The sequence below is a fragment of the Maritalea mobilis genome, from assembly GCF_019800885.1.
GTDB lineage: Bacteria > Pseudomonadota > Alphaproteobacteria > Rhodobacterales > Rhodobacteraceae > Roseibacterium > Roseibacterium beibuensis.
Genome location: NZ_JAHVKE010000004.1, coordinates 113,167 through 315,910, shown reverse-complemented (window position 1 = coordinate 315,910; position 202,744 = coordinate 113,167). Strand labels below are relative to the sequence as shown.

The window sequence follows — 202,744 nt, the reverse complement described above, 5'->3', positions numbered from 1 at the left end:
GCGTCCCCTCGTCATCTTGCGGCACATGTTCAGGACTTGCGCCCACTTCATAAGTAGCTGACCCGGCCTTTCGCCGGGATCGGCCTTTGCGTGCTTTCCTGATCTTTCCCCACATCGCGTCCGATCCCTGTCTCCCTCCATCCGTGGAGTCAGCGCATGTCGACCCAAGACCTCTATCCCTTCCTGCTCGCCGAGCAGGCCACCAAGCCGAAATACGATGAGAAAGACCTCATCGCGCGGTTCACCCGCCACCTTCAGAAGCTTTGCTTTACGCCGCCGAGCCAGGAGGATCTCCAGAAGGTTCTCGATGCCAGAACGGCTCTCAAGGAAGAATGTGGCGTGTCGGACGAGCAAGCCGCTGTCGGCCATCCTTTCCCTCCGCTTCATGCCAGCGAGATCTTGCTTCGGATGCGCGACGAGGACCGGATCGCGCGCCGCGCGCGGTGCCTCGCCCATGGCAAGACCGTTCCGGTCAATCCGTTTGCCGATTTGCGCAAGGAAGAGGCCGAAAAGCTTAAACCCATCCAGAACGGGCTACCGGCCGTCATGCCCGGAGATGAACACTGGGCCGACGAGATCGCCGCCGCGCTTCACGATGAGATGCCCTGGATGGGACCGGCCACTGAACATGCCTGGCACTCCCTGCGTCGGGCAGCGCGCCTCGGCGAGCCGATCACGCTGCGGCCTGTCATCCTGAACGGCCCGTGGGGCATCGGCAAATCCGTCTGGGCCCGCCGTCTGGCCGAGCGACTGTCCATGCCCTCGATCGAGATCGACGCCTCGAAGAGTGCCGCAGGCTTCGCGTTGACCGGCCTCGAGAGGGGCTGGGGGAGCGCACAGGCTGGGCGACCGCTTGAGGTCATCCTGCAACGCAGGCTGATCAACCCGCTCTGTGTCGTGGACGAGCTCTGCAAGGCTGGGTCAGCGACATCGGGCAAGGGCACCCGCTTCTCGTTCTCCGATGCGCTGCTGTCCCTGCTCGAGCCGGCCACGGCGAAGCATTGGGAATGCCCGATGTATCGGCTGCCCTTCGACATGTCGCGGATCTCCTGGGTGCTGACGTCGAACCGGACCGCGACGATCGCCCCGGCTGTTCTGAACCGCTGTCAGGTGATCGAGTTGCCCAACGTGACGGCGGACGACCTCGTTCGATTTGCGCGGCGGCAGGGCGTGGCGACGGGTTTAGGCGAAGCTGCAATCGACGCCGTGGTGGAAGCCATTCTCAGGGGTCCAAAGATCACGCATCGCCGTTTCAGCTTGCGCGATGTCCTCCGCCTGCTCGAGCGGGCCGAGACGCTTCAACATAAGCCATTGCTGCACTGACGGCCAAGCACGTCGCCTGTGGAGTCAGTACTGCGTCTATGGGGTCATCGGGCCGACCAATATGGCGAAAAGACCATAAACGGCCCGGCCACGGGGGCATTGCTCGCGCATATGGCGAAATCACCATACCTGACCCCGGAAAGAACGAACGAATGATCAGAACCTATGACGACATCCTCGCAAAGCACCCCGCCCTCCTTGGATCGGAGCCGACGGATCTGAAGGCCTTCGGTGTTTGCTGTGGGCCGGGATGGCTGCCCATCCTAGAGAGACTTTTCGATGATCTCGAGAAAACCCGGCAAGAAGATGGCCTGACCATCACCGTGTTCCAGGTGAAGGAGAAATTCGGCGAGTTGCGCGTCTATGTCAGGGGCGGCAACGACCGTGTGCAGCATCGTCTTCGCGACGCCGAATGGGACGCCATGTTTACGTGCGAAGACTGCGGCGGGCGAAGCCCAGGCGTCCAGTCCCTTGGCAGCGGCCTGAACAACCTCTGCTGAGCATGCCGCAAGAAGCTGAGGCAGTCATGGAAGGATAGGTAGCGGATCAGATCTTGAGGTCGTCCTCGGTTATGCCTTTCCGGAGCGCTGGAGGTGCGCTTCCAGCTCCTTGGCGACGGCCTGGAAAAGTGCTGCATGAGTTGGCCAAACACTCAGGGCGGAGAGCGGCCGTTCGCTGCAGCGGATAGGAACAAGCTTCGTGGACGAACAACGGACACTTGGGGAAGCTGTGGAGGACGTGCCGTTTGCCCGCGCGGATGGAGCCAATGTACCGGAAAGATCGGTTGAAACGGTACGAGTCGCCCAACCGCACCGGCCGAGAATGCTTCGCTTTATCGGTTTTTTGCCGGGCCAGGCCAAACGCTTGTACTGGTGATCATGCGTGGTTTCCGGGCGGAACGCTTCAGCAACTCACCCCGACCCGATGAACGCACCTGCCGCGAAGACCAGCGCCCCTCCCAGAACAACCTGAAAGGTCGCGCGCAGGAATGGGGTATCCATGAATCGGTTCTGGATCCAGACAATGGCCCACAACTCGATGAACACCACGACCAGTGCGGTGATGGTCGCGGTCCAGAAATCCGCGATCAGATAGGGCAGCGCGTGGCCCAGCCCGCCCAAGGTCGTCATGATGCCCGAGGCAAATCCCCGTTTCCAAGGCGATCCGCGGCCGGACAGAACCCCGTCGTCGGATGCCGCCTCGGTAAAACCCATGGAGATGCCCGCCCCGACCGAGGCCGCCAGCCCAACCAGAAATGTCGTCCAAGTGTCCTGCGTAGCAAAGGCCGTGGCAAAGATCGGCGCCAGCGTCGAGACCGACCCATCCATCAGCCCCGCCAACCCAGGCTGGACCCATGTCAGAATGAATTGCCGCTTCGCGCGATCGTTCTCCTTGTCGCGCGTCTCCTCGTCGAGATGCGCTTTGCTCAGGTCGTCGGCCAGTGCGCGATGCCCGGCTTCGGCTGTCGCCAGATCGCCCAGTAGTTTCCGGGTTGCCGCATCCTGGGTGGTTTGTGCCGCGCGCTGGTAAAAAGCCTCGGCTTCGCCCTCCATGGCGGCGGCCTCTTCGCGGATCCGATCGAGCCCGAGGTTTTCGACAAGCCAGACCGGGCGGCGGGCATACCAGCCAGCGACATGTTCCCGACGGATCAGGGGAATCACGTCGCCAAAGCGGGTTCGGTGCAAATCGATCAGGCGTTGCCGGTGACGGTCTTCTTCCTCGGCCATGCCGTCGAACAGCTTTGCGGTATCGGGATACTCGGAGCGCAGCCGTTGGGCATAGCTGCGATAAATCCGGGCGTCATCCTCCTCGGACGAGATGGCAAGGGCGAGGACCTCCTGCTCGTTGAGGTCGCGGAACCGTCGGCGGTTCATAGGCACGCGCATGGTTGTACGTCTCTCTCTGTCTCGTCTTGGGCCGCGCCCTGCAATCGGGCTTATTTCCCGAAGCTGGCGTCATGCCACGTGGAGGAGTGGGCCACAGATCGCGGGCGTCAATGCGAAGCCATAGATCGGCTTGAGCGACGCCCCATCCTACCTTGATAGCTACAGTTAGTTGACTTTTTCAACCAGTGGGCGAAGGCTGCGCGAAAATCGAAGGATTCTACGGTTGACCACACGCACTCGCACCCTGTCCGGTCTCGCGATCCTTGCCCTTGCCATCACGTTTCTCGGGGTTTCGGTCAGTGTCATTTCACGGGCTCTCGATGCTCCGACCCGGGCAGCCGAGGTACGCCAGCCCCGCGAAAGGGTCTTCTCGGTTCCCGTCGGGACGTTGTCCGCGGAAACGATCAGCCCCACGATCACATCCTACGGCCAGATCGCCAGCGGGCGCAGCCTCGAGGTGCGCAGCTCGGTCGGGGGCGAGATCGTCTGGCTGGCCGATGAATTCCGCGACGGCGGGATGGTCGACGAGGGGCAGGAGTTGCTTCGCATCGATCCGGCGAGGCTGGAAACGGCTGTCGCCATGGCCGAGGCGGATTTGGCCGAAGCCGAGGCGGACCTTGCGCGGGCTGTCTCGGCCCTGACGCTTGCGGAGCTCGACGCCGACGCAGCGCAGGAACAGTTGGACCTGCGCGCCGAAGCCCTTGAACGGCAAGAGGCGCTGGCCGAGCGCGAAATCTCTCGTGCCGCCGATCTCGAAGCCGCGGCCCTGGCGCGCGCGGCGGCGCAGCAGACGGCGATCAATCGACAGCAAGCGGTCGCGGCGGAACAGGCACGCATCGACCAGGCGGAAATCGCGGTGCAACGCGCGCAGCTTGCGCTGGAGAACGCGCAGAGGGACCTTGAGGACGCGGTCATCACGGCGCCGTTCTCCGGGGTAATGACGCGCAGCGCGGTCAGCCTCGGTCGCCTCCTGTCGGCCAATGAACAGCTCGGTGTTCTGATCGATCCACGAAACCTCGAAGTCAGCTTTCGCGTGACGAATACGCAGTTCGAACGCTTGCTGAATGGACAGGGTCAGTTGCGCAACGCGGAAATCACGCTGGTTTTCCAAACCTGGCGGAACGCGCGCGAGTTCAGTGCGGTGATCGACCGGGCGGATGCGGAGGTGGGCGAGGGACAGGTCGGGCGCTTGATCTATGCCCGCCTGTCCGACCCCGATCCGATGACCATCAGGCCCGGGGATTTCGTCACCGTTCACGCGACCGAACGGCCGATGTCCGACGTGGTGGAGATCCCGGCAGCCGCGGCAACACCCGATGGGCGCATCCTGTTGATCGGCGCGGGCAACCGCCTAGAGGAAGTGAACGCGACGATCCTGCGCCACCAGGGCGACAGGCTGATCGTGACCGATGTTCCGGTCGGGCACGATTACGTGCTGTCGCGGGCGTTGCAGCTTGGGCCCGGCTTGCAGGTCGAGCCTGTCCAACCCGCCGCCGAAGGTGACGCGCCGGCCGGTGCCGACGCCGCGCCGGAAAGTGCAAGTGATACGATCGCGCTTGACGAGGAACGGCGCGCCGCGCTCATCGCGTTTATCGAGGCGAATGACCAGATGCGCCCCGAGACACGCGAACGGGTCTTGGGGGAATTGAGCCAGCCCGAGGTGCCCCGCGCCACGGTCGAACGGTTCGAAGCCCGCATGGCGGAGCAGTAACACATGGCCCGTTCGACCACGCATGACGCGGACGAGCGCGGATTGCTCGCCTATTTCACCCGCCATCGCACAGCCGCCACCTTCCTGATGGCCGTCATGGTGATGCTTGGCCTCGTGGCTGCAACCCAGATCCGGTCGCAGTTCTTTCCCGACGTGGTGATCGACACGGTTTCGGTCACGGTGGATTGGGACGGCGCGGGGCCGGAGGAGTTGGATGCCTCGGTCGTTGCGCTTCTCGAACCGCCGCTGCAAGCCGTTGAAGGCGTGTTCAGTTCGACGGCCGTTTCGGTCGAAGGGTCGGCCACGATCACGCTGACCCTCGAACCGGGCTGGGACCTCGGCCGCGCGACGGAAGACGTGTCCGCCGCGGTCGAGGCCGTGCGAACCCTGCCCGATGGCACAGATGAGCCTGTCATCCAGCGCGGCGTCTGGCGGGACAAGGTGGCCGAAATCGTGGTGTTCGGCACCATCGACCCCACCCAACTGGGCCAGATCGCGGATGAACTCGTCGCGCGCCTGCATCGCGAGGGGATCACGCGCACGGCCCTGACCGGGCTGGCCGCGCCGCAGATCGACGTCCTTGTGCCCGAGGTCACGCGCGTACGGCATGACCTGACGCTGCGCGAGGTGGCAGATGCCATCTCTGGGCAAGCCAACAGCCGCCCCGCCGGGGATCTTGCGGATGGCAGCGCGCGGTTGCGCGCCGGTGATGAACAGCGCACGGCGGAAGAGATCCGCGAAATCGTCATCGGCACGGCCCCTGACGGTGGCCAGATCGCGGTTCGAAACGTCGCGCAGGTCGTGGTGACCGGCGCCGATGCTGGCCGCGCCTACTACATGGGAGAGGCCCCCGCGATGCTGATCCGGGTCGACCGCTCCTCGGAAGGGGACTCGATCGAAATCCAGCGCCGGGTGGAAGAGATCGTCGCCGAGGTCGGCCCGACCCTGCCCGAGGGTGTGTCCCTGCGCATCATCAATCCCCGCGCCGCCGAAATCACGCGCACGCTCGACATCGTCTACCAGAACGCGCTTATGGGTCTGATCCTCGTGCTGGGCGTACTGTTCCTGTTTCTCAACGTGCGCACGGCCATCTGGGTCGCGATGGGCATTCCGGTCACGATGCTGGCCGCCGTGGCGGTGATGTATGTGGGGGGCGTGTCGCTCAACATCATGTCGCTGTTCGGCCTGATCATCATGCTGGGGATCGTTGTGGACGACGCCATCGTGATCGCCGAGCACGCCGATTTCCGCGCGCGCAGCCTTGGAGAAGAGCCCGGCATTGCCCCCGTGCGCGCCGTCAAGCGGATGATCGGCCCGGTCTTCAGCTCGACCGCGACGACTGTTCTCGCCTTCATCGCGCTCTTTTTCATCGGCGGGTCGTTCGGCACGCTGATCTCGGACATCCCCTTTGTCGTGGCGGCGGTTCTGACCGCCTCGCTGATCGAAAGCCTGCTGATCCTGCCCAACCACATGCGTCATGCGTTGCACGGTGACGACAAGCGCTCATGGCTGTCGGCCCCGAGCGTATGGTTCAACCGCCAGTTCACGCGGTTCTCGAACGGGATCTTTGCACCGTTCATGACGCTGGTGATCCGTGCACGCTACGCGGTGGTGGCCGGCATGATCCTGATCCTGTCCTTCGCGGCGGCGGCGGTGATCCGGGGCGACGTGCTGTGGCAGTTCTACACCGCGCCGGAAAGCGGCTCGATCGCGGGGAATTTCGCCTTCCTGCCCGGCGCCACGCGCGAGGATACGCGCGACATGGCCCGGGAAATCGACCGGGCGGTTGCAGCCGTCGCCGCGCGGCACGAGGAACAACTGGGCGTCAATCCGGTCGTCCACGCCCTGACCCAGGTCGGCGGCACGGGCGGTCGCGGCCTGCCGGGCCAATCCACGATGGACCAGGACCTTCTGGGCAATATCGATATCGGCCTGATCAGTGCCGATGAGCGCCCGTTTTCCGCCGCCGAGTTCGTCCGCGAGGTCCAGCAGGAGTTGCGCCGTCCCCCCGGCCTCGCCCTGCTGAGCTTCCGCACCCAGGGGCGGGGACCGGCCGAAGACTCGCTCTCCGTCAATCTCTATGGCGAGGATAGCGCGGTTCTCAAGGCAGCGGCCGAAGACCTGGCCGCCACCCTCTCTGCCTTTCCCGAGGTGACCGGCCTCGAAGACAACCTGCCTTACGGACGCGACGAGGTGGTACTGCGCCTGACGCCGCAAGGCGCGGCGCTCGGGCTATCCGAAGACGAGATTGGCGCGGAATTGTTCGCCCGCCTGCGCGGGATCACGGCGGCCGAGTTTCCCGCCGGCACGCGCACGACTGAGGTCACCGTGCGCCTGCCCGAAGCGGAACAGACCGCCGATTTCCTTGCGGCGACCCTGATCCGCGTTGCGCCGGGACAGTTCGTGCCTCTGGGCGAGATTGTCACGGCCGAGACCCTGCGCGCCTTTTCCACCATCACGCGGGAAAACGGGCGCCGCCTCGTGACCGTCACCGGCGATCTGTCCGAGGACAACCCCGCCCGCGCCGCCGAGATCGGAGCCCTCTTGCAAGAGCACCTGCTGCCCGATCTGGCAACCCGCTACAATCTCGATTGGGATCTGAGCGGATTGGCGGTGCAGGAAAGCAGTTTCCTGACCGACGCGTTCTACGGGTTCCTTCTGTGCGTCGTGGGGATCTACCTGATCCTTGGCTGGATCCTGGGCAGTTGGACCGAACCCCTGATCGTGGTCGCCGTCATCCCCTTCGGTTTGATCGGCACGGTGCTGGGCCATGCGCAGTTCGATCTGGCGATGTCCCTCTTCACGGTGATCGGTGTGATCGGCATGTCCGGCATCATCATCAATGATGCGATCGTTCTGGTCACGACGGTGCAGGACTACGCGCAAACCCGGCCAATCGCCGCCGCCGCGATCGAGGGGGCCCGCGAACGCCTGCGCCCGATCCTTTTGACGACACTGACCACGGTTCTGGGTCTTGCCCCCCTGATGTACGAGGGCAGCCGACAAGCCCTGTTCCTGAAACCGACCGTCGTGACGCTGGTCTATGGCCTCAGCGTGGGGTTCTTCGTGGTTTTGCTGGTGGTGCCGTCGCTGCTGGTCATTCGCGACGATCTGAAAGCCTCGCTGCGATCCCTTCACCGGCTGTCCACGGGGCGCAGCAACCGGCTGCGCCGGCCGCTCAAACTCTCCATCGCAGTCCTGATTGCGGTCAACGTCGCGATTTTCGGCCCCTGGTCGGCAGAGGCGGTGCAAACCGGGCTGTTCGGCCTGTCCGGCATGGCGTTGCAGATGATGCTGTCGGCCATCTCAGCCGCCGTGATCATTGTCGGTATTGGTTTGGTGATCCTGCGACCCACTCCCGGAACGGCTGTCGAACGCCGGGAATAGCGCGTCATGGTGGCAGTGGTTGATTGGGCATATGTGGATCCACACGGATCCGGGCCCGGTGAACCGAGCCCGGAGCTTGTATCACTCAGCTGCGCGTTTGCGGCCATCGATCATGGCTTTGGTGAGGTTTTCGCCATGCACACGGCTGGCCCATAGTACGCCCGCCAAGTGCAGCAGGATCAGGATGAGCGTTATATTCGCAGCGACCTCGTGGATCTCCTCGAAGGCTTCACCGCCCTCGTCACCTTCGCCATGTTCGCCGTAGTGATCGTCGTCATCCTCGCCTTCCATGGCCCAGGTGGGCAGGGTCGCGCTGGTGACGATCCCGGCCAGCGGCCCTTCTCCTTCTTCGACGGCCAGCGTCGCCATGCCCGAAAACGCCGTGATCGCCAGCGCGACCAGCAAGGCCACGATCATCGCACCGCCCGCGGGGCTGTGGCCCAGGTGCCGCTCGGAGCGGCCCGCGATCAGAACGCGCAGATAGGTCATGACGCGACCCGGTCCCGTGACGAAATCCGAGAACCTGGCTCGCCGGGGCCCGAGAAGCCCCCACAGGATGCGCAGGCCCACGGTCGCCGCGATCGCATAGCCCGCCGTGGTGTGCAGCCATGCCGGCTCACCCTCGGTCAGGTAGGCGGTGGCAAAAGCCACCACCAGCACCCAGTGTCCGATACGCACCAGCGGATCCCAGACGCGCACCATTTCTGCTTCGGCAGGGTCGGCCATCAGTCGTCATCCTGATCGTCATCGCGTTCGTAGCCGTCGTCATCGCGGTACGGCAGCACTTCGCCCGTGACGGGGTTCAAATAGGCCTCCACCCGCATGCCGTTGGCATCGATCATCTCGACATCGTAGCGGTTCCGCTCGAACTCGATCTCGACAATGGTATAGCCTTGGTCTTCGAGCATGGCCGCGATCTCACTCACGCTCATGCGTTCCGGAACCTGCGGTTGCGTGGTTGTGTCCTGGGCTTGTGCGCCCAGGGCGAAACAACCTGCGGTGATGGCGGCCATGAGGATGGTCGGTTTCATGTGACTTCTCCTTTGCTTTTTTTCAGCAGCGCTCCGGCTGCGATGTGACCGGTATGACTCAGCCCGGCTGACACGAGCCTGATCGCGCCTGTCAGCTTGTCGTCAGCTACGAGGCGATAGACACTGGCCCCATGAAACACCTCTGCTTGATCCTTTTCTGCCTCGCGGCGCCCGCATGGGCCGACGAGGACCACGACAGGGCGCGCCGCGCGCTTGAAGCTGGCGAGGTGCTGCCCCTTGCGGAGATTCTCAGCGCTGCCGAAGCCGCAAGTCCGGGCCGGATCATTGAATTGGAGCTTGGCCGTGATGACGGGCGGTGGGTCTACGAGCTGGAGTTGGTCTCTCCTGACGGCCGCCTTTACGCAATGGAGATCGACGCCGCGACGGGCGAGATCCTCGAACTTGAGCGCGAGGACGACTGATGCGCGCGCTTGCGGTCGAGGATGACCCCCGCATCGCTGCCGATCTCCAGGCCGCCCTGTCCGGCGCGGGATTCCGCGTGGACCGGACAGGCGATGGCGAAGAGGCCTGGTTTCTTGGCGATACGGAGGAGTTCGACCTCGTCGTTCTCGATCTGGGCCTGCCCCGCCTGGACGGGTTGGCGGTGCTCAAACGCTGGCGTGCCAACGGCCGCACCATGCCCGTTCTGGTCCTGACCGCCCGCGGCACATGGCAAGAACGGGTCGAAGGGATCGAGGCCGGAGCCGACGATTACCTACCCAAACCCTTCCGCATGGAGGAGCTGATCGCCCGCGCCCGCGCGCTTGTGCGGCGCGCCGGGGGCCATGCGACGGCGCTTCAGGAAGTTGGCGACCTGAGTCTCGACACCAACCGGATGGGCGTTGCCTTACGCGGTGTGCCGGTACAGGTCACCGCGCTGGAATATCGTCTTCTGGCCTACCTGATGCAGAATCGGGACCGCCCCGTGCCACCAACCGAGTTGCTGGAACATCTCTACGGCGACGACGATGCGCGCGAGGCGAACGCGCTAGAGGCGGTGATTGCCCGTTTGCGCCGCAAGCTTGGACCGGGTGTCATCGGCACGCGGCGCGGTTTCGGCTACTTCCTGGAGCACTCATGAGCCTGCGCCTGCGCCTTGCACTGGCCGGCGCTGTGGCCATCCTGATCGCACTGGCATTGATGGCCTTTGGCCTGTCGCAGCTGTTCGGGGCGCATGTGGAGCGCCGTGCGGTGGCCGAGATGGGGGTGCAACTGGATCAGGTCTTGGCGGGGATGGAGGCTGGTCAGGACGGTCTGACACTGGCTCGCCCGCCCGCCGATCCGCGCTTTGACACACCTTATGGAGGGCTTTACTGGCAGATCGAATGGGTCGGCGGCGTCGAGCGATCCCGCTCACTCTGGGACGTAGCGTTAAGCCTGCCGGATGATGTGCTGGATGATGGTGCCGTGCATGTCCATCGCCTGATCGGGCCGCAGGGCGAACGCCTGCTGGTGCTTGAGCAATCGGTGATCTTGCCGGCAAGGCTGGGGGGCGGGGATGCGCGCGTTGCCGTCGCGATGGCGGCGGCCGAGTTGGATGCCGCGCGTCGCGCCTTCATGGCCGATCTTGCGCCATATCTCGGTTTTCTGGCTTTGGCCCTTGCTGGCGCGGGGTGGGCACAACTTTCCATTGGGTTGCGGCCCCTCAAAGGCTTGGGCGCGCGCGTCGCCGCATTACGAGATGGGGAAATCGGCCGCATGGGCATCGATTGGCCCGTCGAGGTTCGACCGGTCGCGGCGGAAATCGATGCTCTTCTGTCGGAACGCGAAGCCGAACTCGCCCGCGCCCGTACCCGCGCTGCCGATCTGGCCCATGGCCTGAAGACACCACTTCAAGCGCTGATGGGCGAGGCTGCGCGCCTGCGCGCAGCGGGCGGTGCGGTCCAGGCCGAGGGCATCGAAGAGACCGCGGTCGCGATGCGCCGAGCGGTGGATCGCGAGATTTCCCGGGCCCGCAGCGCGGCCCGCCTCTCCGACGCCCGCGCCGATCCCGCCGAGGTCGCGACGCGTGTGGTCGCGGTCTTGCGACGGACCCCGGACGGCGCGCGCGTGACCTGGTCTCAGAACATCCCTGACGGATTGTCGGTCGCCTTGGAGGAATCAGACCTGGCCGAGGCTTTGGGTGCGATCGCCGAAAACGCCGCCCGCCACGCGCACTCTTGCGTCACGCTATCAGCACGCCCTTGCGAGGGACGGGTCCGGTTGTCCATCGCGGACGATGGCCCGGGCATTCCCGCCAAGCGCCGCGCGGCCCTGGTCGCTCGCCACGGCCGCGCAGACGAATCCGGCTCCGGGCTTGGCCTCGCGATCGCCGCCGAGATTGTCGAAGCTGCTGGCGGGCAACTGGAGCTTTCGGACGCAAAGCCTGGCCTGTCCGTGACAATGGTGCTGCCATGACGGGCAGACCGAGTTCCCGGCTTGCCCGCTATGCCGCGACATGTATGGGCGACTGCCTCGGTGAAGCTGCGGTGCGGCACTGGCGGTCGGCGTGAATGTCCGGTTTGGGCCGGGACCGACGCAGCCGGTCGGCGTGAAGGCGTTGGATGCCGCGATGCGGTAGAGGTCGGCTTCGAGCCCCAGACCTACATGGCTGCTGCAAGTCCGCGAAAGGCCGGTTCAGCTCTTGAACGGGACTGAGGCCCGGCATTATCGATTCGTGTACTCGTGTGATGACATTGCTTCAATCATTGTGGTTCTGTCCTGAACCGCGCCCGTTTGCAGATACTCCATCGCTTTGAGCGCCGCCTCATGTGCCTCCACCGATGAACCGCCTACACAATCCTCAGCGACTCGGCAGAAGTAGTCGGACTGGTGCCCATCCACGAACGTGTAGTGAACACAAACATCTGTCAGACCACCGCACAGGAGCAACGTGTCGACTTTCAGGCATCGCAGCAGGATTTCCAAATCGGTCCCGAAAAACGCCGAGTAACGCCGCTTCGGGATAATGTAGTCGCCTTTGCGATATCCCATTTCCTCTTTGGCGACTTCCGTGCGCGGATCGCCCTTAAGGCAATGGACATCCTCATCTCCATCCAATTCCCGACCGAAATCGATCAGATCGGGCCGGTAGACTTCCTGGATGAAGATCACGGGGATATCATTCACATGCGCGGCATCGACCAGATCACGCGCGGCGATCATGCGATCCTTATAGCCCGGCATGTTGTCGATGGACCGCACATCGCTGTTGTCAATGAACGTGCTTTTTTGAACGTCGATCACGATGAGTGCAGGCCGACCTTCGATCAGGTTTCGTGCTGTTTTGGTCTGTGTCGTCATTTTCTGTGCCCTTTCGTCCTAGGGTCAGGACTCATAGCCAACAGGTGACGGTTGCCGCGAGAGCGATTGCTGAGAGGAAGACCTTTGGGCAGCGGTCGTAGCGTGTCGCGACGCGCCGCCAGTCTTTGAGCCTGCCGAACATGATCTCGATCACTGCCCGGCAGTGCATTGCGCAGCAATGTCACGAGAGGGACGGTTGCGTCGCTTGTACCGACGCTTGTCATAGCGCACCGCGGTCCTGCATTGTTTTCGACCAGGGATACATGCGCGTATCCCTTTGTCTTTCAAAGCTTCTCTGAACCAGTCGGCATCATACCCGCGGTCCCCGAGCAACCAGTCGACATCCGGCAGGCTGCCCAACAAAGCCCGTGCTCCGATGTAGTCGCTGACCTGCCCGGCCGTGACAAACAGATTGAGAGGACGTCCCTGGCTGTCGCAGATCGCGTGCAGCTTGGTGTTCATCCCGCCCTTGGTGCGACCGATCAGGCGTCCACGCCCCCCTTTTTTACGCCCATGCTGGTCGCTGTACGGTGGGCCTTGAGATACTTGCGGAGGCTCACTCGAACGCATGGCGTTCGCCTGCTCACGTCGATCATCACGGTCTTCTGTTCGCCGTGGTCGGCAGCCAGACCGGCCATCATCCGGGCGAAGATGCCTTTGTCGCTCCACCGCTTCCAACGGTTGTAGAGCGTCTTGTGCGGACCATAGGCCGAAGGGGCATAGCGCCACCTTAAGCCATTGCGATTAGTGAAGATAATACCGCTCAACACGCGTCGATCATCAACGCGTGGTTTGCCGTGAGACTTGGGGAAGAAGGGCTCAAGACGCGCCATCTGCGCATCGGTCAGCCAGAAAAGATCAGACATGGTCACCGCTCGGTTTTTGAACCGTGAATCATGACGCCAACGGGAGATCAATGGGTCCTGACCCTAGAGGCCAGATTCAATGCGAACTCTCACCCCCTTATCAAGGCCACTAACTACCTGCCAACCGAACGCGGCGACGTTGCTGGCGGACCAAGAGCCTTGAATAGTCATTGTCTGCAGGGGGTGGCGAATATTTTCCAGCGAGCGACCCCTTGGGCTCGAAGTCGCCTCCCTGGCGCTCACGACTTATTAAGAACGTCCAACACGCAGATATGCCCCCCCCGGGCGCGCCGGCCTTGAGTGCGTGGTCTGCGACTTTCGAAACCCAATAGAGGGCTTTTGCCTTGCTCTTTTTGACTCCAGTCGGTCAGCTAAGAACTTAACGCCGCCCCGACAAAAATGGACCCTTAGATGCGACCTATCAAGAAACTCGTGACGGTTTTCGTACTCTTGCTCACCCCTCTCGCTGCCGCCGCCCAGAATGCCAGCCTTGCAACCTCGTCACCGGGTGGATCGGTACACAATCTTGGCCTCATGCTGGCGAATGTCGCCGGCGAAGCCGGCATCGACCTCCGCATCACGCCGTTCAACACGACCACTCAGGCCATTCCGGTGGTTGCCGGTGGCGAAGTCACATTTGGTCTTGCGAATGCCTACGAACTTCAAATGGCCGAAAGCGGCACAGTGGCCTTCGACGGGTCGTCGGTCGAGGGGCTGCGCGCCGTGGCAGCGCTCTACCCGTTCAAAATGAGCCTGATGGTGCGCGCCGATAGCGACATCGAAACCATGGCCGACCTCGCAGGCCGCCGCTTGCCTGCCGGATTTGGCGCGACGGCAACCGGGGAATTCCTGATCGGCGGGATGCTGGCAGCGGCCGGCCTGTCCTATGAAGAGGTCGAACAGGTTACGGTCAGCAGCTTTGGCGACATGCAGACCGCCTTCGAAGCCGACCGGATCGACGCCATGATCGCGATCGTCGGCTCGGGTCGCGACGTGCGGATCAACGAGACCGTGGGCGGTATCCGGGTGCTCGGCATTCCCGGCGATGCCGAGGCCGAGGCGCGGATGCGGGAATTCGTTCCGGTGGCGCGCGCCGAACCGGTGGCAGCAGCCGACGGCCTCGTCGGTGTGACCGAGGACATGTTCACGCTCACCTACGACTATTACCTCTACACCTCTGCCGGCACGTCAGAGGATATCGTGACGGCGGTCCTGCAGGCGATCATCGACGGGCAGGACACCATTGCCGAGACTATCCCGGCCTTCGCTTGGTTCGATGTCGAAAACGCCGATGCCGACATCGGGTTGGAGTTCCATCCCGGCGCCCTGACCCTCATCGGAGATTGAGCCCCAGACCATGCTGACGGCGCTTCGGGGCGGGCTTGCGGCCTGTGTCGTGACCTTGCCCCTTCTATGGGCAACGGAATGGCTTGCCCCCTACCGATCCTTCGTGACGCTTGATCAGTTTGCGGTCACGGTGCTGGCGTTCTCGCTGGCGCTCGTCTTCCTGACGCCGCGCGCCGGGAAGGTGGGCTGGCCGCGGCTGGTCATGGCCTTGCTGTCGCTCGGGGTGGGGCTTGCAGCGTCGCTTGGCATCGAAAGCTTCGCGTTGCGCATGTTTTCGGGCGACCCGGACCTGGTTCTTTTGGCGTGCGGGTTGATCCTGCTATGTCTCGTGGGCTGCTACCTCGTCACGGGGTGGCCGATGACGCTGCTTGTTGCAACGTTCCTGCTGTTCGGGGCGGTCGCGCGGTTTCTGCCCGCCCCTATCAACGCCCCGCCGTTCGAACTTGATACCTACGTGGTCTACATCGCCTTCGGGGGGGATGCCCTGGTAGGGCAGGCCCTGCGGATCGTGACGGTTGTGGTGGTGGTCTTCGTCCTTTTCAGCCGGATGTTCGAGTTGATGGGCGGTACCGAATTTTTCGCCCGCCTCGCGATCATGGCATCCGGAAAGGGGCCGGGCGGCGCGCTCAAGGTTGCGGTGGTCGCCTCGGGCCTGTTCGGGTCGGTGAATGGCAGCACGACAGCGAACGTCGTGTCCTCGGGCGGCTTCTCCATTCCCATGATGCGCCGCATCGGTGTGCCCGCGCACCAAGCCGCCGCGATCGAGGCCGTGGCCTCTACCGGCGGGCAGTTGATGCCGCCCGTGATGGGGATCGCAGCGTTCCTCATGGTCGAAGTGGCCGGCCTGCCCTACCGCGAGGTGATCGCGGCCGCTTTCTTCCCCGCATTGCTCTATTTCCTGTCCATCTTCTTTCAGATCGACGGCCTCGCCTCCCGCCACGGGTTGCCACCGTCGGATCAAAGCCGCGCAGACTGGGCTGAGATCGGACGCGACGCGCTGCGCACGGCCATTCCGTTCGCGCTGATCGTCGGGACCTTGATCCTGATGCCCTACGCCCCGGGCCACGGGGCGGTCCTCGCCTCGGTCGCCTGCCTCGCCCTGGCCGCGACGCGCAAGCCGCTGACAACCCTTTTCGCCGAGGCCGCCCGCCTGACCGTGCTTGCCGGGATCACCGCCGCGCGGATCGTGGTGACAGGGGCGGTGATCGGCATGCTGCTGGGGGTGGTCAACTACACCGGCCTCGGCGTGGCCGGCGCGCTCGCCATCGAGGGCATGGCCTCGAGCCAGCTTTACCTGGCGTTGATCGCCGCTGCTGTTGCATGTTTTTTCCTCGGGCTCGGCCTTGCCACGACTGCCGTTTACGCGGTGGTCGGAACCTTGATCGCACCCAGCCTCGTGGCCTTCGGCCTGCCGGTGATCGCAGCCCACATGTTCGTGTTCTACTGCGCGATGCTGTCGATGATCACGCCGCCGGTCGCCATTGCCTGCCTGGCGGCCAGCGGCCTTGCCGAGGCGTCCTTCTGGCGCACGTCCTTCATGGCCATGCGCTTGGGATGGTCACTGTTCTTCCTGCCGTTCCTGTTCGTCATCAACCCCGAGTTGCTCTTGATTGGCAGCGGCTTCGAGATTGCAACGACCGTGGTATGCTGCCTAGCAGGGGTGATCGGTATTTCCACAGTGATCGGACGCTTGCCGATCGAACGTGAAGGCTTGCTTTGGAACGCGCTTCTCGCCGGTCTCGCGGTTGCGGCGCTGACGCATCCGCTGCCCTTGGTGGTTCGCGTCATGGCGGCCTGTGCCTTGCTCGTAGCGTTCTACAAGGACAGGGCGCAGCATCCTTCGGTGACGTCCTGAATCCTCGGGGAGAAACAGGATCAGCCCGTGCCAGTATCCCTCTCCAACACGGCATCTTCCCCGCTGAAGTATCGCTTCATCAAGGCCGCGAATGCCTCGGGTTGCCGCATCAAGGCGTTGCTGTGATGGCTGTCGATGAACTCTTCCTCGCGCACCGGCAAGAGCTGGTCCCACGCCGCGGACAAGGGACGCCGGGACCGGATCAGCAAGGGGGGGCGGTCAAGCTGAACGGGGCGTGGAATATGATGGGAATACGCCGCCAGCAGCTTGGCACGGGGCGAGATGCGGAAACTCGACATGCCATCTGCCCCTTTGCGACGCTGCCGCTGCTTGCGAAAGGTAAACCATTTCACCTTCAACCGGCGAAGCGCGTCGCTGCCGCAGACCCATGTTGCAAAACCATCGCCCGCCATCGCCTTCTCGACGATGTCCGGCAGGCGCGGATCGTACATCGCGAGGCTTTCGACCGCGCGTCCCCGCGCGCCGATGCGGGCGACCATGTCGAGGCCAATGATCCCGCCCGCGCAGAACGAGGCCAGCCGCACAGGGCCTTCGGGTTGCACCTCGTCGATCACGTCGAGGTAATGCTCAGCAAGCGCGCCGATGGTTTCGTACTCCGGCCCCTCGGTCCGCAGCGACGGCACTTCGAGGAGGTGAATGCGGAACCTGTCGACCATCCCTGCGAAAAACTCGCGCGGCGGGAGCGTGTAGCCCCCCTTTCCGTGCAGAATGAATACGTACGGTTTGCCATCGCCGGCGACCGTATCTGTCGCAGTCAGGAACGACGCCAGCCGGCGCGGCGTCGCCGTGTCGCCGATCTGTGAGATCTGGAAATCGCGCCCGCTGAGCTTGGCCATTCCGGTGCTCAGCGCCTCGGCATGGAGGGAGTCGCCGCCCAAATCGAAGAAATCATCGTCCAGACCGACCCCATCCACCTCGAACACGGTCTCGAACAGGCCCACGACCGCGCGTTGCTCGGGGGTTTCGGGGGCGGCATAGTCGATGTCGAGCTGCAGATCGCACCGCTTGATATGGGATGTGTCGGTCATGATCCGTCGTCAGGCTCTTCCACTTGGCGCTGCGGTCGGGCGGTAGCAGCGCACGGTATTTCGAAACTTAAAAACGAATAGGGCGCGAGATCCGCATGGGCCGAGCCCGCCTGCAAGTCGGCCCAAGGCATGCGGAGGCCGGAAATTTGCTAACCCAAGGTCATATAGCAGGGTTGGCGTAGCCGCGAAGCCGTTCGTGCGCGTCTGTTAACCTTTGTGTCCCTGGAAACACGCAATCCAGAAAACGCCGCCGCATCTGGTGCCACGCATCTTTTTCGCTGACTATGTCCAGCGGAAAGGATGCGGGAACAGGGACGGCAAGATGTCAGACTGCACCAAGATTTCTTTGGCCAATACCCTATTGTCGATGGCGGCCAGTCGTGGGGATGCTCCGGCAGTGGTCGGCAACGACATCGAACTGACGTTTCGCCAACTCGCCGAACGCTGCGCCCAGACGGGGCACGAATTGATTGCCGCAGGCATTCAGCCGGGGCAACATGTCGGCATCGCCGTGCGGGACAGCGTAGAATACCTGGTTTCGATTTTCGGGATCTGGATGGCCGACGCAGTGGCCGTTCCAATCGATTTCCGCAGCTCCATCGAGGAGCGCCAGCGCATCGCTTCGGCATTTGACCTTGCCGCGATCCTGCAAGACAGGCCCGCCACCTATGAAGGGTGTGAGGCCATGCGTATAGATGCCGCCTACAAGGACCGCCGCGCGACTCGCCCCGTCCTGCCGCCCCCTATGACCGCCCCCGACGCCCCGGCCTATATCTCGTTGACCTCGGGCACCACGGGCACGCCCCTGGGCTTCGTCATCAGCCATGGCGCGATGCTCGCCAAGACGGAGTGGGACCCGTACCGCTACCTGCCTGGATGCGGCGGGCCGAGGGAGCTTGACCTTGTCACGCTGAACGCTCTGCCGCTTTCCTTTTCGGCGGCGCGCACCCATGTGTTCGCCCGCCTGCTAAGCGGGGGAAAAACCATCTTCTTCCCGATGATGCACACGCTGCCGGAACTCGCCGAGGCAATGCAGCGCCACCGGGTCGAGTTTTCCTTCACGGTTCCGACCGTGGTCCGGGGCTTGATGGATCTTGCCCCTGACAACGGCCAGCCTTTCTTTCCGGATCTCAAGCTATTCTACATTGGTGGCGCGAACCTTAACCGGGACGAGAAACTAGCGGCGCAAAAGATCCTGACGCCCCACGCGATGACAAACTACGCCTCCACGGCCAGCGGGACCCTCGCCTCGCTCTACGGGGACGACATGCGTGCACGGCCCGACAGCGAGGGGCGGGTCCTGAGCAGCTCGCGCATCGAGATCGTGGATGGGCAGGACACCGTCCTACGACATGGCGAGCAGGGCATCCTGCGGGTGCGGGCGCCCGGCATGGCGACGCATATCTACGGCGGGCAGGGCCGCGAAGACGGTGACAAGATCCGCGCCGGCTGGATCTACCCCGGCGATATCGCCAGCATCGACACCGAGGGTTTCCTTTCGATACACGGTCGTCAGTCGGACCTGATCATTCGCGGTGGGGCGAATGTGTATCCGTCCGAGGTCGAAGCCGCGATTGCCGCCCTTCCGGGGGTGCGAGAGGTCGCGGTCATCGGTTTCGAGACGGCCCGAGAGGGAGAGGAGATCGCGGCATTCGTGGTCGTGAAGGACGGCATAAAGCAGGCCGATATCGACGCCCATTGCCGCCGCGCCCTGACCAGCGACAAACGCCCCCGCGAGATCGTCATCCTCGACGCCCTGCCGCGCAATACCAATGGCAAGGTCCTCAAGCGCGACCTGAGCGAGATGGTGCCCGCCGGAAAGATCTGAACAGACACCACCATGAACGACAAAGCACAGCCCCTCATAGACCGCGATGCCATCGGTTTACCGGTCAAGTTCGAACCGCCTGCGCCTGGCCTGGAAACGCAGGTCGCGAAGATCTTTCAGGACGCGCTGCGGATTGCCCCCATCGGGGCCATGGATGACTTCTACGATCTCGGCGGCGACTCTCTCCAAGGCGAAGAGATCAGCCTCCAGATCGAGGCACAAACGGGCTTTGCCTTCCCAATCTCGGGGCTGTTTGACGCCGGCACTCCAAGGGCTATCGCCGCAAGCCTCGACACAGGAGAGGACAAGGACAAGGCCGCCGACGAAGCCGCGCAAGAGATCCTGTTCGTTGTGCATGGCCGCCGTGGCTATACCGTTCCGCGCCGTAGCTTCCTTGACGGCCTTTCGCCGGGGTCGAAACTCGTGATGTTCGAGATGCCCGGCCTTCTGAACAAGGAAACGCCGCCGGAGTCCCTGCGCGAGCTGGCCGAGGCTTACGTGGCCGAGATCGAGCGCGTTCAGCCCGAGGGCCCGGTTCGCCTTGCCTCTTTCTGTGTGGGCGGGCTGGTGGCGATCGAGATGGTCCATATCCTGAGGGCTCGCGGCAGGCCGCCCGTTTCCATCGTCATGCTAGACCCGCGCCCGCCCAAGCCGCTGCCCAAGCGGCTGGAAAGCGAACGGGCCATTCGGAAATCTCCGTGGAACCTGTTCGCACGCCTGCGCCTCTTTGGCCTGACCGGGCGGCTCGATCCCGACAAACCGTTTCTTGAACCCACCTATCGCCGCCTAAACACGGCCTACGAACGTATCATCGTCGCACGCGGCTGGGGGCGCCATGCGAAGGCCGATGGACGCAAGGAAAAGACCCGCTATGCCGGGGTCAAGATGAATGTCGAAGCACAAGCGCGGCTGACCACGGCGATGCTGTTCGCATGGCCCGACCCGCTCGATGCCGAGGTTCATATCCTCGGGTCGCGACAGCGCTCGAGGCTTTTGACCGATCCCGACGGTTTCTGGGGGCATCTGTTGCCGAACCGGAAGGTCTATCTCGTGGTGGATTCTCACCAGGAGATCCTACGCGGGGAATCGGCAACGGTCGCCGGCGCGATGGAAGACCTGCTGCTTGGACGGGGCTGCGAGATCGACGAAAGGCCCGCGGCCTAGCCCTCCGGCCCTGCCAGCCGCGCCTTCAGGTCCCGGCGCAGGATCTTGCCGTTGGTATTTCGGGGCAAGCTCTCGACGATCTCGACCCGCGATGGCCGTTTCCCCGGCGGAAGGGCCAATTGGCACTGCGCAAAGATATCGGCCTCTGCCAGATTACCGGCGCGCGGCACGACGAACACCGCGATTTCTTCGCCCATCGCCTTGTCGGGAAAGCCCACGGCCACTGCCTCGGACACGCCGTCAAGGTTTTCCACGACCGCCTCGACCTCGGCCGGGAACACGTTCAGTCCGCCCCGTATGATCATGTCCGTCGTGCGCCCCTCGATGGTCAGGAACCCGGCCTCGTCGATATGGCCGATATCACCAGTATAGCCCCAGCCATCCCTGATCCGGTCTCCATCCTCGCGATCGCGGGCGTTGTAGAACCCGTCGGCAAGACCCGGGCTGCGCACCCGCAAGGCCCCGGTTTCCCCGACCGGCAGCGGGTCGCCGTTCGGATCCACCACCTCTAGCCGCACAGTCGGCAGGATCTTTCCAGAGGTCTGGGCGCGCGCCCTGACGTTCTCGCCGCTTAACACCGAGACCGTGCCGGTTAGCGTCGAGGAATAGCAGTGGATGACATTGGGAGAGAGTTTCTCATGAGCCGCGATCATGTCCTGTGCAGAGATGGCCGACCCACCGCAATAGATCATCTCGACGGACGGAAAGAGCGGCCCCTCTCTTTCCCCCGCGATCTCAAGCAGTGCCGATACGGTCGCCGGCACCGCAAACACAAAGGTCATGCCCTCGGCGTTGATCCGCTCTGCGAGCTCGCTCGCCCCGAAGGTGGGGGGATGGAAATGGATCGTGCCGCCCCGCATCAAATGTGCCAGCGTGTGATTGCGCGATGCCGAGAACGACAGAGGAAAGGCGTTCAGGAACTTCGCGCCCGTCGGATAGGCACATTCCATCGAGTAACTGAGCATCCGCATCATCATGGTGCGATGGCTGATCACGACCCCCAACGGTCTGCCCGTCGTGCCCGACGACAACGAGATCAGCGCAGGGTTCCCCCCCTGTGTCGGCAAGGGCGTGCTGGGCTGGCGCGCGCAGTCTTCCTCGAATTCCGGGGTCCACTGGATTGAGGCATAGTCCTGCCCCGGCATCGGACGGTCCTCGAACAACACCGCAAGGTCGAAATCCGCAACAAGCCGCGCGCGGTCTTCTCCCCTCAGCCGGAAGTCTACCGGCACGGCAACCGCGTCCAGCATCCAAGCGGCCATCATCGCCTTGACGACATTGAGGCTGTCACGTTGCGCGATGCCAACATGATCCCCCGCATGAACGCCCTCGACGGCCATCTGGCGTGCCAGCTGCGAGACCTGCAAGGGCAACTCCGCATAGGTCACAGACTTGAGGCGCTGCACGAGCGCCGGTTTGTCCCCGTGGTCGCGGGCCAATGAATACAGAAGGTCGGATAGGTTTGTTTTGTCGGCGATCATGTCTCGGTCGTCCCATCGCTGAAGAAGGGGAGGTTATCCTATCCCCTGCGTCGATACCCTTAAGCAGAGATCAAAGATTAACCAGCCAAAAGCCCGATCGCGACACGTCGGCTGCAGGCATGTTGCTATGCCCGATGATCGAATGGTGAATTTCGCTTTTCGTGATCTAGGATCAAGTCTGGCGCTTTTGCACAAGTCGAGGTTTGATCGCAGTGCCCCTTTCCCCAGACGGACTTATTCCACGAGCTGCGTGACAGGTATGTCGAGCGCGGTATAGCCATTGAGCACTGAGATGCGGACCTGCAGCTCTGCAACCTGGCGATCGAAGTCGCGCGCCATGAGGGATTGGCCGAGCAGCTTGATGCTGTTCATCTTTGTCTCGACCCGGCTCCGGCGGTGGTAGCCGTTCCAACGCCGCCAGATGGCACGGCCCATGTACTTCGAGGCGCACAGAGCTTCATTGCAGGCGACGGCGCCTGGGCTCGTCGGCTTCCACGGCTTTGCGTTCCTACGGGCGGCAATCGCCTCATGGCATTTGCGGGTGTCGTAGGCGCCGTCCACTGCCCGGCAGAGTCATGCGGAGCATGATCCCGAGAGGGGGCGGTCACGGAACCGATCCGCTCATCTGTCGGGATCTGGTCGAGCAGATCAGGCAAGATGGGTGCATCACCAATGTTGCTGCCGGAGACCTCGAGAGCCCGCACCTCCAGCGTTTCCTCGTCGATCCCGATGTGTATCTTGCGCCAGATGCGCCGCTTGAGGCCGCCGTGCTTGCGGGCGTTCCACTCGCTTTCACCCGCGGCCTTGATGCCGGTGCTGTCGATCAGCAGGTGCAGCGGCCCGTTGCCGCCGCGATAGGGGGTGCTCACATTCAGCGTCCGCTGACGTCGACACAGGGTGCTGAAGTCCGGCACCGTCCAGTCCAACCCGAGCAGGCGTAGAAGGCTCTGTACGAACACGGTCGCCTGTCGAAGCGGTGTGCCAAAGAGGACCTTCATCGTCAGGCCGGTCTGGATGGCCTCTTCGCTGAAAGCCTGTTGCCGACCGCGCTTGCCCGTCGGATGCGGCCTCCACACCAAATCGGGATCAAACCACACTGTCAGCGAACCGCGCCGCCTCAGTGCCTCATTGTAAGCCGACCAGTTCGTGGTCTTGTACTTCGTCGTGGCCCAACTTGTCATGCCTCCCAGCTATCACGCTGGATTCATGCAATGAATCCCTCACCCGATTTATGCAACAAGGCCGACGCCTTGCGGGCAGGCGGACCGAGCGCATCTATACCGACAAGATGACCGGGGCGAAGCGCGAGCAACCGCAGCTCGATCTCATGATCGACCAGCTCCGCCAGGGCGATGTGATGGTCGTCACCAAGTATGGCCGCCTGGCTCGATCTCTTTGCGATCTTCTCGACATCGTGGAAGCCATCGGTACACGTGGTGCAGGCTTCCGGTCTCTGGCCGAGGACATCGCCACGACGACCCCAGCCGGGCGACTTGTCTCCCATGTCTTCGCCTCGATCGCACAATTCGAACGCGAGCGGATCTCCGAACGCACCTGTGAGGGGCCCGTCATCGCCAGATGCCAGGTCATCTGCCGGACACCGAAGGACGGCGTCTCCAGGAACTGCTCGTCGATCTGACGCATCAAGCAAAGGTTCTGCTCGGTCTCACCCTTCGGCCTGTAGTAAAGGGGCGAGCGCGCGATCGATAGCAGCTTGCACTGCTGGCCGATCAACAGTTGGGGGTGATCAGCCTCGATCATGCCGCGCTTCACTTCCCGCCCCAGGCTTGAGCTTTCGTTGCAAAAAAAGAGTTGGCCACCGCCAACTCCCCGATCTTGACATGCAGTTATTTCACCTGCTCCTCATCGATCTCAGGCCTCATGCGACCGCCGCAACCGAACATGCCGGACGTGCCCGCCAGCAGCGCACGTTTCCATTTGTGGTTCATCGTCGGATGGACCCCGAACTGGCTCGCCAGCTCGGCAGCGGTCTCCTCATCCTTCAAGACCTCCAGCGCAACCTTCACCTTCAACTCGGGCGCGTGCTGCTTGCGTTTCGACATCTCTGATCTCCTTCTCGTGGAAGATCAGAACACTGCAATTCGTAGCTTATTTCAGTGTCCGAATTTCGGGGGGTAGCTCCCATTCCAGCTTGGCGGTCTACTCGACGAGCAGAAGACGGTAGCGTCCTTGGATCGACGTGCCCTGCCTCCACGGTGGGAGGACGACAGGTATCGGTCACGATGTTGGGAAAGTTCCGGGACGCACGCGAATGCCGATCGCCGCGAAAGGCCGGATCAGCAGCGTAAAGGGCCGGCGGAAGTGCTGAACATGAGCCGCAAGATGACGAGCGGATCGGGCGGGATCGGGTAGGTGCAGATCCACCGGCCCCGCCGTCCAGCTAACTGTTGCTTGTTGAAACCGGCACCGCATTGCCGCGTCGCACGCGTCCGTTTCTCCAGAAAAACAGCACTCTTCGACAAGTAATTGTTTTTATTTTCTTTTTCGAAATCACTCACCTGCAATGGTCATTTGCAGCGTGCCGGAATGGACAAAAAATACCCAAAATGGACACTATCTCTGTGTCTCTACACTACACAACCGAACCGACCGACTTATCGCCTTCGTTCGGAATAGCAGCAGAATGCGTAGGTCAGACAGTCTCTGATCGCAATCAGTCCACTTTTGGGCCCGCACAGGATCAGTGTGAGTGATGAAGAACAGCGCGTAAGCAACGGCTACACGGCACGACCACAAAAGATGCGCGAATGCTACATATGCGCATCAAAGCTATTACTCACACAAGATATGGATGGAGGCCTGCTTTCGCGACATCTTTGCCCCGGTTCCGAGACAACTTTGCCCCGATTTACACACATGAAAAACGGGGCAAAGTTGTCTCGGGGCGCCGATATTAATCAATTAAAAACAATATCTTAGATTTGGGCCTGTAGAAATGGGTGTAAAGATCCCGCGAAAATCGGGCAATGATCCCGCGAACCAGGACGCAGGACAACAACAAAAAACCCGCCGAAGCGGGTCAGTATTGCGGCGAAATCGAAGAAGTTTCAGGCAGTCGCGCGTGTCCTACTGAAGGCTTTCGCGTCAACATAAATGGACCTGATGCCAGCCTTGTCGGGATGGCGGAAACACCTGATCCGACCGTTTAGGATGCCCTCGAAAACCTCTTCGAACGGCCCTGCCCCATGCTGGCACGCATAAGCAATCGGATGGAGATCGGGACTAGCAAGAACAGGCAAATCAGGAAATCCGGCCAGTTTGTCCAAGAACTCGTCCAAGTGGGTTCTGGCGAAGACCACATTGCGCACGGATCCACGGCTTTTACTCGGAACTAAAGGTTTCAGGATACCAGCGCGGTAGAGGATCTCAACTTGGCGCTTACTGGCGCCAATGTATGCGGGGACAGCCGACAAAGGCACGGCGGTCTTGAAGGCCTCGATCAGGGGCACCGTCCGCGCAACCTCGAAGACCATGTTTCCGCTGTCGAGTTCCGTGGCAGCTTCTGGAATTTCGCCGATCTTTCGAAGTAGTCGCGAGAGACGCGGCCGTTCAATGCCAACCTCGGACGACAAGCTCTGTAGTGTATGGAATCGCCTGTGCGCAATCTCGACACCCAAAACGGTTTCACCCGGGGCTACGGCAGAATGTTTGACGATGTGGTCGCGCAAGATGTCCTTGATTGGGCCCGGATCGATAAAGTTGCTCCTGCGGTCCAACCAATCGTGCAGTTTGCCATAGTAGGCCAGAGGACCAGCTTGAACCGCCTTGGCCGGTGACATGGAGCGGATCGTGTCGAGTGCCTCCTCGATGGCTCCCGGCCCTTCGCGGTAAATCGAGAACCCGATATCGGTAGCTGCTTCCGTTTGGGCCGGGCTCAATTTGGTCACTGAGACGCCATGGCCGTGTTCGAGGATGCCCCCAAGCATCTCAGACGCTGCGAAAACCTGCTCAATGGTCTGCTCATTCAGCCAGGTTTCGCGGCAGAGGCTTTCGCCATGGATCCGTTCCCGGAGCCAGACCAGGTATTCAGGCGTCTCGTCATCGGCCTCGGTTGGCGCTGCGAGGGGCGCACCTGCAAGCGCGACGCGCAAGCTGGTCGCGTCTTTGATCGGCGCATCCGCCAACATTACGCCATGACGGTCACACCGGCTGACATGGCGAAATCCCCAAAGCAGTCGATGGCGGCGTTCCGCTTCTGGGCCGTCTTCCGCAAGGCAAACAGGACAGTACCGGCCGGCGCGCGGCGAAAGAAACGTCTTCGAAACGTCCTCGCCACGGAAGGATGCACATCGCTGGAACACCCTAATCGCCATATTCTGAAGCACTTCGACGGCCTGCCCCGTGGCTTCCGCCAAGCGAAGGACGGCCTCCCCGCGGCCCGAGACAAAGTGGTCCCGACGGATACCGAGATCCGCGAGAAGACGCTCCATGCCCCGGCCGGTGTGCATAAGCCCAAGCCGGTCGGCGTAGGAGAGCAGCGTTTCTTCGGGGTCAATGGAAAGACGGGGCCAAAGGGTCATCACGGCCCCCATCCCATGGCTTCCAGTTCCTTTCTCACCTCTGGCCACGGCGCAGTATCGAAGGGTGTCAAAGTATGCTGGACGTTTGACTTCCGGAACACGCGTTCCGCGCTTTCGAGGCAAAGCGTGTCGCGCTGCCGGGTCACAGCACCGCGCAAGATGTTCTTGGCAAGCTTCACGCTCTTGCCGATCTGTCCTCCTGTCGCGAACAAGATGCGTTCGGGAAAATCGTCCGCCTCATCGACATCCAACCCGAGGATCTCCGCCGACTTTCTGAAGTTGGTCTCGAATAGCCGCGCCGATCTGGTGCCAGGCCGGATGCTGGCGAGGTGCAACTCGCTGAACCGACGGTAGGTCTCGCCAGAAGGTTCGGAGAGAAGGGCGTCACGCAAGGCGGGTACGCCTGCAATAATCAGCGCTACCGGGTGCTGCGACTGCATGATGTGTTTCAAGGCCTGAATGGCTGCCAGAACGTCACGACCTTGACCAGGCCGCAGGATATGATGGCATTCGTCGATAACTACGGCGCAGATGCCGACCACACCGAGCCGGTGCCGCGCCATCTCCCAAGCATCCGCTGCACGCAAACGGGGGTCGATCTTTTTATAGCCGGTTTCTGAGAGGATGATCTCGGCCAGCTTCTTGATGGTCGCCTCGGGCGGCACGGTGATGAAAAGCGTGTTGCCCGGCTCATCGATGCTGAATTCGGTCAGGATGGGATTGGCCCGCAAGGTGCGCTTGAGAAGCGCTGTCTTGCCGCCGCCGGACATGCCGAGGACCATGAGCCCCTCGGTCTCACCGGTGAGCGGATCGCGACGGGGTTCGTCGGTCATCTGCCCTTCGTCATCCACCTCAAAAAGGTCGAGCAACGCGTCATCGAGCGTTTCTTCCTGCCCAAACCGCCAGTAGCGGTCTCTCAACCAAACCAGCTTCGCGCTGATTGTATCCAATGGAACCATGTTTGTTTCAGGGATAGTCATTCCATTGAGTCCTCTTCCGAAAAGTTCTGATCGCCCCGGAGGTCATCAATCACGCTTAAACCTTCAGGAGCGGACCCGGCGCCATCGAACTCCGTGCCGTCATCCAAGTCGTCCAGTAGCCCCCGGTATTCCCCTGCCGCATGCTGGCGCTCGGCCGTATCTGCGAAACGCATCATGCGTTCAGTATTCTTTGCCAACTCATCCGCGGTTTTCGGCAGGGCAATCAGCCCAAGAAGTCGCTTTAGCCGATATGACTCATCGTTTGCCGCGTTGATAAAATCTCGACGCGCTTTGCGCTCGTCCTCATCTTCGCCCGCGCACTTTTCGAAATGCGCAAGGCGATCGATCTCGGTTTTGCCGATCCATTTGGGGTCGCAAGCCGAAACAGCTTCCCAAGGCCCGTTGTCCGCTCGCACATCGATGGTCCCGACATCACCATGCCAGCGACGCACCTCAAAAATGCTTTTGGTCCCATCCACAAAATTCTTCATGGTTTCACCCGTTTGGTAGTAGATGCCGGCCACGCGCAAACCTCTTCGATTGAGCTTGCGTCGCATTCGAGTGCCGAATACTTCGCGCATTTCGTTGTTTGCCAGGCTTGGCGGCGTATGTTCCTTCGTCGCCTCGGCCCAAGCTTGAGCAGGTGACATGCCTAGGGCGGCATGCTCTTTCGTGTGGTACGCATCGACGGTCCATCGAACCAACCAACCCAAGAAGGCTTCCAAGGTCAGAGATGCGCGTTTTTCGGAATCATTCTCACCTCGTTCGACGACATTGCTGAATGCGCGCCCTGAAAACCGTAGCAAGAGGTCCTGGTGAATAGTCCGGAAGACCCTCTCGATGAACGGTTTCAGCCAAGGTTTTCCCGCAGGTGCTCCGAGGTTGGTGATGCCAAGCCCGGCGAGGATGTCGTAAGCGTCATCTGTGATGTATTCAGGACCCCGGTCGAGAACGATTGTTCCCGGCGCTCCTCCCATAGGCCAGCCAAATTTCGCTCCCGCTGCGTCAGCAATCGGCGACTTGTCCGAATAGATCATTTCTAAGGTATGCCGGAGCGAGCCGTCCGTTCCCTCAGGCACGATCTGCAGTGCCAGCAGGCACCGCGTATGCACGTCAATCGCCGCGGATAGCGTGACCCGGCGCGCCTTTCCGTCAAGCTCGAGAATCTGTTTGATTGAGGCAGGAAGGATGTCGAATAGCCCCGTCGCTTCCATCAAGACGAAAAGGTCAACCGTATACTCATCGATCTCGACCCGTTCCAAGGCGCGGGATGTCTGAATGCCGACCCCGAGCGTGTGATAGTCTTTGTAGGCCTTTTCCCAGCCAGACTTGCGGATCTTGTGGTCGAGTGGAGCGTACTCCTTGATCAGGCGGTGGATGTAGTCGTAGCCAGCCTTCTTTAGCTTTGGAGCAGGGACGGGCATTCGCTCGAGCTCCTCGTTCCTGGCGTCAATCGCAGCTTGTACGCTTTCTACCAAGGACTTGATCGTGACGCGTTCCTCGTCCCAAAGTGTGTTGAGGACGCGGACGATGAAGGCCTCCGTAGCATCGTCGTAGCGCCTGTATTTCCCGCAGTTGCGATATTTGTCGAATAGTCCGTCGTCACCCTCGTTTTTCCACTGCCAGTACCATTTCCACATGGTATGGCCGCTCTTATAACCATGGTGAAATTCGGCAGTACGCTCGATTTCTTTCTTTGACTTCTGGACCTTGGTGCCGCCCCGTTTCTTTTCGCGCATTGCTTGGGCTGCGCGGTATTCTTCATACCGCCTCGTGCCGCGTGCAACGATCTGGACAATCTTTGCGTCGAAGTCGTCTCGCGTAAGCTTGAGGTCCCCGTCGTCAAGCATTTGCTGAACCGCGAGGACATACTGCTTTCGGAATCGCTGCCGAGCGATTTCAACCAAGACCCTCTCGCTTCGGCGGACCCGCTTGGGATCGACAGGCTTCGCTGACGGCCGACTGAGAATTTTCAGCTTGCCGTAGTTGTTCTCTGTGACGATCGCGTCGTAGGTGATTACGCCCGTGGCGCTTTCATGACACTCGCCCGTACTCGGGTCCGTCCACGCCTCCCAGAAGACGAAGTAGCCTTCTTTGCGAAGTTCCAGCACACGACCTTTACGGACGCCGATCTCGAAATAGTAGTCCTTTTCAAGAAAGATCTTGATCGGCATCCGGAAAGGGGCGGACATCAAACAGCCTCCCCGCGAACGATCAGGGTTTTTCCACGGATAGGCTCCGGCGTGAAGAGGGTCGCCTGGCCGAAACGGATCGCGCGCGCCACACTGAAAAAACCGCGCCCGCCGAGGCCCGCCTTCAACAGAAACTCGTTGATGGTCGTAGGATCGCGAACCTCGGCAAGCGATTTCAGAACAATTTCGTCGATCTCAGGTTCACGGTGCCGCGCATCGTGAAACAGCTTTGCATTGTGCAACTCGACCGGGTCGATGTTGCGCTCGGTGATTGTCGCCACTGCGTCACAGATGTTCCCAATTGCGGCCCTTTTCACTTCCGCCATCATCGCGCGGTACTCATAGGTCACCGCGATCCGTTCGGGCTTCACAGAAATGCAGACCCGGCGACCACCCTTCTGGGTGACCCGAAAATCGAAGAAATGGCGGCTCGGCTTTCCGTTCGGCAGCGTGAAATGAAGAGCCGCCAGCTGTTCTTCGATATCGTGAAAATCGGGCCGATAGATCAGGCAGAGAGACGCGTTATGCTCGGTCAGACTGGCAAAATGCAGAGTCTGCGGGCCGTTCTCGCCTTCGAAGACGAGCGCCCCGACGAAATGCCCCTTGGAAGACTTGGGAACAGGTCGGACGGCACGGCTAGGTGCAGGGTTGAAACGTTCTCGCGACTTTTCGGAGCCATTTTCGCGCCCGTTTTTCTCGTGGTCTTCGCCCTTCATGGCAATAGTTCTCCGTACTCGAAAGCAACGCTTTCGAGAGGTTTCTCCAAGGCCATCACGCTGGTTGCCGAAGCAGTTGCTCTGCTCTATCGTCGGCGGCGCAATAGGTGGCTGTGATGGCCGCTGACTTTGGGCGTCGCCTTGAACAGGCGGCGCCCTTTTTGTTTCTGTTTCCTGTCTACGCGCTGTGGTGTCTTACTGCCTCCCTGGCCAAGCCGGACCCGGTGAAGATGCCGGATTCTGAATCACTCAAGCCAAAAAACTGATCCAAGAAATCGAGTCAAGTCTCTGTTTTATTTGCTGTTTTTGCGAAAATCGAACACCTCCCGACTTTCAAACAAGTCTCAGCTGCATCTTTCTCCGCCTTTCGAAAGTGGCCTCTCCGGTTGTGAGGCAGTCTCCAATTTCCACCCGAACCAGCCCTCACGGCTGGGTTCTCTTACGTTTGGTCGCGATTTGCCGTCCGCAGTGTCTGCCGTTCGGTTCCGCGCCCAGTCCAAGATACCGGAAGAGGCTGCGGTTGCAGAGAAAAGAAGTGGTTCTTGATATCTATCTATCAGCGTCTGATAGGATTTTTTTTTCATCATTCCCATGAGATCCTTTCCAACCTCTCCGCCCTCACGCACGGTGCGAGCAACCCGCTCCAAACCGTGAAAGACCCATGTTTCCCAAAGAGCTAGACACCAACAGCCTAGAAGGTCTGACGCGGCTGTTTTGGTTTGCCGTCAATGCGCGGAACGATGACGTTAGCCGGGCGGCCGTACCACGCTTGCAAGACCGACTTGATCTCACTGCACATGAGCCGAGCTTCCGCGGCGCGTTTGAAGACGCAGTTCGTCATCTCGACAGCCTCGAGCCCACACGGCGGTTCGAAGCGGTGTATTCTTTGATCGATGCCGCACTGAAGTATGAGGAGAGACTGCAGGAAGACTTGGCACGTGAAATCCTCAGGCTTCTCCAAGACAAAAGGATCATCCGGTTCTCGTTTGCGCGCAGCCTCATGCTCGGCCTTCGTCACGCGCAAACGATCCGGCAAACCCGCTCACAGCGCTATCCTGGCTACAACATACGCTACGCCGGGGTGGGGCCAGATCGAGAGCTTATGGCAATCGCGTCCTTGTATCTCGACCTGCCGATATACACCGAGACCGGCCCTCCCTGGGCGCCCGACACACTTTTCGACGACGGCGAGCCAAACTTTGAGATGCCCGAGTTGGAGGTTTCGTTTCCACCAGCATCATTCCGAGCAAGCGATGCGCCTGGCCTCGAGGCCGGCATTCGCAAATTGATGCTACCCCGAGCCGTCAACCGTGGTACCTACGATCTCGAAAGCGCGATGCTCGCGTATTTGGGCGCGACCGACTCCTCGGCTTTGGCCATGGTCTCGGATAACTTTCTATTTTCTCCAGGACAGTCTCGCTTGGCGACACGGCAGCGCCTCCTCGATATGAGATGCATTTATCGAGTCGCCGAGCTGCAGGCAGAAAAAGATTCACAGTATATGATATCCCTTAACGAGTCCCGGATCTCTGCCGATGAGGTGCAGATGATTTCGACAAGAGATGTTCAACGATTCATTGGCGCCGTCCCATTCACTAAAACAGTCCGGAAAAGAGCAACGTTTGTTTCCGTCGAAGAGATACAGACCGCTGGCGGAAGCCTTCTACCTAAGAGATATCTCTCTGCCGGCCCCGTTGGAGGACCCAACTTCGTTACGCGCACCCAAAACGCGATGTACGCCACAGAGTACCGTTTGGCGGATCTTTTTGAAATCATTCGTCCCAAGACAATTCGCAACGATCCGGTGGGAACGTTACAAATCCAGGAAGTGAGTGGGATAAACATCTCGCATTTTGGCGAAATCTTAGGAACCCCACGCAACGTCACTGTCCGTTCTACCTTAGAGGAACGCTTCGAGGAGCAGCGCCTCAAGCCTGGTGATATTGTGTTCGCTCATCGCGGGCCAATTGGGAGAGTGGCATATCTGTCAGAGCAAAGTCTGGAAGGCACCAATCTATGGGCTGGCCAAACACTGTTTGTTTTCCGCGAAAGAAAGAGGTTTGCTGAAGCGCGAGACGTTCCATATTGCGACCCACGCGTCCTGTTCATGTATCTTTTGACACCCATGACGCTAGAAAGTTGGAAAAACGTTTCTAATGGAGGCCGAAGCCCTTCAATTCCAATTGGGGAGGTTGAACGGTTCATGGTACCCAAAAGTCTGGCGACAAAGAGCAAACCCAAAAGGACGTCCGCGTCAGCAAAAAAAGGAACTGCTACGGAAAAAACTGTTGACCATATTTTGGCTGAATTTGAGCACCATCAGAAAAAGACTGAGGAATTGCGGACAATGGAATCTCAAATGCATGATGGGCTGCATCGGGTCTGGGATACCGCATGGCGCAAACCATAGGGGGACTCTGTTGCACAAAGCCGTCGCTGAGCGGACTTCCCCTTTCCCCGAACGGATTTTCCCCACGGCTTCAGTGACAGGGATGCCGAGGGCGGTGTAGCCATTCATGACGGCAATGCGCACCTGCACTTCCGCGACCTGTCGGTCGAAGTCCCGCGCCATGAGGCGCTGCCCCAGCAGTTTAACGCAGTGCATCCGCTGCCCGGCAGGGTATTGCGCAGCAATGCCCGAGAGGGTTCGTCTCGACGCGGCTTCGGCGGTGATATCCGCTCCAGTTTCGCCAGATTGCGCGGCCGAGGTATTTCGATGCCCGCAACGCTTCGTTTCGCGCCACGGTCCGCGATCGCCTCGTGGCATTTCCGGGTATCGTAGGCGCCATCTGCCGTGACGCTGCCGATCTCCTGGTCTTCTGGGATCTGACTGAGAAGATCGGGCAGCACGTTCGCGACGCGCTCGAACCGGTGGCGCTGCTCCGCTCACCATCGCCGATGTGGCTACCGGTGATTTCGACAGCACGGATCTCCAGCGTTTCCTCATCGATCCCGAGGTGTATCTTGCGCCAGACGCGGCGTTTTGGGCCGCCGTGCTTGCGTGCGTGCCACTCGCCTTCACCCTCCATTGCCCGGCAGGGCATCGCAACGCGATGTCCCGAGAGGGGACCTTAATCCCAGTGCTATCGGTTAACAGGTGCAGCGGACCCTTGGATCCACGGTAGGGGATGTTGCGCCCAGGGTCTTCTGGCGGCGCGATAGCGTGCTGAAGTCGGGCACCGGCCAGTCGAGTTCAATTAGCCGTAGCAGGCTCTCGACAAAACCGGTCGTCTGCCGGAGCGCCATGCCGAACAGCACCTTCATCGTCAGGCAGGTCTGAATGGCAGTATCGCTGTAAGTCTGCTGGCGGCCACGCTTGCCTGTCGGCGCGGCATCCCAGCTCATCTCGGGGTCGAACCAGATCGTCAGCGAGCCCCGGCGCTTGAGCGCTTCATTGTAGGCCGCCCAGTTCCGGGTCTTGTAGGTGGGGGGGTGTGGGTTTGCTCATACATCCCAGCTACCACTCTGGATTCACGAGATGAATCCCTCGCGGAACTTGTGCAACAGAACCGACCGTCGCCAGAAACCGAAGACCATCAGGCGGACCCTGGTACATCCATGGCAGCTGCTTCGATCCTCTCACGGGCTTCCGCGTTACTCAGATCGAAAGGGTAGCCCAGCGATACGTTTTTGATGTTGGTCTTCCCAATCCAGACCTCGTGCGCCTGATGTGTATGCCCATATAACCAAGCTGACGGGCGCATCTCCGTGATAAAACCCAGTAGGTCACTACCATAGGCATGTGCGAGCGTGCCTTCGGCACCCAGCTGATCGAGAAGGGGCGCGTGATGAGTCACGACAATCGAGGGGCCGTCATGGGGCATCTCTAGCTGAGTGCGCAGCCAGGCGAGGTGGCGCTGGTGAACGGCGCGCATGTCGAACGCCTTGGCCTTTCGGTAGCCAGCTTTTGCGATACGGATGTAGCGATAGTCATTCATCCCGCGCTGGAGATCGCCTGCAATGATATCAGGGTGGATCGTCGGATGAGTGAGATCCGTCCATAGCGTGCAGGGCAAGATCCGCACGTCTCCGAGCGCCAGAGGCTTACACTGGGCATAGCCAGCACCGGCATTGATCACGATCTGCGCAAGGCGCACCTCGTCGTCGAGCACGTGATGATAGAAACAGTGGTTGCCGGGGAAGATCTGCACGCGGTCGAGTGGGACGTATTGGCCGATCTGGGCCAGTGCCGAAGCGAGCCGCGCCTTCGGCTTGTCGACTAAATCACCGGCGATGATCACCATGTCGAATTGTTCGAACCAGCCTTTCGGCATCAGCGCCAGTGGATCGCGCTGTTTGGCGGCCCATTTGTCGAGATGGAGATCCGCGAGGGTGAGAAGGCGTGGCATGAATATTGTTTAACATGAAAGGGCCTTTGAGGTGGCCCTAGATTTATCGACGCTTTCACCCTCCACTGCCCGACAGGGCATCGCGACGCGCTGATTCCCTAGAGTTGCCGTTCACCGCGCTTGGGAGCTTTGGCGAAGTCGAAGTGTCTACTGAGCGGACTTTGTAGGCTGCCGCTGCGCCTAATGCGAGCGTCAGTTTCAGTCAGGTTAGGTGACAGAAACGGAAGTGGCAGTGCTCAGCAAGCTTCTCCTAGGTACGTCGCGAGGCGACTGAGCCGGAAGAGCCGCGCGCCGTTTTCATCTGCTTTGGGAAGGACGTGGTTATCACTCATGCGTTTCAGGGCCGCTGTGAGTGCATTCGCCCCTCCTTTACCAAGGCCACGACCGGAAATCTGCCAAACCCGCTGCGCGGCTTGAAAGCCCGGAGGTTCTGGCACGTTCAGATCTCGTCTCCAGATGCCGTTCCACGCAAACCGATCGTCCTCTTCGGTGAAATCGAAGAGGAAGCCCTCGTCGGGGAGCTCTCTCCAGCCCTCGTAGCATTCCCAGTCGAACCCGAAGTCTTCTTTGACATTGGTATTGGCCCGATCGAGCGCGCGGCTTTCACCGGGCTCGTAGGTCACAACGCGCGCTGACAAGTCATCAAGCGCCTTCGGATCACTTCTATGAAGGTCGAGCAAGGTGCCATTCGGCGAGACCTCGATGCGCCGTCGAGCCTCGAAACTTAGCCGACGCCGCCAGATCTGCCCGGCATTCTTCAGGATTTTCTCATCAACCGGTAGGGCTTGATCCCAAATTGCCTCGAAACGCTCCGCAATCTCAGCCTGTTTGCCCGGGTACACGACGCTGTACTCTTCAAGGTTTCCGAACCCATTCCGGCTAATGTTGGATGATCCTAGGAAGGAGACACCACCAACGACGCCGAGCTTCGCGTGAAGCTTAGGAAGGTGGCGAGTTTCGGCCCCCCTCTCCAGCAGCTTCCGGACCTCGTCGGGACAGGTGCCGCCGAGGCTCAGGTTGCAGATTACCCGTGCCCCTTTGCACAGGACATGCCTAGGAGATCGGCCGCGTCACGCCCCCAAAAGGCGACGGCGAGTTGGGCGATGCCATCGTCTCCCCATGCTTTGCACAAGGTCTTCTGAAGTTCGGCACCGTCCATAAAGAGCGGCATTACGCCTCCCTCTTTCGCACTCTTTTTGATGTGAGCTCTATCGAGTCAGATTAGTCGGAATGGTTCGGCCGCTGCAAGAACGTCTCCGCCGACAATGAAAACGCCCCGACGGGCAAATCTGGCTGCCAATAAAAGAACATGCTACGATCACGGTGCATTCGCCGGAGACAACATTCCATGCAACGAACCGTATCAGTCGATCTGGGGCCAAAGCGGACCTATGGCAGCGCGACATGCTGGACGCTCAAGTGACTAGATCAGTCCGCCAAAAACGGCCCTCTTCCGCCATACAAAGCGCCAGTCAACGCCGCAGCGCAGCTTCCCGAAATCGGACCTTCACACATCGCGCAGCATCGGACGGGGTGGACCTGTCGCGTTACCGCGATATCCAGAGCGAACGAACCAGCCTCCATAACAAGGTCAACGTAAAACGACTCACCTTTGTTAGTTTGCGCGGAAAACAGGTCCCTGAAACTAATGCTCTGCTCTTCTTCGTTTTCCATCCGCAGACCTCCCGTTATGCCATAAAATACTTCCAATAGAGGTACACTGGCCCAGCGAATGCGAATATGAATGCACCCCAGTAGGCCTTACTATCCTCCGGCGGCCATCCGATCCACGCAACGACTATGCAGCAGATCCAGCCGGCAAACTCGACGCTAAAGCCTGGTGACTTCTCCTTTGGTTTCAGCATAGCCGCCACCCCCGTCGTATTTCGATCTCGCTGACAGTAACACCCTTCCAGGTCCCCGCCTCCGCCAGCGTCCTCAGCTCACCGTCCTCCACTGCGCCATCCTGGTCGAGGTCCTGCCAGCTCCGGAACTAGCCAAAGCTCGTGTCATTGGCGTCGAGCACCCCGTCGCTGTTGGTGTCGAAAGGGAGGTTGCCGTCTTCGTCCGCGGCCTCCCCCAGCGCCTGCAGGCCCGTCGCGCCCTCCGGACCCCAGTCGCTCAGCACCAGCTCCGCCCGCTGGTCGATCTGCCCGTCGCCCGCGCCCGCGTGTCGTCCGCGTTGAAGTGCAGCACAAGAAACGCGTCATCCGCTGCCGCTCAGCTATACGGCGAGCTTTGGCTATGACGGGGAGCTGTAGAGAAGAGATTATTCATCAGTTTCTGCTCCGCTTGACTGCCGATAGCCAGGCAATTCAAAAGTCCACAACAAGAGAAAAGCGGCCGGCGTTATAAGCGCCATCCCAGGAGCAGCCGCACATCTCGCACTGATACAGTCTTCACGGCCAGCCGTCGAAAAATATACGAACATCGCCTGACCCAGCCCAAAGAACGCAATCAACCTAAAAGGATTCAACATTTTATATCTATTCAGATCATCACTACGTGGGTCAATGCCATGCTCCAAGCAGTATCTCTTGAATGGAAAGAAGTACAACCTGATGAAAATGTCGAGCCAAAAGAGAGGAAAAGCAATGTAAACGAATAAAATCAAATATCCATTTGCCAAGGGATCGAATTCGATCTCTGAAAACACAGCCAACCACACGGCGGCCGTGACGGCGCTTGAGTAGATCACTCCGTAAGCCCAGAACCAAGCTGGATGCACCAGTTCATTCGGCAGTGGGATCAGTGCAGATCCTTCTTTATTTTTTATCCCGCTCATTGCCAACTCCTCCGCCATCCCAACCCGACCAGCCAAAGAACGACAAAACAAGAGAATACAACTAGCCCATTCGTCAGTAGCCCCTCGCTACCCAGAATTTTTCGGATTGGATACGCCGAGAATAGCGCCAGCAAAACGAGCAACGATAAGGACAATTGTGTGTCAGTTATTCGGTGTATGGCCAACGGCGCCGATAGCAAGCTAAGCCCTGAGAAAACCAGAGCAGCAACGACGTAGCTCACAGAGAGAAAAACGGAAGCCATGAGGACACACAGGCATAATAGGAGAATGATGAATGCTACCCGATGATCAGGTTTCATAATTGCCTGCCCAGTCCATCAACCGACATTCCGTAAGTGGCGCTCTGCCAGACCCGGAACTCGCCGTAGTTCGTGTCGTTCGCGTCGAGCACCCCGTCGCCATTGATGTCGAAGAGTTTCGGTACAGCAAAGCTGCGGTGGGAGATCGTGGCATCCAGAGAGCCGATCGGATCGAGAGGGATGCCTTCGATTTCTACGAAGGACTTATCGGGGATCGGGTGGACGTCCAAATTTCCATATTGAAAGGTGTATGTGAGTCTTCCGTCAACGCCAGCTTGGACTTCACCGCCTGTTGTCCAATATGGACCATAATCAGAAAATACTGGGATAGTGTAATCACCGCCGGCACCCCAATTTAAACCAACTCCGACGCCCAATCCATGAAGCTGATCTACTGACACAGCCGAAGTTTCGTCAAAAACTGAGTATTCAAGTGGGAGATCCAGACCAGCTATAATCCCAATTATCGCGAAATTTTGCAAACCTCCAGAATCGTCTCGAACACTACCAAACCCAAACGTTAACCCAAAGCCAAAACCAATATCTATAGAGTAGAAATCACATTCTTCCATTTTATCCCACCAATACTAAATTTATCCCTTCAAGGATATAGCACCAGAATGTGAAAATGGCCACGAAGGCAATTGCAAGGCGAAAGTGCTTTCTCCAAAATTCGATCCCCAATGGTGAGGAAAGATAGTCTTGCCCCAAATCCTGGCCTCTACCATAGGCTTGATAGTATAGGAGATAGAAAAGATACGAACTGCCAGACAAAATAAACCATAAGGCTTCAGGCTGCATAAACAGTACCTCCGTGTGTATCTGCTTGTATTCCGCCTAAAGGGTTCCTTGCGATGGCCTCACCGACCTCGCAATCGATCACGAAGCTCGCCATGCCGAGCATAGCCACTAGCCCCACAGAGACGTAGGCTGCCGTGTCCTCAAACCCCAAGCTGTTGTCGTAGGTCAGGTTGATCTGGCTGATCCTGAGCTCGGCCAGTGTCCGAAGCTCTCCTTCATCAACCTCGCCATCCCGGTCGAGGTCCTGCCACACCCGGAACTCGCCATAACTCGTGTCACTCGCGTCCAGCACGCCGTCTCCGTTGGTGTCGAACAGGCGGAACCGATCCCCGTCATAGTCGAAGCGGGCGCCGTGACGCTTTCCTAACAAAGAGCCACTCGATCGTTCTCTGCTCGTCACGACACGCGGCTTTCCTCTTTGCAGAGTACACACTTTCGCACTGCGCCCATGGACATCTGAAAACGTCGTAAGGTCTTACTGTAATCTTGACAAAGGAGGTTGACGAAGCAAGGGAATTCTAGCGTTTCCGTGTTCGGTCACTGGCGGGGGGCTATATTTCACCCTAGCCCCAAAAAGCCGTCGATTTTTTTCGCGACCAGCTGGCCCAGGCGAAACCAGGCTGTTGATCAGGACAGAAACCCTCGGCAAATCCTTTGCGGTTTTGGTAGATTTGCGACCGGTCGCAGGACCAGACATTCGCTGCAGTAGGGCGAACTGCTATTGGTGGCTCACTGTGACTTCAGCCGCAGTCTGCATGAAGGTCGGCTGTCGGGAAACAGGTTAAAACTTTGCAAAGTTCACTATCTGCGCATAGCTTTCTTTGTTCCTTGTCGCAGAATGAGGGCTGTTGAATCTGCAGCGCGAATGGCCGCTTTCACGTCTTTGACCGGATGCCTTCGCACGAGCAGCGAAAGTCCGCTTCCCGCCCGTCGCGCGTATAACAGGCTGGTTGCTTGCTTGGGTGCCGCGCCAAATGCCGGAGTCCGCAGTGGGTCTGGGTTTGCTCGTGATGGCGGCGAAGGACAGTTCCCCACCCACCGCTCACCGGTTTCAACTGCATTTTCGAGAATCCATGAACCGAGCAGGAGCGCAATCGGACTGGAAATGCGCTTGAAAAGGTTCCTTTCTGTCCGAGGTCTGTTACGCCTCGGAAAAGACAGGAAATTCAGTCTACATGAAACTCGCCTCAAATTCCTTCTTGGGGTTCTTGGTTGACCCTCTCGGCCGACACCCAAGGTCTCTAACACTGCAAGACAAGGGTATTGCGGCACGCGGTGCGGGGTCTCCCTGGATAGGACTCGAAAGCATCGCCACGCGCCCTTTAGTGAAGAAGGGCATTCTCTCGTCGTCGTTGCTACTTGATCTCGGCGGCGGTCGACATCTGACCTTGCCAGCGGTGAATGCGTCGGCTTCAATAGACTTTGCAGATGCGGCTGCTACCGCTTGGACGGCTTTCAACCGGGCGGAGTTCGCAGCTGAGGAAGCTGCGGTCAAGCGCCTCCTGCAAGCACTCGATGAGCTCAAGGCGCCGGATACTTATCCCGCGGCATGCCACGTAGCGCCGCTGGCGCGTGATGCTGCCAATCTGAACAGTCGTGTGCTGTCCAAGTTGAACGCTGAGGCCGTCGGCGAAAAGGTTATGTCTCGTATTGCCCCGATCAGGGCATTCGCATCCGACCCGAATGCCGTTCGTGACGCGTCCATTGCGGAGTTCGTCGAGGGACAACTCGTCCGATGGAAGGATTTCTTCGACACGGTCGAGTCCATGCCGCTGACGCCGGAGCAGCGCCTCTCGGTTGTCGTCGACGAGGATGCGACGCTGGTTCTAGCAGGGGCGGGATCGGGCAAGACCAGCGTGATCACCGCCAAGGCCGCCTACCTCGTCAAGGCGGGCATCAGAAAGCCGAGCGAGCTCCTGCTACTGGCCTTCGCAAAGGATGCCGCAACCGAGATGTCCAAGCGGATTGAGGCCCGGTGCGGGGTCCCGGTAGCGGCGCGAACTTTCCACGCATTGGCCTACGAGATCATCGGTGAAGTGGAAGGTCAGAAGCCGCCTTTGGCACCCACCGCGACAGACGACAAAGCATTCTTGTCCTTGATGAAAGATATCCTGCGGCACATCGTGGCGACCGCCAGCGACATCGCTCAAACCGTCATTGGCTGGTTCGCCGGTTTCTTCGACGACTTTCCGACAGAATGGGACTTCAAAACCAAGCACGAATGGTATGCGCAGATCGAGAGCCGCAACCTGCGGACGCTGCAAGGCGAGACGGTGAACAGCTTCGAAGAGCTTTTGATCGCCAACTGGCTATTCAGGAACGGTGTCGCCTACGAATACGAACCGATCTACGAGCACATGCTCGAGAGGACCGGCCGTCGCGTCTACACACCCGATTTCCGGCTGACAGACAGCGGCGTCTACATCGAGCATTTCGGCGTGCGCAAGAAACGCGGCAAGGACGGGAAGGAGGAGTTGACCACTGCGCCTTATGTAGATCGCGATGAATACCTGGAAGGCATGGATTGGAAACGCCAGGTTCATGCCGAGCACGAGACTGTGCTGGTGGAAACCTACAGCTGGGAGAGAGAGGAAGGCAGATTACTGGACGCGCTTGCCGAAAAGCTCGAACCCCACGTCACTCTGCGGCCGATCCCGGATATCGCGATCTACGACCGCGTGGCCGAGGTTGGGGTGGTCGACAGCTTTACCTCGCTGATGGGGACCTTTCTGCGTCACTTCAAGAATGGCGGCTACCGGGTCGAGGACTGCTCTGACAAGGCGCAGACTTTGAAAATGGGTAAGCGGGCTGAGGCCTTCCTCAAGATCTTCGGGGCCGTCTTCCGGGAGTACCAATCCCGCCTGGGCGATCGGATCGACTTCGAGGACATGGTGAACCGGGCCACGGCTTTCGTCGAAAGCGGGCGCTATCAGAGCCCGTTCAAGCATATCCTCGTCGACGAGTTCCAGGATATCTCCACCGGGCGGGCGAAGCTCATCCAGGCCCTCAAGCACCAGCACTCCGACGCCAAGGTGTTCGCCGTCGGCGACGACTGGCAGTCGATCTACCGCTTTGCCGGGTCGGACATCCACATCATGCGCAACTTCGGCGCGGAGTTTGGCGGCACCTATGCGGGCGCCACCGGCGTCCATCGCACCGTCGACCTCGGCCGGACCTTCCGGTCCGTCGACAAGATCGCCTTTGCCGCCCGTCGTTTCGTTCTCCGCAACCCGGCCCAGATCAACAAGACGGTGATCCCGGCGGGCGAGACGGACGAGCCTTCTATCAGGATCGCCTGGACGCGCCGCGACACCGGGGAGAGGACCTTAAACGACACAGTGGCTGGGCTCACCGCTACAGAAGGAAAGGGGGGTGTGAAGCCGTCCATCCTCATCCTCGGGCGTTATCGTTTCCTGCGGCCCGATGTGGCGCGGCTCCAGCGTCAGAACCCCGGCGCGACGATCACCTTCAAGACCATCCATGCATCAAAGGGCCTCGAGGCTGATCATGTGATCCTCCTTGGCGCCGACAACGCCAAGATGGGCTTCCCTTCGATGATCGTCGACGATCCCCTGCTCAGCCTGGTATCGCCCGAGGCCGAGCCATATCCGAATGCCGAAGAACGGCGCGTCATGTATGTCGCCGTGACCCGAGCCCGCCGGACCGTCACCATCCTTGCATCCGAGGCGCGCCCCTCCGTCTTCGTCGAAGAGCTGATGAAGACACCGGAGTTCGACGTAGTCGTGCCAGCGGAAGCCCAGAAGCACACCCACACCTGTCCAAGTTGTGGTGGGCGCCTGCTCCACATGGCCGGTAAGGACGGTCGCGACTGGTATCGTTGCGAGCATGTGAAGCTGTGCGGTAGTCGCATGCCAGCTTGTCCCTCATGCGGTGTCGGCCTTCCAGTTCGTTCCCGAACCAGCGAGGGTCTGATTTGCGGTGATTGCGGCGAAAAACAACCGGCATGCCCCAGTTGCGAAGCTGGCTGGCTTGTCCAGCGCCGCGGCCGCTACGGTGCATTTCTTAGCTGTGTCCGTTATCCAGACTGCGATGGCAAAGCCAAGCTGCAGAAGAGTACATGACTTAGGCGATGGCGGGACCAGGCTGCAGTATGAACGAGACCTCCGATGAATGCCCAAAGACAGTTTATTCCGTTAAGTCATGACCACCGCAGAGATCGATAGGCCCATGCCCTTGCTGCGTTGCTGAGCCCAGGCGCTCACGGCCCAAATCGGCCCATAGCCGCCTTAGGTTCGCCAGCGTCATGCTGTACTGCGGCTCGTCAGAACAGACGTTCGCCCAAGGGGCGGCATCCTCGCCGCAGTTGCGAGTGCCCCGGCGCAAGGGGGCTTAGCTCCCCTTTCTCAGATTATTAGCTTGTATCCGATCTGAGTCGGTTCAAAGCCCAACCGGTCGTAGGAGCGATGGGAGTCTGACCGGCGGGCAACGCTTACGATCAGACATCTCGATCCGGTCGAAGAAGTTGAGCTGGGAAAATTCGTTGCTATCCATCTATATCTCATATGCGTAGGATTTCATGGGCGGAGGAACTGTATGTAATCGAGAATTGTGGGGCATACTGCCCGCCGGTACGCAATTAAGCGCCCCGCAAGACCGTCGACTGATCCAGTTGGAAAAGTTAATGCCTCAAGATACCGCTCATCCTGCCAATAGCTCTGATCTCCGGAGCAACTTCTCATTGTTTGCGCACTTGCATTCTCTGCTGTGGAAAAGATTGGCAAACCGCTAGGAAAAGGCCAAAAAAATATTCCCTCTCGAGCACCCCTTATCCTCGACTCCACTTCGTCCGAGAACCGCAGATTGTTTTCGATGATGTGGGTTCTTGTTCGGTTTTCACTGACTCGACAGAATGCTTCATCGGGCCGCGTGATCGTTACGATCAGCCAGCAGTCATTGAGACGAGCGGAATATTCTGTGGTCAAGATCCTATCAGGACCTGGGTAGCCATCGGGGCGCTCCTCAACGTGCGTGAAGGTCAACATTGTCTCGATCTCAGAGCGTAGGATGTCTGAATCGCCAGAGAGGTTTTCTGCTTCAGGCGAGGAGGAAATAAGCGATCGCTCCACGGATACGGCAAGGATCACAACGCAGATGCCGAACGCTACGCCGAGCGCCCATTGCCACCACCGCGATCTGGTCTTGAACAGAAGCATCCAACCTGCCGATAATCCTGCAGCTCGACCCACGGCTACACAGTCTTCAACCGATTTGCAAAAGAGCCTTTGAACAACTTCGGTGTGAGTTTTCACCAGTCCTTCATCGCCCGCAAGGCTGTCAAGACGCGGATGATTGTCGATTTGTTTGCTCTTAGAGCCATGCGCCGCGAAACCAACCGCCAAAAACGGTCTTTTTTTTGTCGCGACCAGCTGCCCCAGGCGAAACCGAGCTATCTATCAGGACAGAAACCCTCGGCAGTACCTTTGCGGTTTTAGCAGGTTTGTGGCCGGTCGTGGGAGCAGTCGTTCGCTGCACTTGGGGGAACCCATAGGAAGGGCTTAATGCACCTTGAACCGCAGTCTGCACGAAGGTCGGCTATCGGGAAACAGATAAAAAATTATCAAGGTTAACTATCTGCGTGCAGTTTTGTTTGGCCCTTATCGCAGCATGGGGGGCTGTGGAACCTGCAGCGCGAATGGCCGCTTTCACGTTTTTGACCGGATGCCTTCGCTAGTGCAGCAAATTCACACTTTCCGCCCCTCGCACCCGAGGCCACGGCCCTGACACCGTCGGCCCACAGCCGTCATTCGCTACGCTGGCCATCGCTGCGCCGCAGCTGTTCCGAACCGGCCTTTCGTGGCATCATGCAGCATTGTTCGATTGGCCAAGATCCGCAGCGCGGGCCGAGCTACATTCTTACGAGGCGCAACCAATTTTGGCCGTAACCAACTGTCTATTTTAGCATTCTATAGGCAGGCGGCCACCAGGCGGCGCCCCAAGTCGTACTCCCGCGGGCACGCAGAGAGGAAATGATGTGAGTTCGTTTGATGATCTGCCCAAACGCGATCGCAACCACGCCTTGGAAGATGAAACGGAAGCGGCGTTTCAGGCGCTGATCGCGCAGAGCAGCGACTTTGTCTTCCAAGGAGGCGACCGGAAAGATTACGGGACCGATTGTCAAATAGAAGTGGTCGTCGATGGTCATGCCACAAATGTCCGCGTGCATGTCCAGCTAAAGGGAACAGAGCGCGCCCTCAATGCCGACGGCTCGCTCAGCATCTCGGTCGATCGGTCTAATCTCAATTATCTGATCGCGCAGCCCTACAGCTTCTATGTGGCTTATCATGCACCGACGAAGTCGCTTCGCATCAGCTTCGTCGAAGCGGTACTGCGCCACTATGAGCATAGCGGCAAGAATTGGGCCGAGCAGCAAACCCTGACTATTCCATTCACCGAGGAGCTTTCGTTGGAAGGGCTCGCACGATTGGCGGCCCTTGCTCGCTCAGGCACGCGAATCTCGCGGGACAATAGGCTAGCGCAAACGATGGCTCCCATTGAAGCAATACCTAACCTGCTTCGCGCGGCCCGGCCCGAGCTCCATGTTCCGGAAGACCCTGTGCATGCACGGCAGTTGGCTGAACAACTCTATAACAGCGGTGCAGACACAGTCTTGAGCGCCGCCTTCGATCAGTTCCGCGCCGAGCTCGGCGCGGATCAAGACGCTATGGGCTTCTGCTACATGGCGGAGATCAATCTTGGTCTGGGATTTCAGATCCCTAACAAGGAGCGGATCGAGGCGGCCGTGGCGCACTTCAGATCTAAGCTCGAGACAGACCGTTATCAGATTGGGAGCCTGTACTATACCATCGGCAACGGGTTATCGGCATTGGGCCGCGATGATGAGGCCAAGACTCTCTATATAGCTGCGCTCGACGATCACGAGTTTGTCGAGGATCCGCAGATGGCCGCGATGTGCTTTAAGAACCTCGGCACAAGCTTCGAGCGGCTCGGAAAGGAAGATATTGCCGCCGAGCACTATCGCGAAGCTCTGCGATTGAGCCCGAATCTGCCTGAAGCTCACAACGCCCTCGCGCACTATCATCATCGCAATGGCCGATACGAAGAAGCGCTCGACTATTTCGACCGCACCGTCTTTACGGAGCGGCAAATGGGCCGAGCCTCGGCCATTTCTGGATGGCGCGCGAACGTCTTGTTCAGTCTCGGCGATGGCCGGGCGGCCTTTCGCGAAATCAACACACTGCTGAGCGCAGCAGATACCGCGCCCTGGATATGGCCTTGGTGCGCGCGGCAGATTGCCGCTTTCGGACGCATGTCCATTGAGAATGCACGCTTGGCACTGTCCTTCTGGGATCGCTGCATAGCGGCGTACCCAGAATCTGGCAGTGCGCGGGCAGAACGGCTTTTGACGAGCTTGTACCTACGCCAGCAAGGCGATGATATTGGGTCTTATGCCGCGTTTCGCTCGGCGTTCGACCAGCACATTGGGCAGGTGGATGTCGAGGATGCGGCTTTGCTCTGGGACCGTCTCGGCCATTGGGCCCAGGACGAAGAAAACTGGGAAGAGGCCGAGCGCTGCTATCGCAAGGCCTACGAACTGCAGGGCGGTCGCTACGGCTATTGCCTCGGCACAGCGCTCAATTTCCTCGGCCGCTACGAGGAAAGTCGACCGATTCTCATTGAGCAGGCCGAGCACCTTCAACCAGATGCCATGAGCTGGTGCCAACTCGGCGCAGCGAACGCCAATAGCGGCCGATCCGCGGAAGCGATTGCGGCCTACGAGAGGGCGATCACGCTCGATCCTGATTGCGACGTCGCCATGTTCAATCTTGGCGGCGTCTACTGGAACGACGGCGATCTCATTGCCGCCACGCGGATCTGGCGGCAGGCTATCGAAAAATTTCCTGATCATGTCCTCGCTGTGGAAGTCCGAGAACGTTTGCCTCTGCTCATGCCATGAAGGCTAGCGGCTCAGTGCGGACGGCCGCGGGTGGCGCCGGGCACCGCAGCAAAGTCTAGGCAACGATGGTAGCGAACCATCTCCGGACCCGGCTCTCACATGCCGCGTTTGCAGCTTCTATCGCCATCATTCGTGGCATGTACATATCCCAAGGCTATTAGCAAAAAAGACGACGCTTGGTCGGGAACAGCCGTTGAAAATCCGCCTCAAAATAGACATCTTGCAGTTGAGGGGATCTAAACAAGAGGTTCAACATGAACGCGGGTGCGGACGTAGGATATGGGTATAACGTCGCGATTGAAAAACTCGCTGAAGAATTGGCTGTGCCTCAGGATCGCTTCGATCAAGCCGAAAGGCGCTACAAGGATCTTGGCGAGTTTTTGCATCGCGACGAATCTCAGGTTCGCATCTACGATCCCGAAGTCTATATCCAAGGTTCTTTTGCGCTCGGCACACCGATTAAGCCGACATCCAAGGACGAAGACTACGATCTCGACATCGTTGTGTCGTTCCGATCTCTGACGAAAGCGCAAATTTCCCAAGCAGATCTGCGCGCTCATTTGCTGGCTGAGCTCAAGGCGTATCGCGATGCGCGAAGGATCAAGAATGAGGTAAGTGATGAGCCTAGAAGATGCTGCACCTTGATCTACGCAGATGGTGCGCAATTCCACATGGACGTATTGCCGGCGGTGCCGAACGAGGCAAACATGCGTGCTGTTCTTTCTTCCTACCTCGCGGATCAGGCGCTTGCGGAAGGTGCGATTGCCATCACCGATAAAGACAAGACTAGCACATACCATATCATCACGGATGATTGGCCCCGCAGCAATCCTAGGGGCTTTGCCGCATGGTTCAAGTCAAGGCAGATCGAACAGCTGAATGAACGCCGCAGGGCATTCCTCGACGCCCAAGGCAAAGTGACCGCGAGTGTGGAGGACGTCCCGGTATTTCGGGTGCGAACACCTCTCCAGTCAGCCATCATGATCTTGAAACGTCACAGGGATGAGTGGTTCGCGGAGCGGGATCCGGACCTGAAGGTTATCAGTGTGATTCTCACGACTCTCTCGACTCATGCCTATGCAGGCGAAGCAAGGGTATCGGATGCAATTGCCAAGATTCTGAGGGACATGCATCTCGCAATCGAAGAACGGAATGGGGTGTCGTGGATCGTCAACCCTACGGACCCTTCAGAGAATTTTGCGGATCGGTGGGAAAAATTTCCCGAGCGCCGGGACTCTTTCTTTGCGTGGCTTGAGGCTGCTCGAACGGATTTTGGTGCCGTTCAAAAGTTCAGTGATACGAATATTGTTTTGAATGAGCTCTCACGAAATCTTGGCAGCACCCTTGTTGAAGGTGCTCGCTCGAGGGTAGCGAGATCCGCGGGTTCACGTGCGGCATCCGGGGCTCCTGCCGCTGCGGCCGGGGCTTCTGCGCCGGGTCTCGTTTTTGGTGGTGAGGATCGGAGGCCGACGGAGCCAAAAGGTTTTGGTTGATGGAGTTCACAGCCGGCGAGGCGCGGCTAATCCGTGAGTGTGAAGAGCTCGCTGACCTAGAAGCGACATCAGATTGGCTGGAAGAACCCCAATTCGGCAAGAACGTCGATGGTCTTCTGACCTGGTCGTTTGTTTTGCTTACTGGTGATCGCCGCATTCCATTGCGACTGGTTTTTCCAGCACTCTTTCCTGATCTCCCGCCATTTGTCTTTCCAGCCGACGGCACCGTCCGGTTATCGCAACACCAATATGGCGAAGGTGGCGAACTATGCCTCCAATATCGACCGGATAACTGGCATCCCGACTGCAAGAGCGCAGATGTAGTTAGGAGTGCCAAAGCACTCTTGGAGGCAACCCCAAAGGACGATGCTTTCTCAGACGTGGAAAGCGCTCATCCGGTCGACTTGCCCTCTCTGCTCTCGGGGTGCTCCCGCCGCTTCATGTTGCCGCCAGACACCGCACGCCTCATAAGGTTGCGCCTTGCCGGACACGCAACCGATATTCGCATGACTTTGGAGCGCCGGGTTGGGACTTCCGAAGTCCTTGTTGCCCGCATTGCGAGCATCGGTCTGGATACTGGTTTGCGCGTGCCGATTGATGGTGCGGGATTCGGGGGAAGGACGGTCCCTGGGGTTCTATATCGATTACCCGACATTCGGCATATTCCAGATCTTCAGCCCGAAGAAGTGAAGGAGCTCTGCTACCAGTACCTGCCTTCATGGCTCCGTAAATGGGTAGAAGGCACCGGCGATATGTTGGTGGTCATGTCAAATGGCAAGCGAGAGGTATTGCTGCGCGTTCTTCACAACGGATCGAAACGAAAGATTGACCTGTTTCATACCTTTGAACCGCCGAAGGCTAGAGAACGCCGGGTCCACGGGAAGATGTTTCGAGAATCTAGCATCTGCATCATCGGCGCGGGTTCGCTGGGATCAAAAGTGGCGGCAAGTCTTGCGCGCGAAGGCGTCGGTCATTTCATGTTGCTCGACAATGACGTTCTTTGGTCCGACAACTTGGTTCGAAACGAACTCGATGAAATGGATGTGGGGCATCACAAGGCATTTTCTCTTAAGCACAGATTGCTGCGAATAAATCCGGCAGTGAAAGTCGGTGCCTTGGGTCTGAGTCTGACGTCTCAATCCTCTGTCCAGCATATTGCTCAGTTGAGCGAGATCATCAGCACTTGTGATCTCGTCATCGACACGACGGCTGATAGCGGAGTGTTTCGAATGGCAGCGGCCATTTGCACGCAGAAGCTTAAACCTCTCGTCTGGGGACGTGTCTATGCGGGAGGACTCGGAGGTCTGATTGCACGAAGTATCCCATCTGAAGATCCGCCACCACTTACCGCTGCATCTCAATTGCGTGCATGGTGCGACGAGAAAGGCATGGCACCGCCAGAGGGCCGCGAACACAATTACGGGGTGCAAGGTGATGACGACGACGAGCCCCTATTCGCCTCTGACGGCGATGTAGGTGTCATTGCCAACAGGCTGGTACGTCACGCCCTGGACGCTCTCGCAGCAACAGAGATGAGAGTTCATCCGGAACCTGCCTACTTTATCGGGCTGCGAAAAGGCTGGATCTTTGATCATCCCTTTGACACCCACCCAGTCATTTTCGGTCCTCACGAAGGATGGGTAAAGGGCAGCACAAGTTGTGCAGAAGAGGGCGTTGAACGCGTCATGTCTCACATTGGAGTGCAAGATGACGCTTAGCCTTACAGTCCCACGCTCGCAGCTTGCGAAATTGCAGATCCACCTTAAGCACGGTGGCACACGCGAGATCGGCGGGTGGTTGGTTGCAGAACAGACAGCTCCGGGGAAATTTGAACTCGTCGGTTTGACCGTCGACCTTGAGGCGGGGACACGAGATAGTTTCGATAGTTTGCCTGAGCCGCACTCACAACAGATGGATCGGATCTTGCTGGAGAACAGTGGTCGCGCTGGTCGGGTTGACTATCTTGGCGAATGGCACTCGCATCCGACATTCCCACCAATACCTAGTGAGATCGATGTTGCCTCGATGACGGATATGGTCGAAAACAGCGGACCTTCGTTTGCAGCGTTGGTCATCGTGCGTCTAATGGGCAACGCCTCGATTCAGGCGACTATCACTACGTTTCAACGTGGCAAATTGCCCGAGGCCAGCCAGCTGATAATTGCAGATGCAGTTCCAGAATCTGGATTTTGCGAAGGTTGGAAACCGCCGGAACTTTAGCATCATTCGATAGCCCGAAATCCGTTGGCTACTCGTTTGACCATTCAATCATAACCCGCTGTGACGGCGCTATTCAAAACGGAGCGGAGAATTGTCTAGTTCAAATATCCCAGCCAAGATACAGACCCAGCTGTGGGCTTTGGCGGCGGGTCGATGTGAATTTGCGGGATGCAACAAGCTCCTTGTCGGGGATCTGATCGCTGGAAAGGAAGACGGAAAGTTCGGTTTCATCGCGCATATTGTGGCAGATAGCGAGAATGGTCCGAGGGGTGATAGTATCCGTTCACCGCTTCTCGCCCGTGACATCAGCAACCTGATGCTGATGTGTCCCATCCACCACAAAGAAATCGACGTAGACCACGTGGATGACTATCCGGAAGAAACGCTCGCGGCAATGAAGCGGGAGCACGAAGAGCGGATCGAAACTGTTACAGATATGGACGCTGACCGCGCGGCGCATGTACTCCGTTTTGCGGCTACTATCGGCCAAATGGACTCGTTGATTTCCACCAAAGCCATATTTGCTGCTATGCCGCCCGACAGACATCCGGCGGAGCGACGAACCATCGACATCGAGCTGAATTCCGAAATCAAGGATGATGAACCTGAATTTTGGAGTATGCAAAGCGCGCATCTGCACCGCCAATTCAAACGCAAGGTGAAGGAACGGATAGAGCAGAAGGAGATCCATCAGTTGAGTGTGTTTGCGCTTGCTCCGCAGCCGCTTCTCATCGAACTGGGTACACTGCTTGGTGACATCATGCCTGTATCTGTTCACCAAAAGTATCGCGAGCCATCTACTTGGAAATGGCAACTCCACCAGCCGTCGATAAATTTCAAAGTTGGCGAGTATTCCGGGCCGAGGGACGTATCAGTCGCTCTCAAGCTGGCGCTCAGTGCGACTGTCGATGATCAGAGAATTCGCTCCGTTCTGGGCGACAACGTCGCCATCTGGTCGATCACGGCAGAAGAACCCCACAATGATATCATGCGAAGGCAAGAGGATCTTGCAATCTACAAGACTCACCTTCGTAGGCTCTTTGATCGAATTAAGGCCCATCACGGCGAGGATGCGACGATCAACGTATTTCCTGTTCTTCCGGCTTCTGTAGCTGTCGAAACAGGACGATCACGAATGCCCAAAGCAGATTTATCACTAGTCATCTACGACCAAAAGCCGGGGAAGGGATTCGAGCCGACAATCAAAATTGGCGCTTAGCCCCTTGTAGATCTCCGGCCGAAAATTTGTCATACCATCGCGGCATTGGTCGCCCCTCTTCCACTCAGCTCTACCTGCACCAAGTCAGTAGACGACGGGCACCAGCATCGTCTGGAGAATTTTAATTTATGGAATTCCCATTGCCGAATACCAGACCTATCGATCAGTTACTGGAAGATCTCGTTGAGGAACTTCAGGTCCCGCCGGGCCGGTACGAACAGGCTGAGCGCAGCTACAAGTCGCTCGGTGAGTGGCTGCACCGACCGGATTCAACTGTACGTAACGACAGCCCCGATGTGTACGTGCAGGGTTCTTTCCGGCTCGGGACGGCGATCAGGCCCGCATCGGACGAAGAAGACTATGACATCGATATGGTCTGCCGTCTCGACTACGAGAAGTCGGCACTGACCCAAGCGGAGCTGAAGCGTCGCGTCGGCGTCGAGGTCAAAGCCTATGCCCGGCGTTATGGCATGAGCAAACCCGAAGACGGGCGCCGCTGCTGGACCTTGGTCTACGCGGATGGCGCACAGTTTCACATGGATGTCCTGCCTGCGGTGCCCGACTTCGAGAAGCGGCGCTATCTGAGTGAAGCGGGCCCCGCGCTTGCCCGACTGGGGGCAACCGCGCTCGCGATCACAGACAAGGAACACGACGGCTTCCGGCAGGCTGGCGGCCGCTGGCCGCGCAGCAATCCCAAAGGCTATGCGCTCTGGTTTCGCGATCGGATGGGCCAGGCGTTCAGAAGTCGTGCTCTCAACGAGGCACGCAGGATGCAGGCCAGCGTTGAGGATGTTCCGGCATGGCGGGTGCGTACCCCTCTGCAGGGCGCTATCCAGATCCTGAAACGCCATCGCGATCTGATGTTCAGCGACCGGTCGGATGACAAGCCGATCTCCATTCTGATCACCACTCTTGCCGCACATGCCTATAACCAGGAAGAACGCCTCTCCGATGCGCTGTTCTCGATCCTTCACGGAATGGACCGGCATATTACCCGTCGCAATGGCGTGGACTGGATCGAAAACCCAGCCGACCCCGAAGAAAACTTTGCTGACAAGTGGGAAGACCACTCTGAGCGCCGGGATGCATTCCATGAGTGGCTTCAGCAGGCCCGCAGCGATTTCGCTTCGGCACACCAGGCTCTCACTGCCGACGGTGTTGGTGCCGTCCTCGCCGAACGCATGGGGCAAGGGCTGGTCGAACGCGCACTGGAGCGTCGCAATCCGGCCAGGAAACCGGGTGTTCCCGCGCGGCTGGTCCGTGCGGTGAATCTCGTCCTTGCTCCAGCCTACATGCGAAAGCCGCGATGGCCGCAGGCTGCGGAAGGCCGCGTGACTATTCGTACGGCGAGCTTCACGCAAAACGGGTTCAGGCCGCAGAACTTCGTGAGCAATGGCGCGCCGCTTCCAAGAAATTGCAGCCTGCGCTTTGAGGCTGACACAACGGTGACCGGGCGTTTCAAGGTCTACTGGCAGGTCGTGAACACCGGACGGGAAGCCGAGGATGCGGATTGCCTCCGTGGGGGCTTCAGTCCGGACGCGGCGGTCCGGGGTGGTCTGTCCCATTCTGAGAGCACCCTCTATAGGGGCCAGCACAGCATCGAGTGTTTCATTGTGAAGAATGGCAAACTGGCCGCGCGTAGCGGTCAGTTCATCGTGAATATTGGCTGATCCGGAGGCTGAAGACATGTCTTTCTGGCGCAAACATGGTGACCGGTTTTTCGATGGATTGATCACCTATATCTTCCGAACCCCGTCCTGGCCTTCGAGGTCGCTGCGTGCCGGTGTCACATTGATCGTCGCCGGGCTAGGCGTCGGTGGGCTGGCTGGCGATCTTTCCTGGATCGATGCGGACCGCGTCATGCGGCTGGCTGTGCAGGCGGATGGGGGCGGGTTGTCGGTCTACTGGTCACAGATCACCGTCTTCTTCGGCATTCTGCTCGCTGCTGCGGGGGCTATCCTTGGTGTGATCGATCACATCGCTGACATGCGGCATCTCAGGAAGCAGAGCGTGGTTGTCCTGGAGCACCGCGGGCTGCACCAGACTGTTGATACCCCCTTGCCTCTGCCGTACCGAAACGCCTGAAAGGCCGTATCGATATCCTGCCAGTCGACCACCGGCAGTCGACATCAACGAGTCAGATCAGCAGTCCCGAAGATGCACTCTCGCAGATTGCCGGGTTGCGGCAACAGCTTCGTCAGAAGCGTGATGCGGCGGGTCCTGGAAACGTCAGGCTGGTCTACGGTGGCATGGCCGCTGTTCCGCTGACGTTTCTGACCGGCATGATGGTTGGCAATGAAGCTGGTCTTACAGTGATGGATTGGGATCGCTTCGCAGAAGAATGGCGCGAACCTGACGGCGCAGATGACGGAGACCGCTTCGTCATTTCCGGGATCGACGGCCTGAAGGAGGATATTCCGGAGGTAGCAGTGGCCGTCGCTGTTTCCTACCCGTCGGACGCAGACGGTATCAGAGCGACTCTCGGTGATATGCCTCTGATCCGCCTCGCTTTGCCAACTCTGAGCACGACGGCGCACTGGTCTGCCAGCAAGCAATCAGCCATGGCGAAAGACTTCACGGATCTTCTGGGCGTTCTCATGGCAAAAGGGGTCAAACGCATTCACCTGTTCATCGCAGCCCCCAACAGCGTTGTGTTCACTCTGGGCCGGCACCTCGATGACAGGCTGCATCCTGAGGTGTTGGTCTACCAATACGAACGTTCGGCGTCGCCGCCGTTTCCCTGGGCGGTTCAGATGCCCACCCATGGGCGGAGTGCAGCGCAGGTCGTAAGAAGTGGCGCGATACCAATTCCTCCTGCAACCAGCTGACCATTTACGGGTGCCTTGCGGCGCGCAAAGCACACCGTTAGCGATGAGCAAGCAGGCTCTGACGTGGAACACTACGGACGAGAAACTCCTCTCCGGAACTCATCCCCCCTGAAGGTCCGCTTCGGGCGTTGACAGGCACGGCCCACGCCGCGTTGCCGCAAGTCCGCTTGCCGCCCACTTCATCTGACCACCACGCTGGGCGCTGTCGACCCGAGGCCTGCGAAGGCCGCAGCAACCCCGGCGTCGCTCCGCACCTCCGGCCCGCCCGTTTCCAGGCGCATTGACATATCACTCTCGCAATCCGTAAACGGCCCAATCGTTAACGCCGGACAGGAACTTTTAAATGGGTCTGAACACCCTTTCGCTCGAAGAGCTGAAGCAGCTTCGCAAGGATATCGACAAGGCAATCGAGACCTACGAGGCGCGCAAACTGGTCGAGGCTCGGACCAAGCTTGAAGCGATGGCCGCAGAGATGGGTGTGACGCTGGAAGCCGTCGTCGGCACCACTGGTAAACGCAAAGCCAAATCCAAGAGCATCCCGAAGTATCGCCACCCCGAGAACCCATCGAAGACATGGAGCGGCCGTGGCCGGAAACCCGCGTGGTTTTCCGACGCGCTCAAGAACGGAATGACCGAGGACGACCTCAAGATCTGATCCGCTACCTGTCCTTCCATGACTGCCTCAGCTTCTTGCGGCATGCGCCGCAGAGGTTGTTCAGACCGCCGCCAAGGGATTGGACACCTGGGCTTCGCCCGCCGCAGTCTTCGCACGTAAACATGGCGTCCCATTCGGCGTCGCGAAGACGACGCTGCACACGGTCGTTGCCGCCCCTGACATAGACCCGCAACTCGCCGAATTTTTCCTTCACCTGGAACACGGTGATGGTCAGGCCGTCTTCTTGCCGGATTTTCTCGAAGTCATCGAAAAGGCTCTCGAGGATGGACAACCATCCCGGCCCACAGCAAACACCGAAGGCCTTCAGGTCTGTCGGCGCCGATCCGAGGAGTGCGGGGTGCTTTGCGAGGATGTCGTCATAGGTCCTAGTCATTCGTTCGTTCTTTCCGGGGTTGTGTATGGTGATTTCGCCATATGCGTGAGCAATACCGCCGTGGCTGGGCCGTATATGGTCTTTTCGCCATATCGGTCGGCCCGATGACCCCATAGACGGAGCACTGACTCCACAGGCGACGTGGTTCGCCGTCAGTGCAGAATCGGCTTGTGTTGAAGCGTCTCGGCCCGCTCGAGCAGGCGGAGGGCGTCGCGCAAGCTGAAACGCCGATGCGTGATCTTCGGCCCCCTGAGAATGGCGTCCACCACGGCGTCGATCGCGGCCTCGCCCAACCCCATCGTCCCGCCCTGCCGCCGCGCAAATCGAACGAGGTCGTCCGCAGTCACGTCGGGCAACTCGATCACCTGGCAACGGTTCAGAACCGCTGGTTCAATCGTCGCGGTCTGGTTGGAGGTCAGCACCCAGGAGATCCGCGACATGTCGAAGGGCAGCCGATACATCGGGCATTCCCAATGCCTGGCTGTCGCCGGCTCAAGCAGGGACAGCAGCGCATCGGAGAATGAGAAGCGAGTGCCCTTGCCCGATGTCGCTGACCCAGACTTGCAGAGTTCGTCCACGACACAGAGCGGGTTGATCAGCCGGCGTTGCAGGATGACCTCGAGCGGCCGCCCAGCCTGTGCGCTCCCCCAGCCTCTCTCGAGGCCGGTGAGCGCAAAGCCAGCGGCGCTCTTCGAGGCGTCGATCTCGATCGAGGGCATGGCCAGCCGCTCGGCCAGGCGGCGGGCCCAGACGGATTTGCCGATGCCCCATGGGCCGTTCAGGATGACAGGCCGCAAGACGATCGGTTCACCAAGACGCGCAGCCCGGCGCAGGGCATGCCAGGCATGCTCGGTGGCCGGCCCCATCCAGGGCATCTCATCGTGAAGCGCGGCGGCGATCTCGTCGGCCCAGTGTTCATCTCCGGGCATGACGGCCGGCAGCCCGGCCCGGATCGGTTTGAGCTTTTCGGCCTCTTCCTTGCGCAGATCCGCGAAAGGATTGACCGGAACGGTCTTGCCATGGGCGAGGCACCGCGCGCGGCGCGCGATCCGGTCCTCGTCGCGCATCCGAAGCAAGATCTCGCTGGCATGAAGCGGAGGGAAAGGATGGCCGACAGCGGCTTGCTCGTCCGACACGCCACATTCTTCCTTGAGAGCCGTTCTGGCATCGAGAACCTTCTGGAGATCCTCCTGGCTCGGCGGCGTAAAGCAAAGCTTCTGAAGGTGGCGGGTGAACCGCGCGATGAGGTCTTTCTCATCGTATTTCGGCTTGGTGGCCTGCTCGGCGAGCAGGAAGGGATAGAGGTCTTGGGTCGACATGCGCTGACTCCACGGATGGAGGGAGACAGGGATCGGCCGCGATATGGAGAAAGGTCAGGACTGCACGCGAAAGCCGACCCCGGCGAAAGGCCGGGTCAGCTGCGTATGGCGCGGGTGCAAGTCCTGAACATGTGCCACAAGATGACGAGGGGATGCGCTAGGGTCAAGAATGAGGCTGTACGCTGAGGAAAGTTTCCGAATTACCACATCTTGGCGTCACGTCCGTTAAGCGCACCAGATCTAGAAAACCAGCTAGTTTCGCGGGATCCTTTCCCCGATTCCGAGACAACTTTGCCCCGATTTACAACACATCAATGCGTCCAGGCACCCCGGCGGTCAGTTGCGAAATTCTCGCCGTAACCGCGCGGCCGGATGTTGGGCTTGCGCTTTTTCGGCTGGACGACGACCGCGTCGATCTCATGTTCCTCGGCGTAGTCCTTGGCCGCCTCAAGCGTGTCGAAGCGCAGGCGCACCTGGCTGTCCATATCCGAGGAACTGGTCCAGCCCATGAGGGGATCGATCTGGCGCGGGCTTTCGGGCGTGAATTCCAGGACCCAATGATGGGTCTTGGCCGTGCCCGAGGACATTGCGGATTTCGCCGGCTGGTAGATGCGCGCACGCATGGGCAACCTCATTGATTGGTCTGGCCCCTGCTTATCCGAAAAACATGGCCTCTTGGCAACACGCTAACCTGTCGCGCGGGCGGGTCGGTCCGTCTTCTGAAACTCGGCGGGACCGGGGCAGCGGCAGAGGGTTGCCGGCACGGGCCGAGGGAGCGAGGGGTGGGTGGGTGGTCGGCCCACGCCGGCAACCGCTTCTGCTGCTTGCCAGATCAAAATACCTGACAAGCCTGATTCTCGACAACAGGAAATTCTCCTTAAAGTTGTGCAAATTGTCCGGGCTTTCGAAAGCTTCCGTTAACGATTGCGCGCCGGGCCGGACCCGTCGCAACGCGGCCCCAAAGCACACCCCTTGAAGAAGAACAAAAAGCGATCAATTTCTGTGGGGTCAGCGGAGAGGATCGATGCACAACAATTCCCCCGAACAGATGCCAGATACCGGCCTGTCGATCGACGCGGTGCGCGCCCGCCCCAAGCTGGAGGGCGGCAAACGCTTCGTCATGCAGTCGGAATTCAAACCGGCGGGCGACCAGCCGACCGCCATCGCGGAGTTGAGCGCGGGGATTCTCTCGGGCGACCAGAACCAGGTGCTTCTGGGGGCCACTGGCACTGGCAAGACCTTCACCATGGCCAAGGTGATCGAGGAAACGCAGCGTCCCGCCATCATCCTTGCCCCAAACAAGACGCTGGCAGCGCAACTTTACGGCGAGTTCAAGGGCTTCTTCCCCGACAACGCGGTCGAGTATTTCGTCAGCTACTACGACTACTACCAACCCGAGGCCTACGTCCCGCGATCCGACACCTATATCGAGAAGGAATCGCAGATCAACGAACAGATCGACCGCATGCGCCACTCGGCCACGCGGGCGCTTCTGGAACGCGACGACGTGATCATCGTGGCCTCCGTCTCCTGCATCTACGGAATCGGCTCGGTCGAAACCTACGGGGCGATGACGCAGGACCTGTTCGCCGGGCAGGAGTATGACCAGCGCAAGGTCATGGCCGATCTCGTCGCCCAGCAATACCGCCGCAACGACGCCGCCTTCCAGCGAGGGTCCTTCCGCGTGCGGGGCGACAGCCTGGAGATCTGGCCCGCGCACCTCGAAGACCGGGCGTGGAAACTTTCGTTTTTCGGGGAGGAACTGGAGAGCATCACCGAGTTTGACCCGCTCACCGGCCAGAAAACCGACAATTTCGAAAAGATCCGCGTCTATGCGAACAGCCACTACGTCACACCGCGCCCGACGATGCAGCAGGCGATGAAGGGCATCAAGGCCGAGCTTCAGCAACGCCTCGACCAGCTGGTGGGCGAGGGCAAATTGCTCGAGGCGCAGCGCCTCGAACAGCGCACGAATTTCGATCTTGAAATGCTGGAGGCGACCGGCGTCTGCAACGGGATCGAGAACTACTCGCGCTACCTCACCGGCCGCGCCCCCGGGGAGCCGCCCCCCACCCTCTTCGAATACATCCCCGACAACGCCATCGTCTTCGCCGACGAAAGCCACGTCTCGGTGCCGCAGATCGGCGGCATGTATCGCGGCGACTACCGGCGCAAATTCACGCTGGCCGAACACGGGTTCCGCCTGCCCTCCTGCATGGACAACCGCCCCCTCAAGTTCGAGGAATGGGACGCCATGCGCCCGCAATCCGTCTTCGTCTCGGCCACCCCCGCCGATTGGGAGCTGGAGCAATCCGGCGGCGTCTTCACCGAACAGGTGATCCGCCCCACCGGCCTGCTCGACCCCAAGGTCGAGATCCGCCCGGTCGAGATGCAGGTCGACGACCTGTTGGACGAGATCCGCAAGGTCGCCGCCGACGGGTTCCGCACGCTCTGCACCGTGCTGACCAAGCGCATGGCCGAGGACCTGACCGAGTACCTGCACGAACAGGGCATCCGCGTGCGCTACATGCATTCCGACATCGACACGATCGAACGGATCGAGATCCTGCGCGACCTGCGGCTGGGGGCCTTCGACGTGCTGGTCGGCATCAACCTGCTGCGCGAGGGGCTGGATATCCCCGAATGCGGGCTGGTCGCGATCCTCGATGCGGACAAGGAGGGCTTCCTGCGCTCGGAAACCTCGCTGATCCAGACCATCGGTCGCGCCGCGCGCAACGCCGAGGGCCGCGTCATCATGTATGCCGACAAGATCACCGGCAGCATGGAGCGCGCTATGCGCGAAACCGACCGCCGCCGCGCCAAGCAGATCGCCTATAACGAGGAACACGGCATCACGCCCGCGACGGTGAAGAAGAACGTCGAGGATGTGCTTGCCGGCCTCTACCAGGGCGACGTGGACATGAACCGCGTCACCGCCAAGGTCGACAAGCCGCTGCACGGCGCGAATTTGGAAGCGCACCTGAACGGCCTGCGCGAACAGATGCGCAAAGCCGCCGAGAACTTGGAATTCGAAGAAGCCGCGCGGTTGAGGGACGAGGTCAAGCGGCTGGAAGCGGTGGACCTCGCCGTGTCGGACGACCCTCTGGCGCGCCAATCGGCGGTCGAGGCCGCCGTGGAGGATGCGCAGAAGATGAAGGGGCGGAGCACGGCCGGACGGCCGGGGCAACGGGGTGGTGTGAAGAGACGGGGGAGGTGAGATCTAGCGATTCAGAAATGCGTCAGCGGCTTCATATTCAACTCTTGTAAGGTTCTCGCTTACCGGAGCGGGAGATTGAACGACGTTAGGCAAGCCCCGTAGTATCTTCGCCAGATCGCCCCAACGGCTCCAACGATGCAAGACAACAAACCGCTCGTTAGCGATAAGCTCAGGAACCATTTTTTCGATCAACCAATTTCGGTGAAATCTCGCTGATGGGAGTTCCTCGGTAAGTGCCTTCACGTCCGCAGCCTTGCCGTCGATGGAACGGTATGCCACGCCATTTACCAAAGCTGCCGCACCAGACTTCAACCATGCGGAGTAGTTTCGATTTAAGTAGTATGGCGCAGTATACTCAGGGTTGGCGGGCTCCGATTTGTGCAAGGCTAGCCTGAAGCGATCTTCTGAACCGGTATCTTCGAATTCGCGATCTGTCACGCCTTGCCGATACCCACCATTGTTCTGCAGGATAATGATCCTCGCCGTTCGCAAGTCGCCCACGTAGGCGGGTGGCGGATAGTCCAGATTGAAACCGTGGTTTGGAAACCTCTCAAAGGTTTCTACGTCCGTAGGATGAATGGTCCCTTCGAGGTGAGACCAGAACTCGATGAGCGGGTCCGCTGCATTTGGCATTTTTCGTGCCACCTGAGCCTTAAGGTGAATGAGTGGCAAATCCAATCAAAGCCAAAGCTCTTAGTCGTATATACAAGTTTGGCTTTTCCGATGGTTGCGATGCATTTCGCCCATTCTGAGAACAGGTCCTTGAGCAGAAAACCACTATTGGACAAGGGGATCAACCGCGCGATCAGCGCCGAAGGCGCCGCGCGAGCGCCGACGCGCCCCCACGCGGCGGCGCTTTGGCTGCCACAAGCGCGCCGCTCGAACAAAGCGATGACTTGGCAACCATAAACCGCTCCAGACTCACCGTAACAGCGCCACCGCGCGCGTCGTCCCTCGCGCGGCTTGTGCTCTGACCACGCGCTGCACTAGCTCGCGCCTCGCCGGGGCGTCGCCCGTTCAGACTCAAACGCTCCACCGGAGCGTTTGCCGCTACGCGGACCGGCCTTCACTCTCGCGCGTCGTCCCTCGCGCGGCTTGTGCATGGCACAATCCCAAGGGCGCATGTTCCGCTGTAGGGCCGGACTTGTCCCGCCGCCCCCGGTTGGCGGGATGAATCCCGCCCTACGGGCACACCCCTCCGATCGACAGGTAGCGCCCATGGACCCAGCCATTGGGGTTCGCCTGCCCCCACAGCGGGTTCAGGCATCGGCCCGACATGCATTGCACCCGGTACCAACTGCCCGAGCGCGCCCAGACCGACACCTCGTCGCCCAGGTACAACTCGCCAATCTGCGCATTGCCGGTCCCCGGCCCCGTCCGCACCGCGAGAAATCCGTTCCCCGCTGCGTGGTTGTAGGACGAGATCGGCCTGATCCCGGTGACATACCCCGTGCAATCCCCGGCCAACCCCACGCCTGGGGCCAGCGCCATGGCGGCGGTTAGGGCCGCGCCAACGAAACCTGTCATCTTCATCGGATACCCTCCTCGAACCCGGGGCCGCGACAGGCGGCCACGACGCGGGCGAGTATACGCCACCACCCCGACACGCGGCATGACCTGGGTCATTGGCCGCCCCGCGCACCCACCGTACGCACCCCCCGGAAAACGCGCCAACCCCCTGATCCAACGTCAGGAATCCCCCACTCCCGCAACACCCCGCGACTCGTGCTATCCTGCGCGCAGTCTTTTTTCACTGACCAGAGCTTTTGCCCATGCGCCCCCTTCTCGCCCTCCTGATGACCCTGCCCGCCCCGGCCCTTGCCGATGACTGCGCCGCGCGGCTGTCCGGCCTGCTGGCCACCAGCCTCACCGCCGACGGCCCCTATATCGCCGAAAACGTGAACCTGGTCGCGGGGATGCGGCAGGTCTATCGCCAGCATTTCGTCTCGGACACGCATTTGCTCGTGCAACAGCTGGAGCCCGCGGGCATGCCCGACACGCTGCATTACAACGGCGGCGCGTGGACCTCGGACGGCGCGGGCGGCTGGACGCTCGCCTGGCAGATGCCGCCCGAGGACGCCGCCGCCGGCATGGTCGCGCAGCGCGAGGCGATGGCCGGCGCCGTCGAAAGCGCCACTTGCGCCACGGAAACCCTCGACGGCCGCGCGATGGAGCGCATCACCGGCCTGCTCGGCGAAACCCCGACATTCGGGCCAAGCCTCGCCGTCTCCTACCTCGTCGATCCGACGACCGGGCAGGTCACGCACCTGACCTACGATTACACGCTGAACGGGATGGAGATGCACGCCGAGTACGAGATCTCTCCCGCCCCCGGCCTCGATCTGCCCCTGCCGCCGTCGAACTGACATGGCCGTCGATGCAGGAATTCGAGACCACCCATTCCCACCTCTACCCTGGCGCTCATGGCGTCGCGGGGAAACGGCCCGTGGACGGGCCGGTGACGGTGGTCTTTGCGGACGGCACCCGCGCCTCGGCGAACCTCAGCGGCACGCGGCTTTCGGTGGCTGCGCATCGCACGAGCACGGGCACCGAAATCTCCGCCAAGGACTGGCGGGTGAGCTTCGACGCGCCCATGCCGGACGGGCGCGTCGCCTTTCGCGTGGTGGGCCGCCTGGCTCAGGACGCGCCGCCGGGCATGACGGTCAGACCCAGCATGTTCCAGTTCTGCATGCCGCCGCGATAGTAGTAGAGGTTCTCCGCCGGGAAGCCCGCCTCGATCATCCGGCGCGCGGCCGTGGGCGACTGCCCGCACCATGGGCCGTTGCAGAACAACACGACGTTGGGCAAGTCGCCCTCGCAGATCCAGCCGTCGAAATCGACCTCGCAGCCCAGGTCACCCAGCCGGTCCGCGGCCTCGGTATAGGGAACCGAGATCGCCCCGGGGATCGTGCCCTCCTCGTATTGCGGGCGGATGCGCCCGTCGACCAGGATCGCGTCGCCCGATTGCAGGAACTCCAGCACCTCGATCTCGCCCACCGGCGTTACGCCCGGCGCGGGCACCATTGGCTGGATGCAGAAATTCGGACAGGGGCGCGAGGTCTGTTGCCAGAATTCGCCGACCGTGGCCGAGGTGTCCTGGTTGCGCATGATCTCGACCGGGCCATTGGCCGTCTCGACCGTGACGCTCATCATGTCCGGCGTGATGCCGACCTCGTCCTGTGCCAGCGCGGGCGCGGCAAAGGCCAGCGCGCACAGGGTCATCAATGCCTTACGCATATCGGGGATCCTCCCTTGAAATGTCGCTCTCTCCCACGAACACCCTAGGCATTCTTGCGCCGGACTCCAAGTGATCTGCCGGCAGGGACCTGCGGCGCAAATGCGCATTGCGACCGACAAAAAATCGGATCAAAACCGCGCGCATCGGGGCCGTAGCTCAGTTGGGAGAGCGCGTCGTTCGCAATGACGAGGTCAGGGGTTCGATTCCCCTCGGCTCCACCATCCCACAACAAATACGGGTCCACCCCGCGCGGTCACACCGCGACGAGGTGGTTGTCCCAGGCCCACCGCGTGTGCGCCTCGGCCAAGGGCCGATCGCTCGACAGGCGCGTCAGGACCCCGGTGCCGGTCGAGGCGAAGAAGCCCCCCGCCGGGTCGGGACCGACGCCGCAGACATCCTCCAACGCGACCGCGCCGAGGAATGCGCCGCTGTCGCGGTCGAAGCGTTGCAAAAGCCCGCCGCGCGGCGAGGTGATGGCCAGTTCCCGCCCGTCCCCCGAGACCGAGACGCTGCCCGCGTAGTGCCGCATCTGGCGGTGCGCATCCTCGGGCGCGGACAACAGGCGCGGGGCCTGCCCCTGCTCGTGGGTGAAGAGAAGCGGCGGGTGCTCCCCCTCGCTGCCTTGCCATTGCATCGCGGCGGCCACCATCCCTGAAGGCGTCATCGCGAGATGCCGGATGGAGTTCTGGCGCAGCGCGACGTCCAGTTCCACCACTTCGACAGGGCCGCTCTCGGGATCGGCATAGGCGAGGTTCGCGCGCATCGTCGGCGCGTTCAGCTGCACGCGCCCGGTGTCGGGATGCGTGGCGATGCCGCCATTGGCAATGACCAGCCGCTCGGAGCCGGGCAGGCGCATCACGTCATGCGGCCCGACCCCGCCCGAGGGGAACTCGCCCACGCGCCGATACCCCGCGGCCACGTCCCAGACCCCGATCACCCCATCCAGCGTGTCGAGGTCGTTTTCCGGTGTGAACAGCAGGTCGCCGCCCATGGAAAAGGCGCCGTGCCCGTAGAAATGGCGATTTTCCGGCGTTTCGAGCCGTGCAATCACCTGCCCCTCGCGGCAATCGATCACCAGCGCGAAATTGCCCGGACGGCGGGCAAAGGCCACCGCCTCGGGCCGTTCGGGATGGGCGGCGGCGGCATGGCCCCGGTCGGGCATCGGCAGGTCGAACAGGACCTCGCCCGCCCCGGTCAGACCGCAGAGGCGATAGCTGCCATCGGGGGCGCGTGCCGCGCTCAGGAAATCGGGGCTGCCTGCATCGGCCCAGCCGGGGTGCGGGCAGGCGGCGATGGCCGCAAGGCTTGCAAGGAATCCGCGTCGTGTCGTCATGGTCTCAATCCCCGTCCAGCGAGTTGAACCCGGCCGCCACGCCAAGCTCCGGCCCAAGTCGTTCTTGCACAAGATCACGGAACTCGCGCACGCGCTGCTGCAAGGCCTCGACCCGAATGCGCCCTTGCGGCTCAGCCACCCCGGCAAAGACCGGGTCGTCCAGCTGTTCTGCCCGCTCCAGCGCGATCTCGACCGCTTGGGCCAGATCGGCCTGCAACCCGCTGTCGCGCTGTGCCAAAAGATGCGCCAGCTGCCCAAGACTTTCGACCGACAGCGCGACATGGCGCAGCGACCGGCCCGAGCGTCTCGCCTCGGCCCGTTCCGGGCGCGGGTTGTCGTAGCTGCCCAAGGGGCGGCCAAGACGCAGATCGGCGGTGAATTCCAACCCTTGGTTCAGCGAGGAAAAGAACAGGCGCAGCGCCTCTTCCGGGCTTTGGAAGCGGTCATTTGTGCCCGCCTCGCGCATCAGCCCGGCAAAGCGCGTCTCCCAATCGTCGCGGATCGCCCCGGCGGTCACTGCGATATCGCGCGTGATCGCCTGCACCAGCGCGCAGCGATAGGCATCGTCACCCATGGTCGAGATCGCCTCGTCATACAGCAGGAACTCCAACGCGAAGAACCCGCGCGCGGCGATCGAGACGGTGGCGAAGCCGTCCGCCGTTTCGATCACCGGGTCGGCGTCCTCGATCAGGGCGGACAGGCTGCGCGGCGTCACGCCCCGGCTATCGGGCCAGAAGGCCAGCGCGAACAGGCGGTTCTGTTCCTCGGCGGGGCCGAAGGTCAGGTGGCTGACGCGCATCCACGCGTCGAAGGCCTCGCCATAGGCCGTGCGCAAGGCCGCGTCACCCGGCGCGCAATGGGCCTCGGCCACCGTGGCAAGCTCGCCCGTCTCTTCGACCAATGCGGCATAGCCCGGCAGGACGTGCTGGCTCAGCACGTCCTCGACCAGTTCGGGCGCGGTCTGCGCCGACAACGGCAGGGGCAGGATCAGGGCGATGGCAAGAAGAAGCTGTCGCATTCAAAGGCTCTCCAGAAACTCGATCAGGGCGGCGCGGTCTTGGGGCGGCATGTCGATGACGGCGTCGCGGGCGGCCTCTGCCTCTCCGCCATGCCAGAGCACCGCCTCGAGCAGGGACCGCGCCCGCCCGTCATGCAAAAAATTCGTGTGACCCGACACCGTTTCCGTCAGGCCAATCCCCCAAAGCGGCGCGGTGCGCCATTCCCGGCCATTCGCGCGGCCCTCGGGGCGGTTGTCGGCCAGCCCCTCGCCCATGTCATGCAGCAAGAGGTCGGAATAGGGCCAGATCAGTTGGAAACTGGCTGGGTTCTCGCTGGCCAGCCGGTGCGTGACGTAGTTGGGCCGATGGCACGAGGCGCAGCCAATCTGATAGAAGATTTTGCGCCCGCGCAGCACCCCGGGGTCATCCACGTTGCGGCGGGACGGCACGGCCAGGGAGCGGGAATAGAAGGTCACGAGGTCAATCCCCACCGCGTCGATCTCGAAGCCCGATTGGCCGGCATCGCCGCCATGAACCGCGCCGATGCAGCTGTCCTGACGCGCGGTGCAATCGCCGTAGCCCGCCGGGAACAGCGGGCTGGAAATGCCGATATCATGGGCGAAGGCGTCCGAGACCTGTTCACGGATCGTCGCGATCCCGGCCTTGTGGCCGAAGCGGCCCAGCATCGGCTGGTCGTATTCCGCCGACCAGACGACCTGCGCGCGGCCCGAGATGCCGTCACCGTCACCGTCCTCCGGATCGGCCCAGGCCAGGATGTCCTGCGCGGGGATCGCCTCCAACAGGCCAAGGCCGATCATCTGCGGCGCGATGCGCGGGCTGAGCACCGCGTCGGGATGCAGCGGGCCATAGCCAAGGTCGGCGGCGGTGTAGGTCGGGCGGCGCAGCGTGGCGCTCTCCCCGCCCGACAGGGGCAGCTCGATCTCTTCGTAGCTGACCTCCAGCCGGTATTCCGCCGGGTGCCCGGCAAGGCTGAACTCCTGCAACTGGCGGCCATAGGTCGGGTCCGGCGCGGTCGGATACGTGCCCGCGATATAGCGGTCCAACTCGGCAAGCGCCGCTGCGCCGGTCGGAACGGCCACCTCCAGCACCATCGACACGGCGCTGTCATCGGCCCCCTCGGGCGGGTGCCCGCGCCCGTCATTCGGGTGGCAGCGCTGGCACGACCGGGCGTTATATAGCGGCCCCAATCCGTCCGACGCGATGGTCGAGGCCGGGGGCGAGACCCAAAGCCGCCCGAACAGCGCATCGCCCGAGTGGAAATCCAGCCCCTGCCCTTCCGTCAGGTTCGCCGCAGGTTGCGAGAAATCGTCCGGCCCGCCACGCACGGCAACCGTCCCTGCCCCGCCTGCATTCGCCTCGAAGGGCCACGCGGCGCTGAAATCCTCGGGCCATGCGGTGACGGCGGCAATGCGCGCGGCCTCGGCGTCGGTCCGTGGGATCACGTCGAGATGCGGATCGCCCAGTGCCAACCATGGCGCCGCCCCGTCGCGGGCGCCCCCCTGATCTGCGGGCAGGTTTGTCGGGAAAAGGCCGGCCGCGCCCAGCACGGCCAGCAGCAAGGCGTTACTCGGCTTCGTCCATGCGCGACGCGTTGAGATGGGCATAATTCTCGGCACCGATCTTGTCATGCAGGTCGATCTGCGTTTCGAGGAAGTCGATGTGTCCCTCTTCATCGGCCAGCAATTCCTCGAACAATTGCTTGGAGACCCAGTCGCCCACCGAGGCGCAATATTCGCGGGCTTCCTTGTAGAGCGCGCGGGCCTCGTGTTCGGCAGCAAGGTCGCATTCCAGCGTTTCCTTCGGCGTCTGCCCGATGCGCAGGGCGTCGAGCTTTTGCAGGTTCGGGTGACCTTCAAGGAAGATGATCCGCTCCATGATCTTGTCGGCGTGGTTCATCTCTTCGATCGACTCTTCGCGGCTTTTCTTCGCCATGTGGCCGAGGCCCCAATCCTCCTGCAGCTTGTAGTGCAGCCAGTACTGGCTGATCGCTGTCAGCTCGCTGCGGAGGGCGCGGTTCAGATAGTCGATGACCTGGCTGTCGCCTTGCATGGGATCTCTTCCTTTGTAGCGGTGGGTTGGTTCGATCCGGCATTAGAACGGCGCAAACCGCGTAGTTCGGCCGGGACGCTCAGGTTATCGTTTTTGCGCATCGTGTCGAGGAAGAGGGACATGCACCCCCCGCAATCCGGCGACTTGCCAAGCGCGTGATACACCTTCCCCGGCGTGATGATTGTCGCCGGGTCAGAGGCGCGCATCCAGTCGATGGCAGCATGGATCTCGTGGTCGGTGATGTTGGTGCAGTGGCAAACGATCATGGCCGGTGCTCCAAGCAGGTGTGTGGATTGGACGCGCCGTTCACCGGCGCGCCCCGCTTGCCGTTACTGGAAAACGGCGTTCGGGTTATCGAGGCTGTCGGAGCCTTCGACATCGATCCCGTCCAGGCCAAGCGCGGTCACGACGCGTTCGATGGTCTGGGTCTGGGCGATCAGGCCGTTGACCCCGCCCATGATCAGCGCCTCGCCGCCCTCGCTACCGCGCGCCAGCATCTGGTCATAGGCAAAGCCCGCTTCGGCCGCCGCCTTGATCGCGCCAAGGGCGCGCACGGCCTCGGCAAGGCGCAGGCGCATCTCTGTGTCGAGGGTTTCATCCTCGGCAGCCACCAGGTCGGCCAGCGACGGGCCGCTGACGACGGTGCCATCCACGCCGACATACTGGCCGAGATAGACGTTCTGGATGCCGACGCCGTTGTAGTAGTGGTCGTTATGGGTGTTGTCGGCGAAGCAGGAATGCTCCTCCTCGGGGTCGTTCAGCATCAGGCCAAGGCGCATCCGCTCGCCCGCCGTCTCGCCGTAGGACAGGCTCCCCATCCCGGTCAGCATCGCGACAAGGCCCGCACTCTCATCCGCCATCAGGGCCGCACGCGCCTCGCCCCCTTCGGCCCATTGCGCGGCCATATATTCAAGGTCCGCGACCAGCAGATCGCTCGCGGCGGCAAGGTAATCCGCCCGACGGTCACAGTTGCCGTTGGTGCAATCCTCGCCCTGGGCGTAATCGGTCCAGGGGCGGCTGCCTGCGCCCGGCTCGGTGCCGTTCAGGTCCGATCCCCAGAGCAGGAACTCGATCGCGTGGTACCCGGTCGCGACATTGGCCTCGACGCCATCGGCCTCGTGCAGCGTCTCTTGCAGCAGGGCCGGCGTGATCTCGGTCGCGTCGATCTCTTCGCCCGACAGGGTGAAGGTCGGGTTGGCCACGACGTTCAGGGCGGCCAGCTGGTTCTCGTCGCTCGGGCCGGCATAGGCCTCGGTATAGTCGATCAGGCCCTCGTCCAGCGGCCAGGCATTCACGCGGCCTTCCCAGTCATCGACGATTGCGTTGCCGAAGCGAAAAACCTCGGTCTGCTGGTAGGGCACGCGGGCGGCCAGCCATGCCGAACGCGCCGCGGCCAGCGTCGTCTCGGACGGATCGGCGATCAGCGCCTCGATGGCGGCATCCAGCACCTGTGCCGTCGTAAGACTGTCGGCATAGTTCGCCGCGGCGATATCGGCATAGGTGTCCAGCACCTCGGCGGCAGTCTGCGCCTGCAAGGGCAGCGTCAGGGAAAGCGTGCCGGCAAGGGCGGTGGTCAGGGTAAAGGCTCGGGTCATTGCGCGTGATCCTTCGGGTTCCGTCATTCAGTCATTCGCTTGGCGGGCCCGGGCCGGGCTGGCTGGCGCAGTGGGAGCGCCGGCATTGCACGACCGGCACAAGAATCGGGTGAAGGGCGCCGAACGCGACCTTCAGCTCCAATTTCTGACTGATTAACTCGGAATTTTCAATGCCCGATCAAAAAAATCGGGAATTCCTGATGCGCAGGATCGACGCGGCTCAGAAATCGAAAATGTCATCGAGGAAGGACCAGGGCCGATCCTCGTCGCGCGGCTTTTGTCTCGGCGCCTCGGTCGAATGCCGTTCTTCTGCCGGTCCGGGCGAAGATCGTTCGATGATCTTGTCCAACTCGCCCCGGTCCAGCCATACGCCGCGACAATGCGGGCAATAGTCGATCTCGACCCCCTGCCGCTCGGACATGAGCATGGGCGTTCCATCCACCGGACATTTCATTCCTGATCCTCCGACATGCCTTCGGTAAGGCCCTCGATCTCGTCGGCGATCTGCACCGCCCAATCTCCGACGATGGGGACAAACTCGATCTGGCTGAGCGCCCAGATGATTGCGGACAGCAAGACCGATGCGCCGATCACCGTGCCAAGACCCGCCGCCATGCCGATGGCGAAGCGGAAGAAGAGCACCTTGGGCACCGATTGGTAGATGCGGAACATCTGATGTTCCCGCAGCAGCGTCATTTCCTCGCGCAGGGCCCGCACCTCGCCCGCCAGGTCGCCGGGCTCGTCATCGCGTCGCTCGCCGTTCCGCGCAGGCGCGGCTGTATCATCCGTCATGAAACCCCGTCACCCCGCGTCAAAGGTATCGACCACCTCGATCATCACCGGCTCGAAACTGCGGCACAGTTCGTTGATGCGGCGGTTGCGCGCCCGCATCTCGTCGCTGCGCAGCATGGCCTGGAAATCCTCGCGCCGGGCCCATTGTGAGTAGTTCACCACCCGTGTCTGCGCGTCGTTCACATGCAGGGCTGCGGCGATGAAGCCCGGTTGCTGCGAAATGAATTGATCATAGGCGGCCTGCAGATCCTCGACGAGGTCGGTGCAGGACCCGGGCGAGGTCTCGAACGTCGTGATGACGGTCTGAAGCTCGGCCCCTTTCTTGATGCTAGGCAATGGCACATCCTCCTGATGCACCAAGCCTAGCAAGCCCGTGCGCCTGCGCCTAGCGCCTTGCGCAAAATCAGTCGCCGGGCCGGTCCCTGCAAGTGCAGAGGGGGCCGGCCCCATCGACGGTGCGATCAGAAGAATGACTCGGAAACAGGATCTTCTGACTCGGCGGCCTCGTCTCCTGCGTTCGCCTCACCAGCCCCATCGAAAGAGTCGTCAATTTCATAGTCGGTCATCGCGCCGCTGGTATCCTGGCTGAGGTCCTCGACCCCGCCCGAAATCACGGCCATCGCCGCAAGGGCGAGCCCGACCACCGCGGCGGTCAACACAACCCAGTCGACGGTCACGGCACCCGTGTCGTCTGTGATAAAGGTCTTGAACTGGTTCAACGTGGCTATCCTTTCCATGCAACACCACCCCCGCCCCGCTTACAGATGCGAACTGGCTAGCGCCCGAAAATGGCAACATGGCGTCCGGTTGTTGCTTTGTTTGTGGTGATTGGCGGGCCGCGCGTCGATTTTGTGCAGGCCCACGCCCGGCGCTGCCGGCCTAACGGTGCAGATAGCATGATGGCCCCGCCAAGGGGGCCACCAGATCCTGTGTTCAGGGTGGGATCAGCTCTCGGCGTTCAGGGCGTAGATTTCTTCGAACGTCATGTCGCCCTCGGTATCGAGGGTCACGCCATCGGCCTCGGCCTGCGCCATGACGGCAGCCAGAACGTCGGTTTCATAACCGGCGTACGGGTTCCCATCGGTGATCGCGAGCTCATACGCGGCGTCGTAATAGGCCTGATGGTCGCCCCCGTAGTTGTTTGCAAGAACAGCCGCGACCTCGGCCGCCGCCTCTTCCTCGGTCTCGAAATGCAGAAGGCCGAACACGCCACCGTCCGTCCAGTCATACATCGAGCCGATATCCATGCTGACCAGTTGGGTGTCGATATCTCCCGAAAGGTCCTCGGTGCCGCCCGATACGACGGCCATGGCGGCCAGTCCAAGGCCGACGATCGCGGCCGTCAGCACGACCCAGTCAACGGTGACAGCGCCATTCTCCGACGCCACGAAGGTTTTGAAGTCCATGTCCATGATCCTGTTCTCGCAGAGCATTCCTGCATGGAATTGACGCAACGGAAATGTCCGAAAGAAGGCAGGCGCCGCGCAGCAATCGGGCCAATTATCGTTGAATTCATGCCAAATAGGCGCGCATCGCCTGGTAGGCCACCGCCGTCGCCGCATTGGCAAGGTTCAGCGACCGGATATGCGGCGAACGCATCGGCAGGCGAAAGATCCGGTCGGGATAAGCCCCGACGATCTCGGGTTGCAGGCCCTTCGTCTCGCGCCCGAAAACGAGGTAGGCATCGGGCGGGTAGATCGGGTCATAGACCGTGCCCGCCGCGCCATCATCCTCGAACAGGAAGATCTGGTCGCGGCGCGGCGCTCGATCCTGCACGAACGCGGCCCAATCGTCATATTCGGTCAGCCGCACGTGCTTCCAGTAGTCGAGCCCGGCGCGGCGCACGGATTTCTCGCTGAGATCGAAGCCATAGGGCCGGATCAGGATCAGTTCGAGGTCCAGCGCCACGCAGGTGCGCCCGATCGTGCCGGTATTGCCGGGGATCTCGGGCGTGACGAGGACGATCTTCATCTCGGCGCGGGGCGCGCGCGCATCGGTGTCAGGCATTGGGGCGCGGGTTCGACCCCAGCTTCAGGCCACGCCGGGACGGGCGCATCGCGGGCCTTGTCCGCAGCAGGGACGCGACCAACCGGTCCCGCTCGGCGTCGGGCAGGCGGTCGGCAGCAACCGCGGCGCCCCACTCCCGCAGGCCCTGCGCCTCTTCGGCGGGGCGGAGGCGGATCGCCCCCTCGATCAGGGTCAGAAGGCTGCCCGAGGGGGAATACCACGCATCCTGGATCTCGCGCACGCGGCCCGGCAGGATCGCCCCGATCCCCCGGATCAGGCCCGATTCCGAGAAGCGCAGCAACAGGCGGCCCATATCCTCGCGGCTATAGCTGATGAGCGGCGGAAAGGTATCGAGAAACAGCGGCCCATCATCGTCCAGCGCGAAATCCCGCACCGCGGCATGCAGCCCGATCCGCTCGGGGCGCTGTGCGACCTTGCGCCAGAAGCCCGCCACCATCGCGCTCACCTCGTCCAGCGCCATCCGCGCGGTCGCCGCATCGACGCGGGGCAGAACATCACTCAGCAACGCACCCCCCGAGGCGGTGTCCACCGCGTCCTGCACGATCACCGGGCGCAGGAACCCATGTTCGTTGAGCAACAGGAACCGCGTGTCGGGCACCCGAACCCCGGCAAGGGTCAGGCAGTCGAGATAGGCCTCGTGCCGCCGCGCCAGCAGTTCCAGCAGTTCCGGGTCACGCCCGCCGCGATAGGCCTTGATGACCTTGTCCGTCAGCGGCCCCTCGGCCGGGCGGAACGGCGCGCAGAAATAGCCCAGCCGGCTGGCCGGTTCCGCCTTTCGCGCCGCCAGCGCGGCGCGCACCTGTCCCACAAGTTCTGTCATCGACTGTTCACTCGGTCCGCGTCACGACTGTCGCGTTCAGCGGGCGCGCGCATTTCCCCCGTGCCGGAATAGGCACCGCAACACCCTGCCGACAGGAGAACAGAAGCGCAACGCCGTTAGGGCTTTGTTAACCCTGAGCGGGCCATTCTATCCCCATGCGTTGCCGTGCCGCCACGATTGCCGGGGCCACATGCCTCACCCTGGCCAGCCCCCTGCCCCTCGCGGCGGGACCCTGGTCGCGCGAGGAAGGCACGGTCTTCCTGTCCTTCTCGCTTTCGGGGGAAGAGACGCAGACGAACCTCATGCTGGGTCAGGTCGAGCCGGATCGCTTCGCCTCGCTCTACGCGGAATACGGGTTGGGGCATGGCCTGACCGCGGGGCTCGACATCGGCTATGGCGAGGTCAGCCAGATGGCCGTGGCCTACCTGCGCTACACCTTCACCGCGCCCGACGCCCGCCTGCAACTCGCCGTGGATGCAGGGCTTGGCGGGCGCTGGCAGGACGGGGCCGACACGATCGGGCTGGCGCGGCTGGGGGCCTCGGTCGGCTATGGCTTCGGGGAATGGTCGGCGGGGGTCGACTGGTTGCCGCTCGGCCATGACGGCGGCTGGATGACGCTTGAGGCGGTAACGCTGACCGATCCCGAAACAGGTGACGTGATCTGGCAGACCGAGGGCACGCTCGGTTTGCACATGGGCGCGCGGGTTCGCGTCGCCTTCGCCCTGAAGGTCGAGGAGTGGCCGGATGCCGATCTGACCGTCACCGCGCGCCCCTCGGTGATCTATTCCTTCTCGGACCGGACGGCGGTGCAACTGGGCGCGGTCGCGGGGCTGGAAGGGTCCGAAGCCCTCGGCCTGTCGCTCGCGCTCTGGCAGCAATTCTGACGCTTGGTCGGTTTCACCTTTCGGCCACTGCAGCCCGTTGCTAGCCTCTCGCCATGCCGGAGAAAAAGATCGACCCTGTCCGTCCCACCGATGACGAGGCCCGCGGCATCGCCCGCACCCTGATCGCGCAGGCCCGCTTTGCCGCGCTCGGCGTGATCGACCCCGAGACCGGTGCCCCCTCGGTCACGCGCGTGGCGCTGGTGCCCGGCCCGGACGGCGTGCCGATGACGCTGATCTCGACACTTTCCAGCCATTCCGGCGCGCTGAAGGCCAACCCGTCCTGCTCGCTTCTGATCGGGGAACCGGGCACAAAGGGCGATCCGCTCACCCACCCGCGCCTGACCCTTCAGGCAAGGGCCGAGGGTGCCGACAAAACCGCCCATCGCGACCACTACCTGTCGCTCTACCCCAAGGCGACGCTTTACTACGATTTCGGGGATTTCCACCTCGTACGCTTCGCGCCGCGCAAGGCGCTGCTGAACGGCGGCTTCGGCAAGGCCTACGTCCTGACGCCGATCGACATTCTGCCGTAAACGCTAAAGGATTATGGGCAAACGGTCGCACCCGTGCCATGATCGTTGCATGACGCAGGCCATCGACCCCGATCTGATCGGCATCTGGATTGTCCAAGGGCAACCCCAGACCTACGAGGTCACGCCGGATGGCGGCTATCACGTGGCCGACCCCGAAGAACCGCTTTCCTTTTCCGAGGGCGGCGCCGTGATGACATGGGGCAGCCTGACCTTCACGCGCACGGTCGGCACGGGCGAAACCCCGGTCGGCGGCTGGACCGAGGACGCCTCGGGCGATCAGTGGGCCTTCGCCAAAGACGGCACCTATACCGTCAGCGCCAGAGGCCTTAGCGACACCGGCATCTGGGACCTGCGCGACAATGGCGCAAGCCTCTGGACCCGCGAGAAACGCGCCACGATCACCAGCGATGGCGCACATCTGGAATTCCTGACGGTCTACGGCACGACCTCGCGTTACGGCTACACCGTGTCGAACGGGGTGTGGCGGCTGCTCGACCCGGCCAATTGGGACGAATTGGCCCGCTATCTCAGCGCAGCGAAACTGATGGAACTGGCCGGGCAGGCCTGAGGCCTCACCAATGCCGCGTGCCCGGCGCGCCCTTGATCTGCCCCGTCAGGTTGGGCGTGACCCATCCGCCGTAGAAATCGCCCGGTTGCGGGCGGACGCGCATCGCACCGACCCAGGCCTCGTCCACCGAGCCGGCGTAGAAACTCAGGTAATCGCGGATCGCCGCGAACCGCGCCGTGGGCGCGGGATAGCACCACGCCGCGTTGCGCAACCGGCGGCCATTCACGACGATGTCGAAATAGGCCGCCCGCCCCTTCCACTCGCAATAGGTCTCGCGCGAGGTCGGAACCAGCGCGGACATCAGGCAATCGGAGGGCGGGATGTAGTAGGTCGGCGCGTGATGCGTTTCCAGGACGCGGAACCCGGCTTCGGTATCTGCAATGGGGATGCCGCCCACGATCACGCGCAAGCGCTCGGCCACCGGCTCCAGCGCCGGGGGGCGGGGGTAATCCTGCACGCATTCGACGGGCAAGGCGGTCATGGGGCGGGCTCCGACATTTGGCGACGCGCCTCAGCTAGCCCGCGGGCGGGCAAAGGAAAACCCCCATGCGCGGGCTTGGCGCATGGGGGTGGCACGAGGGGGATCGGCGGGCCTTGGCACGGGCCGCGATCACCCCTCGCGCGCGCCCGGTCCCCCGCCGGAGCGGGGCGGGCGACCTCAGCTGTCGCAGCGGGCGGTCAGGTTGACGGTGCCTTTCAGATCCTGCGACCAGTTCAGGCGGATCGTCTGCCGCCCGACCCCGTGGCGGGTGGTGGCGTAGGGCATCGTGTAGATCGCCACGTTCGCGACCGAGCGCACCGCGCCCTCGGGCAGCACCGACAGCGCCGACATGGCCTGCATCCCGAAGGGCAGCACGTCGGACAGGTCGATGTCCCAGACAGAGGCCGGCGCGGCCTCGGTATGGCGGCGGATCACCGGGTTTTGCGTGCGCTTGACGATGCCGTGGAACGTGTTGCCGGTGAACAGCAGGTCCGTGGCCCGGCCCGTATCGAGCGGCGCGATGCTGTCATCCACCCCTTCGACCGCCTCCAGCGCCGCGCCGCCGGTCTTCTTGAAGAGGTTGTCGCAGACCGACAGCCCGTTGATGTAATGGTCCGCGCCATAGGGTTTGATGACGATGAATTTCGTCCAGGGCGCAGCCCCGGTAGCGAAGAAGATGTTCGAGTTCACCGTGAGCCCGTGGAAGGAATACTCACCCACCATGTCGGGGTTCGGGTCATGCTCGTTGCCCCATTCGATATAGCAATTGTCCACGTAGTTCCCCGTGAACGTCATCTTGCAGTTCGTGCCCGTGATCACCAGCCCCGGAGAGCGCACGCCATCCGTCTCGGTGTCGCCCTGGAAGAAGTGGTTGCCGGTGACAATGTTGCCCGTCCCGCCCATCACGCCGAAATGCAGGAACTTGACCGCGCGGTTGTCGCGGATCTTCACGTCCGAGGAATTGGTGTTGAACGCGATCGAGACGCGATCCTGCACGCGGGCGGTCTGCTCGTTCGACAGGAACTGGCAGCGGTCGATCTGCATGCCCTGGCAGCCCTCGTCGCAGGAGGTGATGCCGCGATCCTTGGGACCGGTGAAGAAGCAATCCTGCACCTGGAACACAAGCCCGTCGCGCGGCAGCATCAGGGCCGAACAACGCCCGGCGCAGAGGAACTCGATATCCGACACGACGAAGCGTTGCAGGTTCAAAAAGCCCGAGAAATCGAGCAGGTACTTGAAGCGGGTGAAGGTGTAACTCTGCTGCGCCGGTGCGCCCCAGAGCGGGCTGGAGAGATAGACCTTTTCCTGCGCCGCGTTGACGCCCGTCACGTAGACCTCGCGGCCCACGCCCTGCGGGCCCTGCACCAGCGCGCCCACCGGGATGTCGTCGGCATTCGCCACGCCCGTCAGGGTGGTGGCGTCGGTATTCACCCAGTTGGCGCTGCGGCTATGCACCTCGTCATTCCACGCGCTGGAATCCTCGGCCGAAAGCTGCCCGTTCCGGATCACGCGGCGGTTGGCATAGGTGTTCTTGTTGCCGACCACGGCCTGCACGTCGATCGGCGCGTCGAGCAGAACCCGGCGGCCGCACAGGTCGAACGCTTCGAAATCGGACTGGTTGAAGAGCTGTTGCAGACCCTTCTTCAGGCCCAGCACATCGTCGCCGAAAGCTTCGGCATAGCCGTTGAGGTCGAAATTCTGGTTCAGCGCCAGCCGCGCATCATCGGGCATGACCAGCTTGCCCTCGAACCGGACCGGGTTGGTCATGGTCAGGTTGCCCGAGATCAGGAATTCCCCCGCGGGCACCAGCACCTCGCGCCCGGCGGCGGCGGCATCGGCGGCGAAGAACGCGTCGCGGTCATCGGTGACACCATCGCCCATCGCGCCGAAATCGCGCACATCGACCCAGTCCATCATCTTGCGATGGAAGACCGAGGTCACGTCCTCGACCTGGAGGCTTTCGATGCGGATCTGGCCCGAGTTCGCCCCGGTGAAATCGAGACCAAAATGCCCGTAATCGGGCGCGTCGCCCCAGGGCATGTCCACCCCGCCCCGCGTGCCCGTGCCGACGATGGCCGAGGCGGTGAGGATCTCGCCATAGGCGGTGAAGTTCTGCTCGGGGCCGGTCAGCGGGATGCCCGTGACGGCGGCCTCGGCGGCATCCCCGGCCCAGGCGCCCACGCGCATCGTGGGCAGGTTGCCCGACAGGACCTTCACCCGCGCGGTGATGCGCAGGTAGGTGCCGGGCAGGATCGGCGTCTGGCCCATGTAGCGCAGCTGCGTGACGCTGTCGGTCTTGAGGATTTCGAGGCAATCGCCGAAATCGGGATCGGCGGGCACCAGCGCCGCGTTGGGCGCGGTGGCCCATGTGTCGGAGCCGGGCCTGCCGTCGCCCCGCGACCAGACCCCCAGCCCCTCCGAGAAGGCGGGCGGCATCAGCACCAGACCGTCGGTGATTACCTGATTCATGTCAGTCCCCTTTTCCCGCGCGAGGGCCGGACAGGACCACAAGCGCGCCGTTTGGATCGGGCCAAAAGGGGAACCGAGGCGCCCCGAAACTGGCCACCTCGATTGTTGAGCGATGTCTGAAGAAACGCCGGTTTTCGCCGGGCTGGAAACGGTTCTACGGCAGAGAAGTTAAGATTGGGTTAAGGCCAGCAAAGAAATTTCCGCGGGCCGGACGCAGCGCCTAGATCGCAGCGGCGGGCGCGGCCTGGATCAAACCCGGCTTGAGGCGCCTGGCCAGCTCGGCGATGTGGGCCGGGCCAATTTCACAGCACCCGCCAACCGTATCTGCACCGGCCTCGATCCATGCCTCTGCAAAGCCGGCATAGGCGTCCGGGCCGATATCCTCTCGCGCGGAGAGCAGATCGGTCGTCGCCCCGATCTTGTTGAACCGCGGGTCGATCCGGGTGAAGCCATTGGCGTACCCGCCGACATGATCATGCAGCGCCGCAAGGATCGGCATGCCCTGCGAGACGGCCTCGGGGCGGGAGCAGTTGAGCAGAACGCGCTCGGGCGCAAATTCACCCAGCAGGGGCGCGAGATCGGCCAGCGCCTCGCCCGAGCGCAGGCGCGTCCCGTCGGCGTCATCGACACTCAGGGCCAGCCAGACAGGCTTGCCAAGGTCCTGCGTGCCCATGAGGCCGCCGCGCGCCTGGTCGACCGACGACATGGTTTCCAGCAGCAACACATCCACGAACCGCGCCTGGATGAGCCCGACCTGGGCGTAGATATCGGCCGCAGCCGGCGCGGCGGGGGCGTTGTCGGGCCGGTAGGAAAACCCGATCGGACCCAGCGACCCGGCCACGAGGCCACGGCCCGCCGCGTCCCGCGCGCGACAGGCGAGCGTGCAGGCGATCTCGGTCAGTTCAGACAAACGATCGCTCAGTCCGAAGGTCTCGAGGCGGTCGGGCAACACGGCATAGGTATTGGTGGTGGCGACATCGGCCCCGGCCGCGAAGAAATCGCGATGCACATCGGCGACAAGCTCGGGCGCGTCGATCAGCGCCTGCATCGACCACAGCGGCGTGGCCTTGCCGGCGCGATGCACCAGTTCCTGGCCCATGCCGCCATCAAGAAGGGTGATCGTCATGTCGTCTCTCCCGCCAGTCGCGCCTGCGGGACATAAGCGCCGGATCGGCGGTGTCGAGAAAAAAGATCGGGCCGCAACGTGGAGGGTTTGACCGGCCTCTTGCAGTTCCAAGCCGCGGGTCCTTTTCGGCCTGGGCCGAACGGCGGCGGACCTATCGGGCGCCTCCCGCCCCGTCGATGACGGTGGCAAGCGGGGACCGAAACCGCGCAGCCGTCACAGTGCCATCGACATTTCATGCCAAGCCATGCCGCCGTGTTCGGAGGCTGACGGTCTGTCGTAGCGGTAGCCGAGTTTCTCGTAGAGCGGCACGTGATGGTCTCGGCATATGAGGTGAATGGTGGCCTTGCCCCGCTGCCGCATCCGCGCGACGAACTCTGCCATCAAGGCGCGCGACAGGCCCTTGCCCTGTTCGGCGGGGTCAAGGACGACGGACATGATGACGACATTCGGGGCGTCGGGGTCGTGGCCCACAAGCTCCTTGAAGGCATCATCGGCCATCTCGACCTGATGCGCGCATCCGCTGTTGATGAACCCGACGATCTTTCCGTCGACCTCGAGGATCAGGAAGCCCTCGGGGTAATCCCGGATGCGTTTGGAAATCCGGTCATGGCTGGCCGCCGCATCGCCGTCATAGGCGGTGGATTCGATCTCGAAGCACCGATCGGCGTCGGCGGGGCGGGCATGTCGGAACCTCTGCATGGCCGGATGCTACCGCGATGGCCGCTGGATCGCCAGCGGCGGCGCGTGGACGGGTGCTTGGGCCTGTTTGCCCGGTGTGGGCAATTGGCCTGCCGCGGGGCGACCGGGGGCAGAAAAACCCGGGTTTTTCTGACGTTTTCCTAGAGGAAAACGGGTCGGAAAACTCGAGTTTTCCGGCCCGCTCAGGCGGCGACGCTGGGGGCTTCGAGGATCTGGACGCCGTTGATGCGCCAGCCCTCCTCGGTCTGGATCATCTGGTAACCGAGGTAATGGGCGCGGCCCGACCGGTCGATCACCTCGACCCGCTGGACGAGGATGCTGCCCAGCGATTGCAGGTCGATGAAGCGCACCTCGCCCGGGGTCCAGACCATCGGGTAGCCCTGTTCGACCATCCGCGCGAAATTCTCGGGCGTGCCGAAGAGGCGCTGGATCGTGGGGCTGGCGAAGTCCCACGCGGTGGCGACATCCTCGGCGCGGAAGGCGTCGAACTGGCCGCCGATCACGCCTTCGATCTCGGGGTTGGGGTCGAGCACCTGTTGCGCCTGCGCGCTGAGCGCGGCGAGGCTGAGGGCAAGGGCGGCAAGGATGGCACGCAGCATGTCGAGGTCTCCTGTCGTTTGTCCTGTCAGGGGACACGTAGCGCGCGGGCGAAAGGTTTCACGCGATCAGGGATCGAGGAAGCGGAAGGCGCGTTTCAACTCGGCCACGGCGTTTTCGCGATACCAGCGGCCATGGGCCAGCAGGATGCGCTGTGGCGCCCACGCGATCATGCGACGGATGGCGCGGCGCAGCTTGGGCTTGTCGAAGACCATCCGCATGTCGCGCGGCATGGCGCCGTCGGGGTCCTGGTTGCCCGCGACCTTGGTGAAGAGGCGCATGTGCCAGGGCAGTTTAGACGGTTCGAAATTCTCGATCAGGTCGGTGAGGATCAGGCTGCGGGAGTTCTTATGAAAGAACACCGCCTCGCGGTGGATATGCGAGCCGGGGACGATCATTTGGTCGAGATCGCCGGACCATGCGGGCGGGGCGTCATTGGTCAGCAGGTGATCGGCGCGCAGGCGGACGCCCCGATCGCTGGCGCGCTCGCGCACGCCCGGGGCGACCCAGGTTTCGGCGGCGGGCAGCGCATCGGCCCAATCCTGGATATAGGCGTAGTGAATCCAGTTGGGTGCGATCAGGTGACGGATGGGACCGAGCGCCTGAAGTTCTGCCAGAAGATCGACGTCAAAGGCGATAGGCGAATGCAGCCAGAGATCGCCGGAGGACAGCCGCACGACGGTCATCCGCGTGGGGAAGTCCATCCGGTAGAAATCGATCTCGGGGCCGTCGACGATCCAGATCTCCGCGTCGACGGGCTTGAGCGTGAAGAGCGGCGGATATGTGCCCTCCGCCGCCATGGCTCAGGCGGCCAGCTTGCCCGCCAGACCGTCGGCGATCAGCGCCTTGGTCTCGTCGATGCCGTAAAGCGCGATGAAGCCGCCGAAGCGCGGCCCCTGCGACGCGCCCAGAAGCACCTCGTAAAGCGCCGAGAACCAGCTGCGCAGCGGGTCGAACCCGTGGGTCTTGCCGATGGCGAAGACGATAGATTGCAGGAACTCGTCGTCATGCCAATCGACGGCCGGAAGCGCCACGTCCTTGCCTTCCTGCGCGTTCTTGCGGGCGATGACGTCGAGCGCCTTGTCCGCATCGCCAAGGCAGGCGGACAGCTCCTCCATCGCGGCGCGTTCCTGATCGGTGGGCAGGCGGAAGGAGCGCGTCGGTTTGACGAAATCGTTGTAGTAGCGGATCGCGAAGCCTGCGGCCTGGTCGAGGTCGGGGTTATGTTCGGGCGAGGCATCGGGCGCATAGCGGCGGATGAAGCCCCAGAGCTTGTCCTTTTCCTCGGCCCCGGAGACGGACACGAGGTTCAGAAGCATCGCGAAGGGTACGACCATCGTCGACTCGGGCACGTTGTGGCCGTGGATGTGATAGACGGGGTTGGCCAGACGCTGCGCGGTGTCCTGCTTGGCATAGGCGCGCAGTTGCTGATGGTATTCGTCCACCGCCTTGGGGATCACGTCGAAATAGAGCCGCTTGGCCGTTTTCGGCTTGAGGAACATGAAGTAACTCAGGCTCTCGGTCGAGGCATAGGTCAGCCATTCATCGATGGAGATGCCGTTGCCGGAGGACTTGGAAATCTTCTGCCCGGTCTCGTCCAGGAACAGCTCGTAGGTGAAATGCTCGGGCGCGGGATGGCCGAGGATTTCGCAGATCGAGTCGTAGATCGGCGTGTTGGTGGAATGGTCCTTGCCATACATCTCGAAATCGACGCCGAGCGCGGCCCAGCGCGCACCGAAATCGGGCTTCCACTGGAGTTTCACGTTGCCGCCGGTGACCGGCAGGGTCCATTCGCGCCCGTCCTCGTCATCGAAGGTGATGGTGTGGTCGGTCGCGTTCACCTCTTTCATCGGGACGTAGAGGACACGGCCCGTTTCGGGGTGGATCGGCAGGAAGATCGAGTAGGTCTGGCGGCGTTCCTCGCGCAGCGATTTCAGCATCACCTTCATGATGTCATCATAGCGTTCGGCGGCGCGTTTCAGCACCTCGTCGAACTGGCCGGTGCGGTAGAACTCGGTCGCGGAATAGAACTCGTACTCGAACCCGAAGGTGTCGAGGAAGCGGCGCAGCATGGCGTTGTTGTGGTCGCCGAAACTGTCGAACTCGCCAAACGGGTCGGGCACGCTGGTCAGCGGCTTTTGCAGGTGTTCGCGCAGCATGTCCTGGTTGGGGACGTTGCCGGGCACCTTGCGCATCCCGTCGAGGTCGTCGGAGAAACAGATCAGCCGCGTCGGAATGTCCGAGATCACCTCGAAGGCGCGGCGGATCATCGTGGTGCGCAGAACCTCGCCGAAAGTGCCGATATGCGGCAGACCCGAGGGGCCATAACCGGTCTCGAACAGCACGTAGCCCTTTTCAGGCGGCTGTTTTTCATAGCGTTTCAGCACCGCGCGCGCCTCTTCGAAGGGCCAGGCCTTGGAGGTCATCGCGGCGTCACGCAGATCGGTCATCGTCTTTCATCCCAATGATCAGGTCGGGGGCGTCCATGCCCCTGCGGCCCCGCACCTATTGCGAGGTCAAGGCAGCGTCAATAAATACCGCGAAAGCCGAATTCAAGGAGAGACCGATGACCGACCGCACCCCCCTGTCGCCCGAGGACGCGCTGGTCGCGATCATGGTGGCCGTCTCGGTTTCCGACGAGGCGATCCAGACCTCGGAACTGGTCAAGATCCAGGGCATCGTGAACAACCTGCCGGTGTTCGGGCAATACGACCTCGACCGGATGCGCGAGATGGCGAGTTTCGTCTTCGAACTGTTCGAAGAGGAGGACGGTCTGGACGCGCTGTTCGGGATGGTGTCGGACGTGCTGCCCGACAAGCTGCACGAGACGGCCTATGCGCTGGCCTGCGACGTCGCCGCCGCCGACGGGAGGCTGGACCAGATCGAGCTGCGCTTCCTCGAAGAGATGCGCCACGCGATGAATATCGACCGGCTGGCCGCCGCCGCCATCGAGCGCGGATCGCGGGCGCGGCACACGACCCTGTAAGCGGCGCGGGCGCGACGCATGGGCGCTAGTGCTTGGGCGGGGTCCACTCGGCCTCGGGCACGTCGCGGCGGGCAAGCCGCAGGGCAAGGCCCACGGCGACGCCAACGCCGATGGCGACTGTCAGATTTGCCAGCACGGTCAGAAGGAAGGTCATCGCCAGCAGGATCTGATCCGAGCGGCGATCCTTGAGGTATCCGCGCCAGCGATGTGGTTCGCTCATGTTCCACGCGGTCAGCAGCAGAAGCGCCGCCAGCGCGGGCATGGCGAGGTAACCGGCAAGGGGCGCGGCCAGCAGCATCACCAACAGGATCGTCAGCGCATGGACCAGCCCGGCGACGGGCGTCTTGCCGCCTGCGCGCACGTTGGTGGCGGTGCGGGCGATGGCGCCGGTGGCGGGCAGGCCACCGAACAGCGCCGAGCCGAGATTGGCCGCGCCCTGGGCCAGAAGCTCGGCATTGGGGCGGTGCTGTCCGCCGATCATCCGGTCGGCCACCATGGCGGAGAGCAGCGACTCGATCCCCGCGAGGAAGGCGATGATCACCGCTGAGGGCAGAAGCTCGGCCAGCCGCGCGGGCGAGAGATCGGGCAGGCCCGGCATCGGCAGGCTGCGCGGCAGATCGCCGAAGCGCGCGGCGATGGTCTCGACCGGGAGGCCCGCTAGCGCCACGATGGCCGAGGTCGCACCAACGGCGAGGATCAGGCCCGGAAAACGCGGAAAGGCCCGGCGCAGGATCACGATGGCGGCCATGGTGACCAGCCCGATGGCAAGCGTGGCGGGGCTGAGCGTATCGCGCACGGCCCAGAGCGCGGGCAGTTTTTCGAGGAAGGCGGCGGGCACCTCGGCCAATGACAGGCCGAACAGGTCCTTGATCTGGCTGGAGGCGATGATGACGGCGATGCCGATGGTGAAGCCGTTGATCACCGCCTCGGGCACCAGCCGGATCAGCCGCCCGGCGCGAAGCGCCCCGGCCAGAAGCAGGATCCCCCCGGCCATGAAGGTCGCCAGCACCAGCCCGTCATAGCCGTGCTCGGCGATGACATCGGCCACGACGACGATGAAAGCCCCGGTCGGGCCGCCAATCTGCACCCGGCTGCCGCCCAGAAGCGAGATCAGGAAGCCCGCGACGATGGCGGTGACCAGCCCCTGCGCGGGCCCCGCACCCGAAGCGATGGCGATGGCCATGCTGAGCGGCAGGGCGACCATGGCGACGGTCACCCCTGCGCCGAGATCGGCCAGGAATGTCGGGCGGTCGTAGCTTTTGAGGGTCGTGAGGATCTTGGGCGTCATGGCCGGTGTCCACTGGTCAGGGCGAGCCTACGCCCGGGCCCTGGCCTGCGCAAGATGCTGCGCCGCGGCGATTGACGTGCATCAAGGCGTGCCCGAGAGTGATGGCACAACCTGAGAGTGTCCCGCCCCTGCCCCGGATCGCCGCCATGCCCCAGACGACCAAGCCAGACGCGGTAAAGGTGCCGCCGAAATCCGCAGACCTGCCCGCCGTTATTCCCGCGCAGCCCAAGCGCGCCAAACCCGCCGCGCCGCAAAGCTACGAAGCACTGGATCGCGCCACCCGCGCGGCCCTGGCGCGGATGACCGGGGGCGTGTCGCCCTATGCGCTGCTGGAAAGCTGGACGGACTGGGCGGTGCATCTGAGCCGCGCCCCGGGGCGGCAACTGGCGCTGGCCGAACATGCGCGCGACAACGCCCTCAAGCTGGGCGCCTATGCCCTGCGCGCCCTGACCGAGGACGGGCCTGCGCCCGCCCCGTTCAAGCCCAAGGCCTATGACCACCGCTTCATGCATCCCTCGTGGGAGAAACTGCCCTACGCGCTGTGGCAGCAAAGCTTTCTGGCCACCCAGGATTGGTGGGACATGGCGACGGGCCATATCCGCGGTCTGCGGCCCGACAATGCCGACCGCGCGCAATTCATCGCGCGCCAGACGCTGGACCTGTTCTCGCCCTCGAATTTCCCGTGGCTGAACCCGCAGATCATGGAAGAGACGCTGAAACAGAACGGGCGCAACATCGTCGAAGGGTCCGAGCATTTCTTCGAGGACCTGATGCACACGCTGACGCAGGAACACCCCGACCAGCCCGAGGGCTACCGCGTGGGCGAGGACCTGGCCGCGACGCCGGGCAAGGTGGTGATGCGCAACGAGATCTGCGAGCTGATCCAGTACGCGCCCGAGACCGAGACGGTGAAATCCGAGCCGGTGCTGATCGTGCCCGCGTGGATCATGAAATACTACATCCTCGACCTGTCGGCCCATAACTCGATGGTGCGCTACCTCGTCGAGCAGGGCTTTACCGTTTTCATGATCTCGTGGCGCAACCCGACGGCGGAGATGGCGGAGCTGAGCCTCGACGACTACCGGCGGATGGGCGTGATGGCGGCGCTGGACGCGGTCAGCGCGATCGTTCCCGACACCAAGGTCCATGCCAACGGCTATTGCCTTGGCGGCACGCTGTTGGCGATCGCGGCGGCGACCATGGCGCGGGATGGCGACGACCGGCTGGCCTCGATCACGCTGATGGCGGCGCAGACGGATTTCGCGGAAGCAGGGGAGTTGCTGCTTTTCACCGACGAGTCGCAGGTGGCCTTTATCGAAGACCTGATGTGGGACCAGGGCTATCTCGACCGGCCGCAGATGACGCGCACCTTCGCCACGATGCGGGCCGAGGACCTGATCTATTCCCGCGCGGTGGCGCGCTATTTCCTCGGGCGGCCCGACATGCCGTCGGATCTGGGCGTGTGGAACAACGACACCACGCGGATGCCGTCGCGGATGCATTCGGAATACCTGCGTGGCCTGTTCCTTGAAAACCGGCTGACTGCGGGGCGCTACGCCGTCGAGGGGCGGGTGATCGCGCTGAAGGACATCAAGGCGCCGATGTTCGTCGTCGGCACCGAGACCGACCACATCGCGCCGTGGCGGTCCGTCTACAAGGCCAAGCTTTTCACCGATGGCGATTTCCGCTTCTGCCTTGTGAAGGGCGGGCACAATGGCGGGATTGTCAGCGAACCGGGGCATCCGCGCAAGCACTACCGGCTGGGCCATCGCGAGCCCGGCGCGCTTTACATGGACCCCGACACCTGGCTGGAGCAACACGAGCCGACCCCCGGAAGCTGGTGGATCGCTTGGGCCAATTGGCTGGCCGAGCACTCGGGTGGCGAGGGGCCGCCGCCCGCCTTGGGCGCCGAGGGCTACGCGCCGCTGGCCGACGCGCCGGGCGACTACGTCTCCGAGACCTGACGCCATTCCGCGCTTGACCGGCATGTGCCGGGGGGCCTACCGATTGGGGCGATGGTTCCCCGTGCACCGCACGGGGTGAAAAGGGAACGCGGTGCGGGGTGCCCCCCAAATCCGCGACTGCCCCCGCAACTGTAGGCGGACTGCGACCCCGAATATGCCACTGGGCCAGACGGCCCGGGAAGGTCGGGCAAGCCATGATCCGTGAGTCAGGAGACCTGCCATCGTCGATTCACCCAACGCCCGGGCGGGGTGCCCCGGAGAAGGAGATTTGCGATGATCTGGTCCGACGAGACCCATTCCTACCAGGCGACCATGTGCCCGCGCATCGGCGGCCCCTGCCCCGAGGCGGCCTGCCTCGTCAAGAAACTGGCGCAGAGCGTGGCCACGGCCCGCCCCTTCACCAAGCCGGATTTCGAAGTGGCCGGGTTCGGGCGGCTGGATGGCTGCCCGCAATCCTGCGACGCGCAGTTCATCGCGAACCACCAGCGCGTGCGCCTGTTCTGCGGGGTCGAGATGGATGCGGATCGTGCGCCCCTCGACGCGATGGCGGATGCGATTTTCGGCACCGGCGATGACGGCGCGGGCCTGAGCACGGCCCGCCTGCCCGCGCGCCCCCTCGCCCTGGTCGAGGCGCGGTCGACCGCGTAAAGGCCCGATGGCTCAGGCGTGGACCACGCCCCACCGCTCGATCAGGGCCTGTTGCAGGCGCTTGGCGCGGCCATTGTAGCTGCGCCCGCCTGGCGGGCGTTCCATCTGCGCCTCGGTCAGGGCCGCGCGCCGGTCGAGATCGGCGCAGAAGATCGCAAAGGCGAGGTCGCGCCCCGTGGGCAGGCGGACATAGCCGGCCAGCGTCGAGACGAAGTTGAGCGTGCCGGTCTTGGCGACGACCGAAAGCGGGTGATCGGCCACGGGGTTGCCGGCCGAATCCCGCATCGGGATGTCCTTCATCAGGTTGCGCAAAAGCCCGTTGGGCCCCGCGCTGACCAAGGCGCGGGTCATGTCCTGCGGGCGGATGCGGCTGTCGACCCCAAGGCCCGAGTGATCGACGAAATGCGGGTTGCGGGCGCCAAGACGCTCTTCCATCCAGGCGGCCATCTCGGCCCCGCTTTCGGCCAGCGTGGCCGGGCGCACCCCGCCCGCCTGCGTCGCCAGAAGGCCCACGACCTCGGCGGTGAGATTGGTGGACCACAGCATCATGCCGCGCAGGATATCCTCCAACGGCTCGGAAACATGCTCGACCAGCACGGCGGCATCCGTGGGCGCGCTTTCGGAAAAGGCCGGCCCGTCGAGGACGATGCCGTAGCTTCGCGCGATGGTCTGGAACACCTCGGCCATGTAGGCGGCGGGCCGGCGGGTCGGCAGCCAGCGCGCGCCGCCATTGCCCAGCGCGCCGCGCGCCACGGTCCATTCATCGCGGGTTTCGGTATCCTCGTAGGTGTAGACGGGGAAATCGCGATCCTCGATCACCATGCGCGAGGTCTGCACGCCGGGCGAATAGCTGGCCGAGCGGGCCTGCATGGTGACCGTGTAATCGCCGTTCTCGCGCGTCCATTCGAAATGCACGCGGTTGAAATTGAGGTTCATCGACGAGATCGACGGGTTGTAGCCCGCATGGGGCAGCTGGCCGGGGTCGATCTGGTAGATCGTGGGCAGCGCATCTGTGGCAAGGCGCAACTGGCCCGTCACCTCGCGCACGCCGAAATCGGCCAGCGACCGCGCCATGCCCGCCAGCGCGTCGGTGTCGAAAAGCGGATCGCCCGACCCGATCAACCACAGGTCGCCATCGAGGCGGCCATCGGCCAGCACCCCGTCCGAGACCAGCCGCGTGCGGAACCGGTAGCCGGGGCCGAGCCGGTCGAGCGCGTAAGCGGTCGTCACGGCCTTGGCGACGGAGGCGGGCGGCAGACCGTAGAGCGGGTAGCCAACCTCGAGCATCTCGCCGGTCGTCGCGTCGGCCACGGCAAAGCCGACGCGCCCGCCCAGGTCAGCGCGGGCGATGATGTCGGCGGCATCGGGGATGGTGCGCGCGATGAACCCATCGGGCCGGACCAAGGGCCGCAGCGACCGCTCGGGTGCGCTGGCCCATGCGGGGCCGGCAAGGCTTCCGCCGACGGAGGCTGCTGCCCCGCTTAAAAACGCGCGTCTCGAAACCATTTGGTCAAAAAATCCGTAATGTCGCGAAAGGTTAACCAGAGCGGCGCAGTCGTCTCAAGCCCCTGCCCGGAGGCCGGGATGCGACCCCACGCAAAGGTGATCCCCGGCAGAAAGGCGGGTTTCCGACGCCGCGTCAACAGGATAGAGGCAAGCGCCATGAGGTCCGACACGCTGCGCGCGCTTCCCCTGATGCTTCTGGCCATGGCGCTGATCCCGGCGGGGGACACGGCGGGCAAGCTTTTGACCGGGGGCGAGGGCGTGGCGCCGCTTTGGGTGGCGTTCAGTCGATTCGCGTTGGGTGCGGTGATCCTGGCGCCCTTCGTGCTGCACATCACGCCGCCGCGGATCTTCCTCGACTGGCGCATCTGGCTGCGCACGCTGTTCATCGCGGGTGGCATCGTGTCGATCCTGACGGCGCTGAGGACCGAGCCGATCGCCAATGTCTTCGGCGCGTTCTTCGTCGGGCCCATCCTGTCGTGGCTCCTGTCCGTGTGGCTCCTGCGCGAAGGCTTTTCCTTGCCGCGGCTGGGGCTGGTCTGCGTGGGGTTCCTCGGGGTCATCCTGGTGGTGAAACCGGGCTTTGGCATGACGCCGGGGCTGGGTTTTGCGGTGCTGGCGGGGATTTTCTATGGCGCGTTTCTGACTGCCTCGCGCTGGCTGGCGGGGGTGGCGCGGCCCCGCGCGCTGCTGATGAGCCAGCTGGTGATCGGGGCGCTGGTGCTGGCGCCATTGGGCCTGCCGCAAACACCCGAGATCACGGCGCGGGTGGGCTGGCTGACGCTGGCCTCGGCGCTGGGGTCGATGCTGGGCAACCTGTGCCTGATCCTCGCGTTGCGCATGGCGCCGGCCTCGCGGCTTGCGCCCTTCGTCTACACGCAGTTGATCGCGGCAACCTCGCTGGGGTGGCTGGTCTTCGGGGTCTGGCCCGACGCGCTGGCCTTTGCCGGGCTGGTGATCCTGCTGGTCTCGGGGCTGGCCTCGCTGGGATTGCGCGAGCGCGCGGGCTGAGGGCCTACCAGTCGCCGCGCGCGCGGATCTCGGTCGAAGAGATATCGACCATCGGCAGGTTCAGGAAACACCAGGCTGGCGTCTTTGCCCGGCCCAGAAGAGGCGCCGCGCTGGCGGGCAGGCGCGCCCAATCGTAGACCTGCGCGGCCTTGGCGGTGCGCGCCGAGATGCGCTGACCGGGGCGGGCGAGGACGCCCACGGGCGTGGTCTCCATGATCCAGCGCCAGCGTTGCCAGCGGTCGAACTGCGCAAGGTTGTCGGCCCCCATCAGCCAGACGAAGCGCACGCCGGGATAGAGCGCGCCGAGGCGTTCCAGCGTTTCGGCGGTGTAGCGGGTGCCCAGATGCGCCTCGATCCCCGTCACCTCGATGCGCGGGTGCCGCACGAGGGCGCGGGCGGCGGCAAGGCGACGATCCAGCGGCGCGGGGCCGGAGGCTTTCAGCGGGTTGCCGGGGCTGACCAGCCACCAGACGCGGTCGAGGCCGAAACGCTTGAGCGCCTCGCGGCTGACATGGGCATGGCCCGCGTGGGGCGGATCGAACGACCCCCCGAACAACCCGATCACCTGGCCGGGCGCGGCATATGGCATGACATTGCGCAACATCGCCCGCCCCTTACTGGGTTTGTTCGGCTTGGGAAAGCTTATGCACACGTTGACTTGCCCGGGCGGGCCGTCATGATCTGCGCATCTTTCCCGCCTTTTCCTTGGAGATTTTCATGATCCGCCGTTCCGTTTCCGCCCTTGCCCTGTCGCTGTGCCTTGCCCTTCCGGTGCAGGCCGACCCGCGCGCCGATGCCGAGGCCATCGTTGGCCTGACCATGACCGAAGACCTGTTCGGCGCGGTGATGACGGCGCAAGGCCCGATCATCGCCTCGGCCATCCAGAACGACCTGCGGGCGCAGGGGATCAACCTGGCCGATCCGCAGCGCTTCACCGCCATCCTGACCGAGGTGATGCTGTCGGAGTTCACCCGGCGCATGCAGGAAGAGACCGTGCCGGTCTACCTGAACGCCTTCACGCCCGAGGAACTGGCGGGGATCCTCGCCTTCTACCGGTCGGCGGCGGGGCAGGCGCTGTTGGCGCAGACGCCGATGCTGACGCAACAAGGGTCGAATATCGGCAGCCGGGTGGGGATGGAACTGGGCCCGATGCTGGGCCCGCGCATGGCGGCCCGGCTGGAGGCCGAGCGCATCCAGTTGACAACCGACCCGGCGATGAACCAGCGCCTGATCGACGCCCTGCGCTAAGGGGTGGCGCCGGGGTCACGCGTGGCGCAGCCCCGGGCCTTTTCAAGCGGATGTGCCCTACGGGCCGGGACGGGCGCGCTTGTCGCCCGGGCCATCCCAGTCCGGCGGGGTGTCCGCACCCGTCACATCCCTCACGAGTTGCACGGTATCGCCGACAGGCACGTCGAGAAGCCTGCCGTAATCCACGTCCCGAACGCCGCGCAGGGCGACGTCATCGGCTGAGGCGCTGGCGACACGATGCATGTCGACGAAATGGGGCACGACGCGGCGCAACACGCGGGTCGCAAGAACGGTGCCGCCGACGACAAGCATCGCGCGGCGGCCGGGATCGAAAGCCATGGCTTGGCCTCCTTTCATCGGGTTGGGCACGCCCCCGCCAGCCCGGTCGCGCAACGCGCCGGGGGGCGGGGGTGACCCGTCAAATCTCAGCCCCTCGGGTCATAAGAACCGGAAGGGATCGAACGGAACTGGGGGCGCCTGCGGTTCGGGCCGGCAATGGGCGCGCGGCGGCAGGCCGACATCGCGCCTGAGCGCGTCGGGCATGTCGGCGGTGCCTTGCGGGCCTCCGGTTTGCGGCCAGCGGCACCGCGCGGGGCGATGGGCGACTGTGAAGGGCCGCGCGAACCATGCCCGCAAGGCGGACAGGCGAAGGATGGGTGTATAGCTATGCATGTCAGGCTTTCCTCTGGTGAAGAAAGCCGCCACGTGAGGAGGCATCCGGAAATGAAAAAAGGCCGCGTCATGTGGCGGCCTTCGGATTCGGACAGGAATACGCGCGCCGCGGTTACGGGGTCGGGAGCTCGAAGCTCTTTCGAATGGCGTACGTCCGGTCCATGGGACACTCCTTGGATTTGAGTGGGCGCTGCATAGCCCGACGATGGCGACACGACCAAGCGCTATTGTGCAAGGCGACGGGACGGGCGCCAAAGCGCAGCATTTCGGCAACGGCAGCGCGCGCGTCAGGCGGTCCCCTGCCGCTCCGCGCCGCGGGACTCGAGCAGCACCCCAAGGCGGGTCATGCTGGGCACGTGGTCGGTGATGACCTTGAGAAAGACGAGGATCGGCACGGCCAGAAACGCGCCTGCCGCGCCCCAGAGCCAGACCCAGATCGTCACCGTCAGCAGCACGACGAGCGTGTTCAGCGCCAGTTGCCGCCCCAGTGCCATCGGGGTGACGAACTGCCCCTCGATCGAGGTCAGGACGAAATAGGCCAGCGGGCAGAGCAGCGCCTGCCCCGCCGTGTCGAAGGTGACGAGCGCCACGGCCGCCACGGCGGCGATGCCGAGGATCGCGCCGAGATAGGGCAGGAAATTGAGCAGGAAGGCCGCGATGCCCCAGACCAGCGGATAGGGCATGCCCAGCGCCCAGAGCGACAGGCCGACCGATGCGCCAAGGCCCGCGTTGATCACCGTGATGGCGGCAAGGTAGCGCGACACCTTGTGCTCCACGTCCGAGATGATGCGGCGCGCGCGTATCTTGTCGGACCGCGAGGGCAGAGCGGCGGCGATGCGCGCCTCCAGCGTGTCGCCCGCGCCCAGCATGAAGATCGCCAGTACGAAGGCCAGCGCCAGCGAGGTGCCCGCCCCCGCAAGGCTGGACACCATCGTGCCGAGGAAACCCGGGCCTTCGACCACGACCTCTTGCGGCTGGCTCGGGCCGCCCTGGTCGCCCTGCGCCATGTCCTGCACGTCCTGCGCCATTTCCTGCATCTGCGCCACCGAGGCGGTCAGCTCGCGCAGCTTCCAGCGCAACTCCTGCCCGATGCGGGGGGCTTCCTCGACCAGTTGGCCGAGCGGGCCGGAGGCGGCGTAGATCGCCACGCCGACCCCGGAGCCGAGCGCAAGGATCAGCGCCGGACCGGCCAGCATGGACGGGATGCCAAGGCGCATCGCCGCGCGCGCGGCGGGGCGCAGCGTCAGGGTGATGAGCACGGCCAGAACGATGGGCAAAAGCAGCGTGCGCGCGAAATAGGTCGCCGCCCCGGCTGCAAGGATGGCGATGAAGGTCAGCAACACGCGGATATGGTGCAGATCCCGCCCCTGCGCATCCATTGGCGGGGCGGGCGGGTCCTCGCCACGTCGGGCGAGAGGGAAGGTGTTGTCATCGGCCACGCCAGGGTTCCTTTCGATCACGCTCAACGCACCGTGCCGTGATCGGTTCCGGGCGATTGCCCCTGCCCCGCGCGCCCGTTATCACTCCGCCCAAACCTGCAAGAGGATTCCATGGCCAGCTATCAATATGTCTATCACATGGATGGCGTCTCCAAGACCTATCCCGGTGGCAAGAAATGCTTCGAGAACATCCGCCTCAGCTTCCTTCCCGGCGTGAAGATCGGCGTCGTGGGCGTGAACGGCGCGGGTAAATCCACGCTGCTGCGCATCATGGCGGGCTGGGACAAGGATTTCACCGGCGAGGCCTGGGCCGCCGAGGGCGCGCATGTGGGCTACCTCCCGCAGGAGCCGCAGCTCGACGAAAGCCTGACCGTGCGCGAGAACGTGATGCTGGGCGTGGCCGAGAAGAAGGCCAAGCTGGACCGGTTCAACGAACTGGCGATGAACTACAGCGACGAGACCGCCGAGGAGATGGCGTCGCTGCAGGACCAGATCGACAGCGAGAACCTGTGGGACCTCGACAGCCAGATCGACGTCGCGATGGAGGCCCTGCGCTGCCCGCCCGACGACGCGATGCCCGAGCACCTGTCGGGCGGCGAACGCCGCCGCGTCGCGCTGTGCAAGCTGCTGCTGGAAGCACCCGATATGCTGCTTCTGGACGAACCGACCAACCACCTGGACGCGGAAACCATCGCCTGGCTGCAACAGCACCTGATCGACTACAAGGGCACCTGCCTGATCGTCACCCACGACCGCTATTTCCTGGATGACATCACCGGCTGGATCCTGGAATTGGACCGCGGCCGCGGCATCCCCTATGAGGGCAACTATTCCAGCTGGCTGGAGCAGAAGGCCAAGCGGCTGGAGCAGGAAGCGCGCGAGGACAAGTCCAAGCAGAAGACGCTGGAACGCGAGCTGGAATGGATCCGCGCCGGTGCCAAGGCGCGGCAGGCCAAGCAGAAGGCCCGGATCAACGCCTACGAGGAACTGGCCAGCCAGTCCGAGCGCGAGAAGGTCAGCCGCGCGCAGATCGTCATTCCCAACGGCCCGCGCCTCGGGTCCAAGGTGATCGAGGTCGAAAACCTGAAGAAGGGCTATGGCGACAAGCTGTTGATCGAGAACCTGAGCTTCTCGCTGCCGCCGGGGGGGATCGTCGGCGTGATCGGCCCGAACGGGGCGGGTAAATCCACGCTGTTCCGCATGCTGACCGGGCAGGAACAGCCCGATGACGGCACGCTGGAATATGGCGACACGGTGAAACTGTCCTACGTGGACCAGTCGCGCGATGCGCTGGATGCCGACAAGACGGTCTGGGAAGAGATCTCGGGCGGGGCCGAGGTGATCGAACTGGGCGACGCGACGATGAATTCCCGCGCCTATTGCTCGGCCTTCAACTTCAAGGGCGGCGACCAGCAGAAGAAGGTCGGCCTGCTTTCGGGCGGGGAACGCAACCGGGTGCACATGGCCAAGCTGCTGAAATCGGGCGGCAACGTGCTGCTGCTCGATGAGCCGACCAACGACCTGGACGTGGAGACCCTGCGCGCGCTGGAAGACGCGCTGGAGGATTTCGCGGGCTGCGCCGTGATCATCTCGCACGACCGCTTCTTCCTCGACCGGCTGTGCACCCATATCCTCGCCTTCGAAGGCGAGGCGCATGTGGAGTGGTTCGAGGGCAATTTCGAGGATTACGAGGAAGACAAGAAGCGTCGCCTCGGCCCGGATGCGCTGGAGCCCAAGCGGGTGAAGTACAAGAAGTTCGTGCGGTAGGGCGGGATTGATCCCGCCTGCGCCGGTAGCGGCGGGACAAGTCCCGCCCTACAGGGCCATTCATGCCGGGCTGGGGCGAGGGCAAGGCGCATCACATATTGTTGACGGCGTAGGGCGGGATTGATCCCGCCGTTGGCTAGCCCGATCGTCCAAGGCGAGTCGAGTCCCGCCCTACGCGGCCTCTCCGAAGTCGCCGTCGGGGACGGAGCCGCGCCATTCCGGCTCCACCCGGCCCAAGCGGATATCGCGGTGGATCGAGGATGCAGGCCAGTCCGCAGGACGGGTGACAAACCCGTGCTTGACCGGGTTGCCCCAGCAATAGCGGATGTGCGCCTCAAGATCGCGGTCGTCGCGGCAATGGTGTTCCCAGAATCGGCGTTGCCAAACCGCCCGCTCGCGCTTGTCCGTCTGTAGACCGGGCTTCAGCCCGGCAAACCTGCCCTTTGCGATTTCTGGAAATTCGGTTGGAAACGACTCCGGGCCAAGGCCCGGTCTACGCAATCGCACGCGCAAATCCCTGGTGAACCGCGATTTGATCCGCCCCCAACGCTGGGAATAGTTCGGATCGCTTTCCGGCAAGCGCCAGACCGCGTGCATGTGATCGGGCAGGACGACCCAGGCGAGGATGTCGAAGGGGCGGTCCCTGAGGGTCAGGCGCACGGCCTCTCGCAAGATGTCGAGATGGTCGATAAGCGCCGTCGATCCCTGCTGCGCAAGGCAGACCGTGAAGAACACGGGGACGGGGGACGGGCTGGGGCGGCGGTAATTCGGCATGGGCACAGGATGACCCATGCCGGTTAACACGCAGTGAACGCCTCAGCTGAACGCGCAGCCCTCTTTCACGCCGAGCTTCTTGAACACGATGGCCGCCGGGCACCAGCCGGTGAAGGCCGATTGCAGCATGTTCAGCCCGATGAAGACGGTGAACCACATGAAAAGCGGGCTGACCCAGACGGTCAGGGCCACGCTGAGAAGGATCATCACGCCGGCAAAGGCGAGAACGGCACGGTCGAGGCTCATGGTCGGTCGATCTCCTGTCTGGTGGTCGGGCAAGGCCCGAGGACGCGGAAAGATGCACCACTTGATTGCCACTGTCAACTTTCAACGACACAGGAGGCTGTCGAACGTCGCTTTCTTCCAGGTCTCTACAACTATCGCTTGTGTTCCGCGCGCACAGGGTCCATGAGGCGGGTGCACTGTTATTCTCTTTCGACCTGCTGTTCTCCCTCACCGGCCACAGTCTTTCGATCTTGCACTGACTGAGCCGGGCCGCCGCATTCTGCGGGCGGCATTCATTTGAGGAGATCTCACGATGGCCAATGGCACCGTGAAATGGTTCAACGCCACCAAAGGCTTCGGCTTCATCGAGCCCGAGAACGGCCGCAAGGACGTGTTCGTCCATATCTCGGGCGTGGAACGCTCGGGCCTGACCGGCCTGTCGGACGGGCAAAAGGTCACCTACGACCTCGAAGCCGGCCGTGACGGCCGCGAAAGCGCCGTCAACCTGGCGCTGGTCTGAGGCTGACCCGGCGGTGCACCGCGCCGCCGAGCGACATTTGGAAAGGGCGGCTGCGGCTGCCCTTTTTTTATCGGCCAAACGGCGCCGACGGGCTGCTGGAACGTAGCTTTTCCTTGATTTCGCAAGCGACTCCGCCCATATGTGCGGTGCGATCGTTACCGCACTCGACCAACTGTCTCCTCTACACAAGGCTTCAGTCTCGACCCTGCTACCGACTGACGCCACGCCGCCGCAATCTCGCGGGCGGAGAACAAAAGACTAGGAGACCACGGATATGGCCACTGGCACCGTGAAATGGTTCAACACCACCAAAGGCTACGGCTTCATCGCACCCGACTCGGGCGGCAAGGACGTTTTCGTCCACATCTCGGCTGTCGAGCGGTCTGGCCTGACCGGCCTCGCCGACAACCAGAAGGTCAGCTACGACCTGGAAGCCGGCCGTGACGGTCGCGAGAGCGCGGTGAACCTGCAGGCCCAGTAAGGCCCGCAGTCGCGACGAATTCGAAAGGGGCGCGCCCGGCTCGGGCAGCGCCCCTTTTTCATGGCGGGTCACCGGGCCCCTTGCATGGCTGCGCAGGACATCCGATATATTGACCAAGTCAATTACAGGAGGCCCGCCATGGCCGATCACAAGCTTACCTGCCTGTCCTGCGCCAGCGTGAACCGCGTGCCGGCCGACAAGCTCTCGGCGAATCCGAAATGCGGCACCTGCGGCGCCAAGCTGATGGAGCCGCGCGTGCACGACATCGATACCGCGACCCTGCGCAAGGCGGAGCGGACGGACACCCTGCCCCTGCTGGTGGATTTCTGGGCGCCCTGGTGCGGGCCCTGCCGGATGATGGCCCCCCAGTTCGAGGCCGCCGCGAAAGAGCTGGTGCCGACCGCGCGGCTGGCCAAGGTGAACACGCAGGTCCATGCCGACGCCACGCAGCGCTATGGCATCCGCGGGATCCCCTCGCTGATCCTGTTCCAGAACGGGCAGGAACGTGGACGCATCGCGGGCGCGCGTGCCACGCGCGATATCGTGGCCTTCGTTCAGGGACATGCCGCCGCGCAGACGGCCTGACGCGGCGGGGCTTTTGCCAAAACGGATCGGGATGCTAACCTGACGACGGGCCGTGATGGGCGGCCCGCCATTTGGGGGCTGACATCATGACAGGGTTCACACGACGCGCCGCCCTGGCGCTTGGGCTTGTGGCGGGGCTGACCGCCTGCATGCCGTTTGGGCTGGGGGGCGGCGGCGATGCCGTTACAGGCAGTACTCTGCCCGAAGGCACGCGCATCGTGCTGGTACGCCACATGGACCGCGATGACGGCAATCTCAACCTGATGGGCATTCGCCGGGCCGAGCAACTGGTCGAGGCCATAGCCGACGTGCCGTTGGACGCGATTTTCACCCATGACCTGCCGCGCAACATGGACAGCGCCCGCCCGCTGGCCGAAGCGCGCGGCATCGAGATGACGCTGATCGACCCTGACACGGTGCCCGACACCTTGCCCGGCCTTGCGGCGGGGCGCTCGGTGATCTGGGTCGGCAATACCGGCAATCTCGGGCGGCTTTGGGACACGTTCGGGTTGGACGGCGAAGCCACGCCCGTGACCTATGGCCAGTTGGCGATCATCGAGGCCGGTGCGGGCGGCGTCCTGACCGTGGAAACGCGCCGTTTCGGCCCCCCGCCCGCAGCGGAATAGGCGCACCAGCCCACCGGGCCTTGCGCCCCGCTATCGGATAACCGGCCCGCGATATTGCCTGTCGCGGGCAGCCACCCGCACCCTTCGATCATTGCCCGCCGCATATCGGCGCCAAGCCATAGATCGAAGGAGATGACCGATGCCCGCCACGGCCCACACGCCCCGCCCATCCGGCCCCGCAGCCCCCCTGCCCGATCGCCCGGCCCCCAAGCCGTTCCGGTTCACGGATTGGGCCGCGATCTGACCGCGCCCGGCGCCCATGGAGACTATACAGGAAAAAGCACCAATGCCCGTCGCGCCAGGGGCACGTCCGGGGCATTGGTGATCAATGATGTTTGGAAAAGTGTTGAGACGCCTTAGCCGGACAGCCGGGCGTAGATGACGAGAAGGACCGGAATGGCCATCGCCGCCCAGATGCAGAAGAACATTGCCCTCCGCCCCCAGGTGTTAAAGGTTTTGAGCAGTTCGGTGTCGTCCTCGTCTTCGACGGGGGCGGCCTTGTCGAACACTTCCGTTCGGGTCATGACGTCAGAGCCTCCTGAGTTCTTTGGTGAAGCGGAGGCTAGCGTGCCGCGGCCCCAGGTCCAGTGATCTATGTCAAGACAACGCGCCTTTTACTGGTGCCGAGCCAATTCTTGCGTATCATTCCCCTTGCAGAGTTGGAAAGGAGCCCCTTCATGCGCCGATTTGCCACCCTCGCCCTTGCCGCGGGTCTTGCGCTGAGCGCGCCCGCGACCGCCACCGCGCAAAGCGCCGAGGAAACGGAATACATGATGGGCTTGATGCGGGCGATGAACCAACTCTCGATCCGGTTCAACCGCGAGGTCTGCGGCTTCCTGCTGGTGGATCGCGACGGCAATTTCAGTTCGACCAAGGTCAGTTGGGGGGGGCATGCCTCTTGCGCGTCGCTGCCGCTGGAAGACGGCGTACGCGCGATCTCGTCCTGGCACACCCATGCCGCCTGGGCGCGGCCCTATGACAACGAGGTGCCGTCGATCCAGGATGTCGAGGGTGACATGCGCATGGGCGTGAACGGCTGGGTCGGCACGCCGGGCGGGCGGCTGTGGTATGTCGATGGCCAGACGGGCGATATCCGCCAGATCTGCGGCCCCGACTGTCTGCCGAGTGATCCGGACTCGGTGAACGAGGTGCACGCGGCCCCTGCGCAGGCCTACTCGCTGGATGGACTGTATGGCCGGTTCGGGCGGTCGCGCTGAGGGGGAAAGCCCGGTCACGCGATGCGGAAATTGACAGGCCCCGCGCCGCGGCCTATCCCTGACACCACAACCATGGAGCTTTCATGTCCCGGTGAAGTGGGGAGGCAAAGGTGCCTCCCATCGCAAAACAGGCTTTGAGCGACGCGCGCCTTCGGCGTGAAGAGAGTCGTTTTGCACCTGTTCCCCACTTGACCACATCGCCCTTCTCTCCGGGCCAGATCATGAAAGATCGAGACAATGGTTCGGGATTATTCCCAATTCCTTCCCACATCCGCCAAGGCAAGCCCCGGCACCTCCAAGGCGCAGACGGCGCTTTCCCGGCTGGGCTGGCAGGCGTTCTTCGCGCAGCAAACCACCGTCGATGACATGGCGCGGACGCCGCCCGTGCGCGTCGTCGAAGTGCATCGCAATGGCCTGCATGTCATCGGCGACGGCATCGACACGCTGATCCCGCCAGGGCCCGAGGCCACGGTGGGCGACTGGCTGCTGTTCGAGGCTGACGCCCCGCGCCAGAGCCGGGTCCTGCATCGCAAGAGCCTGTTTTCCCGCCGCGCCCCCGGCAAGGAGCGCAAGCTTCAACTGATCGCGTCCAATGTCGATACGGCCTTTGTCGTGACCTCGTGCAACCTTGATTTCAACGTGGCGCGGCTGGAACGGTTCATCGCGCTGGCCTTCGAGGCCGAGGTGACGCCGGTGATCGTGCTGACCAAGATCGACCTCTGCGAGGACGTATCCCCCTATCTCGACGCGGCGCGGGCGATCTCGGACCGGGTGGCGGTCGTGGCCGTCAACGCGCTGAGCGAACAACCCGTCGCAGCCCTGTCGGATTGGTGCAGGCCGGGGCAGACGGTGGCCTTCCTCGGTTCTTCCGGGGTGGGAAAGTCGACGCTGGTGAACGCGCTATTCCATGCGGATCGCGTGGCCACCCAGGCCATCCGCGAGGATGACAGCAAGGGGCGGCACACCACCACGCGGCGCGAATTGCACATCACGCCCGAGGGCTGCGCGGTGCTGGACACGCCCGGCATGCGCGAGCTGCAACTGGCCGATGCCGAACGCGGGATCGAGGACGTTTTCGCCGACATCACCGCGTTGGCGGCGGGATGCAGGTTCAACGATTGCCAGCACGAGACCGAACCGGGCTGCGCCGTTCTGGCGGCGGTCGAGGCCGGCGAGATCGCGCCCTCACGTCTTGATCGCTGGCGCAAACTGGCCGCCGAAGACCGCTTCAACTCGGCCTCGCTGGCCGAGCGGCGCGCGGGTGACAAGGCCTTCGGCAAGATGGTGCGCGGCGTGAAGCGCGTGCAGCGCGAACACGGGAAATGGCGCCCTTGAGGGCGGGCGGGGCCGCCCCGGTGGTGCGGGGCGGCCCTCGGTTTACTCGGCGGCTTCCATGTAGTCTTCCACCGGCGGGCAGGTGCAAACCAGGTGCCGGTCGCCATAGGCATTGTCGACGCGGTTGACCGGCGGCCAGTACTTGTCGACGCGGAAGGCACCGGGCGGGAAACAGGCCTCTTCCCGGGAATAGGCGCGGTCCCATTCGTGCACCAGGTCGTCCATCGTGTGCGGCGCGTGGCGCAGGGGGCTGTCCTCGATGGCGATCTCGCCCTCGGAAATGGCGCGGGCCTCTTCGCGGATCGACAGCATCGCGGTGATGAAACGATCCAGTTCGGCCTTGGGCTCGGATTCCGTCGGTTCGATCATCAGCGTGCCCGCGACCGGCCAGCTCATGGTCGGCGCGTGGAAGCCGTAATCCATCAGCCGCTTGGCGATATCGTCCACGGTGACGCCGCACTCGGCCATCGGGCGGGTGTCGAGGATCAGCTCATGCGCCACGTGGTCCGATTTGCCGGTATAGAGCACCGGGTAAGCATCGCGCAGCCGTGCGGCCATGTAGTTGGCATTCAGGATCGCAACCTTGGTCGCCTGCGTGATCCCCTCGCCCCCCATCAGCCGGATATAGGCATAGGAGATCGGCAGGATCGAGGCAGAGCCAAAGGGCGCGCCCGAGACCGGACCCTCGGTTCCGCCGGTTTCCGGGTGGCCGGGCAGGAAGGGCGCCAGGTGCGCCTTGACCCCGATCGGCCCCATGCCGGGTCCGCCCCCGCCATGCGGAATGCAAAAGGTCTTGTGCAGGTTCAGGTGGCTGACATCGGCCCCGATCTCGCCGGGTTTGGACAGGCCCACCATCGCGTTCAGGTTCGCCCCGTCGAGATAGACCTGCCCGCCATGGGCATGCGTGATCTCGCAGACCTCGCGCACGGTCTTTTCAAAGACGCCATGGGTCGAGGGATAGGTGATCATGCAGGCGGCCAGCCGGTCGCCCGCGGCCTCGGCCTTGGCGCGGAAATCGTCCAGGTCGATATCGCCGTTGGGCGCGGCCTTCACGACAATCACCTCCATTCCCGCCATATGGGCCGAGGCCGGGTTGGTGCCATGCGCCGAGACCGGGATCAGGCAAACGGTGCGATCCATGTCGCCCCGCGCGCGGTGATAGGCCGAGATGGTCAACAGCCCGGCATATTCGCCCTGCGCGCCCGAATTGGGCTGCATCGACATGGCGTCGTAACCGGTGATCTCGCAGAGCTTCGAGGACAGGTCCTCCAGCATCTCGGCATAGCCCTCGGCCTGGTCGGCCGGGCAGAACGGATGCAGCGAGGCGAACTCGGGCCAGGTGATCGGCATCATCTCGACCGCGGCGTTCAGCTTCATCGTGCAGGACCCCAGCGGGATCATCGCCCGGTCCAGCGCCAGGTCGCGATCGGCGAGGCGGCGCATGTAGCGCGTCATCTCGGCCTCGGAGCGGTTCATGTGAAAGACTGGGTGGGTCAGGTAGTCGCTCTCGCGCAGGAGCGCGTCGGGGATCGCCGGCAGCGTTTGCGGCCCGGCAAAGAGCACGCCGAAGGCGCGGCAGACGGCTTCGAGCTGATCCTCGGTCGTGGTTTCGTCCACCGAGATGCCGATCTTGTCCGCGCCAACGTCGCGCAGGTTCACGCCGCGCGCCACGGCTGCCGCCATGATGCGGTGCTGCATGCCGCCCACCGGCACGGTGATCGTGTCGAAAAAGGTCTTGTTCTCGGGCGCGTAGCCCCCGGCCCGCAGGCTGGCGGCCAGCCGCGCGGCCTTCAGGTGCACGCGCTGCGCGATGGCATGAAGCCCCTTTGCCCCGTGAAACACCGCGTAGAACCCGGCCATCACGGCCAGAAGCGCCTGCGCCGTGCAGACGTTCGAGGTGGCCTTCTCGCGGCGGATATGCTGCTCGCGGGTTTGCAGCGACAGGCGGTAGGCGCGGTTGCCGTTGCTGTCCACCGAGACGCCGATGATGCGGCCCGGCAGCGCGCGCTTGATCTTGTCATGGCAGGCGATGAAGGCCGCGTGCGGCCCGCCATAGCCCATCGGCACGCCGAAACGCTGTGCGCTGCCCACGGCGATATCGGCCCCCATCGCGCCCGGCTCTTTCAACAGCGTCAGCGCCAGCAGATCGGTCGCCATGATGGCGATGGCCTTGGCCTCGTGCAGCGCCGCGATCTGGGCCGTCGGATCGGTCAGGTGCCCGTAGGTGCCCGGATACTGGAAAATCGCGCCAAAGACTGCCGAGGCGTCCAGATCGGCGGGATCGCCCACGATCACCTCGATGCCGAGCGGCGCGGCGCGGGTCTGCATCACGGCGATGTTCTGCGGGTGGCAATTTTCGTCGATGAAAAAGCCGCGCGCCTTGGATTTCGCCACGCGCTCGGCCATGACCATCGCCTCGGCGCAGGCCGTCGCCTCGTCGAGCAGCGAGGCATTGGCGATCTCGAGCCCGGTCAGATCGGCCACCATGGTCTGGAAATTCAGCAGCGCCTCCAACCGGCCCTGCGCGATCTCGGGCTGGTAGGGCGTGTAGGCGGTGTACCAGGCCGGGTTTTCCAGGATGTTGCGCTGGATCGCGGGCGGCGTGTGCGTGCCGTAATAGCCCTGCCCGATCATCGAAACCATCGGCTTGTTCAGCGCCGCGATGCCGCGCATGTGCTCCAGCAACTCGGCCTCCGACATCGGATCCCAGTCGAGCGGGGTCTTCTGCCGGATCGAGCCCGGCAGGGTCTGGTCGATCAGCGTATCAAGGCTGTCGGCACCCACGACCTCCAGCATCTCGGCCATCTCCTGTGGCGAGGGGCCGATATGGCGGCGGTTGGCGAAATCGGTCGGGGCGTAGTCTGAAATCGTCCAGGGCATGGGCCTGTCATCCTCGGGTCTGGCGGGGGTGCGGTGACGATGCGGGCGCGACCGCCCCCATCTTTATCCTTTAAATATGCCGGGGGTCCGGGGGCTGGCCCCCGGTGGCCCGACGGCTGCGGATCACTCGCCGATGTGATCCTTGTACTCGTCCTCGGTCATGAAGTCGTCCAGCGCGGCCATGTCGTCGATCTTGATCTTGAAGAACCACGCCTCTCCGGTCGGGTCCTCGTTCACGAGGCCGGGGTTGTCGGCCAGCGTCTCGTTCACCTCGACGATTTCGCCATCCAGCGGGGCCACGATGTCTGAGGCCGCCTTGACGCTTTCGATCACCACGATCTCGTCGCCCTTGGCGACCTGCGTCTCGACCTCGGGCAGTTCGACGAACACCACGTCGCCCAATTGCGTCGCGGCATGTTCGGTGATGCCGACGACGATCACGTCACCATCGGGGCGGAGCCATTCATGATCTTCGGTAAACTTCATCTGTCCCTCATCTGGCTTGGGGGTTGAGGCAAAAAGGATCTGTCAGCGTTTGTAGCCGGGTGTCACGAAAGGCAGCCTGGCCTGCGCGGCCGGCAGGCGCTTGCCCCGCACCTCGCCCCAGAGCGGGGCGTCAGCGGGCACGGCGGCATCGATCAGGGCCAGCGCAACAGGCTGGCCCAACGAGGGGCCGAACCCGCCCGAGGTGACGATGCCCACCTGCGCGCCGCCCTCGGCGCTGTCGAAAACGGGGGTGCCGGCCCGCATCGGCGCACGCCCCTCGGGCAGCAGGCCCGTGCGGCGGCGCGGCGCGCCATTGCAAAGCTGGCCGAGGATCACCTCGGCCCCGGGGAAGCCCCCGGCGCGGGCGCCGCCCGCGCGGCGGACCTTCTGGATCGCCCAGCCCTGCCCGGCCTCGACCGGCGAAATCCCGGGCGTCATTTCCTGCCCGTAAAGCGGCAGGCCCGCCTCGAGCCGCAGCGAATCGCGGGCGCCAAGACCGATGGGCGCCACCCGGTCATCGGCCAGAAGCGCGCGGGCGAAAGCCTCGGCCATGTCGGCGGGCACGGAGATTTCGAACCCGTCTTCGCCCGTGTAGCCCGAGCGCGAGAGCCACAGTGCCGCGCCCTGCCATTCGATCACGGCCACGTCCATGAAGCGCATACCCGTGACACCCGGCAGCAGCTCGGCCAGGGCGGCCTCGGCCAGCGGCCCTTGCAGCGCCAGAAGCGCGCGGTCGGTGATCTCCTCGACCCCGTCGATATGGGCGCGCAGATGGGCGATGTCGGCGTCACGGCAGGCCGCATTGACGACAAGGAACAGGTCGTCGGCGCGGCGCGCGATCATCAGGTCATCCAGAACGCCGCCCGTCTCGTTGGTGAAGAACGCGTAGCGCTGGCGGCCTTGCGCAAGGCCCAATACATCCACCGGCACAAGGGTTTCCAGCGCGGCATCAGCGGCCAAGGGCAGGCGCAGCTGCCCCATATGGCTGACGTCGAACAGCCCGGCCTTCTCGCGGCACCAAAGGTGCTCGGCCATGACCCCGGCGGCGAATTGCACCGGCATCTCCCACCCGGCGAAGGGCACGAATTTCGCCCCCTGCTCGGCATGGAGCGCCTTGAGCGGCAGTTCCGTCAGATCGGCCCCGGTCGCGGTCCCCGTATCGGCCATGTCGCCCCCAATCTCCCCGGGACGCACCCGGCATCGTTTCCCAAGGCGCCGTTGCGCCCGTCCGATGCCCCCTCTGTCCCTTCGCCTGAGATCGTTATCCCTTCGGCGGACGCGGCGATGCGCGCCTCTCTCCAGAGTCTTGGTCCGCAACAGGTCCCTTTGCCTGAGAGTTTACCGGGGCGGTTGCTCCTTCGGCCCTGGCCCCGGTGTTCTGCGGTGCCAGCGTCTCCCTCTCGCGGATGCGGGGCACAATAGCGGGAATGCGCGCCCTCGCAAGGGGCCTTGCACAGACTCGACGCATTGGGCCACAGATACGACCATGTCCGACAGCACCCCTGACCCGTTCTTCTTCGGCTATGGCAGCCTCGTGAACCGTGCGACCCACGATTTCCCCAACCCCGCGAAGGCGCGGGTGACGGGATGGGCGCGGACGTGGAAACGCACGCGGCTGCGGCAGGTGGCGTTTCTGACCGCCATGCGCGAGGACGGCGCCGAGATCGAGGGGCTGATCGCCGCCGTCCCCAGCGCGGACTGGGCGGCGCTGGATGCCCGCGAATACGCCTATGACCGCCACGCGGTCGAGCGCATCGATCATGATCACCCCGCCCCGGTCTCGGTGCAGATCTACGCCACCAAGCCCGAGCATCACACCGACGGGTCCGAGGAACACCCGATCCTTCTCAGCTATCTCGACACGGTGGTGCAGGGCTACCTGCGCGAGTTCGGGGAAGCGGGCGCGCGGCGGTTTTTCGAGACGACGCATGGCTGGGAGGCCCCCGTCTTCGACGACCGGAGAGAGCCGATCTACCCCCGCCACCAGACGCTTTCGATCGACGAAACCCTCTTCGTGGACGACGCCCTGCGGACCCTCGGCGTGCGGCGGCTGACCCGCCTTTAGGCGGACGGAAAACGCGCGTTTTCCGGGCCGTTTTCCTCGAGGAAAACGGCGCGACGCCCCGGCGGGCACGCCGGATTTCACGGGCGACGCCTCCGGTTCGGTGGTGATGCCGCAAATGCCTGCCATGCCCCCAAGGCGGCCACGGGACGACCTGTGGCTCGGGCCACCCCGCATCGAAACGTTTACCGGGCCCACAGATTCGTGCCACGCTATGCCTCAAGGTGTCGCAGAGCACCCCGAGCAGTGCATGAAAACACTGGCCTGGGAGGAGCCGACCATGAACCTGAGACCCGACCCCACGTTCCACGCGACCCCGAAGCTTGCCATGGAGGCGCCGGCGGAAACGCTCGCCTTCACGCTGATGCTCAGTCCCGACGGCTCGCAGCCCGATGGCCTGGCCGTCGTGGATGTCGACCCGTCGTCCAAGACCTACGGGCAGATCGTCCACCAGCTCATCATGCCCAACAAGGGCGACGAGTTTCACCACTTCGGCTGGAACGCCTGTTCCTCGGCGCTCTCACCACTGACAGGTCACGCGTTTCTTGAACGCCGCTATCTCATCATTCCCGGCATCCGGTCCTCGCGGATTTACGTCATCGACGTGAGGGAACCGCGCGAGGCAAAGATCCACAAGATCATCGAACCCGAAGAGGTCTTCGCCAGGACCGGCTATTCCCGCCCGCATACCATCCATTGCGGGCCCGAGGGCATCTACGTGTCCACGCTCGGCGGTGGCGGCGCGGACGGCACCGATGGACCGCCGGGTATCTTCATCATGGATTGCGAGACCTTCGAGATCCTCGGCCGCTACGAGATGGACCGGGGCGAGCAGGACAAGCATTACGATTTCTGGTGGAACCTGCCGCGCGATTACATGGTGAGTTCCGAATGGGGCCTGCCGCCGCAATTCGAGAACGGCATCGTCGCCGAAGACCTGCTGTCGAACAAATACGGCCACAAGATCCATTTCTGGAACCTGCGTGAACGCCGCAACGTGCAGACCATCGACCTCGGGGCCAACCACCAGATGGCGCTGGAAATCCGGCCCGCACACGATCCGGCCAAGGATTACGGGTTCTGCGGGGTCGTCGTCGACGCCACCAACCTGCAAGGCGCGATCTTCACGTGGTGGCAAAAGGACGATGGCAGCTTCGAGGCGAAGAAAACGATCACTATCGACCCGCGCCCCGAGAAAGCCGAGAACCTTCCGCCGCTTTTGCAGGGGTTCGAGGCGGTGCCGCCGCTGGTGACCGACATCGACCTCAGCCTCGACGACAAGTACCTTTACGTCGCCTGCTGGGGCCTGGGCGAAATGCACCAATATGATGTCTCGGACCCGATGAACCCCAAGCTCGCCGGCAAGGTCGAGATCGGCGGGATCGCGCGGGGGACGAAACACCCCAACGGCAAGGACTTTGCCTACGGGCCGCAGATGGTCGAGATCAGCCGCGACGGTAAACGCGTCTACTGGACCAACTCGCTCTATTCGACCTGGGACGACCAGTTCTATCCCGGGGACGAGGGCGGCCAGATGGTGATGGCCAATGTCGGCGAGGGCGGAGGGCTGGAACTCGACACCGATTTCTACATCGAGTTCCCGAAAGGCTACCGAAGCCACCAGATCCGCCTCGAAGGGGGTGACTGTTCGACCGACAGCTTCTGTTACCCCTCCGTTTGACGCGTGGAGGGCGTCGATACGGCAACGGCCCTGTGGTGGGCCGTTGTCGCCTCAGGCATTTATCACGGGGTCAATCCCGGCATGGGCTGGCCCCTGGCGGTTTCCGCCGCGTTGATGGATCGCAACGAAGGGAGCCTCTTCAAGGCGCTGCTGGCGCTGGCGGGGGGGCACCTCCTTGCGATGGCCGCGATCCTGTTTCCCTTCACGGCCCTTCTGTTCCTGGCCGAGTGGCAAAGGGAGATCCAGATCGGCGCGGCCTGCCTCGTCATCGCGCTTGGCCTTTACCTTCTGGTCAATCGCCGGCACCCGCGATTTCTCGCCCGGGTGCCGCCGTCGCGGCTTGCGCTGTGGTCTTTCCTCGCAGCGATGGCCCATGGCGCGGGGCTGATGCTGGTGCCGATCTACCTTGGCATCTGCCGAACGATCGAAACCGATGCGGGGCACGCGGCGGCCTCTGAACTCATGACCGGCAACGCCAGTGTCGCCGTGGCGGTCGCGGTGTCGCATACCCTGGCCATGACGGTGTCGGGCGGGGCGATCGCATACGGCGTTTACCGTTGGCTCGGCTTGCGCTTCCTGTCGAAAGGCTGGTTCAACCTGGACATCGTATGGGCGCTCAGCCTTGTCCTGGTGGGGACGATTTCGCTCGTCTTCGCGCACTAGTCGCGTGGTGAAGGACTCGTTTGCGCGCACCGACTGCTTTCTGCGCGCACGCGGCGTCTGGCGTCTGCCCCGCCTTCAGGCGGGCGGAAAACTCGAGTTTTCCGGGCCGTTTTCCTCGAGGAAAACGGTGGTGCGGTTGGTGGGTGAGCGGCTTTGAGGATTATGTGGACCCTGTTGCACAAAGGCGAAGTCCAGCCGGAAATCGCCCCCGCGCAGCCCGTCGACTCCCGTTAAAGACTGGGCTTCTTCTGCAGAAGGCGCATCACGTCGGCCATTTCCGGGCCGCGTTCCAGCCCCGTCACCGCCTTGCGCAGCGGCATGAACAGGCCCTTGCCCTTGCGGCCGGTCGCTTCCTTGACCGCCGTGGTCCAGTTGGACCAGGTGGTCTCGTCATAGGGCGGCTCGGGCAGCATGTCGAAGGCCTGGGCCACGAACTCGCGGTCCTCGGCGGCGACCAGCGGCGTCGCCCCGTCGCGGAAGAGCGCCCACCAGCCGGGCAGGTCGGCGCGGGTCTCGATATTGGCGCGGGCCACGTCCCAGAAGGTCGGGGCGAGGGGGGCGGGCACGCCCAGCGCGGCGATCTCTTCCTTCACCGTGTCGAAGTCCAGCCCATGCAGGTAGCGCGCCGAAAGGGGCCAGATATCGTCCACATCAAACTTGGTGGGCGCCGAGCCGAAGTGGTCAAGGTCGAAATCCTCGGCCAGTTCGTCGATGGACCCGGCCAGTTCCACCGGCTGCGAGGACCCGATGCGCGCCATGTGCGACAAGAGCGCCATGGGCTCCATCCCCGCCGCGCGCAGGTCACGCAGGGACAGCGTGCCGAGGCGTTTCGACAGCGCCTCGCCCTGCGGGCCGGTCAGAAGCGAATGATGCGCGAAATTCGGTGCGTCATGGCCAAGCGCCGCCATGATCTGGATCTGCGTCGCGGTGTTGGTCACGTGGTCCGAGCCGCGCACGACATGGGTGATGCCCATGTCGGTGTCATCGACGACCGAGGCGATGGTATAAAGCACCTGCCCGTCGGCGCGGATCAGCACCGGGTCCGACACGCTGGCCGCGTCGATGGAGAGCGGGCCGAGGATGCCGTCGTCCCACTCGATCCGCTCGTGATCGAGCTTGAAACGCCAGACGCCGGCGCCACGCTCGGCGCGCAGCTTGGCCTTTTCCTCGTCGCTGAGCCTCAAGGCGGCGCGGTCATAGACCGGCGGCTGACCCATGTTCAGTTGCTTCTTGCGCTTGAGGTCCAGTTCCGTCGGCGTCTCCCACGCCTCGTAGAACCGGCCCTTTTCGCGCAACTCGTCCGCGGCGGCGGCGTAGCGGTCGAGGCGGTCGGACTGACGCTCCAGCCGGTCCCAGGTCAGGCCGAGCCATTCGAGGTCTTCCTGGATCGCGTCGGCATATTCGGGCTTGGAGCGGTCCGGGTCGGTATCGTCGAGGCGCAGGATGAAGGTCCCGCCCGCCTTTTTCGCGATCAGGAAGTTGAACAGCGCGGTGCGCAGGTTGCCGACATGGATGTAGCCGGTGGGCGACGGCGCAAAGCGGGTGACGGTCATCTCGGGGCCTCGTGTTGGAACGCTGCGTCCTCTTTCACATGCGCGCAGCAAAGTCCATAAGTCGGGCATGAGCGAGGGATGGGATATCGCCGATTGGCAGGCGCCCGGGCTGGGCGAGATCGAGGCGCTGGCGCTGGCCACGATCGATGCGCTGCCCGAGGTCTATGCGGGGGCGGCGCGCGCGGTCGTGCTCCGGGTCGAGGAGTTCGCGCCCGAGGACATGCTGCGCGAGATGGAGATGGAGAGCCCGTTCGAGTTGACGGGCCTCTATGACGGCATCCCGCTCACGGAAAAATCGGTGATGGATCAGCCGATGGGGCCGGACACGATCTGGCTGTTCCGGCGTCCGATCCTGGATGAATGGGCGGATCGGGGGAACGTGACCCTCGGCGAGTTGGTCGGCCATGTGCTGGTGCACGAGTTGGCGCATCATTTCGGCTGGTCCGATGACGATATCGCCCGTGTTGACCCCTGGTGGGAATAGACGAGAGGGGTTTCGCCGCGCGTGCCGCGCGTCGACCGGGGAAGCGTCGGGCAGGGCATCGAGCCCTGCCCGGCGCTGGCGCGCTATCGCGCGCGATGCATATTTGAGGGATAAAGATGGGGCGGGTCGGGGCTTTGCCTTGTCCGCCCGCGCCCTTGTCAGACCAGTTTGGCGGTCAACTCCACCTGGCGCTTGGCCTGGTGACGGATGGCAGCCTTGATCTTGTCGTTCACGTCGCCGGCCTGGGTCGAGACACCGTAGGGGTTGCCGCCGGCCTCGAACAGGACCGGGTCGGTGTAGCCCGGAACGGTGAGGATCGCGCCCCAGTGCATCACGGTGGTGTAGAGCGATTGCAGGGTGGTTTCCTGCCCGCCATGCACGTTCTGCGCCGAGGTCATGGCGCTGACCGTCTTGTTGGCGAGCTTGCCTTCCATCCAGAGGGGCCCAAGCGTGTCGATGAAGGCGCGCAGCTGGCTGGCCACGACGCCATACCGGGTGGGCGCGGAAAAGAGGTAGCCGTCGGCCCATTCCATGTCGGCATGGGTGACCTCGGGAATGTCGGCGGTTTTCTCGGCCTGCGCCGCCCAGGCGTCCTGACCTGCCACGACCTCGGCCGGTGCGGTTTCGGGGACGCGCAGCAGGCGCACCTCGGCCCCGGCCTCGCGCGCGGCCTCGGCGGCGATTTCGGCCATTTGGTGGTTGGTGCCGTAGGTCGAGTAATAGATGACGGCGAGCTTCGGTGTGGACATGGGATACCTCCTGTCACGCGTGTGTTTCGTGACACAGGAGCTGTTGCCGCGGCGCGGCGCGATCAACTCCACGCCGGCGCAGGTACCCTGTGACGGGCTGCACAGTGCGAGGGGTATCGTTGTGCGACATGCGGCGATCTAGATGCGGTCGCCCCTGGACATGCGGTCGAGAAATGCCTCGGCGCTGTCGAGCGTGGCCTGACGCTTTTCGTCCGACATGCGCGACCAGGTGCGATACATCTGCGCCATGCGGGGGTTCTTGCCGAAGCGGTCGCGGTGGCGATGCAGGAAGGCCCAGTAGAGGTAGTTGAAAGGGCAGGCCTTTTCGCCCGTCTTGGTGGCCACGTCATAGGCGCAGCCCTTGCAGTAGTTCGACATCTTGTTGATGTAATTGCCGCCCGAGACATAGGGTTTCGAGCCGACGATGCCGCCATCGGCGAACTGGCTCATGCCGATCACGTTCGGGGCCTCGACCCATTCATAGGCATCGGCATAGACGGCGAGATACCATTCATGCACCTCGTGCGGGTCGATCCCTGCGAGGAGTGCGAAATTGCCCGTCACCATCAGGCGCTGGATGTGGTGGGCATAGGCCTCGTCCCTTGTCTGTTCGACGGCCTTGGCGACGCAGAGCATGTCGGTTTGCGCATCCCAGTAGAAACCGGGCAGCTTGCGCTGGTGGTTGAGCCAGTTCCTGCGGGTGTAGTCCGGGCCTTCGCGGAAATAGATGCCGCGCATGTATTCGCGCCAGCCGATGATCTGGCGGATGAAACCCTCGACCGCGTTCAGCGGGGCGTCGCCGTTCTTGTAGGCGTCTTCCGCGGCTTCGCAGATCTCCTGCCACGTCAGCAGGCCCGCGTTCAGGTACATCGAGATGACCGAGTGGTAGAGGAACCGGTTCTCGGCCAGCATGGCATCCTGGTAGTCGCCGAAATCGGGCAGCGCGTTGCGGATGAAATGCGAGAGCGCCTGCCGCGCCTGTACCCGGTCGGTGGCGAACCAGAAGGGGCGGAGGGTGCCGAAATTATTGTCGAAGCGGCGCTCGACGAGGTCCAGCACCTCTTCGACCGTGTCGTCGGGGGTGAACTGCATCGGCCCGCCGAAGGTGATCCTGTCGGGCGCGGGTTTGCGGTTGTCGTGGTCATAGTTCCACTTGCCGCCCTCGGGCTTGTCGGCGTCCATCAGGAGGCCGGTCTTGCGCCGCATCTCGCGGTAGAACCACTCCATCCGCAATTCCTTGCGTCCCTCGGCCCACTCCTCGAACTCCGTGTGGGAGGCGAGGAAGCGCGTGTCGGGAAACTGGTGGACGGGGATGGGGCACTCTTCCAGCGCGGCGATCAGGCGGAACTCGCCCGGTTCCGTGGCCAACACCTCCTTGGCGCCGGTGTCTTGGGCACGGCGGAGAAGCTCGCCGGGGATGGAGCCGGTATTCTGCGCATCATCAAGGCGCGTGTATTCGACCCGCCAGCCGTCCTCGCGCAGTTGCGCCGCGAATTTGCGCATGGCGGCGAAGAGAAAGGCGATCTTCTTGGGGTGGTGCGGAACGTAAGAGGCCTCGTCCGCGACCTCGGCCATCACAACCACGTCACGGGATTTGTTCGCCTCGGCCAGGGCGGACAACTCGGGCGAGAGTTGATCGCCGAGGACGAGGATCAGGCGGGGTGTGTCGCTCACCAGATGATCTCCTTGCCGGCATAGTCGTAGAAACCGCCGGACTGGTCGCCGGTCAGCCGCTCCATCACGTCGCAGAGGTTGCGCGCGGCCTCCTCGGGGGCGAGCTTGCCGTACTTGGGGTCGTAGCCTTCGGTGAAGGGCGTGGCGACTGTGCCCGGGTGCAGCGCGGCCACGATCGCGTCGCGGTGACTGCGTTTCAACTCGATGGCGGCACCGTGCACGATCTGGTTCAGCGCCGCCTTGGATGCGCGGTAGGAATGCCAGCCGCCGATACGGTTGTCGCCGATGGAGCCGACGCGGGCGGTCAGAACGCCGGTGACCGAGCGGCCCTGTTTCGGCAGAAGCCGTGGCAGGTATGACAGCAGATGCGCCACGCCGATGGTGTTGACGGCGAAGGTGCGGGCCATCTGCGCGGGGTCGATGGCCGAAAGCTGTTTTTCGGGGGATGCACCCTCGGGTGCGAGGATGCCGACCGAAACGAAGACCGTCTGGAACGGCCCCTCCAGCCCGCCCATCACGCGCTCGACCGAGGCCGGGTCGGTCACGTCCAATCCATCCTCGGCGCGCGACAGCGCTGTGACATTGCCACCACGGGCGCGCATTTCATCTACCATCGCGCAGCCGATCCCGCCCGAGGCACCTATTACAAGAGCATCAATCATGGCTGGTCAGGTAAGGCGGCGGGCGGGCACGTCCAGTGGCCCGGCAGGTCAAATGCGTTGACCTTCATTTGGGGTTTTCAACGGCGGCGGGATGCGTATTCTCCGCCTCCATGACCACGCAGGCCCATATCACGACCCTCGCCGCCCCCCGCGCGCGGCTTGCCCTGCTTGGCCTGCTTCTCCTTAGCCGCCTCTGAGCGTGCCATTCGGCGCGACCGCTCAGGGGAGGGACAGCGCCGGAGAAACGCACTCAGCTAAGGAAATTCCGAAATGACCGACAAGAACCGTGTCCTGATCTTCGACACCACCCTGCGCGACGGCGAACAGTCGCCCGGCGCGACCATGAGCCATGACGAGAAGCTGGAGATCGCCGCCCTGCTCGACGAGATGGGCGTCGATATCATCGAAGCCGGCTTTCCCATCGCCTCCGAGGGCGATTTCGCCGCCGTTTCCGAGATTGCCGGGCTGGCCAAGAGCGCCACGATCTGCGGCCTCGCACGGGCGAACTTCAAGGATATCGACCGCTGCTGGGACGCGGTGAAACACGCCAAGTCCCCGCGCATTCACACCTTTATCGGCACATCGCCGCAGCACCGGGCCATCCCGAACCTGACGATGGACGAGATGGCCGATCGCATCCATGAGACGGTCACCCATGCCCGCAACCTTTGCGACAACGTGCAATGGTCGCCGATGGATGCCACGCGGACCGAGTGGGATTACCTGTGCCGCGTGGTCGAGATCGCGATCAAGGCAGGGGCCACCACGATCAATATCCCCGACACGGTGGGCTATACCGCCCCGCGTGAAAGCGCCGATCTGATCCGGCGCCTGATCGCCGAGGTGCCGGGCGCGGACGAGGTGGTGTTCGCCACCCATTGCCATAACGACCTGGGCATGGCGACGGCCAACGCGCTGGCGGCGGTCGAGGGCGGCGCACGGCAGATCGAATGCACGATCAACGGCCTGGGCGAGCGCGCGGGCAACACCGCGCTGGAAGAGGTCGTGATGGCGATGCGCGTACGCAGTGACATCATGCCGTTCACCACCGGCATCGACACCACCAAGATCATGCATATCTCGCGCCGGGTTTCGACGGTGTCGGGCTTCAACGTGCAGCCCAACAAGGCCATCGTCGGCAAGAACGCCTTTGCCCATGAGTCCGGCATCCACCAGGACGGGATGCTGAAATCCTCCGACACGTTCGAGATCATGCGCCCCGAAGACGTGGGGCTGGCTGGCACCTCTCTGCCTCTGGGCAAGCATTCGGGCCGCGCCGCGCTGCGCGCTAAGCTGAAGGATCTCGGCTTCGAGATGGTGGATAACCAGCTCAACGACCTGTTCGTGCGGTTCAAGGCGCTGGCCGACCGCAAGAAAGAGGTCTTCGACGACGACCTGATCGCGCTGGTCACCGATGCCGCCGCCGCCGACCAGGCCGATCACCTGGAGTTGAAATTCCTGCGCGTGATCTGCGGCACCGAGGCGCCGCAATCGGCGGACCTGACGTTGCGCGTGGGCAGCGAGGACAAGCAGGTGACCGCGACGGGCGACGGGCCCGTGGACGCCGCCTTCAACGCGGTCAAGGCGCTTTACCCGACCGAGGCGCGGTTGCAGGTCTACCAGGTGCATGCAGTGACCGAAGGCACCGATGCGCAGGCCACCGTTTCGGTTCGGCTGGAAGAGGACGGCCGCATCGCGACGGGTCAGTCGGCTGACACGGACACGGTGGTGGCCAGCGTCAAGGCCTATGTCAACGCGCTCAACCGCCTGAAGGTGCGGCGCGAAAAGTTGGGGTCGGACGTCAAGGAAGTCTCCTACAAGGACGTCGGCTAAGGCCGGGAGCCGAAAAACTCGAGTTTTTCGGGCAGGAAAACTCGAGTTTTCCTGCGCTTCCCTGTCGGCGCCTGTTCTGACGGGAACGGCGAAAACGCGCTGATTGCGCGCGCCACGCCCCCTTGCCGCGCAGGGGGCACGGCGTCTATATGCGACTCTCTATCGGGCGTCCTGCAGACTCAGGGCGCCCGCTTTGAATGAAGTAAGGCAGGATTCTCATGGTCGGCTTGTTGGGCAATCTCTTTTCGTCGGACATGGCGATCGACCTCGGGACGGCGAATACGCTGGTCTACGTCAAGGGGCGCGGCGTCATCCTGAACGAACCGTCGGTCGTGGCCTACCAGGTCAAGGACGGCGTGAAAAAGGCGCTTGCCTTTGGCGAGGATGCCAAGCTGATGCTGGGCCGCACGCCCGGATCCATCCAGGCCATCCGCCCCATGCGCGACGGGGTCATTGCCGACTTCGACGTGGCCGAAGAGATGATCAAGCACTTCATCCGCAAGGTTCACAAGCGCACGACCTTCACCAAGCCCAAGATTATCGTCTGCGTGCCCCATGGCGCGACCCCGGTGGAAAAGCGCGCCATTCGCCAGTCGGTTCTCGGCGCGGGCGCGCGCAAGGCCGGCCTGATCGCGGAACCCATCGCGGCGGCCATCGGCGCGGGCATGCCGATCACCGACCCGACCGGCTCCATGGTCGTCGATATCGGCGGCGGCACGACCGAGGTGGCCGTGCTGTCGCTGGCCGATATCGTCTATGCCCGCTCGGTCCGCGTCGGCGGCGACCGCATGGACGAGGCGATCATCAGCTACCTGCGCCGCCAGCATAACCTCTTGATCGGCGAGGCGACGGCCGAACGCATCAAGACCTCGATCGGCACGGCGCGCATGCCCGATGACGGGCGCGGCGCGTCCATGCGCATCCGGGGCCGCGACCTGCTGAACGGCGTGCCCAAGGAAACCGAGATCAGCCAGGCCCAGGTGGCCGAAGCGCTGGCCGAACCCGTGCAACAGATCTGCGAGGCTGTGATGGGCGCACTCGAAGCGACCCCGCCCGATCTGGCCGCGGACATCGTGGATCGCGGCGTGATGCTGACGGGCGGCGGCGCGCTCCTGGGCGAGTTGGACCTTGCCCTGCGCGAACAGACCGGCCTTGCCATCTCGGTCGCTGACGAAAGCCTGAACTGCGTGGCACTGGGCACCGGCAAGGCGCTGGAGTATGAAAAACTCCTGCGTCACGCCATCGACTACGACAGCTGACCCCCTTGCCCCTGGCCCGCACCCCAAGGTGCGTCTGAAGGAGCGCCATGGCACGCGAACGGTATGACAGCTACGGCAGGCCCGTCCGTCGCCTCGTGCTGGCGGTGCTGATCCTGTTCCTGATCGCCCTGATCCTCGTGTGGCGCATCGACAACCCGCGCGTGGAACGCATGCGCGCCGCCATCGTCGACCGGGTCGTGCCGAACATGGAATGGGCGATGGGGCCGGTGACCGGCCTCGGCCGGATGCTGGACGATTTCCAGAGCTACTCGCGCCTTTTCGAGCAGAACCAGGAATTGCGGCGCGAGTTGCAGCAGATGCGGGCCTGGCGCGAGGCAGCACTGCAACTGGAGCAGGAAAACGCGCGCCTGCTGGACCTGAACCGCGTGCAACTGAACCCGGAACTGACCTTCATCACCGGGATCGTGCTGGCCGACAGCGGCAGCCCGTTCCGACGGTCGGTCCTGCTGAACGTGGGCGCGCGTGACGGCATCCTCGATGGCTGGGCCACGATGGACGGGCTTGGCGTGGTCGGGCGAATCTCAGGCGTGGGCGAGCGCACCGCGCGGGTCCTTCTGCTGACCGATTCCAACAGCCGCATCCCCGTCACCATCCAGCCCTCGGGGCAACAGGCCCTTCTGATGGGCGATAATTCGCAAACGCCGATGCTGGAATTCCTGGAAGCGCCCGAGGATATCAGCGCGGGCGACCGGATCATCACCTCGGGCGATGGCGGGCTGTTTCCGCCGGGCCTTTTGGTGGGGCAGGTCGTCGTGACCTCGGATCGGCGATTGCGCGCCCGATTGGCCGCCGACCTCGCGCGGTTGCGCTTCCTGCGCGTGATGCGCAGCCACCCCGGAACGGCGCTGGACGACCCCGGCGACCTGATCGGCCCGCCCTGGCCCCTGCCCGGCAGCGAACCGGCCGAGGACGTGACCATCATCGAAGATGCGGGTCTGCCCGGCGCGGAGGCCGCCGAATTGGCGCCCGAGGAGGGCGAGCCGTGAGCGCGCCCACCTCGGCCAGCCATATCTGGACCTACCGATTTGTTTTCATTGCACTTTGCGGTGCGATCATCATCGCGCGACTGTTGCCGCTGGGACTGGCCGACGCGGGCCTGCCCGGGCCGGATCTGCTGGTCGCGCTGACCTTCGCGTGGCTGATCCGGCAACCCGCCGTCGTGCCCATCGTGTCGATCCTGATCGTTTTCCTGATCGCCGATTTCCTGCTGCAACGCCCACCCGGCCTGTGGACGCTGATGGTGATCATCGGATCGGAATACCTGCGCCGCCGACGCCTGCAGATGACCGAGTTTCCCTTCCTCGTGGAATGGTCGGCCATCGGGGGCACAATCTTTGCCATGGTGCTGATCGAACGCCTGATCCTTTGGGTTCTGTTCGTCGATCTCGCGCCGCTTGGCCTGACGCTGGCTCACGCAATCGTCACCATCGCGATCTACCCGCTTGTCGTCGCCGTCTCGAAATACCTTTTCCGATTGCGTAAACTCGGACCTGCCGAGCTTGAACCGCTCTGACCGGCAAAGGCCCCCGCCCGATGAAGCGCACCCAAGGTGAAATCGAACAAAGCAGCCGTGGAATCGGTCGCCGCAGCCTTGTGCTGGGGGGCCTGTTCGTGGCCACGGGCGGCGTTCTGGCAGCGCGCATGCGGTATCTGCAGGTCGAACGCGCCGATGATTTCCGCCTGCTGGCCGAGGAGAACCGGATCAACATCCGCCTGCTTCCGCCCGCGCGCGGCCTGATCTTCGACCGCTCCGGCGTGCTCTTGGCCGGGAACGAACAGAACTACCGCATCACCGTTGTGCGCGAGGATGCGGGCGACGTCGATGCCGTGCTCGCGGAACTGGGCCGGATCGTGAATCTCGACCTCGTGGCGCTGGAACGCGCGCGCGAGGAAATCAACCGCCGCCCGCCTTTCGTGCCCGTGACAGTCGCCGACCGCCTGAGCTGGGAAGAGCTGTCCTCCGTCGCGGTAAACGCCCCCGCCCTGCCCGGCGTGAACCCCGAAGTCGGCCTGAGCCGCGTCTACCCGATGGGCGCGGATTTCGCGCATGTCGTGGGCTATGTCGGCCCGGTCAGCGACTATTACCTCGAACAGACAGGCGACACCGACCCCGTGTTGCAAATCCCCGATTTCCAGGTCGGGCGCTACAATGTCGAAGCGCGGATGGAACAGACCCTGCGCGGCAGCGCCGGGTCCCGCCGGGTCGAGGTGAATGCCGGTGGCCGCGTCATGCGAGAGCTTGACCGCGACCCCGCCGAACCGGGATCGGATGTTCAGCTGACCATCGATGCCGGGCTGCAGAATTACGTCGAGGCGCGCCTGACCGGTGAAAGCGCGGGGGCTGTCGTGATGGAATGCGACACGGGCGAAGTGCTCGCCATGGCCTCGGCCCCCACCTTCGACCCCAACCTCTTCGTGCGCGGCATCTCGACCACCCAGTGGCGCGGGCTGAACGAAGACCCGTATCGCCCGCTGGCCAACAAGGCGACGCAGGGCCTCTACCCGCCCGGATCTACCTACAAGATGATCGTCGCGCTGGCCGCGCTGGAGGCCGGGGTCATCACGCCGGACGAGACGATCTCCTGCGGTGGTTTCGTCGAGGTCGGCAACCGCCGGTTCCACTGCTGGCGCCGGGGCGGGCATGGCCGCATGGACATGGTCCAAAGCCTCGCAGAGAGCTGCGACGTCTATTACTACGAGCTTGCCCAGCGCGTCGGGATCGAGGCGATCTCGGCCATGGCGGTCCGCCTGGGGTGCGGGGTGCGCCACGATCTGCCGCTATCCGGGATCGCCGAGGGGCTTGCCCCCACGATGGAATGGAAGCGCGTCAACCGCGGCGCCGACTGGGTGGTTGGCGACACGCTGAACGCCTCCATCGGGCAGGGATATGTCCTGTCGTCGCCGCTGCACCTTGCCGTCATGACCGCACGCATCGCGACCGGCCGCGCCATCGCCCCGACCCTCGTGCGCTCGATCGACGGCCTGCCCGAGGCCGCCACCCCGGCCCCCGACCTCGGGATCGACCCGGCGCATCTGGCCGTCGTCCATCGCGGCATGTGGGCCGTGAACAACGACCGGCGCGGCACGGCCTTTGGCAGCCGCGTGATGGAGGATGCCTACGCCTTCTCGGGCAAGACCGGCACAAGCCAGGTGCGCAACATCACCGCCGCCGAACGCGAAGCCGGCGTGATCCGCAACGAAGACCTGCCCTGGGAACGGCGCGACCATGCCCTCTATGTCGGCTACGCCCCGGTCGAGGCGCCGCGCTATGCGGTCTCGGTCGTGGTCGAGCATGGCGGCGGCGGGTCTGCCGTGGCCGCCCCAATCGCGCGGGACATCCTGCTGCGCGCGCAGGTGGGCGACGTGCCCCCGCCCGAGCTTTACCCCGTGGGCCAGCGCCGCGAGATCGAAGAGATGCACCGACGCCTGCCGATCCTGCCCGAGCCGCCCCAACCCACGGGCCGCGAGGCACGCCGCCCCGGTCGTGACGGACGGGACCGCGCATGAGTTTTCTCGAATACAACGTCAAGTCGACCCCGACAGGGTGGCGCAAGGCGCTGCACCTGAACTGGGCGCTGGTCCTGCTGCTGACCGCGGTGGCCAGCGTCGGCTTCCTGATGCTCTACTCGGTCGCCGGCGGCTCGATGTCGCCCTGGGCCGAACCGCAGATGCAGCGCTTCGGCCTCGGCCTTGTGGCGATGTTCGTGATCGCCATGGTACCGGTCTGGTTCTGGCGCAACATGTCCGGCGTGGCCTTCGGGCTGTCGATCCTGCTGCTTCTCTACGTCGAATTCTTTGGCTCGGTTGGGATGGGGGCGCAGCGCTGGATCGACCTTGGCTTCATGCGCCTGCAACCCTCCGAGCTGACCAAGATCACCCTCGTGATGATCCTTGCCGCCTATTACGACTGGCTCGATCTCGACAAGGTCTCGCGCCCTCTCTACGTCGCGATCCCGGTTCTGCTGATCCTCGTGCCCACCTATCTGACCCTGCGCCAGCCCGACCTCGGCACCGCGCTCCTGCTGCTGATGGGGGGCGGGGCCGTGATGTTCATCGCGGGCGTGCACTGGGCCTATTTCGCCGCCGTGATTGGCGCGGGCGTGGGCGCGGTCAGCGCGGTCTTCGCCTCGCGCGGGACGTCGTGGCAACTCTTGCAGGATTACCAGTATCGCCGCATCGACACGTTCCTCGATCCCACCTCGGACCCGCTCGGCGCGGGCTATCACATCACGCAATCCCAGATCGCGCTCGGGTCGGGCGGCTGGACCGGGCGCGGCTTCATGCAGGGCACCCAGTCGCGGCTGAATTTCCTGCCCGAGAAACACACCGACTTCATCTTCACCACGCTGGCCGAGGAATTCGGCTTCGTCGGCGCGGCCTCGCTGCTGGTGCTCTACATCCTCATCCTCGCCTTCTGCATCGTGACCGCGGTCACGGCGCGCGACCGGTTTTCCTCTCTTCTGGTGATGGGGATCGCGGTGGCCTTCTTCCTCTATTTCGCGATCAACATGGCGATGGTCATGGGCCTTGCGCCGGTTGTGGGCGTTCCCCTGCCCCTGGTCAGCTACGGCGGCTCGGCCATGCTGGTGCTGATGGCCGCGTTCGGCCTTGTGCAGTCGGCCCACGTGCATCGCCCTCGCTAGACCCGGCCGCCCCACGCTGCTAGCCCTTCGGCCAAGACCTGCCAGAAGGAGCGCCCGCACCATGACAAACCGTCCCGTCATCCTCTTCGCCGCCAAGCCGCAACGCTGGGGACAGTACGAGGCCCCGCTGCGCGCCGCGCTGGCCGATGCGGGCCTTGGCGACGCCACCTTGGTGACCGAGGCCGCGCCCGAAACTGTCGATTACATTGTCTATGCCCCCAACAGCGACGTGCAGGATTTCACACCTTACACGCGGCTCAAGGCCGTGCTGAACCTCTGGGCCGGGGTCGAGGACGTGGTCCACAACACGACCTTGCGCGTACCGCTGGCCCGCATGGTCGATGACGGGCTGACCGAGGGGATGGTCGAATGGGTGACCGGCCATGTCCTGCGCCATCACCTCGGGATGGATGCGCATATCCACGGGCAGGACGGGGTCTGGCGGGCCGGCATCGTGCCGCCGCTTGCCCGGGATCGCCGCGTCGGGGTGCTCGGCCTCGGCGCCCTCGGCGCGGCCTGCGCCAAGGCGCTGCATGGCCTGAACTTCGACGTCACCGGCTGGTCGCGCAGCCCCAAGAGCATCGACGGCATCACCACCACCCATGGCGAAGACGGGCTGGCCGACACCCTCGCTCGGTCCGAAATCCTCGTCCTGCTCCTCCCCGACACCCCGGGCACGCAGAACATCCTGAATGCCAGGACGCTGGCGCTGATGCCCAAGCGCGCGATGATCGTGAACCCCGGTCGCGGGCCGCTCATCGACGACAACGCCCTCCTCGCCGCGCTCGACAGCGGGCAGATCGGCCATGCCACGCTGGACGTTTTCCGAACCGAACCGCTGCCGCCCGAACATCCCTTCTGGGCGCATCCCAATGTCACCGTCACGCCCCATATCGCGTCGGAAACGCGCCCCGGGTCGGCCTCGCGCGTCATCGTCGAGAATATCCGCCGCGGCGAGGCTGGCCTGCCCTTCCTGCACCTCGTCGACCGCGATCTCGGCTACTGATGCAAATCTTTATCCCGCAAATATGCCCGCGCGAAGCGCGACAGCGCGCAAAGGGGCTCGATGCCCCTTGGCGCGCTTGCCCGGGCGACGTCGAAGACGGCGCAATCCCTCGGGGCTTCAGCGCAAGCGTGGCGGCTTGTCGGGATCCATCCCGGGGTTCGCGCCCGCATTGACCTCGGGTTTCGGCGCCTCGGGCAGGTCGAAGCGCAGACCCATCCGCGCAAGCCGCGCACAAACCGGGTCGGACGGGCGGAAAAAGCCCACATCCAGCACCCCAGCCTCCAGCCCCGAAAAGGTCAGCGCCTCGCCCACCGCGCGGGCGAGCGACGGCTCCGCCCCCGGCAACGGCTCGACGAAGGCCAGCAGGTGCGAGCGGCGCCCGTCGCCATAGCTCACGGCGACCAAATAGGCCATCCGCGCCAAGCCCTCGGCCGATGCCAGCCGGGCATCCAGCGCAGATAGCAAGCGGTCCGGCAAGCCGGCGGGGGCCGATATCTCTTCCGGGCGTTCCTCGACCTCTTCCGGCCGGTTGGCCAGGGTCTCGGCCAGCCACGACAGGGCCGAGGCCTCAAGCACCATCTCGGACGGCGCATCGAGGTTGACGGCCAGGCCCAAACCCTGCCCCGCCAGCATCTCGGCCAGGACGCGCCCGGACAGCGCGGCATAGCGTGCTGCCGCCCCGGCGAACCCCGACAGCCGCTCCTCGCGATCGAAGGCGACGACCAGTTGCGCATCCGCCGTCGGAAAGATGCGCGGCCGGATCGTGTTGCCTTGGGCCTGGTCCTCCAGCAGCAGGAACAGTTCCGAGGCCGCCAGCCGGTCGTAATAGCCAAGCCGCGCGGCATCGTCCTCGGGCGCGGCCTGCATCGCCGCGAAAGCCTCGTCCAACGGGGTCGTCATCTCAGCACCTCCTGCACCCGGTCGCGCAGGACCGGCAAAAGCTCGGCCTCGAACCAGGGGTTTTTCTTCAGCCACGCGGTATTGCGCCAGGACGGGTGCGGCAAGGGAAAGACCGCGGGCGCATGGTCGCGCCAGCCCGCGACCCGCTCGGTCACGCTCAACCGCCCACCCATGTGCCAGCCTTGCGCATAGCCCCCGATCAGCAGCGTCAACTCGATCCCCTCCAGCACCGCCATTGCGCGCGCGCGCCAGGTCTCGGCGCAGACCTTGGGCGGCGGCAGGTCGCTGCCCTTCGCGTCATAGCCCGGAAAGCAGAAGGCCATGGGCACGATGGCAACGCGCGACCGGTCGTAGAACGTCACCTCGTCCACGCCCATCCAGTCGCGCAGGCGTTTGCCCGACTGGTCCCAGAACGGCGTATTGGCGTGGTGCACCCGCATCCCCGGCGCCTGGCTTGCGATCAGGATCCGCGCACCGGGCTGGAACCACAGGACCGGGTTCGGGCGATGCGCCGTGGCGGTCGCGGCGAAGCGCTCCGCGCAGATCCGGCAGGCCGACAGGTCGCTGTGTAGTCTCTCGAAGTCCATGGGGCGGAGCTAGGCCATCAGCGGCCCAAGGAAAAGGACTCGACATAGATCAATGTTTCTATATTTATAGAATCATGAAACAAGAGCCCCTCTCCCTATCGCATCTCACCCTCGCCGCGACGGCCTTCGCCGCACTCGGCTCCGAGGCGCGCCTTGCCATTCTGCGCCGCCTTGTTCGCGCCGGCCCGGCGGGCCTGCCGATCGGGCAGTTGGGCGAGGATGTTGGCGTCACCGGTTCGGTCCTGACGCATCACCTGAAACAACTCGTCTCTGCCGGGCTGGTCAGCCAGCAACGGGAGGGACGTCGCATCCTGTGTTCCGTCGATCATGCCCGGGTCCAGGACCTCTCAGAATTTCTTATCCACGAATGCTGCGCCGATATGGGCGGGCATTCCGCACAGGACACGCCGCAATGACTGATCTCTCCGCGTCCCTCCGCCCCATCGGCTCGGCCTGGGCCAAACTCGACAAGGTGCTGCTGACCGGCATCGCCATCGTGCTGATCCAGTTCGCCTTCGACCGCACGGCGGTGCCCGCGACCCTTGTCGAGATGCTCGACCATTTCTGGGGCACCCTGCCCTTCATCCTCTTCGCGGTCGCCGCAATCGCGGTGATGAAGGCCAGCGGCTCCGAGCGCCTGCTCGATGGGGCCTTTCACGGACGCGAGGGGCGGATGATCTTCCTGGGCGCGCTGGTAGGGGGGCTGTCGCCCTTCTGTTCCTGCCAGGTCATTCCGTTCATCGCTGCGCTTCTGGCGGCGGGCGCGCCGCTCTCGGCGGTCATGGCCTTCTGGTTGGCGTCTCCGCTCATGGACCCGGCGATGTTCGCGATCACTGCGGGCGGCATCAGCCCGGAATTCGCAATCGGCAAAACCGTTGCCGCTGTTTTGCTTGGCCTGACCGGTGGCCTCACCGTCAAGCTGATGGCGAATACCGCGCTCTTCGTGGACCCGCTCAAGGCGCAACCCTCGGTAGGCGGCTGTTGCTCGGCGAAAAAACTCACGCTGAACTGGCGCTTCTGGCAAGAGGCCGACCGCCGGCAAATCTTCGGCTCGGCGGCATGGGACAACCTTGTTTTCCTCGGCAAGTGGCTGCTCTTTGCCTACCTGCTGCAAGCGCTGCTGATCCGCTATGTCCCTGCAGACCTGATCGCGACCGTGATCGGCGGCGACGGCATCGGGCCGGTGGTTCTGGCCGCATTGGTGGGGGCGCCCGCTTACCTCAACGGGTACGCCGCCGTTCCTCTGATCTCGGGACTGCTGGAACAGGGGATGAGCCCCGGCGCCGCGATGGCCTTCGTGATCGCGGGCGGCGTGAGTTGCATCCCGGCGGCCGTGGCGGTCTGGGCGCTGGTCAAGCCGCGTGTCTTCGCCGCCTATATTGGCTTTGCGCTCCTCGGCGCGATCCTCGCCGGGCTGGCTTGGGGCGCCTACGCCTGAGCCCGTACGCACCCTACGCCTTGGTCCCAGCATGTGCCGCCCTGTCGCATCGTTGTGACAGGGCGGCCACTGCGTAGACTGGCGATTGATTCCCGATATGTCTAAAAATCTATCGGTTTTGTAACGGTCTGGACATAATGCCGCCTAATTGCGGATTTACCCCTGACCCCGATCCAAGCGGCACGAAGATTGCAAGGGTCGTGGCAGTCGTTTCTTGAGTTGAAGGGCAAACATGCTCGAATTCGTCGATGTCTCGAAGTCATTCTGGACCGGGGAACGCCGCAAGGTGATCCTGGATCGGGCGTCGTTTCGCGTCGACCTCGGCTATTCGTTGGGCATCATGGCGCCCAACGGCACCGGCAAGACGACCCTGATCAAGATGATGGCGGGCCTCGAGAAACCCGACGAAGGCAATATCTACCGCAATTGCCGCGTGTCCTTTCCACTGGGGTTCATGGGCGGCATCGTGCCCCGCCTCAGCGCCACCGAGAACGCGCGCTACATCGCGCAGCTTTACGGGCTCGACCCCGACTATGTCGAAGCCTTCAGCCGCTGGGTCTGTGGCATCGAGGAATATTTCGATATGCCCGTGGGGACTTATTCCTCGGGAATGCGGGCCCGCTTCAGTTTTTCACTGCTTCTTGCGCTTGAATTTGACATATACCTCATCGACGAGGGGATGCCTGCATCCACAGATGCCGAGTTCAATCGCCGGGCTGGCAGTATCCTTGCGGATCGTTTGAAGAACTCGACTGTTATCATCGTGTCCCACCAGGCAGCGACACTTGAAAAATTCGCGCGGCGCGCGGCCGTTCTCACGAACGGGCAACTGGTGGAATTCGACACGCTCGAAGAGGCAAAGCAGCTTTATGACTACGAAACCCAAGGCTAGAAAATTCCGCATCCGTCAAAGCGACGGGGCCGGGGCGCAGGCCAGACAGGGCCGGGCTGCGAACCTGGACGTCGCCGCCCCCGTCGATGACGCCGGGCGCGACACCTCTGTCATCGACACCGCGCCACAACCGTCCCGGCCCGAACCGGTCGAGGACGGGTTCGGCGCGACCGCTTTTCCGGGCTCTGCGGCGCATGATCGCCTTGTTCAACGCAACACCGAGAGCGCCCGGGCCCAACCCGCGGCGGTCCCGACGGTCGAGGAGGAACTGGCCGCGATCCGCGCGGAAGGTCTGACCGGCCGGCAATTGCGCATGGCCCGCCGCACCGCGCAGAAGCATGGCCTGTCGCCCAGTTCGGATTTCGACGCCGTGCGCTTGCTGCGCGCCCGGGGCATCGATCCTTTCGCCCGCTCCAACATGCTGCAACTGGTGGTGGATGAAAGCGAGACCCACACAAGGCAGACCGGCGGCGGCGCACAAGACCCGAACGCTGGCATGCCCGCGACACGCGGTGGGGCCAACCTGCCTGCCCCCGCCCGGCAGATGCAGCCCGCGACGCAGCAACCACCCGCGCCGCCCGGGCGTGTATCGCCCCTCGACCAGGACGAACGCGCCCGCGAAATCATGCGCGTGCAGCGCGACATCGCCCGCCGTCGTCGCAAGCGCCTGCTGCTTCTGGCCAGCCGGCTCGCCTTTTTCGTTCTGCTCCCGACCCTGCTGGTGGGCTACTATTACTATCGTGTGGCGACCCCGCTTTTCGCCACCAACACCGAGTTCGTGATCCAGAAGGCCGAAAGCGGCGGCACGGCTGGTGGCCTGGGCAGCCTTCTTGGCGGATCCAGTTTCGCGACCGTGCAGGAAAGCATCACGGTGCAAGCCTATCTCGAAAGCCGCGAGGCCATGCTGCGGCTGGACGAGGAACTCGGCTTCCGCGAACATTTCTCCAGCGAAGAGATTGACCCCCTGACCCGGATCGCCCCCGATGCGACGATCGAGGATGTCTACGACGTCTATCGCCGGCATCTGGAGATCGGCTACGACCCGACCGAGGGCCTGATCCGCATGGAGGTCGCCGCCGCCGATCCCGAGGTCAGCCAATCCTTCTCCGAGGCGCTGATCCGCTACGCCGAAGAGCGCGTCGACCGCATGAGCCAGCGCCTGCGCGAAGACCAGATGGCCGGCGCACGCGAAAGCTACGAGGATGCCGAGAGCCGTGTGATCGAAGCGCAGGCCCGCGTTCTGGAACTGCAGGAACGCCGCGGCGTTCTGAACACCGAGAACGAGGTGTCGACCGTGTTCCAGCAGATTTCGAGCTTCGAGATGCAGGCGCAGGAAGAACGCCTGCGACTCGCTGAGATGACCTCGGTCGCGCGCCCGAACCCGACCCGTGTCGAGGTGGCCGAGCGCAACATCGCCCGCCTCGAGGCCCTGATCGCAGAGCTTCGTGCAGGTCTGACCGAGACAGAGGATGGCAGCGCCTCGCTGGCGCGCATCCAGTCCGAATTGCTGATCGCACAGGCCGACCTGGAAACCCGGCAGATGATGCTGGCCGAAGCGTTGCAGGGCATGGAATCCGCCCGCATCGAGGCGAACCGCCAGTCGCTCTACCTGTCGATGGGGGTTTACCCGATCCCGCCCGATGCGCCGGCCTATCCGCGCGCCTTCGAAAACACGCTGCTGGCGCTGCTGATCTTCTCGGGCATTTACCTCATGGTCTCGATGACGGTATCGGTGCTGCGCGAACAGGTCTCCTCCTGATCGCGCAGACCCACCGACCGCCAGCATCGAAAGGCCCCCATGCACGAGTTCGATATCGGCCCGCTGACCGTGGGCAATGACCGCCCGCTGACCGTGATTGCCGGGCCCTGCCAGTTGGAAAGCCTCGACCACGCGTTGATGATCGCGCGGCACATGGCCGGGGTCTGTGCCCAGGCCGGGGCGGGCTACGTCTTCAAGGCCAGCTACGACAAGGCCAACCGCACCAGCCTGACGGGCAAGCGCGGGGTCGGCATGGAGGCCGGGCTGAAGATCCTCGCTGCCGTGAAGGACGAAATCGGCTGCCCCGTGCTGACGGACGTGCATACCGCCGAGCAATGTGCCCCGGCGGCCGAGGTCTGCGATATCCTGCAGATCCCCGCCTTCCTGTGCCGACAGACCGACCTTTTGCTGGCCGCGGGCGAAACCGGCGCCGCGATCAACGTCAAGAAGGGCCAGTTCCTTGCGCCGTGGGACATGGCGAACGTCGCCGACAAGGTCGCGTCCACCGGCAACAGCCGTATCCTGCTGACCGAGCGCGGGACCAGTTTCGGCTACAACACGCTGGTCGCCGACATGCGCGGCCTGCCCGAGATGATGAAGACGGGCTATCCGGTGGTGATGGATGCCACCCATTCGGTGCAGCAACCGGGCGGCCAAGGCGGATCATCCGGCGGGCAGCGCGAGTTCGCCCCGGTGATGGCACGCGCGGCTGTCAGCCTCGGCATCGCGGCGGTCTTCATCGAAACGCACGAAGCCCCCGACACGGCCCCCTCGGACGGGCCGAACATGATCCCGCTCGACCAGATGGGTGCGCTGATCGACGGCCTGATGGCCTTTGACCGGCTGGCCAAGGCCGACCCGATCCGCCTTTGATTCAGGCGGCCCTTCCGGCAGGCCGAAAACCGGCCTAACCTGCGCCGCGAAAGCAAGTCTTGGCGGCGCATTATGCTCAAACGGTTTCTTCTGCCCCTGCTGCTGGTGGTGGCATCCCTCGCAGCCCTCGTCCCAGCCGCGGCGCAGAGCGACGGGGGCCAGCCCGACGGCACCATCGCTGTGGAATCGGACGGCGCGCAGGATGCCGCCATCGCCGTGCGCATCCGCGATATCCTCGGGCAACTCGACGGTTATGAAAATGTCAGCGTCAGGGTGGCGGACGGCATCGTCACATTGCGCGGCACAGCCCTCGACGCGCAGCAGATCGAGGCGTTGAACGGCCTCGTCTCGCGGGTGGAAGGCGTTGTCGCCATCGAGAACCAGGTGACCGAGTCCACCGATGTGGTCGAGCGCCTCAACCCCGCGATCGAGCGGATCGAGGGGCGCATCGCGCAGTTCATCTCCTACCTGCCGCTGATCCTCGTGGCTGCCACGGCGGGCCTGTTCGTGATCTGGCTGGGGTTTTTCCTCGCGCGCCGATCCTGGCCGTGGGACCGGATGGCGCCCAATGCCTTCATCGCCGATATCTACCGCCAGATCGTGCGGCTGGTCTTCATCATGGGCGGTATCGTCCTGACACTGGACCTGCTGAACCTGACGGCGCTGCTGGGCACCATCCTTGGCGCGGCGGGGATCGTCGGCCTGGCCATCGGTTTCGCGGTGCGCGACACGGTCGAGAATTTCATCTCGTCCATCATGCTGTCGATCCGGCAGCCGTTCCGCCCCAAGGACCTTGTCGAGATCGAGGGCGAGATGGGCCATGTCATCCGCCTGACCAGCCGCGCGACGATCCTGCTCAGTCTCGATGGCAACCATATCCGCCTGCCGAACTCGATGGTCTTCAAAGCCAAGATCATCAACTACACCCGCAACAACGAACGCCGGTTCACCTTCCTGCTGGGGGTGCATCCCGATGCCGATATCGCGCAGGCGCAGGCGATCATTCTCGACGCGCTGAACGAATTGCCCTTCACGCTGGACAACCCCGCCCCCGGCGTCTGGGTCGAAGGCCTGGGGGCCTCGACCATCGATATCACCGCCGCCGCCTGGATCATGCAGCACAAGACCTCGATCGGGATGGCCAAGGGCGAGGCGATCCGCGTGGTCAAGGCGCGGCTGGAAGAGGCGGGAATCACCCTGCCCGAGCCCACCTACCGCCTGACGGGCACCGGCACGGTCGAGACCATCATCACCGACCGCCCGTCGCGCAAACCCGAGGCTCCGGCTCCCACAGCCGAACCGGTCGAGGCGCAACAGGTCGGCGCGGGCGAAACCCAAGCATTGCAGGAGATTATCGAGGCCGAACGCGAAGCATTGCCGGACGATGACCTGCTGCAGCGCGAGGCGCCGCAGGAATAGAGCGGGGCAGGCGCAGCACTGAGCAAAAAGTGCCCGACAGGTCTTGATCCCGCCGCAGCGATTGAGTAGCTAGCGCGGCACGGTTGGGGTGTAGCCAAGCGGTAAGGCAGCGGTTTTTGGTACCGTGTACCGTAGGTTCGAATCCTACCACCCCAGCCATGACCATCCGAAAATGTCATATAGCCCAAGAAAATAGGGCTGTCGCAGACCGCGCGGAATCAGGTGTATCCCACAGCGACGCCGTTGGGATACATCGTGGGATACATCAGACGCAGACGCAGCGCGCCACGGCTCCCGCGCGCCGGCGTCCAACGGCCGGCCCCTACCTCCTCCGCCGTGGCCGCACCTACTATTTTCGCAAACGCCTTCCCAAGCTCATCGCAGAAAAAAGCGGTCGGACGTTTCTGCGTCTGTCGCTTCGAACCCCTCTCCGCATTGAAGCGATGAGCCGGGTCAGCCGCCTCATCGCCGTGTGTCAGAACACAGAGGCGGACCTGATGACCGAGCTTGCCGACCAAAGCCTTTCCCCGGAAAAAATCTCAGCGATCCTGACCGAGACCCTCCGCGCAGAACTTGCCCGCATTCTGGCCGAGCAGGACCAGGGATCAAACTCGCCGGATGCAGAGATCGACAATCGGATCTCCGCTCTGGACACCCGCCGATCCTCCCTGCGTCGCCAGGCGCGCCGGAACGATTATTCGGAGATCGAACCGCAGGTCCTCGCAGCGGCCCGCGTCCTGCAGCTGGCGTTGCGGGCGCCCCTCTCTCCCGACCTGGGCCGTCGGGCCACCGATCTTGTTCGTGACATCCTCGCACACGAGGCCGAGGTGCTCGACGGAGCCGACGCGCGAACCGAAGCGGTCGGATTGGTCGAGCGGTTCTCCACGGCCTCCGTCGAGGCGTTCGCGGCGGCTCCGGTCCTTCTGTCATCGGCCATCGAAGAAACCCGCCAGATGTATCCCACGAAAGCGATGAAAGGGAACATCGACGCGATCGCGCAGCTGGCGCTGACCTATTTCGGCGATATCCCGGTCGTCGTAATCACTGACGACAGGCAAAAGGCGTTCTTCGCCTGGATGGCACGCCTGCCAAAAAGCCATGGCAAAAGGCACGGCAAGAACCGTTATTGTCCGAGCGAACCCAAAGATCCCTCGAAATATGTCTTCACCAAGCAAGACGAGATCGACGCGGCAGACGCCCAGGATGAAGACGTCATGCAGGAGATCCGCGCCCTCAACCACCTCTCGAATACCGAGAAACGCGCCCTTCTGGTGGAGCGCCTGCAACCGCGCCTGACGATGACCACGATCCGGCGCAATCGCGATGGTCTGAACCGGCGTTGTTGCAAAAGTCTGACGCCCAAGGATTCACTTCGCGAATCCATGGCGTTAGACGCGGTGCATGAGCAAGCCATCCCCCGCCCGCTATCGCACGACGAACTGGTCCGGCTACAACGCGTCGCTCAGGAAGCGGGGGTCTCTGCTCATCTGGGTCGACAAGGACATGACCTGGCGCGCGCCGCGTGACGGTCGACCCGGACGTCCAGCGGTGTTTTCCGATGCGGCCATACAGTTCTGCTTATCGATCAAAGTCCTGTTCAAGTTGCCGTTGCGCCAGACCGCCGGAATGGTGGCCAGCCTGCTGAGACTGGCCGGCCTGGACTGGCCCGTGCCGGACTTTTCCACGCTTTGCCGCAGGCAAAAGACCTTGGCCGTCCAGGTCCCGTATCGCCGTGCGGACGGCCCGCTGAACCTGCTGGTCGACAGCACCGGGATCAAGTTCCTCGGCGATGGCGAATGGCAGGCTCGCAAGCACGGGGCGCAAGGCCGACGCCAATGGCGCAAGGTCCATCTGGCCATGGACCCGGCCACATCCGACATCCGAGCGGTGGAGTTCACCCCCAGCCGCGACGGCGACAGCCCCGTGCTGCCCGACCTGCTCGACCAGATCCCGGCAGGCGAGCAGATAGGCACGGTTACCGCCGACGGCGCCTACGACACACGCCGCTGCCACAAGGCCATCATCGAACGCGACGCCGTTCCGATCATCCCAATCCGAAAGAACGGACGTCTCTGGAAAGAAGACTGCCCGGCTGCACGCGCTCGCAACGACACCCTGCGCGCGACGCGATACTACGGGCGGGCGTTCTGGAAACGCTGGACCAGATACCACGCCCGCAGCCGGATCGAGGCGAAGATGCGCTGCCTGAAATCCTTCGGCGAGCGTATCATGGCAAGAGACCCCGACCGACAGACCGCCGAAATCCACATCCGCATCGCCCTCATGAACCGCTTCAACGCCCTCGGCACCGCCAAGATCGTCCGCGTGGCATGACGTCAGTGGGGTAAGGGGACCTCACGACTCAGGCCGGGGTAATGCAACAACGCCATGGCGTGAACGCGCTAGCGCTGGCCGAGGCTGCGAACAAGTCCTTCGCCGAGGGCCGCCCGGTCGAGGTGACAGCCGACATGACGGGGGTTTGAGCCATGAGCTTCACCCTCGCCGCCTGCGCCGAAATGCTCTGGCAGGACAAACCGATCGAATGGCGCTGTGCCAAGTTGACCGAAATGGGGTTTCAGGTGGGCCTATGGAATTGGCCCGACCACGACCTGACCAAGTTGGAAGCCTCGGGCGCGACCTTTTCCATCATGAATGGCTACCTCGAAGGGCGCCTTTGCGATGATGCGGGCGCGGACATGCTGCTCGCCTCGGCGCGCGAGACGGCAGAGGTCGGCAAACGGCTTGGAGTCGCGCGGCTCAACCTGCATGGAACCGGCCTCGGCGAGGGCGGGCGGCCCGTTCTGGCCGAAACCTCGACCCCCAAAAAGTGGGTCAAGGCGCTCGATACCCTGAACCGCATTTGCGACATGGCCGAAGAGTTGGACGTGGTCTTCACGCTGGAGAACCTCAACTTGCCCGTCGACCATGCCGGAGTGCCCTTTGCCCGCGCCGAGGAGACACTCGCTCTCGTCTCGGCGATCGACCGGCCCCAGCTGCGCCTGAACCTTGATCTCTATCATGCGCAGATCGGCGAGGGGAACTTGATCGACCTCTGCGAGGCCTGCTTGCCCTGGATCGGTGAAATTCAGGTCGCCGACGTTCCTGGCCGTTGCGAGCCGGGCACCGGCGAGATCAACTACGCCGGTGTTGCGCGGGCGCTCAGGTCCATGGGCTATTCAGGCCCGGTGGGTATGGAGGCCTTCGCATCGGGCGACCCGGTAGCAGCCCTTGACGCCTTCCGCGCCGCGTTTGACGACTCATAGGGCCATCCGCCAGTTGGCATCGCAGCTATGGCGAGCGACAGCTTTTTGTCAGCCTTTTCGCTCGCCACCTAATCGCGCCCAGACCTTGCGGGCTCTGGACCCGCTGCGGTGGGATACATGATCTGCTTCCGACTCAATTTGCTTGACACCATATCCTTAGATCTGGCATTAATTTATTATATATCAACAACTTAGCAAGAAATCCTACCACCCCAGCCATGACCATCCAAAAATGTCATAAAGCCCAAGAAAAAAGGGCTGCCGCAGACCGCGCGGACACCCGTGTATCCCACATCGGCGCCGTTTGGGTACATTCTGCGACACATCGGACGGAGACGCAGCGCGCCACGCCCTCGTGCCTCGGTGAAAAGCGGCCACCAATAGGTCGCACTGGGGCGACGGCGGGACGTCTGGCACCCCGCCGCCGCCGCAGGCTCAGGTCTTGGACTATGCCGCGAACCGGTGGGGCGTCGACTGCCCAAGACGCCGCCTGAAGGCTGCAAGGCAGAGCGCCGCGATGGCCAGTTCCACGACGAGGGCACCGATGACGCTGCCGGATGGCATCCCGTCCATCGCAAGCCCGACCAGCCGCCCGACCGGAAACGCGATGAAGACCGTCAGGGCCACCGCCATGCCAACGGGCAGGATCGCGTGCCGCCAGAGGCCGAGCAGCATCAGCACGCCACACCCAGCCAGGCCGGCGCCGGGTGCGCGCAATTCGCTCAGCAGGCTGGCGTCTTGCCCCAGGATGATGCCGTAGCCGGCATAGAAGGCCTGCGGCGCGAACAGGATGAACGCACCGATGACAAGCGCGGTGAAGCCGGAGACGCCAAGCGCGATCTTCTCAAGCAGGGTAGGTTTCATGTCATGTTCCTTTCGCGCGGGGTTTCAGGCGGCTTGCGTCCAGGCACCGCTTCGGGCGGCGACTTGGGCGAAACCGGCAAAGTCGCGGGGCGCGCGGCCAAGTGCACACATCACGCCGTCCGTGGTGTGGGCGTTGCGCCCGTCCAGCGTTTCGCGCGCGATGGCGGTGAAGACATCGGCGACGAAGGGACCGCCAGCCTGCGCGACGTTTGCGTGAAACTCCTCGAAGCTGATCGGGATGTGCCGGATCTCGCGGCCGGTGGCCTGGGAAAGCTCTGCCGCCATCTCCGCGAAGGTCATCAGCCGCGGGCCGGTCACCTCGTAGAGCGCGCCCTTGTGCCCCTCCTCGGTCAGAGCGGCGACCGCGACATCGGCGATGTCGTCGATATCGATGATGGGCTCTGCAACATCGCCGCCGGGCATCGGGAGGACACCGGCCAGCACCGGATCGCGCAAGTAACCTTCGGAGAAGTTCTGCGCGAACCATGCCGCCCGGACGATCGTGAAATCGACGCCGGACGCGCGCACCACCTCTTCGCCGAGCCGCGCATGATGCTCGCCCCGACCGGACAGCAGCACAAGGTGCTCGACGTCCACGTCACGGGCCGTTTCGCAGAGGGACTCGAGCTTTTCCACGGCGCCCGGGAAGGCGAGATCGGGGAAGTAGGTGACATAGGCCGCACGGGCCCCGCGCAGGGCCGGTGCCCAGGTCTCCGGTGCCTCCCAGTCGAAGGGCGTTGCGGAACTGCGCGAGCCGCGGCGCACGGGAATGCCCCGCGCCTCAAGGCGGTTGGCGACGCGGCGGCCGGTCTTGCCGGTTGCGCCGATAACAAGAATGTCCTGGTTTTTCATGGGGTATCTCCTTGGCTTTGGTAACGGTAGCCAAGGGATAGGCGGGCAGAGGCTGCGCGGTATTGATCGACGGCGCCAGCCTTTTGACCCAAGTCGCCAATGCGTCCGTCAGCGGTGGGACATCTCCTTGCGGTAGGTCGCGGGCGTCGTTCCGACCCAGCGCTTGAAGGCGCGGGTAAAGGCGCTTTGCTCGGAAAACCCGGTAAGGAACGCGATTTCGGCCAGGGAATGGCTTTCATCCCGCAAGAGGCCCTCGGCAAGGTCGCGGCGGGTTTCCTCGGCGAGGGTCTGAAAGGTCAGTCCGTGCTCGGCCAGCCGCCTGTGAAAGGACCGCGCACTCAGCCCGAGGCCGCGCGCGATCTCGGCCATCTTCGGCGCGCCCTCGTTGAGGCTTTGGGCAATCGCGGCCCTTGCCTGCGCGACAAGGTCGGGGTCTCGGGCAATCTCGGACAGTTCCGCGTCGAGATGCGTGGCGAGATAGTGCGAGATCCCCTCGTCCCCGAGGATGTTGGACCGGGCCAGCATCTCGTCGGAATAGAAGATCGCGTCAAGTTCGGCGCCAAAGCGCACCGGGCATCCGAACCAGTCTTCATGCGCGGCGGTCGTGCGCGGGGCGGGATGCCGGACCAGCACCTCCACGGGCGCAAGCGGCTCGGGGCAGACCTGCCGCGCGATCGACACGGCGCTGGCAAGGGTCGCTTCGTTCGACAGCCGCATTCCGAGACGCCGTTCGCCCGCGCGGTGCAGGATGAACAGCGTGCCGCCGTCCGCCGGGCGCAACTCGTATTCGACGACGCTGGTCCACAGACGCGCATAGCGTTCCACCCGCGCATAGGACGCCCCGAGGGTCGTTGCCGCCTTGAAGGCCAGCCCAAGCGCGCCGTATTCGTCAAGCCGCATGGAGGCGCCCACCCGCACCGGCAGGTCGGTCACGTCGATCTGTGCGGCGATCCGTTCGAGCATGTCATAATAGCGCTCGGCCGGAACCATCTGCCCGGCGTCCCAAGGACCCTCGGGTGAGATCCCGACACTGGCCAGCATCTCCCCGGCATCGACCTTATCGCCCGCTGCCGCGACCATCTTGCGCGCAAAGAGCGACGTCACATACCCCATGGGGCACATCCTACGATGCGCGGGGGTGGCCGCCAAGCGTGCGGTGGGGTCGGCCCTCCCGTTTGCCGGGTCCAGCTGACGCCTTGGGACCGTCTGCAGGACAAAACCGTAAGGCAGAGACTGTCCACCCGTCTCGATCAGACGCGCCGCAAGGGCACATCGCGGCCCGTCTTCAGCGCGGGGATTTGCGCGCGGGCGGCTTGAACCCGCGACAGGTCAAGGTCCAGCACCGCAAGACCTGGCGCATCCCGGCCCAGATCGGCAAGCACCTTGCCCCATGGATCGACCGCCAGCGCGTGACCCCAGGTTTCGCGCCCATCGGCATGGTGGCCGGCCTGCGCCGCCGCCAGCACGAAGGCCCCGGTCTCGATCGCGCGGGCACGCAACAGGACCTCCCAATGGGCCTGCCCCGTCGGCACCGTAAAGGCAGAGGGGATGAAGATGATCGTCGCGCCCTCCTGCCCGTAGCGGCGGTAGAAATAGGGAAAGCGCAGGTCATAGCAGATCGACAGGCCCCACGGCCCCCAGGGCGTGTCCAGCATCACCGCCGCCTCGCCCGGGGCGAAGCGTTTCGACTCGCCGATGGGCGCTTGCCCCTCGATCGCCACGTCGAAGAGATGCACCTTGTCGTAGTCCGCCCGGATCGCGCCGGTCGCATCGATCACCGCGGAATGGTTCAGGAACCGCCCGTCCGGCCCCAGAACGGGGGTCGAGCCCGCGTGGATCCAGATGCCATGCGCGGCGGCAAGGTCACGGCAGGCCAGCAGAAACGGGTCATCCTCGGAGGCGACCACCTGTGTGCGCGCCACCTCGGCATTGCGGTTCATCAGCCCCGCAACCTCCGGCAGGCACAGAAGCTCCGCCCCCTCGCCCGCCGCCCGAGCGGCGAGGTCGGTCACCGTCGCGATGTTCTCGGCATGGGTATCGGCCGAGCACATCTGCGCCAGCGCGACGCGCAGGGTGGCGCGCTCAGCCACGGCTGCTGAGCGTGCGGGAGACGGCGTCTTTCCAGCCCGCGTAGCGCGCCTCGCGCGTGGCGCCGTCCATCTGCGGCTTGAAGGTGCGTTCCAGTGCCCAATCCTCGGCGAAGGCCTCGAAGCCGGGGTAAACGCCTGCCTGCATCCCCGCGACCCAGGCCACGCCAAGCGCCGTCGTCTCCAGCACTTCGGGCCGGTCCACATCGGCGCCAAGGATGTCGGCCAGGAATTGCATCGTCCAGTCCGAGGCGGTCATGCCCCCGTCGACACGCAGCACGTTCTCGGCCCCGCCGGCCCCCTGCCAGTCGGCCTCCATCGCCTCCCACAGATCACGGGTCTGGAACCCCACGGACTCCAGCGCCGCCCGGGCGATTTCCTGCGGTCCGGTGTTGCGGGTCAGCCCGTAGATCGCGCCCCGGCAATCCGGATCCCAATAGGGCGCGCCCAGCCCGGTGAAGGCGGGGACGAGGTAAATCGTTTGCGAGGGGTCACCGGCCTCGGCCAGCGCCTGGCTGTCGGCGGCAGCATCGATGCAGCGCAGCCCGTCGCGCAGCCATTGCACCACGGCCCCGGCGACGAAGATCGACCCTTCCAGCGCGTAGGTCGGCTTGCCATCGAACTGGTAGGCGATGGTGCCGAGCATCCGGTTTTGCGACCTGACCAGCGTGTCGCCGGTGTTGAGCAACGCGAAACAGCCCGTGCCATAGGTCGATTTCAGCATCCCCGGCTGGAAACAGGCCTGCCCCAGCGTCGCGGCCTGCTGATCACCCGCCACCCCGCGAATGGCGATCCCGGCCCCGAACAGCGCCGGGTCGGTCGTGCCGAACTCCGCCCCACAATCAAGAACCTCGGGCAGCAGGGCGCGCGGGATGTTGAAAAGGCGCAGGATGTCCTCGTCCCACTCTCCCTCGCGGATATTGTACAAAAGTGTGCGGGCGGCATTGGTCGCGTCGGTCACGTGCCGCTGACCGCCCGTCAGGTGCCAGATCAGCCAGCTGTCGATCGTACCGAAGGCAAGCTTCCCGGCCTCGGCCTTTGCGCGCGCACCCTCGACGTTCTCCAAGAGCCAGGCCAGTTTCGACCCCGAGAAATACGGGTCGAGCAGCAGCCCGGTCTTCTCCTGCACCATCGGTTCATGGCCACCCTCACGCAGCTTGGCGGTCATCGACGCCGTGCGCCGATCTTGCCAGACGATGGCCTTATGCACCGGCTCTCCGGTCTCGCGATCCCACAGCACGACGGTTTCGCGCTGGTTGGTGATGCCGATGGCGGCGATCTTCTCGGCGCTCGTCCCGGCCTTCTCCAAGGCACCGCGCACGGTGGCCAGCACCGTGTCCCAGATCTCCATCGCGTCATGTTCGACCCAACCCGAGGCCGGGAAATGCTGGGTGAATTCCTGCTGCGCCGAGGCGACGGGCCGGTGATCGGCGCCAAAGACGATGGCCCGCGTCGAAGTCGTTCCCTGGTCGATGGCCAGAACCTGCGTCATGCCGTGCCTCCCCTCTCGTCTCGCTGTTGTCGAAGCCTACCGGCCACGCGCCGGGCTGCAAGTCATTCGGCGGCCCGGGCCTGACGCTCGGCCAGCATCCAGTCGTCGATGACCGCGATCTGCTCCGCGCTCAACCGCAGGCCCAGCTTCGAGCGCCGCCAGACCACGTCCTCGGCCGCTTGGGCATATTCGCGCGTCATCAACCAGCGCACTTCGGCCTCGGTCAGGGTCGCGCCGAAATCGCGCCCCAGATCCTCGGCACTCTGCGCATCGCCCATGATCTGCGCCGCCTCGGTCCCGTAGGCGCGCACAAGGCGCAGCGCCCACCGCTCGGTCAGGAAGGGATGCGCCGCGCGCAGATCGGCCACCAGCCGTGCCACCCCATCCACCGGGAAATCGCCGCCCGGCAGCGGCAGCCCCGCCGTCCAGACACCGCCCGCCTTGGGAAAGAAGGGCGCGATCTTGGCCAGCGCATCCTCGGCCAGCTTGCGATAGGTGGTGATCTTGCCGCCAAAGACGTTCAGCATCGGCGCGCCCGCGTCGTCCAGCGACAGCACGTAGTCGCGCGTCGCCGCCGTGGCGCTTTTTGCCCCGTCGTCATAGAGGGGCCGCACCCCGGAATAGGTCCAGACGACATCCTCGGCGCTGATCGGGTCTGCAAGGTATCCGTTGACGAAACGGATCAGGTAATCGCGTTCCTCCGGCGTGCAGACAGCCTCGGACGCATCGCCGTGATGCTCCTGATCGGTCGTGCCAATCAGGGTGAAATCCGTCTCGTAGGGAATGGCGAAGATGATGCGCCCGTCCGAGCCCTGGAAGAAATAGCACTTGTCATGGTCGAACAGGCGCCGCGTCACGATATGGCTGCCGCGCACAAGGCGCACGTTCTCGCTGGAGTTCTGCCGCGCCACGTTCTGCACGATATCGGCAACCCACGGTCCCCCGGCATTGACCAGCGCGCGGGCCAGATGATCGGACCGCACGCCACCCCGCTCGACCGTCACGCGCCACAGATCACCCTCGCGCGTTGCTGACACGACGCGGGTGCGCGTGAGGATCGTCGCACCCCGCGCCTCGGCGTCACGGGCATTCAGCACCACAAGCCGCGCATCCTCGACCCAGCAATCGGAATACTCGAACGCCTTCTCGAACTTGGGCTTGAGGCCTTTGCCCTCGACCGACCCCTTCAGCCGCAGGGTCCTGGTCGCGGGCAGGATCTTGCGCCCCCCCAGATGGTCATAAAGGAACAGCCCCGCCCGGATCAGCCAGTCGGGCCGCCGCCCCTTCATCCAGGGCATGACCGCGGTCAACACGCGCGAGGTGGGCGTCTCGGAATCGAACCGCATTTCCTTCGACAGCGGCAGGACGAAGCGCATCGGCCACGAGATATGGGGCATCGCGCGAAGCAGCGTTTCCCGCTCGGCCAGCGCATGGCGCACGAGGCTGAATTCGAAAAACTCCAGGTAACGCAGCCCGCCATGGAACAGCTTGGTCGAGGCCGAACTGGTCGCGCCCGCCAGGTCCCCCATCTCGGCAAGGCAGACGGAAAGGCCCCGCCCCGCCGCGTCGCGGGCGATGCCGCAGCCGTTGATGCCGCCGCCGATCACGAAGATGTCGTAGGTCCGGTCGTTCATGGGTGGCCTCGCGCGCCGAGTCCCGTTTGGTCGATTTTTTTCATTCCATGTTCGTTTTGTCAATTTTCAAACGCGTTTCTTTTCGATATAGATCGAAACCATGCCGATCACACCCCGCCAAGACGATATCCTGCGCGTAGCCCGCGAAATCGGGCGGGTTGGCGTCGATGATCTTGCCGCCCAGTTCGATGTTACGGTGCAGACCATCCGCCGCGACCTGACCGAGCTGTGCGAAGCTGGATTGCTCGACCGCGTCCATGGCGGCGCGGTCCTGCCGTCGGGGGTCACGAATATCGGTTACGAGGAACGCCGCCGCACAGCGGCCGGCGCGAAAGAGGTCATTGCACGGGCCGCGGCCGCGCTGATCCCGCCGGGCGCATCGGTATTCCTGAACATCGGCACCACAACCGAGGCGGTCGCGCGCGTCTTGCGCGATACGGCGAACCTGATGGTGGTGACCAACAACATGAACGTGGCGCAAATCCTTTCGGGCCATCCCTCCGCCGAGGTGATGGTGACCGGTGGGCGGCTGCGCCGGGCCGATAACGGCCTGGTGGGCGAGCGGGCGACGGCCACGATAAATCAGTTCAAAGCCGATTTCGCCATTCTTGGATGCTCGGCCGTCGACCTCGAAGGCGACCTGCTGGATTTCGACCCCGAGGAGGTCCGCGTCACCAAGGCCTTCCTGTCGAAGGCGCGCAGCGCGATCCTTGTCGCCGACGACAGCAAGCTGGAGCGCAACGCGCCCGTCAAGATCGCCAGCCTCTCCAGTTTCGATCGCTGGATAACCAACGCCCCGCCACCCGAGGCGTTGCAAGACCTTTGCGCCGAAAGCGAGACAGAGATCACGATTGCGGGCTGACCCGCGCGATCAGATCCTCGACCTGCGGCCCAAGCGCCTCGACGATCAGGGCCACGCCCTGCGCATTCGGGTGAATGCCATCGGACTGCATGTAAGTGGAATACGCCGCCTCGGGGTCGGCCTCGGCCGCCGCGCTCAAGGGCGCAAGGAAGCTTTCGGCGTAAAGCGTGCCGTATTCCTCGGCCAGTTCGGGATACATGGCGTTGAACGCGGCCTGGTAGTCAGGGCCGTAATTGCCCGGCGCGCGCAGGCCGACCAGCAGCACCTCGATCCCTTGCGCCTCTGCCTCGTCGAGGATCCCGGCCAGGTTCGCGCGGCTTGCCTCGGGCGGGATGCCGCGCAGCAGGTCGTTGCCGCCAAGCGCCACGATCATGGCATCCACCCCGGTGCCCAGCGCCCAGCCGATCCGCGCCAGACCGCCCGCCGTGGTGTCGCCCGACACGCCGTGGTTCTCGATCCGCACGGCATGTCCCCGCTCGGTCAGCCACGCCTGCAACTGCGGCACGAAGCCGTCGCCACCCATCAGCCCGTACCCTTGCGTCAGGCTATCGCCCAGCGCCACGATGCTGACGGGGCGCTCCTGCGCCGCCACCGGCCCTGCGACCGCAAGCGCCAGCAGCGCGGCCTTGCCCCACATGCGCATGGCCCCATATGCCCTGTAGAAAAGTGAACCGAGGCGTTCAGCCATGTCCGATCCCGTCTTGTCCCTGTCCGATGCCCGGCTGTCGCTGTCCGGCAATGCCGGGCCGGTCGATATCCTCCACGGCATAACGCTCTCCGTGAACCGGGGCGAGGCGGTGGCGCTGACGGGTCCGTCCGGATCGGGCAAGTCGTCTCTCCTCATGCTGATGGGCGGGCTGGAGCGTGCCACCGGCGGCTCGGTCATGGCCCTTGGCCGTGACCTGACCGCGATGAACGAGGACCAGCTGGCCCGGTTTCGCCGGGAACATATGGGGGTGGTGTTCCAATCCTTCCACCTGATCCCGACGATGACCGCACTGGAAAACGTCGCGACGCCGCTGGAACTGGCCGGCCATGCCGACGCCTTCGACCGGGCCGAGGCGGAACTTGCCGCCGTGGGCCTTGGCCATCGCGCCGGCCACTACCCCAGCCAGATGTCGGGCGGCGAGCAGCAGCGCGTGGCGCTGGCCCGCGCCCTGGCGCCGCGCCCCGAAATCCTGTTGGCCGATGAACCTACCGGCAATCTCGACGGGGCCAACGGCGCGGTCATCATGGACATGCTGATGGACCTGTCGGCCAAGCGCGACGCGACCCTGGTCCTCGTCACCCACGCGCCCGAACTGGCCCGTCGCTGCGATCGTGAGATCCGCCTGCGCGACGGGCAACTCGACACCCCCGTCGCGCGGGAGGCCGCCGAGTGAGCGTTGCACTGCGCATCGCACGGCGCGAGTTGCGCGGCGGGCTGAAAGGGTTCCGCATCTTCCTCGCCTGCCTCGCGCTTGGCGTCGCGGCCATCGCGGCCGTGGGATCGGTGCGCACGTCCATTCAGCAAGGGCTGGTAAGCGAAGGCGCGGTGATCCTTGGCGGCGACGCGCAAATGGCCTTTCCCTTCCGCCGCGCGTCCGAGGAAGAACGCGCATGGATGGCGGACACCGCCACCCGCGTGTCCGAGACCATCGATTTCCGCTCCATGGTCGTGGTGGACCGCGACGGCGAGACCGAACGCGCCCTGACGCAAGTGCGCGGCGTCGATGATGCCTACCCGCTTTACGGCACGGTCGGCCTGTCCCCCGATATGCCCATTGCCGAGGCGCTGGAAATCCGCGACCTGCCCGGCGCGGTGATGCAGCGCCTGTTGATCGACCGGCTGGCGCTGGAGATCGGCGACACGTTCCGCCTCGGCACGCAGGATTTCGAGTTGCGCGCCGAACTGACGCTGGAACCCGATGGCGCGGGCGGCGGCTTCAACCTCGGGCCGCGCACCATCGTCTCGCTTGAGGGGCTGTCCGGGTCGGGCCTCGTGCAGCCCGGCACGCTCTACGACAGCGATTTCCGCCTTGCCCTGCCCGAGGACGCGGACCTTGCCGCGCTCGAGGCCGAGGCAGAGGCGCTGTTCGCCGAACAGGGCATGCGCTGGCGCGATGCGCGCAACGGCGCACCCGGGGTGCAGACCTTCGTCGAGCGGATCGGCGCGTTCCTGGTGCTGGTCGGGCTGGCGGGGCTTGCCGTGGGCGGCGTCGGTGTCTCTGCCGCCGTGCGCGCCTACCTTGAGGGCAAGGTCGCCACGATCGCGACGCTCAAGACGCTCGGCGCCGAAAGCCGCACGATCTTTACCGCCTATTTCGCTCAGGTGGGGGCGCTGACCCTGTTGGGCCTCGCGCTCGGGCTGGTCCTTGGCGCGCTTCTGCCGCTGGCCTTCGCCCCGCTGATCCAGGCGCAACTGCCTGTGCCGGTGGCCATCTCGGTCTATCCCGGCCCACTGGCCGAGGCCGCGGCCTATGGCCTGCTGACCGCCGTCGTCTTCACCCTTTGGCCCCTGGCGCGCACCGAACAGGTCCGCGCGGCATCGCTGTTCCGCGACGCGGGCGGGCCGCGCGCCTTGCCGCGCCTGCGCTACCTGATCGTGATCGCGGGCCTTGTCGGGGCGCTGATCGCGACCGCCGTCTGGTTGTCGGGCATCCCGCGCATGGCCCTTGGCACGGCGGCGGGCATCCTTGGCGCGCTCGGCCTTCTGGCAATGGCCGCCCTTGGTATCCGCGCCCTGTCGCGCCGCATCGCCCGGTCCCGCGCGCTGCGCGGGCGCACCGCGCTGCGCACCGCGCTCGGCTCGGTCGGCGGGCCGGGGTCCGAGGCGTCAAGCGTGGTGCTTTCCCTGGGCCTCGGCCTCGCCGTCCTGGCCGCCGTGGGCCAGATCGACGCCAACCTGCGCGCCGCGATCCAGCGTGACCTGCCCGAGGTCGCCCCGACCTATTTCTTCGTCGATATCCAGCCGGACCAGCTCCAGCCCTTCCTCGACCGGGTGCAGAACGATCCCGCCGTCAGCCGGGTCGATACCGCGCCCATGCTGCGCGGCGTCATCACCCGCATCAACGACCGCCCCGCCGCCGAGGTCGCGGGCGATCACTGGGTCATCCGCGGCGACCGGGGCGTGACCTATCTCGACACCGCCCCGCCCGAGGGCGAGATCACGGCAGGCGAATGGTGGCCCGAAGGCTATGACGGCCCGCCGCAAGTCGCCTTCGCCACCGAAGAGGCGTTGGAAATCGGCCTGAGCCTCGGCGACACGATCACCGTCAGCATCCTTGGCCGCGACGTGACCGCCGAGGTCACGGCCTTTCGGCAGGTGGAGTTCGAGAATGCGGGCATCGGCTTTGTCCTGACCATGTCGCCCAACGCCCTGCGCGGTGCCCCGCATACCCATATCGCCACCGTCTATGCCGCGCCCGAGGCCGAGGCGGCGATCCTGCGCGACGTGGCGGGCGATGCGCCCAACATCACCGCAATCCGGGTGCGCGATGCGCTCGACCGCGTGGCCGACGCGCTGCGCAGCCTTGCCGCCGCGACCTCCTACGGGGCGGCGGCCACACTGGTGACGGGCTTCGTCGTCCTGATCGGGGCCGCCGCGGCGGGCGAGCGCGGCCGCGTGTACGAAGCCGCCGTCCTGAAGACCGTGGGCGCGTCGCGTCGGACGATCCTTGTCAGTTTCGCCCTGCGCTCGGCGCTGCTTGGCGCGGCGGCGGGCGGTGTCGCGCTTCTGGCGGGCGTGCTGGGCGGGTGGGCCGTGATGACCTTCGTGATGGATGGCAGCTACCGGTTCGAACCCGTCTCGGCGCTGGCCATCGTCATCGGCGGCGCGGTGACGACGCTGCTGGCCGGGCTGGCTTTTGCGTGGCGTCCGCTCGCCACGCGCCCCGCGCGCGTGCTGCGCGCCCGCGAATGAGGCAGAAACGCCGCGCGCCGTCGGTGACGCGCACCGCAATGCCCCCTTGCCCCTTGCCAAGCGCCGCCGCAGCGCGCACCTGACTGTCATGCTTCGTTCCGTCCGCACGCTTCTGGGCCGCAAGGACCGCCCCGACACCGCCCCCCGCTCCGGGGCCGAGGCCCGCCCCGAAGACATGCCGCGCCCCGCGCAAGCGACCTATGTCGTGGGCGACATCCACGGGCGTGCCGATCTGTTGGAACTGATGCTGGAACTGATCGACGCCCATATCGGCGGGACCGAGGCCAGCGACCCCCGGCTGGTCTTCGTGGGCGACTATGTCGACCGGGGCCGTGGCAGCGCCGAGGTTCTGGCCCGCCTGCGCGAGCTGACCCGCGACTTTCCCGACAACGTCACCTGCCTCATGGGCAACCATGAACGCATGATGCTCGATTTCCTGGCCGACCCGGCCACGCGCGGCCCCCGCTGGATGCGCGCAGGCGGCAACGCAACGCTGTCCAGTTTCGGGATCGATCCCGAGCCGCTTGCGACGGGGGCCTCCCCCGACGCCTTCCGCGAGGTCGCGCGCCATCTGAAATCGTCCATGCCCGACGGGCTTGAAGGCTGGATGACAGGCCTGCCGCTCTCGTGGCATTCCGGCAATCTCTGGGTCGTGCATGCGGGCGCCGACCCCGCCCACCGGATGGAGGATCAGACCGGGCGCGTCCTGCTCTGGGGGCATCCGGAATTCGAGAGCGAACCGCGCGGCGATGGCCTCTGGATCGCGCATGGTCATATCGAGGCGGACCTGCCCTTCGCGGGCGACGGGCGCATCGCGACCGACACCGCGGCGTGGTCCACGGACCGCTTGACCGCCTGCGCGATCCGCCCCGACGGGCGGCACGATTTCCTGCAAACCTGAGCGGGCGTCCTAGCGGTGCAACCGCTCCTCGGCCCCGTCCTCGATCTCGGTCTTCCAGAGCGCTACGCGCGAGCGGAACGCCGCGCGCCCGATCATGTGGGCCGCGACGGGGGCCGTGATCAGCAGGAACAGGATCGTCGCCAGCGCCCGCGTCACGACACCGGTTTCGGCGAAATAGATCGCCACCGCGCCAAGGATCAGGCCCGCGCCCAGCGTGCCCGCCTTGGTCGAGGCATGCATGCGGATCAAAACGTCGGGCAGGCGCAACACGCCCAACCCCGCGACGAGGCAGAAGAATCCGCCCAGCAGGATCATGATGGCCATTATCCAGTCGAGGATCATTTGCGCTGCTCCGTGTGCGGTTGGGTCATGGTGGGGCCCGCCTCTCCGATCCCGGCGCGGCGGCGGTCCACGAAGCGCGCCAGCGCCACGGTGGCCAGGAACCCGACCAGCGCCAGAACGATGGCCACGTCGACGAAGGCCGTATCCCCCGACAGGATCGCGTAAAGGCCGCAGAAGCTGACGATCTGAACCGTCATCATATCCAGCGCCACGATCCGGTCGGGCAGGCTCGGCCCCTTGATGAGCCGGATGAAGGCCAGCGCCACGCCCAGCATCACCATGACAAAAGCCACGTCCACGGCGATTGAAAGAATATCCATCCCTGTCACTCCATCGCTTCGCGGACCCAGCGGGCCATGCCGGTACGGATCTGCGCCCGGATCGCATCCGGGTCGTCGGCGAACATCGCGTGAATATACAGCGTCTTGCGGTCCTCGGTCACATCGAGGCTGAGCGTGCCGGGCGTCAGCGAGATCAGGTTGGTGACCAGCAGGATCTCCATCTCGTCATCGGCCTCCAGCGACACCGAGATGATGCCCGGCCGCGCCTTGTGCGCGGGCGTCAGCACGTCCCAGATCACCTGCACGGAGCTGACGACCAGCTCGTACAGGAACAGGACCCCCAGCTTCACCCAACGCCAGACGCGTTTGAAATAGCGGTCGCAGCCGGGAAAGAGCGGCTTGGTCACGAACAGCGCCGCCGATCCCAGCGCGAAGCCCACGGCCAGCCCGGTCAGCGTGATATCCCCGGTCAGCGCGGCCCAGGCCACGGCCAGGGCGATGTTGAGGATGAAGATATTCATGGCAGCACCTCCGCCTGCGCCAGCCCGGTCGCCTCCATCGGTACGTCACCCAGCACGGCCGCCACATAGGCCGTCGGGTCCAGCAACTGCGCGGCCGAGCGTTCGGCAAAGGCCACGAACGGCTCGGGGAAAAACCCGATGATGCAGGTCAGCACCGCCAGCGACGCGATGGGCAACAGCAGGGCCGCCCGGTCGCGGGACGGCAGGGTGCTCAGCGACGGTTCCAGCCCCGAAGGGTGCGGCGTCCAGAAGGCCGCGCCCCAGATCTTGGTCATCGAGAAGATCGTCATCAGGCCCACGGCCAGCGCGATGCCCGCGATCCAGTAGGCCTCGGTATCGAGCGAGGCCTTCACCAGCACGTATTTCGCCCAGAACCCCGAGAGCGGCGGAAAGCCCGCCAGCGAAAAGGCCGGAACAAGGAACAGCACCGCCAGGACCGGTGCGGATTTGTAGAGCCCGCCGATCGACGACAGCTCGGTCGAGCCCGCGATGCGCCGCGCCACCCCTGCCACGAGGAACAGGTTCGCCTTCACGATGATATGGTGCACGAGGTAGAACACCGCGCCGACAATCGCCAGGGGCGTGAACAGCGCGAGGCCAAGGATCATGTAGCCGATCTGGCTGACGATGTGGAACGACAGGATGCGCCGGAAATCGTTCATCGCCGCGGCCCCCAGAACGCCCGTCACCATGGTGAAACCGGCCACCCACAGCAGGATCGTGTGCGTGAACGCGATGTCGCTGGTGAATATCAGCGTGAAGGTCCGGATCAGGGCATAGACCCCCACCTTGGTCAGCAGCCCCGCGAAGATGGCCGAAACGCTGAAGGCGGGGGTGTGGTAGCTGGCCGGCAGCCAGAAAAACAGCGGAAATACCGCGGCCTTCACCCCGAAAGCCACCATGAACATCATCGCCACGACGACCAGAAGGCCCTGGTTTTCCACCTGCTGCACCGCGCCGTGCAGGTCGGCCATGTTCAGCGTGCCGGTCATGCCATAGAGCAGGCCCACGCCCGCCAGGAACAGGATCGTCGAGACGAGGTTCAGCGTCACGTATTTGATGCCGCCATCCAGCTGCACCCGCTGACCGCCGAGGATCAGCAGGCCGAAGCTGGAGATCAGCATGACCTCGAACCAGACATAGAGGTTGAACAGGTCGCCCGTCAGGAACGCCCCCACGACACCCGCCAGCAGCACCTGGAACAGGGCGTGGTAGCCCAAGGCCTCTTTCCGCTCGTCTATATCGGCCAGCGCATAGACCGACACGGCCAGCCCCGTGATGCCGGTGATGACGACCATCACGGCACTCAGAAGGTCGGCCACCAGCGTGATTCCGAAGGGGGCCGCCCACTGGCCCATCTGCGCGGCGATAACACCCTCGGCCAGCACCTCGGCCATCAGGATGCCCGAGGCGATCAGCAGGCCGGCCGAGCCCACGACCGACAGCCAGCGCCCCTCGGGGCCCTTGCGGAACAGGAAGGACAGAACCGCCGTCGCGAAGGGGATGATGATGGGAAGTGCGAGAACCCAGCTCATGCGTGGTCCTCCCCTTCGCGCGGCTCGGCAAGGCGCATCTCGTCAGAATCGAGCGTGCCGAGGTTCTGGTAGGTGCGATAGACCAGCGTCAGCGCAAAGGCGAAGAGGCCGAAGCCGATCACGATGGCCGTCAGCACCAGCGCCTGCGGCAGGGCATTGGCCACGTCACCCAGCGGCGCATCCGCCCCCTCGGGGATCAGTGGCGGGCTTTGCGCGGTCAGACGGCCCGAGACGAAAATCGTCAGGTTGGCCGCGTTCGAGATCAGGATCAGCCCGAAGATGAAGCGCAGCACGTTGCGCGCCAGCATCAGGTGCACCGCTGCCGCCACGAGAACGCCGACCATGATGGCCACCATCAACTCCATTCAGACTTCCTCCTCGAGGGCCAGAACAAGGGTCAGGATCGACCCGAACACGACCAGGTAAACGCCGATGTCGAAGACCAGCACGCTGCTGATCGGCAGGCCCTTGTCCTCCTCGGTTTCACCGATGAACAACCACTGCCCGGTAAAGAACGCCTCGCCGAAAAACGCCGCGAAGCCCCCGGCGCAAAGGGCGATGCCAAGGCCCACCATGGCGATGTTCTGCGGTTCGACCCTGAGCGCGGCGCGCGTCGCCTCGGCCCCTTGCGCAATGGCGTAGAGGATGAAGCCGGTCGCCCCGATCAGCCCGCCGATGAACCCGCCGCCCGGCAGGTTGTGCCCGCGCAGCAGCATGAAGACCGAGAACAGAAGGAGCAGCGCCACCAGAAGCCGCGTCGCCGCGTTCAGGATGATCGAGTTCACCATCTCAGCGCCCCCCGTCCTTGTCGGCGGCATCGCCGCCATAGCGCGTGCCGCGCAACAGCGCGTAGGCCGCCAGCGCCGCGATCACGACCACCGCAATCTCGCCGAAGGTATCCAGCGCGCGGAAATCCACGAGGATCACGTTGACGATGTTGCGGCCATAGGCGTCGGGCCAACTGGCCACCTCGAAATAGTCGGTGATGCGCCGGTCGAGGTCGCCTTGAAGGACGGCGATCAGGACCGCGCTCACGACCGCGCCGGTCGCGATGGACAGGACCGCATGGCCCGGGCGGCGCGGCTCATCCCCGAGGTTGAGGTTCGGCAGCTTCAGCATTGCCACGGCCACCAGCACGACGACCAGCGTTTCCACCAGAAGCTGCGTGATCGCCACGTCCGGCGCGCTGAACATGATGAAGATCAGCGCGACCCCGATGCCGACGACGCCCAGCGCCGCGATCGCCGTCATGCGGCTGCCGGTATAGGCAGTCAGAAGCGCGCCGGCGGTGATGAAGATCAGGACCGCCCAATGCTTGAACAGCAGGCCGTCGAACTCGGCCGCGAAGTCGATGCGGAAATCCAGCGCGCCCTGCGCCCAGATCGTGCCCCCCAGCGCCACGGTCAGCGTCGCGAACACGATCAGCATATAGCGTTGCAGCACGCCCGATTGCAGGTGCCGCGTCTGCCAGGCGGCCAGCGCCTTGATCCCGTCGATCAGCCGATCCCAGCCCGGGTCGAACTTGACCGGGTTGGCGGCGATGATCCGCGCCAGCGCCGCGCGCAGGCGGGCGTGCACGAGGTAGAGCACGATGCCCGTGGCGAAGGTCGCCAGCGACAGCAGGAAGGCGGCGTTCACCTCGCGGAACAGGTAGAGGTCCACCGTGTAGTCATAATCGCCATAGACGGCCCAGGTGCCCGGCGCGACGAGGAACCGCTCGACCATGTCGGGGAACAGGCCAAAGCCCAGCGACAGCGCGCCCAGGATCAGCGGCCCGATCCACATCACCCACGGCCCTTCATGGGCGGGGCGGGGCGTGTCGGACAGCCTGCCGGTGAAGGGGCGCAGAACGGCGATGCCCGCGGCCACGAACATCAGCGCGGAGGCCGCGAAAATCGTGCCGGTGATCCAGACTGTCGCCTGCTCGTGCCCGAGGCCCGCCTTGTAGAGGAACTCTTTCCCGATGAAGCCCACGAAGGGCGGGATGCCCGCCATCGAGATCGCGGCCAGCGCCCCGCCGAGGAAGGTCAGCGGCATCTTGCGGCCCAGCCCGCGCAGGCGGTCCACCTCGCGCGTGCCGGTCTCGTGATCGACGATGCCGATCATCAGGAACAGCGCCGCCTTGTAGAGCGAATGGACGACCAGGAACACCATCATGCCCTTGATCGCGTCGGGCGAGCCGGTACCGATGAACAACGTCAGCGCGCCCAGCGCCATCAGCGTGGTGTAGGCCAGCACCTGCTTGATGTCGGTCTGCCGGATCGCCAGCAGGCTGGCGAAGACGGTGGTGAACCCGCCCGCAACGATCAGCGTCCAGAACCACAGCTCGCTGTCGCCCAGCGCCGGGTTGACCCGCGCCAGCAGGTAGACGCCGCCCTTCACCATCGTGGCCGAGTGCAGGTAGGCCGAAACCGGCGTGGGGGCCGCCATCGCGTTGGGCAGCCAGAAATGGAACGGGAACTGCGCCGACTTGGTGAACGCGCCCAGCAGGAACAGGATGACGATGGGCACGTAAAGCGGATGGGCGCGGATCGCCTCGCCCTGCGTCAGGATCTCGGACAGCTCGAACGTGCCCGCGACATGCCCCAGCAGGATCATCCCGGCCAGCAGGGCAAGCCCCCCCGCGCCCGTCAGCAACAGCGCCTGAAGCGCCGAGCGCCGCGACTTGGCACTGGCATTGTCGAAGCCGATCAGCAGGTAGGAGGAGATCGTCGTGACCTCCCAGAAGACGAACAGCGCGATCAGGTTGTCCGACAGCACAAGGCCCAGCATCCCCACCATGAAGGCCATGAGGAACAGGACGAAACGCGGGTAGTCGGGGTGCTTGCCAAGGTAAGCGGTGGAAAACAGCGTCACCAACGTGCCGATCCCGGCGATGAGCAATGCAAAGGTCAGCGACAGCCCGTCGATCAGGACAGACAAGCGAATATCCATCGACGGCACCCAGTCGATGCCCAGAAGGATTTGCTCCCCCTCCGAGACCGGGCCGACATATTGCAGGAACCACGCGAACAAAGCCGCGGGCACCGCGACCGATATCCATCCTGCCGGACCACCCGCCTTGCGCGGAACCTCTGCCGTGTTACTCGCCACGCTTCATCACCCTTCGTCCTTCGCGCCGGCGGTTGCGCCCTGCGCCATTCGGGCGTTTCGCCCGTATTGTTCTTTCGATCTGTGGCAGCCAAGCCGAAGGTCCAGCCTTCACTGGGCGCGACGGGATGCACTGCGCACAAAAGAGGACCGAGGGCCCGGACGATGCCGTCGCGGTTGACGGCTGAGACCGCCACGACACCGCCCGGGAGGAAAGTCTTGCCGGTCCGTGAGCGCCGGAAGGGACTATGCCCGGCGCGGCAAGACCTCCATCGAGCTCCATGCGTGCCCACGGAGCGCCGATACCTTTACCCTCGGTCACGACAGGAGTTAGGGCGGCACCACCATAGGATAAATGGCAAACCTCTTTAATTATCCATTGGAAGAAACTATCATGTAGCCGAGGCAATATCTGGACCGTCCCATGCACAACGCCATTCCGCCCTTCACGCTGCGCCAGCTCCGTTACCTCGTCGCGCTTGAGGAAACCGCCCATTTCCGCGAGGCCGCGGAAAGCTGCGGCATCTCGCAACCCTCGCTGTCGGTACAAATCAAGACGCTGGAAGAGGCGCTTGGCCTGACGCTGGTCGAACGCGGGCGCGGGCCGGTGCAACTGACCGTCGCCGGACGCGAGGTGGCGCGGCGCGGGCGCGAGATGCTGGATGCCGCGCAAGGCATTCTCGATCTGTCCGTGACGCTGAAATCGGGCCTGGGCGGCACGATCCGGCTGGGCACCTCGGCCACGCTCGGCCCCTACCTGATGCCGCATGTGGTGGGCGATCTGCACCGCACCCATCCCGATCTGCGCCTCTATATCCGCGAGGCCGCCCCGCGCGACCTGATGCGCGAGTTGCAGGACGGCGTGCATGACCTGATCCTGACGCAACTGCCGGTGCCGGGCGCGACGCTGTCGGTGGCGCGGCTGTTCCGCGAACCGCTGGCGGTGGCGCTGCCTGCCGATCATGATCTGATCGCGAAAACCGAACTCGACGCGCCTGACCTTGCACAGCAAACCATCCTGTCGCTGTCGCCCGCCTACGCGCTGCACGACCAGATCGCGGCGATGTGCAGCGATATGGGGGCCGATGTCTCGCGCGATTACGAGGGCACGTCGCTCGATGCGTTGCGGCAGATGGTGGCGATGGACATGGGGCTGACCTTTCTGCCCGCGCTCTACGTCCGGTCCGAGATCGAGGGGCGCGCGCGCGACGTTGTCGTCCGCCCGTTCCGGGGGCGGCGCTTTTCCCGCTCGATCGGGCTGGTGTGGCGCGCCAGTTCGGGCGCGGGTCCGGCCTATGACCGGCTGGCCGAGGCCATCCGGTCGACCGCCCGGCGCTTTCCCGAACTGGTGATCGAAGGCTGACGGGCGTGTCGCGCCGGCCCTTTGCGCATTGACGCCTGCGTGACGCCTGTCAAAACTGCCGTGCATGACCGAAGCCCTGAGCCTTGAAGACCTTGAAGCGCTGGCCGGCGATTGCCTGACGCGCGCCGGCGTGTCGCGCGCGCGGGCGCTGACGGTGGCGCGCGACACGGTCGCCGCCGAGGCGCGGGGCGACCGGGCCAACGGGCTGGATGCGCTGCTGCGTGACCTGCGCCTGATCCGCTATGGCCGGCTGCACGCCAGCGCGCGGCCCGAGATCGCCACGGCCAAGGCGGCGGTGTTGCAGGTCGATGCCGGGCACGGGTTTGCCGCCGTCGCCGTCGACGCCGCTTTGCCCGGGCTGATCGACATGGCGCGCCAGAAAGGGCTGGCCGTGCTGCGGCTTGACCGCGCCAGCGACCCGGCGGGCCTGTTCGGGGCCCTGGTGACCCTGGCCGATGCCGGTCTTGTCGCCCTGACCATCACCGGCAAAGGTGCGGCCCGCATGGCCAGCCCGGACCATCCCATGCCGCGCCCGCTGCTGACACCGGCCCGCCCGGCGCTGGCGGCCCTGCTGGGCGTCGTCGAGGACGAGGACGACCCCGCCGACAGCCCCCTTGGCGCACCGGTCGCCCATCGCGGCTGGATCCTCGCCGCTGATCCGCTCTGTACCGGGCTGATGGAGTTGGTGGGCGGCTTGCCGACCGACAGCCTTGAGCCGCCCGCGCGCCGGGTGGCGTTGCCGACCGACCTTCTCGCCCAGATCGTGACCAGCTGAGGACGCCGCCGCGCCATGCCCGCGCCCATGCTCAAAGGCCTGACCCTGCGCGGGCTGGAGGTGTTCGAGACCCTCGCCCGCACCGGCTCCGTCGCCGCGACGGCCCATGAACTGGGCATGTCCGCCCCCGCCGTGTCGCAGCAGATGAAGAACCTTGCGCAGGTGCTGGGCGTGGACCTGGTGGACCATTCGCGCCGCCCCATGGTCCTGACCCCCGCCGGGCGCCTGTTTTTGCCCCGCGCCGAGGCTGCGCTGGCCGCGTTGCGCAGCGGGCAGCGCGACCTGACGGCCCTGGACCTGAGCGGGTTGAGCGCCCTGTCGCTGGGCGTGATCGAGGATTTCGAGAACGAGGTCACCCCCAGCCTGGCCGCCCGGCTGGCCGAAGGGATGAGCCAATGCGCCTTTCGCCTGCGCACCGGGGCCAGTCACCGCCTGGTGGCGCGCATCGCCGCGCGCGAGCTGGACATGGCGATCTGCGCCGACACGGGCAGCGGCCCGGCGGAGGCGCGGCGCTACCCGATCCTGTCCGATCCCTACATCCTGGCCGTGCCGCGTGGCACCGATATCGGCGGCGGGCTGGCGAGCCTGTCCGAACTGGCCTTCCTGCGCCGCGACCTCGACCAGGTGATGGGCCGACAGATCGAGGCGTATCTGCGGCGCGCGGGCCTCGACCTGCCGCAGCGCTTCGAGATGGACTCGAACCAGTCGATCAGCGCGCTGGTGGCCAGCGGCACCGGCTGGACCATCACCACACCGCTGAGCCTGCTGCGGGCCGGACGCTTCGCCGGAGAGATCGACGCCCACCCCCTGCCCGGCGAGGAAATCGCGCGCGAGATCGTCCTGATGGTCAACGGAGATTGGTCCGACGAGATTCCGGGCCAGATCGCGGCACTCGCGCGGGAGTTGATCGAGACCCATTTCGTGGCGCCCGCCGCCGAACGCATGCCGTGGCTGGGAGCGCGTTTTGCAATCCTTGGCGACACCTGAGGCCGCCACCCGACGGACCGTTAGCGCCGGACATTGCAGGCGCGGCAGTCGGACGGGCGACGATTGACACGGAAAGCCGAATATTTTCTTGCGCATTATCATGATCCTAACTTAAGAGTGTAAACTTTTTTACTGCACGATGGCGGTAGCTAGAAAACCCGTTACAGAATGACGGCGCGGCAAGCGGAAATTGTTCTGAGTCTTGAATATTGCTGTCATCTTGCCATGGCGTGCGGGGTGTTGCGTGAATCGTCAAAACACCGTGCGCACACCATGCGGCCATGCCGCTGGCGGATCGGGATGCGAAGGGAACAGGAGCGCACCCCGCCACACACGCCAGAGGCGAGCGGCCCAAGGTTGGGGGAGGCTGACCCGACATCATACGCCCCTTCGGGGTGACTCGACGGCCCACGCGGGTGAACGACCGCGCGCGAGGGTTCAGTTCAGGCAGGACGCGCGGGGCTATCGTGGCCCCACGGACGGCTCGGTGCGTCCAGGCCGATGGCATCAGGGCCGTCCCACGCGGAGGGAAGAACTTGCCCAAGGACACCACGAACCATCCCGATCTTCTGGCCGGCGCGCATGTGGACGCGGCCGCCTACGACCGGATGTATGCCGAGTCGATCGAAAACCCCGAGGCGTTCTGGGCCGAGCACGGGAAGCGCATCGACTGGATCAAGCCCTTCACCAAGGTCAAGGACACGTCCTTTGCCCATGACGATGTGCACGTGCGCTGGTTCGAGGACGGCACGCTGAACGTGGCCGAGAACTGCATCGACCGCCATCTTGCCACCAAGGCCGACCAGACCGCGATCATCTTCGAGCCCGACAGCCCCGAGGAAGAGGCGCAGCACATCACCTACAAGCAGCTGCACGAAGAAGTGGGCCGCTTTGCCAACGTCCTGAAGGAACTGGGCGTCGAAAAGGGCGACCGCGTCGTTCTGTACCTGCCGATGATCCCCGAAGCGGCTTATGCGATGCTGGCCTGTGCCCGGCTTGGCGCGATCCACTCGGTCGTCTTCGCGGGCTTCAGCCCCGACGCGCTGGCCAGCCGGGTGAACGACTCGCAGGCCAAGGTCGTCGTGACCTCGGACGGCGCGCCGCGCGGCGGCCGCATCACCGAGTTGAAGGACAACGTGAACAAGGCGCTGCTGCATTGCGACGACCATGTGAAGTGCCTTGTCGTGAAGCGCACCGGCCAGCAGGTTGCCTGGGTCGCGGACCGCGATGTGTGGTATGACGACATCGCCGCGAACGTATCGACCTTCTGCCACGCGGCGGAAGTGGGCGCGGAAGACCCGCTGTTCATCCTTTACACCTCGGGCTCGACCGGGAAGCCGAAGGGCGTGGTGCACAGCTCGGGCGGCTACCTTGCCTATGCCGCGATGACCCATCAGTACACGTTCGATTACCATGACGGCGACGTGTTCTGGTGCACGGCGGACGTGGGTTGGGTCACCGGTCACAGCTACATCGTTTATGGCCCGCTGGCCAATGGCGCGACCACGCTGATGTTCGAGGGCGTGCCGACCTACCCCGATGCGGGCCGGTTCTGGGCCGTCTGCGAAAAGCACAAGGTCACCCAGTTTTACACCGCACCGACCGCCATTCGCCTGTTGATGGGCCAGTCGGACGAGTTCGTGACCAAGTATGACCTCTCCAGCCTGAAACTGCTGGGCTCGGTCGGCGAGCCGATCAACCCCGAGGCGTGGAACTGGTACAACGAGGTTGTCGGCAAGGGGAAATGCCCGATCGTCGACACGTGGTGGCAGACGGAAACCGGCGGCCACCTGATCACGCCGCTGCCCGGCGCGACCGCCCTGAAACCCGGCTCGGCCACCAAGCCTTTCTTCGGCGTGCAGCCGGTTCTGCTGGATGCGACCAGCGGTGAGGAAATCCACGAGACCGAGGCCGAGGGCGTGCTGTGCATGAAGGACAGCTGGCCGGGCCAGATGCGCACGCTCTGGGGCGACCCGGACCGCTTCGTTCAGGCCTATTTCAGCGACTACAAGGGCTATTACTTCACCGGGGACGGCTGCCGCCGCGACGGGGATGGGTATTACTGGATTACCGGCCGCGTCGATGACGTGATCAACGTGTCCGGTCACCGGATGGGCACGGCGGAAGTGGAATCGGCGCTGGTCGCGCATGATGCCGTCTCCGAGGCCGCCGTCGTCGGCTACCCGCACGAGCTGAAGGGCCAGGGCATCTACTGCTACGTCACGCTGATGTCGGACGAGACGCCCTCGGACGAGCTGGTGAAAGAGCTTCAGACCTGGGTCCGCAAGGAGATCGGCCCGATCGCCAAGCCCGATGTCATCCAGTTCGCCCCCGGCCTGCCCAAGACGCGCTCGGGCAAGATCATGCGCCGCATCCTGCGCAAGATCGCCGAGAACGATTTCGGCAGCCTCGGTGACACCTCGACGCTGGCCGATCCCTCGGTCGTCGATGACCTCATCGCCAACCGCGCGAACAAGTGAGCGGGGCCGTGAAGGACATGACCGAGACACGCGCCGTGAACCTGATCCTGCTGGGCCCTCCGGGGGCCGGCAAGGGCACGCAGGCCCGCATGCTGGAGGAGCGCTTTGGCCTCGTCCAGCTGTCCACGGGCGACCTGCTGCGCGGCGCGGTGGCCGCGGGCACCGAAGCCGGGAAGGCCGCCAAGGCCGTGATGGAAGCGGGCGAGCTGGTCTCGGACGAGATCGTGCTGGCCGTGCTGAAGGATCGGCTGGACGCGCCGGACGTGGCCGCGGGCACCATCCTTGACGGGTTCCCGCGCACCGCCGCGCAGGCCGAGGCGCTGGACGCGCTGCTGGCCGAGCGGGGGCAGACGATCGACGCCGCCATCAGCCTCGAGGTCGAGGACGACGCCATGATCGCCCGCGTCTCGGGCCGCTATACCTGCGCGGCCTGCGGCGAGGGGTATCACGACCAGTTCAAGCAACCGAAGGCCGAGGGCGTTTGCGACAAGTGCGGCGGCACCGAGATGAAGCGCCGCCCCGACGACAACGCCGAGACAGTGCGCACGCGGCTGGAGGCCTACCACGCGCAAACCGCGCCGCTGATCGATTACTACCGCGCCCGGGGCGCCCTGACCGAGGTGCCCGCCATGGGCGAGATCGGCCAGATCGCCACCCAGCTTGCCGCCATCGTCGGCGCGCAGACGGGTCAGACGACGGACGCGTGACACGAAATTCGCCGCCGTCCGATCGGAGGGATCGGGCGGCGGCGGGTCATTCCCGGCGGTGAACACACCAGGGCCGGGCCTTTCGAAGGGAGAAGCAAATGGCAGAACAGCCGAACAACAACGCGTACTGGTCTGCGAACATCCGCCTCGTCACCTACTGTCTGGTGATCTGGGCGCTTGTTTCGTACGGCTTTGCGATCCTGCTGCGGCCGATGCTTTCGGGCATTTCGGTCGGCGGCACCGATCTGGGCTTCTGGTTTGCCCAGCAGGGATCGATCCTCGTCTTCCTGGTCCTGATCTTTTTCTACGCCTGGCGCATGAACAAGATCGACCGCGAACACGGCGTGGACGAATAAGAGGGGACGATCGGAACAATGGATCAGACAACACTCAATATCATCGTCGTGGGGCTGTCGTTTGCGCTCTACTTCGGTATCGCGATCTGGGCGCGCGCAGGCTCGACCAGTGAATTCTACGCCGCCGGTCGCGGCGTGAACCCTGTCGTCAACGGCATGGCCACGGCGGCCGACTGGATGTCGGCAGCCTCGTTCATCTCGATGGCGGGCCTGATTGCCTTTGTCGGCTACAACAACTCGTCCTTCCTGATGGGCTGGACCGGCGGCTACGTGCTGATGGCGCTGCTGCTTGCCCCCTACCTGCGGAAGTTCGGCAAGTTCACGGTGCCCGAGTTCATCGGGGATCGCTACTATTCGACCACCGCGCGCATCGTGGCGGTCGTCTGCCTGATCGTCATCTCGATCACCTACGTGATCGGCCAGATGTCGGGCGCAGGCGTGGCGTTCGCCCGCTTCCTCGAAGTGGACCGGGACCTCGGCCTCTACATCGCAGCCGGCGTCGTGCTGGTCTACGCGGTGCTGGGCGGCATGAAGGGCATCACCTACACGCAGGTGGCGCAGTACTGCGTCCTGATCGTGGCCTACACCATCCCGGCGATCTTCATCTCGCTGCAACTGACCGGCAACCCGATCCCGGGTCTGGGCCTGTTCTCGAACATGTCCGAAGGCACCGCCGGCGCCGGCCAGCCGCTGCTGGTGACGCTGGACGGCCTGCTGACCGACCTGGGCTTCAACCAGTACACCGAGGGCACCAGCCCGGTGAACATGGCGCTGTTCACGCTGTCGCTGATGATCGGTACCGCCGGTCTGCCGCACGTGATCATCCGCTTCTTCACCGTGCCGAAAGTGGCCGACGCACGCTGGTCCGCCGGTTGGGCGCTGGTCTTCATCGCGCTGCTCTACCTCACGGCCCCTGCCGTGGGCGCCATGGCCCGTCTGAACATCATGACGACGATGTGGCCCCAGGGCGTGGAAGGCGAAGCCGTGGCACAGGAAGACCTGCCCGACTGGTTCGAAACCTGGTCCGTGACCGGCCTTCTGGCGGTCGAGGACAAGAACGGCGACGGCCGCATCCAGTACTACAACGAGAACTCGGAAGAGATGCAGGCCCTGGCCGCCGAGCGTGGCTGGGAAGGCAACGAGCTTGTCACCTTCAACCGTGACATCCTGGTTCTGGCCAACCCCGAGATTGCACAGCTTCCGGGCTGGGTGATCGCGCTGATCGCAGCCGGTGGTATCGCGGCGGCCCTGTCCACCGCGGCGGGCCTGTTGCTGGCCATCTCGTCGGCCATCAGCCACGACCTCATCAAGTCGACGCTGAACCCCAACATCTCGGAAAAGGGCGAACTTCTGGCCGCCCGGATCTCGATGATCGGGGCCATCGCGGTGGCGACCTGGCTGGGTCTGAACCCGCCGGGCTTCGCGGCGCAGACCGTGGCGCTGGCCTTTGGGCTTGCGGCGGCCTCGCTCTTCCCGACGCTGATGATGGGCATCTTCTCGAAGCGGATGAACTCGGCCGGGGCGACCTGGGGCATGTTGGCCGGTCTGTTGACGACCTGCCTGTATCTCTTCACCTACCTTGGCTGGTTCTTCATCCCCGGCACCAACATGCTGGAGAACACCGCCTCGAACTACCTGTTCGGCATCCCGCCGGCATCCTTCGGCCCGATCGGGGCAGTGGCGAACTTCGCCGTCGCCTACATTGTTTCGAAGATGACCGCCGAACCGCCGCAGGAAATCCAGGAACTGGTGGAATCGATCCGCGTCCCGCGCGGTGCCGGTGCCGCCACCGGTCACTGAGACCTGGCAAAGACAGGGCCTGCGACATTGCAGGCCCTGTTCATGACACCGGCGCATCCCGACACCTTCGGGGTGCGCCGTTTCACTTTCGGGGGTTGCCGCCATGGCACTGGATATCGAGAGCCTTCTTGCCCACACGCACCCGTATGACGTGCTGACCCCGGCCGAGCGCGCCGCGCTGACCGAAGAGGTCGGGCTGGAAGAGATCGCCGCCGGGCAGACGATCTACGAACAAGGCGCCCCCCAGACCGAGCTTTTCCTGATCCTGTCGGGCCGCGTCGACATCACCGACGCGGGCGGCGAGGTCCTGTCGATCCTCGGGCCGCGCAATTCCTTCGGCGAACGGGGGCTGATGCGCGACGGGATCGCCGCTGTCACCGCCAGGGCCGCCGAGGACAGCCGCCTGCTGACCATCCCGGCCGCCATCTTTCACCGGCTGGTGAAAGAGCATCCCGAGATCAACCGCTTCTTCGACCGCACCCGCCCCGCCCGTCCGCGCCGCAAGGACGTGACGACCATGGCGCTGGCCGAGTTGATGACGCCCGACCCGCTGACCTGCCCGCCCGACACACCGCTGATCGAGGCCGCGCGCAAGATGCGCGACCTGAAGGTCTCCTGCATCATCGTGACAGAGGCGGGGGCGGTCGCGGGCATCCTGACCGCGCGCGACCTGACCAACCGGGTGCTGGCCGAGGGCATCGCCTACGAAACCCCGGTGCACGAGGTGATGACCCGCGGGCCGGTTACCCTGCCCTCCAGCGCGCTGGTGGCCGATGTGCTGAACACGATGATGGAGCGCGGGATCACCCATATGCCGGTGGTCGATGCCGGGAAGCTGACCGGCATCCTGACGCAAACCGACCTGATCCGGTTCCAGGCGACCTCCTCCGCGGCGCTGATCCAGGATATCGCGCGCGCCCCCGACAGCGCGGCGCTGGCTGGTTACGTGAAGCGCATCCCGGAGTTGCTGGTGCAACTGGTCGCGCAGCAGAACGCGCACCAGGTCGTCACGCGCCTGATCACCGATATCGCCGATGCCGCGACGCGCCGGTTGCTCGTGCTGGCCGAGGAAAAACTGGGCCCGCCGCCGGTGCCGTACCTGTGGCTCGCCTGCGGTAGCCAGGGGCGGCAGGAACAGACCGGCGTCAGCGACCAGGACAACTGCCTGATCCTCGACGATGCGGTGACGCCGCCCGACGACGCCTATTTCGCGGAACTGGCGAAATTCGTCTCGGACGGGCTGGACGAGGCGGGGTATTTCTACTGCCCTGGCGACATGATGGCGACGAACATCAAGTGGCGCCAACCCCTGCGCGTCTGGCGCGACTATTTCCGCGGCTGGATCAACACGCCCAACCCCGAGGCACAGATGCTGGCCAGTGTCATGTTCGACCTGCGCCCAATCGGCGGGAATTTCAGCCTGTTCTCGGACCTGCAGGCCGAGACGCTGGAGGCGGCGGGCAAGAACTCGATCTTCGTGGCGCATATGGTCGCCAATTCGCTGAAGCATCACCCGCCGCTGGGGCTGTTCCGGGGCTTTGCGACCGTGCGTTCGGGCGAGCACAAGAACCAGATCGACCTGAAGATGAACGGCGTCGTTCCGGTGGTCGATCTGGGCCGCATCTACGCGCTGCAAGGCGGCCTGAGCGAAGTGAACACCCGCGCCCGCCTGCAAGCCGCGATCGAAGGCGGGGCCGTGTCAACAACCGGCGGGCGCGACCTGCTCGACGCCTATGACATGATCGCGGAAACCCGGCTGGCGCATCAGGCCTCGCAGATCCGCAAGGGCGAGGCGCCGGACAATTTCATGGCGCCCACCGACCTGAGCGATTTCGAGCGCAGCCATTTGCGCGACGCCTTCGTCGTGATCAAAACCATGCAGAACGCCGCCGGCTCGGGCCGCGGCATCCTGAGCTGAAAGGAACCGACGACCCATGTTCTGGTCGCTGATCGCAACCCTTCTTGCCGGCCTTGCCGGGGCCGGCATCGCGATGCTGCTCAACCGCGCGACGGGCCGCCGCCTACCGAAATGGATCACGCCGATCTTCGCGGGGGGCTTCATGCTGGCCGCGACCATCGGGCAGGAATACGGCTGGTACGACAATGCCCGCGCCACGCTGGGGGACGTGACCGTCATCCAGACCCGCGAGCAGCAGGCCTGGTGGCAGCCCTGGACCTACCTGCGCCCCTTCACCCGCGGCTTCGTGGCCTATGACCCGTCGGAAACGGTCGAGATCGGCGAAGGCTCGGGCGTGTCGGTCGTCCAGATGCAGGTGATGGAGCGCTGGCAACCCGCCATCGTGCTGCCCGTGCTGGTCGATTGCGGGGCAGGCGCGCGGGCCGAGATCACCGAAGAGGTGGAGTTCGCCGAAGATGGCACCATCACCGGCGCCGAATGGCTGACGGTCGCGGGAGACGACCCGATCCTGAATGCCGTCTGCGGCGGGGAGGCCGCAACCGGCAGCTAAATCCGGGTGACGGGGCGATGCGCGACCGCCCCGACGCGCCGGGACCGAAAACGGGGCAAGGAGGAGGCCCCCAAGAGATGTTGACCAGATTGTCCCTGCGTTTGCGCATATTCCTGTTCTTCGCCTTTCTCGCCCTGGCCAGTTCGGCCCTGGCAATCGCGGGGCTGGCCCTTGGCTATTCGCGATTGGGCGAAGCGCATGCGCTGTCGGCCTTCGTCATCGCGGGCGTGATCGCCGTCTTCGCGATCTTTGCCCTGACCACATGGGTCTGGGTCCTGTTCGACGAGAACGTGGCCAAACCGGTGGAGCGCCTGGCCGCCGAGATGCGCGCCCGCGCCCATGCCGACGTGGATGGCGAGATCGACCATGGCAAGGCGAAGTTCCTGGGCGATCTGGGCTCGGCCGCCGCCGCCGTCGCCTCGAACCTGACCGAGACGCGCAACGCGATGGCCTTGGCCGTGGGGCGGGAGACCGCGCGGCTGACCACCGAGAAGACGCGGCTGGAAACCCTTCTGGCCGAGATGCCCGACGGGGTGATGTTCTGCACGCCGGATCACCGGATCGCGCTTTACAACGGGCATTGCCGCGAAATCCTTGGCGAAAGCGAGGCGGTTGGCCTTGGCCGCCCGATCAGGGCGCTGCTGCGCATGGGGCCGATCGAACAGGCGTATGCGCGACTGGTGGAAGGCGAGGCGGAGGAAGGCACCGACCTTCTGGTGACGACACGGACGGGCGCGCGGTTGCTGGAGGCGCGGATGCGGCTCTTGTGGCTGGAGGGGCAGGAAACCGAGACGCCCGGCTATGTCCTGACCCTGCGCGATCTGACCGAGGGGCTGCGGGTGCATGCCGAGCGGGCGCACCTGTTCGAGGAGCTGTTGCGGGAGGTCGAGGCCGCCGCCGCGTCGATGCCTGCGCAGGAGGCCGACCGCCTTGCGGTGCTGGTAGCCGAAACGCGGGCGCGCAAGGCCCCGACCGACACGGAATGGTGGCCGATGGAGGCACTGGCCGCCCGCGACCTGGGCGCCGCGCTGACCGAACGGCTGCGGCGCAAGGGCGTCTCTCTGTTGAACGACTTGGGCGAGACGGGCCTGCGCTGCGACGGGTTCGCCATCACGCGATTGCTGGAGCGACTGGCGCTGGATTGGGGCGTGTCGCAGGCCGATCTGCGGATCGTGGCCGAGGCCGCCGACCACGTGGTGCTGAGCCTGGAAGCGCCCGGCGACGTGCCGGAGGAGGCGACGGTCTCGGGCTGGCTGGAGACGCCGCTGTCGCCGGGCCTGACCGGGTTCGCGGGGCGGGACGTGCTGACCTGCCACGGCACCGGGATCACCGCCGAACCCGCGGGGCCGGGCCGGGCCGCGTTGCGCCTGCGCCTGCCGCTGGCCGAGGCACGCCCCGCCGGGCCGACGCGCAGCGTGCTCTACGATTTCGAACTGCTCAACGCCGCCCTGCCCGAGGATCTGGCCGCCGCGGGTTTGCGCGATCTGGCCTACGTGATCTTCGACACCGAGACGACGGGCCTGAACCCGCAGGTGGACGAGATCTGCCAGATCGCGGCGGTGCGCGTGGTCAATGGCCGGATCGTCGAGGGCGAACGCTTCGACATGCTGGTCAACCCGGGGCAGGCCATTCCCGCCGCCTCGACCGCCGTGCACCACATCACGAACGAGATGGTCGCCGATGCCGTGGACGTACCCGAGGCGCTTAGGCGGTTCCATGCCTTTGCCGATGGCGCGGTGCTGGTCGCCCATAACGCGCCTTTCGACATGAGCTTCCTGCGCCGCCGCGAGCGTGAGATCGGCAAGCGCTTCGATCAGCCGATCCTCGACACGGTGCTGTGTTCCGCGATCCTCTATGGCCAGTCAGCCGAGCATACGCTGGATGCGCTGTGCGATCGGCTGGGCATCGCCATCCCCGAGGCGGACCGCCACACAGCCATCGGGGACGCCATCGGCACCGGGGAGGCGTTTCGCAAGATGATCCCGATGCTGGAAGCGGCAGAGCTGCCCAATCTGGGGGCATTGATCACCGCCTTCGACCGGCACAAGCGGCTGATCGAACATCTGAATTGACGCGCGGCCCGCGAGGGCGGACCCTTCTACAAGAAAGGATGACTTCCATGCCCCGCACGCCGCTTTACAAGGCCGCCGAGACCGAGATGATCCGCCGGATCGAGGCGGGCGACTGGCCCGTGGGCATGCGGCTGGGCAACGAGTTCCAGCTGGCCGAAGAGTTCGGCGTGAGCCAGGGAACGATGCGGCGCGCGCTGATGTCGTTGGAAGCGATGGGCCTTTTGAGCCGCAAGCCGGGGCGCGGGACCCTCGTGGCCGCGCCTGCGCCGGTTATGACGAGCAGCGCAGGTGGTGCGGGCGGGCTGGTGACACCGGAAGGCGACGCCCCGCAATTCGAGATCCATCGCGCCAAGGCCCTGACCCGCGGCGCGGATGCCGACGAAGCCACCCTGTTCGGATCCGGGCGCCTGTCGGTTTCGGAGCGAGTGTTGAAACTGGGCGGCGTGCGCGCGGCGCTGGACGAGATCGCGGTGCCCGAGGCACTGGCCCCGGCGCTGGACGAGGACGCGCCGGTCGATCTGCATGATTTCCTGTCCGCGCACGGGCTGTCGCCCGCCACGCTGGAGGATGCGCTTTGCGCGTCGATCACGACGATGGGCGAGTCTGTGACGCTGTCCTGCGACCGCTACACGCCCTTGCTGGTCCTGACCCGCGTCGCGCGCGGGGCCGACGGGGCCGTGATCGGGCGTCAGGTGTTGCGCGTGGCCGATCCGGACGTCGAATACCGGCCGGGAGGGTGAGACCCCGAGGGGTTGCGCCGGCTTTGCCGTCGCCCGGGGAGCTTTGCCGGGGGCATCGAGCCCCCGCCAAAGCGGCTGCTGTCGCAGCTGCATATTTGAAGGATAAAGATGGGGGCGGGTCCGTCATGGCCCCGCCCGGCGCGCTCAGATACCGTCGATGCACACGTATTTGGTGTCGAGGTAATCTTCGAGCCCCTGGCTGCCGCCCTCTTTCCCGAGGCCGGATTCCTTGACGCCGCCGAAGGGGGCTTCAACCGTGGTGATCATGCCCGAATTGATGCCGATCATGCCATAATTCAGCGCCTCGTTCAGGCGGAAGGCGCGGGAAAGGTCCTGCGTATAGACGTAGGATGCGAGGCCGAACACGGTGTCATTGGCCATGCGCACGGCCTCGTCCTCGGTCTCGAACTTGAAGACGGGGGCGAGCGGGCCGAAGATTTCTTCCTTGGCGAAGGCCATGTCCTGCGTCGCGCCGGTCAGAACGGTGGGCTGGAAGAAGGTGCCGCCGAGTTGGTGGCGCGAGCCGCCGAGCGCGACCTCGGCCCCCTTGCCCTTGGCGTCGTCGAGCAGTTCCTCGACCTTCTTCACGGCGTCCTTGTCGATCAGCGGGCCTTGCGCCACGTCCTCGTTCCGGCCATCGCCGACCTTCAACTCGCGGGTCTTTTCGACCAGCTTTTCGACGAAAGCGTCATAGAAGCCCGACTGCACGTAGATGCGGTTGGCGCAGACGCAGGTCTGGCCGGAATTGCGGTATTTCGAGACGATGGCGCCCTCGGCGGCCTTGTCGAGATCGGCATCGTCGAAAACGATGAAGGGCGCGTTGCCGCCCAGTTCCATCGAGACCTTCTTGACCGTGTCGGCGGATTGCCGGATCAGCTCCTTGCCCACTTCGGTCGAGCCGGTGAAGGTGATCTTGCGCACTTCCTCGCGCGCCATCATGGCGCCCGCGATCTTGCGGGCCGAGCCGGTCACGACGTTCACCGTGCCCTTGGGATAGCCCACCTCTTCGGCCAGCGCGGCCCAGGCGAGGCCCGAATAAGGGGTGGCGGTGGCGGGTTTGGCGACGATGGGACAGCCCACGGCCAGCGCGGGCGCGAGTTTGCGCGCGAGCATCGAGGAGGGGAAGTTCCATGGCGTGATCATGCCGACGACGCCCACGGGGTGTTTCGTGACCAGGATGCGGCGGCCATTGACCCCGGCGGGCACGATCTCGCCCTTGGCGCGGCGGGCTTCTTCGGCGAACCAGCGGACATATTGCGCGCCGATGGCGATCTCGCCCTTGGCCTCGGTGATGGGTTTGCCCATTTCGATGGTCAGCAACTCGGCCAGGGCCTGCTGGTTGTCCATCAGCGCATCGTGGAGTTTCCACAACAGGCCCACACGGCTCATCAGGTCCATCGCGGCGAAGTCGGGGAAGGCGGCGGCGGCGGCATCGATGGCGCGCATCGTTTCGGCCTCGCCCGACGCCGGGACGGTGCCGATCACCTCCTCGGTGGCGGGGTTGGTGACCTCGATCGTCTCGCCGCTATCGGCGCCGATCCACGCGCCGCCGACGAAATTCGCCTCGCGCATCCATGTTGTCCAGTCACTCATGTCGTTCCCTCCTCTGTCATCTGCCGGCCCATGCGTGTCGCCACGTCGAGCATGCGGCAGGAAAATCCCCATTCGTTGTCATACCAGCCGAAGACGCGGAGCATGCCGCCTTTCGACCGCTTGATCTCGGGCCCCGCGATGACGAGGCTTTCGGACCGGGCGCGCAGATCGCTGCTGACCAGCGGCTTGTCCGTCCAACCGATGACCGGGCCCGCCTGTTCCCCGAGATGGGCGCGGGCCTCCTCGACCGAGGGGCGGTCGCGCGTCATGACGGCCAGATCGACGCAGGACACGCTGGCCGTCGGCACCCGCACGGCCGATCCGGTGACGCGGCCCGCCAGATGCGGCAGCACCACATCAACCAGCTTCTCGGCGCTGGTGGTGGTGGGCACCATGGAGAGCGCGGCGGCGCGGGACCGCGCGGGGTTGGCCATTGGCATGTCCACGGTGGGCTGGCTGCCGGTGTAGCAATGCACCGTCGTCATCAGGGCCGAGTCGAGGCCCCAGGCCTCGTCGATCAGGCGGATCAGCGGGGCGATGGCGTTCGTCGTGCAGGACGCGTTGGACACGATCCGATGCGCGGGTGCGAGACGCTGGTCATTGGCGCCCAGCACCACGGTCAGATCGGCCTGCGGCGACGGCCCGGACACGAGGACGCGCCCGGCCCCGGCGGCAAGCCCGGCCTCGGCGAAGGCGCGGTCGCTGGCGCGCCCGGTGCAATCCATCAGGATGTCGATCCCGGACAGGTCCAGCCGCGCCGGGTCACGTTCGCCGCTGAGCGGCAAGGCATGTCCATCAACGACGAGGGCGCCGTCCCGGGTTTCGACGCTACCGCGCCAGGGGCCGAAAACGCTGTCGTATTCAAAGAGGTAGGCGCAGGTGTCGAGCGGCGCGATATCGTTGATCGCGACGATCTCGATCTCGGGCCAGGTCGCGCGCGCGCCCGCCCAGGCGCGCAGAACGGACCGTCCGATACGCCCAAATCCGTTGATCGCCACCCGGATGGTCATGGCCGATATCCCCTCGCCTGCCTCGTCGCGCGCACCCTGCCCCGGCGTCTCGGGCACCGCAAGGGGCCGTGACGGCCTCGGTCAGGGCGTGTCGGGATAGCCGAATTTCTCGAACATCCAGGCGAAGCGGTCGCGGATCGCGGCGACGCGGTCGGGATGGGGGGCGAACATCTCGGCGGGGCTGGCCTTTTTCGGGCGATGGCCACCCTTGGCGCGCGTGCCGGCGAAGGTCTCGGCCAGCCCTGACAACTCGGGGCGGGCGGCTTCAAGCGCCGCGATATCCTCGGCGAAATGCTCGTAGCGGATGTAGAAGTCGATGATGTCGCGCCCGTCGATGAAATATTGTTCCTCGTTATGTTCCAGCACCCGGAAAATCTCGGGGCCGGAAATCCACGCCGAGAAATCGGCACCCTCGGGCTTGTTGCGGTTGGACCAATAAAACTTGGACACGACGGTATCGAACGGGTTTCGGACGATGGAAATCTTGAACGCGGCATCAAACGCCTCGGCACCGAGGTGGCGGCGGACATCGGCGGCGGGAATGTGGTTACGGTAGCGCCGCGGCCATTCCAGTTTTTTCGCGAACCGGCGGCGGGACTTCCGGTCGTTCAGGAATTCGGACAGCCCGCCTTTGAAGTTCTGGGCCCCGCGAAAGCCGCGTTCGCGGCGGGCGGCCTCGTCGGTGCGGGTGATGGGCGTGATGATATCGTTCGGCCCGGCAAAACGCGACAGGGCGATCTCGAAGGATGTGCCGGCCACTTTGCGCGGCTTGAGGAACAGGATCTTGGGATCGGAGAGATAGATCACGGGCGCGCGCTCACTCTGCTGCGGGGATCGGTCGGCTGGGGCGTGGCTTACACCGCCGCGCGGGACTTGTCGAACCTAGCGCTCTCCCCTGCGATAGGGGACCATGAGGGCCTGCGGCACCCTTGCCCGGCGGGCCATGACGACCAGCGCGAGGATGGACAGGACGTAGGGCAGCATCAGGAACAACTGGTAGGGCACGCCATCGACGACCGTCTGCAAGCGCAGCTGGAACGCGTCGAAGAACGCGAAGAGGACCGCCCCCAGAAGCGCCCGCCCCGGCCGCCAGAGCGCGAAGACGACAAGCGCGATACAGATCCAGCCGCGGCCCTGCACCATGGTCGGGAAGAAGGAGTTGAAGGCGGCCAGCGTCAGGAAGGCCCCGGCCAGCCCCATCAGCGCCGAGCCTGCCATGATGGTGCCGATGCGCAGCCAGATCGGGTCAATGCCCTGTGCATCCACCGCGTGGGGGTTTTCACCCGTCATCCGGATCGCGAGGCCCAGCGGCGTCCGGTAGAGCACCCAGGCGATGACAAGCACCAGCCCGAGCGCAAGGCAGGTGGGTGCGGTCTGGTTGAAGAGGACCGGGCCGAGGAAGGGGATGTCGGACAGAACGGGGACTTCGAGCGCGCGAAACGGCTCGACCGTCGGCGGAGAGGTCGCCGTCGGCACCGCGAGGCGGAAGATGTAGTAGGAAAAACTGGAGGCGAAGAGCGTGATGCCAAGCCCGGTGACGTGCTGGTTGAGACCAAGGGGCACGGTCAACAGCGCATGCAGCAGCCCGAACATCGCCCCGCACAGCGCCGCGACAAGCAAGCCCGCCCACAGCCCCGCCCCCATGTAAACGGTCAGCCAGCCGATCATCGCGCCGAAGGTCATGATCCCCTCGATCCCGAGGTTCAGCACGCCCACCCGCTCGCATAGCAAGACGCCAAGCGTGCCAAGGATGAAGGGCGTGGCGATGCGCAGGATGGCCTCCCACATGCCGACGGAACTGAGGATATCGAGAACCACGCTCATGGCCGCACCCGGTATTGTGTCAGGAAAATCGCGACCAGCATCGTCAGGAGCGACAGCGCAACAGTGACGTCGGCGATGTAGGACGGGATTCCGAGCGCGCGGCTCATCGAATCCGCGCCGACGAACATGACGGCAGTAAACAGCGCGGCGGCGATCACGCCGATGGGGTGGCGATTGGCGAGCATGGCGATCACGATGCCCGAATAGCCGTAATTCGGGGACAGGTCGGTTGTGACGTAGCCCTTGACCCCCATGACCTCGATCGCGCCAGCCAGCCCTGCCAGACCGCCGGACATGGCGGCCACCAGCATCAGGGTCCGGCCCAGCGGCACCCCGGCGAAAGCCGCGGCGCGGGCGTTGAGGCCGGTCGCCCGTGCGCGCAGGCCGAAGACGGTGCGCGTCTGGATCCACCAGATGGCCACGGCCAGCGCCACGGCGATCAGCAGGCCGGCATGCAGGCGCGACCGCTCCAGCAGCCGGGGCAGGCTGGCGCTGTCGGGGATCGGGACCGATTGCGGCCAGCCAAAGGCGAGCGGGTCGCGCAACGGGCCTTCGATCATCATCGAGACGAACAGGATCACGATGAAGTTCAGCAGAAGCGTGGTGACGACCTCGTCCACGCCGAAGCGCAGCTTGAGCGCCACGGGCACCAGCAACAGCAAGGCCCCCGCCACGGCCCCGGCGATGAGACAGGCAATGATCGTGACAATGGCGGGTGCCCCGGCGATGGCCGGGATCAGGCCGAAGGCGCTGACGGCCAGGGCGCCGAGATAGAATTGCCCCTCGCCGCCAATGTTCCACAGCTTCGCCCGGAACGCGACGGCGGCGGCAAGGCCCGTCAGGATCAGGGGTGTCGCGCGGGTGAGCGTTTCGGTGATGCCGAGGCGGGAGCCGAAGGCCCCGTCTAGGATCAGCCAATAGGCCTGGACCGGGTTCGCACCGGCGATGGCAATCAAGATGCCCGCCATGAGCAGCGCCGTCAGGATCGCGGCCAGCGGCGCAAGCACAGTCAGCGCGGCGGGCGTCTGTTCGCGGCGTTCAAAGCGCATCCTGGGCCTCCGGCATCTTGTCAGCGGCGGCTTCGATCTCGCGGGCGGCGTCCCAATCGCCGGCCATCATCAACCCCAGAAGGCGCGCATCGGCACGCTCGGCAGGGATGGCGGGCGAGACACGGCCATTCACGATGGCGCGGATGCGGTCGGACAGCGCGATCACTTCGTCGAGGTCCTCGGAAATCAGCAGCACCCCCGCCCCCCGGTCGCGCGCGGCGATCAGGCGGCGATGAACGCCCGCGATCGCGCCTTCGTCGAGGCCGCGACTGGGTTGGGCGGCGACGATGATCGAGGGGTCGGCTTCGAGCACGCGCCCGAGGATGAGCTTTTGCATGTTGCCACCCGACAGAAGGCCCACGCGGCCGTCCAGATGCGCCCCGCGCACGTCATAGGTGGCGAGGATATGGCGCGCCGCCGCACGGGCCGCGCTGCGCCGCACGATGCCGCGACGCGAAAACTCGGGCGCCCAGAGGCGTTCGAGCGCCACGTTCTCCCATGTGGTCATGTCGCCGAGCACGCCCTCGGCATGGCGATCCTCGGGGATGCGCCCGATCCCGGCGGCAATGGCATGGGGCACGTCATGGCGGCGCAACTCGGCGCCGTCGATTTTTACCGTTCCGCGATCCGGCGGGTAGAGGCCCGAGACCACCCCGGCCAGCGTCGTCTGCCCGTTGCCCGAAACGCCGATGATGCCCAACGTCTCACCGCCGCGCAGCATCAGGCTGACCCCGTTGAGCGCCGCGCCGCCCTTGCCGGACAGGTGCAGGTCCGTCACCTCCAGCCGCACCGCGCCGGGCTGTGCAGGGGGGCGTTTCGGGCGTTCGACGGCGCGACCGACCATCAGTTCGGCCAGTTCTTCTTTCGTCGTCTCACGCGTGGCGCGTTCGGCCACGACCCGCCCGCCGCGCAGGACGACGACCCGGTCGGACGCGGCCATGACCTCGTTCAGCTTGTGGGAAATGAAGATGATCGACAGGCCTTGCGCCGTCATCTCGCGCAAGGTCGCGAACAGGCGTTCGGATTGCTGCGTCGTCAGAACGGCAGTCGGTTCGTCGAGGATCAGGATGCGCGCGTCGTTGTAGAGCGCCTTGAGAATCTCGACCCGCTGGCGTTCGCCGACGGACAGGTCGGACACATGGGCGTCGGGATCGACCGGCAGGCCGAAACGCTCGGACAGCCGGGTCAGACGCGCCCGCGCCGCCGCCCTGTCCGAGCGCAGCCGCCAGAGCGGTTCCGTCCCGGTCATCACGTTATCGAGCACGGTCAGGTTGGCCGCGAGCGCGAAATGCTGATGCACCATGCCCACGCCCGCGTCGATCGCGGCGCGGGACTTGCCGGGCGGCAGGGTTTCCCCGTTCACGCGGACCGACCCCTCATCGGCGGTGTAATGGCCGAAGAGGATCGACATCAGCGTCGTCTTGCCCGCGCCGTTTTCCCCCAGAAGCGCGACCACCTCGCCCTTTTCGAGGTGCAGCGAGACATCGTCATTGGCCAATGTCGTGCCGAAGCGCTTGGTGATGCCGTCGAGTTCGAGAACGCGCGTCACGTCCGCCCCCCGCAGGGGACGGACCTATTCAGACAGCCGTGCGACATGTCAGGCGGGTTCGTCGAAGTTGCGCGGCACTTCGAATTCCCCGGCCATGATGGCGGCGCGCACCTCTTCCATCTCGGCGGCGGCGTCGGCAGGAACCATGTCGGCCACGTAGGAGATGTCGTTGCCGCCATCCGCCATCAGGCTGAGCGGCGTGTAATTCTTGCCGACCGGGCTGCCCGCGACGGCATCGGCCAGCGCCGTGTCCAGCAGCGGGCGGAAGGACCACAGCGCGTTCGCAAAGACGGTGCCCGGGTAGCGCGGCGTGTAGTCGATGAGCGAGCCGATGGCCGGGATGCCCCGTTCCTGCGCGGCATCCGCCGTGCCGATGCGTTCGCCGAACAGGATGTCGGCGCCCGCGTCGATCTGGGCGAGCCCGGCCTCGCGGGCGCGCGGCGGGTCGAAGAAGGTGCCGATGAAGCTGACCAGATGCGTGGCGTCGGGGTTGGTGCGCGCCACACCGTCGGCAAAGCCGTTGATCAGCATGTTGACCTCGGGGATCGGGATCGCCCCGACCGAGCCGACGATGCCGCTTTGGGTCATGCGACCGGCGAGCATGCCTGCCAGATAGGCCGCTTCCCAGTTCCAGGTGCCGAAGACGCCGAAATTGTCGCCCGCTGCCTCGCCCGACGACCCCATGAGGAAGGCCGTGTCGGGATAGTCGCCCGCAACCTCGCGCGCCTCGCGTTCGACGGCGTAGGATTCGCCCACGATCAGGACATTGCCAGCCTCGGCATATTCGCGCATGGCGCGGGGATAATCGGTGCCCGAGACGCCTTCGGAGAAGGTGTAGTCGATGACGCCTTCGGCATCGGCCGCGACCATGGCGGCGTGCAGGACGGAGTTCCACGCATTCTCGACCGGGGAGGCATGGATGCCGGCGACCTTCACCGCGGTCTGTGCACGAAGGATCGAAGGCGCGGCGAGGGTGGCGGCGCCGATGGCGGCACCGGTGGTCAGCAGATGGCGGCGATTGATGTGAAAGCGACTCAAGGTACGTCTCCTTGTTGGCAGACCGCGCAGAAGCGGTTTTCTGTTGGTGCCCAACCCTTCTCAGAATTGCGGGCGCCGTCGAGCGGCGAGGCGCATTTTACCAGACTACTCGCACAATTCATGTGCAAGAAAGGGCCTTCTGCTCAAAGCATGACCAAATCTGGCGCTCAGGACGCCGCGTTCGGCGCATAGCTGGCCGGGTCGACCGTGTCAGGCCGCCCCGCCAGCCTCAGGCGGGAGCGTTCCGGCGCGGTCTCGGCGATGACCTTGCCGCGGCGAATGACCTTGAGCCGGTTAGGCCGCAGGCGGATCGCCTCGGCCGGGTCGCGAGCCTGCAACAGGACCATGTCGGCATGACAGCCCGGCGCAAGCCCGTAGCCCTCCAGCCCCATCACGCGGGCGGGCACCTCGGTCACGGCATCGAACAGAACCGTTTTGTCGACTGCCGATCCCATCTGCGTGGCGTGCACGGCCATATTCGCCACGTCCAGAAGGTCGCCCGTGCCCATGGAATACCACGGATCGAGCACGCAATCCTGCCCGAGGGCGACGGGGATGCCGTGGGCCAGCATCTCGGGGATGCGGGTCAGGCCCCGGCGCTTGGGGTAGGTGTCGTGCCGCCCTTGTAGCATCATGTTGATCAGCGGGTTCGGGATGGCCGCCATCTCGGCCTCGGCCATCAGCGGCAGCAGCTTGGACACATAGTAATTGTCCATCGAATGCATCGAGGTCAGGTGCGAGCCCGCCACCCGCCCCTGCAAGCCGAAGCGCACCGTCTGCGCGGCCAGCGTCTCGACATGGCGCGACATCGGGTCGTCCGTCTCGTCGCAATGCATGTCGACGCGGAGGCCCCGGTCGGCGGCGATCCGGCACAGCGCCTCGACCGAGGCACGCCCGTCTTCCATCGTGCGCTCGAAATGGGGAATGCCGCCCACGACCTCGACCCCCATGTCGAGTGCGCGTTCCAGCGCCTTTTCGGCTTCGGCACAGCGGTAGAACCCGTCCTGCGGAAAGGCGACCAGTTGCAGGTCGAGGTACTCTGCCACGCGCTCGCGCACTTCGAGCAACGCCTCGACGGTGACCAGTTTCGGGTCGGACACGTCGACATGGCTGCGCACCGCCAAAAGGCCCTTGCTGACGGCAAGGTCGCAATACCGCAGCGCGCGCTCGACGACCGCCTCGCGCGTCAGGGTCGGACGCAACTCGCCCCAAAGCGCGATGCCTTCCAGCAAGGTACCCGAGACATTCATGCGCGGCAGGCCCAGCGACAGGGTCGCATCCATGTGGAAATGCGGATCGACGAAAGGCGGGGAGAGGAGATGACCCTCTGCCTCGATGACCTGGCGGGCGTCGGCGGTGATTCCCGGTTCGACCGCTTCGATCCGCGCGCCGCGGATCGCGATATCCTGGTCCACCCGTCCGTCCGGCAGGTTTGCCCCGCGGATCAAAAGATCAAACGTCATCTTGCCGTCACCCTGTGCTTTTCGTGCCGTATGCCCGGCCCCTGTCGCCCCAGCCACATGCTGCGCCGCCCGCTGGCCGACAGCAAGACCATTGCCACAGCGCCGGGTCAACTGGCCGGATCTGCGCGCAGTCCCCCTGCGACTGCAAGGGCCCCAAACCGGACATGGCTACGGCATGCCGCAGCCATCGTGCTTGATCGAAACCCCGATTGGAGCGACCCTTTCCATGCGCCGAGTCTTTTGGACCAAAAGGCCATGATGCACCGAGCAATTGCCGCCCCCGTTTCCGCCCTCGCCCTGACCCTTCTGGCCCTTGGGCCCGTGGCCGCGAATGACAGCTCTGTCGGGCTTGGCGTGGGTGGGTTGGAGTTCACCGCAACCGACAGCGTCGCGATGGTGTCGGAAGACCTTTACATCAGTCCCGACGAGGTGCGCGTGCGCTATGTCATGCGCAACCTGACGGAGGCGCCTGTGACCCTGACCGTGGGGTTCCCCCTGCCGCCGCTTGCGGATTTCAGCGATGAGTTCAACCCGCAGATCCCCTTCCCGGAACAGGCGAATTTCGTCGGCTTCTCGACCCGGATCGACGGGGAAGAGATAGAACTGACCCCTCATATCGAGGCGCTGGTCGACGGGGTGAACCATGTCGCGCTGCTGGAGGAGCTCGGGATCTCACCCGTGCCGATGTGGTCGGCGACGATCGAGGCGCTGGAGGCGCTGTCGCCCGAGGAAACCGCCCGACTGCAAGACTCGGGTCTGGTCGGGTGGGAGGGCCTCGATCCGCAATGGGAGGTGCGCGCCACCTTCCTGCGCGAGCAGACCTTTCCCGTCGGGCGCGACGTGGTGATCGAACACAGCTACACGCCCATCGCCGGGGTGAGTCTCGGGCCGCCCCTGGGGCCCGGATATGACGGGGAAACCGCCGGCGACTGGCAGCGAGAGATCGCCGAGCGTTACTGCTGGGAAGAGGCCATGGCCGCCCGCGACGCCCGCCTGGCCGAGGGCATCGCCGATATCGAGGCCGAGATCACCTATTTCAGCGCCGAAGTCGGTTACATCCTGATGACAGGGCGCAATTGGGTTGGACCGATCGGCCAGTTTTCCCTCGTGGTCGAGGGCAGCGACCCGGCCGACATGGTGTCGCTCTGCCTGCCCGGGGTCGAATACGTGTCCCAATCGCGCGCGGAGTTCCAGGCGGAAGACTTCATGCCGGACCGCGACCTCGACGTGTATTTCTACTGGGCCTTCTCGGGCCCTGTTCCGGACTGATCCGAGGTCGAGCCGGCCATTGCCCCGGCTGCGATTGCATTAAACTGTGGGAAGGTTTGGTAGCGGAGGAGGGACTTGAACCCCCGACACGCGGATTATGATTCCGCTGCTCTAACCAACTGAGCTACTCCGCCGAAGCCGGGGAGGGAGGTATGCCAACCTCTTCCGCCCGTCAACAGCAAAATCGCACGTCTCAGCGGGTCGGAACACGGGCCGCCGTGACCTCGACCTCGACCTTGAACTCGGGGCGGGTGAAGCCCGAGACGATCACCAGCGTCGAGGCCGGCAAGCGGGACAGGCCGGCGCACCAGCGATCCCGCACCAACATGTATCCGCCCATGAACGCCCGGTCGGTGACGAAGGCATTGATGCGGACCGTGTCGGAACGGGCAAACCCGGCCTCGGACAGGATCGCGTCGATCGCCGCGAAGCAAAGCTCGGCCTGCGCCTCGGGGCTTTCGGGGATCACGTCATCGGGCGAGATGCCCAACTGGCCCGAGGTGAAGACCCACTCGGCATCCTTCGGCACATACGTGCCATGCGCGTAAGCGGCAAAGGGGGGACGGATGGCGGATGGGGTCAGGGCGCGCAGGGGCATCTCGGTCATCTTTCCTGTCTTCACGTTCAGGGGCTGGTCGGGTCCGACCCTTCCCGTCCCGACCCCGATCTTCCAGATTCGTTGCGACACACCTCGTCAGGATGCACAATTTAGAGGCATTCCAAATGGCGCCGCTGGAAAAACGTGCAGCGCGGCGGAACTTCTTCGGGTCGCCCGGTGTGTCGGGCTTCCCTGCCCGCGCGGCGATCATAGGCTCGGGCCGGTTCAACCAGACCGCATAACCACCTCGGGGAGATCTTGATCATGCTTCGCACTTCTCTTTTCGCGCTGACCGCCGGGCTTATGGCAAGCACCGCCGTCGCGCAGGACCTGACCCAGGTCACCTTCGGGACCAACTGGCTGGCGCAAGCCGAGCATGGCGGGTTCTACCAGGCCGTGGCCGATGGCACCTACGCGGAATGCGGCCTCGAGGTCGAGATCGTGCCGGGCGGCCCACAGGTAAACAACCGCGCGCTGATGCTTGCCGGCCGCCTGCAATTCCACATGGGCGGCGACATGCTGCAGGCCTTCAACGCCGTGAGCGAAGACATCCCGGTCGTCGCCGTGGCCGCCATTTTCCAGAAACACCCGCAGGTCATCATCGCGCACCCCGGCGCGGCCGAAAGCTTCGAAGACCTGCGTGACCTGACCCTGCTGATCGGGGATAACGGGTTTGCCAGCTACTACCAATGGATGATCGCGGCTTACGGCTTCACCGCCGAGCAGCGCGTGCCCTACACCTTCAACCCGGCCCCCTTCCTTGCCGATGACACCGTGGGCATGCAGGGCTACCTGTCTTCTGAGCCGTATCTGGTGGAACGCGAGGGCGGATTCACGCCCGAGATTTTCCTGATCGCCGACGCGGGCTATGCCAGCTACGCCACCACGATCGAGACGATGCAACAGACGATCGACGAAAGCCCCGAGGTCGTGGAATGCTTCGTCAACGGCTCGATCCTGGGTTGGTACAACTACCTTTACGGTGACAATGCCGCGGCCAACGAACTGATCCTGGCCGACAACCCCGACATGACGCAGGACAAGATCGACTACGCCATCGCCGCGATGATCGAGAACGGCATCGTCGACTCGGGCGACACGCTCGAACTGGGCATCGGCGCCATGACGGACGAGGTGATCGGCGGCTTCTACGAGGACATGGTCGAAGCCGGCGTGCTGGACGAAGGCGTCGATTGGCAGGCCTCCTACACCACGCAATTCGTGAACCAGGGCCTCGGCCTCGACCTGCGCCCGCAGTGATCTGAAAAACCAGCGCCCGGACCGTTTTGCGGTCCGGGTCACTTCTTGCACAGGAAACCGCGATGGCCGTCCGACATTCCGACACACTGCCGCTGGGGCAGCGTCCGCCGCTGCTGCGCTTGAGCCATGTGGACAAGGTGTTCAGCGGCGATGTTGTTGCGCTGAAGGACATGAACCTGACGGTGAACCAGGGCGATTTCATCTCGCTGCTTGGTCCCTCGGGCTGCGGCAAGTCGACGGCCCTGCGCATCATCTCGGACCTGATGCACCCCACGCGCGGCAAGGTGGAGTGGGAAGGCGATCACGGGCGCGGGGATCTTGGCGTGGTGTTCCAGGAACCTACGCTCATGCCATGGGCGACCGTAGCGCAGAATGTCTGGCTGCCCTTCCGCCTTGCCGGGAAAAGCTATGCCGAGGTGAAGGACGACGTGCTGGAGGTGCTGCGCCTCGTCGGCCTTGAGAAATTCCTCAATTCCTATCCGCGCGAATTGTCGGGCGGGATGAAGATGCGCGTCTCGATCGCGCGGGCCATCGTGACGAACCCGCGCCTGATCCTGATGGACGAACCCTTTGCCGCGCTGGACGAGATCACGCGCCACAAGCTGAACAACGACCTGCTGGAGTTGAAGGCCAAGATCGGCTGCACCGTCATCTTCGTCACGCACTCGGTCTTCGAGTCCGTCTTCCTGTCGGACCGGATCGTCGTGATGGCCGCGCGCCCGGGGCGGGTCATGGCCGAGTTGAAGGTCGACACCCCCTACCCGCGCGGCGAGGATTTCCGCACATCGCCGGAATACGCGGCCCATGCCCGCGAAGCCTCGGCCGCGTTGAAGGAAGCGATGGGAGAACCCGCATGAGCCTTGCCGAGAACAGCCCGGCGCGGGCCACGGCCACGCCCGAAACGGTGGATGCCGACGAGGCGCGGCGCCAGCGCGCCGCCCGGATCGAACGCATCGCGAAATGGACCCTGCCGGTCATCATCATGGCGTTGTCCATCTTCGGATGGGGCTGGGTCGTCACCGCCAACGAGATCCCGCATTACATCCTGCCGGGGCCGGACCGTGTCTGGGCCAGCCTGACGGGTGACTGGGGCATGCTGATCGAAGCCGCCTACCTGACAGGGTGGATCACGCTGCTGGCGCTGATCCTGGCCGTGATCGGGGGGGCGGGCCTTGCCATCCTGTTCAACCAGTCGAAGATGCTGGAACTCAGCTTCTACCCATATGCGGTGATCCTGCAGGTCACGCCCGTTGTCTCGATCGCGCCGCTGATCTTCATCTATGTCGACAGCAAGGTGGCGGGAATGCTGCTCTGCGCATGGATCGTGGCGTTCTTCCCGGTGCTGAGCTCGACCACGCTGGGTCTGAACAGCGTCGATCACAACCTGCGCGACCTGTTCCGAATCTACGGCGCCACGCGCTGGCAAAAGCTGCGCTACCTGCAACTGCCCTCGGCCCTGCCCTATTTCCTCGGCGGTCTGAAGATCGCCGGCGGCCTGTCTCTGATCGGGGCGGTGGTGGCCGAACTGGTCGCCGGCACCGGCGGGATCGGATCGGGCCTTGCTTTCCGCATCCAGGAGGCGGGCTACCGTCTCAATATCGCGCGTATGTTCGCGGCGCTGGCCATGGTGGCCGCGATGGGCGTCTTCATCTTTGCCGCGCTGTCGATCCTGTCGCATCTGCTGCTCAGGAAATGGCACGAAAGCGCGCTGACACGGGAGCATTAGGTGGATTTCACGGCACTTCCCAAGGGCGATTTCACGCTGGCCAATGTCACGGTCCCTGCCTGCCTGATCGGGCAGGAGGGCGATCTCGTGCGCACCGATCTGGGCGTGAAGAACGGGATGATCGCCGCGCCCGGCGCGATCGCCGTGGACATGAAGGGCGCGATGGTGTTCCCGGCCTTCGTCGACATGCACACCCATCTGGACAAGGGCCATATCTGGGGGCGCGCGCCGAACCCGGACGGGTCCTTCATGGGCGCGCTGGAAACCGTGGGCGCGGACCGCGCCGCCAACTGGTCGGCCGAGGATGTGCGCCGTCGGATGGAGTTTTCGCTGCGCTGCGCCCATGCGCATGGCACGCGGGCGATCCGCACGCATCTCGACTCGATCCCCCCGCAATATTCCATCAGCTTCCCCATCTTCCGCGAGTTGCAGGCGGACTGGGCCGGACGGATCGAGTTGCAGGCGGCAAACCTGATCCACTCCGGTCTGGGCGGGCTGGACGGCCCCCTGCCCGAGATCGCGGAAGAGGTGGGCAAGACGCGTGGCGGTGTCCTCGGCCTTGTCACCAACCCGTCGGATGACTTGGCAGACGTGCTGCGCGATTTCTTCTCGCTGGCCGAAAAACACGGCGTGCCGACCGATTTCCACGTCGACGAGACGATGGATGCCAGCGTCGAGACCCTGCGCACCATCGCCGAGGTGGTGATCGAAACGGGGTTCCAGGGCGGGGTCGTCGTCGGCCATTGCTGTTCGCTGAGCGTGCAGAACGAGGCCCGCGCCATGGATACGCTGGACCTGGTCGCCAAGGCCGGGATCGACGTGGTCAGCCTGCCGATGTGCAACCTGTATCTGCAGGACCGCACGCCCGAGGGCACGGTCCGCACGCCGCGCCGCCGGGGGATTACCCTCGTTCACGAGATGCGGGCGCGCGGCATTCGGGTCAGTTTCTCCAGCGACAACACGCGTGATCCCTTCTACGCCTATGGCGACATGGACATGATCGAGGTGATGCGCGAGGCGACCCGTATCGGCCATCTCGACCATTCCCGCGCCGATTGGGTCACCAGCTTCCTGACCGACCCGGCGGCCACCTGCGGCTTCGACGCACCATCGCTGGAGGTGGGCGCCCCCGCCGACCTGGTGATCTGCCGCGCCCGCAGCTGGACCGAGCTTTTCGCCCGCCCGCAGGCCGACCGCATCGTCCTGCGCGAGGGGCGCCAGATCGACCGCACGCTTCCCGACTATTCCGAGTTGGATGATTTGATGGAGTCCGCATGAGCACGCCGAACATCGCCGCAGCCAAGGCCGCCCTGTCCCATATCGAGCAGGACGAGAACCCCGCGACCATCCGGTCGAAAAGCCGGGACTTCTTCTGGTACTCGCCGGTGCTGAAGGAAAAGATGGACCACCTCGAGGCGGATTTCGTGGTGAACCCGAAATCCGAGGAGGAGGTGATCGAGATCCTGCGCGTCTGCTACGCCCATGACGTACCTGTGACGACGCGCGGCGCGGGCACCGGCAATTACGGACAGGCCATGCCCATGCGCGGCGGCTGCGTCATGCACATGAAGAACATGGCCAGCGTGAAAGAGATCGCGCCGGGGCGCGTGGTGACAGAACCCGGTATCGTGGTGAAAGAGCTCGACGCGCAGACCCGTGCCCATTCGGGTCAGGAATTGCGCATGATGCCGTCGACCTTCGCGACGGCGACGATCGGCGGCTTCGTCGCGGGCGGATCGGGCGGCATCGGCTCCTGCACCTGGGGGGCGCTCCGCGATTTCGGCAACATCATCCGCCTGCGCGTGGTCACGATGGAGGAAGAGCCGCGCGTGGTCGAACTGACGGGCGACGAACTCCCGCGTGTGAGCCACGCCTTCGGCACCAACGGCATCATCACGGAAATCGAGATGCCGCTGGCCCCGGCCTATGACTGGACGGAACTGCTGGTGGCCTTCGACGACTTCCCTGACGCCGCGAAATTCGCCGAGGGCGTGGCCAACCAGGACGGCATCCTGATCAAGCTGGCCACCGTGATCGAGGCCCCCATCGGTAAAAGCTATTTCCAGCGCATCGCGCCGCATGTCGAGGAGGGCACCAATCTCGTGATCCTGCTGGTCGCGCCGCATTCGGTGGAAGGGCTCAAGACCTTCATGAAGGCCGAAGGGGTGCCGGGCGCGATCATCTACGACTCCACCGACAATGACTGGCCCAAGACGCCCGGCGCGCTGGCGGAATATACGTGGAACCACACCACGCTGCGCGCCCTGAAGGTCGATCCGTCGATCACCTATTTGCAGGTGCGCTACCGCTATCCCGACCACATGGAGCTGGTGGAAAAGGTGCGCGCCGAGTTCGGGGCCGAGGTTCTCCAGCACCTCGAAGTGATGCGCGAGAACGGCAAGGTGATGTTCGCGGGCCTGCCCATCGTTGCGTTTTCCACGCCGGAGCGGCTGGAAGAGATCATTCGCATCCACGAAGAGATGGGCTGCATGATCTTCAACCCGCATCGCTACACGCTGGAAGAAGGCGGGCGGCAATCGACCGACGCGCGGCAGTTGAACTTCAAGCGCGAGGCGGATCCGAAGGGGTTGCTCAACCCCGGCAAGATGATCGCCTGGGACAATCCCGATTTCGACTATGCGACGATGTATGACTATCCGGCGATGACCCCGAAACCGGAGGCTGCGGAGTGAGCGGGATCGCCGCATTTGGCGCCGGGTGTGTGTCTTTCTGGATCGACGCCTTCGGCGCCGACCCGGCGGGGTGCGCTGCCCCCCGCACCCCCCGGAGTTTTTTTTGCCAAGATGAAGGGGAAACCGGGTGAGCAGGGCGCTTGTATTGTTCGCACACCCCTGCCCCGAGAGTTTCTCGGCCGCGCTGCACGGCACGGTCGTGGAGAAACTGGCGGCAAGCGGCTGGGAGGTCGATGATTGCGACCTGAATGCCGAGGGGTTCAGCCCCGTCCTGACCGAGGCCGAGCGGCGCGGCTACCATGACGAGCCGGACAATCTCGGGCCGGTGGCCGAGTATGTCGAACGCCTGCGGGCCGCGGACGCGATGGTCATGGTCTTCCCGGTCTGGAATTTCGGCTACCCGGCGATCCTGAAAGGTTTTCTCGACCGGGTGTTCCTGCCCGGCGTGTCCTTCAAGCTGGTTGACGGCAAGGTGAAACCGAACCTCACCCATATCCGCAAGCTGGCGGCGGTGACGACCTATGGCGGCGCGCGGACGCGGGCGCTTTTGGTCGGCGACCCGCCCCGGAAATGCGTGACGCGGGCGGTCTGGCATGTCTGCCGGCCCGAGAAGATGCGGTACCTTGCGCTCTACGACATGAACCGGGCCAGCGACACAAAACGCGCGAATTTCCTGTCACGAGTAGGCCGAGAGATGGAGAGTTTCTGATGCGGGCGCTGGTTGTTTATTGTCACCCACGGGCGGAGAGTTTCACCGCCGCCATCCGTGATCTTGTTCTGGAAAAGCTGCGCAAGGCGGGCGCCGAGATCCGGCTGCGCGACCTTTATGCAGAGGGATTCGCCCCGGCCCTGACCGCCACCGAGCTTGAGCTCTACGAGGATGAAAGCCGCAACAAGGCGGCGGTGGCGCGCGACGTGGATGACCTGATGTGGTGCGACACGCTGATCTTCGTCTATCCGACCTGGTGGTATGGCCTGCCCGCGATGCTGAAAGGCTGGCTGGACCGGACAATGGTGCCCGGCGTGGCCTTTCTGATGCCCGACGATGAGAACCAGAATATCCGCCCGGGCCTGCGGCACATCACGCGCTTGGGCGTCTTCACCACCTGCGGGGCCAGCTGGGCGCTGACGCGCTACGTGGGCGCGCCCGGGCGGCGGACATTGCTGCGCGGGGTCGGGCACCTGTGCGCACGGCATCGCAAGGTGGCCTTCGCGGCGCATTACCTGATGGACAGGTCGACCGCCGCAACCCGCGACAAGCATCTGAAGCGCGTGGCGGCGAAGATGGATCGCCTGCTCAGCGGCGGGCGAGCGCAAAAAAACGAGGCCAGCGATACGGAGGCGACGGCATGATCCCGGTCCTCGATTTCGCGCGATTTTCCAGCGGGGCCGACCGGGCTGGGTTCGTGTCCGATCTTGGCGCGGCGGCGCGCGGGCCCGGGTTCTTCCTGGTCTCGGGGCATGGCGTGGACGAGGGCCTGATCGCGCGGGTGTTCGACCAGGCGGCCGCATTCTTCGCGCTGCCGTCCGAGGTGAAAGCGCCGCTGTCGATCTCGACCAATCCGCATAACAGGGGATGGGCCGCGACCGGAACCGAAAGCCTGGACGAACATTCAGGACAGGTGGATCAGAAGGAAGCCTTCAACATCGGCTACGACCTGCCTGCCGATGACCCGCGCGTGATCGCGTCCGAGCCGTTTCGCGGGGTGAACCTGTGGCCGGAGGTGCCCGGCTTTCGTGAGACGATGCTGGATTATTTCGCGACGGTGCAGGCGCTTGGCGTCGGCCTGATGCGGGCCGTGGCGATAGATCTCGGCCTGCCCGAGACGCGGTTCCAGCGCGATTTCGACGAACCGATGGCGACGCTGCGCCTGCTGTCCTACCCGGCGAGCGACCCAAGCGGGATCGGGGCCGGGGCGCATACGGATTACGGGGCGCTGACGCTTTTGCTGACCGACGGGGTGGCGGGGCTGCAAGTCAAACCGCGCGGTGGCGACTGGATCGACGTGCCCCATGTGCCGGGGGCCTTCGTGGTCAATATCGGCGACTGCCTGATGCGCTGGTCGAACGATATCTACGTGTCGAACCCGCATCGCGTGCTGCCCCCGGCAAAGCCGCGCCAATCGGTGGCCTTTTTCCTCGACCCGAACCCGGATGCGATTATCGCCGCCCTGCCCGGCACCGGGTCGCCGAAATACCCGACGGTGACGGGGGCCGAATATCTGCGTCAACGGCTGGATGCGACTTACGCCGCCTAACGCGTGGCGCGCGCCATGTCAGACCAGCGGCCCCTTGGTCGCCGTGTCGAAAGCCTCCACCACCCGGCGCGCCCGCTTGCCAACCTCGGCGGCGGAGATGCCCGGAGCATAGAGCGCGGTTCCAAGCCCGAACCCGTCGGCCCCGGCGGCCAGCCAGTCTGCAAAATTCTCGGGGCGGGCACCGCCGAAGGCGAACACCTTTGCGTCTTGCGGAAGCACCGCGCGTAACGCCGACAACCCCTCGAACCTGACGCGATCGGCTGGGAACAGCTTGAGCCCATCCACGCCGGATTTGAGCGCCGCGAAAGCTTCGGTCGGGGTGAAAACGCCGGGCCAGCTTTGCAAAAGCAGCCGCTTGGTTTCCACGACCACGTCCGGGTCGAAATTGGGCGACAGGATCAGCTTGCCGCCCGCATCGGCCACTTCGCGCACCTCGTCGGGGGCGGTCACCGTGCCGGCCCCGATCAGCGCGTGGTCACCCAGCGCCGTGGCGATGGCGGACATGCTGTGCAACGGGTGCGATGAATTCAGCGGCACTTCGATCCGGTCGATCCCGGCCTCGACCAGCGCCTCGGCGACCGGGACGGCCTCGGTCGGGGTGATGCCGCGAAGAATGGCGATGATCGGACGGCTCATTTCGCGTGCTCCTGCATTGCGAACCACGCACGGGCCAGACCGGCGAGGGCCAGACCGTCCGACGCGTGACGGGTGGCGGAGACGCCCTGCGTGTCGAGCGCCCGGGCGTAGAGATCAACCATGTCTGACGGACCGGCGAGGGCCACTTGCTGGCCCAGCCAATAGGGCCGCATGGCCGCCAGCTCCGCCCCGATCAACGCGCCGAACAGGCGCGACCGGGCCACGGACGGGTCGAGCTGCTGCAACACGTGCTGCCCGCGAAGCGCGGCCAGACGCTGGCTCAACCGCTCGGGTCGCGACAGGGTGTCGGACACGGCGTCGGCGAAGGCCTCGGCATCCATGCCGGTGGACGCGACCGCCGCGCGGATCGTGCTGTGCCCGGCGAGGAGGTCAAAGAACTCACCCGTCATCGCGGTCTGGAAACTCACGATCTCCTCGGCCGAGATCTGCACCCAGACCGTGCGCGGCCCGACAAGGCAAAGCACGCCGTCAAACCCCGGGTTCCCGGCCAGGAAACCCGCCACCTCGGTTTCCTCGCCCAGCAACAGGTCGGGTGGGTTCGCTTGGCTCAGCCCCGGCAAGGCAAGAAGATCCAGGCGCGGGTCGTTGGCAGACACCCGAATGGGCAGCCGTGCGGCCGGTTTTGCCGGAACCGGGGTGATTGCTTCGGGCCGGTCGGCCAAGCCCGTCAAACCGCACGCCAGAACGGATGTGCTGCCCTGGCCAAGCCATGGTGCGATCATTTCAAGAAGCTTGGCCTCGAACGCGGGCGCCTCGGGCATCGCGCCATCCGACGGAAGCGTCAGCTCCGCCCGGACGGAACCATCGGCGGCCAGCGCCCAGGCCCTGAGGTCACTTTGGCCCGCGTGCACCGCGATCCAGTCGGCATATCTGCTTTCTGCGCTCATCTCATCCATTCCATAGCATGCCCCAGTCAGGTTGGGCAGAACGGTGATGGATCAAGAGGGGACAGGCCCGCCTTCTGCCGCAAGATCGTTCAGGATCGGGCAGTCAGGCCGCTGATCCCCCGCGCAGCGGTCCACCAGATCGGCCAGCGTGCGGCGCATCTGGGCCAGTTCCTCCATCTTTGCGTCGATCTCGGCCAGGTGTTTGCGCGCGACGGCCTTGACGTCTGCGCTGGCGCGGTCCCGGTCGCCCCAGAGGCCGAGGAGAATGCGACAATCCTCGATGGAAAAGCCGAGGCTGCGGGCCCGACCGAGAAAGGCGAGTTGGTGGACATGCGCCTCGGAAAACTTGCGGTAGCCATTGCTGGACCGGTCCGGCGCGATCAGGCCGATCTCTTCGTAGTAGCGGATCGTTTTGGCCGGCAGCCCGGCGCGGGCGGCGACATCTCCGATATTCATGTCAGTTCACCTTCAGGCGACGCAGGCGGAGGGCGTTCGTCACGACCAGAACGGAACTGGCCGCCATGGCGCCCGCCGCCAGCATCGGGTTCAAGAACGGGCCACCGAACAGGGCCAGCACCCCGGCGGCCACGGGGATCAGGGCGACATTGTAGCCGAAGGCCCAAAAAAGGTTCTGCGCGATGTTGCGGAGCGTGCGGCGGCTGACTTCGACGGCCGAGGTCACGCCAACAGGCGAGCCGGAGACCAGAACCACGTCGGCGGCCTCGATGGCGATATCGGTTCCCGTGCCCAGCGCGATGCCGACATCCGCCGCCGCCAGAACCGGTGCGTCATTGATCCCGTCCCCGACGAAGGCGACCTTCAACCCTTGGGCCTGCCAGTCCTCGAGCGCCTTTTGCTTGCCCTCGGGCGACAGGCCGGCCCGCGCAAGGCCAATCCCGAGGTGTCGGGCGACCGCATCGACCGGGCCGGCGGCGTCGCCGGACAGGACGGCCACCTGCAGACCGCGCCGCGTCAGCGCTGCGATGGCGTCGGCTGCGTCATCCTTGACCGGATCGCTGAGGTCGAGATGACCAAGGTAGAGGGCGCCGCGGGCGACATGCACCTCGGTGCTGCTGCCCGGTTCCCGATCGGGCAGCGCGACGCCTTCCTTGGCAAGAAACGCCCGCGACCCGATGCGCACCGTGTCGCCCTCGACCTGCGCGGTGACGCCCGCGCCCGGGTGGTTCTGGAAACCATCGACCACGGGCAGGGTCAGGCTGCGCGCTTCGGCCTCGGCAAGGATGGCGCGCGCCAAGGGATGCTCGGAGGCTTGCTCGACTGCGGCGGCGAGGGCCAGCAAGGTTTCTTCCGAGGTTGCCTCGGTCGCGTGGATGCCGGTGACCGCAGGGGCCCCTCGGGTCAGCGTGCCGGTCTTGTCGAACGCGACAAGGTCGACGCTGGACAGGGCCTGCAGGGCATCCCCACGCCGGAACAGGACACCAAGCTCGGCCGCGCGCCCCGTGCCGACCAGGACCGAGATCGGCGTGGCCAGGCCCATGGCGCAGGGGCAGGCGATGATCAGGACCGACACCGCGACAACCAGCGCCTGCGCCGGATCACTGCTCAGGAACGCCCAGGCCGCCGCCGACAGAACGGCAATCGCCAGCACGACGGGCACGAAGACCGCCGTCACGCGATTGATCAGCGACTGGATCGGCAACCGAGCGGCCTGCGCGTTTTCGACCATGGTCACGATCCGGGCGAGGACCGTGTCATTGCCGATTGCGGTGGCTCGGAAATCGACGGTGCCGTTCGCGTTCACCGTTCCCGCCGAGACTGGATCACCCGGCCCCTTCTCCACCGGAACCGGCTCCCCGGTCAGCATGGATTCGTCGACATGGGTCGCCCCGGTCAGGATCACGCCATCGACCGCCACGCGCGCGCCGGGGCGCAGGCGCACCACGTCGCCCAGGTGGATATCGGCCAGCGCAACCTCGGTTTCGGATCCGTCGGGTTGCACTTTCAGAGCGGTATCCGGCGACAGGGCCAGCAACCCTTCGATCGCGGCCCCGGCCGATCCCCGCGCCCGCGCCTCCAGCCACCGGCCCAGCAGGATGAGGGTCACGATCACGGCAGCGGCCTCGAAATATACGAACCGCCCGGTTTCCGGGATAAGCTGCGGTGCGAATGTCACCACGGTGGACCAGGCCCAGGCCGCGCCCGCCCCCAGCACAACGAGGCTGTTCATCTCGGGCGCGCCGCGCAGCAAGGCCGGCACGCCGAGGCGGAAAAACACGCGCCCCGGACCGGCAAGGACAAGGCTGGTCAGGACGAACTGAAAGACGCGCAAAGGCGTTTGCCCGAAGGTCTCGATCTGCCAGCCGTGAAATCCGGGGATGACGTGGCCGCCCATCTCGAGAAGGAAAACGGGCAAGGTCAGCGCAAGCGCCATGAGGAACGCCGCCTTGTATTGACGACTTTCGTCCTTGTGCGGATCGTTTTCGGGGGCGGTGTCCTCGGCGATCGGGGTCAAGGGGTAACCGGCCCGGTCAAGACGGTCCCGCAACGCGCCGATATCGAGATCAGGGGCGCCCTGCACCTCTGCACGCCGCGTTGCGAGGTTCACGTGGGCCTGCTCGACACCATCGACCTCGGCCAGGGCAGCTTCGGCCCGCGCGACGCATCCCGCACAGGACAGGTTCCCGACCTCGAAACGATGCAGGCGCGGCGTCGCCAGCGGGGTCACCGGATAGCCCGCCGTTTCCATCGCCGGCTCCACGGATTGCGCATCGAATCCATCTTCGGTGCGAAGTTCCGCGCGGCGCGTGGCAAGGTTCACCCGCGCCTCCCTGACACCGGGCAGCTTGGCAAGGGCCGCTTCGGCGCGGGCCGCACAGGATCCGCAGTTCAGGTTGGCGACCGAATACCGAAATGTGAGTGCTTGGGCTGTGTCTGACATTGGCCTTCCTCGACTGACACAGGTCACATAGACATTCCAGTCACTGGAGGGTCAAGGGCTAAGGTAGAGACCGCATCTGGCATCTGAGGCGCCGATATGGAATATCCATTGCAACGCGCAAAAGACGCCGAGAGGCAGGCATGGAAGACGTCATCGACGAATATTTCACTCGGAGTTCCGAGAACCCGGACCGGCGCGCGAAACTGGAGGCAAAGCCGTTGCCCCGTCGCCGCCTCGTCATCTATTTCACACCCCGCTCCGGCAGTTCATGGCTGACAGACCTGATCGCCCAAAGCCGCCGACTCGGGGCCGGTAACGAGCTGTTCAACCCGAATTTCGTGCCGAACATTGCCAACGGCATTCAGGCGCTCGGGCGTGAAGATTACATCATGCAAGCCCAGAAAAGGTTCAGCAGCCCGAATGGGGTATTCAGCTTCGAGATCACGGCGCATCAACTGGATCGCCTGTTTCCGGATTCGGATACTTTCATGACCCATTTCAACCAGCCCGATTGCAGGGCAATGTGGCTGATCCGGAAGGACATCGTGGCGCAGGCCGTAAGCCTCGCGAAAATGGTGTGCACGAAGGTTGCCCACACCCCGCATGCGACGCCGGAAGATCGCGCGCGGGCGGAAACGGCCTTTCCCTACGACGCCGAGAACATCGAACGGTGGCTCAAGCACATCCTCAATGCCGAACGGCGCAGCGAATACCTGTTCGACCTCTATGGTATCGAACCCTATCGCTTCTGTTACGAGGACATGATGGAGGCCGGGTCCGAACGCACACGCAGCTTGCTGGCGACCGTGGCGCGCGTCCGTGATGCGGATTGGCCCGATCTGGAACTCAAACATGCCAAGCTGGGCACCCCGCAGAACGCGGAATATGCCGAGCGGTTCCGGGCAGAGCGTGCCGCTTTCCTGAAAGACGTGGATGACGAGCGTCGATACATGCTCGACCAGCTTCAGGATATCTGAAGACTGGCCCGGACCTACGCCGCGCTGGGGCGTTGCAGGGAATCCAGCGCCGACAGAACCATGCCAGCCAAATCCGCATCCGGGTCGAACCGCAACGGGATGCCATGGGCAGACTGACGTAGCGCCTCTCCCTGCGCGCCGATGTCGAACCCGATCACGGGCAATCCCGTTTGCAGGACCTCGTGGGTGACATAGGAAAACGTTTCCGGCCAGACGGACGGCACAAGCCATGTCGCGACGTGGTAGCGTTCGGCCAGATGCGCAATCTCATTGCGTTCGTAGCTGCCATGCAGGGTCACCAAGGGCCCCAGCGAAAACTCGGGATCGACATTTCCGATCACGACCATGCGGTAGCTTGCACCGTTCATGTCGATCCGCTGGGCAAGATCGCACAGCAATTGACCGCCCTTGGCCCGGTTGATGTTGCCCAGGATGCCGATCACATGGCCAGACCCGGGGGCCGGAGGCGCAACACTACGCAATTCCGCCGACAGCCTGTGAGGACGCACACGCAGCGTATCGCCGCGCAGTTCAGGATACACTTGGCGGACCAAGTCTGCGCTGCTTTCCGAGAACGTTCTGACTTCGTCACATTGGGCGAGGAACCTGCCCCAGCGCCTGCGCCATTCGGCCAATGACGTGGCCTCACCCGCCTTTGAAACAGCGACATGCATCGGGTCCGTGCTGTCCGTTTCCGGCAATCCGCGGTAGCTGCCATCGGAATTCAGCAAGTTGTACGAGGGCGATAGCATGAAGAAGTCATGCACACGCGCCTCGACACGATCATCATGCCCGTGACGTTTCAGAGACAGCATCACATCGGGCAGGCTTGCCGGGTCCGGGTACCCGACACCGCAGGAATAGACGATCCGCAGGGCCGGCACGGGCGCGAGAATGCTCTGCACGACATCGAGCGCATCTGTCGTGCCGGCCACGACACCGCTGGCGCCATGCACTTCGAGTTGGAAAGGGTGCGCACCGCCAACCCGAAGGACCATCGCGGATTGACCCTCGGCGATTAGATCCTCGATTTCGTCTTGCAGGGCGTGCTCTGCCCCGCCGCCCAGGGAATGCGCCACGAAGAGAGACAGCGGCCCGGACGCCGAGAACCCCGCCAAGGCCGCAGCCAGCGCCAAGCGCGGTGTCCTCAGGGGGTCGCTGGCAATATAGCTCTGCACTTCCAGATCGTAGCCGGGATAGCGGCGCGCGATCATGGCGTTGGCCCGCAAAACCAGTTCCAGCTTCGCATCCGAACCAAAGCTCTGTCCGCCCCGATGCTCCACGAACAGGTTGGGGATGGCGACGTGGCGCGCCCCCATCGCGCGGACCTTCTGGCACCAGTCCACTTCCTCGCCATAGCCGCGTCCGAAGGCCGGGTCGAAGTTGGGGTGTCGTCCGAACCAGTGGGACGACAGAGCCATGCAGAAGCCCACGCCGGTCGGCGCGGAGGGCAACCGTTGCCCATGTGTCAGCGTGCGCGCGACCGCGTCGAGCCGATCAACCATACCTGGCGGCAGATCCTGCGACCGCACGATCACCGGAACGGAAAAGATCTCGGCGTCATTCGACATCGGCGTGACGGACGCAATCCGTGAATCCGAGGCGAAGGGCGCGATCAGCCGCGACGCCCACCCCTCCGGCACCATGGCATCCGAGTTCAGGATCACCACGTGGCCCGCCCGGTGTTCGGCTTCGGCGAAGCCTTTGTTGACCGCCCCGACAAAGCCGAGATTCGTGTCGAGTTCGAACAGCGTCACCCGTTCGTCTGGCTGTTCGGCCGCCCAGCTTCGCAAGAAAGGCCGAACACGCGCATCCGTCGACGCGTCGTCGATCAGGATAAGGTGCCAGTCGAGATCGGAGTTCCGTGCAACCCGCGACAGGGCCTCAGGCAAAAGATCGAACGCGTTGTGAATCGGTAGGATGATCGTGATCGGCGTCGTGGGGGGCGGTGGCGCCAAGCGTTGGGGCTTGAAATCGCCTCTCGCATAATTGGCTGCATCGCGCAAAAGGCCCGCCGGGGGCAATCCCAGATAGCGGCGATCAAGTGGGAGGCTCGGATGGACGGTCTCAAGGCCGAGCGCGCGCTTCACGGCGGTCCGACTGGCGTGGTCGCGGCGCATGATCCACTTCACCCCCGCGGGCAGCGCCCGCGCCAGATCGCGCAGGAAGGCACGCCGCATCCGGCGTTTCGCCGCGGCAGACGGCGGGTCCGACGGATGCCTGACCGGGAACCGGCGCACGGCACCGGACGGGCATTTCAACTCCAGCGTCAGAGGTCGCGCAGTTTCGGGCACCGCGATTTCGAAACCGCTTTCAAGCGGCAACCCGGTTTTCCGGGCCACGTCCGCCCTCTGGATCGAGGGGCTTACCGTGACGCTGCCATCCGGCCAGACGGCCGAAAGCTCGGACGCGGCGCTCCAACCAACGATGAAGAACTGCCCATTGGCTCGGAAAACCCGTTCGACATGCCCAAGGGGCCGCCGCGCGTCGCGTTGCAGCGAAAACCCTGCAAGGCGGTCTGCGTGATGCGCAGCATAGCGGAGGTACAAGGCATAGAGCCGATAGAGCATAACGTGCAGCTACCCCAAAAATGCAGACGCCGAAGAATTCTCGGTCAAAAAGGCAAAGAACTCGTTAAAGCAAGGACTGCAAATAGCGTCCATAGGCGTTCTTGGCGAACAGTTCGATCCGTTCCTCAAGTTGATCTGCGCTGATCCAGCCTCGGACATAGGCGATTTCATCCGGTGAGCCGGTTTGCATCCCCTGCCGCTGTTCGAGGGTTCGCACAAAATTTCCGGCGTCGATCAGGCTTGTATGGGTCCCCGTATCGAGCCAGGCAAACCCGCGCCCCATCCGTTCCACGTGCAGGGCCGCGTCTGCCAGGTAGCTTTCCAGAAGCGTCGTGATCTCGAGTTCACCGCGGGCTGACGGTTTGACCTCCGCCGCGCGGTCGGGCGCGGACCCGTCCAGGAAATAGAGTCCGGTGACGGCGAAATTCGACGGCGGAACGGCAGGCTTTTCGATGATGGATTTCACACTGCCGTCATCGTCGAAATCGACCACCCCGTAGCGTTCCGGGTCCGCCACGCGATAGCCGAAGACAGTGCCGCCTGTCTTGCGCTCATCCGCAGCGATCAGCAGGTCCGGCAAGCCGTGCCCGAAGAAGATGTTGTCGCCGAGAACCATCGCCGAGGGGCTGCCGGCCAGAAACTCGCGCGTCAGGAGATAAGCCTGCGCCAGGCCATCGGGGCTCTCCTGCACGACGTAGGTCAGGTTGAGGCCCCATTGGCTGCCATCGCCAAGGGTACGCTGGAATTGCGACTGGTCTTCCGGCGTGGTGATGATCGCGATGTCGCGGATACCGGCCAGCATCAAGGTGCTGATCGGATAGTAGATCATCGGCTTGTCGTAGATCGGCAAAAGCTGTTTCGACACGCCGAGTGTGATCGGGTAGAGCCGCGTGCCGGATCCCCCGGCCAGGATGATGCCTTTGCGCGTGGTCATCGATCAATTCCCTTGTTCCGTGAGAGAATTTCGAGGGTCTCGGTGAGATCGGATTTCCAATCCGGACGGTCTATCCCGAACGTGGCCTGCGTGGCGGCACAATCCAGACGCGAATTGGCAGGCCGCTTGGCCGGCGTCGGATAGGCCGAGGTCGGAATGTCTTCGACCACACAGGGCAACCCCGCCTGGGCAAAGATCTCTCGCGCGAAGTCCGCCCAACTGGCATCCGGCGCGCCCGAGAAATGGTAGGTGCCACTCTTGCCGGGGTCCTGCTTCAATTGCTCTGCGATCGCGAGGCAGGCGGCGGCAATTGCGCCGGCGGCCGTCGGTCCACCGATCTGGTCCGCGATGATCGTCAGCTTCTCGCGCTCTGCCCCGAGTCTCAGCATGGTCTTCACGAAATTCGCGCCATGCGGGGAAAACACCCAGGAGGTGCGCAAGATCGCGTGGATCCCGCCAGCTGACCGAACGCCCTCTTCTCCGATCAGCTTGGATCGCCCGTAGGCGCCAAGCGGCCCTGTCGGATCGTCCGGAGACCACGGCGCCTCTCCATCGCCCGCGAAGACGTAGTCGGTCGAGATATGGACGAAGGGGATGCCCAGATCGGCACAGGCCTCGGCCATCGCGGTCGGCGCGGCCCCATTGACCAATGTGACGAGGGCCTCTTCCTCCTCCGCCTTGTCGACGGCGGTGTAAGCGGCCGCGTTGATGACGGCGGTGGGCGCATGTGCCCGGATCGCCGCCGCGCAGCCTGCGGGGTCACCCAGGTCGGCCGCGTCGCGGCCCAGGAAAATGGCGCCCTGCGCCCGCGCGCGGAGTTCAGTCGCCACCTGGCCCGTGGTTCCAAAGACCAGAAGCGTCATGGGCGCCCGCCCTCCTTTTCCGGATCGGTGACGGACCCGAACCACGCAAACAACGGTTCCCCCACAACACCGCCCCCAATGCCCGGCATTCTAGCGAACGGCCCGAGCTTTCTCGCATTTTGCGCAACTGGCATCGCCTTATCCCGCCTTGCCCAACCGCTCGCCCACCCCGTCGCGGGCCTGAAGGGCGCGCCACCAGTCCTCGTTCTCGAGATACCAGTCGACGGTCTTGGCCAGCCCCTCCTCGACAGTGACGGAGGGAGACCAGCCCAGTTCCTCGGTGATGCGGGTCGCGTCGATGGCATAGCGCAGGTCATGACCGGGGCGATCCGTGACAAACTCGATCAGACGGTCATGCGGCGCACCATCGGGGCGGCGATCATCCAGCAGGGCACAGATCGTGCGCACCAGGTCGATGTTTCGCCGCTCGTTGTTGCCGCCAATGTTGTAGCTCCGGCCCAGTTCGCCCTTCTCGCAGACCAGAAGAAGCGCATCGGCGTGATCCTCGACGAACAGCCAATCGCGCACGTTTTCGCCCTTGCCGTAGACCGGGATGGGCCGCCCCGCCAAGGCGTTCAGGATCACGACCGGGATGAGCTTCTCGGGGAAATGAAAAGGCCCGTAATTGTTCGAACAATTTGTCAGGACAACCGGCAGGCCGTAGGTTTCGTGCCAAGCGCGCACCAGATGGTCCGACGCCGCCTTGGAGGCCGAATAGGGGCTGTTCGGGGCGTAAGGTGTCTCTTCGGTGAAAAGGCCCGTTTCGCCCAGCGTGCCATAGACCTCGTCGGTCGAGATATGGTGGAAGCGGAAGCTGTCGGGGCGACCTTTGCCCACCCAGTAGCTGCGCGCCGCCTCAAGCAGCGTGTAGGTGCCCGTCACGTTGGTGTCGATGAAAGTGCCCGGGCCGTCGATCGACCGATCCACGTGGCTTTCGGCCGCAAGATGCATGATGGCATCGGGCTCATGGGCGGCAAGAATCCGGTCCATGGCGGCACGATCCCGGATATCCGCCTTCTCGAAGGAATAGAGCGGCGACTCCGCGACGCTGGCCACGTTGTCGAGGCAAGCCGCGTAGGTGAGCGCATCCACATTGACCACGTGATGTCCGCGCGAAATCGCAAGGCGAACCACCGCAGAGCCGATGAACCCGGCCCCGCCGGTCACGAGGAGTTTCATCAGCGGCGCTCCTCGTAAATGAACGGGCTTTCAAAGCCGGCAAAGGCCCCGGCTGCCGCATCCTTGTCCGACAGGATCGGATCAACACCCTCCATCTGCCAATCGACCCCGATATCGGGGTCGTCAAAACGCAGCGCGCCCTCGGTTTGCGGAGCATAGAAATCCGAGCACTTGTAGATGATCTCGGTATCCGGCGCGCGGGTGACGAAGCCATGCGCGAACCCGGCCGGGATCAGCATTTGCTTGCCGTTCTCGAAACTCAATTCGACCCCGAACCAGCGCCCATAGGTCGGAGAGCCGCGCCGGAGATCGACGGCCACATCGAACAGCACGCCGCGCCCGCAGCGCACCAGCTTGGCCTGCGCGTGCGGCGGTACCTGAAAATGAAGGCCACGCACCGTGCCAACCTGCTCCGAGAGCGAATGATTGTCCTGCACGAAGTCGACCGTGATGCCGTGTTCGGCCAACCGGTCGCGATTGTACGTTTCGCAAAAGAAGCCCCGCGCATCACCAAAGCGCGGCGGGGTCAGAACAAGCAGATCGGGAATGCCGGTTTCTTCTACGTTCATGTCTTTCGCCATCGACACCAAAACCAGGTCGACCAGGGCCGTCGACATAAGGACGGACCATGCCAGCCGCAACCTATGACCACAAGTCGCGCGCCCCTACCAAAAGGACCTTGGCCGATTTGCAACGCCCTAGGACAGGTTCAATGCCGAAGGCCCATCCGAAGCGCATCATAAATCCCGGCATGGATGTTTCGTGAGGCCACCGCATCACCGATCCGGTAGAGGATGAATTGCCCATCCTGCACCGCAGCGAACAGGTCACCGTCGCCTGCGATCAAGGCCCCGTAGTCTAGCGCGCCCGCGTTCTTCGAAAGCGGCTTGAGAGCATGGTAAAGCTCGTCATTGGCGAGGGTGCCGTGCTCGACCACCACCTGATCGACCACCCGCTCCTCGGCCCACCCGGGAGCATAGTCCGAGCCCAACGTCACGCGCAGCCGGTTGCCCTCTTTCACGACCGAGGACACCCGCGTGTTGATCGTCACGCGCGTGCCTGTCTCGTGGAAGGCCTGCATGTAGGGCACGTGGTTCATGCCCCCCATCTCGGGCGCGAAGAACCGCTCGGGGCTGACCAGTTCGAGGCGCGACCCAGCGCGCGCGATCACCTCGGCGGCACTCATGCCCTGGTGCCCGCCATTGTCGTCATAGACCAGAACTTCGGCGGCGGGCTTCACCTCGCCCGACAGGATGTCCCAACTCGAAACCGTCAGGTCATCCCCCGCCATCTCGGGGGCTTGCGGCAGGCCGCCCGTCGCGACGACCACGATGTCGGGTGACAGGGCGGTGACATCCTCCACCTCGGCGAAGGTGTTGAAGCGGATCTCGACGCCGAGACGCTCCAACTCGGACAAGCGCCAATCCGTGATCCCGACAAGGTCGCGCCGACGCGGGTTGGCGACCAGCAGGTTGATCTGTCCGCCCGCCCGGTCCGAGGCCTCAAGGACCGTCACGGCATGTCCGCGTTCCGCCGCCACCCGCGCGGCCTCCAGCCCGGCGGGACCGGCCCCGACCACCACCACCTTCCGCGCCACGGAAGCCAAGGGAATATCGTGCGGAATGCGCGCCTCGCGTCCGGTCGCGGCGTTGTGGATGCACAGCGCCTGCCCGCCCTCGTAAATCCGGTCGAGGCAGTAGGTGGCCCCGACGCAAGGCCGAATGCGGTCTTCCTCGCCCCGCGCGATCTTTTCGACGATATGGGGATCGGCGATATGGGCACGCGTCATGCCCACCATGTCCAGCTTGCCACTGGCCACCGCATGCCGGGCCGTGGCCACATCGGCGATCTTGGCGGCGTGGAAGATGGGGAACTTCACCACCTCCCGCACCTCGCCCGCGAAATCGAGATGCGGGGAGGACGCCATGCCCTGGATCGGGATGACATTGGTCAGGGCGGCATCCGAGGCCACACGCCCCCGGATCAGGTTGAGGAAATCGACCTTGCCGGACTGCGCGAACCGCTTGGCAATCTCGACGCCCTCTTCCCGGCCGAGACCGTGCTCGAACTGCTCATCGGCCACCATGCGCAGGCCCATGATGAAGTCGGGGCCGACGGCGTCGCGGATCGCGTCGATCACGCGCCATGCGAACCGCATCCGGTTGTCGAGATTGCCGCCATACTCATCATCGCGCCGGTTCTGGTAGGGCGACCAGAACGCATCGAGAAGATGCCCATAAGCCTCGATCTCGATCCCGTCGAGGCCCGCCGCCTGCATCCGCTGTGCCGCTGCGGCGTAATCGGCCACGATGCGGTCAATGTCCCACTGTTCCATTTCTTTCGGAAATGCGCGATGCGCGGGTTCCCGCACCGATGAGGGGGCCACGACGGGCAGCCAATCGCCCTTGTTCCAAGTCGTCCGCCACCCGAGATGGGTCAACTGGATCATCACCGCGCAGCCATGGTCATGGCAGCTGTCGGTCAGGTCGCGCAGGGGCTGCACGATCTCATCGCGGTAGGCGTGGAGGTTTCCGAAAGCCTCGGGGCTGTCGGCCGACACGACGGCCGACCCCGCCGTCATGGTCAGCGCGATGCCCCCCTTGGCCTTCTCGACATGGTACAGCCGATACTGTTCCAACGGCAGCCCGCCGTCCGAGTAGTTCGGCTCATGCGCGGTGGACATGAGCCGGTTCTTCAACGTCAGGTGCTTGAGTTGAAAGGGCTGCAATAGGGGATCGTCGTGCATGTCAGGCCTCCGCTGGTCGGCGAAAGCCTAGCCTGCCCCCTCGGGATCGAGAAAGCCCGGAACCGACATGCGCAGGTCGGAAAAGCCGGCTTTTCCGACCCGGAAAACTCGAGTTTTCCGCTGCCCCTAGCTGGTGATCCAGTCGAAGAACCCTTCGCCCGCCTCGGCGCGCAAATCGGCGGCCATCTCGGCGCCCAGCTTGGCACCATCCTCGATCGGCGCGGTGCGGTCGGCGGTCAGAACCTCGGACCCGTCGGGGCGCAGGATCTCGCCGCGCAGGCGCAACATGGTGCCGTCCAGTTCGGCCAAGCCCGCGATCGGCGTCTCGCAGGACCCGTCGAGACCCGCAAGAAACGCGCGTTCAGCCGCAAGGCGCTGGCCCGTCTGCACATCGTGGATCGCCGCCAGCATCTCGGCCGCGCGGCTATCATCGCTGCGCCGTTCGATCCCGATGGCGCCCTGCGCGACGGCGGGCAGCACATCCTCGACTTCGATGGCCGATTTCACCACCTCTTCCATGCCCAGGCGCCGCAGGCCAGCCATGGCGAGGAAGGTCGCATCCGCCACCCCGTCACCCAGCTTTTTCATCCGCGTCTGCACATTGCCCCGGAATTCGACCACTTGCAGGTCGGGCCGGCGCGCCTTGAGCTGCGCCCGGCGGCGCAGCGACGAGGACCCGACCCGCGCGCCCTCGGGCAGCGCGGCCAGCGAGTCGTGGTTCAGCGACACGAAGGCGTCGCGCACATCCTCTCGCGGCAGGTAGGTGTCGAGAACCAGCCCGGGCGGCTGTTCGACCGGCATGTCCTTCATCGAATGGACCGCGATGTCGATCTTGCCGGTCAGCATGTCCTCTTCGATTTCCTTGGTGAAGAGGCCCTTGCCGCCCAGTTCCTTCAACGGCTTGTCGGCGTCGATCAGGCTGCGGTCGTCGCCGGTCGTCTTGATGACCACGATCTCGAATGCCTCTTCCGGCAGGTTGAAGGCAGCCATCAGGCGCGAGCGTGTCTCGTAGGCCTGGGCCAGCGCAAGCGGCGAGCCGCGGGTTCCGATTTTCAGGGGCGAAGCGGGGGTGGGCAGGTCGGTCGTCATGTCACTTCTCTACTAGTGTCAGCGCGGGTTGTATATGTGTCAACTTTGCTTGACAATCGGGTTCGGCTTGACAGTTTTGGCGCGGGGCGAAACGGTGCCCCCAAACGACCCGAGGATTACCCGATGACAGACAAGAAGAAACTCCTGCGCAGCCTCGCGGGCGAGGCGATGGATGTGCCGCCCGTATGGCTGATGCGCCAGGCGGGGCGATACCTGCCGGAATATCGCGAAACGCGCGCGCAGGCGGGGGACTTCTTGTCGCTGTGCTACAATTCGGAGCTCGCGGCCGAGGTCACGCTGCAACCGATCCGGCGCTACGGCTTCGACGCGGCGATTCTGTTTGCCGACATCCTGCTGATCCCCGACGCGCTGGGGGCCGATCTGTGGTTCGTCACCGGCGAGGGGCCGCGGCTGTCCACCATCACCGGGCCCGAGGGGCTGAAGACGCTCAAGGGCAAGGACGACATCCACGACCACCTTGCCCCCGTCTACGAGACGGTGCGCATCCTGTCGCGGGAATTGCCCAAGGAAACCACGCTGATCGGCTTTGCCGGCGCACCCTGGACGGTGGCAACCTACATGATCGCCGGGCGTGGCACGCCCGATCAGGGGCCGGCCCATGCGCTGCGCGAAAGTGACCCCGAGACCTTCGGCGCGCTGATCGACCTGCTGACCGAGGCGACGATCGAATATCTCGACATGCAGGTCAAAGCCGGGGCCGAAGTGGTCAAGATCTTCGATAGCTGGGCCGGGTCGTTAAAGGGCGAGGCGTTCGACAAGTTCGCGCTTGAACCCGCCAAGCGCATCACCGCCGAGATGAAACGCCGCAACCCCGGCCTGCCGGTCATCGCCTTCCCGCGCGAGGCGGGCGAGAAATACATCGGTTTCGCCAAGGCCGTAGGGGCCGATTGCGTCGCCATCGACACCAAGGTCGCGCCCGAATGGGCCGCCGAACACCTGCAGCCCGACAGTTGCGTGCAAGGCAACCTCGACCCCAAGCTGATGGTCGAAGGCGGCCAGCGCCTGGTGGACGAGGCGCGACATATCGTCGACGCGCTGAAGGGCGGGCCGCATATCTTCAACCTGGGGCACGGCATCACGCCGGATGCCGACCCGGAAAACGTGCATGTCCTGCTCGACGCCATTCGCGGCTAGGGCGACGTGACCGGGCGGCCAGACTTCGCGGTCGTGGGGCGGGGCCTGATGGGCACCGCCTGCGCCCGGCACCTGGCCGAGGCCGGGCATACCGTCGTTTTGATCGGCCCCGACGAACCGGAGCACCCGTCCCGCTTCGACGGCCCCTTCGCCAGTCATCACGACGCGGGCCGCATCACGCGCGGACTGGCCGAAAAGGCGGATTGGTCGCGCCTCGCGCTTCGGTCCATCGACCGCTACGCGATGCTGGAAGAAGCACTGGGCGAGTCGTTCTATACCCCCTGCGGTGTCATGATGGCCGGTCCGCTGGACGGGCCGGGGGCCGAGTTCACGCGCGGTTTCCTGGGGGCGGCCAAGCGCCTCGCCCTGCCGCACGAGCGGATCGAAGGCGACGCGCTGAACGACCGTTTCCCCTATTTCCGCTTTCCTGCCGATACTGTCGCTGCGTGGGAGGCGATGGGCGGCTGGATCGACCCGCGCGCCCTGCGCCGCGCGGAGGAGGTCTGTGCCACCCGCGCGGGCGCAACCGTGATCCGCGACACCGCCGTCGGGCTGGCCGGTGCTACACTCACCCTTGGCAGCGGCGACATCATCACTGCAGGCCATGTCGTCATGGCAACGGGTGGGTATGCCCGCACCTCGGGCCTTCTGCCCGGCCGTCCGGCGATGGGTGTCTATGCCCGCACCGTGGTGCTGGCCGAGGTCGACTCGGCCGAGGCCGCGCGGCTAAGCGGCATGCCCTCGCTCATCGCCATGCCCGAAGGCGGGCGGATGGACGAGGATCTCTACCTCCTCCCCCCGATCCGCTACCCGGATGGCAAGACCTACATCAAGATCGGCGGCGAGCCGTTCTCGGCCAGCCTCGAAACCGATGCCGAGATGACCGCGTGGTTCCAGTCGGATGGCAGCGCCAAGGCGGGTGAGATGCTGACCCGCCACCTGCGCGCGCTGATGCCCGAGTTGCGCGCCACCAGCCTGCACCGCGCCACCTGCGTCGTCAGCTTCACCGAAACCGGCTATCCTTATATCCAGCGGCTGACCGACCGGCTGAGCATCCTGACGGGCGGCAACGGCGCCGCGGCCAAATCCTGCGACGAGATCGGGCGCCTCGGCGCGATCACGGCCACGGGCGGCGACCTGTCCGGCGAAGGCTACGAGACCGGTTTCAAGGCGGTGTTCGTCTGAAGGGTCACGTCCACTTGGCGATGGGCGGCAGGCTCATCAGCACGGCGTTCGCATCATGCCCCGTCTCCAGCCCGAATTTCGTGCCCCGGTCGTAGACGAGGTTGTATTCGGCATAAAGCCCGCGATGCACCAACTGCTTCTCGCGGTCTTCTTCGGTGAACGGCATGTGCTTGCGCCGTTCGACACATCCCAGGAACGCGGGCAGGAACGCGCGGCCGACATCCTGCGTGAAGGCGAAATCGGCCTCCCAATCGCCGGTATTCAGATCGTCGTAGAAGATGCCCCCGACGCCGCGCGCACGATGGCGGTGCGGGACGTAGAAATATTCGTCGGCCCAAGCCTTGAACCGCGGATAAAGCTCCGCACCATGCGGGTCGCAATGTTCCTTCAACACGGTGTGGAAATGCTCGGTATCCTCGGGATACTCGATCGCCGGGTTCAGGTCCGATCCGCCGCCGAACCACCACGCCACCGGCGTCCAGAACATGCGCGTGTTCATGTGAACGGCCGGCACATGCGGGTTCTGCATATGCGCCACAAGGCTGATCCCCGAGGCCCAGAAGGTCGGATCGTCCTTCAGCCCCGACAGGTCCTTGCGCGCGGCCATCGCGGCCACGGCCCGGTCGCCCAGCTGGCCATGCACGGTCGACACGTTCACGCCGACTTTCTCGAATACTCGTC

At 64.3% G+C, this 202,744-nt stretch carries 185 protein-coding genes, 3 tRNA genes, 4 pseudogenes and 2 riboswitches (1 of these 194 cut by a window edge); of the genes and pseudogenes, 91 read left to right on the top strand and 101 right to left on the bottom strand.

What is annotated here, in order from left to right; all coding sequences use genetic code 11:
* The first annotated feature begins 156 nt into the window (after positions 1 to 156).
* The gene (locus KUV65_RS15925) at positions 157 to 1,323 is read left to right on the top strand and encodes an AAA family ATPase (RefSeq protein WP_222191703.1); all 1,167 of its coding nucleotides are present in this window, start codon (positions 157 to 159) and stop codon (positions 1,321 to 1,323) included.
* A gap of 152 nt (positions 1,324 to 1,475) precedes the next feature.
* Positions 1,476 to 1,823, top strand: a complete 348-nt coding sequence (locus KUV65_RS15920; protein ID WP_222191702.1) for a hypothetical protein — start codon at positions 1,476 to 1,478, stop codon at positions 1,821 to 1,823.
* 411 nt (positions 1,824 to 2,234) lie between these two features.
* Here the strand turns inward: KUV65_RS15920 and mbfA are convergent, their stop codons facing one another.
* On the bottom strand, positions 2,235 to 3,209 hold the full coding sequence (gene mbfA / locus KUV65_RS15915) for an iron exporter MbfA (protein WP_261331835.1): 975 nt from the start codon (positions 3,207 to 3,209) through the stop codon (positions 2,235 to 2,237).
* A gap of 223 nt (positions 3,210 to 3,432) precedes the next feature.
* Here mbfA and KUV65_RS15910 point away from each other — a divergent pair, with 223 nt between their 5' ends.
* Positions 3,433 to 4,920 carry an efflux RND transporter periplasmic adaptor subunit gene (locus KUV65_RS15910; protein WP_222191701.1) on the top strand — a complete coding sequence of 496 codons (1,488 nt, stop codon included), beginning with the start codon at positions 3,433 to 3,435 and terminating at the stop codon, positions 4,918 to 4,920.
* A gap of 3 nt (positions 4,921 to 4,923) precedes the next feature.
* Positions 4,924 to 8,307 carry an efflux RND transporter permease subunit gene (locus tag KUV65_RS15905; RefSeq protein WP_222191700.1) on the top strand — a complete coding sequence of 1,128 codons (3,384 nt, stop codon included), beginning with the start codon at positions 4,924 to 4,926 and terminating at the stop codon, positions 8,305 to 8,307.
* A gap of 81 nt (positions 8,308 to 8,388) precedes the next feature.
* On the opposite strand, the gene KUV65_RS15900 is transcribed toward KUV65_RS15905, so the two are convergent.
* Together KUV65_RS15900 and KUV65_RS15895 are read right to left on the bottom strand one after the other, a co-directional pair.
* Positions 8,389 to 9,033 carry a cytochrome b/b6 domain-containing protein gene (locus tag KUV65_RS15900; RefSeq protein WP_222191699.1) on the bottom strand — a complete coding sequence of 215 codons (645 nt, stop codon included), beginning with the start codon at positions 9,031 to 9,033 and terminating at the stop codon, positions 8,389 to 8,391.
* Entirely contained in the window at positions 9,033 to 9,338 is a 306-nt protein-coding gene (locus KUV65_RS15895; RefSeq protein ID WP_222191698.1) for a PepSY domain-containing protein, read from the bottom strand. The genes KUV65_RS15900 and KUV65_RS15895 overlap by 1 nt, the downstream gene beginning before the upstream one ends.
* A gap of 131 nt (positions 9,339 to 9,469) precedes the next feature.
* Between KUV65_RS15895 and KUV65_RS15890 the strand changes: the two genes are divergently transcribed.
* The 3 genes from KUV65_RS15890 to KUV65_RS15880 are packed head-to-tail and all read left to right on the top strand — an operon-like array spanning position 9,470 to position 11,735.
* Positions 9,470 to 9,760 (top strand): PepSY domain-containing protein, encoded by a 291-nt coding sequence (locus tag KUV65_RS15890; RefSeq protein ID WP_222191697.1) that lies wholly within the window; start codon positions 9,470 to 9,472, stop codon positions 9,758 to 9,760.
* Positions 9,760 to 10,419: a response regulator transcription factor gene (locus tag KUV65_RS15885; protein ID WP_222191696.1), complete on the top strand. Its 660-nt coding sequence runs from the start codon at positions 9,760 to 9,762 to the stop codon at positions 10,417 to 10,419. Before KUV65_RS15890 ends, KUV65_RS15885 begins: the two co-directional genes overlap by 1 nt.
* Positions 10,416 to 11,735: a sensor histidine kinase gene (locus KUV65_RS15880; protein ID WP_222191695.1), complete on the top strand. Its 1,320-nt coding sequence runs from the start codon at positions 10,416 to 10,418 to the stop codon at positions 11,733 to 11,735. The genes KUV65_RS15885 and KUV65_RS15880 overlap by 4 nt, the downstream gene beginning before the upstream one ends.
* A gap of 249 nt (positions 11,736 to 11,984) precedes the next feature.
* Here the strand turns inward: KUV65_RS15880 and KUV65_RS15875 are convergent, their stop codons facing one another.
* Together KUV65_RS15875 and KUV65_RS15870 are read right to left on the bottom strand one after the other, a co-directional pair.
* A complete protein-coding gene (locus KUV65_RS15875) occupies positions 11,985 to 12,620 on the bottom strand; it encodes a cysteine hydrolase (RefSeq protein WP_222191694.1) in 636 nt (211 codons plus the stop codon).
* Between the two features lie 31 nt (positions 12,621 to 12,651).
* A pseudogene (locus KUV65_RS15870) lies at positions 12,652 to 13,486 on the bottom strand (IS5 family transposase).
* Between the two features lie 411 nt (positions 13,487 to 13,897).
* Here KUV65_RS15870 and KUV65_RS15865 point away from each other — a divergent pair.
* Both KUV65_RS15865 and KUV65_RS15860 read left to right on the top strand, forming a co-directional pair.
* Positions 13,898 to 14,833, top strand: coding sequence for a TAXI family TRAP transporter solute-binding subunit (locus tag KUV65_RS15865; RefSeq protein ID WP_222191693.1), 936 nt, complete (start codon positions 13,898 to 13,900; stop codon positions 14,831 to 14,833).
* A gap of 10 nt (positions 14,834 to 14,843) precedes the next feature.
* Entirely contained in the window at positions 14,844 to 16,688 is a 1,845-nt protein-coding gene (locus KUV65_RS15860) for a TRAP transporter permease (protein ID WP_222191692.1), read from the top strand.
* 20 nt (positions 16,689 to 16,708) lie between these two features.
* Here KUV65_RS15860 and KUV65_RS15855 read toward each other — a convergent pair whose 3' ends face one another.
* Positions 16,709 to 17,737 (bottom strand): thioesterase domain-containing protein, encoded by a 1,029-nt coding sequence (locus KUV65_RS15855; RefSeq protein WP_222191691.1) that lies wholly within the window; start codon positions 17,735 to 17,737, stop codon positions 16,709 to 16,711.
* Between the two features lie 322 nt (positions 17,738 to 18,059).
* Here KUV65_RS15855 and KUV65_RS15850 point away from each other — a divergent pair, with 322 nt between their 5' ends.
* Both KUV65_RS15850 and KUV65_RS15845 read left to right on the top strand, forming a co-directional pair.
* Positions 18,060 to 19,565: a class I adenylate-forming enzyme family protein gene (locus KUV65_RS15850; protein ID WP_308124705.1), complete on the top strand. Its 1,506-nt coding sequence runs from the start codon at positions 18,060 to 18,062 to the stop codon at positions 19,563 to 19,565.
* A gap of 12 nt (positions 19,566 to 19,577) precedes the next feature.
* Complete coding sequence (locus tag KUV65_RS15845) at positions 19,578 to 20,729, top strand: thioesterase domain-containing protein (protein ID WP_222191689.1); 1,152 nt, start codon at positions 19,578 to 19,580, stop codon at positions 20,727 to 20,729.
* On the opposite strand, the gene KUV65_RS15840 is transcribed toward KUV65_RS15845, so the two are convergent.
* Together KUV65_RS15840 and KUV65_RS15835 are read right to left on the bottom strand one after the other, a co-directional pair.
* Complete coding sequence (locus KUV65_RS15840; RefSeq protein WP_222191688.1) at positions 20,726 to 22,210, bottom strand: class I adenylate-forming enzyme family protein; 1,485 nt, start codon at positions 22,208 to 22,210, stop codon at positions 20,726 to 20,728. The genes KUV65_RS15845 and KUV65_RS15840 overlap by 4 nt on opposite strands.
* A gap of 234 nt (positions 22,211 to 22,444) precedes the next feature.
* Positions 22,445 to 23,391, bottom strand: a pseudogene (locus tag KUV65_RS15835) (IS5 family transposase).
* On the opposite strand from KUV65_RS15835, the gene KUV65_RS15830 reads away from it, so the two are divergent.
* Positions 23,331 to 23,849 carry a recombinase family protein gene (locus KUV65_RS15830; protein ID WP_308124704.1) on the top strand — a complete coding sequence of 173 codons (519 nt, stop codon included), beginning with the start codon at positions 23,331 to 23,333 and terminating at the stop codon, positions 23,847 to 23,849. The pseudogene KUV65_RS15835 and the gene KUV65_RS15830 sit on opposite strands and share 61 nt — an antisense overlap.
* A gap of 208 nt (positions 23,850 to 24,057) precedes the next feature.
* On the opposite strand, the gene KUV65_RS15825 is transcribed toward KUV65_RS15830, so the two are convergent.
* The 6 genes from KUV65_RS15825 to KUV65_RS15800 form a co-directional block, all read right to left on the bottom strand.
* Positions 24,058 to 24,273: a transposase gene (locus KUV65_RS15825; RefSeq protein ID WP_222191686.1), complete on the bottom strand. Its 216-nt coding sequence runs from the start codon at positions 24,271 to 24,273 to the stop codon at positions 24,058 to 24,060.
* Between the two features lie 234 nt (positions 24,274 to 24,507).
* Positions 24,508 to 24,729 (bottom strand): hypothetical protein, encoded by a 222-nt coding sequence (locus KUV65_RS15820; RefSeq protein ID WP_222191685.1) that lies wholly within the window; start codon positions 24,727 to 24,729, stop codon positions 24,508 to 24,510.
* 549 nt (positions 24,730 to 25,278) lie between these two features.
* Complete coding sequence (locus tag KUV65_RS15815) at positions 25,279 to 26,751, bottom strand: TniQ family protein (protein WP_222191684.1); 1,473 nt, start codon at positions 26,749 to 26,751, stop codon at positions 25,279 to 25,281.
* A complete protein-coding gene (locus KUV65_RS15810; RefSeq protein ID WP_222191683.1) occupies positions 26,751 to 27,731 on the bottom strand; it encodes a TniB family NTP-binding protein in 981 nt (326 codons plus the stop codon). The genes KUV65_RS15815 and KUV65_RS15810 overlap by 1 nt, the downstream gene beginning before the upstream one ends.
* Positions 27,728 to 29,905, bottom strand: coding sequence for a hypothetical protein (locus KUV65_RS15805; protein WP_222191682.1), 2,178 nt, complete (start codon positions 29,903 to 29,905; stop codon positions 27,728 to 27,730). The genes KUV65_RS15810 and KUV65_RS15805 overlap by 4 nt, the downstream gene beginning before the upstream one ends.
* Before the next feature lie 17 nt (positions 29,906 to 29,922).
* The gene (locus KUV65_RS15800) at positions 29,923 to 30,639 is read right to left on the bottom strand and encodes a hypothetical protein (protein WP_222191681.1); all 717 of its coding nucleotides are present in this window, start codon (positions 30,637 to 30,639) and stop codon (positions 29,923 to 29,925) included.
* Between the two features lie 116 nt (positions 30,640 to 30,755).
* On the opposite strand from KUV65_RS15800, the gene KUV65_RS15795 reads away from it, so the two are divergent.
* Positions 30,756 to 30,905 carry a hypothetical protein gene (locus KUV65_RS15795; protein ID WP_222191680.1) on the top strand — a complete coding sequence of 50 codons (150 nt, stop codon included), beginning with the start codon at positions 30,756 to 30,758 and terminating at the stop codon, positions 30,903 to 30,905.
* 395 nt (positions 30,906 to 31,300) lie between these two features.
* Positions 31,301 to 33,049, top strand: a complete 1,749-nt coding sequence (locus KUV65_RS15790) for a restriction endonuclease subunit S (protein WP_222191679.1) — start codon at positions 31,301 to 31,303, stop codon at positions 33,047 to 33,049.
* A gap of 60 nt (positions 33,050 to 33,109) precedes the next feature.
* Here the strand turns inward: KUV65_RS15790 and KUV65_RS15785 are convergent.
* The 7 genes and pseudogenes from KUV65_RS15785 to KUV65_RS15760 all read right to left on the bottom strand — a co-directional run.
* A pseudogene (locus tag KUV65_RS15785) lies at positions 33,110 to 34,083 on the bottom strand (IS5 family transposase); the annotation flags it as partial.
* A 92-nt stretch (positions 34,084 to 34,175) separates the two neighbouring features.
* On the bottom strand, positions 34,176 to 34,988 hold the full coding sequence (locus tag KUV65_RS15780; protein WP_222191678.1) for a metallophosphoesterase: 813 nt from the start codon (positions 34,986 to 34,988) through the stop codon (positions 34,176 to 34,178).
* Positions 34,989 to 35,224: 236 nt separating this feature from the next.
* Positions 35,225 to 35,830: a hypothetical protein gene (locus KUV65_RS15775; RefSeq protein ID WP_374107082.1), complete on the bottom strand. Its 606-nt coding sequence runs from the start codon at positions 35,828 to 35,830 to the stop codon at positions 35,225 to 35,227.
* Between the two features lie 1,151 nt (positions 35,831 to 36,981).
* Positions 36,982 to 37,116, bottom strand: a complete 135-nt coding sequence (locus tag KUV65_RS18140; protein ID WP_261331833.1) for a hypothetical protein — start codon at positions 37,114 to 37,116, stop codon at positions 36,982 to 36,984.
* Between the two features lie 141 nt (positions 37,117 to 37,257).
* Positions 37,258 to 37,773 carry a hypothetical protein gene (locus KUV65_RS15770; protein WP_222191677.1) on the bottom strand — a complete coding sequence of 172 codons (516 nt, stop codon included), beginning with the start codon at positions 37,771 to 37,773 and terminating at the stop codon, positions 37,258 to 37,260.
* Between the two features lie 316 nt (positions 37,774 to 38,089).
* Positions 38,090 to 38,665 carry a hypothetical protein gene (locus KUV65_RS15765; RefSeq protein ID WP_222191676.1) on the bottom strand — a complete coding sequence of 192 codons (576 nt, stop codon included), beginning with the start codon at positions 38,663 to 38,665 and terminating at the stop codon, positions 38,090 to 38,092.
* 218 nt (positions 38,666 to 38,883) lie between these two features.
* Positions 38,884 to 39,294, bottom strand: a complete 411-nt coding sequence (locus KUV65_RS15760) for a hypothetical protein (protein ID WP_222191675.1) — start codon at positions 39,292 to 39,294, stop codon at positions 38,884 to 38,886.
* 925 nt (positions 39,295 to 40,219) lie between these two features.
* Between KUV65_RS15760 and KUV65_RS15755 the strand changes: the two genes are divergently transcribed.
* A complete protein-coding gene (locus KUV65_RS15755; RefSeq protein WP_308124703.1) occupies positions 40,220 to 42,976 on the top strand; it encodes a UvrD-helicase domain-containing protein in 2,757 nt (918 codons plus the stop codon).
* Positions 42,977 to 43,429: 453 nt separating this feature from the next.
* Here the strand turns inward: KUV65_RS15755 and KUV65_RS15750 are convergent, their stop codons facing one another.
* Positions 43,430 to 44,254, bottom strand: a complete 825-nt coding sequence (locus KUV65_RS15750; protein WP_222191673.1) for a hypothetical protein — start codon at positions 44,252 to 44,254, stop codon at positions 43,430 to 43,432.
* A gap of 632 nt (positions 44,255 to 44,886) precedes the next feature.
* Here KUV65_RS15750 and KUV65_RS15745 point away from each other — a divergent pair.
* The 9 genes from KUV65_RS15745 to KUV65_RS15705 all read left to right on the top strand — a co-directional run bounded on the left by KUV65_RS15745 (position 44,887) and on the right by KUV65_RS15705 (position 55,245).
* The gene (locus tag KUV65_RS15745) at positions 44,887 to 46,830 is read left to right on the top strand and encodes a tetratricopeptide repeat protein (protein WP_308124702.1); all 1,944 of its coding nucleotides are present in this window, start codon (positions 44,887 to 44,889) and stop codon (positions 46,828 to 46,830) included.
* A 254-nt stretch (positions 46,831 to 47,084) separates the two neighbouring features.
* Positions 47,085 to 48,323 (top strand): nucleotidyltransferase domain-containing protein, encoded by a 1,239-nt coding sequence (locus KUV65_RS15740; protein WP_222191672.1) that lies wholly within the window; start codon positions 47,085 to 47,087, stop codon positions 48,321 to 48,323.
* The gene (locus KUV65_RS15735; protein ID WP_222191671.1) at positions 48,323 to 50,041 is read left to right on the top strand and encodes a ThiF family adenylyltransferase; all 1,719 of its coding nucleotides are present in this window, start codon (positions 48,323 to 48,325) and stop codon (positions 50,039 to 50,041) included. Before KUV65_RS15740 ends, KUV65_RS15735 begins: the two co-directional genes overlap by 1 nt.
* Entirely contained in the window at positions 50,031 to 50,543 is a 513-nt protein-coding gene (locus KUV65_RS15730; RefSeq protein ID WP_222191670.1) for a Mov34/MPN/PAD-1 family protein, read from the top strand. The genes KUV65_RS15735 and KUV65_RS15730 overlap by 11 nt, the downstream gene beginning before the upstream one ends.
* A gap of 91 nt (positions 50,544 to 50,634) precedes the next feature.
* The gene (locus KUV65_RS15725) at positions 50,635 to 51,762 is read left to right on the top strand and encodes an SAVED domain-containing protein (protein ID WP_096870051.1); all 1,128 of its coding nucleotides are present in this window, start codon (positions 50,635 to 50,637) and stop codon (positions 51,760 to 51,762) included.
* A gap of 128 nt (positions 51,763 to 51,890) precedes the next feature.
* Positions 51,891 to 53,432, top strand: a complete 1,542-nt coding sequence (locus tag KUV65_RS15720) for a nucleotidyltransferase (RefSeq protein ID WP_222191669.1) — start codon at positions 51,891 to 51,893, stop codon at positions 53,430 to 53,432.
* A complete protein-coding gene (locus KUV65_RS15715; protein WP_222191668.1) occupies positions 53,425 to 53,847 on the top strand; it encodes a hypothetical protein in 423 nt (140 codons plus the stop codon). Before KUV65_RS15720 ends, KUV65_RS15715 begins: the two co-directional genes overlap by 8 nt.
* The gene (locus KUV65_RS15710) at positions 53,844 to 54,590 is read left to right on the top strand and encodes an SAVED domain-containing protein (protein ID WP_222191720.1); all 747 of its coding nucleotides are present in this window, start codon (positions 53,844 to 53,846) and stop codon (positions 54,588 to 54,590) included. The genes KUV65_RS15715 and KUV65_RS15710 overlap by 4 nt, the downstream gene beginning before the upstream one ends.
* A 343-nt stretch (positions 54,591 to 54,933) precedes the next feature.
* The gene (locus tag KUV65_RS15705) at positions 54,934 to 55,245 is read left to right on the top strand and encodes an H-NS histone family protein (protein WP_222191667.1); all 312 of its coding nucleotides are present in this window, start codon (positions 54,934 to 54,936) and stop codon (positions 55,243 to 55,245) included.
* Positions 55,246 to 55,249: 4 nt separating this feature from the next.
* On the opposite strand, the gene KUV65_RS15700 is transcribed toward KUV65_RS15705, so the two are convergent.
* The 3 genes from KUV65_RS15700 to KUV65_RS15690 form a co-directional block, all read right to left on the bottom strand.
* Positions 55,250 to 55,537, bottom strand: coding sequence for a hypothetical protein (locus tag KUV65_RS15700; RefSeq protein ID WP_222191666.1), 288 nt, complete (start codon positions 55,535 to 55,537; stop codon positions 55,250 to 55,252).
* A 254-nt stretch (positions 55,538 to 55,791) separates the two neighbouring features.
* On the bottom strand, positions 55,792 to 56,958 hold the full coding sequence (locus tag KUV65_RS15695) for an AAA family ATPase (RefSeq protein WP_222191665.1): 1,167 nt from the start codon (positions 56,956 to 56,958) through the stop codon (positions 55,792 to 55,794).
* 311 nt (positions 56,959 to 57,269) lie between these two features.
* The gene (locus KUV65_RS15690; RefSeq protein WP_222191664.1) at positions 57,270 to 57,581 is read right to left on the bottom strand and encodes an ETC complex I subunit; all 312 of its coding nucleotides are present in this window, start codon (positions 57,579 to 57,581) and stop codon (positions 57,270 to 57,272) included.
* Positions 57,582 to 57,982: 401 nt separating this feature from the next.
* Between KUV65_RS15690 and uvrB the strand changes: the two genes are divergently transcribed.
* Positions 57,983 to 60,175 carry an excinuclease ABC subunit UvrB gene (gene uvrB, locus KUV65_RS15685; RefSeq protein ID WP_374107081.1) on the top strand — a complete coding sequence of 731 codons (2,193 nt, stop codon included), beginning with the start codon at positions 57,983 to 57,985 and terminating at the stop codon, positions 60,173 to 60,175.
* Positions 60,176 to 60,178: 3 nt separating this feature from the next.
* On the opposite strand, the gene KUV65_RS15680 is transcribed toward uvrB, so the two are convergent.
* Together KUV65_RS15680 and KUV65_RS15675 are read right to left on the bottom strand one after the other, a co-directional pair.
* The gene (locus KUV65_RS15680; protein ID WP_222191663.1) at positions 60,179 to 60,853 is read right to left on the bottom strand and encodes a hypothetical protein; all 675 of its coding nucleotides are present in this window, start codon (positions 60,851 to 60,853) and stop codon (positions 60,179 to 60,181) included.
* A 504-nt stretch (positions 60,854 to 61,357) separates the two neighbouring features.
* Entirely contained in the window at positions 61,358 to 61,708 is a 351-nt protein-coding gene (locus tag KUV65_RS15675) for an SH3 domain-containing protein (RefSeq protein ID WP_222191662.1), read from the bottom strand.
* Positions 61,709 to 61,947: 239 nt separating this feature from the next.
* On the opposite strand from KUV65_RS15675, the gene KUV65_RS15670 reads away from it, so the two are divergent.
* Both KUV65_RS15670 and KUV65_RS15665 read left to right on the top strand, forming a co-directional pair.
* A complete protein-coding gene (locus KUV65_RS15670; RefSeq protein WP_222191661.1) occupies positions 61,948 to 62,541 on the top strand; it encodes a hypothetical protein in 594 nt (197 codons plus the stop codon).
* Positions 62,542 to 62,552: 11 nt separating this feature from the next.
* Positions 62,553 to 62,879 (top strand): hypothetical protein, encoded by a 327-nt coding sequence (locus KUV65_RS15665; protein WP_222191660.1) that lies wholly within the window; start codon positions 62,553 to 62,555, stop codon positions 62,877 to 62,879.
* Here the strand turns inward: KUV65_RS15665 and KUV65_RS15660 are convergent.
* Positions 62,813 to 63,412, bottom strand: a complete 600-nt coding sequence (locus KUV65_RS15660; RefSeq protein ID WP_222191659.1) for a rhodanese-like domain-containing protein — start codon at positions 63,410 to 63,412, stop codon at positions 62,813 to 62,815. The two genes, KUV65_RS15665 and KUV65_RS15660, sit on opposite strands and share 67 nt — an antisense overlap.
* Before the next feature lie 146 nt (positions 63,413 to 63,558).
* On the opposite strand from KUV65_RS15660, the gene KUV65_RS15655 reads away from it, so the two are divergent.
* Positions 63,559 to 63,634: transfer RNA gene (locus tag KUV65_RS15655), tRNA-Ala, on the top strand.
* Between the two features lie 32 nt (positions 63,635 to 63,666).
* On the opposite strand, the gene KUV65_RS15650 is transcribed toward KUV65_RS15655, so the two are convergent.
* The 13 genes from KUV65_RS15650 to KUV65_RS15590 form a co-directional block, all read right to left on the bottom strand.
* A complete protein-coding gene (locus KUV65_RS15650) occupies positions 63,667 to 64,746 on the bottom strand; it encodes a DUF1513 domain-containing protein (RefSeq protein WP_222191658.1) in 1,080 nt (359 codons plus the stop codon).
* 4 nt (positions 64,747 to 64,750) lie between these two features.
* On the bottom strand, positions 64,751 to 65,764 hold the full coding sequence (locus KUV65_RS15645) for an imelysin family protein (RefSeq protein ID WP_222191657.1): 1,014 nt from the start codon (positions 65,762 to 65,764) through the stop codon (positions 64,751 to 64,753).
* Positions 65,765 to 67,369 carry a di-heme oxidoreductase family protein gene (locus KUV65_RS15640; protein ID WP_222191656.1) on the bottom strand — a complete coding sequence of 535 codons (1,605 nt, stop codon included), beginning with the start codon at positions 67,367 to 67,369 and terminating at the stop codon, positions 65,765 to 65,767.
* Positions 67,329 to 67,814 carry a bacterioferritin gene (bfr, locus tag KUV65_RS15635; protein WP_222191655.1) on the bottom strand — a complete coding sequence of 162 codons (486 nt, stop codon included), beginning with the start codon at positions 67,812 to 67,814 and terminating at the stop codon, positions 67,329 to 67,331. Before bfr ends, KUV65_RS15640 begins: the two co-directional genes overlap by 41 nt.
* Positions 67,781 to 68,080 carry a (2Fe-2S)-binding protein gene (locus KUV65_RS15630; protein ID WP_222191654.1) on the bottom strand — a complete coding sequence of 100 codons (300 nt, stop codon included), beginning with the start codon at positions 68,078 to 68,080 and terminating at the stop codon, positions 67,781 to 67,783. The genes bfr and KUV65_RS15630 overlap by 34 nt, the downstream gene beginning before the upstream one ends.
* A gap of 63 nt (positions 68,081 to 68,143) precedes the next feature.
* A complete protein-coding gene (locus KUV65_RS15625; protein ID WP_222191653.1) occupies positions 68,144 to 69,409 on the bottom strand; it encodes an imelysin family protein in 1,266 nt (421 codons plus the stop codon).
* Between the two features lie 220 nt (positions 69,410 to 69,629).
* The gene (locus KUV65_RS15620) at positions 69,630 to 69,863 is read right to left on the bottom strand and encodes a TFIIB-type zinc ribbon-containing protein (protein WP_222191652.1); all 234 of its coding nucleotides are present in this window, start codon (positions 69,861 to 69,863) and stop codon (positions 69,630 to 69,632) included.
* A complete protein-coding gene (locus tag KUV65_RS15615; protein ID WP_222191651.1) occupies positions 69,860 to 70,201 on the bottom strand; it encodes a DUF5665 domain-containing protein in 342 nt (113 codons plus the stop codon). Before KUV65_RS15615 ends, KUV65_RS15620 begins: the two co-directional genes overlap by 4 nt.
* Before the next feature lie 9 nt (positions 70,202 to 70,210).
* Positions 70,211 to 70,537, bottom strand: a complete 327-nt coding sequence (locus tag KUV65_RS15610) for an antibiotic biosynthesis monooxygenase family protein (RefSeq protein ID WP_261331832.1) — start codon at positions 70,535 to 70,537, stop codon at positions 70,211 to 70,213.
* A gap of 125 nt (positions 70,538 to 70,662) precedes the next feature.
* Positions 70,663 to 70,920 (bottom strand): hypothetical protein, encoded by a 258-nt coding sequence (locus KUV65_RS15605; RefSeq protein ID WP_222191649.1) that lies wholly within the window; start codon positions 70,918 to 70,920, stop codon positions 70,663 to 70,665.
* A 225-nt stretch (positions 70,921 to 71,145) separates the two neighbouring features.
* Complete coding sequence (locus KUV65_RS15600) at positions 71,146 to 71,607, bottom strand: hypothetical protein (RefSeq protein ID WP_222191648.1); 462 nt, start codon at positions 71,605 to 71,607, stop codon at positions 71,146 to 71,148.
* A 106-nt stretch (positions 71,608 to 71,713) separates the two neighbouring features.
* Entirely contained in the window at positions 71,714 to 72,208 is a 495-nt protein-coding gene (locus KUV65_RS15595; RefSeq protein WP_261331831.1) for a tRNA (cytidine(34)-2'-O)-methyltransferase, read from the bottom strand.
* Positions 72,201 to 73,049, bottom strand: a complete 849-nt coding sequence (locus KUV65_RS15590; RefSeq protein WP_222191647.1) for a DUF6206 family protein — start codon at positions 73,047 to 73,049, stop codon at positions 72,201 to 72,203. Before KUV65_RS15590 ends, KUV65_RS15595 begins: the two co-directional genes overlap by 8 nt.
* Before the next feature lie 155 nt (positions 73,050 to 73,204).
* On the opposite strand from KUV65_RS15590, the gene KUV65_RS15585 reads away from it, so the two are divergent.
* The 3 genes from KUV65_RS15585 to KUV65_RS15575 are packed head-to-tail and all read left to right on the top strand — an operon-like array spanning position 73,205 to position 75,034.
* Positions 73,205 to 73,933 (top strand): hypothetical protein, encoded by a 729-nt coding sequence (locus tag KUV65_RS15585; protein WP_222191646.1) that lies wholly within the window; start codon positions 73,205 to 73,207, stop codon positions 73,931 to 73,933.
* Between the two features lie 53 nt (positions 73,934 to 73,986).
* A complete protein-coding gene (locus KUV65_RS15580) occupies positions 73,987 to 74,466 on the top strand; it encodes a HugZ family pyridoxamine 5'-phosphate oxidase (protein ID WP_222191645.1) in 480 nt (159 codons plus the stop codon).
* A gap of 49 nt (positions 74,467 to 74,515) precedes the next feature.
* Positions 74,516 to 75,034 carry a hypothetical protein gene (locus KUV65_RS15575; protein ID WP_222191644.1) on the top strand — a complete coding sequence of 173 codons (519 nt, stop codon included), beginning with the start codon at positions 74,516 to 74,518 and terminating at the stop codon, positions 75,032 to 75,034.
* Between the two features lie 4 nt (positions 75,035 to 75,038).
* On the opposite strand, the gene KUV65_RS15570 is transcribed toward KUV65_RS15575, so the two are convergent.
* The 7 genes from KUV65_RS15570 to KUV65_RS15540 form a co-directional block, all read right to left on the bottom strand.
* On the bottom strand, positions 75,039 to 75,515 hold the full coding sequence (locus KUV65_RS15570) for a DUF427 domain-containing protein (RefSeq protein WP_222191643.1): 477 nt from the start codon (positions 75,513 to 75,515) through the stop codon (positions 75,039 to 75,041).
* Positions 75,516 to 75,692: 177 nt separating this feature from the next.
* Positions 75,693 to 77,984: a right-handed parallel beta-helix repeat-containing protein gene (locus tag KUV65_RS15565; protein ID WP_222191642.1), complete on the bottom strand. Its 2,292-nt coding sequence runs from the start codon at positions 77,982 to 77,984 to the stop codon at positions 75,693 to 75,695.
* A 220-nt stretch (positions 77,985 to 78,204) separates the two neighbouring features.
* On the bottom strand, positions 78,205 to 79,110 hold the full coding sequence (locus tag KUV65_RS15560; RefSeq protein ID WP_222191641.1) for a homocysteine S-methyltransferase family protein: 906 nt from the start codon (positions 79,108 to 79,110) through the stop codon (positions 78,205 to 78,207).
* 213 nt (positions 79,111 to 79,323) lie between these two features.
* Positions 79,324 to 79,809: a GNAT family N-acetyltransferase gene (locus tag KUV65_RS15555; RefSeq protein WP_222191640.1), complete on the bottom strand. Its 486-nt coding sequence runs from the start codon at positions 79,807 to 79,809 to the stop codon at positions 79,324 to 79,326.
* A 182-nt stretch (positions 79,810 to 79,991) separates the two neighbouring features.
* Positions 79,992 to 80,408 (bottom strand): DUF4864 domain-containing protein, encoded by a 417-nt coding sequence (locus tag KUV65_RS15550; RefSeq protein WP_222191639.1) that lies wholly within the window; start codon positions 80,406 to 80,408, stop codon positions 79,992 to 79,994.
* A 66-nt stretch (positions 80,409 to 80,474) separates the two neighbouring features.
* The gene (locus tag KUV65_RS15545; protein ID WP_222191638.1) at positions 80,475 to 81,206 is read right to left on the bottom strand and encodes a DUF4336 domain-containing protein; all 732 of its coding nucleotides are present in this window, start codon (positions 81,204 to 81,206) and stop codon (positions 80,475 to 80,477) included.
* 3 nt (positions 81,207 to 81,209) lie between these two features.
* Positions 81,210 to 82,856 carry a lysine--tRNA ligase gene (locus KUV65_RS15540; protein WP_222191637.1) on the bottom strand — a complete coding sequence of 549 codons (1,647 nt, stop codon included), beginning with the start codon at positions 82,854 to 82,856 and terminating at the stop codon, positions 81,210 to 81,212.
* Between the two features lie 116 nt (positions 82,857 to 82,972).
* Between KUV65_RS15540 and KUV65_RS15535 the strand changes: the two genes are divergently transcribed.
* A complete protein-coding gene (locus KUV65_RS15535) occupies positions 82,973 to 83,392 on the top strand; it encodes a tellurite resistance TerB family protein (protein WP_222191636.1) in 420 nt (139 codons plus the stop codon).
* 25 nt (positions 83,393 to 83,417) lie between these two features.
* Here the strand turns inward: KUV65_RS15535 and KUV65_RS15530 are convergent, their stop codons facing one another.
* Positions 83,418 to 84,680 (bottom strand): SulP family inorganic anion transporter, encoded by a 1,263-nt coding sequence (locus KUV65_RS15530; protein WP_222191635.1) that lies wholly within the window; start codon positions 84,678 to 84,680, stop codon positions 83,418 to 83,420.
* Between the two features lie 101 nt (positions 84,681 to 84,781).
* Between KUV65_RS15530 and KUV65_RS15525 the strand changes: the two genes are divergently transcribed.
* Entirely contained in the window at positions 84,782 to 86,644 is a 1,863-nt protein-coding gene (locus KUV65_RS15525) for a PHA/PHB synthase family protein (RefSeq protein WP_222191634.1), read from the top strand.
* 35 nt (positions 86,645 to 86,679) lie between these two features.
* Positions 86,680 to 86,881, top strand: a riboswitch (cobalamin riboswitch).
* 36 nt (positions 86,882 to 86,917) lie between these two features.
* Positions 86,918 to 87,292: a hypothetical protein gene (locus KUV65_RS15520; protein ID WP_222191633.1), complete on the top strand. Its 375-nt coding sequence runs from the start codon at positions 86,918 to 86,920 to the stop codon at positions 87,290 to 87,292.
* Between the two features lie 12 nt (positions 87,293 to 87,304).
* Here the strand turns inward: KUV65_RS15520 and dacB are convergent, their stop codons facing one another.
* Positions 87,305 to 88,798, bottom strand: coding sequence for a D-alanyl-D-alanine carboxypeptidase/D-alanyl-D-alanine endopeptidase (gene dacB / locus KUV65_RS15515; RefSeq protein WP_222191632.1), 1,494 nt, complete (start codon positions 88,796 to 88,798; stop codon positions 87,305 to 87,307).
* A 156-nt stretch (positions 88,799 to 88,954) separates the two neighbouring features.
* Between dacB and KUV65_RS15510 the strand changes: the two genes are divergently transcribed.
* A complete protein-coding gene (locus KUV65_RS15510) occupies positions 88,955 to 89,806 on the top strand; it encodes a DMT family transporter (protein ID WP_222191631.1) in 852 nt (283 codons plus the stop codon).
* Positions 89,807 to 89,810: 4 nt separating this feature from the next.
* On the opposite strand, the gene KUV65_RS15505 is transcribed toward KUV65_RS15510, so the two are convergent.
* A complete protein-coding gene (locus KUV65_RS15505; RefSeq protein ID WP_222191630.1) occupies positions 89,811 to 90,410 on the bottom strand; it encodes a nicotinate-nucleotide adenylyltransferase in 600 nt (199 codons plus the stop codon).
* Positions 90,411 to 90,523: 113 nt separating this feature from the next.
* On the opposite strand from KUV65_RS15505, the gene KUV65_RS15500 reads away from it, so the two are divergent.
* Positions 90,524 to 91,054 (top strand): DUF2059 domain-containing protein, encoded by a 531-nt coding sequence (locus tag KUV65_RS15500; protein ID WP_222191629.1) that lies wholly within the window; start codon positions 90,524 to 90,526, stop codon positions 91,052 to 91,054.
* Between the two features lie 57 nt (positions 91,055 to 91,111).
* Here the strand turns inward: KUV65_RS15500 and KUV65_RS15495 are convergent, their stop codons facing one another.
* Both KUV65_RS15495 and KUV65_RS15490 read right to left on the bottom strand, forming a co-directional pair.
* A complete protein-coding gene (locus KUV65_RS15495) occupies positions 91,112 to 91,393 on the bottom strand; it encodes a hypothetical protein (RefSeq protein ID WP_222191628.1) in 282 nt (93 codons plus the stop codon).
* Between the two features lie 620 nt (positions 91,394 to 92,013).
* Positions 92,014 to 93,165 (bottom strand): AI-2E family transporter, encoded by a 1,152-nt coding sequence (locus KUV65_RS15490; RefSeq protein ID WP_222191627.1) that lies wholly within the window; start codon positions 93,163 to 93,165, stop codon positions 92,014 to 92,016.
* A 111-nt stretch (positions 93,166 to 93,276) separates the two neighbouring features.
* Here KUV65_RS15490 and ettA point away from each other — a divergent pair, with 111 nt between their 5' ends.
* Entirely contained in the window at positions 93,277 to 94,932 is a 1,656-nt protein-coding gene (ettA, locus tag KUV65_RS15485; protein WP_222191626.1) for an energy-dependent translational throttle protein EttA, read from the top strand.
* Positions 94,933 to 95,103: 171 nt separating this feature from the next.
* Here ettA and KUV65_RS15480 read toward each other — a convergent pair whose 3' ends face one another.
* A complete protein-coding gene (locus KUV65_RS15480; protein ID WP_261331830.1) occupies positions 95,104 to 95,724 on the bottom strand; it encodes an REP-associated tyrosine transposase in 621 nt (206 codons plus the stop codon).
* 24 nt (positions 95,725 to 95,748) lie between these two features.
* Positions 95,749 to 95,952, bottom strand: coding sequence for a YgaP family membrane protein (locus tag KUV65_RS15475; protein ID WP_222191625.1), 204 nt, complete (start codon positions 95,950 to 95,952; stop codon positions 95,749 to 95,751).
* A 292-nt stretch (positions 95,953 to 96,244) separates the two neighbouring features.
* Here KUV65_RS15475 and KUV65_RS15470 point away from each other — a divergent pair, with 292 nt between their 5' ends.
* The 4 genes from KUV65_RS15470 to KUV65_RS15455 all read left to right on the top strand — a co-directional run bounded on the left by KUV65_RS15470 (position 96,245) and on the right by KUV65_RS15455 (position 98,143).
* Positions 96,245 to 96,451 carry a cold-shock protein gene (locus tag KUV65_RS15470; RefSeq protein WP_222191624.1) on the top strand — a complete coding sequence of 69 codons (207 nt, stop codon included), beginning with the start codon at positions 96,245 to 96,247 and terminating at the stop codon, positions 96,449 to 96,451.
* Positions 96,452 to 96,725: 274 nt separating this feature from the next.
* Positions 96,726 to 96,932 carry a cold-shock protein gene (locus tag KUV65_RS15465; protein ID WP_222191623.1) on the top strand — a complete coding sequence of 69 codons (207 nt, stop codon included), beginning with the start codon at positions 96,726 to 96,728 and terminating at the stop codon, positions 96,930 to 96,932.
* Positions 96,933 to 97,070: 138 nt separating this feature from the next.
* The gene (locus tag KUV65_RS15460) at positions 97,071 to 97,517 is read left to right on the top strand and encodes a thioredoxin family protein (RefSeq protein ID WP_222191622.1); all 447 of its coding nucleotides are present in this window, start codon (positions 97,071 to 97,073) and stop codon (positions 97,515 to 97,517) included.
* An 86-nt stretch (positions 97,518 to 97,603) separates the two neighbouring features.
* Positions 97,604 to 98,143, top strand: a complete 540-nt coding sequence (locus KUV65_RS15455; RefSeq protein WP_222191621.1) for a histidine phosphatase family protein — start codon at positions 97,604 to 97,606, stop codon at positions 98,141 to 98,143.
* A gap of 356 nt (positions 98,144 to 98,499) precedes the next feature.
* On the opposite strand, the gene KUV65_RS15450 is transcribed toward KUV65_RS15455, so the two are convergent.
* Entirely contained in the window at positions 98,500 to 98,667 is a 168-nt protein-coding gene (locus tag KUV65_RS15450) for a hypothetical protein (RefSeq protein ID WP_222191620.1), read from the bottom strand.
* A 153-nt stretch (positions 98,668 to 98,820) separates the two neighbouring features.
* On the opposite strand from KUV65_RS15450, the gene KUV65_RS15445 reads away from it, so the two are divergent.
* Both KUV65_RS15445 and rsgA read left to right on the top strand, forming a co-directional pair.
* Positions 98,821 to 99,360 carry a DUF4329 domain-containing protein gene (locus KUV65_RS15445; protein ID WP_222191619.1) on the top strand — a complete coding sequence of 180 codons (540 nt, stop codon included), beginning with the start codon at positions 98,821 to 98,823 and terminating at the stop codon, positions 99,358 to 99,360.
* Positions 99,361 to 99,597: 237 nt separating this feature from the next.
* Positions 99,598 to 100,695 carry a ribosome small subunit-dependent GTPase A gene (gene rsgA / locus KUV65_RS15440; RefSeq protein ID WP_222191618.1) on the top strand — a complete coding sequence of 366 codons (1,098 nt, stop codon included), beginning with the start codon at positions 99,598 to 99,600 and terminating at the stop codon, positions 100,693 to 100,695.
* A 42-nt stretch (positions 100,696 to 100,737) separates the two neighbouring features.
* Here rsgA and gcvP read toward each other — a convergent pair whose 3' ends face one another.
* From gcvP to gcvT, 3 genes are all read right to left on the bottom strand, one after another.
* Entirely contained in the window at positions 100,738 to 103,575 is a 2,838-nt protein-coding gene (gene gcvP, locus KUV65_RS15435; RefSeq protein WP_222191617.1) for an aminomethyl-transferring glycine dehydrogenase, read from the bottom strand.
* A 123-nt stretch (positions 103,576 to 103,698) separates the two neighbouring features.
* Positions 103,699 to 104,061, bottom strand: a complete 363-nt coding sequence (gene gcvH / locus KUV65_RS15430) for a glycine cleavage system protein GcvH (protein WP_222191616.1) — start codon at positions 104,059 to 104,061, stop codon at positions 103,699 to 103,701.
* A 42-nt stretch (positions 104,062 to 104,103) separates the two neighbouring features.
* Complete coding sequence (gcvT, locus tag KUV65_RS15425) at positions 104,104 to 105,228, bottom strand: glycine cleavage system aminomethyltransferase GcvT (RefSeq protein WP_222191615.1); 1,125 nt, start codon at positions 105,226 to 105,228, stop codon at positions 104,104 to 104,106.
* 141 nt (positions 105,229 to 105,369) lie between these two features.
* A riboswitch (glycine riboswitch) is annotated at positions 105,370 to 105,470 on the bottom strand.
* A 77-nt stretch (positions 105,471 to 105,547) separates the two neighbouring features.
* On the opposite strand from gcvT, the gene KUV65_RS15420 reads away from it, so the two are divergent.
* From KUV65_RS15420 to KUV65_RS15410, 3 genes are all read left to right on the top strand, one after another.
* A complete protein-coding gene (locus KUV65_RS15420; protein ID WP_222191614.1) occupies positions 105,548 to 106,126 on the top strand; it encodes a gamma-glutamylcyclotransferase family protein in 579 nt (192 codons plus the stop codon).
* A 277-nt stretch (positions 106,127 to 106,403) separates the two neighbouring features.
* Entirely contained in the window at positions 106,404 to 107,804 is a 1,401-nt protein-coding gene (locus KUV65_RS15415) for a selenium-binding family protein (protein WP_222191613.1), read from the top strand.
* Positions 107,805 to 107,885: 81 nt separating this feature from the next.
* Positions 107,886 to 108,467 carry a hypothetical protein gene (locus KUV65_RS15410; protein WP_261331829.1) on the top strand — a complete coding sequence of 194 codons (582 nt, stop codon included), beginning with the start codon at positions 107,886 to 107,888 and terminating at the stop codon, positions 108,465 to 108,467.
* 230 nt (positions 108,468 to 108,697) lie between these two features.
* Here KUV65_RS15410 and gltX read toward each other — a convergent pair whose 3' ends face one another.
* Positions 108,698 to 110,020, bottom strand: coding sequence for a glutamate--tRNA ligase (gene gltX / locus KUV65_RS15405; protein ID WP_222191611.1), 1,323 nt, complete (start codon positions 110,018 to 110,020; stop codon positions 108,698 to 108,700).
* 67 nt (positions 110,021 to 110,087) lie between these two features.
* Here gltX and KUV65_RS15400 point away from each other — a divergent pair, with 67 nt between their 5' ends.
* Entirely contained in the window at positions 110,088 to 110,504 is a 417-nt protein-coding gene (locus KUV65_RS15400; RefSeq protein WP_222191610.1) for a metallopeptidase family protein, read from the top strand.
* A gap of 158 nt (positions 110,505 to 110,662) precedes the next feature.
* Here the strand turns inward: KUV65_RS15400 and wrbA are convergent, their stop codons facing one another.
* The 3 genes from wrbA to KUV65_RS15385 form a co-directional block, all read right to left on the bottom strand.
* Positions 110,663 to 111,253, bottom strand: a complete 591-nt coding sequence (gene wrbA, locus KUV65_RS15395) for an NAD(P)H:quinone oxidoreductase (protein ID WP_222191609.1) — start codon at positions 111,251 to 111,253, stop codon at positions 110,663 to 110,665.
* Between the two features lie 138 nt (positions 111,254 to 111,391).
* On the bottom strand, positions 111,392 to 112,927 hold the full coding sequence (locus tag KUV65_RS15390) for a cryptochrome/photolyase family protein (RefSeq protein ID WP_222191608.1): 1,536 nt from the start codon (positions 112,925 to 112,927) through the stop codon (positions 111,392 to 111,394).
* Positions 112,924 to 113,589 carry an SDR family NAD(P)-dependent oxidoreductase gene (locus KUV65_RS15385; protein ID WP_222191607.1) on the bottom strand — a complete coding sequence of 222 codons (666 nt, stop codon included), beginning with the start codon at positions 113,587 to 113,589 and terminating at the stop codon, positions 112,924 to 112,926. Before KUV65_RS15385 ends, KUV65_RS15390 begins: the two co-directional genes overlap by 4 nt.
* Positions 113,590 to 113,859: 270 nt before the next feature.
* Between KUV65_RS15385 and KUV65_RS15380 the strand changes: the two genes are divergently transcribed.
* The 7 genes from KUV65_RS15380 (at position 113,860) to KUV65_RS15350 (ending at position 122,351) form a co-directional block, all read left to right on the top strand.
* Positions 113,860 to 115,422, top strand: a complete 1,563-nt coding sequence (locus tag KUV65_RS15380) for a 2-isopropylmalate synthase (protein ID WP_222191606.1) — start codon at positions 113,860 to 113,862, stop codon at positions 115,420 to 115,422.
* A gap of 218 nt (positions 115,423 to 115,640) precedes the next feature.
* Complete coding sequence (locus KUV65_RS15375) at positions 115,641 to 116,681, top strand: rod shape-determining protein (protein ID WP_222191605.1); 1,041 nt, start codon at positions 115,641 to 115,643, stop codon at positions 116,679 to 116,681.
* A gap of 47 nt (positions 116,682 to 116,728) precedes the next feature.
* On the top strand, positions 116,729 to 117,688 hold the full coding sequence (mreC, locus tag KUV65_RS15370) for a rod shape-determining protein MreC (RefSeq protein ID WP_222191604.1): 960 nt from the start codon (positions 116,729 to 116,731) through the stop codon (positions 117,686 to 117,688).
* A complete protein-coding gene (locus KUV65_RS15365) occupies positions 117,685 to 118,215 on the top strand; it encodes a hypothetical protein (RefSeq protein ID WP_222191603.1) in 531 nt (176 codons plus the stop codon). Before mreC ends, KUV65_RS15365 begins: the two co-directional genes overlap by 4 nt.
* 20 nt (positions 118,216 to 118,235) lie before the next feature.
* Entirely contained in the window at positions 118,236 to 120,209 is a 1,974-nt protein-coding gene (mrdA, locus tag KUV65_RS15360) for a penicillin-binding protein 2 (protein ID WP_222191602.1), read from the top strand.
* On the top strand, positions 120,206 to 121,345 hold the full coding sequence (rodA, locus tag KUV65_RS15355) for a rod shape-determining protein RodA (RefSeq protein ID WP_222191601.1): 1,140 nt from the start codon (positions 120,206 to 120,208) through the stop codon (positions 121,343 to 121,345). Before mrdA ends, rodA begins: the two co-directional genes overlap by 4 nt.
* Before the next feature lie 61 nt (positions 121,346 to 121,406).
* Positions 121,407 to 122,351 (top strand): 2-hydroxyacid dehydrogenase, encoded by a 945-nt coding sequence (locus KUV65_RS15350; protein ID WP_222191600.1) that lies wholly within the window; start codon positions 121,407 to 121,409, stop codon positions 122,349 to 122,351.
* A gap of 117 nt (positions 122,352 to 122,468) precedes the next feature.
* On the opposite strand, the gene KUV65_RS15345 is transcribed toward KUV65_RS15350, so the two are convergent.
* The gene (locus tag KUV65_RS15345; protein ID WP_222191599.1) at positions 122,469 to 123,251 is read right to left on the bottom strand and encodes an SseB family protein; all 783 of its coding nucleotides are present in this window, start codon (positions 123,249 to 123,251) and stop codon (positions 122,469 to 122,471) included.
* Positions 123,248 to 123,838: a uracil-DNA glycosylase family protein gene (locus tag KUV65_RS15340; protein WP_222191598.1), complete on the bottom strand. Its 591-nt coding sequence runs from the start codon at positions 123,836 to 123,838 to the stop codon at positions 123,248 to 123,250. Before KUV65_RS15340 ends, KUV65_RS15345 begins: the two co-directional genes overlap by 4 nt.
* Positions 123,839 to 123,912: 74 nt before the next feature.
* On the opposite strand from KUV65_RS15340, the gene KUV65_RS15335 reads away from it, so the two are divergent.
* From KUV65_RS15335 to KUV65_RS15295, 10 genes and pseudogenes are all read left to right on the top strand, one after another.
* The gene (locus tag KUV65_RS15335) at positions 123,913 to 124,254 is read left to right on the top strand and encodes an ArsR/SmtB family transcription factor (protein ID WP_222191597.1); all 342 of its coding nucleotides are present in this window, start codon (positions 123,913 to 123,915) and stop codon (positions 124,252 to 124,254) included.
* Positions 124,251 to 125,276, top strand: a complete 1,026-nt coding sequence (locus tag KUV65_RS15330; RefSeq protein WP_222191596.1) for a permease — start codon at positions 124,251 to 124,253, stop codon at positions 125,274 to 125,276. The genes KUV65_RS15335 and KUV65_RS15330 overlap by 4 nt, the downstream gene beginning before the upstream one ends.
* Positions 125,277 to 125,508: 232 nt before the next feature.
* Complete coding sequence (locus KUV65_RS15325; protein ID WP_222191595.1) at positions 125,509 to 126,168, top strand: ABC transporter ATP-binding protein; 660 nt, start codon at positions 125,509 to 125,511, stop codon at positions 126,166 to 126,168.
* The gene (locus KUV65_RS15320) at positions 126,146 to 127,927 is read left to right on the top strand and encodes a hypothetical protein (RefSeq protein WP_222191594.1); all 1,782 of its coding nucleotides are present in this window, start codon (positions 126,146 to 126,148) and stop codon (positions 127,925 to 127,927) included. Before KUV65_RS15325 ends, KUV65_RS15320 begins: the two co-directional genes overlap by 23 nt.
* 39 nt (positions 127,928 to 127,966) lie before the next feature.
* Complete coding sequence (gene kdsA, locus KUV65_RS15315) at positions 127,967 to 128,800, top strand: 3-deoxy-8-phosphooctulonate synthase (RefSeq protein WP_222191593.1); 834 nt, start codon at positions 127,967 to 127,969, stop codon at positions 128,798 to 128,800.
* Between the two features lie 72 nt (positions 128,801 to 128,872).
* Positions 128,873 to 130,219 (top strand): mechanosensitive ion channel domain-containing protein, encoded by a 1,347-nt coding sequence (locus KUV65_RS15310; protein ID WP_222191592.1) that lies wholly within the window; start codon positions 128,873 to 128,875, stop codon positions 130,217 to 130,219.
* Between the two features lie 84 nt (positions 130,220 to 130,303).
* Positions 130,304 to 130,378, top strand: a tRNA-Gln gene (locus KUV65_RS15305).
* A pseudogene (locus KUV65_RS18270) lies at positions 130,378 to 130,686 on the top strand (DUF6538 domain-containing protein); the annotation flags it as partial. The gene KUV65_RS15305 and the pseudogene KUV65_RS18270, both read left to right, overlap by 1 nt.
* A gap of 934 nt (positions 130,687 to 131,620) precedes the next feature.
* Entirely contained in the window at positions 131,621 to 132,553 is a 933-nt protein-coding gene (locus KUV65_RS15300; protein ID WP_222191591.1) for an IS5 family transposase, read from the top strand.
* Positions 132,554 to 132,705: 152 nt separating this feature from the next.
* Positions 132,706 to 133,482: a TIM barrel protein gene (locus KUV65_RS15295; protein WP_222191590.1), complete on the top strand. Its 777-nt coding sequence runs from the start codon at positions 132,706 to 132,708 to the stop codon at positions 133,480 to 133,482.
* 447 nt (positions 133,483 to 133,929) lie between these two features.
* Here the strand turns inward: KUV65_RS15295 and KUV65_RS15290 are convergent, their stop codons facing one another.
* From KUV65_RS15290 to glpD, 6 genes are all read right to left on the bottom strand, one after another.
* On the bottom strand, positions 133,930 to 134,346 hold the full coding sequence (locus tag KUV65_RS15290; RefSeq protein ID WP_222191589.1) for a DUF4345 domain-containing protein: 417 nt from the start codon (positions 134,344 to 134,346) through the stop codon (positions 133,930 to 133,932).
* Between the two features lie 24 nt (positions 134,347 to 134,370).
* Positions 134,371 to 135,198 (bottom strand): NAD(P)H-binding protein, encoded by an 828-nt coding sequence (locus tag KUV65_RS15285; protein ID WP_222191588.1) that lies wholly within the window; start codon positions 135,196 to 135,198, stop codon positions 134,371 to 134,373.
* Between the two features lie 108 nt (positions 135,199 to 135,306).
* Positions 135,307 to 136,311, bottom strand: a complete 1,005-nt coding sequence (locus KUV65_RS15280; RefSeq protein ID WP_261331828.1) for an AraC family transcriptional regulator — start codon at positions 136,309 to 136,311, stop codon at positions 135,307 to 135,309.
* A gap of 137 nt (positions 136,312 to 136,448) precedes the next feature.
* Positions 136,449 to 137,288 carry a carbon-nitrogen hydrolase family protein gene (locus KUV65_RS15275; protein ID WP_222191586.1) on the bottom strand — a complete coding sequence of 280 codons (840 nt, stop codon included), beginning with the start codon at positions 137,286 to 137,288 and terminating at the stop codon, positions 136,449 to 136,451.
* The gene (gene glpK / locus KUV65_RS15270) at positions 137,281 to 138,777 is read right to left on the bottom strand and encodes a glycerol kinase GlpK (RefSeq protein ID WP_222191585.1); all 1,497 of its coding nucleotides are present in this window, start codon (positions 138,775 to 138,777) and stop codon (positions 137,281 to 137,283) included. The genes KUV65_RS15275 and glpK overlap by 8 nt, the downstream gene beginning before the upstream one ends.
* Positions 138,778 to 138,839: 62 nt before the next feature.
* Entirely contained in the window at positions 138,840 to 140,411 is a 1,572-nt protein-coding gene (gene glpD, locus KUV65_RS15265) for a glycerol-3-phosphate dehydrogenase (protein WP_222191584.1), read from the bottom strand.
* Positions 140,412 to 140,511: 100 nt separating this feature from the next.
* On the opposite strand from glpD, the gene KUV65_RS15260 reads away from it, so the two are divergent.
* Complete coding sequence (locus KUV65_RS15260; protein ID WP_222191583.1) at positions 140,512 to 141,273, top strand: DeoR/GlpR family DNA-binding transcription regulator; 762 nt, start codon at positions 140,512 to 140,514, stop codon at positions 141,271 to 141,273.
* Here KUV65_RS15260 and KUV65_RS15255 read toward each other — a convergent pair.
* Positions 141,257 to 141,961, bottom strand: coding sequence for an arylesterase (locus tag KUV65_RS15255; protein ID WP_222191582.1), 705 nt, complete (start codon positions 141,959 to 141,961; stop codon positions 141,257 to 141,259). The genes KUV65_RS15260 and KUV65_RS15255 overlap by 17 nt on opposite strands.
* On the opposite strand from KUV65_RS15255, the gene KUV65_RS15250 reads away from it, so the two are divergent.
* The 3 genes from KUV65_RS15250 (at position 141,960) to KUV65_RS15240 (ending at position 146,075) form a co-directional block, all read left to right on the top strand.
* Positions 141,960 to 142,655 (top strand): ABC transporter ATP-binding protein, encoded by a 696-nt coding sequence (locus KUV65_RS15250; protein WP_222191581.1) that lies wholly within the window; start codon positions 141,960 to 141,962, stop codon positions 142,653 to 142,655. The genes KUV65_RS15255 and KUV65_RS15250 overlap by 2 nt on opposite strands.
* A complete protein-coding gene (locus tag KUV65_RS15245; RefSeq protein ID WP_222191580.1) occupies positions 142,652 to 145,174 on the top strand; it encodes an ABC transporter permease in 2,523 nt (840 codons plus the stop codon). Before KUV65_RS15250 ends, KUV65_RS15245 begins: the two co-directional genes overlap by 4 nt.
* 88 nt (positions 145,175 to 145,262) lie before the next feature.
* Positions 145,263 to 146,075: a metallophosphoesterase family protein gene (locus KUV65_RS15240; protein ID WP_222191579.1), complete on the top strand. Its 813-nt coding sequence runs from the start codon at positions 145,263 to 145,265 to the stop codon at positions 146,073 to 146,075.
* Positions 146,076 to 146,084: 9 nt separating this feature from the next.
* On the opposite strand, the gene mnhG is transcribed toward KUV65_RS15240, so the two are convergent.
* From mnhG to KUV65_RS15205, 7 genes are read right to left on the bottom strand one after another with little or no spacing between them, the layout of a single operon-like run.
* Positions 146,085 to 146,417, bottom strand: a complete 333-nt coding sequence (mnhG, locus tag KUV65_RS15235; RefSeq protein ID WP_261331827.1) for a monovalent cation/H(+) antiporter subunit G — start codon at positions 146,415 to 146,417, stop codon at positions 146,085 to 146,087.
* Entirely contained in the window at positions 146,414 to 146,737 is a 324-nt protein-coding gene (locus KUV65_RS15230; RefSeq protein ID WP_222191578.1) for a monovalent cation/H+ antiporter complex subunit F, read from the bottom strand. The genes mnhG and KUV65_RS15230 overlap by 4 nt, the downstream gene beginning before the upstream one ends.
* Positions 146,738 to 146,742: 5 nt before the next feature.
* On the bottom strand, positions 146,743 to 147,219 hold the full coding sequence (locus KUV65_RS15225) for a Na+/H+ antiporter subunit E (RefSeq protein ID WP_222191577.1): 477 nt from the start codon (positions 147,217 to 147,219) through the stop codon (positions 146,743 to 146,745).
* Entirely contained in the window at positions 147,216 to 148,754 is a 1,539-nt protein-coding gene (locus KUV65_RS15220; RefSeq protein ID WP_222191576.1) for a Na+/H+ antiporter subunit D, read from the bottom strand. The genes KUV65_RS15225 and KUV65_RS15220 overlap by 4 nt, the downstream gene beginning before the upstream one ends.
* Positions 148,751 to 149,119: a Na+/H+ antiporter subunit C gene (locus tag KUV65_RS15215; RefSeq protein ID WP_222191575.1), complete on the bottom strand. Its 369-nt coding sequence runs from the start codon at positions 149,117 to 149,119 to the stop codon at positions 148,751 to 148,753. The genes KUV65_RS15220 and KUV65_RS15215 overlap by 4 nt, the downstream gene beginning before the upstream one ends.
* A complete protein-coding gene (locus KUV65_RS15210; RefSeq protein WP_374107083.1) occupies positions 149,120 to 149,539 on the bottom strand; it encodes a Na+/H+ antiporter subunit B in 420 nt (139 codons plus the stop codon).
* A 4-nt stretch (positions 149,540 to 149,543) separates the two neighbouring features.
* Positions 149,544 to 151,847, bottom strand: a complete 2,304-nt coding sequence (locus tag KUV65_RS15205; protein ID WP_222191573.1) for a putative monovalent cation/H+ antiporter subunit A — start codon at positions 151,845 to 151,847, stop codon at positions 149,544 to 149,546.
* A 421-nt stretch (positions 151,848 to 152,268) separates the two neighbouring features.
* Here KUV65_RS15205 and KUV65_RS15200 point away from each other — a divergent pair, with 421 nt between their 5' ends.
* The 11 genes from KUV65_RS15200 (at position 152,269) to KUV65_RS15150 (ending at position 165,592) form a co-directional block, all read left to right on the top strand.
* Positions 152,269 to 153,207, top strand: coding sequence for a hydrogen peroxide-inducible genes activator (locus KUV65_RS15200; RefSeq protein ID WP_222191572.1), 939 nt, complete (start codon positions 152,269 to 152,271; stop codon positions 153,205 to 153,207).
* Positions 153,208 to 153,271: 64 nt separating this feature from the next.
* Positions 153,272 to 153,982, top strand: coding sequence for an Ldh family oxidoreductase (locus tag KUV65_RS15195; protein ID WP_222191571.1), 711 nt, complete (start codon positions 153,272 to 153,274; stop codon positions 153,980 to 153,982).
* Positions 153,983 to 153,997: 15 nt separating this feature from the next.
* The gene (locus KUV65_RS15190) at positions 153,998 to 154,969 is read left to right on the top strand and encodes a LysR family transcriptional regulator (RefSeq protein WP_222191570.1); all 972 of its coding nucleotides are present in this window, start codon (positions 153,998 to 154,000) and stop codon (positions 154,967 to 154,969) included.
* A 536-nt stretch (positions 154,970 to 155,505) separates the two neighbouring features.
* Positions 155,506 to 157,449 (top strand): acetate--CoA ligase, encoded by a 1,944-nt coding sequence (acs, locus tag KUV65_RS15185; RefSeq protein WP_222191569.1) that lies wholly within the window; start codon positions 155,506 to 155,508, stop codon positions 157,447 to 157,449.
* Between the two features lie 17 nt (positions 157,450 to 157,466).
* A complete protein-coding gene (locus KUV65_RS15180) occupies positions 157,467 to 158,156 on the top strand; it encodes an adenylate kinase (RefSeq protein ID WP_259549607.1) in 690 nt (229 codons plus the stop codon).
* Between the two features lie 98 nt (positions 158,157 to 158,254).
* Positions 158,255 to 158,512 carry a DUF4212 domain-containing protein gene (locus tag KUV65_RS15175; protein WP_222191568.1) on the top strand — a complete coding sequence of 86 codons (258 nt, stop codon included), beginning with the start codon at positions 158,255 to 158,257 and terminating at the stop codon, positions 158,510 to 158,512.
* Positions 158,513 to 158,530: 18 nt separating this feature from the next.
* Positions 158,531 to 160,312 carry a sodium:solute symporter family protein gene (locus KUV65_RS15170; RefSeq protein WP_222191567.1) on the top strand — a complete coding sequence of 594 codons (1,782 nt, stop codon included), beginning with the start codon at positions 158,531 to 158,533 and terminating at the stop codon, positions 160,310 to 160,312.
* Positions 160,313 to 160,415: 103 nt separating this feature from the next.
* Positions 160,416 to 162,230 (top strand): DUF294 nucleotidyltransferase-like domain-containing protein, encoded by a 1,815-nt coding sequence (locus tag KUV65_RS15165; RefSeq protein ID WP_222191566.1) that lies wholly within the window; start codon positions 160,416 to 160,418, stop codon positions 162,228 to 162,230.
* Between the two features lie 16 nt (positions 162,231 to 162,246).
* On the top strand, positions 162,247 to 162,780 hold the full coding sequence (locus KUV65_RS15160) for a hypothetical protein (RefSeq protein WP_222191565.1): 534 nt from the start codon (positions 162,247 to 162,249) through the stop codon (positions 162,778 to 162,780).
* Between the two features lie 77 nt (positions 162,781 to 162,857).
* Positions 162,858 to 164,852 (top strand): 3'-5' exonuclease, encoded by a 1,995-nt coding sequence (locus KUV65_RS15155; protein ID WP_261331826.1) that lies wholly within the window; start codon positions 162,858 to 162,860, stop codon positions 164,850 to 164,852.
* A 47-nt stretch (positions 164,853 to 164,899) separates the two neighbouring features.
* The gene (locus KUV65_RS15150; protein WP_222191564.1) at positions 164,900 to 165,592 is read left to right on the top strand and encodes a GntR family transcriptional regulator; all 693 of its coding nucleotides are present in this window, start codon (positions 164,900 to 164,902) and stop codon (positions 165,590 to 165,592) included.
* A gap of 144 nt (positions 165,593 to 165,736) precedes the next feature.
* Here KUV65_RS15150 and KUV65_RS15145 read toward each other — a convergent pair whose 3' ends face one another.
* The 8 genes from KUV65_RS15145 to KUV65_RS15110 form a co-directional block, all read right to left on the bottom strand.
* Positions 165,737 to 167,185, bottom strand: coding sequence for an NAD-dependent succinate-semialdehyde dehydrogenase (locus tag KUV65_RS15145; protein ID WP_222191563.1), 1,449 nt, complete (start codon positions 167,183 to 167,185; stop codon positions 165,737 to 165,739).
* Positions 167,182 to 168,252, bottom strand: coding sequence for a type I glyceraldehyde-3-phosphate dehydrogenase (locus tag KUV65_RS15140; protein ID WP_308124696.1), 1,071 nt, complete (start codon positions 168,250 to 168,252; stop codon positions 167,182 to 167,184). Before KUV65_RS15140 ends, KUV65_RS15145 begins: the two co-directional genes overlap by 4 nt.
* Positions 168,253 to 168,276: 24 nt before the next feature.
* Entirely contained in the window at positions 168,277 to 169,002 is a 726-nt protein-coding gene (locus tag KUV65_RS15135; RefSeq protein ID WP_222191562.1) for a sulfotransferase family 2 domain-containing protein, read from the bottom strand.
* A 75-nt stretch (positions 169,003 to 169,077) separates the two neighbouring features.
* Complete coding sequence (locus KUV65_RS15130) at positions 169,078 to 170,019, bottom strand: ABC transporter permease (protein ID WP_222191561.1); 942 nt, start codon at positions 170,017 to 170,019, stop codon at positions 169,078 to 169,080.
* Positions 170,016 to 171,068, bottom strand: coding sequence for an ABC transporter permease (locus KUV65_RS15125; protein ID WP_222191560.1), 1,053 nt, complete (start codon positions 171,066 to 171,068; stop codon positions 170,016 to 170,018). The genes KUV65_RS15130 and KUV65_RS15125 overlap by 4 nt, the downstream gene beginning before the upstream one ends.
* The gene (locus KUV65_RS15120; protein ID WP_222191559.1) at positions 171,058 to 172,617 is read right to left on the bottom strand and encodes an ABC transporter ATP-binding protein; all 1,560 of its coding nucleotides are present in this window, start codon (positions 172,615 to 172,617) and stop codon (positions 171,058 to 171,060) included. The genes KUV65_RS15125 and KUV65_RS15120 overlap by 11 nt, the downstream gene beginning before the upstream one ends.
* A 48-nt stretch (positions 172,618 to 172,665) precedes the next feature.
* The gene (locus KUV65_RS15115) at positions 172,666 to 173,655 is read right to left on the bottom strand and encodes a BMP family protein (RefSeq protein WP_222191558.1); all 990 of its coding nucleotides are present in this window, start codon (positions 173,653 to 173,655) and stop codon (positions 172,666 to 172,668) included.
* A gap of 167 nt (positions 173,656 to 173,822) precedes the next feature.
* Positions 173,823 to 175,118 carry an amidohydrolase family protein gene (locus KUV65_RS15110; protein ID WP_222191557.1) on the bottom strand — a complete coding sequence of 432 codons (1,296 nt, stop codon included), beginning with the start codon at positions 175,116 to 175,118 and terminating at the stop codon, positions 173,823 to 173,825.
* Between the two features lie 255 nt (positions 175,119 to 175,373).
* On the opposite strand from KUV65_RS15110, the gene KUV65_RS15105 reads away from it, so the two are divergent.
* Positions 175,374 to 176,387: a DUF4424 domain-containing protein gene (locus KUV65_RS15105; protein ID WP_222191556.1), complete on the top strand. Its 1,014-nt coding sequence runs from the start codon at positions 175,374 to 175,376 to the stop codon at positions 176,385 to 176,387.
* A gap of 57 nt (positions 176,388 to 176,444) precedes the next feature.
* Here KUV65_RS15105 and KUV65_RS15100 read toward each other — a convergent pair.
* Both KUV65_RS15100 and KUV65_RS15095 read right to left on the bottom strand, forming a co-directional pair.
* Positions 176,445 to 176,521 (bottom strand) — tRNA-Met (locus KUV65_RS15100).
* A gap of 59 nt (positions 176,522 to 176,580) precedes the next feature.
* Complete coding sequence (locus KUV65_RS15095) at positions 176,581 to 176,985, bottom strand: RidA family protein (protein WP_222191712.1); 405 nt, start codon at positions 176,983 to 176,985, stop codon at positions 176,581 to 176,583.
* Positions 176,986 to 177,249: 264 nt separating this feature from the next.
* Between KUV65_RS15095 and KUV65_RS15090 the strand changes: the two genes are divergently transcribed.
* The 8 genes from KUV65_RS15090 (at position 177,250) to KUV65_RS15055 (ending at position 184,922) form a co-directional block, all read left to right on the top strand.
* Entirely contained in the window at positions 177,250 to 178,245 is a 996-nt protein-coding gene (locus KUV65_RS15090; RefSeq protein ID WP_222191555.1) for an ABC transporter substrate-binding protein, read from the top strand.
* A 62-nt stretch (positions 178,246 to 178,307) separates the two neighbouring features.
* Positions 178,308 to 179,102, top strand: coding sequence for an ABC transporter ATP-binding protein (locus KUV65_RS15085; RefSeq protein WP_222191554.1), 795 nt, complete (start codon positions 178,308 to 178,310; stop codon positions 179,100 to 179,102).
* Complete coding sequence (locus tag KUV65_RS15080; protein ID WP_222191553.1) at positions 179,099 to 179,971, top strand: ABC transporter permease; 873 nt, start codon at positions 179,099 to 179,101, stop codon at positions 179,969 to 179,971. Before KUV65_RS15085 ends, KUV65_RS15080 begins: the two co-directional genes overlap by 4 nt.
* A complete protein-coding gene (locus tag KUV65_RS15075; RefSeq protein ID WP_222191552.1) occupies positions 179,972 to 181,249 on the top strand; it encodes a cytosine deaminase in 1,278 nt (425 codons plus the stop codon).
* Positions 181,246 to 182,664 carry an FAD-binding oxidoreductase gene (locus tag KUV65_RS15070; RefSeq protein ID WP_222191551.1) on the top strand — a complete coding sequence of 473 codons (1,419 nt, stop codon included), beginning with the start codon at positions 181,246 to 181,248 and terminating at the stop codon, positions 182,662 to 182,664. Before KUV65_RS15075 ends, KUV65_RS15070 begins: the two co-directional genes overlap by 4 nt.
* Positions 182,665 to 182,809: 145 nt before the next feature.
* Complete coding sequence (locus KUV65_RS15065) at positions 182,810 to 183,373, top strand: NAD(P)H-dependent oxidoreductase (RefSeq protein WP_261331825.1); 564 nt, start codon at positions 182,810 to 182,812, stop codon at positions 183,371 to 183,373.
* Complete coding sequence (locus KUV65_RS15060) at positions 183,373 to 184,017, top strand: NAD(P)H-dependent oxidoreductase (protein WP_222191549.1); 645 nt, start codon at positions 183,373 to 183,375, stop codon at positions 184,015 to 184,017. Before KUV65_RS15065 ends, KUV65_RS15060 begins: the two co-directional genes overlap by 1 nt.
* Positions 184,014 to 184,922, top strand: a complete 909-nt coding sequence (locus tag KUV65_RS15055; protein WP_222191548.1) for an isopenicillin N synthase family dioxygenase — start codon at positions 184,014 to 184,016, stop codon at positions 184,920 to 184,922. The genes KUV65_RS15060 and KUV65_RS15055 overlap by 4 nt, the downstream gene beginning before the upstream one ends.
* A gap of 18 nt (positions 184,923 to 184,940) precedes the next feature.
* Here the strand turns inward: KUV65_RS15055 and KUV65_RS15050 are convergent, their stop codons facing one another.
* Genes KUV65_RS15050 through KUV65_RS15035 form a run of 4 tightly spaced genes read right to left on the bottom strand, consistent with a single transcriptional unit; the run spans position 184,941 to position 189,365 of the window.
* Positions 184,941 to 185,558, bottom strand: coding sequence for a 2-dehydro-3-deoxy-6-phosphogalactonate aldolase (locus KUV65_RS15050; protein WP_222191547.1), 618 nt, complete (start codon positions 185,556 to 185,558; stop codon positions 184,941 to 184,943).
* Positions 185,555 to 186,466: a 2-dehydro-3-deoxygalactonokinase gene (locus KUV65_RS15045; RefSeq protein ID WP_222191546.1), complete on the bottom strand. Its 912-nt coding sequence runs from the start codon at positions 186,464 to 186,466 to the stop codon at positions 185,555 to 185,557. Before KUV65_RS15045 ends, KUV65_RS15050 begins: the two co-directional genes overlap by 4 nt.
* Before the next feature lie 51 nt (positions 186,467 to 186,517).
* Positions 186,518 to 186,922 carry a Cu(I)-responsive transcriptional regulator gene (cueR, locus tag KUV65_RS15040; RefSeq protein WP_222191545.1) on the bottom strand — a complete coding sequence of 135 codons (405 nt, stop codon included), beginning with the start codon at positions 186,920 to 186,922 and terminating at the stop codon, positions 186,518 to 186,520.
* 1 nt (position 186,923) lies between these two features.
* Complete coding sequence (locus KUV65_RS15035; RefSeq protein WP_222191544.1) at positions 186,924 to 189,365, bottom strand: heavy metal translocating P-type ATPase; 2,442 nt, start codon at positions 189,363 to 189,365, stop codon at positions 186,924 to 186,926.
* 140 nt (positions 189,366 to 189,505) lie between these two features.
* On the opposite strand from KUV65_RS15035, the gene KUV65_RS15030 reads away from it, so the two are divergent.
* The gene (locus tag KUV65_RS15030) at positions 189,506 to 190,342 is read left to right on the top strand and encodes a Stf0 family sulfotransferase (protein ID WP_222191543.1); all 837 of its coding nucleotides are present in this window, start codon (positions 189,506 to 189,508) and stop codon (positions 190,340 to 190,342) included.
* Positions 190,343 to 190,356: 14 nt separating this feature from the next.
* On the opposite strand, the gene KUV65_RS15025 is transcribed toward KUV65_RS15030, so the two are convergent.
* From KUV65_RS15025 to hemC, 7 genes are all read right to left on the bottom strand, one after another.
* Entirely contained in the window at positions 190,357 to 192,912 is a 2,556-nt protein-coding gene (locus tag KUV65_RS15025; RefSeq protein WP_222191542.1) for a glycosyltransferase, read from the bottom strand.
* Positions 192,913 to 192,976: 64 nt separating this feature from the next.
* Positions 192,977 to 193,846: a glucose-1-phosphate thymidylyltransferase RfbA gene (gene rfbA / locus KUV65_RS15020; protein ID WP_222191541.1), complete on the bottom strand. Its 870-nt coding sequence runs from the start codon at positions 193,844 to 193,846 to the stop codon at positions 192,977 to 192,979.
* A complete protein-coding gene (rfbD, locus tag KUV65_RS15015) occupies positions 193,843 to 194,709 on the bottom strand; it encodes a dTDP-4-dehydrorhamnose reductase (protein WP_222191540.1) in 867 nt (288 codons plus the stop codon). The genes rfbA and rfbD overlap by 4 nt, the downstream gene beginning before the upstream one ends.
* Positions 194,710 to 194,847: 138 nt before the next feature.
* The gene (gene rfbB, locus KUV65_RS15010) at positions 194,848 to 195,888 is read right to left on the bottom strand and encodes a dTDP-glucose 4,6-dehydratase (protein WP_222191539.1); all 1,041 of its coding nucleotides are present in this window, start codon (positions 195,886 to 195,888) and stop codon (positions 194,848 to 194,850) included.
* Complete coding sequence (rfbC, locus tag KUV65_RS15005; RefSeq protein WP_222191538.1) at positions 195,888 to 196,457, bottom strand: dTDP-4-dehydrorhamnose 3,5-epimerase; 570 nt, start codon at positions 196,455 to 196,457, stop codon at positions 195,888 to 195,890. The genes rfbB and rfbC overlap by 1 nt, the downstream gene beginning before the upstream one ends.
* Before the next feature lie 140 nt (positions 196,458 to 196,597).
* A complete protein-coding gene (locus KUV65_RS15000) occupies positions 196,598 to 198,634 on the bottom strand; it encodes an NADH:flavin oxidoreductase (protein WP_222191537.1) in 2,037 nt (678 codons plus the stop codon).
* Positions 198,635 to 198,760: 126 nt separating this feature from the next.
* A complete protein-coding gene (gene hemC / locus KUV65_RS14995) occupies positions 198,761 to 199,723 on the bottom strand; it encodes a hydroxymethylbilane synthase (RefSeq protein ID WP_222191536.1) in 963 nt (320 codons plus the stop codon).
* Positions 199,724 to 199,846: 123 nt separating this feature from the next.
* Here hemC and hemE point away from each other — a divergent pair, with 123 nt between their 5' ends.
* Entirely contained in the window at positions 199,847 to 200,878 is a 1,032-nt protein-coding gene (gene hemE, locus KUV65_RS14990; RefSeq protein WP_222191535.1) for a uroporphyrinogen decarboxylase, read from the top strand.
* A 6-nt stretch (positions 200,879 to 200,884) separates the two neighbouring features.
* Entirely contained in the window at positions 200,885 to 202,063 is a 1,179-nt protein-coding gene (locus KUV65_RS14985; protein ID WP_222191534.1) for an NAD(P)/FAD-dependent oxidoreductase, read from the top strand.
* A 4-nt stretch (positions 202,064 to 202,067) separates the two neighbouring features.
* Here the strand turns inward: KUV65_RS14985 and hemF are convergent, their stop codons facing one another.
* Positions 202,068 to 202,744 carry the 3' portion of an oxygen-dependent coproporphyrinogen oxidase gene (hemF, locus tag KUV65_RS14980; protein WP_222191533.1) on the bottom strand. The gene runs 205 nt beyond the window's last position, so 677 of the gene's 882 nt are visible here — the last part of the coding sequence; the start codon falls outside the window, past its right edge; it ends in the stop codon at positions 202,068 to 202,070.

What these genes read in the sequence shown, in the direction of transcription:
- KUV65_RS15535 (WP_222191636.1), top strand. Translation starts at nt 82,973, where the DNA reads ATGACCGACCGCACCCCCCTGTCGCCCGAGGACGCGCTGGTCGCGATC.
- KUV65_RS15060 (WP_222191549.1), top strand. Translation starts at nt 183,373, where the DNA reads ATGCGGGCGCTGGTTGTTTATTGTCACCCACGGGCGGAGAGTTTCACC.
- dacB (WP_222191632.1), bottom strand. Translation starts at nt 88,798, where the DNA reads ATGGTTTCGAGACGCGCGTTTTTAAGCGGGGCAGCAGCCTCCGTCGGC.
- KUV65_RS15650 (WP_222191658.1), bottom strand. Translation starts at nt 64,746, where the DNA reads ATGACGACACGACGCGGATTCCTTGCAAGCCTTGCGGCCATCGCCGCC.
- KUV65_RS15150 (WP_222191564.1), top strand. Translation starts at nt 164,900, where the DNA reads ATGCCCCGCACGCCGCTTTACAAGGCCGCCGAGACCGAGATGATCCGC.
- KUV65_RS15445 (WP_222191619.1), top strand. Translation starts at nt 98,821, where the DNA reads ATGCGCCGATTTGCCACCCTCGCCCTTGCCGCGGGTCTTGCGCTGAGC.
- KUV65_RS15105 (WP_222191556.1), top strand. Translation starts at nt 175,374, where the DNA reads ATGATGCACCGAGCAATTGCCGCCCCCGTTTCCGCCCTCGCCCTGACC.
- KUV65_RS15660 (WP_222191659.1), bottom strand. Translation starts at nt 63,412, where the DNA reads ATGCGTAAGGCATTGATGACCCTGTGCGCGCTGGCCTTTGCCGCGCCC.
- uvrB (WP_374107081.1), top strand. Translation starts at nt 57,983, where the DNA reads ATGCACAACAATTCCCCCGAACAGATGCCAGATACCGGCCTGTCGATC.
- mrdA (WP_222191602.1), top strand. Translation starts at nt 118,236, where the DNA reads ATGAAGCGCACCCAAGGTGAAATCGAACAAAGCAGCCGTGGAATCGGT.
- KUV65_RS15580 (WP_222191645.1), top strand. Translation starts at nt 73,987, where the DNA reads ATGCCGGAGAAAAAGATCGACCCTGTCCGTCCCACCGATGACGAGGCC.
- KUV65_RS15615 (WP_222191651.1), bottom strand. Translation starts at nt 70,201, where the DNA reads ATGACGGATGATACAGCCGCGCCTGCGCGGAACGGCGAGCGACGCGAT.
- KUV65_RS15585 (WP_222191646.1), top strand. Translation starts at nt 73,205, where the DNA reads ATGCGTTGCCGTGCCGCCACGATTGCCGGGGCCACATGCCTCACCCTG.
- KUV65_RS15230 (WP_222191578.1), bottom strand. Translation starts at nt 146,737, where the DNA reads ATGGATATTCTTTCAATCGCCGTGGACGTGGCTTTTGTCATGGTGATG.
- KUV65_RS15505 (WP_222191630.1), bottom strand. Translation starts at nt 90,410, where the DNA reads ATGTTGCGCAATGTCATGCCATATGCCGCGCCCGGCCAGGTGATCGGG.
- KUV65_RS15840 (WP_222191688.1), bottom strand. Translation starts at nt 22,210, where the DNA reads ATGATCGCCGACAAAACAAACCTATCCGACCTTCTGTATTCATTGGCC.
- KUV65_RS15330 (WP_222191596.1), top strand. Translation starts at nt 124,251, where the DNA reads ATGACTGATCTCTCCGCGTCCCTCCGCCCCATCGGCTCGGCCTGGGCC.
- gltX (WP_222191611.1), bottom strand. Translation starts at nt 110,020, where the DNA reads ATGACCGTCACCCGCTTTGCGCCGTCGCCCACCGGCTACATCCATGTC.
- KUV65_RS15640 (WP_222191656.1), bottom strand. Translation starts at nt 67,369, where the DNA reads ATGCCCATCTCAACGCGTCGCGCATGGACGAAGCCGAGTAACGCCTTG.
- KUV65_RS15555 (WP_222191640.1), bottom strand. Translation starts at nt 79,809, where the DNA reads ATGCAGAGGTTCCGACATGCCCGCCCCGCCGACGCCGATCGGTGCTTC.
- KUV65_RS15295 (WP_222191590.1), top strand. Translation starts at nt 132,706, where the DNA reads ATGAGCTTCACCCTCGCCGCCTGCGCCGAAATGCTCTGGCAGGACAAA.
- KUV65_RS15400 (WP_222191610.1), top strand. Translation starts at nt 110,088, where the DNA reads ATGAGCGAGGGATGGGATATCGCCGATTGGCAGGCGCCCGGGCTGGGC.
- KUV65_RS15045 (WP_222191546.1), bottom strand. Translation starts at nt 186,466, where the DNA reads ATGAGCGCAGAAAGCAGATATGCCGACTGGATCGCGGTGCACGCGGGC.
- KUV65_RS15465 (WP_222191623.1), top strand. Translation starts at nt 96,726, where the DNA reads ATGGCCACTGGCACCGTGAAATGGTTCAACACCACCAAAGGCTACGGC.
- KUV65_RS15070 (WP_222191551.1), top strand. Translation starts at nt 181,246, where the DNA reads ATGAGCACGCCGAACATCGCCGCAGCCAAGGCCGCCCTGTCCCATATC.
- KUV65_RS15705 (WP_222191667.1), top strand. Translation starts at nt 54,934, where the DNA reads ATGGGTCTGAACACCCTTTCGCTCGAAGAGCTGAAGCAGCTTCGCAAG.
- KUV65_RS15730 (WP_222191670.1), top strand. Translation starts at nt 50,031, where the DNA reads ATGACGCTTAGCCTTACAGTCCCACGCTCGCAGCTTGCGAAATTGCAG.
- KUV65_RS15320 (WP_222191594.1), top strand. Translation starts at nt 126,146, where the DNA reads ATGACTACGAAACCCAAGGCTAGAAAATTCCGCATCCGTCAAAGCGAC.
- KUV65_RS15810 (WP_222191683.1), bottom strand. Translation starts at nt 27,731, where the DNA reads ATGACTATCCCTGAAACAAACATGGTTCCATTGGATACAATCAGCGCG.
- rfbD (WP_222191540.1), bottom strand. Translation starts at nt 194,709, where the DNA reads ATGACGCTTCTGGTCTTTGGAACCACGGGCCAGGTGGCGACTGAACTC.
- KUV65_RS15690 (WP_222191664.1), bottom strand. Translation starts at nt 57,581, where the DNA reads ATGCGTGCGCGCATCTACCAGCCGGCGAAATCCGCAATGTCCTCGGGC.
- mnhG (WP_261331827.1), bottom strand. Translation starts at nt 146,417, where the DNA reads ATGATCCTCGACTGGATAATGGCCATCATGATCCTGCTGGGCGGATTC.
- KUV65_RS15865 (WP_222191693.1), top strand. Translation starts at nt 13,898, where the DNA reads ATGCGACCTATCAAGAAACTCGTGACGGTTTTCGTACTCTTGCTCACC.
- KUV65_RS15720 (WP_222191669.1), top strand. Translation starts at nt 51,891, where the DNA reads ATGGAATTCCCATTGCCGAATACCAGACCTATCGATCAGTTACTGGAA.
- KUV65_RS15540 (WP_222191637.1), bottom strand. Translation starts at nt 82,856, where the DNA reads ATGACCGATCTGCGTGACGCCGCGATGACCTCCAAGGCCTGGCCCTTC.
- KUV65_RS15905 (WP_222191700.1), top strand. Translation starts at nt 4,924, where the DNA reads ATGGCCCGTTCGACCACGCATGACGCGGACGAGCGCGGATTGCTCGCC.
- KUV65_RS15175 (WP_222191568.1), top strand. Translation starts at nt 158,255, where the DNA reads ATGGCAGAACAGCCGAACAACAACGCGTACTGGTCTGCGAACATCCGC.
- ettA (WP_222191626.1), top strand. Translation starts at nt 93,277, where the DNA reads ATGGCCAGCTATCAATATGTCTATCACATGGATGGCGTCTCCAAGACC.
- KUV65_RS15145 (WP_222191563.1), bottom strand. Translation starts at nt 167,185, where the DNA reads ATGAGTGACTGGACAACATGGATGCGCGAGGCGAATTTCGTCGGCGGC.
- KUV65_RS15740 (WP_222191672.1), top strand. Translation starts at nt 47,085, where the DNA reads ATGAACGCGGGTGCGGACGTAGGATATGGGTATAACGTCGCGATTGAA.
- KUV65_RS15770 (WP_222191677.1), bottom strand. Translation starts at nt 37,773, where the DNA reads ATGAGCGGGATAAAAAATAAAGAAGGATCTGCACTGATCCCACTGCCG.
- KUV65_RS15825 (WP_222191686.1), bottom strand. Translation starts at nt 24,273, where the DNA reads ATGTCGAAACGCAAGCAGCACGCGCCCGAGTTGAAGGTGAAGGTTGCG.
- KUV65_RS15220 (WP_222191576.1), bottom strand. Translation starts at nt 148,754, where the DNA reads ATGAGCTGGGTTCTCGCACTTCCCATCATCATCCCCTTCGCGACGGCG.
- KUV65_RS15165 (WP_222191566.1), top strand. Translation starts at nt 160,416, where the DNA reads ATGGCACTGGATATCGAGAGCCTTCTTGCCCACACGCACCCGTATGAC.
- gcvT (WP_222191615.1), bottom strand. Translation starts at nt 105,228, where the DNA reads ATGGCCGATACGGGGACCGCGACCGGGGCCGATCTGACGGAACTGCCG.
- KUV65_RS15900 (WP_222191699.1), bottom strand. Translation starts at nt 9,033, where the DNA reads ATGGCCGACCCTGCCGAAGCAGAAATGGTGCGCGTCTGGGATCCGCTG.
- KUV65_RS15000 (WP_222191537.1), bottom strand. Translation starts at nt 198,634, where the DNA reads ATGCACGACGATCCCCTATTGCAGCCCTTTCAACTCAAGCACCTGACG.
- KUV65_RS15025 (WP_222191542.1), bottom strand. Translation starts at nt 192,912, where the DNA reads ATGCTCTATCGGCTCTATGCCTTGTACCTCCGCTATGCTGCGCATCAC.
- KUV65_RS15310 (WP_222191592.1), top strand. Translation starts at nt 128,873, where the DNA reads ATGCTCAAACGGTTTCTTCTGCCCCTGCTGCTGGTGGTGGCATCCCTC.
- gcvP (WP_222191617.1), bottom strand. Translation starts at nt 103,575, where the DNA reads ATGCCCTGGACGATTTCAGACTACGCCCCGACCGATTTCGCCAACCGC.
- KUV65_RS15530 (WP_222191635.1), bottom strand. Translation starts at nt 84,680, where the DNA reads ATGACGCCCAAGATCCTCACGACCCTCAAAAGCTACGACCGCCCGACA.
- KUV65_RS15625 (WP_222191653.1), bottom strand. Translation starts at nt 69,409, where the DNA reads ATGACCCGAGCCTTTACCCTGACCACCGCCCTTGCCGGCACGCTTTCC.
- KUV65_RS15255 (WP_222191582.1), bottom strand. Translation starts at nt 141,961, where the DNA reads ATGGCTGAACGCCTCGGTTCACTTTTCTACAGGGCATATGGGGCCATG.
- bfr (WP_222191655.1), bottom strand. Translation starts at nt 67,814, where the DNA reads ATGCAAGGCGACAGCCAGGTCATCGACTATCTGAACCGCGCCCTCCGC.
- KUV65_RS15805 (WP_222191682.1), bottom strand. Translation starts at nt 29,905, where the DNA reads ATGCCGATCAAGATCTTTCTTGAAAAGGACTACTATTTCGAGATCGGC.
- KUV65_RS15195 (WP_222191571.1), top strand. Translation starts at nt 153,272, where the DNA reads ATGACCGAAGCCCTGAGCCTTGAAGACCTTGAAGCGCTGGCCGGCGAT.
- glpK (WP_222191585.1), bottom strand. Translation starts at nt 138,777, where the DNA reads ATGACGCAGGTTCTGGCCATCGACCAGGGAACGACTTCGACGCGGGCC.
- KUV65_RS15510 (WP_222191631.1), top strand. Translation starts at nt 88,955, where the DNA reads ATGAGGTCCGACACGCTGCGCGCGCTTCCCCTGATGCTTCTGGCCATG.
- KUV65_RS15885 (WP_222191696.1), top strand. Translation starts at nt 9,760, where the DNA reads ATGCGCGCGCTTGCGGTCGAGGATGACCCCCGCATCGCTGCCGATCTC.
- KUV65_RS15170 (WP_222191567.1), top strand. Translation starts at nt 158,531, where the DNA reads ATGGATCAGACAACACTCAATATCATCGTCGTGGGGCTGTCGTTTGCG.
- KUV65_RS15285 (WP_222191588.1), bottom strand. Translation starts at nt 135,198, where the DNA reads ATGAAAAACCAGGACATTCTTGTTATCGGCGCAACCGGCAAGACCGGC.
- KUV65_RS15455 (WP_222191621.1), top strand. Translation starts at nt 97,604, where the DNA reads ATGACAGGGTTCACACGACGCGCCGCCCTGGCGCTTGGGCTTGTGGCG.
- rfbA (WP_222191541.1), bottom strand. Translation starts at nt 193,846, where the DNA reads ATGACCACGCGCAAAGGCATCATCCTGGCCGGGGGATCCGGCACGCGG.
- KUV65_RS15630 (WP_222191654.1), bottom strand. Translation starts at nt 68,080, where the DNA reads ATGATCGTTTGCCACTGCACCAACATCACCGACCACGAGATCCATGCT.
- KUV65_RS15675 (WP_222191662.1), bottom strand. Translation starts at nt 61,708, where the DNA reads ATGAAGATGACAGGTTTCGTTGGCGCGGCCCTAACCGCCGCCATGGCG.
- kdsA (WP_222191593.1), top strand. Translation starts at nt 127,967, where the DNA reads ATGCACGAGTTCGATATCGGCCCGCTGACCGTGGGCAATGACCGCCCG.
- KUV65_RS15545 (WP_222191638.1), bottom strand. Translation starts at nt 81,206, where the DNA reads ATGGCGGCGGAGGGCACATATCCGCCGCTCTTCACGCTCAAGCCCGTC.
- KUV65_RS15850 (WP_308124705.1), top strand. Translation starts at nt 18,060, where the DNA reads ATGTCAGACTGCACCAAGATTTCTTTGGCCAATACCCTATTGTCGATG.
- KUV65_RS15450 (WP_222191620.1), bottom strand. Translation starts at nt 98,667, where the DNA reads ATGACCCGAACGGAAGTGTTCGACAAGGCCGCCCCCGTCGAAGACGAG.
- KUV65_RS15200 (WP_222191572.1), top strand. Translation starts at nt 152,269, where the DNA reads ATGCACAACGCCATTCCGCCCTTCACGCTGCGCCAGCTCCGTTACCTC.
- KUV65_RS15800 (WP_222191681.1), bottom strand. Translation starts at nt 30,639, where the DNA reads ATGAAGGGCGAAGACCACGAGAAAAACGGGCGCGAAAATGGCTCCGAA.
- KUV65_RS15790 (WP_222191679.1), top strand. Translation starts at nt 31,301, where the DNA reads ATGTTTCCCAAAGAGCTAGACACCAACAGCCTAGAAGGTCTGACGCGG.
- KUV65_RS15600 (WP_222191648.1), bottom strand. Translation starts at nt 71,607, where the DNA reads ATGGACTTCAAAACCTTCGTGGCGTCGGAGAATGGCGCTGTCACCGTT.
- KUV65_RS15080 (WP_222191553.1), top strand. Translation starts at nt 179,099, where the DNA reads ATGAGCCTTGCCGAGAACAGCCCGGCGCGGGCCACGGCCACGCCCGAA.
- KUV65_RS15335 (WP_222191597.1), top strand. Translation starts at nt 123,913, where the DNA reads ATGAAACAAGAGCCCCTCTCCCTATCGCATCTCACCCTCGCCGCGACG.
- KUV65_RS15085 (WP_222191554.1), top strand. Translation starts at nt 178,308, where the DNA reads ATGGCCGTCCGACATTCCGACACACTGCCGCTGGGGCAGCGTCCGCCG.
- rfbC (WP_222191538.1), bottom strand. Translation starts at nt 196,457, where the DNA reads ATGAACGTAGAAGAAACCGGCATTCCCGATCTGCTTGTTCTGACCCCG.
- mreC (WP_222191604.1), top strand. Translation starts at nt 116,729, where the DNA reads ATGGCACGCGAACGGTATGACAGCTACGGCAGGCCCGTCCGTCGCCTC.
- rsgA (WP_222191618.1), top strand. Translation starts at nt 99,598, where the DNA reads ATGGTTCGGGATTATTCCCAATTCCTTCCCACATCCGCCAAGGCAAGC.
- wrbA (WP_222191609.1), bottom strand. Translation starts at nt 111,253, where the DNA reads ATGTCCACACCGAAGCTCGCCGTCATCTATTACTCGACCTACGGCACC.
- KUV65_RS15110 (WP_222191557.1), bottom strand. Translation starts at nt 175,118, where the DNA reads ATGACGTTTGATCTTTTGATCCGCGGGGCAAACCTGCCGGACGGACGG.
- KUV65_RS15420 (WP_222191614.1), top strand. Translation starts at nt 105,548, where the DNA reads ATGTCCGACAGCACCCCTGACCCGTTCTTCTTCGGCTATGGCAGCCTC.
- KUV65_RS15595 (WP_261331831.1), bottom strand. Translation starts at nt 72,208, where the DNA reads ATGCCTGACACCGATGCGCGCGCGCCCCGCGCCGAGATGAAGATCGTC.
- KUV65_RS15550 (WP_222191639.1), bottom strand. Translation starts at nt 80,408, where the DNA reads ATGCTGCGTGCCATCCTTGCCGCCCTTGCCCTCAGCCTCGCCGCGCTC.
- KUV65_RS15575 (WP_222191644.1), top strand. Translation starts at nt 74,516, where the DNA reads ATGACGCAGGCCATCGACCCCGATCTGATCGGCATCTGGATTGTCCAA.
- KUV65_RS15090 (WP_222191555.1), top strand. Translation starts at nt 177,250, where the DNA reads ATGCTTCGCACTTCTCTTTTCGCGCTGACCGCCGGGCTTATGGCAAGC.
- KUV65_RS15345 (WP_222191599.1), bottom strand. Translation starts at nt 123,251, where the DNA reads ATGACGACCCCGTTGGACGAGGCTTTCGCGGCGATGCAGGCCGCGCCC.
- mbfA (WP_261331835.1), bottom strand. Translation starts at nt 3,209, where the DNA reads ATGCGCGTGCCTATGAACCGCCGACGGTTCCGCGACCTCAACGAGCAG.
- KUV65_RS15180 (WP_259549607.1), top strand. Translation starts at nt 157,467, where the DNA reads ATGACCGAGACACGCGCCGTGAACCTGATCCTGCTGGGCCCTCCGGGG.
- KUV65_RS15155 (WP_261331826.1), top strand. Translation starts at nt 162,858, where the DNA reads ATGTTGACCAGATTGTCCCTGCGTTTGCGCATATTCCTGTTCTTCGCC.
- KUV65_RS15340 (WP_222191598.1), bottom strand. Translation starts at nt 123,838, where the DNA reads ATGGACTTCGAGAGACTACACAGCGACCTGTCGGCCTGCCGGATCTGC.
- KUV65_RS15290 (WP_222191589.1), bottom strand. Translation starts at nt 134,346, where the DNA reads ATGAAACCTACCCTGCTTGAGAAGATCGCGCTTGGCGTCTCCGGCTTC.
- KUV65_RS15030 (WP_222191543.1), top strand. Translation starts at nt 189,506, where the DNA reads ATGGAAGACGTCATCGACGAATATTTCACTCGGAGTTCCGAGAACCCG.
- KUV65_RS15050 (WP_222191547.1), bottom strand. Translation starts at nt 185,558, where the DNA reads ATGAGCCGTCCGATCATCGCCATTCTTCGCGGCATCACCCCGACCGAG.
- KUV65_RS15035 (WP_222191544.1), bottom strand. Translation starts at nt 189,365, where the DNA reads ATGTCAGACACAGCCCAAGCACTCACATTTCGGTATTCGGTCGCCAAC.
- KUV65_RS15920 (WP_222191702.1), top strand. Translation starts at nt 1,476, where the DNA reads ATGATCAGAACCTATGACGACATCCTCGCAAAGCACCCCGCCCTCCTT.
- KUV65_RS15590 (WP_222191647.1), bottom strand. Translation starts at nt 73,049, where the DNA reads ATGACAGAACTTGTGGGACAGGTGCGCGCCGCGCTGGCGGCGCGAAAG.
- KUV65_RS15410 (WP_261331829.1), top strand. Translation starts at nt 107,886, where the DNA reads ATGGGCTGGCCCCTGGCGGTTTCCGCCGCGTTGATGGATCGCAACGAA.
- KUV65_RS15780 (WP_222191678.1), bottom strand. Translation starts at nt 34,988, where the DNA reads ATGCCACGCCTTCTCACCCTCGCGGATCTCCATCTCGACAAATGGGCC.
- KUV65_RS15415 (WP_222191613.1), top strand. Translation starts at nt 106,404, where the DNA reads ATGAACCTGAGACCCGACCCCACGTTCCACGCGACCCCGAAGCTTGCC.
- KUV65_RS15095 (WP_222191712.1), bottom strand. Translation starts at nt 176,985, where the DNA reads ATGCCCCTGCGCGCCCTGACCCCATCCGCCATCCGTCCCCCCTTTGCC.
- KUV65_RS15240 (WP_222191579.1), top strand. Translation starts at nt 145,263, where the DNA reads ATGCTTCGTTCCGTCCGCACGCTTCTGGGCCGCAAGGACCGCCCCGAC.
- KUV65_RS15460 (WP_222191622.1), top strand. Translation starts at nt 97,071, where the DNA reads ATGGCCGATCACAAGCTTACCTGCCTGTCCTGCGCCAGCGTGAACCGC.
- KUV65_RS15665 (WP_222191660.1), top strand. Translation starts at nt 62,553, where the DNA reads ATGCAGGAATTCGAGACCACCCATTCCCACCTCTACCCTGGCGCTCAT.
- KUV65_RS15570 (WP_222191643.1), bottom strand. Translation starts at nt 75,515, where the DNA reads ATGACCGCCTTGCCCGTCGAATGCGTGCAGGATTACCCCCGCCCCCCG.
- KUV65_RS15815 (WP_222191684.1), bottom strand. Translation starts at nt 26,751, where the DNA reads ATGACCCTTTGGCCCCGTCTTTCCATTGACCCCGAAGAAACGCTGCTC.
- KUV65_RS15250 (WP_222191581.1), top strand. Translation starts at nt 141,960, where the DNA reads ATGTCCGATCCCGTCTTGTCCCTGTCCGATGCCCGGCTGTCGCTGTCC.
- glpD (WP_222191584.1), bottom strand. Translation starts at nt 140,411, where the DNA reads ATGAACGACCGGACCTACGACATCTTCGTGATCGGCGGCGGCATCAAC.
- KUV65_RS15520 (WP_222191633.1), top strand. Translation starts at nt 86,918, where the DNA reads ATGATCTGGTCCGACGAGACCCATTCCTACCAGGCGACCATGTGCCCG.
- KUV65_RS15500 (WP_222191629.1), top strand. Translation starts at nt 90,524, where the DNA reads ATGATCCGCCGTTCCGTTTCCGCCCTTGCCCTGTCGCTGTGCCTTGCC.
- KUV65_RS15325 (WP_222191595.1), top strand. Translation starts at nt 125,509, where the DNA reads ATGCTCGAATTCGTCGATGTCTCGAAGTCATTCTGGACCGGGGAACGC.
- KUV65_RS15260 (WP_222191583.1), top strand. Translation starts at nt 140,512, where the DNA reads ATGCCGATCACACCCCGCCAAGACGATATCCTGCGCGTAGCCCGCGAA.
- KUV65_RS15130 (WP_222191561.1), bottom strand. Translation starts at nt 170,019, where the DNA reads ATGAGCGTGGTTCTCGATATCCTCAGTTCCGTCGGCATGTGGGAGGCC.
- hemC (WP_222191536.1), bottom strand. Translation starts at nt 199,723, where the DNA reads ATGACGACCGACCTGCCCACCCCCGCTTCGCCCCTGAAAATCGGAACC.
- KUV65_RS15880 (WP_222191695.1), top strand. Translation starts at nt 10,416, where the DNA reads ATGAGCCTGCGCCTGCGCCTTGCACTGGCCGGCGCTGTGGCCATCCTG.
- KUV65_RS15845 (WP_222191689.1), top strand. Translation starts at nt 19,578, where the DNA reads ATGAACGACAAAGCACAGCCCCTCATAGACCGCGATGCCATCGGTTTA.
- KUV65_RS15190 (WP_222191570.1), top strand. Translation starts at nt 153,998, where the DNA reads ATGCCCGCGCCCATGCTCAAAGGCCTGACCCTGCGCGGGCTGGAGGTG.
- cueR (WP_222191545.1), bottom strand. Translation starts at nt 186,922, where the DNA reads ATGAATATCGGAGATGTCGCCGCCCGCGCCGGGCTGCCGGCCAAAACG.
- KUV65_RS15875 (WP_222191694.1), bottom strand. Translation starts at nt 12,620, where the DNA reads ATGACGACACAGACCAAAACAGCACGAAACCTGATCGAAGGTCGGCCT.
- KUV65_RS15055 (WP_222191548.1), top strand. Translation starts at nt 184,014, where the DNA reads ATGATCCCGGTCCTCGATTTCGCGCGATTTTCCAGCGGGGCCGACCGG.
- KUV65_RS15565 (WP_222191642.1), bottom strand. Translation starts at nt 77,984, where the DNA reads ATGAATCAGGTAATCACCGACGGTCTGGTGCTGATGCCGCCCGCCTTC.
- KUV65_RS15380 (WP_222191606.1), top strand. Translation starts at nt 113,860, where the DNA reads ATGACCGACAAGAACCGTGTCCTGATCTTCGACACCACCCTGCGCGAC.
- KUV65_RS15125 (WP_222191560.1), bottom strand. Translation starts at nt 171,068, where the DNA reads ATGCGCTTTGAACGCCGCGAACAGACGCCCGCCGCGCTGACTGTGCTT.
- KUV65_RS15735 (WP_222191671.1), top strand. Translation starts at nt 48,323, where the DNA reads ATGGAGTTCACAGCCGGCGAGGCGCGGCTAATCCGTGAGTGTGAAGAG.
- KUV65_RS15225 (WP_222191577.1), bottom strand. Translation starts at nt 147,219, where the DNA reads ATGAATATCTTCATCCTCAACATCGCCCTGGCCGTGGCCTGGGCCGCG.
- KUV65_RS15160 (WP_222191565.1), top strand. Translation starts at nt 162,247, where the DNA reads ATGTTCTGGTCGCTGATCGCAACCCTTCTTGCCGGCCTTGCCGGGGCC.
- KUV65_RS15350 (WP_222191600.1), top strand. Translation starts at nt 121,407, where the DNA reads ATGACAAACCGTCCCGTCATCCTCTTCGCCGCCAAGCCGCAACGCTGG.
- KUV65_RS15385 (WP_222191607.1), bottom strand. Translation starts at nt 113,589, where the DNA reads ATGATTGATGCTCTTGTAATAGGTGCCTCGGGCGGGATCGGCTGCGCG.
- rodA (WP_222191601.1), top strand. Translation starts at nt 120,206, where the DNA reads ATGAGTTTTCTCGAATACAACGTCAAGTCGACCCCGACAGGGTGGCGC.
- KUV65_RS15560 (WP_222191641.1), bottom strand. Translation starts at nt 79,110, where the DNA reads ATGACGATCACCCTTCTTGATGGCGGCATGGGCCAGGAACTGGTGCAT.
- KUV65_RS15765 (WP_222191676.1), bottom strand. Translation starts at nt 38,665, where the DNA reads ATGGAAGAATGTGATTTCTACTCTATAGATATTGGTTTTGGCTTTGGG.
- KUV65_RS15695 (WP_222191665.1), bottom strand. Translation starts at nt 56,958, where the DNA reads ATGTCGACCCAAGACCTCTATCCCTTCCTGCTCGCCGAGCAGGCCACC.
- KUV65_RS15890 (WP_222191697.1), top strand. Translation starts at nt 9,470, where the DNA reads ATGAAACACCTCTGCTTGATCCTTTTCTGCCTCGCGGCGCCCGCATGG.
- KUV65_RS15215 (WP_222191575.1), bottom strand. Translation starts at nt 149,119, where the DNA reads ATGGAGTTGATGGTGGCCATCATGGTCGGCGTTCTCGTGGCGGCAGCG.
- KUV65_RS15480 (WP_261331830.1), bottom strand. Translation starts at nt 95,724, where the DNA reads ATGGGTCATCCTGTGCCCATGCCGAATTACCGCCGCCCCAGCCCGTCC.
- KUV65_RS15795 (WP_222191680.1), top strand. Translation starts at nt 30,756, where the DNA reads ATGGCCGCTGACTTTGGGCGTCGCCTTGAACAGGCGGCGCCCTTTTTG.
- rfbB (WP_222191539.1), bottom strand. Translation starts at nt 195,888, where the DNA reads ATGAAACTCCTCGTGACCGGCGGGGCCGGGTTCATCGGCTCTGCGGTG.
- KUV65_RS15925 (WP_222191703.1), top strand. Translation starts at nt 157, where the DNA reads ATGTCGACCCAAGACCTCTATCCCTTCCTGCTCGCCGAGCAGGCCACC.
- KUV65_RS15475 (WP_222191625.1), bottom strand. Translation starts at nt 95,952, where the DNA reads ATGAGCCTCGACCGTGCCGTTCTCGCCTTTGCCGGCGTGATGATCCTT.
- KUV65_RS15645 (WP_222191657.1), bottom strand. Translation starts at nt 65,764, where the DNA reads ATGCGACAGCTTCTTCTTGCCATCGCCCTGATCCTGCCCCTGCCGTTG.
- KUV65_RS15525 (WP_222191634.1), top strand. Translation starts at nt 84,782, where the DNA reads ATGGCACAACCTGAGAGTGTCCCGCCCCTGCCCCGGATCGCCGCCATG.
- KUV65_RS15860 (WP_222191692.1), top strand. Translation starts at nt 14,844, where the DNA reads ATGCTGACGGCGCTTCGGGGCGGGCTTGCGGCCTGTGTCGTGACCTTG.
- KUV65_RS15470 (WP_222191624.1), top strand. Translation starts at nt 96,245, where the DNA reads ATGGCCAATGGCACCGTGAAATGGTTCAACGCCACCAAAGGCTTCGGC.
- KUV65_RS15620 (WP_222191652.1), bottom strand. Translation starts at nt 69,863, where the DNA reads ATGAAATGTCCGGTGGATGGAACGCCCATGCTCATGTCCGAGCGGCAG.
- hemE (WP_222191535.1), top strand. Translation starts at nt 199,847, where the DNA reads ATGACAGACAAGAAGAAACTCCTGCGCAGCCTCGCGGGCGAGGCGATG.
- KUV65_RS15300 (WP_222191591.1), top strand. Translation starts at nt 131,621, where the DNA reads ATGAGCAAGCCATCCCCCGCCCGCTATCGCACGACGAACTGGTCCGGC.
- KUV65_RS15855 (WP_222191691.1), bottom strand. Translation starts at nt 17,737, where the DNA reads ATGACCGACACATCCCATATCAAGCGGTGCGATCTGCAGCTCGACATC.
- KUV65_RS15375 (WP_222191605.1), top strand. Translation starts at nt 115,641, where the DNA reads ATGGTCGGCTTGTTGGGCAATCTCTTTTCGTCGGACATGGCGATCGAC.
- KUV65_RS15670 (WP_222191661.1), top strand. Translation starts at nt 61,948, where the DNA reads ATGCGCCCCCTTCTCGCCCTCCTGATGACCCTGCCCGCCCCGGCCCTT.
- KUV65_RS15280 (WP_261331828.1), bottom strand. Translation starts at nt 136,311, where the DNA reads ATGGGGTATGTGACGTCGCTCTTTGCGCGCAAGATGGTCGCGGCAGCG.
- KUV65_RS15895 (WP_222191698.1), bottom strand. Translation starts at nt 9,338, where the DNA reads ATGAAACCGACCATCCTCATGGCCGCCATCACCGCAGGTTGTTTCGCC.
- KUV65_RS15495 (WP_222191628.1), bottom strand. Translation starts at nt 91,393, where the DNA reads ATGGCTTTCGATCCCGGCCGCCGCGCGATGCTTGTCGTCGGCGGCACC.
- gcvH (WP_222191616.1), bottom strand. Translation starts at nt 104,061, where the DNA reads ATGAAGTTTACCGAAGATCATGAATGGCTCCGCCCCGATGGTGACGTG.